This is a genomic window from Streptomyces sp. NPDC040405 (genome assembly GCF_055595765.1).
Window position 1 is genome coordinate 1 of record NZ_JBVIVI010000001.1, and the last position, 225,167, is coordinate 225,167.

At 71.3% G+C, this 225,167-nt stretch carries 210 protein-coding genes, 3 pseudogenes and 1 riboswitch (1 of these 214 running past the window's edge); of the genes and pseudogenes, 83 read left to right on the forward strand and 130 right to left on the reverse strand.

Annotated features, from left to right (window positions below):
- Positions 1-462 precede the first annotated feature (462 nt).
- A complete protein-coding gene (locus tag ACZ59A_RS00005; RefSeq protein ID WP_470951440.1) occupies positions 463-1,143 on the reverse strand; it encodes a DNA-3-methyladenine glycosylase in 681 nt (226 codons plus the stop codon).
- A gap of 180 nt (positions 1,144-1,323) precedes the next feature.
- Here ACZ59A_RS00005 and ACZ59A_RS00010 point away from each other — a divergent pair, with 180 nt between their 5' ends.
- Entirely contained in the window at positions 1,324-2,106 is a 783-nt protein-coding gene (locus tag ACZ59A_RS00010) for a sporulation protein (RefSeq protein WP_470951443.1), read from the forward strand.
- 74 nt (positions 2,107-2,180) lie between these two features.
- Here the strand turns inward: ACZ59A_RS00010 and ACZ59A_RS00015 are convergent, their stop codons facing one another.
- On the reverse strand, positions 2,181-2,525 hold the full coding sequence (locus ACZ59A_RS00015) for a barstar family protein (protein ID WP_470951446.1): 345 nt from the start codon (positions 2,523-2,525) through the stop codon (positions 2,181-2,183).
- A gap of 87 nt (positions 2,526-2,612) precedes the next feature.
- Between ACZ59A_RS00015 and ACZ59A_RS00020 the strand changes: the two genes are divergently transcribed.
- Together ACZ59A_RS00020 and ACZ59A_RS00025 are read left to right on the forward strand one after the other, a co-directional pair.
- Entirely contained in the window at positions 2,613-3,152 is a 540-nt protein-coding gene (locus ACZ59A_RS00020; RefSeq protein ID WP_470951449.1) for a YbhB/YbcL family Raf kinase inhibitor-like protein, read from the forward strand.
- 104 nt (positions 3,153-3,256) lie between these two features.
- The gene (locus ACZ59A_RS00025; protein WP_470951451.1) at positions 3,257-3,760 is read left to right on the forward strand and encodes an HNH endonuclease; all 504 of its coding nucleotides are present in this window, start codon (positions 3,257-3,259) and stop codon (positions 3,758-3,760) included.
- A gap of 115 nt (positions 3,761-3,875) precedes the next feature.
- Here ACZ59A_RS00025 and ACZ59A_RS00030 read toward each other — a convergent pair whose 3' ends face one another.
- The 3 genes from ACZ59A_RS00030 to ACZ59A_RS00040 form a co-directional block, all read right to left on the reverse strand.
- The gene (locus ACZ59A_RS00030) at positions 3,876-4,844 is read right to left on the reverse strand and encodes an SPFH domain-containing protein (protein WP_470951453.1); all 969 of its coding nucleotides are present in this window, start codon (positions 4,842-4,844) and stop codon (positions 3,876-3,878) included.
- Positions 4,845-4,982: 138 nt separating this feature from the next.
- Positions 4,983-5,408: an NfeD family protein gene (locus ACZ59A_RS00035; protein ID WP_468056308.1), complete on the reverse strand. Its 426-nt coding sequence runs from the start codon at positions 5,406-5,408 to the stop codon at positions 4,983-4,985.
- A gap of 107 nt (positions 5,409-5,515) precedes the next feature.
- Positions 5,516-6,307, reverse strand: a complete 792-nt coding sequence (locus tag ACZ59A_RS00040; RefSeq protein ID WP_470951456.1) for an ABC transporter ATP-binding protein — start codon at positions 6,305-6,307, stop codon at positions 5,516-5,518.
- Between the two features lie 110 nt (positions 6,308-6,417).
- Here ACZ59A_RS00040 and ACZ59A_RS00045 point away from each other — a divergent pair, with 110 nt between their 5' ends.
- Complete coding sequence (locus ACZ59A_RS00045; protein WP_470951459.1) at positions 6,418-7,221, forward strand: hypothetical protein; 804 nt, start codon at positions 6,418-6,420, stop codon at positions 7,219-7,221.
- A gap of 97 nt (positions 7,222-7,318) precedes the next feature.
- Here the strand turns inward: ACZ59A_RS00045 and ACZ59A_RS00050 are convergent, their stop codons facing one another.
- From ACZ59A_RS00050 to ACZ59A_RS00060, 3 genes are all read right to left on the reverse strand, one after another.
- Positions 7,319-7,546 carry a chaplin gene (locus ACZ59A_RS00050; RefSeq protein WP_470951461.1) on the reverse strand — a complete coding sequence of 76 codons (228 nt, stop codon included), beginning with the start codon at positions 7,544-7,546 and terminating at the stop codon, positions 7,319-7,321.
- Between the two features lie 138 nt (positions 7,547-7,684).
- Positions 7,685-8,341 carry a response regulator gene (locus tag ACZ59A_RS00055; protein WP_470951464.1) on the reverse strand — a complete coding sequence of 219 codons (657 nt, stop codon included), beginning with the start codon at positions 8,339-8,341 and terminating at the stop codon, positions 7,685-7,687.
- Complete coding sequence (locus tag ACZ59A_RS00060) at positions 8,334-9,491, reverse strand: GAF domain-containing sensor histidine kinase (RefSeq protein ID WP_470951467.1); 1,158 nt, start codon at positions 9,489-9,491, stop codon at positions 8,334-8,336. The genes ACZ59A_RS00055 and ACZ59A_RS00060 overlap by 8 nt, the downstream gene beginning before the upstream one ends.
- 448 nt (positions 9,492-9,939) lie before the next feature.
- Between ACZ59A_RS00060 and ACZ59A_RS00065 the strand changes: the two genes are divergently transcribed.
- Entirely contained in the window at positions 9,940-10,683 is a 744-nt protein-coding gene (locus ACZ59A_RS00065; RefSeq protein WP_470951470.1) for a transglycosylase SLT domain-containing protein, read from the forward strand.
- 96 nt (positions 10,684-10,779) lie between these two features.
- On the opposite strand, the gene ACZ59A_RS00070 is transcribed toward ACZ59A_RS00065, so the two are convergent.
- Positions 10,780-13,428 carry an ABC transporter ATP-binding protein/permease gene (locus tag ACZ59A_RS00070; RefSeq protein ID WP_470951474.1) on the reverse strand — a complete coding sequence of 883 codons (2,649 nt, stop codon included), beginning with the start codon at positions 13,426-13,428 and terminating at the stop codon, positions 10,780-10,782.
- A gap of 331 nt (positions 13,429-13,759) precedes the next feature.
- Here ACZ59A_RS00070 and serB point away from each other — a divergent pair, with 331 nt between their 5' ends.
- Positions 13,760-14,995, forward strand: coding sequence for a phosphoserine phosphatase SerB (serB, locus tag ACZ59A_RS00075; protein WP_470951477.1), 1,236 nt, complete (start codon positions 13,760-13,762; stop codon positions 14,993-14,995).
- A gap of 134 nt (positions 14,996-15,129) precedes the next feature.
- On the opposite strand, the gene ACZ59A_RS00080 is transcribed toward serB, so the two are convergent.
- From ACZ59A_RS00080 to ACZ59A_RS00095, 4 genes are all read right to left on the reverse strand, one after another.
- Positions 15,130-15,648 carry a SixA phosphatase family protein gene (locus ACZ59A_RS00080; protein WP_468056326.1) on the reverse strand — a complete coding sequence of 173 codons (519 nt, stop codon included), beginning with the start codon at positions 15,646-15,648 and terminating at the stop codon, positions 15,130-15,132.
- A gap of 100 nt (positions 15,649-15,748) precedes the next feature.
- Complete coding sequence (locus ACZ59A_RS00085; protein ID WP_470951480.1) at positions 15,749-15,964, reverse strand: hypothetical protein; 216 nt, start codon at positions 15,962-15,964, stop codon at positions 15,749-15,751.
- A gap of 194 nt (positions 15,965-16,158) precedes the next feature.
- A complete protein-coding gene (locus ACZ59A_RS00090) occupies positions 16,159-16,275 on the reverse strand; it encodes an SGM_5486 family transporter-associated protein (protein ID WP_267892818.1) in 117 nt (38 codons plus the stop codon).
- Positions 16,276-16,298: 23 nt separating this feature from the next.
- A complete protein-coding gene (locus tag ACZ59A_RS00095; RefSeq protein WP_470951483.1) occupies positions 16,299-17,579 on the reverse strand; it encodes a CynX/NimT family MFS transporter in 1,281 nt (426 codons plus the stop codon).
- Positions 17,580-17,713: 134 nt separating this feature from the next.
- Here ACZ59A_RS00095 and ACZ59A_RS00100 point away from each other — a divergent pair, with 134 nt between their 5' ends.
- Entirely contained in the window at positions 17,714-18,394 is a 681-nt protein-coding gene (locus tag ACZ59A_RS00100; protein ID WP_470951486.1) for a FadR/GntR family transcriptional regulator, read from the forward strand.
- A 22-nt stretch (positions 18,395-18,416) separates the two neighbouring features.
- On the opposite strand, the gene ACZ59A_RS00105 is transcribed toward ACZ59A_RS00100, so the two are convergent.
- The 3 genes from ACZ59A_RS00105 to fabG all read right to left on the reverse strand — a co-directional run bounded on the left by ACZ59A_RS00105 (position 18,417) and on the right by fabG (position 20,441).
- A complete protein-coding gene (locus tag ACZ59A_RS00105) occupies positions 18,417-18,755 on the reverse strand; it encodes a hypothetical protein (protein WP_470951488.1) in 339 nt (112 codons plus the stop codon).
- Positions 18,756-18,962: 207 nt separating this feature from the next.
- A complete protein-coding gene (gene fabI / locus ACZ59A_RS00110; protein ID WP_470951491.1) occupies positions 18,963-19,733 on the reverse strand; it encodes an enoyl-ACP reductase FabI in 771 nt (256 codons plus the stop codon).
- Positions 19,734-19,736: 3 nt separating this feature from the next.
- A complete protein-coding gene (gene fabG / locus ACZ59A_RS00115) occupies positions 19,737-20,441 on the reverse strand; it encodes a 3-oxoacyl-[acyl-carrier-protein] reductase (protein WP_468056338.1) in 705 nt (234 codons plus the stop codon).
- 231 nt (positions 20,442-20,672) lie between these two features.
- On the opposite strand from fabG, the gene ACZ59A_RS00120 reads away from it, so the two are divergent.
- Complete coding sequence (locus ACZ59A_RS00120; RefSeq protein WP_470951494.1) at positions 20,673-21,899, forward strand: alpha/beta hydrolase family protein; 1,227 nt, start codon at positions 20,673-20,675, stop codon at positions 21,897-21,899.
- A gap of 10 nt (positions 21,900-21,909) precedes the next feature.
- Here ACZ59A_RS00120 and ACZ59A_RS00125 read toward each other — a convergent pair whose 3' ends face one another.
- The gene (locus tag ACZ59A_RS00125; RefSeq protein ID WP_470951497.1) at positions 21,910-22,374 is read right to left on the reverse strand and encodes a nitroreductase/quinone reductase family protein; all 465 of its coding nucleotides are present in this window, start codon (positions 22,372-22,374) and stop codon (positions 21,910-21,912) included.
- 210 nt (positions 22,375-22,584) lie between these two features.
- On the opposite strand from ACZ59A_RS00125, the gene ACZ59A_RS00130 reads away from it, so the two are divergent.
- The 3 genes from ACZ59A_RS00130 (at position 22,585) to tyrS (ending at position 27,006) form a co-directional block, all read left to right on the forward strand.
- Positions 22,585-24,111: a TldD/PmbA family protein gene (locus ACZ59A_RS00130; RefSeq protein WP_470951500.1), complete on the forward strand. Its 1,527-nt coding sequence runs from the start codon at positions 22,585-22,587 to the stop codon at positions 24,109-24,111.
- A complete protein-coding gene (locus tag ACZ59A_RS00135; protein WP_470951503.1) occupies positions 24,108-25,493 on the forward strand; it encodes a metallopeptidase TldD-related protein in 1,386 nt (461 codons plus the stop codon). The genes ACZ59A_RS00130 and ACZ59A_RS00135 overlap by 4 nt, the downstream gene beginning before the upstream one ends.
- A 94-nt stretch (positions 25,494-25,587) precedes the next feature.
- Positions 25,588-27,006 (forward strand): tyrosine--tRNA ligase, encoded by a 1,419-nt coding sequence (gene tyrS / locus ACZ59A_RS00140; RefSeq protein WP_470951506.1) that lies wholly within the window; start codon positions 25,588-25,590, stop codon positions 27,004-27,006.
- Positions 27,007-27,141: 135 nt separating this feature from the next.
- On the opposite strand, the gene ACZ59A_RS00145 is transcribed toward tyrS, so the two are convergent.
- Entirely contained in the window at positions 27,142-27,423 is a 282-nt protein-coding gene (locus tag ACZ59A_RS00145; RefSeq protein ID WP_009718963.1) for a GlsB/YeaQ/YmgE family stress response membrane protein, read from the reverse strand.
- 213 nt (positions 27,424-27,636) lie between these two features.
- On the opposite strand from ACZ59A_RS00145, the gene ACZ59A_RS00150 reads away from it, so the two are divergent.
- Positions 27,637-28,086 (forward strand): DUF3099 domain-containing protein, encoded by a 450-nt coding sequence (locus tag ACZ59A_RS00150; RefSeq protein ID WP_470951509.1) that lies wholly within the window; start codon positions 27,637-27,639, stop codon positions 28,084-28,086.
- A gap of 211 nt (positions 28,087-28,297) precedes the next feature.
- The gene (locus ACZ59A_RS00155; protein WP_470951512.1) at positions 28,298-28,537 is read left to right on the forward strand and encodes a hypothetical protein; all 240 of its coding nucleotides are present in this window, start codon (positions 28,298-28,300) and stop codon (positions 28,535-28,537) included.
- A 20-nt stretch (positions 28,538-28,557) separates the two neighbouring features.
- Here ACZ59A_RS00155 and moaA read toward each other — a convergent pair whose 3' ends face one another.
- From moaA to ACZ59A_RS00170, 3 genes are all read right to left on the reverse strand, one after another.
- A complete protein-coding gene (gene moaA / locus ACZ59A_RS00160) occupies positions 28,558-29,547 on the reverse strand; it encodes a GTP 3',8-cyclase MoaA (protein WP_470951514.1) in 990 nt (329 codons plus the stop codon).
- A gap of 261 nt (positions 29,548-29,808) precedes the next feature.
- Entirely contained in the window at positions 29,809-31,428 is a 1,620-nt protein-coding gene (locus tag ACZ59A_RS00165; protein WP_470951516.1) for a solute symporter family protein, read from the reverse strand.
- 91 nt (positions 31,429-31,519) lie between these two features.
- Positions 31,520-31,876 (reverse strand): DUF485 domain-containing protein, encoded by a 357-nt coding sequence (locus ACZ59A_RS00170; RefSeq protein ID WP_470951518.1) that lies wholly within the window; start codon positions 31,874-31,876, stop codon positions 31,520-31,522.
- Between the two features lie 324 nt (positions 31,877-32,200).
- Here ACZ59A_RS00170 and ACZ59A_RS00175 point away from each other — a divergent pair, with 324 nt between their 5' ends.
- Entirely contained in the window at positions 32,201-33,745 is a 1,545-nt protein-coding gene (locus ACZ59A_RS00175; RefSeq protein ID WP_470951520.1) for a S8 family peptidase, read from the forward strand.
- Here ACZ59A_RS00175 and ACZ59A_RS00180 read toward each other — a convergent pair.
- Positions 33,735-34,409, reverse strand: a complete 675-nt coding sequence (locus ACZ59A_RS00180; RefSeq protein ID WP_470951523.1) for a lysoplasmalogenase — start codon at positions 34,407-34,409, stop codon at positions 33,735-33,737. The two genes, ACZ59A_RS00175 and ACZ59A_RS00180, sit on opposite strands and share 11 nt — an antisense overlap.
- On the reverse strand, positions 34,406-35,314 hold the full coding sequence (locus tag ACZ59A_RS00185; RefSeq protein WP_470951525.1) for a sterol desaturase family protein: 909 nt from the start codon (positions 35,312-35,314) through the stop codon (positions 34,406-34,408). Before ACZ59A_RS00185 ends, ACZ59A_RS00180 begins: the two co-directional genes overlap by 4 nt.
- Positions 35,315-35,476: 162 nt before the next feature.
- Between ACZ59A_RS00185 and ACZ59A_RS00190 the strand changes: the two genes are divergently transcribed.
- From ACZ59A_RS00190 to ACZ59A_RS00210, 5 genes are all read left to right on the forward strand, one after another.
- Positions 35,477-36,460 carry a DEDDh family exonuclease gene (locus ACZ59A_RS00190; RefSeq protein ID WP_470951528.1) on the forward strand — a complete coding sequence of 328 codons (984 nt, stop codon included), beginning with the start codon at positions 35,477-35,479 and terminating at the stop codon, positions 36,458-36,460.
- 79 nt (positions 36,461-36,539) lie between these two features.
- On the forward strand, positions 36,540-36,773 hold the full coding sequence (locus ACZ59A_RS00195) for a hypothetical protein (RefSeq protein ID WP_468042102.1): 234 nt from the start codon (positions 36,540-36,542) through the stop codon (positions 36,771-36,773).
- Positions 36,774-36,851: 78 nt separating this feature from the next.
- On the forward strand, positions 36,852-37,673 hold the full coding sequence (locus ACZ59A_RS00200) for an SURF1 family cytochrome oxidase biogenesis protein (RefSeq protein ID WP_470951531.1): 822 nt from the start codon (positions 36,852-36,854) through the stop codon (positions 37,671-37,673).
- A 30-nt stretch (positions 37,674-37,703) separates the two neighbouring features.
- Entirely contained in the window at positions 37,704-39,485 is a 1,782-nt protein-coding gene (locus tag ACZ59A_RS00205; RefSeq protein WP_470951533.1) for a glycoside hydrolase family 15 protein, read from the forward strand.
- A gap of 4 nt (positions 39,486-39,489) precedes the next feature.
- Positions 39,490-40,245, forward strand: a complete 756-nt coding sequence (locus tag ACZ59A_RS00210; RefSeq protein ID WP_470951536.1) for an SDR family oxidoreductase — start codon at positions 39,490-39,492, stop codon at positions 40,243-40,245.
- Positions 40,246-40,328: 83 nt separating this feature from the next.
- Here ACZ59A_RS00210 and amaP read toward each other — a convergent pair whose 3' ends face one another.
- Genes amaP through ACZ59A_RS00235 form a run of 5 tightly spaced genes read right to left on the reverse strand, consistent with a single transcriptional unit; the run spans position 40,329 to position 42,475 of the window.
- Complete coding sequence (gene amaP, locus ACZ59A_RS00215; RefSeq protein ID WP_470951538.1) at positions 40,329-40,874, reverse strand: alkaline shock response membrane anchor protein AmaP; 546 nt, start codon at positions 40,872-40,874, stop codon at positions 40,329-40,331.
- Between the two features lie 7 nt (positions 40,875-40,881).
- Positions 40,882-41,427, reverse strand: a complete 546-nt coding sequence (locus ACZ59A_RS00220) for a DUF6286 domain-containing protein (RefSeq protein ID WP_470951541.1) — start codon at positions 41,425-41,427, stop codon at positions 40,882-40,884.
- Positions 41,424-41,744 carry an Asp23/Gls24 family envelope stress response protein gene (locus ACZ59A_RS00225; RefSeq protein ID WP_470951543.1) on the reverse strand — a complete coding sequence of 107 codons (321 nt, stop codon included), beginning with the start codon at positions 41,742-41,744 and terminating at the stop codon, positions 41,424-41,426. Before ACZ59A_RS00225 ends, ACZ59A_RS00220 begins: the two co-directional genes overlap by 4 nt.
- Positions 41,745-41,753: 9 nt before the next feature.
- The gene (locus tag ACZ59A_RS00230) at positions 41,754-41,945 is read right to left on the reverse strand and encodes a hypothetical protein (protein ID WP_398300372.1); all 192 of its coding nucleotides are present in this window, start codon (positions 41,943-41,945) and stop codon (positions 41,754-41,756) included.
- A 53-nt stretch (positions 41,946-41,998) separates the two neighbouring features.
- Complete coding sequence (locus tag ACZ59A_RS00235; RefSeq protein ID WP_470951545.1) at positions 41,999-42,475, reverse strand: Asp23/Gls24 family envelope stress response protein; 477 nt, start codon at positions 42,473-42,475, stop codon at positions 41,999-42,001.
- An 88-nt stretch (positions 42,476-42,563) separates the two neighbouring features.
- On the opposite strand from ACZ59A_RS00235, the gene ACZ59A_RS00240 reads away from it, so the two are divergent.
- On the forward strand, positions 42,564-43,256 hold the full coding sequence (locus tag ACZ59A_RS00240; protein WP_470951549.1) for a hypothetical protein: 693 nt from the start codon (positions 42,564-42,566) through the stop codon (positions 43,254-43,256).
- 18 nt (positions 43,257-43,274) lie between these two features.
- Here ACZ59A_RS00240 and ACZ59A_RS00245 read toward each other — a convergent pair whose 3' ends face one another.
- The 4 genes from ACZ59A_RS00245 to ACZ59A_RS00260 are packed head-to-tail and all read right to left on the reverse strand — an operon-like array spanning position 43,275 to position 47,102.
- Positions 43,275-43,733 carry a MaoC family dehydratase gene (locus ACZ59A_RS00245; protein WP_468042087.1) on the reverse strand — a complete coding sequence of 153 codons (459 nt, stop codon included), beginning with the start codon at positions 43,731-43,733 and terminating at the stop codon, positions 43,275-43,277.
- Between the two features lie 51 nt (positions 43,734-43,784).
- Positions 43,785-45,287, reverse strand: coding sequence for an acyl-CoA synthetase (locus ACZ59A_RS00250; protein WP_470951552.1), 1,503 nt, complete (start codon positions 45,285-45,287; stop codon positions 43,785-43,787).
- 7 nt (positions 45,288-45,294) lie between these two features.
- Positions 45,295-46,167, reverse strand: coding sequence for an amidohydrolase family protein (locus tag ACZ59A_RS00255; protein ID WP_470951554.1), 873 nt, complete (start codon positions 46,165-46,167; stop codon positions 45,295-45,297).
- On the reverse strand, positions 46,164-47,102 hold the full coding sequence (locus ACZ59A_RS00260) for an SDR family NAD(P)-dependent oxidoreductase (RefSeq protein ID WP_470951557.1): 939 nt from the start codon (positions 47,100-47,102) through the stop codon (positions 46,164-46,166). Before ACZ59A_RS00260 ends, ACZ59A_RS00255 begins: the two co-directional genes overlap by 4 nt.
- Positions 47,103-47,239: 137 nt before the next feature.
- On the opposite strand from ACZ59A_RS00260, the gene ACZ59A_RS00265 reads away from it, so the two are divergent.
- Positions 47,240-47,722 carry a MarR family winged helix-turn-helix transcriptional regulator gene (locus ACZ59A_RS00265; RefSeq protein ID WP_468042079.1) on the forward strand — a complete coding sequence of 161 codons (483 nt, stop codon included), beginning with the start codon at positions 47,240-47,242 and terminating at the stop codon, positions 47,720-47,722.
- Positions 47,723-47,742: 20 nt separating this feature from the next.
- Here ACZ59A_RS00265 and ACZ59A_RS00270 read toward each other — a convergent pair whose 3' ends face one another.
- Both ACZ59A_RS00270 and ACZ59A_RS00275 read right to left on the reverse strand, forming a co-directional pair.
- Positions 47,743-48,369 (reverse strand): response regulator, encoded by a 627-nt coding sequence (locus ACZ59A_RS00270; RefSeq protein ID WP_468042077.1) that lies wholly within the window; start codon positions 48,367-48,369, stop codon positions 47,743-47,745.
- Complete coding sequence (locus tag ACZ59A_RS00275; RefSeq protein WP_470951561.1) at positions 48,366-52,655, reverse strand: HAMP domain-containing protein; 4,290 nt, start codon at positions 52,653-52,655, stop codon at positions 48,366-48,368. The genes ACZ59A_RS00270 and ACZ59A_RS00275 overlap by 4 nt, the downstream gene beginning before the upstream one ends.
- A 93-nt stretch (positions 52,656-52,748) precedes the next feature.
- On the opposite strand from ACZ59A_RS00275, the gene ACZ59A_RS00280 reads away from it, so the two are divergent.
- The 3 genes from ACZ59A_RS00280 (at position 52,749) to ACZ59A_RS00290 (ending at position 57,331) form a co-directional block, all read left to right on the forward strand.
- Positions 52,749-54,623, forward strand: a complete 1,875-nt coding sequence (locus ACZ59A_RS00280; RefSeq protein ID WP_470951564.1) for a SpoIIE family protein phosphatase — start codon at positions 52,749-52,751, stop codon at positions 54,621-54,623.
- Positions 54,624-54,730: 107 nt separating this feature from the next.
- Positions 54,731-56,191: an aldehyde dehydrogenase family protein gene (locus ACZ59A_RS00285; RefSeq protein WP_470951566.1), complete on the forward strand. Its 1,461-nt coding sequence runs from the start codon at positions 54,731-54,733 to the stop codon at positions 56,189-56,191.
- A 27-nt stretch (positions 56,192-56,218) separates the two neighbouring features.
- A complete protein-coding gene (locus ACZ59A_RS00290) occupies positions 56,219-57,331 on the forward strand; it encodes an NAD(P)-dependent alcohol dehydrogenase (protein ID WP_470951569.1) in 1,113 nt (370 codons plus the stop codon).
- On the opposite strand, the gene ACZ59A_RS00295 is transcribed toward ACZ59A_RS00290, so the two are convergent.
- From ACZ59A_RS00295 to ACZ59A_RS00320, 6 genes are all read right to left on the reverse strand, one after another.
- Positions 57,328-58,107: an enoyl-CoA hydratase/isomerase family protein gene (locus tag ACZ59A_RS00295; protein WP_468042068.1), complete on the reverse strand. Its 780-nt coding sequence runs from the start codon at positions 58,105-58,107 to the stop codon at positions 57,328-57,330. The two genes, ACZ59A_RS00290 and ACZ59A_RS00295, sit on opposite strands and share 4 nt — an antisense overlap.
- A 129-nt stretch (positions 58,108-58,236) precedes the next feature.
- Positions 58,237-58,458 carry a helix-turn-helix domain-containing protein gene (locus ACZ59A_RS00300; protein ID WP_009718933.1) on the reverse strand — a complete coding sequence of 74 codons (222 nt, stop codon included), beginning with the start codon at positions 58,456-58,458 and terminating at the stop codon, positions 58,237-58,239.
- Positions 58,459-58,854: 396 nt separating this feature from the next.
- A complete protein-coding gene (abc-f, locus tag ACZ59A_RS00305) occupies positions 58,855-60,453 on the reverse strand; it encodes a ribosomal protection-like ABC-F family protein (protein ID WP_468042066.1) in 1,599 nt (532 codons plus the stop codon).
- Positions 60,454-60,616: 163 nt separating this feature from the next.
- Complete coding sequence (locus ACZ59A_RS00310; RefSeq protein WP_470951574.1) at positions 60,617-62,029, reverse strand: hypothetical protein; 1,413 nt, start codon at positions 62,027-62,029, stop codon at positions 60,617-60,619.
- A gap of 111 nt (positions 62,030-62,140) precedes the next feature.
- Complete coding sequence (locus ACZ59A_RS00315) at positions 62,141-63,286, reverse strand: alpha/beta hydrolase (protein ID WP_470951576.1); 1,146 nt, start codon at positions 63,284-63,286, stop codon at positions 62,141-62,143.
- Positions 63,287-63,561: 275 nt separating this feature from the next.
- Positions 63,562-64,272: a class II aldolase/adducin family protein gene (locus tag ACZ59A_RS00320; protein WP_470951579.1), complete on the reverse strand. Its 711-nt coding sequence runs from the start codon at positions 64,270-64,272 to the stop codon at positions 63,562-63,564.
- 237 nt (positions 64,273-64,509) lie between these two features.
- Here ACZ59A_RS00320 and ACZ59A_RS00325 point away from each other — a divergent pair, with 237 nt between their 5' ends.
- From ACZ59A_RS00325 to cobC, 10 genes are all read left to right on the forward strand, one after another.
- A complete protein-coding gene (locus ACZ59A_RS00325) occupies positions 64,510-65,811 on the forward strand; it encodes an inorganic phosphate transporter (RefSeq protein ID WP_470951582.1) in 1,302 nt (433 codons plus the stop codon).
- Between the two features lie 15 nt (positions 65,812-65,826).
- A complete protein-coding gene (locus tag ACZ59A_RS00330; RefSeq protein ID WP_468042059.1) occupies positions 65,827-66,057 on the forward strand; it encodes a hypothetical protein in 231 nt (76 codons plus the stop codon).
- Positions 66,058-66,236: 179 nt separating this feature from the next.
- A riboswitch (cobalamin riboswitch) is annotated at positions 66,237-66,377 on the forward strand.
- Positions 66,378-66,518: 141 nt separating this feature from the next.
- Positions 66,519-67,520 (forward strand): cobalamin biosynthesis protein, encoded by a 1,002-nt coding sequence (locus ACZ59A_RS00335; protein ID WP_470951585.1) that lies wholly within the window; start codon positions 66,519-66,521, stop codon positions 67,518-67,520.
- On the forward strand, positions 67,517-69,046 hold the full coding sequence (locus tag ACZ59A_RS00340; RefSeq protein WP_470951588.1) for a cobyric acid synthase: 1,530 nt from the start codon (positions 67,517-67,519) through the stop codon (positions 69,044-69,046). Before ACZ59A_RS00335 ends, ACZ59A_RS00340 begins: the two co-directional genes overlap by 4 nt.
- A gap of 55 nt (positions 69,047-69,101) precedes the next feature.
- A complete protein-coding gene (locus ACZ59A_RS00345; protein ID WP_470951591.1) occupies positions 69,102-71,294 on the forward strand; it encodes a putative cobaltochelatase in 2,193 nt (730 codons plus the stop codon).
- Complete coding sequence (cobO, locus tag ACZ59A_RS00350; protein ID WP_468042052.1) at positions 71,294-71,890, forward strand: cob(I)yrinic acid a,c-diamide adenosyltransferase; 597 nt, start codon at positions 71,294-71,296, stop codon at positions 71,888-71,890. Before ACZ59A_RS00345 ends, cobO begins: the two co-directional genes overlap by 1 nt.
- On the forward strand, positions 71,884-73,314 hold the full coding sequence (locus ACZ59A_RS00355; RefSeq protein ID WP_470951594.1) for a cobyrinate a,c-diamide synthase: 1,431 nt from the start codon (positions 71,884-71,886) through the stop codon (positions 73,312-73,314). The genes cobO and ACZ59A_RS00355 overlap by 7 nt, the downstream gene beginning before the upstream one ends.
- An 18-nt stretch (positions 73,315-73,332) precedes the next feature.
- Positions 73,333-73,857 carry a cobalamin biosynthesis protein gene (locus ACZ59A_RS00360; protein ID WP_470951597.1) on the forward strand — a complete coding sequence of 175 codons (525 nt, stop codon included), beginning with the start codon at positions 73,333-73,335 and terminating at the stop codon, positions 73,855-73,857.
- 63 nt (positions 73,858-73,920) lie between these two features.
- Positions 73,921-74,760 (forward strand): sirohydrochlorin chelatase, encoded by an 840-nt coding sequence (locus ACZ59A_RS00365; RefSeq protein ID WP_470951599.1) that lies wholly within the window; start codon positions 73,921-73,923, stop codon positions 74,758-74,760.
- Positions 74,750-75,859, forward strand: coding sequence for an Rv2231c family pyridoxal phosphate-dependent protein CobC (gene cobC / locus ACZ59A_RS00370; protein ID WP_470951601.1), 1,110 nt, complete (start codon positions 74,750-74,752; stop codon positions 75,857-75,859). Before ACZ59A_RS00365 ends, cobC begins: the two co-directional genes overlap by 11 nt.
- A 174-nt stretch (positions 75,860-76,033) precedes the next feature.
- On the opposite strand, the gene ACZ59A_RS00375 is transcribed toward cobC, so the two are convergent.
- Both ACZ59A_RS00375 and ACZ59A_RS00380 read right to left on the reverse strand, forming a co-directional pair.
- Positions 76,034-76,933 (reverse strand): SCO1860 family LAETG-anchored protein, encoded by a 900-nt coding sequence (locus ACZ59A_RS00375; RefSeq protein WP_470951604.1) that lies wholly within the window; start codon positions 76,931-76,933, stop codon positions 76,034-76,036.
- Positions 76,934-77,158: 225 nt separating this feature from the next.
- The gene (locus tag ACZ59A_RS00380) at positions 77,159-78,274 is read right to left on the reverse strand and encodes an amidohydrolase family protein (protein ID WP_470951605.1); all 1,116 of its coding nucleotides are present in this window, start codon (positions 78,272-78,274) and stop codon (positions 77,159-77,161) included.
- Between the two features lie 136 nt (positions 78,275-78,410).
- Between ACZ59A_RS00380 and ACZ59A_RS00385 the strand changes: the two genes are divergently transcribed.
- The 6 genes from ACZ59A_RS00385 (at position 78,411) to thpD (ending at position 83,510) form a co-directional block, all read left to right on the forward strand.
- Positions 78,411-79,091, forward strand: coding sequence for a SigE family RNA polymerase sigma factor (locus tag ACZ59A_RS00385; RefSeq protein ID WP_470951608.1), 681 nt, complete (start codon positions 78,411-78,413; stop codon positions 79,089-79,091).
- Positions 79,091-79,873, forward strand: a complete 783-nt coding sequence (locus tag ACZ59A_RS00390; RefSeq protein ID WP_470951611.1) for a hypothetical protein — start codon at positions 79,091-79,093, stop codon at positions 79,871-79,873. Before ACZ59A_RS00385 ends, ACZ59A_RS00390 begins: the two co-directional genes overlap by 1 nt.
- 376 nt (positions 79,874-80,249) lie before the next feature.
- Positions 80,250-80,798 (forward strand): diaminobutyrate acetyltransferase, encoded by a 549-nt coding sequence (gene ectA, locus ACZ59A_RS00395; RefSeq protein ID WP_470951613.1) that lies wholly within the window; start codon positions 80,250-80,252, stop codon positions 80,796-80,798.
- A 111-nt stretch (positions 80,799-80,909) separates the two neighbouring features.
- Entirely contained in the window at positions 80,910-82,172 is a 1,263-nt protein-coding gene (gene ectB / locus ACZ59A_RS00400) for a diaminobutyrate--2-oxoglutarate transaminase (RefSeq protein ID WP_468042035.1), read from the forward strand.
- A 41-nt stretch (positions 82,173-82,213) separates the two neighbouring features.
- Entirely contained in the window at positions 82,214-82,618 is a 405-nt protein-coding gene (locus ACZ59A_RS00405; RefSeq protein WP_470951617.1) for an ectoine synthase, read from the forward strand.
- Positions 82,619-82,622: 4 nt separating this feature from the next.
- A complete protein-coding gene (thpD, locus tag ACZ59A_RS00410) occupies positions 82,623-83,510 on the forward strand; it encodes an ectoine hydroxylase (RefSeq protein WP_470951619.1) in 888 nt (295 codons plus the stop codon).
- 86 nt (positions 83,511-83,596) lie between these two features.
- Here thpD and ACZ59A_RS00415 read toward each other — a convergent pair whose 3' ends face one another.
- From ACZ59A_RS00415 to ACZ59A_RS00425, 3 genes are all read right to left on the reverse strand, one after another.
- Positions 83,597-84,640 (reverse strand): aminotransferase class V-fold PLP-dependent enzyme, encoded by a 1,044-nt coding sequence (locus ACZ59A_RS00415; RefSeq protein WP_470951622.1) that lies wholly within the window; start codon positions 84,638-84,640, stop codon positions 83,597-83,599.
- Between the two features lie 71 nt (positions 84,641-84,711).
- Positions 84,712-85,365 (reverse strand): DsbA family oxidoreductase, encoded by a 654-nt coding sequence (locus tag ACZ59A_RS00420; RefSeq protein WP_470951625.1) that lies wholly within the window; start codon positions 85,363-85,365, stop codon positions 84,712-84,714.
- Between the two features lie 183 nt (positions 85,366-85,548).
- A complete protein-coding gene (locus ACZ59A_RS00425; RefSeq protein ID WP_470951628.1) occupies positions 85,549-87,084 on the reverse strand; it encodes an aldehyde dehydrogenase (NADP(+)) in 1,536 nt (511 codons plus the stop codon).
- A 131-nt stretch (positions 87,085-87,215) separates the two neighbouring features.
- On the opposite strand from ACZ59A_RS00425, the gene ACZ59A_RS00430 reads away from it, so the two are divergent.
- Both ACZ59A_RS00430 and ACZ59A_RS00435 read left to right on the forward strand, forming a co-directional pair.
- Positions 87,216-87,986, forward strand: coding sequence for an IclR family transcriptional regulator (locus tag ACZ59A_RS00430; protein ID WP_470951631.1), 771 nt, complete (start codon positions 87,216-87,218; stop codon positions 87,984-87,986).
- A 108-nt stretch (positions 87,987-88,094) separates the two neighbouring features.
- The gene (locus tag ACZ59A_RS00435; protein WP_470951634.1) at positions 88,095-89,075 is read left to right on the forward strand and encodes an aldo/keto reductase; all 981 of its coding nucleotides are present in this window, start codon (positions 88,095-88,097) and stop codon (positions 89,073-89,075) included.
- Positions 89,076-89,156: 81 nt separating this feature from the next.
- On the opposite strand, the gene ACZ59A_RS00440 is transcribed toward ACZ59A_RS00435, so the two are convergent.
- The 13 genes and pseudogenes from ACZ59A_RS00440 to ACZ59A_RS00500 all read right to left on the reverse strand — a co-directional run bounded on the left by ACZ59A_RS00440 (position 89,157) and on the right by ACZ59A_RS00500 (position 104,286).
- A complete protein-coding gene (locus tag ACZ59A_RS00440) occupies positions 89,157-90,377 on the reverse strand; it encodes a right-handed parallel beta-helix repeat-containing protein (protein ID WP_470951637.1) in 1,221 nt (406 codons plus the stop codon).
- Between the two features lie 282 nt (positions 90,378-90,659).
- Positions 90,660-91,943 (reverse strand): pectate lyase family protein, encoded by a 1,284-nt coding sequence (locus tag ACZ59A_RS00445; RefSeq protein ID WP_470951640.1) that lies wholly within the window; start codon positions 91,941-91,943, stop codon positions 90,660-90,662.
- 43 nt (positions 91,944-91,986) lie between these two features.
- Positions 91,987-92,799, reverse strand: a complete 813-nt coding sequence (locus ACZ59A_RS00450) for a rhamnogalacturonan acetylesterase (RefSeq protein ID WP_470951642.1) — start codon at positions 92,797-92,799, stop codon at positions 91,987-91,989.
- A 91-nt stretch (positions 92,800-92,890) separates the two neighbouring features.
- A complete protein-coding gene (locus ACZ59A_RS00455) occupies positions 92,891-94,222 on the reverse strand; it encodes an ABC transporter substrate-binding protein (protein WP_470951644.1) in 1,332 nt (443 codons plus the stop codon).
- Positions 94,219-95,148 (reverse strand): annotated as a pseudogene (locus ACZ59A_RS00460) (pectinesterase family protein); the annotation flags it as partial. The gene ACZ59A_RS00455 and the pseudogene ACZ59A_RS00460, both read right to left, overlap by 4 nt.
- A 302-nt stretch (positions 95,149-95,450) precedes the next feature.
- Complete coding sequence (locus ACZ59A_RS00465; protein ID WP_470951646.1) at positions 95,451-96,986, reverse strand: glycoside hydrolase family 43 protein; 1,536 nt, start codon at positions 96,984-96,986, stop codon at positions 95,451-95,453.
- A complete protein-coding gene (locus ACZ59A_RS00470) occupies positions 96,983-97,750 on the reverse strand; it encodes a DUF6807 family protein (protein ID WP_470954531.1) in 768 nt (255 codons plus the stop codon). The genes ACZ59A_RS00465 and ACZ59A_RS00470 overlap by 4 nt, the downstream gene beginning before the upstream one ends.
- 44 nt (positions 97,751-97,794) lie before the next feature.
- Positions 97,795-99,012: a Gfo/Idh/MocA family protein gene (locus ACZ59A_RS00475; RefSeq protein ID WP_470951649.1), complete on the reverse strand. Its 1,218-nt coding sequence runs from the start codon at positions 99,010-99,012 to the stop codon at positions 97,795-97,797.
- A gap of 43 nt (positions 99,013-99,055) precedes the next feature.
- A complete protein-coding gene (locus tag ACZ59A_RS00480; protein ID WP_470951652.1) occupies positions 99,056-99,964 on the reverse strand; it encodes a carbohydrate ABC transporter permease in 909 nt (302 codons plus the stop codon).
- Positions 99,961-100,869 carry a carbohydrate ABC transporter permease gene (locus ACZ59A_RS00485; RefSeq protein ID WP_470951653.1) on the reverse strand — a complete coding sequence of 303 codons (909 nt, stop codon included), beginning with the start codon at positions 100,867-100,869 and terminating at the stop codon, positions 99,961-99,963. Before ACZ59A_RS00485 ends, ACZ59A_RS00480 begins: the two co-directional genes overlap by 4 nt.
- Positions 100,870-100,953: 84 nt before the next feature.
- Positions 100,954-102,684, reverse strand: coding sequence for an L-arabinonate dehydratase (gene araD / locus ACZ59A_RS00490; protein WP_470951655.1), 1,731 nt, complete (start codon positions 102,682-102,684; stop codon positions 100,954-100,956).
- The gene (locus tag ACZ59A_RS00495) at positions 102,681-103,583 is read right to left on the reverse strand and encodes a dihydrodipicolinate synthase family protein (RefSeq protein WP_468042009.1); all 903 of its coding nucleotides are present in this window, start codon (positions 103,581-103,583) and stop codon (positions 102,681-102,683) included. Before ACZ59A_RS00495 ends, araD begins: the two co-directional genes overlap by 4 nt.
- Positions 103,584-103,593: 10 nt before the next feature.
- On the reverse strand, positions 103,594-104,286 hold the full coding sequence (locus tag ACZ59A_RS00500; RefSeq protein WP_470951657.1) for a GntR family transcriptional regulator: 693 nt from the start codon (positions 104,284-104,286) through the stop codon (positions 103,594-103,596).
- 126 nt (positions 104,287-104,412) lie between these two features.
- Between ACZ59A_RS00500 and ACZ59A_RS00505 the strand changes: the two genes are divergently transcribed.
- Positions 104,413-104,943: a kinase gene (locus tag ACZ59A_RS00505; RefSeq protein ID WP_470951660.1), complete on the forward strand. Its 531-nt coding sequence runs from the start codon at positions 104,413-104,415 to the stop codon at positions 104,941-104,943.
- On the opposite strand, the gene bla is transcribed toward ACZ59A_RS00505, so the two are convergent.
- Positions 104,940-105,869, reverse strand: coding sequence for a class A beta-lactamase (gene bla, locus ACZ59A_RS00510; RefSeq protein WP_470951663.1), 930 nt, complete (start codon positions 105,867-105,869; stop codon positions 104,940-104,942). The genes ACZ59A_RS00505 and bla overlap by 4 nt on opposite strands.
- 120 nt (positions 105,870-105,989) lie before the next feature.
- On the opposite strand from bla, the gene ACZ59A_RS00515 reads away from it, so the two are divergent.
- Positions 105,990-106,871 carry a LysR family transcriptional regulator gene (locus ACZ59A_RS00515; protein WP_470951666.1) on the forward strand — a complete coding sequence of 294 codons (882 nt, stop codon included), beginning with the start codon at positions 105,990-105,992 and terminating at the stop codon, positions 106,869-106,871.
- Positions 106,868-107,770: a serine hydrolase gene (locus tag ACZ59A_RS00520; protein WP_470954534.1), complete on the forward strand. Its 903-nt coding sequence runs from the start codon at positions 106,868-106,870 to the stop codon at positions 107,768-107,770. Before ACZ59A_RS00515 ends, ACZ59A_RS00520 begins: the two co-directional genes overlap by 4 nt.
- Positions 107,771-107,993: 223 nt before the next feature.
- Here ACZ59A_RS00520 and ACZ59A_RS00525 read toward each other — a convergent pair whose 3' ends face one another.
- The 4 genes from ACZ59A_RS00525 to ACZ59A_RS00540 form a co-directional block, all read right to left on the reverse strand.
- Positions 107,994-109,631 (reverse strand): VWA domain-containing protein, encoded by a 1,638-nt coding sequence (locus tag ACZ59A_RS00525; RefSeq protein WP_470951669.1) that lies wholly within the window; start codon positions 109,629-109,631, stop codon positions 107,994-107,996.
- Positions 109,628-110,818 (reverse strand): AAA family ATPase, encoded by a 1,191-nt coding sequence (locus tag ACZ59A_RS00530; protein WP_470951671.1) that lies wholly within the window; start codon positions 110,816-110,818, stop codon positions 109,628-109,630. Before ACZ59A_RS00530 ends, ACZ59A_RS00525 begins: the two co-directional genes overlap by 4 nt.
- Before the next feature lie 235 nt (positions 110,819-111,053).
- Positions 111,054-112,214: a hypothetical protein gene (locus ACZ59A_RS00535; protein WP_470951673.1), complete on the reverse strand. Its 1,161-nt coding sequence runs from the start codon at positions 112,212-112,214 to the stop codon at positions 111,054-111,056.
- Positions 112,211-113,188: a 5-dehydro-4-deoxyglucarate dehydratase gene (locus tag ACZ59A_RS00540; protein ID WP_470951676.1), complete on the reverse strand. Its 978-nt coding sequence runs from the start codon at positions 113,186-113,188 to the stop codon at positions 112,211-112,213. Before ACZ59A_RS00540 ends, ACZ59A_RS00535 begins: the two co-directional genes overlap by 4 nt.
- Before the next feature lie 234 nt (positions 113,189-113,422).
- Between ACZ59A_RS00540 and ACZ59A_RS00545 the strand changes: the two genes are divergently transcribed.
- Together ACZ59A_RS00545 and ACZ59A_RS00550 are read left to right on the forward strand one after the other, a co-directional pair.
- On the forward strand, positions 113,423-114,238 hold the full coding sequence (locus ACZ59A_RS00545) for an NAD-dependent epimerase/dehydratase family protein (RefSeq protein WP_470951679.1): 816 nt from the start codon (positions 113,423-113,425) through the stop codon (positions 114,236-114,238).
- A gap of 78 nt (positions 114,239-114,316) precedes the next feature.
- Positions 114,317-114,769, forward strand: a complete 453-nt coding sequence (locus tag ACZ59A_RS00550; protein WP_470951681.1) for a TIGR03618 family F420-dependent PPOX class oxidoreductase — start codon at positions 114,317-114,319, stop codon at positions 114,767-114,769.
- 18 nt (positions 114,770-114,787) lie between these two features.
- Here ACZ59A_RS00550 and ACZ59A_RS00555 read toward each other — a convergent pair whose 3' ends face one another.
- The 7 genes from ACZ59A_RS00555 to ACZ59A_RS00585 all read right to left on the reverse strand — a co-directional run bounded on the left by ACZ59A_RS00555 (position 114,788) and on the right by ACZ59A_RS00585 (position 122,355).
- Positions 114,788-116,107 carry a cytochrome P450 gene (locus ACZ59A_RS00555; protein WP_470951684.1) on the reverse strand — a complete coding sequence of 440 codons (1,320 nt, stop codon included), beginning with the start codon at positions 116,105-116,107 and terminating at the stop codon, positions 114,788-114,790.
- Between the two features lie 71 nt (positions 116,108-116,178).
- Positions 116,179-116,946, reverse strand: a complete 768-nt coding sequence (locus ACZ59A_RS00560) for a sugar phosphate isomerase/epimerase family protein (protein ID WP_470951687.1) — start codon at positions 116,944-116,946, stop codon at positions 116,179-116,181.
- A 4-nt stretch (positions 116,947-116,950) separates the two neighbouring features.
- On the reverse strand, positions 116,951-117,838 hold the full coding sequence (locus tag ACZ59A_RS00565; protein WP_470951691.1) for a carbohydrate ABC transporter permease: 888 nt from the start codon (positions 117,836-117,838) through the stop codon (positions 116,951-116,953).
- Positions 117,828-118,775, reverse strand: a complete 948-nt coding sequence (locus ACZ59A_RS00570; protein WP_470951693.1) for a carbohydrate ABC transporter permease — start codon at positions 118,773-118,775, stop codon at positions 117,828-117,830. The genes ACZ59A_RS00565 and ACZ59A_RS00570 overlap by 11 nt, the downstream gene beginning before the upstream one ends.
- A 48-nt stretch (positions 118,776-118,823) precedes the next feature.
- On the reverse strand, positions 118,824-120,134 hold the full coding sequence (locus ACZ59A_RS00575; protein WP_470951695.1) for an ABC transporter substrate-binding protein: 1,311 nt from the start codon (positions 120,132-120,134) through the stop codon (positions 118,824-118,826).
- Positions 120,135-120,189: 55 nt separating this feature from the next.
- Positions 120,190-121,344, reverse strand: a complete 1,155-nt coding sequence (locus ACZ59A_RS00580; protein ID WP_470951698.1) for a mandelate racemase/muconate lactonizing enzyme family protein — start codon at positions 121,342-121,344, stop codon at positions 120,190-120,192.
- A 21-nt stretch (positions 121,345-121,365) separates the two neighbouring features.
- A complete protein-coding gene (locus ACZ59A_RS00585) occupies positions 121,366-122,355 on the reverse strand; it encodes a hydroxyacid dehydrogenase (protein ID WP_470951700.1) in 990 nt (329 codons plus the stop codon).
- A gap of 109 nt (positions 122,356-122,464) precedes the next feature.
- Here ACZ59A_RS00585 and ACZ59A_RS00590 point away from each other — a divergent pair, with 109 nt between their 5' ends.
- Positions 122,465-123,352, forward strand: coding sequence for a LysR substrate-binding domain-containing protein (locus ACZ59A_RS00590; RefSeq protein WP_470951703.1), 888 nt, complete (start codon positions 122,465-122,467; stop codon positions 123,350-123,352).
- Here ACZ59A_RS00590 and ACZ59A_RS00595 read toward each other — a convergent pair.
- The 5 genes from ACZ59A_RS00595 to ACZ59A_RS00615 are packed head-to-tail and all read right to left on the reverse strand — an operon-like array spanning position 123,342 to position 127,277.
- Positions 123,342-123,902, reverse strand: coding sequence for a cysteine hydrolase family protein (locus ACZ59A_RS00595; RefSeq protein WP_470951706.1), 561 nt, complete (start codon positions 123,900-123,902; stop codon positions 123,342-123,344). The genes ACZ59A_RS00590 and ACZ59A_RS00595 overlap by 11 nt on opposite strands.
- Before the next feature lie 26 nt (positions 123,903-123,928).
- Positions 123,929-125,335 (reverse strand): MFS transporter, encoded by a 1,407-nt coding sequence (locus ACZ59A_RS00600; protein ID WP_470951709.1) that lies wholly within the window; start codon positions 125,333-125,335, stop codon positions 123,929-123,931.
- On the reverse strand, positions 125,332-125,781 hold the full coding sequence (locus ACZ59A_RS00605; RefSeq protein WP_468041976.1) for a MarR family winged helix-turn-helix transcriptional regulator: 450 nt from the start codon (positions 125,779-125,781) through the stop codon (positions 125,332-125,334). Before ACZ59A_RS00605 ends, ACZ59A_RS00600 begins: the two co-directional genes overlap by 4 nt.
- Before the next feature lie 60 nt (positions 125,782-125,841).
- Entirely contained in the window at positions 125,842-126,885 is a 1,044-nt protein-coding gene (locus ACZ59A_RS00610; RefSeq protein ID WP_470951712.1) for a threonine aldolase family protein, read from the reverse strand.
- The gene (locus ACZ59A_RS00615; protein WP_470951714.1) at positions 126,882-127,277 is read right to left on the reverse strand and encodes an ectoine synthase; all 396 of its coding nucleotides are present in this window, start codon (positions 127,275-127,277) and stop codon (positions 126,882-126,884) included. The genes ACZ59A_RS00610 and ACZ59A_RS00615 overlap by 4 nt, the downstream gene beginning before the upstream one ends.
- Positions 127,278-127,371: 94 nt before the next feature.
- On the opposite strand from ACZ59A_RS00615, the gene ACZ59A_RS00620 reads away from it, so the two are divergent.
- On the forward strand, positions 127,372-128,349 hold the full coding sequence (locus ACZ59A_RS00620; RefSeq protein ID WP_470951718.1) for a GlxA family transcriptional regulator: 978 nt from the start codon (positions 127,372-127,374) through the stop codon (positions 128,347-128,349).
- Here ACZ59A_RS00620 and ACZ59A_RS00625 read toward each other — a convergent pair.
- Positions 128,308-129,546, reverse strand: coding sequence for a Bcr/CflA family multidrug efflux MFS transporter (locus ACZ59A_RS00625; protein ID WP_470951721.1), 1,239 nt, complete (start codon positions 129,544-129,546; stop codon positions 128,308-128,310). The genes ACZ59A_RS00620 and ACZ59A_RS00625 overlap by 42 nt on opposite strands.
- 76 nt (positions 129,547-129,622) lie before the next feature.
- On the opposite strand from ACZ59A_RS00625, the gene ACZ59A_RS00630 reads away from it, so the two are divergent.
- On the forward strand, positions 129,623-130,135 hold the full coding sequence (locus ACZ59A_RS00630) for a MarR family winged helix-turn-helix transcriptional regulator (RefSeq protein WP_470951724.1): 513 nt from the start codon (positions 129,623-129,625) through the stop codon (positions 130,133-130,135).
- A gap of 19 nt (positions 130,136-130,154) precedes the next feature.
- Here the strand turns inward: ACZ59A_RS00630 and ACZ59A_RS00635 are convergent, their stop codons facing one another.
- Together ACZ59A_RS00635 and ACZ59A_RS00640 are read right to left on the reverse strand one after the other, a co-directional pair.
- Positions 130,155-130,406, reverse strand: a complete 252-nt coding sequence (locus ACZ59A_RS00635; RefSeq protein WP_470951726.1) for a DUF397 domain-containing protein — start codon at positions 130,404-130,406, stop codon at positions 130,155-130,157.
- On the reverse strand, positions 130,403-131,215 hold the full coding sequence (locus ACZ59A_RS00640) for a helix-turn-helix domain-containing protein (protein ID WP_470951729.1): 813 nt from the start codon (positions 131,213-131,215) through the stop codon (positions 130,403-130,405). The genes ACZ59A_RS00635 and ACZ59A_RS00640 overlap by 4 nt, the downstream gene beginning before the upstream one ends.
- A 174-nt stretch (positions 131,216-131,389) precedes the next feature.
- Between ACZ59A_RS00640 and ACZ59A_RS00645 the strand changes: the two genes are divergently transcribed.
- Positions 131,390-131,869, forward strand: coding sequence for an ATP-binding protein (locus ACZ59A_RS00645; protein WP_470954536.1), 480 nt, complete (start codon positions 131,390-131,392; stop codon positions 131,867-131,869).
- Positions 131,844-132,203, forward strand: coding sequence for an effector-associated constant component EACC1 (locus ACZ59A_RS00650; RefSeq protein ID WP_470951730.1), 360 nt, complete (start codon positions 131,844-131,846; stop codon positions 132,201-132,203). The genes ACZ59A_RS00645 and ACZ59A_RS00650 overlap by 26 nt, the downstream gene beginning before the upstream one ends.
- 39 nt (positions 132,204-132,242) lie before the next feature.
- Here the strand turns inward: ACZ59A_RS00650 and ACZ59A_RS00655 are convergent, their stop codons facing one another.
- From ACZ59A_RS00655 to ACZ59A_RS00675, 5 genes are all read right to left on the reverse strand, one after another.
- Positions 132,243-134,273 carry a hypothetical protein gene (locus tag ACZ59A_RS00655; RefSeq protein ID WP_470951733.1) on the reverse strand — a complete coding sequence of 677 codons (2,031 nt, stop codon included), beginning with the start codon at positions 134,271-134,273 and terminating at the stop codon, positions 132,243-132,245.
- A 39-nt stretch (positions 134,274-134,312) separates the two neighbouring features.
- Positions 134,313-135,554: an ATP-grasp domain-containing protein gene (locus ACZ59A_RS00660; RefSeq protein WP_468041957.1), complete on the reverse strand. Its 1,242-nt coding sequence runs from the start codon at positions 135,552-135,554 to the stop codon at positions 134,313-134,315.
- A gap of 863 nt (positions 135,555-136,417) precedes the next feature.
- On the reverse strand, positions 136,418-137,335 hold the full coding sequence (locus ACZ59A_RS00665; RefSeq protein ID WP_470951736.1) for an AraC family transcriptional regulator: 918 nt from the start codon (positions 137,333-137,335) through the stop codon (positions 136,418-136,420).
- Positions 137,336-137,405: 70 nt separating this feature from the next.
- The gene (locus ACZ59A_RS00670) at positions 137,406-138,314 is read right to left on the reverse strand and encodes a zinc-binding dehydrogenase (RefSeq protein WP_470951739.1); all 909 of its coding nucleotides are present in this window, start codon (positions 138,312-138,314) and stop codon (positions 137,406-137,408) included.
- A 462-nt stretch (positions 138,315-138,776) separates the two neighbouring features.
- Positions 138,777-139,865, reverse strand: coding sequence for an alcohol dehydrogenase catalytic domain-containing protein (locus tag ACZ59A_RS00675; protein WP_470951742.1), 1,089 nt, complete (start codon positions 139,863-139,865; stop codon positions 138,777-138,779).
- A gap of 92 nt (positions 139,866-139,957) precedes the next feature.
- Here ACZ59A_RS00675 and ACZ59A_RS00680 point away from each other — a divergent pair, with 92 nt between their 5' ends.
- Positions 139,958-140,854, forward strand: a complete 897-nt coding sequence (locus tag ACZ59A_RS00680; protein WP_470951745.1) for a LysR family transcriptional regulator — start codon at positions 139,958-139,960, stop codon at positions 140,852-140,854.
- 22 nt (positions 140,855-140,876) lie between these two features.
- On the opposite strand, the gene ACZ59A_RS00685 is transcribed toward ACZ59A_RS00680, so the two are convergent.
- Positions 140,877-141,422, reverse strand: coding sequence for a TetR/AcrR family transcriptional regulator (locus tag ACZ59A_RS00685; RefSeq protein WP_470951747.1), 546 nt, complete (start codon positions 141,420-141,422; stop codon positions 140,877-140,879).
- Between the two features lie 91 nt (positions 141,423-141,513).
- Between ACZ59A_RS00685 and ACZ59A_RS00690 the strand changes: the two genes are divergently transcribed.
- Positions 141,514-142,533 (forward strand): NADP-dependent oxidoreductase, encoded by a 1,020-nt coding sequence (locus ACZ59A_RS00690; RefSeq protein WP_470951750.1) that lies wholly within the window; start codon positions 141,514-141,516, stop codon positions 142,531-142,533.
- 84 nt (positions 142,534-142,617) lie between these two features.
- Here the strand turns inward: ACZ59A_RS00690 and ACZ59A_RS00695 are convergent, their stop codons facing one another.
- Together ACZ59A_RS00695 and ACZ59A_RS00700 are read right to left on the reverse strand one after the other, a co-directional pair.
- Entirely contained in the window at positions 142,618-143,433 is an 816-nt protein-coding gene (locus ACZ59A_RS00695) for a class I SAM-dependent methyltransferase (RefSeq protein ID WP_470954539.1), read from the reverse strand.
- Positions 143,434-143,465: 32 nt separating this feature from the next.
- Positions 143,466-144,056 (reverse strand): TetR/AcrR family transcriptional regulator, encoded by a 591-nt coding sequence (locus ACZ59A_RS00700; RefSeq protein ID WP_470951753.1) that lies wholly within the window; start codon positions 144,054-144,056, stop codon positions 143,466-143,468.
- Between the two features lie 105 nt (positions 144,057-144,161).
- Here ACZ59A_RS00700 and ACZ59A_RS00705 point away from each other — a divergent pair, with 105 nt between their 5' ends.
- Positions 144,162-145,100, forward strand: coding sequence for a DMT family transporter (locus ACZ59A_RS00705; protein ID WP_470951756.1), 939 nt, complete (start codon positions 144,162-144,164; stop codon positions 145,098-145,100).
- Positions 145,101-145,618: 518 nt separating this feature from the next.
- A complete protein-coding gene (locus ACZ59A_RS00710; protein WP_470954542.1) occupies positions 145,619-146,842 on the forward strand; it encodes a TerD family protein in 1,224 nt (407 codons plus the stop codon).
- A gap of 528 nt (positions 146,843-147,370) precedes the next feature.
- Here ACZ59A_RS00710 and ACZ59A_RS00715 read toward each other — a convergent pair.
- The gene (locus ACZ59A_RS00715) at positions 147,371-147,502 is read right to left on the reverse strand and encodes a hypothetical protein (protein WP_470951759.1); all 132 of its coding nucleotides are present in this window, start codon (positions 147,500-147,502) and stop codon (positions 147,371-147,373) included.
- A 36-nt stretch (positions 147,503-147,538) separates the two neighbouring features.
- Positions 147,539-148,132, reverse strand: coding sequence for an IS630 family transposase (locus ACZ59A_RS00720; protein WP_470951762.1), 594 nt, complete (start codon positions 148,130-148,132; stop codon positions 147,539-147,541).
- A 170-nt stretch (positions 148,133-148,302) separates the two neighbouring features.
- Here ACZ59A_RS00720 and ACZ59A_RS00725 point away from each other — a divergent pair, with 170 nt between their 5' ends.
- The 3 genes and pseudogenes from ACZ59A_RS00725 (at position 148,303) to ACZ59A_RS00735 (ending at position 150,256) form a co-directional block, all read left to right on the forward strand.
- Positions 148,303-149,190: a hypothetical protein gene (locus ACZ59A_RS00725; protein ID WP_470951765.1), complete on the forward strand. Its 888-nt coding sequence runs from the start codon at positions 148,303-148,305 to the stop codon at positions 149,188-149,190.
- 249 nt (positions 149,191-149,439) lie between these two features.
- Positions 149,440-149,946: pseudogene (locus ACZ59A_RS00730) on the forward strand (IS630 family transposase); the annotation flags it as partial.
- A 154-nt stretch (positions 149,947-150,100) separates the two neighbouring features.
- Positions 150,101-150,256 (forward strand): hypothetical protein, encoded by a 156-nt coding sequence (locus tag ACZ59A_RS00735; RefSeq protein ID WP_470954693.1) that lies wholly within the window; start codon positions 150,101-150,103, stop codon positions 150,254-150,256.
- Between the two features lie 30 nt (positions 150,257-150,286).
- Here ACZ59A_RS00735 and ACZ59A_RS00740 read toward each other — a convergent pair whose 3' ends face one another.
- Entirely contained in the window at positions 150,287-151,393 is a 1,107-nt protein-coding gene (locus ACZ59A_RS00740; RefSeq protein ID WP_470951768.1) for a hypothetical protein, read from the reverse strand.
- A gap of 104 nt (positions 151,394-151,497) precedes the next feature.
- On the opposite strand from ACZ59A_RS00740, the gene ACZ59A_RS00745 reads away from it, so the two are divergent.
- The gene (locus ACZ59A_RS00745) at positions 151,498-152,256 is read left to right on the forward strand and encodes a class I SAM-dependent DNA methyltransferase (protein ID WP_470951771.1); all 759 of its coding nucleotides are present in this window, start codon (positions 151,498-151,500) and stop codon (positions 152,254-152,256) included.
- Between the two features lie 200 nt (positions 152,257-152,456).
- Here the strand turns inward: ACZ59A_RS00745 and ACZ59A_RS00750 are convergent, their stop codons facing one another.
- The 3 genes from ACZ59A_RS00750 to ACZ59A_RS00760 all read right to left on the reverse strand — a co-directional run bounded on the left by ACZ59A_RS00750 (position 152,457) and on the right by ACZ59A_RS00760 (position 156,758).
- Positions 152,457-153,479 carry an LLM class flavin-dependent oxidoreductase gene (locus ACZ59A_RS00750; protein WP_470951774.1) on the reverse strand — a complete coding sequence of 341 codons (1,023 nt, stop codon included), beginning with the start codon at positions 153,477-153,479 and terminating at the stop codon, positions 152,457-152,459.
- A 41-nt stretch (positions 153,480-153,520) separates the two neighbouring features.
- Positions 153,521-154,963: an alkaline phosphatase PhoX gene (locus tag ACZ59A_RS00755; protein ID WP_470951777.1), complete on the reverse strand. Its 1,443-nt coding sequence runs from the start codon at positions 154,961-154,963 to the stop codon at positions 153,521-153,523.
- A 235-nt stretch (positions 154,964-155,198) separates the two neighbouring features.
- Positions 155,199-156,758 carry a hypothetical protein gene (locus ACZ59A_RS00760; RefSeq protein ID WP_470951780.1) on the reverse strand — a complete coding sequence of 520 codons (1,560 nt, stop codon included), beginning with the start codon at positions 156,756-156,758 and terminating at the stop codon, positions 155,199-155,201.
- Positions 156,759-157,019: 261 nt separating this feature from the next.
- Here ACZ59A_RS00760 and ACZ59A_RS00765 point away from each other — a divergent pair, with 261 nt between their 5' ends.
- Both ACZ59A_RS00765 and dapA read left to right on the forward strand, forming a co-directional pair.
- Positions 157,020-158,852, forward strand: coding sequence for an endonuclease/exonuclease/phosphatase family protein (locus tag ACZ59A_RS00765; protein WP_470951783.1), 1,833 nt, complete (start codon positions 157,020-157,022; stop codon positions 158,850-158,852).
- Positions 158,853-159,134: 282 nt separating this feature from the next.
- The gene (gene dapA, locus ACZ59A_RS00770) at positions 159,135-160,007 is read left to right on the forward strand and encodes a 4-hydroxy-tetrahydrodipicolinate synthase (RefSeq protein WP_470951786.1); all 873 of its coding nucleotides are present in this window, start codon (positions 159,135-159,137) and stop codon (positions 160,005-160,007) included.
- On the opposite strand, the gene dapD is transcribed toward dapA, so the two are convergent.
- From dapD to ACZ59A_RS00825, 11 genes are all read right to left on the reverse strand, one after another.
- Positions 160,008-161,000, reverse strand: coding sequence for a 2,3,4,5-tetrahydropyridine-2,6-dicarboxylate N-succinyltransferase (dapD, locus tag ACZ59A_RS00775; RefSeq protein ID WP_468041921.1), 993 nt, complete (start codon positions 160,998-161,000; stop codon positions 160,008-160,010).
- Positions 161,001-161,130: 130 nt separating this feature from the next.
- The gene (locus ACZ59A_RS00780; RefSeq protein ID WP_468041919.1) at positions 161,131-161,670 is read right to left on the reverse strand and encodes a TetR/AcrR family transcriptional regulator; all 540 of its coding nucleotides are present in this window, start codon (positions 161,668-161,670) and stop codon (positions 161,131-161,133) included.
- Positions 161,670-161,990, reverse strand: coding sequence for a DMT family transporter (locus ACZ59A_RS00785; RefSeq protein WP_468041917.1), 321 nt, complete (start codon positions 161,988-161,990; stop codon positions 161,670-161,672). The genes ACZ59A_RS00780 and ACZ59A_RS00785 overlap by 1 nt, the downstream gene beginning before the upstream one ends.
- 149 nt (positions 161,991-162,139) lie before the next feature.
- Complete coding sequence (locus ACZ59A_RS00790) at positions 162,140-162,478, reverse strand: metal-sulfur cluster assembly factor (protein WP_470951789.1); 339 nt, start codon at positions 162,476-162,478, stop codon at positions 162,140-162,142.
- Positions 162,475-162,939 carry a Fe-S cluster assembly sulfur transfer protein SufU gene (gene sufU / locus ACZ59A_RS00795; RefSeq protein WP_470951791.1) on the reverse strand — a complete coding sequence of 155 codons (465 nt, stop codon included), beginning with the start codon at positions 162,937-162,939 and terminating at the stop codon, positions 162,475-162,477. The genes ACZ59A_RS00790 and sufU overlap by 4 nt, the downstream gene beginning before the upstream one ends.
- A 10-nt stretch (positions 162,940-162,949) precedes the next feature.
- Entirely contained in the window at positions 162,950-164,206 is a 1,257-nt protein-coding gene (locus ACZ59A_RS00800) for a cysteine desulfurase (RefSeq protein ID WP_470951794.1), read from the reverse strand.
- The gene (gene sufC / locus ACZ59A_RS00805; protein WP_470951796.1) at positions 164,203-164,967 is read right to left on the reverse strand and encodes a Fe-S cluster assembly ATPase SufC; all 765 of its coding nucleotides are present in this window, start codon (positions 164,965-164,967) and stop codon (positions 164,203-164,205) included. The genes ACZ59A_RS00800 and sufC overlap by 4 nt, the downstream gene beginning before the upstream one ends.
- 7 nt (positions 164,968-164,974) lie before the next feature.
- Positions 164,975-165,298 carry a bifunctional 3-phenylpropionate/cinnamic acid dioxygenase ferredoxin subunit gene (locus tag ACZ59A_RS00810; RefSeq protein ID WP_468041907.1) on the reverse strand — a complete coding sequence of 108 codons (324 nt, stop codon included), beginning with the start codon at positions 165,296-165,298 and terminating at the stop codon, positions 164,975-164,977.
- Positions 165,295-166,467: a Fe-S cluster assembly protein SufD gene (gene sufD / locus ACZ59A_RS00815; protein ID WP_470951799.1), complete on the reverse strand. Its 1,173-nt coding sequence runs from the start codon at positions 166,465-166,467 to the stop codon at positions 165,295-165,297. Before sufD ends, ACZ59A_RS00810 begins: the two co-directional genes overlap by 4 nt.
- Before the next feature lie 79 nt (positions 166,468-166,546).
- Entirely contained in the window at positions 166,547-167,968 is a 1,422-nt protein-coding gene (gene sufB / locus ACZ59A_RS00820) for a Fe-S cluster assembly protein SufB (protein WP_470951802.1), read from the reverse strand.
- The gene (locus ACZ59A_RS00825) at positions 167,965-168,792 is read right to left on the reverse strand and encodes a helix-turn-helix transcriptional regulator (RefSeq protein WP_470951803.1); all 828 of its coding nucleotides are present in this window, start codon (positions 168,790-168,792) and stop codon (positions 167,965-167,967) included. The genes sufB and ACZ59A_RS00825 overlap by 4 nt, the downstream gene beginning before the upstream one ends.
- A gap of 228 nt (positions 168,793-169,020) precedes the next feature.
- Here ACZ59A_RS00825 and ACZ59A_RS00830 point away from each other — a divergent pair, with 228 nt between their 5' ends.
- The 3 genes from ACZ59A_RS00830 (at position 169,021) to ACZ59A_RS00840 (ending at position 171,831) form a co-directional block, all read left to right on the forward strand.
- On the forward strand, positions 169,021-169,947 hold the full coding sequence (locus ACZ59A_RS00830; protein WP_470951804.1) for an ABC transporter ATP-binding protein: 927 nt from the start codon (positions 169,021-169,023) through the stop codon (positions 169,945-169,947).
- Positions 169,944-170,717 carry an ABC transporter permease gene (locus tag ACZ59A_RS00835; protein ID WP_470951807.1) on the forward strand — a complete coding sequence of 258 codons (774 nt, stop codon included), beginning with the start codon at positions 169,944-169,946 and terminating at the stop codon, positions 170,715-170,717. Before ACZ59A_RS00830 ends, ACZ59A_RS00835 begins: the two co-directional genes overlap by 4 nt.
- Positions 170,718-170,805: 88 nt before the next feature.
- Positions 170,806-171,831 carry a COX15/CtaA family protein gene (locus ACZ59A_RS00840; protein ID WP_470951809.1) on the forward strand — a complete coding sequence of 342 codons (1,026 nt, stop codon included), beginning with the start codon at positions 170,806-170,808 and terminating at the stop codon, positions 171,829-171,831.
- Here the strand turns inward: ACZ59A_RS00840 and ACZ59A_RS00845 are convergent.
- From ACZ59A_RS00845 to ACZ59A_RS00855, 3 genes are all read right to left on the reverse strand, one after another.
- A complete protein-coding gene (locus tag ACZ59A_RS00845) occupies positions 171,771-172,940 on the reverse strand; it encodes an amidohydrolase (RefSeq protein WP_470951812.1) in 1,170 nt (389 codons plus the stop codon). The genes ACZ59A_RS00840 and ACZ59A_RS00845 overlap by 61 nt on opposite strands.
- A gap of 149 nt (positions 172,941-173,089) precedes the next feature.
- Positions 173,090-173,425, reverse strand: coding sequence for a hypothetical protein (locus ACZ59A_RS00850; protein WP_468041895.1), 336 nt, complete (start codon positions 173,423-173,425; stop codon positions 173,090-173,092).
- A 66-nt stretch (positions 173,426-173,491) separates the two neighbouring features.
- Positions 173,492-174,457, reverse strand: a complete 966-nt coding sequence (locus tag ACZ59A_RS00855; RefSeq protein WP_470951814.1) for a heme o synthase — start codon at positions 174,455-174,457, stop codon at positions 173,492-173,494.
- 349 nt (positions 174,458-174,806) lie between these two features.
- On the opposite strand from ACZ59A_RS00855, the gene tkt reads away from it, so the two are divergent.
- From tkt to pgl, 5 genes are read left to right on the forward strand one after another with little or no spacing between them, the layout of a single operon-like run.
- On the forward strand, positions 174,807-176,885 hold the full coding sequence (gene tkt / locus ACZ59A_RS00860) for a transketolase (protein WP_470951816.1): 2,079 nt from the start codon (positions 174,807-174,809) through the stop codon (positions 176,883-176,885).
- A 47-nt stretch (positions 176,886-176,932) separates the two neighbouring features.
- Positions 176,933-178,051, forward strand: coding sequence for a transaldolase (gene tal / locus ACZ59A_RS00865; protein ID WP_470951818.1), 1,119 nt, complete (start codon positions 176,933-176,935; stop codon positions 178,049-178,051).
- A gap of 5 nt (positions 178,052-178,056) precedes the next feature.
- Positions 178,057-179,583, forward strand: a complete 1,527-nt coding sequence (gene zwf, locus ACZ59A_RS00870; RefSeq protein ID WP_470954544.1) for a glucose-6-phosphate dehydrogenase — start codon at positions 178,057-178,059, stop codon at positions 179,581-179,583.
- Positions 179,580-180,791 carry a glucose-6-phosphate dehydrogenase assembly protein OpcA gene (gene opcA / locus ACZ59A_RS00875; protein WP_470951821.1) on the forward strand — a complete coding sequence of 404 codons (1,212 nt, stop codon included), beginning with the start codon at positions 179,580-179,582 and terminating at the stop codon, positions 180,789-180,791. The genes zwf and opcA overlap by 4 nt, the downstream gene beginning before the upstream one ends.
- Positions 180,788-181,570 carry a 6-phosphogluconolactonase gene (gene pgl, locus ACZ59A_RS00880; RefSeq protein WP_470951824.1) on the forward strand — a complete coding sequence of 261 codons (783 nt, stop codon included), beginning with the start codon at positions 180,788-180,790 and terminating at the stop codon, positions 181,568-181,570. The genes opcA and pgl overlap by 4 nt, the downstream gene beginning before the upstream one ends.
- 75 nt (positions 181,571-181,645) lie before the next feature.
- On the opposite strand, the gene pgi is transcribed toward pgl, so the two are convergent.
- The 13 genes from pgi to ACZ59A_RS00945 form a co-directional block, all read right to left on the reverse strand.
- Positions 181,646-183,298: a glucose-6-phosphate isomerase gene (gene pgi / locus ACZ59A_RS00885; protein WP_470954547.1), complete on the reverse strand. Its 1,653-nt coding sequence runs from the start codon at positions 183,296-183,298 to the stop codon at positions 181,646-181,648.
- Positions 183,299-183,350: 52 nt separating this feature from the next.
- Positions 183,351-184,577 carry an MFS transporter gene (locus tag ACZ59A_RS00890; protein WP_470951826.1) on the reverse strand — a complete coding sequence of 409 codons (1,227 nt, stop codon included), beginning with the start codon at positions 184,575-184,577 and terminating at the stop codon, positions 183,351-183,353.
- Positions 184,578-184,690: 113 nt separating this feature from the next.
- Positions 184,691-185,026: an RNA polymerase-binding protein RbpA gene (locus ACZ59A_RS00895; protein ID WP_009718803.1), complete on the reverse strand. Its 336-nt coding sequence runs from the start codon at positions 185,024-185,026 to the stop codon at positions 184,691-184,693.
- Between the two features lie 228 nt (positions 185,027-185,254).
- Positions 185,255-185,482: a preprotein translocase subunit SecG gene (gene secG, locus ACZ59A_RS00900; RefSeq protein WP_385445179.1), complete on the reverse strand. Its 228-nt coding sequence runs from the start codon at positions 185,480-185,482 to the stop codon at positions 185,255-185,257.
- Positions 185,483-185,610: 128 nt separating this feature from the next.
- On the reverse strand, positions 185,611-186,387 hold the full coding sequence (gene tpiA / locus ACZ59A_RS00905) for a triose-phosphate isomerase (RefSeq protein ID WP_470951829.1): 777 nt from the start codon (positions 186,385-186,387) through the stop codon (positions 185,611-185,613).
- Between the two features lie 5 nt (positions 186,388-186,392).
- The gene (locus ACZ59A_RS00910; protein WP_470951832.1) at positions 186,393-187,595 is read right to left on the reverse strand and encodes a phosphoglycerate kinase; all 1,203 of its coding nucleotides are present in this window, start codon (positions 187,593-187,595) and stop codon (positions 186,393-186,395) included.
- 81 nt (positions 187,596-187,676) lie between these two features.
- Positions 187,677-188,681 carry a type I glyceraldehyde-3-phosphate dehydrogenase gene (gene gap, locus ACZ59A_RS00915; protein ID WP_470951835.1) on the reverse strand — a complete coding sequence of 335 codons (1,005 nt, stop codon included), beginning with the start codon at positions 188,679-188,681 and terminating at the stop codon, positions 187,677-187,679.
- Positions 188,682-188,854: 173 nt separating this feature from the next.
- Positions 188,855-191,890: a M14 family metallopeptidase gene (locus ACZ59A_RS00920; RefSeq protein WP_470951837.1), complete on the reverse strand. Its 3,036-nt coding sequence runs from the start codon at positions 191,888-191,890 to the stop codon at positions 188,855-188,857.
- Positions 191,891-192,083: 193 nt separating this feature from the next.
- On the reverse strand, positions 192,084-193,073 hold the full coding sequence (whiA, locus tag ACZ59A_RS00925; protein WP_009718797.1) for a DNA-binding protein WhiA: 990 nt from the start codon (positions 193,071-193,073) through the stop codon (positions 192,084-192,086).
- Positions 193,064-194,083, reverse strand: a complete 1,020-nt coding sequence (locus ACZ59A_RS00930) for a gluconeogenesis factor YvcK family protein (protein WP_470951840.1) — start codon at positions 194,081-194,083, stop codon at positions 193,064-193,066. Before ACZ59A_RS00930 ends, whiA begins: the two co-directional genes overlap by 10 nt.
- Positions 194,080-195,018, reverse strand: a complete 939-nt coding sequence (rapZ, locus tag ACZ59A_RS00935; protein ID WP_470951843.1) for an RNase adapter RapZ — start codon at positions 195,016-195,018, stop codon at positions 194,080-194,082. The genes ACZ59A_RS00930 and rapZ overlap by 4 nt, the downstream gene beginning before the upstream one ends.
- Positions 195,015-197,126, reverse strand: a complete 2,112-nt coding sequence (gene uvrC, locus ACZ59A_RS00940) for an excinuclease ABC subunit UvrC (protein ID WP_470951846.1) — start codon at positions 197,124-197,126, stop codon at positions 195,015-195,017. Before uvrC ends, rapZ begins: the two co-directional genes overlap by 4 nt.
- A gap of 40 nt (positions 197,127-197,166) precedes the next feature.
- On the reverse strand, positions 197,167-197,592 hold the full coding sequence (locus ACZ59A_RS00945; RefSeq protein ID WP_470951849.1) for a Rieske (2Fe-2S) protein: 426 nt from the start codon (positions 197,590-197,592) through the stop codon (positions 197,167-197,169).
- A gap of 182 nt (positions 197,593-197,774) precedes the next feature.
- Here ACZ59A_RS00945 and ACZ59A_RS00950 point away from each other — a divergent pair, with 182 nt between their 5' ends.
- Together ACZ59A_RS00950 and ACZ59A_RS00955 are read left to right on the forward strand one after the other, a co-directional pair.
- Positions 197,775-198,857, forward strand: coding sequence for a LacI family DNA-binding transcriptional regulator (locus tag ACZ59A_RS00950; RefSeq protein ID WP_470951851.1), 1,083 nt, complete (start codon positions 197,775-197,777; stop codon positions 198,855-198,857).
- On the forward strand, positions 198,854-199,819 hold the full coding sequence (locus tag ACZ59A_RS00955) for a carbohydrate kinase family protein (protein WP_470951854.1): 966 nt from the start codon (positions 198,854-198,856) through the stop codon (positions 199,817-199,819). The genes ACZ59A_RS00950 and ACZ59A_RS00955 overlap by 4 nt, the downstream gene beginning before the upstream one ends.
- Before the next feature lie 64 nt (positions 199,820-199,883).
- On the opposite strand, the gene uvrA is transcribed toward ACZ59A_RS00955, so the two are convergent.
- The gene (gene uvrA / locus ACZ59A_RS00960) at positions 199,884-202,910 is read right to left on the reverse strand and encodes an excinuclease ABC subunit UvrA (protein WP_470951857.1); all 3,027 of its coding nucleotides are present in this window, start codon (positions 202,908-202,910) and stop codon (positions 199,884-199,886) included.
- Between the two features lie 307 nt (positions 202,911-203,217).
- Between uvrA and ACZ59A_RS00965 the strand changes: the two genes are divergently transcribed.
- Positions 203,218-203,874 (forward strand): MBL fold metallo-hydrolase, encoded by a 657-nt coding sequence (locus ACZ59A_RS00965; protein ID WP_468041865.1) that lies wholly within the window; start codon positions 203,218-203,220, stop codon positions 203,872-203,874.
- 545 nt (positions 203,875-204,419) lie between these two features.
- Here the strand turns inward: ACZ59A_RS00965 and ACZ59A_RS00970 are convergent.
- Positions 204,420-206,051, reverse strand: coding sequence for an MFS transporter (locus tag ACZ59A_RS00970; RefSeq protein WP_470951860.1), 1,632 nt, complete (start codon positions 206,049-206,051; stop codon positions 204,420-204,422).
- Positions 206,052-206,145: 94 nt separating this feature from the next.
- The gene (locus ACZ59A_RS00975) at positions 206,146-207,168 is read right to left on the reverse strand and encodes an NAD(P)/FAD-dependent oxidoreductase (protein ID WP_470954550.1); all 1,023 of its coding nucleotides are present in this window, start codon (positions 207,166-207,168) and stop codon (positions 206,146-206,148) included.
- Positions 207,169-207,574: 406 nt separating this feature from the next.
- Between ACZ59A_RS00975 and ACZ59A_RS00980 the strand changes: the two genes are divergently transcribed.
- The 3 genes and pseudogenes from ACZ59A_RS00980 (at position 207,575) to ACZ59A_RS00990 (ending at position 209,945) form a co-directional block, all read left to right on the forward strand.
- Positions 207,575-208,198, forward strand: a complete 624-nt coding sequence (locus ACZ59A_RS00980; protein WP_470951863.1) for a TetR/AcrR family transcriptional regulator — start codon at positions 207,575-207,577, stop codon at positions 208,196-208,198.
- Positions 208,199-208,318: 120 nt separating this feature from the next.
- Positions 208,319-208,507, forward strand: a pseudogene (locus ACZ59A_RS00985) (MBL fold metallo-hydrolase); the annotation flags it as partial.
- A 127-nt stretch (positions 208,508-208,634) separates the two neighbouring features.
- Positions 208,635-209,945, forward strand: a complete 1,311-nt coding sequence (locus ACZ59A_RS00990) for an MFS transporter (protein WP_470954553.1) — start codon at positions 208,635-208,637, stop codon at positions 209,943-209,945.
- A 35-nt stretch (positions 209,946-209,980) separates the two neighbouring features.
- Here the strand turns inward: ACZ59A_RS00990 and ACZ59A_RS00995 are convergent, their stop codons facing one another.
- The 4 genes from ACZ59A_RS00995 to uvrB form a co-directional block, all read right to left on the reverse strand.
- Positions 209,981-210,991 carry a TerC family protein gene (locus ACZ59A_RS00995; protein ID WP_468041863.1) on the reverse strand — a complete coding sequence of 337 codons (1,011 nt, stop codon included), beginning with the start codon at positions 210,989-210,991 and terminating at the stop codon, positions 209,981-209,983.
- 249 nt (positions 210,992-211,240) lie between these two features.
- Positions 211,241-213,181, reverse strand: coding sequence for a TerD family protein (locus ACZ59A_RS01000; RefSeq protein WP_470951866.1), 1,941 nt, complete (start codon positions 213,179-213,181; stop codon positions 211,241-211,243).
- A 139-nt stretch (positions 213,182-213,320) separates the two neighbouring features.
- Complete coding sequence (locus ACZ59A_RS01005) at positions 213,321-213,899, reverse strand: TerD family protein (RefSeq protein ID WP_468041859.1); 579 nt, start codon at positions 213,897-213,899, stop codon at positions 213,321-213,323.
- A 196-nt stretch (positions 213,900-214,095) separates the two neighbouring features.
- Positions 214,096-216,243, reverse strand: a complete 2,148-nt coding sequence (gene uvrB / locus ACZ59A_RS01010) for an excinuclease ABC subunit UvrB (RefSeq protein ID WP_470951869.1) — start codon at positions 216,241-216,243, stop codon at positions 214,096-214,098.
- Between the two features lie 216 nt (positions 216,244-216,459).
- Here uvrB and ACZ59A_RS01015 point away from each other — a divergent pair, with 216 nt between their 5' ends.
- The 4 genes from ACZ59A_RS01015 (at position 216,460) to ACZ59A_RS01030 (ending at position 219,623) form a co-directional block, all read left to right on the forward strand.
- Positions 216,460-217,338 carry a glycerophosphodiester phosphodiesterase gene (locus ACZ59A_RS01015; RefSeq protein WP_470951872.1) on the forward strand — a complete coding sequence of 293 codons (879 nt, stop codon included), beginning with the start codon at positions 216,460-216,462 and terminating at the stop codon, positions 217,336-217,338.
- Positions 217,339-217,387: 49 nt separating this feature from the next.
- A complete protein-coding gene (locus tag ACZ59A_RS01020) occupies positions 217,388-217,966 on the forward strand; it encodes a methylated-DNA--[protein]-cysteine S-methyltransferase (protein ID WP_470951875.1) in 579 nt (192 codons plus the stop codon).
- A 295-nt stretch (positions 217,967-218,261) separates the two neighbouring features.
- Positions 218,262-218,903: a DUF4360 domain-containing protein gene (locus ACZ59A_RS01025; RefSeq protein ID WP_470951878.1), complete on the forward strand. Its 642-nt coding sequence runs from the start codon at positions 218,262-218,264 to the stop codon at positions 218,901-218,903.
- Between the two features lie 60 nt (positions 218,904-218,963).
- Positions 218,964-219,623, forward strand: coding sequence for a DUF4360 domain-containing protein (locus tag ACZ59A_RS01030; RefSeq protein ID WP_468041851.1), 660 nt, complete (start codon positions 218,964-218,966; stop codon positions 219,621-219,623).
- Positions 219,624-219,675: 52 nt separating this feature from the next.
- Here ACZ59A_RS01030 and ACZ59A_RS01035 read toward each other — a convergent pair whose 3' ends face one another.
- Complete coding sequence (locus ACZ59A_RS01035; RefSeq protein ID WP_470951881.1) at positions 219,676-220,323, reverse strand: nucleoside/nucleotide kinase family protein; 648 nt, start codon at positions 220,321-220,323, stop codon at positions 219,676-219,678.
- Positions 220,324-220,419: 96 nt separating this feature from the next.
- Here ACZ59A_RS01035 and ACZ59A_RS01040 point away from each other — a divergent pair, with 96 nt between their 5' ends.
- Positions 220,420-220,971: a DUF1697 domain-containing protein gene (locus tag ACZ59A_RS01040; protein ID WP_470951883.1), complete on the forward strand. Its 552-nt coding sequence runs from the start codon at positions 220,420-220,422 to the stop codon at positions 220,969-220,971.
- A gap of 15 nt (positions 220,972-220,986) precedes the next feature.
- Here ACZ59A_RS01040 and ACZ59A_RS01045 read toward each other — a convergent pair whose 3' ends face one another.
- Positions 220,987-221,409, reverse strand: a complete 423-nt coding sequence (locus tag ACZ59A_RS01045; RefSeq protein ID WP_470954555.1) for a type II toxin-antitoxin system PemK/MazF family toxin — start codon at positions 221,407-221,409, stop codon at positions 220,987-220,989.
- 118 nt (positions 221,410-221,527) lie between these two features.
- Here ACZ59A_RS01045 and ACZ59A_RS01050 point away from each other — a divergent pair, with 118 nt between their 5' ends.
- Positions 221,528-222,763: an FUSC family protein gene (locus ACZ59A_RS01050; RefSeq protein ID WP_470951886.1), complete on the forward strand. Its 1,236-nt coding sequence runs from the start codon at positions 221,528-221,530 to the stop codon at positions 222,761-222,763.
- A gap of 329 nt (positions 222,764-223,092) precedes the next feature.
- On the opposite strand, the gene ACZ59A_RS01055 is transcribed toward ACZ59A_RS01050, so the two are convergent.
- Both ACZ59A_RS01055 and ACZ59A_RS01060 read right to left on the reverse strand, forming a co-directional pair.
- Positions 223,093-223,824: a DUF7873 family protein gene (locus ACZ59A_RS01055; RefSeq protein WP_470951889.1), complete on the reverse strand. Its 732-nt coding sequence runs from the start codon at positions 223,822-223,824 to the stop codon at positions 223,093-223,095.
- A gap of 54 nt (positions 223,825-223,878) precedes the next feature.
- Entirely contained in the window at positions 223,879-225,006 is a 1,128-nt protein-coding gene (locus ACZ59A_RS01060; RefSeq protein WP_470951892.1) for an ADP-ribosylglycohydrolase family protein, read from the reverse strand.
- A gap of 140 nt (positions 225,007-225,146) precedes the next feature.
- Here ACZ59A_RS01060 and ACZ59A_RS01065 point away from each other — a divergent pair, with 140 nt between their 5' ends.
- A protein-coding gene (locus ACZ59A_RS01065) for a DUF6343 family protein (protein WP_470951895.1) crosses the window boundary here: on the forward strand, positions 225,147-225,167 show its 5' end (the start). The gene runs 270 nt beyond the window's last position; 21 of the gene's 291 nt are visible here — the first part of the coding sequence; the start codon lies at positions 225,147-225,149; the stop codon falls past the right edge of the window.

Sequence of the window (225,167 nt, forward strand, 5' to 3'; positions counted from 1 at the left end):
CGGTCGAAGACCGTATGGACGGGGTATCAACATATCTGGCGTTGACTTTTAGCACGCTGTTGAGTTCTCAAGGAACGGACGCTTCCTTTGAAACCGTATCACCGGTCTCTCCGGGCTTTTCCCTCCGGTGCCTTCCAGCCTTTCGGCTTTCCGGCCTTTCGTGTTTCCAACCTTACCAGATCCGTTTTCCGTTCCGTTTCCGGTCCGAATTCCGTTTCCGGCTCCCCTGTTGGAGCGGGGTGTTTCGCGCCTTCCGGCGTGTCCACCACTTTAGCGAATTTCCCGCTCAGCTCCTAATCGGAGCCCCGGGGCATGATTTCGCGCAGCGAAATAGAGCCCTGCTCGGGAAGTTTCAGTAGTGGTTGGCCACCTGGGGCTACTGGGACCCGACCTGCTGGTCGCGCCGACAGCGCTGCCCGTCTCAAGCGGCTCGGGCTACGTTAGGCCCCCGGCCGACCGGAGTCAAGTTTCCACCTGACGGGGCGTCGGGCCACGGCGCCTCGGGGTGTGTGCCCGGTACGGGCTGACCGAGGGGTCCCCGTCGATCCAGAAGCGCCACGGATGGGTGGCGCCCTCGCCGCCGACTCCCGTGCGGGGTCCGCTGAGCACCTGTTCGGGCCGGGCGGGGCAGCCCGTGATCATCTCCAGCGGGGCCCGCGGGCCCGCGCACACATCGGTGCCGTCCAGTCGGCGGTCGACACCGAGTGCCGTGGCCAGCCGGGCCGGGCCCTTGGCCAGTTCGTGGGTGTTGCGCGCCTTCGGCCGACGCTCATGGGCGTGCTCGTGTCCGTACAGCACCTCCCCCGCGCGCAGCAGTACCCCGCTCGGGGAGCCCTCCGGTCCGCAGACCAGGTTGAGGCAATGCCACATGCCGTAGGTGAAGTAGACATACGCATGACCCGGGGGGCCGAACATCACGGCGTTGCGGTCGGTGCGGCCCCGGTACGCGTGCGAGCCGGGGTCGGCCGGGCCCGCGTACGCCTCGACCTCGGTCAGGCGCAGCGCGATCGGGCCCTCGGGGGTGCGGCGCACGAGGGTGCGGCCGAGCAGGTCCGGTGCGACCTCCAGGACCGGTCGGTCGAAGAAGGCACGGGGCAGCGGCGCGCGGTCGGGTCCATCGGTCGGTTCGGCTCCGTCGGTCACGCGGACCGAGCGTAGTGGAATCGATGGACACCGGTAGTTGGAGCCGGGCCGGTCCACTGCGAGGGTATGACCTGCGGAACCGTCGACGGCCGTTCCGCGTATCTACTGTTCAACAGCGTTCGATGCGATCCGGTCATGGCGCGAAAGCGTCGGCGCGGATGCGTCATTGAGAGGGAGAACATGGGCTTCAAGAAGCTGCTCGCGAGTTTGGGTGCCGGTGGCGCCTCGGTGGAGACGGTGCTGACCGAGGAGAACGTCGTCCCCGGGGGCGTCGTACAGGGCGAGGTCCGGATCCAGGGGGGCTCCGTCGCGCAGCAGATCGAGGGGCTCTCCGTCGGCCTTCAGGCCCGGGTCGAGGTGGAGCGGGACGACCAGGAGCACAAGCAGGACATCGAATTCACCCGGCAGCAGCTGGGCGGGGCCTTCGAGGTGCAGCCGGGTGCGGTGCACGCGGTGCAGTTCGGCCTGGAGATCCCCTGGGAGACTCCGGTCACGACGTTCCTGGGGCATCACCTGACGGGGATGAACGTGGGCGTGACGACGGAGCTGGCGATCGCGCGCGCGGTGGACTCGGGCGACCTGGATCCGGTCAATGTGCATCCGCTCCCCGCCCAGCAGGCGATCCTGGACGCGTTCGGCGCGCTCGGCTTCCGGTTCAAGAACGCCGACTTGGAGAAGGGGCACATCCGCGGGACGCGCCAGAAGCTGCCCTTCTACCAGGAGATCGAGTTCCACGCGCCGCAGCAGTACCGGGGGCTCAACCAGGTCGAGCTGTCCTTCGTCGCGGACGACCGCGAGATGGACATCGTCCTGGAGATGGACAAGAAGCCGGGTCTGTTCAGCTCGGGGAGCGACTCGTACCGGTCCTTCACCGTCGGCCTGGACTCCTACCAGGAGACGGACTGGGCCGCGTATCTGAACCAGTGGCTCGCCGAGGTGGGCGGCAAGCGCAACTGGCTCTGAGCCCAGGCCGGTTCCGGCCTCACACGATTCCCCGCGGGGCGTGCGCCGAATGCGTTCGGTGCGCGCCCCGCGCGCTATGCGTCGGGGTCGTCGTCCGGGCCGTCTTCGTACCAGATGGTCAGCGGTGTGCCGTGGGCCGACCAGTACGTCACGGCGTCGCTGAGGATGTCCGCCGCGATCGCCGCGGCATCGGGTGCCGCGTCGCGGAACGCGTTCCAGCCACGGACCCGGAGCAGATAGCCGCTGGGTTCGGCGTCCTCGCCCCACCAGGAGAGGTCGGTGAGGCAGTCGGCGAGTGCGTCCCAGTTGTGCCCGTACCAGTCGGGGAAGCGCAGGTCCCGGGCGCAGCGCTCGAGGAAGCCCGCCTTGTCGGACACGCCGTCGAGGTGCAGGGGGAGGACTGGGGTCGGGCCGGTCATGGGCGCCATGGTGCCAGCCCGCGCCCGTCCGGTCTCGTTAGGCTGGCCGGACAGCTGATCAACCACGATCATCAGGAGGTTTTCGACGTGTCCGATCAGAACCGGCGTCCGCTCCCCCATGACTTCCATCCGCCGGTGCCGTCGTTCGCCGTGGTGAGCGACGATGTGGCCGCGGGCGGCGCGCTGCCGTCCGCCCAGGTGCACGCGGAGGGGAACACCTCGCCGCAGCTCCGCTGGGAGGGTTTCCCGGAGGGGACGAAGAGCTTCGCCGTCACCTGCTACGACCCGGACGCGCCGACCGGCAGCGGGTTCTGGCACTGGGTGCTGTTCGACATTCCGGCGACCGTGGCCGAGCTGCCCGCCGCGGCGGGCAGCGGTGGCTTCGCGGGGCTTCCCGAGGGTGCCGTGCACGCCCGTAACGACTTCGGCACCCGGGACTTCGGCGGTGCCGCGCCGCCGCCCGGGGACGGGCCGCACCGCTATGTATTCACCGTCTACGCGGTGGACACCGAGAAGCTGGGCCCGGACGCGGACGCGTCGCCCGCGGTGGTCGGCTTCAACCTGCGGTTCCACACGCTGGGCCGGGCGCAGCTGATCGGCGAGTACGAGGTGCCGGCGGCGGACTGACGCCCCGAAATTGCGTTGTCCTCGGCCATCCTCCCGGCCAGAGTTGATCCCGGCCCGCCCGTCACGGAGCGGCGGGCGCGGCCGGGATGCGGGAGGTGGTCGGGATGCGCGAGACGCTGGTTCTGAACGCGAGCTTCGAGCCGCTGGCGACGGTGACGCTGCGGCGTGCGGTGGTGCTGGTCCTCCAGGAGAAGGCCGTCGTCGAACGCGCCCATCCCGGGCTGCGGGTGCGCGCCGCGGAGGTCGACCTTCCGGTGCCCCGGGTGATCCGGCTGTGCCGTTACGTACGGGTGCCGTTCCGAAGACGCGCTCCGTGGTCGCGGCGCGGGGTGCTGGTGCGGGATCAGCACCGGTGCGCGTACTGCGGGCGGCGGGCGACGACCGTGGACCATGTGCTGCCGCGGTCGCGCGGGGGCGGGGACACCTGGCTCAATACGGTCGCGTCCTGTGCGGAGGACAACCACCGCAAGGCGGACCGGACTCCGGAGCAGGCGGGGATGCGGCTGCTCAACTCGCCGTTCGAGCCGACGCCTTCGGATGCGCTGCTGCTGGCGCTGGGGGCGGTTGAGCGGGACGCGCTGCCGGAGTGGCTGGCGCTGCCCGCCTGAGCCGACCGGAGCGGCCGGACATGCGAAAGGGCCGGTACCCCGCGGGGTACCGGCCCTTCGGCGTCGGCCAGTGGATCCGTAGGCCCGTCGATTCGTAGGCCAGTCGATCCTTAGGTCAGTCGATCCTCGGCTGCTCGCGGCGCGGGGCGGCTTCCTTGCCGGTGCCCGACGGAGCGGCCGGGGCGGAGCCGCCGCCGTTCCCGCCGCCCATCGGGTTGAAGTTGCCGAAGGCCCCGCCGAGGCCCTTGAGGGCGTCGCCGATCTCGCTGGGCACGATCCAGAGCTTGTTGGCGTCGCCCTCGGCGATCTTCGGCAGCATCTGGAGGTACTGGTAGGAGAGCAGCTTCTGGTCCGGGTCTCCGGCGTGGATGGACTCGAAGACCGTGCGGATCGCCTGGGCCTCGCCCTCGGCGCGCAGCGCGGCGGCCTTGGCCTCACCCTCGGCCCGCAGGATCGAGGACTGCTTCTCGCCCTCGGCGCGCAGGATCTCGGACTGCCGGACACCTTCGGCCTGGAGGATCGCGGCGCGCTTGTCACGGTCGGCGCGCATCTGCTTCTCCATCGAGTCCTGGATGGAGGTCGGCGGCTCGATGGCCTTCAGCTCGACGCGGTTGACGCGGATGCCCCACTTGCCGGTGGCCTCGTCGAGGACGCCGCGCAGCGCCGCGTTGATCTCCTCACGGGAGGTCAGGGTGCGCTCCAGGTCCATGCCGCCGATGATGTTCCGCAGGGTGGTGACGGTCAGCTGCTCGATCGCCTGGATGTAGCTGGCGACCTCGTAGGTCGCGGCCCGGGCGTCGGTCACCTGGTAGTAGATGACGGTGTCGATGTTCACCACCAGGTTGTCCTGGGTGATCACCGGCTGCGGCGGGAACGGGACGACCTGTTCCCGCAGATCGACGCGGTTGCGGATCGAGTCGATGAACGGGACGACGATGTTGAGGCCCGCGTTGAGCGTGCGCGTGTAGCGGCCGAAGCGTTCCACGATGGCGGCACTGGCCTGCGGGATGACCTGGATCGTCTTGATGAGTGCGATGAAGACGAGCACCACCAGGATGATCAGGACGATGATGATCGGTTCCACAGCGGCTCCCCGTGCCCTTCATGCGTGCTTCTGGATGATCGGGATGATCAGGTCCGGTCTTGTGGGGTGGAGTCTGTCAGATCGACGGCCGACTCCGCAGCTGAGCAGGGTGGCGCTCAGCTCTTGGCAGTACGACGTCTACATGACGATGGCGGTGGCACCGTCGATCTCGACCACGTCGACCTGCTGGCCCGGTTCATAGCTCTGGCCTGGGTCGAGCGACCGGGCCGACCAGATTTCGCCCGCCAGCTTGATGCGGCCGTCGCCGCTGTCGTCAACGCGTTCGAGGACGACGGCCTGTCGCCCTTTCAGCGCCTCGACGCCGCTGCGCAGCCCGGGTTGCTGACGGCGGCTGCGGACCGCCATCGGGCGGACGACGGCGACCAGCGCGACCGAGACCGCGCAGAACACGATGACCTGGAGCACGACGCCGCCGCCGAGCGCATCGGTGATCGCACCGGCGACCGCGCCGACCGCGACCATCCCGAATTCGGGCATCGCGGTCAGCACGAGCGGAATGCCCAGTCCTACGGCGGCGATCAGCCACCACACCCACGGATCCACAAGGTCATGGTAGTTCTCATGGTCCGTCGGGGAACAGGGCGCAGTTCGGGTTGTCCGGTGTCATGCGCCGTGTTCGAAGCGGGGGTTCAGCTCAGCGGAGGGCGGTTTCAGGTCAGCGGCAGGCCCTGGGCGGTCCAGCGGTCGCCGTTGCGCTCGACGATCAGCGGGAGCCCGAAGCAGCGCGAGAGGTTGCGGGAGCTCAGCTCCATGTCGATGGGCCCGGCGGTGAGCACCCTGCCCTGACGGATCATCAGAACGTGGGTGACGCCCGGGGGGATTTCCTCGACATGATGTGTCACCATGATCATCGACGGCGCGTACGGGTCGCGGGCGAGTCGTCCGAGGCGCCGTACGAGGTCTTCGCGGCCGCCGAGGTCGAGCCCTGCCGCGGGCTCGTCCAGGAGCAGCAGTTCGGGGTCGGTCATCATCGCGCGGGCGATGAGGGTGCGCTTGCGCTCGCCCTCGGAGAGGGTGCCGAACTTGCGGTCGAGGTACTCGGTCATGCCGAGGCGGTCGAGGAAGGCCCGGGCCCGGGCCTCGTCGACCTGGTCGTAGTTCTCCTGCCAGTGCGCGGTCATGCCGTACGCGGCGGTGAGCACGGTCTGCAGGACGGTCTGGGCGCGCGGCAGCTTCTCGGCCATGGCGATGCCCGCCATGCCGATGCGCGGGCGCAGCTCGAAGACGTCCACGGCGCCGAGCTGCTCACCGAGGATCCGGGCGGACCCGGCGCTCGGGTAGAGGTAGCTCGACGCGAGGTTGAGCAGGGTGGTCTTCCCGGCGCCGTTGGGGCCGAGGATCACCCAGCGCTCCCCTTCTTTGATCGACCAGGAGACGTCGTCCACCAGAGCCCGACCGTCGCGGACCACGGATACGTCCACCAGCTCCAGAACCTCGCTCATGAGCGCGTTGTCTCCCATTGCAGTCTCGAGTGTTGCGTGCACCTGTGGGCGCAGCCCCCAGAGGAAAACCTACGCCACGCATTGTCGGCGCCAGTCCTTAGGCTGGTTCCATGCTCGATGAACCACGTTCAGGGCGCCTCGCCGCTTGGGGAAATGCCCTTCTCGCCGGACTTGTCCCGCCGGACGATGCCGCGTATCGGATCGCCGGGGAAGACGCGTCACACCGGGTGGCCGAGCTGCCCGGCGAGTCCGGGCCGGTCGGACTGACGCTGGCGCTGGGGCGGCTGAGAGCGCTCGGTGCCAAGGGGCTGCGGGTGGCGCTGCCGATAGCGGGGCATCCACTGGGGCTGAGCGGGCCGCCGGAGTTCAACGAGAAGGCGCTCGACGCGGGCGAGGCGGTGCTGGCCACGGGGGTGGCGCTGGGCCTGGTGCCCGAGGTGTCGGCGGTGGGACCGGAGGGCGATCAGCACGTCGAGGTGATGTGGCGCTGTCTGCCGGTGCGGGAGGCGCCGCCCGCGGATGTGCCGTCGCTCGGCGAGGCCGAGCGGGAGCTGGCCGAGGCGCTGCGGGAAGCGACCGAGGTGCTGTCCCGGCTGAATGTGGCCGGGTCCGGTCCGGCCGCCCAGGCGGCGCTGGAGGCGTACCGGGCGCGGGCCGAGCGGGGGCGCGAGGTGCTGGCGCCGGGTTATCCGCCGCGGGCTCTGCGGGTGCTGGAGCTGGCGCAGCGGGTGGGCGCGCTGATCTCCATCGCGTACGCACCGGGCGGGGACGGCAAGGATCACGGCGCCGCGGTGAGCGCGTCGGAGATCGCGGCCCGGGCGGAGGCGCTGCGGCCGGTGGAGCGCACCGCGCGGCGGGCGCAGGTGGCGGCGTACAACGCGTATGTGGAGGAGCTGGAGCGGGGCGGTTTCTGACGCCCCGGTCCGGAGTGTCCCGGAGCAGGGGACCGGCCCCGGAGGCGATGGCTCCGGGGCCGGTCGTTGAGCGGTGCGTCTGCCCTGAGGGGACAGCTCAGCAGAAGCTCGGGTTCATCGCCCCGATGGCCGAGATGGTGTTGCAGGAGACCCCCACCGGCACATGGACGGGCACCTGGGCGTTGTTGCCCGACACGACTCCCGGGGACATCGTCGCCCCACCGTCGGCCATGGGACCGTCCTGGGCGGAGGCGACACCCGCACCGGCGACGGCGAGACCGCCGGCCGCAATGGTGATGGCAGCGATCCTCTTGATGTTCTTCACTTCTCAAGACCCTTCGTCCATAAGCGCGTCGCTGCGGCGAATCGCCGCAGTACGCCGTGAAGAACGGCCGGGGGCGGGCGGAGTTGCGCTGTTCGGGTGACATACACACGTTGGTGTGATTGCACGGAGAAACGCTGTTCATGCCCCGATTCCGTGGCGTACCGCCCAGAGTGCGGCCTGAGTGCGGTCGGCGAGGTCCAGCTTCATAAGAATGTTGGACACATGTGTCTTCACGGTCTTTTCGGACAATACGAGCCTGCGCGCGATCTCCCGGTTCGACCGGCCGTCCGCGATCAGCGCGAGCACTTCCCGCTCCCGGTCGGTGAGGGAGCCGCCGCGCCCCTGGCCGCCGCCCTCCCCGTCCTGGGAGAGCAGCGCGTCGGCCACCTCGGGCTGGAGCACCACATGCCCGGCGTGGACGGACCGTATGGCGCTCGCGAGGGCCTCGGGGTCCACATCCTTGTAGACGTAACCGGCCGCGCCCGCGCGCAGGGCGGGGACCACGGTGCGCTTCTCGGTGAAACTCGTCACGACCAGCACCCGGGCCGGGTTGCCGAGGCCGCTCAGCTTGCGCAGCGCCTCGATGCCGTCGACGCCGGGCATCTTGACGTCCATCAGCACGATGTCGGGGCGCAGCTCCTCGGCCCGGGCGATGCCCTCCTCCCCGTCCGACGCCTCGCCGACCACGTCGATGTCGCCCTGCACCTCCAGGAAGGTCCGCAGGCCGCGCCGCACCACCTGATGGTCGTCGACGAGCAGCACCCCGATCGCCGCCCCGTCCCGTCGCTCAGCCACCTGGCACCTCCATCTCGATCACGGTTCCCTTGCCGGGCGCCGACTCCACGGTCAGTCCGCCGCCCACGCCGCTCGCCCGGTCGCGCATCGACACCAGCCCCAGGTGCCGCCCCGCCCGGCGCACCGCCAGGGGGTCGAAGCCGCCGCCGTCGTCGCTCACGCGCAGCAGGGCGCCCTGGCCGTGCCGGGAGAGGGTGACGGCGACCCGCCGTGCGCCGGCGTGGCGCAGCGCGTTGTGCAGGGCCTCCTGGGCCACCCGCAGCAGCGCCTCCTCCTGGGCGGCGGGCAGCGCCCGTACGCCGAGTGCCTCGAAGGTGACCCGGGCGGTGTGGGCCCGGTCCAGGACCTGTATCTGGGTGCGCAGGGTCGCGACCAGGCCGTCCTCGTCGAGCGCGGCGGGGCGCAGCTCCACGACGGCGGAGCGCAGCTCGTCGGCGGCCTCGGCGGCGAGGGACGCGACCTGCTGGAGCTCCTCCTTTGCGCGGGCCGGGTCGCGGTCCACCAGCGCGGTGGCGGCCTGGGCTGTCAGCCGCAGCGAGAAGAGCTTCTGGGAGACGGCGTCGTGCAGCTCATGGGCGAGCCGGGCGCGCTCCCCGGCGATGGTCAGCTCGCGGCTGCGCTCGTAGAGCCGGGCATTGGTGAGGGCGATGGCGGCGTGCTGGGCCAGGATGGCGAGCAGCCCCTCGTCCTCGGCTGTGAAGCCGCAGCTGCCCTCCGGTTTCGCGCATCGCTTGTTCGCCAGGAATAGCGCGCCGAGGACTTCCTCGCCGTCCGCGATGGGAAGTCCAATAAAGTCGGACATGTCCGGATGCGCGGAAGGCCAGCCCTCGAATCGCGGATCCCGCCGGACATCGGCCAGCCGCTGCGGGGTGGCGTCCTTGAGCATCGCCGCGAGGATCCCGTGCTGGCGGGGCAGCGGCCCGATGGCCTTCCACTGCTCGTCGCTGACGCCATCTACTACGAACTGGGCAAAACCCCCGTGGTCGTCCGGGACCCCCAGCGCCGAGTACTCCGCGTCGAGCAGCTCGCGGGCGGACACAACGATTGTCTTTAGGACATCCCGGACTTCCAGATGTCTGCTCATCGCGAGGAGCGCGCCACTCACCCGGGCCAGCCCCGCCCCGGCTCCCACGCCCGGTCCTTTGGTCATGAGCCTCACCGTACCGGCGCCGCGACAGCGGGCGTATCGGCCTTGTTGAGGCGCTTCATTGCGACCTGGGACCTAGGACGAGGGGCGTATCCACAGGCGCCGGAAGGGGTCGTTACAAGGGCCGGAAATTCGGCCACACTCCGCATTTGCGCGGGCACACCTCGCAATATTAAAGACTCTGCAATGTGACCCCTGACACAGGATCCATATCACTTACGAAGGCAGTTAGTGGATGTTTTAACCCGGCATGAGCGGGGACAACGCCTGCTCGCACGGGCAGCGAAGACCTACTTACCCACTAAGCAGCATCGTATGTCACACCTTTGCCACAGCATTTTGCGACCGCTAAGAATTTCCCCCAGTCGCACGGCGCCGTAGATCCAGACACGGCGCACATGGCGCCGATTTGGCCTGCGACACAAAGCGATTGGAAGAGGTCTACTCCGCCATGCCCCTGTCCAGCATCTCCGGCTATCACCGCCTGAACAAGAAGACCAAGTACTCCGCCGCCGGTATCGCCGCGGCCAGCGCTGCCGCCGTAGCCTTCGCGCTCGTCCCCGGTGGCAACGCCGACGCCAAATCGACGGCCCAGGAACTGCCGGCGAAGCCGGTGGCCTTCACCTCGCAGAAGGTCGACAGCAAGGCCCAGCAGGAGGTTCTGCTCAAGCAGGCCACCCTCGCCAGCAAGCAGGCGCAGGTCGAGGCCGCGCAGAAGAAGGCCGCGGAAGCGGCCGCCGCGAAGAAGGCCGCGGCCGAGGCGGCCGCCGCCAAGAAGGCCGCCGCGGTGAAGGCCGCCAAGGAGCGCGCCGCCAAGGAGGCCGCGAGCCGTGCCGCCGCGCGCGCCAAGCTCGCCGCCGCCAAGAAGACCTACCCGGACAACCTTGACGGCTGGATCCGGGAATCCCTCGACATCATGAAGAAGCACGGGATCCCGGGTACCTACAACGGCATCCACAAGAACATTATCCGGGAGTCCGGCGGCGACCCGCGGGCCATCAACAACTACGACATCAACGCCCAGAACGGCGTCCCGTCGAAGGGTCTGCTCCAGGTCATCCTGCCGACCTTCCAGGCGTACCACGTCCAGGGCACGCCCTTCGACCAGTACGACCCGGTCGCGAACATCGTCGCCGCGTGCAACTACGCGGCCGACCGGTACGGCTCCATCGACAACGTCAACGGCCCGTACTAAGCCCGGCGTCCACACGCCGAAGGGCGGCGGCACCCCCTGTGTGCGAGGGGTGCCGCCGCCCTTCGGTGCCTTCGTGCGCGTTCCGCTACGTTGCGGCTACTTGCGCATGACCTCCGGCTCATGGCGGCGCAGCAGCCGCGCCACCACGACCGCGCAGATGATGCCGAGCGCCAGCAGGACGGCCATGTCGATGCTCCACTGAGCGGTGGTGTGCTCCCACAGCGGGTCCGTGTCCAGCGGCTTCTTGCGGTCCCACGGCGCCATCAGATGGCCCGGGCCGGGGCCGAGGTCCAGCGTCGCGCCGACCGCGCCGACCGCCCAGCGGGCGGGCATCAGATACGCGAACTGCTCGATGCCGGGCGATCCGTAGATCTTGAACAGGATGCCGGTGAAGACGACCTGGATGATCGCGAACATGACCAGCAGCGGCATGGTCTTCTCGGCGGTCTTCACCAGCGAGGAGATCACCAGGCCCACCATCATCGAGGTGAAGCCGATCGCGATGATGGCCACGCACATCTCGACGGCCGGCGGCATGATCAGCGCCTCTTCGGGCAGCTCACGGGTCGAGAAGCCGATGGCGCAGATGATCACGCCCTGGAAGGCGGTGATCACGCCGAGCACGATCACCTTGGACATCAGATAGGCGGAGCGGGACAGGCCGACGGCCCGTTCCCGTTCGTAGATCACCCGTTCCTTGATCAATTCTCGTACGGAGTTGGCCGCGCCCGAGAAGCACATGCCGACCACGAGAATCAGGGTGATCGTGCCGGAGTCCTGGTTGAACTGGCCCTTCGGCGCCGGCCTGAAGCCGAAGTCCGACGGGATCACGGTACTGACCGCGCCGAGCACCGCGGGCAGGATCACCATCAGCGCCAGGAAGCCGCGGTCGGACGCGATGACCGACACATACCGGCGTATCAGCGTCCACAGCTGGGAGCCCCAGCTCTGCGACTTCTGCATCCGCGCGGGCGGCGCCTGCACATCGACGGACTGCGGCGCGACGGCGTCGATGTCCGCGGCGTACATCTGGTAGTGCTGCGAACCGCGCCAGCGGCCCGACCAGTCGTAGTCGCGGTAGTTCTCGAACGCCGAGAAGACGTCCGCCCAGGTGTCGTAGCCGAAGAAGTTGAGCGCCTCGTTCGGCGGACCGAAGTAGGCCACCGAACCGCCCGGCGCCATCACCAGCAGCTTGTCGCACAGCGCCAGCTCGGCGACCGAGTGGGTGACCACCAGGACGGTACGGCCGTCGTCGGCGAGGCCGCGCAGCAGCTGCATGACGTCGCGGTCCATGCCCGGGTCGAGACCGGAGGTCGGCTCGTCCAGGAAGATCAGCGACGGCTTGGTGAGCAGCTCCAGCGCGACCGAGACCCGCTTGCGCTGGCCGCCGGAGAGCGCGGTGACCTTCTTGTCCCGGTGGATGTCGAGCTTCAGCTCGCGCAGCACCTCGTCGATCCGGGCCTCGCGCTCGGCGGTCGCGGTGTCGCCGGGGAAGCGGAGCTTGGCGGCGTACCGGAGGGCCTTCTGGACGGTCAGCTCCTTGTGCAGGATGTCGTCCTGCGGGACCAGACCGATGCGCTGGCGCAGCTCGGCGAACTGCTTGTAGAGGTTCCGGTTGTCGTAGAGGACATCGCCCTCGTTGGCCGGACGGTAGCCGGTGAGCGCCTTCAGCAGCGTCGACTTGCCGGAGCCGGACGGGCCGATGACCGCGATCAGCGACTTCTCGGGGACGCCGAAGGAGACGTCCTTGAGGATCTGCTTGCCGCCCTCGACCGTGACGGTGAGGTGGCGCGCCGAGAAGGAGACGTCACCGGTGTCGACGAACTCCTCGAGCCGGTCGCCGACCAGCCGGAAGGTCGAGTGGCCGACGCCGACGGTGTCGTTCGGGCCGATCACCTGGTGGCGGACCGGCTGACCGTTGACGTACGTACCGTTGTGGCTGCCGAGGTCGCGGATCTCGAAGCGGCCGTCGGGCAGCGCCCGGAACTCGGCGTGGTTGCGGGAGACCTGGAGGTCGGAGACGACCAGCTCGTTCTCCAGCGCACGACCGATGCGCATCACCCGGCCCGCGTCCAGCTGGTGGAACGTCGTCGGGCTGCGGTCGCCCTGGCCGGTCCGTGCCTCGCCGGAGCCGCCGGACCCGCCGGGTCCGCCGCCCTGGCCGTTCTGCGCGTGATTGTCGCGCGGGCTCTGCTGCTGCGGTACGAACGGCTGCTGCTGCGGGGGCTGCTGCCACCCCTGCTGCGGCTGTGCCTGAGGCTGCTGGCCCTGCTGCGGCCAGCCCGCCGCGCCGGGCTGCTGCTGATATGGCTGCTGCTGCGGGGGCTGCTGGTACTGCTGCGCCTGCTGCTGTGCCTGCTGGGGCTGCTGCTGCGACTGCTGCTGCGCCTGCTGAGGCGCGCCCATGGCCGCCTGCGGGCTGTACGCGGCGGCACCCGCGCCCGCCCCCGAAACGTTCAGCCTCGGGCCATCGGTGGCGTTGCCGAGATGGACGGCCGCGCCCGGGCCGATTTCCACCTGTTGGATTCGCTGGCCCTGCACATAAGTGCCGTTGGTGCTGCCGTGATCTTCGACGACCCAACTGCGCCCGCCCCAGCGCACCGTGGCGTGCCGCCAGGAGACTCTGGCGTCGTCCAGCACCATGTCGCCCTGTGGGTCACGCCCCACGCTGTATGACCTGGTTGGATCAAGCGTCCAGGTCCGTCCGTTCAATTCCAGTACGAGTTCCGGCACTCCATGCCCCACTAGTTGTCCCCCGAGCTACCCCCTGTCAGGGAGTCTAGGGATGGCGAACATCGTGAGGAACTATTTCAGGCTCAGCCGCTTAACCGGAAGTCGGGTTTAGAGCAAGACGGCAACTCGGGCATGTTGGTTCATCCGGAAAACCCCAGAAAGCGCTAAGCGCGCACGGATGGTGCCGACCATGGATGATCCGGGCAACATGACACGACCATGATCAGCGGGCCGGAGCGGTGACGCGGCGGCGTCCGGTAGATGAACGTTCCCCACCGCATGGCCGTCCACGACGCGGGCTGCCGCGCGCCGGGCGGCGGCGGCCGGATACGGTGGGGAGACCATGAGCGCATCGCAGATTCCTCCTGCCACCGCCGTCCCCGCCGACGACGATCCCACCCTCCTTGTCAAGATCTTCGGCAAGGACCGCCCCGGTCTCACCGCCGGGCTCTGCGACACCCTCGCCGCCTACGGCGTGGACATAGTCGACATAGAGCAGGTCGTCACCCGGGGCCGCATCGTGCTGTGCGTGCTGGTCACGGCCCCGAAGGCCGACGGAGCCGAGGGGGAGCTGCGGGCCACCGTGCACAGCTGGGCCGAGTCCCTGCGGATGCAGGCCGAGATCATCTCCGGCCGGGGCGACAACCGGCCGCGCGGCACCGGCCGGTCGCACGTCACCGTGCTGGGGAATCCGCTGACCTCCGAGGCAGTGGCCGCCATCGCCTCCCGTATCACCGGGACGGGCGGCAATATCGACCGTATTTTCCGGCTGGCGAAGTATCCGGTGACGGCCGTGGAATTCGAGGTGTCCGGGGCCGAGACGGAGCCTCTGCGCACCGCGCTGGCCACCGAGGCCGCCGATATCGGGGTCGATGTGGCGGTCGTGGCGTCGGGGCTGCAGCGCCGGGCGCAGCGGCTGGTGGTCATGGACGTCGACTCGACGCTGATCCAGGACGAGGTGATCGAGCTGTTCGCGGCCCACGCGGGCTGCGAGGCCGAGGTCGCCGAGGTCACGGCCCGGGCGATGCGCGGTGAGCTGGACTTCGAGCAGTCGCTGCACGCGCGGGTCGCGCTGCTGGCGGGGATCGACGAGTCGGTGGTGGAGAAGGTGCGCGCGGAGGTCCGGCTGACGCCCGGGGCCCGCACCCTGATCCGTACCCTCAAGCGGCTGGGCTACCAGGTCGGGGTGGTCTCCGGCGGCTTCACGCAGGTCACCGATGATCTCCAGGAGCGGCTGGGGCTGGACTTCGCCTCCGCCAACACCCTGGAGGTCGTGGACGGCAAGCTCACCGGGCGCGTGATCGGCGAGGTGGTGGACCGGGCTGGCAAGGCCCGGCTGCTGCGGCGCTTCGCGGCCGAGGCGGGGGTGCCGCTGGTGCAGACCGTCGCGATCGGCGACGGGGCGAATGACCTGGACATGCTGAACGCGGCCGGGCTCGGGGTCGCCTTCAACGCCAAGCCGGTCGTACGGGAGGCCGCGCACACCGCGGTGAACGTGCCGTTCCTGGACACCGTGCTGTATCTGCTCGGCGTGACCCGTGACGAGGTCGAGGCCGCGGACGCGCACGAAGAGGGCTGACCGCCCCGCGCTCAACGCCCAGCCCCTGGCCCTACCCGCTGCCGCCCGCCTCGCTGCCGAGGCGGGCGGAACGATTCACGGGGGATTACGGGGGATTACGCGAGGGAGGGGGACGGAACGGTACGGCGGCAGGCTTACTCGTGCGGCGCCCAGAAGTCGTCGAGGCGGCCGACGCCGTGCTCCACCGACTTCCACGAGCCGCTGAAGGTCACCACCGCGATGGCGGAGGTGGGGAAGCCGGTGCGGGCCATCCGCTCCCGGGCGCCCTCCGCGGCCTGGCCCGCGAGGGCGTCGGCGAGGGCGTGCACCCCGGGGTTGTGGCCGACCACCAGCAGGTCGGTGATGTCGTCGGACGTCTCGTTGAGGACCGCGATCAGTTCGCCGAGCGAGGCGTCGTACAGCCGCTCCTCGTACACCGTCTTGGGACGCTGGGGCAGCTCGTGGACCACGAGCTTCCAGGTCTCCCGGGTGCGCACGGCCGTGGAGCAGAGGGTCAGTTCGGGGACCAGACCGGCTTCGGTGAGCCGGCGCCCGGCGAGGGGGGCGTCCTTGCGGCCGCGCTCCGCGAGCGGCCGCTCATGGTCTGCCACCTCGGGCCAGTCGGCCTTGGCGTGTCGGAGAATGACAATCCTGCGGGGCACATCGACGCTCATGCGTCCCAGCTTCGCATGAAACGGCTGGCGAGGCGCAGGGTGTTGAAGCGGTGCTCACCAAAGTGAGCGCACACACGCGGGTGCCTCCGCGCACCGTCGGTCACGCCCCCTGGTGTCCGAGGACCTGGCGCAACAGCTCCAGAAACTGCGAGACGGCGCCGGAGCCGCTCGCGGCCTGGGCGTCGGACGGCCCGGCGAGCAGGAGCAGCAGCGCCACGAAGGCGAGGGCGGGCAGCGCGAGGGCCCACCACGGCAGCCGGACGTCCATGCCAGCGTCCGCCGGGGTCGCGGGCCGGGTCGAGGTGCGGGCGGACATGGGGATCGCCTCCGGTCGGGGAACCACGCTGCTTCGTATGGTTCGACGCTACGGAGCGGGCGGGCCCGTTCCCATCCGGTGATCCACCCAGTTCCCCCTGACCCTGACCCCCTAGGGGATGGTGGAGCCAGCCCCCGGCACCGGGTGCCTGCCCCGGGCCTGCCCCACCCCTCGGGGAGGGGTGCGGGCGCGCGTCAGGGCGAGGCGATGGTGGCGATCACGCCGATGACCACCGTGATCCCGAGCATCACGCCCAGGATGAGGAGGAGCTTCTTCTGGCCGTCCGGCGGGTTCTCATCGAGCACTGGCATGGGGTCAGTGTCCCACCCGGCGGTCAGATCTCGTCTTCGAGGGTGCGGTCGCGCCCGGCCAGCAGGCCCGTCACGATCTGCGGCACCATCAGCCCGGCCATCAGCGCCAGCGGCGGTCCCCAGCCGCCGCTGTGCTGGTACAGCGTGCCGACCAGCAGCGGGCCCGGGATGGACAGCAGATAGCCGGTGCTCTGGGCGAAGGCGGAGAGCCGGACGACGCCCGCGCTGGTCCTCGCCCGCATGCCGATCATCGTGAGGGCGAGCGGGAAGGCGCAGTTGGCGACGCCGAGCAGGACGGCCCACACCCAGGCGCCACCGGCCGGGGCCAGCCACAGGCCCGTGTAGCCGATGAGCCCGCAGACGCCGAGGACCACGGCCAGCACGCCCTGGTTGCGCAGCCGGGCCGCGGCGCGCGGCAGGACGAAGGCCAGCGGGACGCCCATGGCCATGATCACCGCGAGCAGCACCCCGGAGGTCGAGGCGGAGACCCCCGCGTCGCGGAAGATCTGCGGCATCCAGCCCATGGTGATGTACGCGGCCGTGGACTGGAGGCCGAAGAAGACGGCCATCGCCCAGGCGGTGGGGCTGCGGGTGATCCGGGTGGCGGGTTCCGGCGCGGCAGATCCGGCCGCGGGGTCCGGCGCGGCCGGTTGCTCAGAGGGGCGGTGCGTACGGTCCCGGGCGAGGAACAGCCAGGGCACCATCGCGACCCCGGCGAGCACCGCCCACACCCCGAGCCCGGCCCGCCAGCTGCCGCCCAGCGCGTCCGTCATGGGTACCGTGGCGGCGGCGGCGCTGGCCGTGCCCAGCGACAGCCCCATGGAGTAGAGGCCGGTCATCGAGCCCACCCGGTCCGGGAACCAGCTCTTGACGATCACCGGCATCAGGATGTTGCTCACCGCGATACCGGCCAGGCCGAGCGCGCTGGCGCACAGGAAGGCCACCGTCCCGCCCGCGAACGGGCGCAGCGCCAGGCCCGTGGCGATGGCCGCGAGACCGGTGCAGACGACGGCTCCGGGCCCGAAGCGGCGGGCCAGCCGGGGCGCGGTGATGCCGAAGACGGCGAAGCAGGCCGCGGGCATCGAGGTGAGCAGCCCGGCGAGGGTTCCGCTCATGCCCAGGTCGTCCCGGACCTCCTTCAGGAGCGGGCCCAGGCTGGTGACGGCGGGGCGCAGGTTGAGCGCGGCCAGCAGCAGGCCGACGACCACGATGCGGCGGCGCCACGGCGAGGGTGCGGGGCGCGGTTCGTGGTCCCGTTGGGCGGGGGCCGCGGGGTCGAGCGTCGCGAGGTCGTCGTTGGGCATGCCGACCATCATAGAATCATGGGATGAATGGCTGTCCAATCGATATGTAACCACCAGGTGACAACGGGACGGCATCATGGAACGGCTCGTTGCACAGCCCCAGCAGTCTCAGCAGTCTCAGGCACAGGAGAGTCATGCCGCTGACGTCGCCCCAGCGCTCCGCCCTCGCCGACCAGGTGATCGCCCAGCTGCGCGCCCAGATCACCGCGGGCGAATGGCCGGTGGGCTCGCGGATCCCCACCGAGCCCGAGCTGGTCGAGCAGCTCGGGGTGGCGCGCAACACCGTGCGCGAGGCGGTGCGCGCGCTGGCGCACAACGGTCTGCTGGACATCCGGCAGGGCTCGGGCACGTACGTGCTCGCGACCAGCGAGCTGGCCGGGGTGATGCACCGCCGGTTCGCGAGCGCCGATCCGCGGCACGTGGCCGAGCTGCGCAGCGCCCTGGAGACGAAGGCCGCGCAGCTGGCCGCGGAGCGCCGTACCGCACAGGACGTCAGGCAGCTCGACGCCCAGCTGAACCGGCGCGAGCGGGCCTGGGAGTCCGGTGACGCGGAGGTGTTCGTGGAGTCGGACGCGACGCTGCACATGGCGATCGTGGCCGCCGCCCACAACGACGTGCTGGCGGCGCTCTACGCGGACCTGGGAGCGGTCGTACGGGACTTCCTGCGCGCCGACGTGGCCGACGGCCTGAGCCCCGAGGCGTACGTGGACCACGCGCGGCTGGTGGAGGCCATCCGGGAGCGGGACGGGGAGCGGGCGGCGGCCGAGGCGAGCACCCACCCGTTCGCCTGCCGCCTCACGCCCGAGGCCGGCTGAGGGCGCGTACGTCCCCGGGGGTTCAGCGGCGACGGTGGGTCACCCACGCCTTGCGGATCTCCTTCCAGCAGCGCTCGTCCAGCTCCACGTGCTGCGCCGGGCCCACCTCCACCCGGTGGCTGTCCATGTCCGGGTCCCACCAGCGGGCGCATTCGACGTGCAGCTGCACCCGGTCGGCGTCGGGGTAGGGGTTGAAGCAGCTGGCGGTGGCGTGCGAGCCGCGCACCGAGGTGGCACAGGCGGCCTCGCGCGGCCGGGGGCGCTCCTGCGCGACGGACGCGACGGAGCCGGAGGCGGCGAGTACGCACCCGACCGCGGCGGCGAACAGCGAGGCGGCCGCGAAGCGCCGGGGCGTACGCATGGCAGGACCTCCTCGGCCGGGCTGTCGCTCCGCGAGTCGTGTCGCACTCCCCCCTGACTCCACCCTGCTCGTACTCCACCCTGCGCGCCGCGCCAGCCGCCCGCCCGCCCGCTGGCCCGAACGGGTGACCACTGCCACGCGAACGGCCGCCGCCCCGGTCCCGCTGCGCGCGGGCCGGGGCGGCGGCCGTGTCGAGATTCCGGAGGCTCAGGCACCCATCATGTGCACGCCACCGTCGACGTGCACGATCTCGCCGGTGGTCCGCGGGAACCAGTCGGACAGCAGGGCGACGACGCCGCGCCCGGCGGGCTCCGGGTCGGTCAGGTCCCAGCCGATCGGGGCGCGGTGGTTCCACACGTCCGCCAGCTCCTCGAAGCCCGGGATGGACTTCGCGGCCATGGACTTGAGGGGCCCGGCCGAGACCAGGTTGCAGCGCACGTTCTTCTCGCCCAGGTCACGGGCGAGGTAGCGGCTGGTCGACTCCAGGGCGGCCTTGGCCACGCCCATCCAGTCGTACTTCGGCCACGCGAACTGCGCGTCGAAGGTCAGCCCGACGATGGAGCCGCCGCGCGGCATGACCGGCAGGCAGGCCATGGTGAGCGCCTTGAGGGAGTACGCCGAGACGTGCACGGCGGTGCCGACGTCCTCCCAGCTGCCCTCCAGGAAGTTGAACGCGCCCTGCGGGCCGAAGGCGATGGAGTGCACGACGCCGTCGAGGTCGACGCCCTCCCCCAGGTGCTCGCGGACCTTGTCGGCGAGCCCGTCGAGGTGCTCCTGGTTCTGCACGTCCAGCTCGATGACCGGGGCGGGCTTGGGCAGCCGCTTGGCGATCCGCTCGACGAGGGAGACCCGGCCGAAGCCGGTCAGGATGACCTCGGCGCCCTCCTCCTGGGCGAGCTTCGCAACGTGGAAGGCGATCGACGCGTCGGTGATGACGCCCGTGACGAGGATGCGCTTACCGGCGAGAATTCCACTCATGGTTCAGTGACCCATGCCCAATCCGCCGTCGACAGGGATGACGGCTCCAGTGATGTACGCGGCCTCGTCGGAGGCCAGGAAGCGGACCGAGGCGGCGATCTCCTCGGGCTGCGCGTAGCGCGCGAGCGGCACCTGCTTGACGATGTTCTCGCGCTGGTCGTCGCTGAGCGCGCGCGTCATGTCCGTGTCGACGAAACCGGGCGCGACCACGTTGACGGTGATGTTCCGCGAGCCCAGCTCACGGGCGAGCGACCGGGCGAAGCCCACCAGGCCCGCCTTGGACGCGGCGTAGTTCGCCTGCCCGGCGGAGCCCATGAGCCCGACCACCGACGAGATCAGCACCACGCGCCCCTTACGGGCCCGCAGCATGCCCCGGTTGGCCCGCTTGACCATACGGAACGTACCGGTGAGGTTGGTGTCGAGGACGGCGGAGAAGTCCTCCTCCGACATGCGCATCAGCAGCTGGTCACGGGTGACGCCGGCGTTGGCCACCAGCACCTCGACCGTGCCGTGCTTCTCCTCGATCTCCTTGTACGCCTGCTCGACCTGCTCGGGCTCGGTGATGTCGCACTTCACCGCGAGGAAGCCGGCCGGCGGCTCACCGGACCGATAGGTGATGGCGACCTTGTCGCCTGCGTCGGCGAAGGCCCGGGCGATGGCGAGGCCGATGCCGCGGTTGCCTCCGGTGACGAGAACCGAGCGGCTCAAGGGACCACCCTCTCTTGTAGATGTCGTGCTCGACCGCACGCCGTGTCCGCACGTGTGTCGACCCTCGTGCGAAAAACTACCGGGCTACGGACGGGTTCGGAGAATCGAGCACGCACAGGGGCGGGTGGCCGACCCTGTCGACTTCCTACAGAATCCCTCAGTGGAATGCCGGGGTCGGCTCCTCCCGTCGCCGGATGTGGCGACGCGGGGCGCGGAACCACTGTGGGCCTCATGCGAATCAACAGAGTCTTAGCCACCGCAGCGGGCCTTGTCCTCGCCCTCACCGCGGGTACGGTCGCCTCCGCCGCCCCCGGGACCTCCTCCCCCGCAGTCCATGAAGCCGTCCGGTTCGAGCTGCCCGGGCCGACCGGCCCGCACCCGGTCGGGAGCACGGAGCTGCATCTCGTCGACCGCGACCGGCCCGACCCCTGGGTCGCGGGACGGGACCGGGAGCTGATGGTCGACGTCTGGTATCCGGCGCGTTCGACGCACGGCTGTCCCCGCCGGCCGTATCTGGGGCCCGGCGCCGCCCGCTATCTGGACGAGTCGGGCTCGTACGGGCTGGCCCGCCCCGGCGAGGTGGACTGGGCCGCGATCCGTACGGACGCGGCCTCGGGGGCCCCGGCCGACGACCGCGGCAGGCGGCCGGTCGTGCTGTACTCACCGGGCGGGGGCAGCACCCGCACGCTGGGCACCTCGATGGCCACGGAACTGGCGAGCCGGGGCTATGTGGTGGTCACCATGGACCACACGTACGAGACCTTTCCGGTGGAATTCCCGGACGGCCGGGTCGAGCTGGCGAAGGATCCGGGCACGCCCGGGCGGATGAAGAAGGCGGTCGACGTCCGGATACGCGACACCCGCTTCGTCCTCGACCAGCTCGCCGCCCTACGGGGCGGCCACAACCCCGACGCCGAGGGGCGCCCGCTGCCGCGCGGCCTGGGCCGGGCGCTCGACCTGCAGCGGATCGGCATGTACGGCCATTCGGCCGGAGGGCTCACCGCGGCGGAGGCCATGCGCGTGGATGGCCGTATCGACGCGGGGATCAACATGGACGGCACCCTTCAGAACAGCGGCACCGAGTTCTTCCCCGTGGCCCTGGAAGGGCTGGACCGCCCGTTCATGCTCATGGGCAAGGCAAACCAGACGCATCTGAACAAGCCCTCCTGGCAGTCCTTCTGGGACCACTCGACCGGCTGGAAGCGCGATCTGAGCCTGGAGGGGGCCGCCCACTTCAGCTACACCGACGCCCAGGCGTTCGTGCCCGCCCTGGACGAGACCCTGGACATCCCCGCTCAGCTCCGTGAGGAGTACATCGGCACCGTGGACCCCGAGGGCAGCGTCGCCGCCCAACGCGCCTACCTCCCGGCGTTCTTCGACCAGCATCTGCGGGGCCGTCCGCAGGATCTGCTGGACGGCCCCTCCCCCGCCCACCCCGAGGTGCGCTTCGTCGGGTGAGCCCGTGCCGTTACGCGGAGCGCGGGGTGAGGCGGATGACGGGCAGTTCGCGGTCGGTCTTCCGCTGGTACTGAGCGAAGCGTGCCGACGCGGTGGCGATTTCGTGCCAGGCGCGTTCGCGTTCCTCGCCGTGCAGTTGTTCGGCGGCGACGGGGACGGTGCGGCCGTCGAGGGTGATGGCCGCCCGGTCCGGGTGGGCGGCGAGGTTGTAGTACCAGGCGGGGTTCTTCGCGGCTCCGTTGGCGGAGGCCACGACCAGCCAGCTTCCGTCTTCGCCGGGGAACCAGCACACCGGGGATCTGCGGGGCTCTCCGCTCTTCTTGCCGACCGTGGTCAGCACGAGGGCGTCCAGGCCGCCGAGCATCTTGCCGCTGCCCTTGCGGGCGATGGGGCGCATGGTCAGCTTGTTCAGCCAGCGGACTGCCGCTCCGGGCTGCCGCGCCCCATACGTTCCAGGCCGGGATGTGAAGCTCATCGTTGTCTCCGGTTACATGGGTGACCATTGGCTGTTCGGGCAACTTTAGGGCGAATCACTGCGAGGGGATCGCCCTGCCCAAGGAGGTCGAACAGATCTGGGCGGAACGGCATGTCCCCCGTGCGGGCGGGGGTGAATGGCGAGGGACGCCCCCGGTGTCGTACCGGCGTGGTTCACTGCCCACGGACACTCAGAGACGAAGGGGTCGCCGTGGTGCACGAGATCGATCCGTCCTTCCTCGCGCTGCCGCTGCACGCGCTCGCCGACGCGGCGCTCGCGCGGGCGCGGGCGTTGGGGGCCGAGCATGCGGACTTCCGGTTCGAGCGGGTGCGGAGTGCCGCGTGGCGGCTGCGGGATGCCCGGGTCGCGGGCTCCTCCGACACCACGGACCTGGGGTATGCGGTGCGGGTGGTGCACGGGGGGAGCTGGGGGTTCGCGTCCGGGGTGGATCTGTCGATGGACGCGGCGGCGCGGGTGGCCTCGCAGGCGGTGGCGATGGCGAAGCTGTCGGCCAAGGTGATCGAGGCGGCCGGGTCGGACGAGAAGGTGGAGCTGGCGGACGAGCCGGTGCACACGGACCGGACGTGGGTGTCGTCGTACGAGATCGACCCGTTCGAGGTGCCCGACGCGGACAAGACGGGGCTGCTGGCCGAGTGGAGCGGGCGGCTGCTGGCGGCGGACGGGGTGGCGCATGCGGACGCGTCGCTGCTGACCGTCCATGAGAACAAGTTCTACGCGGATACGGCGGGCACCACGACCACCCAGCAGCGGGTGCGGCTGCATCCGCAGCTGACCGCGGTGGCGGTGGATCCGGTGAGCGGGGAGTTCGACTCGATGCGGACCCTGGCCCCGCCGGTCGGGCGGGGCTGGGAGTACCTGACCGGGACCGACAGGTGGGACTGGGACGCAGAGCTGGCCGAGCTGCCGCAGCTGCTGGCCGAGAAGATGCGCGCGCCGTCGGTCGAGGCGGGCTCGTACGACCTGGTGATCGATCCGTCCAATCTGTGGCTGACGATCCATGAGTCGATCGGCCATGCGACCGAGCTGGACCGCGCGCTGGGGTACGAGGCGGCGTACGCGGGGACGTCGTTCGCCACCTTCGACCAGCTGGGCAGCCTGCGGTACGGCTCGGACGTCATGAACGTCACCGGTGACCGGACCGCCGAACACGGGCTGGCCACGATCGGGTACGACGACGAGGGCGTGGCCGCGCAGTCCTGGGACCTGGTGAAGGACGGCAGGCTGGTGGGATACCAGCTGGACCGGCGGATCGCCCGGCTGACCGGGCTGGGCCGGTCCAACGGCTGCGCTTACGCCGATTCGCCGGGCCATGTGCCGGTGCAGCGGATGGCGAACGTGTCGCTGCGGCCCGATCCGGATGGGCCGTCCACGGACGGGCTGATCGGCGACGTCGAGAACGGGCTCTATCTGGTCGGGGACCGGTCGTGGTCGATCGATATGCAGCGCTACAACTTCCAGTTCACGGCGCAGCGGGCCTACCGGATCCGGAACGGGGCGCTGGCCGGGCAGGTGCGTGACTTCGCGTACCAGGCGACGACGACCGACTTCTGGGGCTCGATGACGGCCGTCGGCGGACCGCGGACGTATGTCCTGGGCGGCGCCTTCAACTGCGGCAAGGCCCAGCCCGGCCAGGTCGCGTCCGTTTCACACGGCTGCCCGTCCGCGCTCTTCCGCGGCGTGAACATCCTCAACACCACCCAGGAGGCGGGAGCATGAGCGTGAAGCCGCACGAGATCGTGGAGCGCACCCTTGAGCTGTCCCGCGCGGACGGGTGTGTGGTGATCGCGAACGAGACGTCGACCGCCAATCTGCGCTGGGCGGGCAACGCGCTGACCACCAACGGCGTCACCCGGGGCCGCACCCTGACCGTGGTGGCCACCGTGGACGGCGCGGAGGGGACCGCCTCCGGGGTGGTGTCCCGGTCGGCCGTGACCGCCGGGGAGCTGGAGCCGCTGGTACGGGCCGCCGAGGCGGCCGCGCGCGACGCGGGCCCGGCCGAGGACGCGCAGCCGCTGGTCGGGGGCTCCCCCGTCTCCCCCGGCTTCACCGACTCCCCCGCCGAGACCTCCTCGGAGGTGTTCGCGGCCTTCGCCCCGGCGCTGGGCGAGGCGTTCGCCCGGGCCCACGCGGGCGGCCGGGAGCTGTACGGGTTCGCCAGCCATGAGGTGATCTCCAGCTATCTGGGCACCTCCGGCGGGCTGCGGCTGCGCCATGACCAGCCGAGCGGCACGCTGGAGCTGAACGCCAAGTCGCCGGACATGACGCGCTCGGCCTGGGCCGGGCGGGCGACCCGCGACTTCCGCGACGTGGACCCGGCCGCGATCGACGCCGAGCTGGCGCGGCGGCTGCGCTGGGCCGAGCGCAAGGTGGAGCTTCCGGCGGGCCGCTACGAGACGCTGCTGCCCCCGACCGCCGTCGCCGATCTGCTGATCTACCAGTTCTGGTCGTCGGCGGCCCGGGACGCGGCGGAGGGCCGTACGGTCTTCAGCAAGCCGGGCGGCGGCACCCGGGTCGGCGACACGCTGTCGGAGCTGCCGCTGACGCTGCGCAGCGACCCGCACGAGCCGGGTCTCGAGGCGGCGCCGTTCGTGATCGCGCACTCCTCCGGGGACGACGCGTCGGTGTTCGACAACGGGCTGCCGCTGCCCGCCACCGACTGGATCCGGGACGGGGTGCTGAAGCACCTGGTCACCACCCGGCACACGGCGGGGCTGACCGGGCTGCCGCTGGCCCCGGGGATCGACAATCTGATCCTGGACGCGGGCGGCACCCGCTCGCTGGAGGAGATGGTCGCCTCGACCGAGCGGGGCCTGCTGCTGACCTGCCTGTGGTACATCCGCGAGGTCGATCCGGCCACCCTGCTGCTGACCGGGCTGACCCGGGACGGGGTGTATCTGGTGGAGGGCGGCGAGGTCGTCGGCGAGGTGAACAACTTCCGCTTCAACGAGTCGCCGGTGAGCCTGCTCTCCCGCGCCACCGAGGCGGGGCGCACCGAACCGACCCTGCCGCGCGAGTGGGGCGACTACTTCACCCGTGCCGCGATGCCCGCGCTGCGGATCCCGGACTTCAACATGAGCTCGGTCAGCAAGGGGGTGTGAGAGCGGCGGGAGGAAATCGAGAGGGGCCGGGTGGTACCGGCGAATAGACTGGTCCCCGCCCATCCGTCCGCCCATGACTCTCACCAGGAACCCCATGACACGCCTCGGCGCATCCGTCGCCCGCGCCCGCGAGCTGCTCGACCAGGACCTCTCCGCCGACAAGACCGTCGAGCAACTGCTCGCCGAGACGGCCGCGCGGCGCTCCCTCGATCTGAGTGATCTGTCGGCACAGGAGCAGGCCGAGCTGATCGCCTCCCGTTCGGTCGAGGTCCTGCCGGGCGTCAAGGAGCTGGCCGAGCGGATCGAGGAGCGCCGGACCGCGGGCCGGGGCCTCGCCATCAAGCTGGGCATCGACCCGACGGCCGCCGATGTGCACCTCGGCCACACCGTGCCGATGATCGTCCTCAACCGCTTCCAGCGGATGGGGCACGACGTCACCCTGCTGATCGGCGACTTCACGGCCAAGATCGGCGACCCTTCGGGGCGTACGGCCGAGCGCCCGCCGCTCACCGACGACGACATCGCGCGGAACCTCGCGGGCTACCAGCAGCAGGTCCGGCCGTTCTTCGACTTCGAGAAGGTCGGCTTCCGGCAGAACAGCGAGTGGCTGGCGCCGTACACCTTCCCGGAGCTGCTGGGGCTGCTCGCCCAGGTGCCGGTGTCGCAGCTGCTGCAGCGCGACGACTTCCGCAACCGGCTGGCCGCGGGGTCCGGGCTGACCATGTCGGAGCTGCTGTACCCGATCGCCCAGGCCCTCGACTCGGTGGCGCTGGAGAGCGATGTGGAGCTGGGCGGCGCCGATCAGCTGCTCAATCTGCAGATGGGCCGCAAGCTGATGGAGCTGCGCGGCCAGCAGCCGCAGCTGGTCGTCACCATGCCGCTGATCGAGGGCACGGACGGCACCGGCGCCAAGATGTCCAAGTCCAAGGGCAACTACGTGGCGCTCAGCGCGCCCGCCGACGATGTCTTCGGCAAGATCATGTCGATTCCGGACCGGCTGATGAAGCCGTACCTGGAGGCGTGGACGGAGTGGACGGACGCGGAGATCGCCGCCGCGACCACCCGGCTGGAGACCAAGTCGCTGCACCCGATGGACCTCAAGAAGGTGCTGGCGGGTGAGGTCGTCACGGCGCTGTACGGCATCGAGGCGGCCATGGCGGCGCGCGCGGGCTTCGTCGCGCAGTTCTCCAAGAAGAGCTTCACCGACGTCGGGACGCTGCCGGTGGTCGACGCCGCGGAGCACGGCGGCGAGACCATCGCGACCGTGCTGAGCAAGGTTCTGGAGTTCCAGCCGAGCGCGTCGGCGGCCCGCCGGGTCGCCAAGCAGAACGGTCTGCGGCTGGTCGTGGAGGCCGAGGACGGTCAGAAGGCGATCGTGCTCGCCGAGGCCCAGGCGGTACGGCCGCTGGCCGAGGTGGTCGCGGAGGTGCTGGCGGAGGCCGGGCTCACCGCGCCCTCCGGCGGGGTCTACCTCAAGGCCGGACGGAAGATCGCCCAGCTCCAGGGCGTGTGATCCCGACCGTCCCGGTGGTCCCGACCGTCTCGGTGATCTCCACGATCCCGTGAGCCGGAGCGGCGGCCGGTGCGCTTCCACCATGCGCCCCGGCCGCCGCGGCTCATGCCGTGCACTCCCGGCCCCCGGGCCCGCTCAGGCCCGTTCTCTCCTGCCGCCATGGCGGATTGTCTGCCACAGCGGGGTGCCCAGGGCGACGATCACGATGGCCCCGGCCAGCTGCAGCAGATGCCGGATCCAGTCGAATCCGCCGGTGTGCCTGACCCCGATCCACCCGGCCACCGCATTGCCCACGATGGCCCCGAGGATGCCGTAAATACAGGTCAGCCACAGGGGGATGTCTTGCTTTCCCGGCAGAATCGCCCTGGCGATCACACCGAGAATGATTCCTACGACGATCGCCCACAGCCAGTTCATGTCGCCTCCTGCCGCGGCGGGGAATGCGCGTTTCCTCCCAGTGTTCGGCCGTTTTCGCTACGGCGCATGTCGAAGCGTTCCGTACATGCCTTGCCGTACCGGCGTCGCCACCCATCGGGGTGCCCCGGTCTCGAACCGTATGAGGGCGCGGCGTAACGTTGAGTGCGTATCGAAGCGGGGGATACCTGCTCGGGGACCAGGTGGTGGAACGTGATGCGGAAGCACAGCGATGCCGAGGTCTTCCGGATCACCGGGGCCCGTCAGGGGCTGGCCGACGATGTGCGCGGCCGGCAGCGGCGCTATGTGATCTCGATGTCGGTGCGGACGGTGGCGGTCGTGCTGGCGGCCGTGCTGTGGAACGTCGAGCGCCATGTGGCCATCGTTGCCCTGGTGCTGGGTGTGCTGCTGCCCTATGTGGCGGTCGTGATTGCGAACGCGGGCCGGGAGAACGCCCCTTCGCTTCCCACCACCTACATCCCGACGCCGATGCGCCCGATGCTCAACTCCGGCCCGGACGAGACGCCCTCGGATTCGGCGCCGCATTCGCCGTCGGATTCGGAGCGGGAATCGGAGCCCGATTCGGAGCCGGAATCGGCGTCGGCGGATTCCGTCCCGGGAGATGCCGCACATACCAGCGAGGATGGACGCGGGGGACACGGCTGACCTGCCGCGTTTCCCGAACCTCAGGAAAACCTCAGATCAATCATGCTGTTCCGGTGCACCGCGCCCTATCCCTCGTGACATACTTCGTACGCGCTCCGCATCCCCCGTCGGAGCGACGGACCGACGCCGGGCGGCTCCCCCCGTGGCTGCCCGGCGTCGTCATGTCCGCGGCACTTTTTGCAGAGTCGGCGGTGTCCGTACAGTTTGCGGTGTGAACATCCTCGACACCGCCACCGAGACCGACATCCCGATCTGCTCCGCCAAGGGCTGCCGCGCCCCCGCCGTCTGGGTGCTGGCCTGGAACAACCCCAAGCTCCATACCCCGGAGCGGCGGAAGACCTGGCTGGCCTGCGAGGAGCACCGCGAGCATCTGTCGAAGTTCCTGGGCATGCGCGACTTCCTCAAGGACGTGGTGTCCCTGGAAGAATGGACGGCCGCCGAAAACCAGTGAGCGGCCGCCAACGCCGTTGATCAGCCGCCTATCGCCGACATCGGGCGGTCCGGCTGCAGGAACGACGGGTCGTCCAGTCCGGACCCCGCCTTCTTCCCCCACATCGCCTGCCGCCATAGCCGGGCGATCTCCGCGTCCGGCACGCCGGAGCGCAGCGCGCCCCGCAGGTCGGACTCCTCGCGCGCGAACAGGCAGGTGCGCACCTGTCCGTCGGCGGTGAGCCGGGTGCGGTCGCAGGCGCGGCAGAAGGGGCGGGTGACGGAGGCGATGACGCCGACGCGGGCCGGGCCGCCGTCGACCAGCCAGCGCTCGGCGGGTGCGGAGCCGCGCTCGTCCTCGCCCTCGGCGGTGAGGGTGAAGCGGGTGCGCAGGCTCTCCAGGATGTCCCCGGCGGTGATCATGCCCTCGCGGTGCCAGCCGTGCTGGGCGTCGAGCGGCATCTGCTCGATGAAGCGCAGCTCATAGCTGTTCTCCAGGGCCCAGGCGAGCAGATCGGGGGCCTCGTCGTCGTTGAGCCCGGGCATCAGCACGGCGTTGACCTTGACCGGGGTGAGCCCGGCGGAGTGCGCGGCGGCGAGGCCGCGCAGCACGTCGCCGTGGCGCTTGCGCCGGGTCATGGCCTGGAAGACGTCGGGGCGCAGGGTGTCCAGCGAGACGTTGACCCGGTCCAGGCCGGCGTCGCGCAGGGCCTCGGCGGTGCGCTCCAGACCGATGCCGTTGGTGGTCAGGGACATCTCGGGGCGCGGGGTGAGCGCCGCGCAGCGCTCGACGATGGAGACGAGTCCGGGGCGCAGCAGCGGCTCACCGCCGGTGAAGCGGACCTCGGTGACGCCGAGGTCGCCGACCGCGATCCCGATCAGCCGGACGATCTCGTCGTCGGTGAGGAGATCCGGTTTGGCGAGCCATTGGAGCCCCTCTTCCGGCATGCAGTAAGTGCACCGCAGGTTGCACCTGTCGGTCAGGGAGACACGCAGGTCAGTGGCGACTCGACCATAGGTGTCGATCAGCATGTCGGCGGCCCCTCACGGTTGCCTTGAGTGCGTTGCGGTCAATTGTCCCGCACCGTACGCGAAGGCGACGACAGTGAGGGGCCGCCGGGGGGTGGTTGGGGGTGTCTTGTCGGTCAGGCCGGATCAGCGAGCGGCGTCTGGTGCAGGGGGCACCGCCCAGCGGTAGCTGGGGGAGGCGCTGCGTGCGACGAGCGCGGGGCCGCGAGGTGCCGCGCCAGGCGTCGGGAGCCCGGCATGACCGGCAAGACACCCCCCTGGGCGTCAGTGGGCGCCGTGTCCGGTGAGCGAGCGGACCTCCAGTTCGGCGTATTTGCCCTTGTCAGGCTCTTCCTTGGAGACGAGGGTGCCCAGCCAGCCCAGCAGGAAGCCCAGCGGGATGGAGATCAGGCCGGGGTTCTCCAGCGGGAACCAGTGGAAGTCGACGTCCGGGAACATCGAGGTCTCCTTGCCGGAGACGACGGGCGAGAAGAGCACCAGGAAGACGGAGGAGATGAGTCCGCCGTAGATCGACCAGAGGGCGCCCTGGGTGGTGAAACGTTTCCAGAACAGGCTGTAGAGAATGGTCGGCAGGTTCGCGGAGGCGGCGACCGCGAAAGCGAGGGCGACGAGCCCCGCGACGTTGAGATCTCGGGCGAAGACTCCGAGGACGACGGCGACGGTGCCGATGCCGACGGTGGCCCAGCGGGCGGCCCGGATCTCCTCCTTCTGGGTCGCCTGGCCCTTGCGGATCACATTGGCGTACAGGTCGTGGGCGAAGGAGGACGAGGAGGCGAGGGTGAGCCCGGCGACGACGGCGAGGATGGTGGCGAACGCCACCGCTGAGATCACCGCGAGCAGGATCGCGCCGCCGGTGGAGTCCGCGCCGCCGCCGATCTCCTCGGCGAGCAGCGGTGCCGCGGTGTTGCCGGACTTGTTGGAGGCGATGATGGCGTCCCGGTCCAGCAGGGCCGCGGCGCCGAAGCCGAGCGCGATCGTCATCAGGTAGAAGCCGCCGATGATGCCGATCGCCCAGTTGACCGACTTACGGGCGGCCTGGGCGGTGGGGACGGTGTAGAAGCGGATGAGGATGTGCGGCAGTCCGGCGGTGCCGAGGACCAGCGCGATGCCAAGGGAGAGGAAGTCGAGCTTGGAGGTGGCGTTGATCCCGTACTTCAGGCCCGGCTCCAGGAACTTGCTGCCCATGCCGCTGTTCTTGGCCGCCTCGCCCAGCAGCTGCGAGACGTTGAAGTCGAACTTGAGCAGCACCAGGAAGGTGATCAGCAGCGTGCCCGCGATGAGCAGGACGGCCTTGACCATCTGCACCCAGGTGGTGCCCTTCATGCCGCCGATGGTGACGTAGAGCATCATCACCACGCCGACCAGCACGACGATGAGGATCTTCCCGGCCTCGCTGGTGATGCCCAGCAGCAGCGAGACGAGGACGCCCGCGCCCGCCATCTGGGCCAGCAGGTAGAAGATCGACACGACGATGGTGGAGACGCCCGCGGCGGTGCGCACCGGGCGCTGGCGCATCCGGTAGGCGAGCACGTCGCCCATCGTGTAGCGGCCGGAGTTGCGCAGCGGTTCGGCGACCAGCAGCAGGGCGACCAGCCAGGCGACGAGGAAGCCGATGGAGTACAGGAAGCCGTCGTAGCCGGAGAGCGCGATGGCCCCGGCGATGCCGAGGAAGGACGCGGCGGACATGTAGTCGCCGGAGATGGCGAGCCCGTTCTGGAAGCCGGAGAACTGTCTGCCACCGGCGTAGAAGTCGTTGGCGTCCTTGGTCTGCCGGCCCGCCCAGACGGTGATGCCCAGCGTCGCCAGGACGAAGACGCTGAAGAGCGTGATGATCAGCGGCCGGTTGTCCGACGCGCTCTCGGCCGCGAGCAGATACGTACTCATGCCGTGCCCCTTTCCTTCGCTTCTCCGCCCACGCGGCGCAGGGGCGCGGCTTTGTGTGTCGTCTGCGGCCGAGCGGCCGCGTGTGCGTCGCTCATGGGCTATCCCCCAGACGGGCCTTGATGGCCTCCGCGCGCGGGTCGAGCTTGGCGGCGGCGTGCCGGGAGTACCACCAGGCGATCAGGAAGGTGGTCAGGAACTGGGCGAGGCCGAACACCAGAGCGACGTTGATGTTTCCGACGACCCGGGTGCCCATGAAGCCGTCCGCGTAGTTGGACAGCAGGACGTAGAGCAGGTACCAGCTGACGAACGCGATGGTCAGCGGGAAGGCGAACGAGCGGTGTGCGCTGCGCAGTTCGCCGAACTCGGTGCTCGCCTGCACCTCGTCGTACGGGGGGCGGTGGTGCTGCCGCTGATCGTCGGGACGATCGCTGGCCGGTGCGGTATCCACGGTCTCTCCTGGTGAGTGGTCCGACGGGGACGTACGGCGGCGACGGTGATCCGGATCACGCATCGTAAAGGCGGTAGCGAAGTATGCGACAGGGTTTGGTGGTTGAAAGACGGAGAGAGATTCGGAGGAACGTTTGGATCCGGGCGCTGTGGCGGGTTTTCTTCCGGAATGTATTGATACCCGGTGATGATCAGCGATAGCTTCGCTCGTCATGTACCCGCCCACGCGCATCCGCGCTGCGGCGGTCGCTTCGGATGAGGTGGAGACCCCATGGCTCAGCTGAGATCGGATGCTCCCAGACCCGGGACCAGTTCCACTGCGCGAATGACGTCTTCCGGATCGCGGGGGCTGACGCCGCGCGCCGTCGCCATACCCGCCGCACTGGCGCTCACCGGCGCGCTGGCGTTCCTGCCGACCTCGGCGGGCGCCACCGGGCAGGACAGCCCCGCCCCCGCCGCCCGGGCCGCGGCCGCCGACGGCCCGTCGCTCAGCTACGTCGTCAACGTCCGCCCGGGCCACCACGACAGCTCGCGGATCGAGAAGGCCATCAAGCGGGCCGACGGCACCGTGGTCATCTCGTACGACCGGATCGGCGTCATCGTCGCCCACTCGGCGAACCCCGACTTCGCCAAGACGCTCCGTACGGTCCGCGGCGTCGCCTCGGCCGGTGCCACCCGCACCGCGCCGCTGCCCGCCCAGTCGACCGGCGACGTCGGCACGCCGAAGCTGCTCAGCGAGAAGGAGCGCAAGGCGGTCGCGGCGCGCGCCAAGGCCGGTCAGGACCCGCTGGAGCCGCTGCAGTGGGACCTGCCCGCCATCAAGGCGGACAAGGCCCATGAGAAGAGCCTCGGCAGCCGCAAGGTGACGGTCGCGGTCATCGACACCGGAGTGGACGACACCCACCCGGACCTGGCGCCCAACTTCGACCGCAGGGCCTCGGTCAACTGCGTGGGCGGCAAGCCGAACACGGCCGACGGCGCCTGGCGGCCGAGCGCCGAGGAGAGCCCGCACGGCACGCATGTCGCGGGCGAGATCGCCGCCGCGAAGAACGGCATCGGCGTCACCGGGGTCGCCCCGGGCGTCAAGGTGTCCGGCATCAAGGTGTCCACGACCGCCGGGTTCTTCTACACCGAGGCCGTCGTCTGCGGCTTCATGTGGGCCGCCGAGCACGGTGTCGACGTCACCAACAACAGCTATTACACCGACCCGTGGTACTTCAACTGCGCCGGTGACCCGGACCAGAAGGCCCTGGTCGACGCGGTGCGCCGGGCCTCGTCGTACGCCGAGCGCAAGGGCGTGGTCAACGTGGCCGCGGCGGGCAACGAGAACTACGACCTCACCTCCGACAAGATCACCGACACCTCCAGCCCGAACGACACCACCCCCGGTGAGCGGGTGATAGACCCCAGCACCTGCTTCGACATCCCGACCCAGCTGCCGGGCGTCGTCACCACCGCCTCGACCGGCGCCAAGGGGCTCAAGTCGTCGTTCTCCAACCACGGTCTCGGGGTCATCGACGTCGCGGCCCCCGGCGGCGACAGCACCATCTACCAGAAGCCCGCGCCGCCGGCCGAGGACGGCCGGATCTACAACACGCTCCCGGGCGGCAAGTACGGCTACATGGCGGGCACCTCGATGGCCTCCCCGCACGCGGCGGGCGTCGCGGCGCTCATCAAGAGCACCCATCCGCACGCCTCCGCCGCCACGGTGAAGGCCCTCCTCAAGGGCCAGGCCGACGACACCGCCTGCCCGACGTCGTACGACATCGACGGCGACGGCGAGATCGACGCGGTGTGCGAGGGCGGCAAGGGCTACAACGGCTTCTACGGGGCCGGGCTCGTGGACGCCCTGGACGCCGTCAAGAAGTGACACGCTGACAGGACGTACGGGCCGCCGGGCGCTCTCCGCCCGGCGGCCCGTACGCGTCTCGCAGCACTCCCGTGGTCAGCAGATACTGCGCCGCTATATAGGTGGCCATGATCCAGAACTGGGGTACGGGAGGCCGCGGCCAGTCCGCGAGACCGGCCGCGATCAGGCCGTCGGAGAGCAGGAACAGCGCCCCGCCGAGCCCGGGCCACGAGCCCGCGCGCAGTGCCCCCAGGGCCATCGCCGTCAGCAGCAGGCTGTACGCGGCGACGGGGACCCGCAGCCCCGGGTCGAGCCCGGGCCACAGCGCGGCCGTGCTGCCGAGCCACACGGCCCCGTAACCGGCGGCCGCCCACCACGCCGTACGCGGCCGCCCGGACCGCGCGAACAGGGCGAGGTAGCACAGGTGCCCGGCCGCGAAGCAGCCCATCCCGGCCAGGAAGGCGGTGTCGCCGCCGACTTGCAGCAGCACGTCCCCGCCGCAGCCGCACAGCAGGGCGGCGGCCAGCGGGCGCGGCCCGCCGCGCAGGGCCGCGTACGCCGCGAGGACCGGCATCAGGGCGGGCTTCGTCAGCTGGACGAGCGTGGTGGCGTCCGCGAGCAGCGCGCCCAGCTGCACGGCGGTCAGCAGCGCGAAGAGCCCGGCAAGGGCGCGGGCGGCGCTCATACGGCGCGCTCCGGCGCCCGCTCCGGCTCGCGCTCTCCCTCCCGCTCCGGTTCGCGCTCCCACCCACCCGGCGGCACCGCGGGCGCCCAGCCCGGGCCGCGGAAGACCCGCCCGGCCCGCTCGCGCCAGTCGCGGGCCGCCGCGATGTCGCGGGCGATGGCCGCGTACTCATGGGTGGCCACCCGCAGCGGGTTGTAGGTGTCGATGTTCTTGGTGAGCCCGAAGACCGGGGTGTGCGTCTCGGGGACGAACGACCGGAAGAGCCGGTCCCAGACGATGAGGATCCCGCCGAAGTTGCGGTCCAGATAGCCCCCTTGGGAGGCGTGGTGGACGCGGTGGTGCGACGGCGTGTTGAAGACGAACTCGATGGGGCGCGGGAGGGTGCCGATCCGCTCGGTGTGGATCCAGAACTGGTAGACGAGGTTCACCGACGAGCAGAAGGCGACCGCGGCCGGGTGCACGCCGAGCGCGATCACCGGTACGTAGAACGGCCACACCGTCCACGTGGTCCACGGCTGCCGCAGCGCGGTGGTGAGGTTGAACTTGCGGCTGGAGTGGTGCACCACATGGCAGGCCCACAGGATGCGGATCACGTGGTGCCCGCGGTGCGACCAGTAGTAGAAGAAGTCCTGCGCGAGCAGCATCAGCGGCAGCGTCCACCACTCCACCGGGACGCGCAGCGGGGTGAGTTCGTACACGGCGGCGTAGACCGCCACGATCGGGATCTTCCACACCAGGTCGAAGACGAGGCTGCCGAGCCCCATGGCGACGCTGGTCGCGGCGTCCTTGGCCGCGTAGCCCGCGGCGTCCTCATCGGGGTGCAGGCGGTAACTCACCATCTCCACGACGGCGAGCAGCACGAAGGCGGGTATCGACCACAGCACGACGTTGGGCAAATGCGGCATACCGGCAACATAGATCCGGTTTCGCCGCACCGCCAGAGGTAGTTACCAACAAGTATGATAGACGCGATGTCAACAACGGGCCTCGTCCGATCGGCTGACGGCACGTACCCGCACCAACCCGGCGGTCCGGAGTGTCGGAGCGGGCCCGTATCCTCATGGACCATGCTCGAAGACCCCACGGCAGCCGCCCCGCGAACCGCGTCAACACCCTCGTGGCCGGAGGGCTATCCGCAGGGGTACGCCGTCGTCGACGTGGAGACCACCGGTCTCGCCCGCGACGACCGGATCATCTCCGCGGCGGTCTATCAGCTCGACGCCCGGGGCGCGGTGCAGGACCGCTGGTACACGCTGGTCAACCCGCGGCGCGACCCGGGCCCGGTGTGGATCCACGGCCTCACCCGGGAGACCCTTTCCGACGCCCCGCTCTTCCCGGACATCGCCGCCGCGTTCGCCGAGCGCCTCGCCGACCGCGTCCTGGTCGCGCACAACGCCGCCTTCGACTGGTCGATGATCGCCCGCGAGTTCGCCCGGTCGAAGACCGAGGCGCCGGTGCGTCAGCGGCTGTGCACCATCGCCCTGTCCAAGGAGCTGGGGCTGCCGCTGGCCAACCACAAGCTGGAGACCCTGGCCGCGCACTACGGGGTCGTCCAGGAGCAGGCCCACCACGCGCTGGACGACGCGCGCGTGCTCGCCGAGACCTTCCGGCCGAGCCTCCACCGGGCCGCCGAGGCCGGGCTGCGGCTGCCCCTGCTGGCCTGTCAGCCGCTCACCGAATGGTCGGACCCGCCGTCCCGCGGGATCGGCGCCCAGCGCTCGTACCGCCAGCAGAGCTGGCGCCCCAGCCGCAAGCGCCCCGCCTGCCCCTACCCCAACCCGGGGCGCTACCAGCCGGGCGGGCTGCTGACCCAGGGCATGCGGGTGGCGTTCTCCGGGGACACCTCGGTCGACCGGGAGCTGCTGGAGGACCGGGCCGTCGAGGCGGGGCTGCACGTGGCGACCAGCGTGTCCCGGCTCACCAGCCTGCTGGTCACCAACGATCCGGACGCGGCCACGTCCAAGGCCGTCAAGGCCCGCTCCTTCGGGACGCCCGTCGTGGACGAGGCCGCCTTCACGCAGCTGCTGCGGGACGTCATCCCGGCCGTCTGAGCCGACAATCAGGTGAAGTCCGCGCGACGCGCCCGCCCACCGCTCGCCCGCCACCGCCCGGGCCCGCACGCTGAGGCGCATGGCACGCTGTGAGGTCTGCGGAAACGACTACACCATGACGTTCGAGGTGCACGCCCAGGGCAATGTGCACATCTTCGACTGCTTCGCCTGCGCCATCCACCGCATGGCGCCCATCTGCGAGCACTGCCGGTGCCAGATCATCGGCCAGGGCGTGGAGGTGGACGGCCACTACTACTGCGGCGCCCACTGCTCCCGCGCGGAGGGGAAGGAGGGCATCGTCGACAAGGTATGAGCGCGGGCCGGATGCGTGGATTGTCGTCCGGTGCCCCCCGTGGCAGGGGGACAATCCACGCCGAGTAGTGTCAAGGACGTGTACCGCTTCCTGTTGACCCGGCAGTGGGTGATTCTCACGCTGATCGGGCTCGCACTGATCCCCACCATGATCAGGCTGGGCTTCTGGCAGCTGCACCGCCACGAGGCCAAGGTCGCGCAGAACCAGCTGATCGGGAACAACCTCGGCGCCCCCGCCGCGCCGGTCGACAAGCTCACCGCCCCCGGCCGCACCGTCCCGCGCGACGACACCTTCCGTACGGTGACCGCCACCGGGACCTACGACACGGCCCATGAGGTCGTCGTCCGCCAGCGCACCGGCTCCGACGAGCAGAGCATCGGCTACTTCGTCCTCACCCCGCTGATCGAGGGCAAGCGCGCCGTCCTGGTCAACCGGGGCTGGATCCCCGCCGGGGCCGACCTCACCAAGTTCCCCGAGGTCCCCGCCGCCCCCCGCGGCAAGGTCACCGTCACCGGCCGCCTCAAGGCCGACGAGACCAGCGCGGACAGCGGCATCAAGGACAAGTCGGGCCTGCCGCCGCGCCAGGTCATGCTGATCAACAGCGAGCAGCAGGCCAAGGCGCTCGGGCGGCCCCTCCAGGGCGGCTACATCGAGCTGACCTCGTCCTCCCCCAAGGGCGACAAGCAGCCCGACCCGGTGCCGGAGCCCGAGCACGACGACATCGGCCCCCATATGGCGTACGCGGTCCAGTGGTGGCTGTTCTCCGCCGGAGTGCCGTTCGGCTGGTTCGTACTGGCCCGCCGGGAGCGCCGCGACCGGGCCGCCGAGGCGGCCGAGGCCGCCGCCGAGAGCACCGAGCAGGCCCCCGGGAAGACCCCCGCCGCCGCCAATGCGGACTAGCCTTCCCGCTCCCCGGGAAGGTGCCACGACGTGGCACAGGACATTGACGACTACGCGCTCATCGGGGACCACCAGACGACGGCCCTGATCAGCCGCGAGGGCTCGATCGACTGGCTGTGCCTGCCCCGCTTCGACTCCGCCGCCTGCTTCGCCGCCCTCCTCGGCGACGAGGACAACGGCCACTGGCGGCTCGCCCCCAAGGGCGCCGGTGCCTGCACCCGCCGCGGCTACCTCGACGACTCCCTCGTCCTGGAATCCGTCTGGGAGACCGGCTCCGGCACCGTCAAGGTGATCGACTTCATGCCGCAGCGCGATCGCGCGCCCGACGTCATCCGCATCGTGGAGGGCGTCTCCGGCAGCGTCGAGATGGCGGGCGTCCTGCGGCTGCGCTTCGACTACGGGCACGTCATCCCGTGGGTGCGGCGCACCGACGGCCACCGCATCGCCGTGGCCGGGCCCGACTCCGTATGGCTGCGCTCCGAACCCGAGACGCACACCTACGGCAAGGACTTCAGCACCCGCTCCGAGTTCACCGTCGCCGCCGGTGACCGGGTCGCGTTCGTCCTCACCTGGCACCCCTCCCACGAGCCCCGGCCCCGCCTGGTCGACCCGTACGAGGCGCTGCGGTCCAGCCTGGACGACTGGCGCGCCTGGGCGGCCCGCTGCACCTACCGAGGCCCGCACCGGGACGCCGTCGTACGCTCCCTGATCACCCTCAAGGCGCTCACCTACGCCCCCACCGGCGGCATCGTCGCCGCCCCCACCACCTCGCTGCCCGAGCGGCTGGGCGGGGTGCGCAACTGGGACTACCGCTACTGCTGGCTGCGCGACTCCACCCTCACCCTGAACGCCCTGCTCTCCGCCGGTTACCGCGAAGAGGCCGTCTCCTGGCGCGACTGGCTGCTCCGCGCCATCGCGGGCGACCCCGCCGAACTCCAGATCATGTACGGGCTCGGCGGCGAGCGGCGCCTCCCCGAGCACGAGCTGCCCTGGCTGGAGGGGTACGGCCACTCCCGCCCCGTCCGCGTCGGCAACGGCGCCGTCACCCAGCGCCAGCACGACGTCTACGGCGAGGTCCTCGACTCCTTCCACTTCGCCCGCGCCCATGGCATGGCCCCCGAGCCGCACGCCTGGAAGATCCAGAGCGCCCTCATGGACTTCCTCGAATCCGCCTGGCAGGACCCCGACGAGGGCCTGTGGGAGGTCCGCGGCCCCCGCCGCCACTTCGTCCACTCCAAGGTCATGTCCTGGGTCGCCGCCGACCGCGCCGTCCGCGCCATCGAGGCCCACCCCGAGCTGCCCGGCGACGCCGACCGGTGGCGGGCCATGCGGGTGGCGGTCCACCGCGAGGTCTGCGAAAAGGGCTACGACGCCGACCGCGACACCTTCACCCAGTCCTACGGCTCCACCGCGCTCGACGCCGCCACCCTCCTCATCCCCCGGGTCGGCTTCCTCCCCGCCGACGACCCCCGCGTCATCGGCACCGTCGACGCGGTCCGCCGCGAGCTGAGCCACGACGGGGTGATCCGCCGCTACTCCACCGACGACACCGCCGACGGCCTCCCCGGCACCGAGGGCGCCTTCCTCGCCTGCTCCTTCTGGCTCGCCGACGCCCTCCATCTCACCGGCCGCCGCCGGGAGGCCGCCGCCCTGTTCGACCGGCTCCTGTCCCTGCGCAACGACGTCGGGCTCCTCGCCGAGGAGTACGACCCCGGGGCCGACCGGCTGCTCGGCAACTTCCCCCAGGCGTTCAGCCACATCGGACTGGTGGGGACCGCCCTCACCCTCGCGGACGAGTCCCAGGCAGACTGAACCCATGGATCTTGGACTCGAAGACCGCGTATACATCGTCACCGGAGCCACCCGCGGGCTGGGCCGCGCCGCCGCGGCGGAGCTGATCGCCGACGGCGCCAAGGCCGTCATCACCGGCCGCGACGCCGACACCGCCGCCGCGGCCGCCGCCGAGCTCGGCCCGGGTGCGGTCGGCGTCGCCGCCGACAACGCCGACCCCGACGCCGCCGAACGCCTCATCGCCACCGCCCGCGAGCGGTTCGGCCGCTTCGACGGCATCCTCATCAGCGTCGGCGGGCCGCCCGCCGGGCCCACCGCCGACATCACCGACGCCCAGTGGCAGACCGCCTTCGACTCGGTCTTCCTCGGCGCCGTCCGGCTCGCCCGCGCCGCCGCCGCCGAACTCGCTCCCGGCGGTGTGATCGGCTTCGTCCTCTCCGGCTCCGTCCACGAGCCCGTTCCCGGCCTCACCGTCTCCAACGGCCTCCGCCCCGGCCTCGCCGGTTTCGCCAAGAACCTCTCCCTGGAGCTGGGCCCCCGCGGCGTCCGCGTCGTGGGCCTGCTTCCGGCCCGCATCGACACCGACCGGGTGCGTGAGCTGGACGGGCTGTCCGGCGACGCGGATGCCGCGCGGGAGCGGAACAGCGCCGCGATTCCGCTGCGGCGGTACGGCACCCCTGACGAGTTCGGCAAGGCCGCCGCGTTCCTGCTCTCCCCCGCGGCCTCCTATCTGACCGGGCTGATGCTGCCGGTGGACGGCGGGGCGCTCCACGGCTGGTGACGCCGGGGCTCCGCCCCCGTCCCCCCGCCGGGGCTCCGCCCCGGACCCCGCTCCTCAAACGCCGGACGGGCTGGATCGGCCCCCTACCGCGCTCGCTCCGCACCGTGGCGTTCGCCTCGTAGGCGGACCTCTGTCGGGAGGTGGGGCAGGCCCGTTGAGGTGCGGGCGGGGGTGAGGGCTTCGGACTGCAGTGCCCGCAGGGTCGCCACCGGCTCCGCTCCCGGGTCCAGGGTCAGGCCCACCCTCGCCCTGGGGGCGGTCCGGCGGCCGTGGAGGTGGACGTGGGCCCGGGAGACGCCGGAGAGGGACTCGGCGTCGGCTCTCAGGGCGGCTTCCAGCGCGGGGCCGCGCAGGGACGCGCCGGTGCCGTCGTCCAGCGGGACCAGTACGTCGTCCAGGCGGCGGCGCAGCAGTTGGGCCAGGGCCCACCACAGGGCGAGCAGCACCAGCACGCTCAGCGCCGCGATGACGACGGGCCACCACCAGTCCTCGGCGCGCCAGCGCACCCGGTCCGCGTGGGTCAGCAGCACGGCGTCGGGGGTGCGCCGCCCGGCGAGCAGCGTCGCCGCGCCCGCGGCGGCGACGGCCAGGCCCAGCAGCCCCAGCAGCACCCGGTTCACGATGCGCACGCCGCCCTCACCTCGCCGGTCGCCGTACGCGGACGGACAGCCCCGGCCGCCGGGCGAGCCCGAGTTGTCGGATGCCGTCTGCGAGCACGGTCAGCAGGTCGGCCCGTACCTCGTCGAGGTCGCGGAAGTGCGCCTGGGCGCGGGCCCTGATCCGGCGGCGGCCGACATCGACCCGTACGGCCCGTACGCCGGGCACCGCCATCGCGCGGTCGCGCAGCACCAGCCCGGCGGCGGCGCGGTCGATTCCGGCCCGTACGGAAGCGTTTTCGTCGTCGCGCATCGGCAGGAGTCCCCGCAGGCCAGGGGTGACGGCGAGCAGCACCATCCACGCCCCGAGCACGACCAGGGCCACCGCGATCCCCACGATCCAGCCGTCGTCGAGCGGGCGCGTGGCGAGCTGATCGGCGAGCCACCTCCGCCACTCCATCACGGGGTGGCCGGTGCGCGCGGACACGATGTCGTACAGGAACAGCCCGAGCGCGCCGAGCAGCACCAGGGCGGCCAGCCCGGCCGGTACGCGCCGGGCGGACCAGAAGCGGCCGAGACCTTTCATCGCACCGTCCCCCGGTCCAGCCGCGGCGAGTGCAGCCGTTCCACGGTCACCGCCACGTCCGGCACCTCCATGCCCGTCAGTTCGCCGACCCGCGTCGCCACATGACGCCGTACCGCCCCGCACTGGGCGCCGATGTCGGACGGATAGCCCAGCTCGACGGCGATCCGTACACGCGCGGCGCCCGCGCGGACGGCGACGACCGCGTACGGCAGCAGCCCGCCCCCGGCGCCGAGCGCCTCCCGCGCCGCCCGCGAGGCGATCTTCGCGACGACGCGGTCCGCGATCCGCGTGGCGCCCCGCTCCCCCGGCTCACTCACGGCGCACCCTCACCGCCGCCGTTCGCCACGGTCGCGGGTACGGAAGAAGTCGCCCGGTTCCAGGTCACCGTCCAGGAACCGGCCCGCGACGAACCCGACGGCGCCCAACGCCGCCACCAGCAGAAAGGCCCCGAAACCACCGAAGTATCCGGCGAAAGCCAGCGCCATCCCCGCGATCATCCCGATCACGGCCATGCTCATCGTGTGCTCCCCTGCTGGAGCCGACCGGAGCCGCCGCCGAGCCGCCGCCGCGGCTACTGAAGCCTGGGCTCCGGCGATTCCTCTTCCTCATCCGGCAACTTCACATCACTGACCGCGATGTTGACCTCGACCACCTCGAGGCCGGTCATCCGCTCGACCGCCGCGATCACGTTCTCCCGTACGGCCCGGGCGACGTCGGCGATCGCGACGCCGTAGTCCACCACGATCTCCAGGTCGAGGGCCGTCTGCACCTCGCCCACCTCGGCCTTCACCCCGCGGGCGACGGACTTGCCGCCGCCGGGCACCCGGTCGCGGACGACCCCGAAGGTGCGGGCGAGGCCGCCGCCCATGGCGTGGACGCCGACCACATCGCGGGCGGCCATTCCGGCGATCTTTTCGACCACGCCGTCGGCGATGGTGGTACGGCCGCGGGCTCCCGGGTCGACACCGCCGCCGATGATCTTCGGCGTAGCTGCGGACGGCTCGGCGACGGGGGTCTGGGGCCGGTTGCGTGGCGCGGTCTCGGACATCACCGATCGCCCCTTTCTTCTCCATTCGCCCTACTTGCCACACTAAAGGTGTTTGGCCGGTAGTGCGCACGTTATGCATCATTCAGGCATGGTTACGGACCGGCTCGCGCACGCCGTACGGCAGCAACTGCGGCTCGGCCGTCTCCTCCCCCTCGGCGGGCCGGAGGACGGCGCCTGGCTGACCGAGCGCGCGGCGGCCGCCGTGCTCCGCCGGGCGGCCGACGGCGTGCCCGGCGTACGGCTCGGCGCGCTCCGTATCGCGCTGGCCGACCCGGACGCCGCCGCGCCGCCCGCGGTCCCGGCCCCGCCGAGCGCGCTGCCGCCGGGGCCGCTGCGGGTCGAGGCGGAGTGCGCGGCGACGGCGGACCGGCCGCTGCCGGTGACGGCGGAACGGCTGCGCGGGGCCCTGCTGGGCGCGGCCGTGGACCGGCTCGGGCTGGCGGTCGGCGCCGTGGACCTGCGGGTGACGGAGGTGCTGGACGAGGTTCCGGAGCGCACGCCCCCGCCCGACGCCGAAGAGCCACCCGCCGACGAGCGGCCGGACGAGGGCTCGGCCATCGGCGCCGCGGTCCTCGCCGTACCGGGTGTGGCGCGGCTCGCCCCGGTGCTGGGCCGTCAAGCCGTACGGATCGAGGGGGCGCACATCCGGGTCGAACTGGCCGTGGCCCCGGGCCACCGCGCCCTGGACGTGGCGCGCGCGGTGCGCGGGGCGGTGGCGGCCACCGCGCCGCCCCCGGCGACGGTGGCCGTCCTCGTCACCGCCGTGGGCGTCGGCGGCTGACCTTCACCGGTTCACCGTTCACCAGTGGTAGCGGTGCACGGCCTGGGCGACGCAGCACGGCTTGCCGCCGCCGTCCTGCTCCACCACCAGGTCGATGACGGCCTGGGCGCCGCCGTCCCCGAGTTCCTCGACGGAGACGAGCGTCGCCCCGGCCCGGATCGTGGCGCCGACCGGCACCGGCGCCGGGAACCGCACCTTGTTGAGGCCGTAGTTGACGGCCATCCGGACGCCGCCCAGTTCGAGGATCTCGCCCCACAGCGGGATCAGCAGGGAGAGGGTGAGATAGCCGTGGGCGATGGTGCCGCCGAAGGGGCCGTCCTTGGCCCGCTCGGGGTCGACGTGGATCCACTGGTGGTCGCCGGTGGCGTCGGCGAAGGTGTCGACCCGGCCCTGCTCGATCCGGTGCCACCGGCTGTGGCCGAGGTGCTGTCCGGTCAGCTGCTTCAGCTCGTCGAAGCTGTTCACGGTCGTGGGCATGCACGGTCTCCATTCATGTGGTGCGCGGCTCATGTGGTGCGCGGCGGCTCGTCAGCGCAGGGCGGATTTGCGGATCTTTCCGCTGGCGGTGCGCGGCAGCGCGGTCCGGAACTCGACCGCCTTGGGCACCTTGTACTTCGCGAGGCGGCCCGCGAGGTGGTCGAGCAGGTCCTGCGGCTCGGTGGCGGATCCCGCCCGGAGGACGACGACGGCCTTGCCGACCTCGCCCCACCGGGCGTCCGGCATGCCGATCACGGCGCATTCGACGACATCGGGGTGGTCGTACAGCGCGTTCTCGACCTCGGCCGGATAGACGTTCTCACCGCCCGAGATGATCATGTCCTTGACGCGGTCCACGATGAACACATAGCCGTCCTCGTCCCGCATCCCCATGTCCCCGGAGCGGAACCAGCCGCCCTCCAGTAGGGCCTCCGCGGTCGCGTCCGGCAGTCCGTAGTAGCCGCGCATCACATGCGGGCCGTGCACCAGGATCTCGCCGGGCTCGCCGGGCTCCGCCTCGCCGGTCAGGTCCGACCGGACCAGCCGGACGTCGGTGAAGAAGTGGGGCACGCCCGCGGAGCCCGCCTTGACCGCGCTCATCTCGCGGTCGAGCAGCAGCGTCCCGGGGGACGCCTCGGTCATCCCGTACCCCTGGATGAAGGACAGACCGCGCCGCAGATAGACGTCGATCAGCGCCTTGGGGACGGGGGAACCGCCGCACATCAGGGTGCGCACGGACGACAGGTCGGCCGTCTCCCAGCGCGGCGACTCCGTGACCGCCGCGAACATGGTGGGGACGCCGAACAGGCAGGTCACGCGCTGGCTCTCGATCAGATCGAGCATCCGTTCCGCGTCGAACCCGGGCTCTATCACCACGCGTCCGCCCTTGAGCAGGGTCGGCAGACAGGTCATGTTGAGCGCGGCGGTGTGGAAGAGGGGCGCGGTGACGAGGGTGATCTCGTCCGCGGCCAGATCGGTGTCGACCAGGACGTTGAGGCTGTTCCAGGTGATGTTGGCGTGGCTGAGGACGGCGCCCTTGGGCTGTCCGGTGGTACCGGACGTATACATGATCATGCACGGGTCGTCGGCGGCCATGACCTCGTCCGCACAGTCGTCCCCACGGTCGTCCTCGCGATCGTCCGCCAGATCGTCGACCGCCACCGCGATGCCCGCGCCCGCTTCCGCCGCGGTCTCCGCGCAGCGCGCGTGGTGGAGGAGCAGCCGCGCACCGGAGTCGTGCAGCATGTAGGCCAGTTCGGGCGCGGCGAGCCGGGTGTTGAGCGGGACGAAGACCGCGCCCACCGCGCAGGTGGCGAAGAGCGCGTGGAGGAACGAGGGGTGGTTGGGGCCGAGGTAGGCGACGCGGTCGCCGCGCCGGATCCCGCGCGCCCGCAGGGCGCGGGCGAACCGGGTGACGGTCTCGTCCAGCTCCCGGTAGGTCTGGGTGTCGTCGCCGTGGACGATCGCGATCCGCCCGGGGGTCTTACGGGCCCGCCGCCGCGGCCACGATCCGATGCCCTCTCCGGCGCCCCGGCCGATGCCTTGCTCCAGCATCTCCCGCTCACCCCTTCGTGAGGCCGAGCAGCCGCGCCGCGTTGTCCTTGAGGATCAGCGGCCGAACCTCGGGCTTGATCTCGAGTTTGCCGAAGTCGGCCAGCCACCGGTCCGGGTCGATCACCGGATAGTCGGAGCCGAACAGGACCTTGTGCTTGAGCAGCGAATTCGCATAGCGGACCAGCTGCGGCGGGAAGTACTTCGGCGACCAGCCGGACAGGTCGATGTAGACGTTCGGCTTGTGCGTGGCGACGGCCAGCGCCTCGTCCTGCCAGGGGAACGACGGATGGGCCAGGATGATCGGCAGATCCGGGAAGTCCACGGCGACGTCGTCCACGTCCATGGGGTTGGAGTACTTCAGCCGGATGCCGCCGCCCCCGGGCACGCCCGCGCCGATCCCGGTCTGCCCGGTGTGGAAGAGCGCGGGCACCCGCAGCTCCTCGATGACCTCGTACAGCGGGTAGAACCGCGGGTCGTTCGGGTGGAACGCCTGGAGGGACGGATGGAACTTGAAGCCGCGCACCCCGTGGTCCTCGACCAGCCGCCGCGCCGCCCGCACCGCCGCCTTGCCCTTCCACGGGTCGACGCTCGCGAACGGGATGAGGACATCGGCGTGTTCGGCGCAGGAGGCGGCCACCTCCTCGTTGCCGATCGGCGGATGGCCGGTGGCGCTCTCCGCGTCCACCGTGAAGACGACGGCGGCGATGCGGCGTTCGCGGTAGTGGGCGGCCAGCTCGGGGATGGTGGGCTGCCGGGCGCCATGGGTCTTGAAGTACGCGGCGGACGCCTCGGCCAGCTCGCCGCTGAGCGAGGAGTGGCCGTCCGCCGAGACCTCGGCGTGGGTGTGGACGTCGATGGCGACGAGATCGTCGAGGTTCACCGCCCGGCCCCCTCCGTGCTCTTGGGGCTCTGCGGCTCGACGGGCGCGGGGATGCCCACGCCCTCCGGGTGCCGCCCCAGCGACGTACCCCAGACGCCCGCGATGGCGTCCGCGTCCCAGCCGCCCTCGCGGTAGACCGCCGTCTCCTCCTCAGGGTGGGTCCACAGGGTCAGCCGGTCGCCGCCGATGCCGATGGCCTGCCCGGTGATGCCGTCGGCGGCGTCCGAGGCGAGGAAGACCACGAGCCCGGCGACGTCGTCGGCGGTGCCGAAGCCCTCGCCCTGCCGCAGCCAGGCGGGCAGCGGTTCGCCGCGTTCCTCGTACGCCTCGACGTGCGGCGCGAAGGCGGGGATGGTCGCGGTCATGGCGGTCGCGGCGACGGGGATCACCGCGTTGACGCCGATCCCGGCCTTGGCGCACTCCATCGACCAGGTGCGGGTCATGCCGACGATGCCCGCCTTGGCGGCGGAGTAGTTGGTCTGCCCGAAGTTGCCGCGCTGCCCGGCGGGCGAGCCGATGAGGATCAGCCGACCGCCCTCGCCGCGCTCGCGCATGTGCCGGACGGCGGCGCGGGCGCAGGTGAAGGTGCCCTTGAGATGGACGCCGACGACCGCGTCGAAGTCCTCGTCGGTCATCTTCCACAGCACCCGGTCGCGCAGGATGCCCGCGTTGGTGACCAGGACGTCCAGCCGTCCGAACGCCTCGACCGCACGGTCCACGAGCGCGTCGGCGACCTCGCTGGTGCCGACCGCACCGGGCGCGGCGACCGCCGTACCGCCCTCGTCGGTGATGACCTTGACCGCCTGTTCGGCGGTGGCGGCGTCGGCGTCGTTGACGACCACGTTGGCCCCCGCCCGGGCCAGGGCGCGGGCGTAGGCGAGGCCGAGGCCGCGCCCCGCGCCGGTGACCACGGCGGTCTTCCCCGTCAGCTCCATGGGCTTCGGATCCTTCCACGAGTATCATCAGGGTTCCTGATTCTGATGGTGAGTGGAGCACTCCGGGAGGTCGGGTGTCAATGGGCGGAGCGGCGGCCGGGCACCGGCCCCGGACATCAGTCGGGCAAGATGGCCGAATGACCACTTCCGAGCAGTCCGACACCGCGCAGCTGGACCAGGTCGGCACGCTCTACCTGGTGAAACGGCTGGAACAGGCGATACGGGCCCATCTGGACGCGCTGCTGCGCCCCCTCGGCCTGACCACGCTCCAGTACACGGCGCTGACCGTCCTGGAGCGCCGGGACGGGCTGTCGTCGGCCCAGCTCGCCCGGCGCTCGTTCGTCAAGCCGCAGACGATGCACGAGATGGTCCAGACGCTGGAGGAACGCGGCTTCATCGAGCGCCGCCGGGATCCAGCCAACCGCCGGGTGCTGCTCATCAGCCTCAGCGACCGGGGGCGCGAGGCGCTGCGGAGCTACGACGAGCAGGTGCGGATGCTGGAGGAGCGGATGCTCGGCGGGCTGACCGAGGACCGTCGCGGAGAGCTGCGCCACGCGCTGATCGACTGCACCCGGGCGATGTCGGCCACGCCGCCCCCGGCGGACACGGCAGCGCCGTAGGGCGGCCGTCACCCCGGCCGTCATCGGCCCTGGATGGCCTGCCGGGCGGCCCGCAGGTCCTCCACGGTGCGGGCCAGCTCGGTGACGCAGTCGGCCAGCCCGGCCGCCTCCTCACCGCCCCCGCCCTGGCGCAGCACCCCCGCGGTGCGGGCGAGCTGTTCGGACACCCGCTCCAGCCGCTCGTCCGAGGGGTCCGGTTCCCCCGCCAGCTGGCGGCGCAGCTGCTCGGCCTGGGCGGCGAGCTGGATGTTTTTGCGGTGCAGATCCAGAAAGACGTTGACCTTGGTCCGCAGCAGCCAGGGGTCGATGGGCTTGGTGAGGAAGTCGGCGGCGCCGATGGCATAGCCCCGGTAGGGATAGTCCGAGTCGGCGTCGGTGCCGGTCAGCAGGATGATCGGGACGTCCTTGGTCTGGTCGAGACGTTTCATGTTGGCGGCGGTCTCGAAGCCGTCCATGCCCGGCATCAGGACGTCGAGCAGCACGACGGCGAACTCCTGCCGGAGCATCGCCTTCAGCGCCTCCTCACCGGAGTGGGCGCGGACGAGCCGCTGGTCGAGCGGGCCCAGGACGGCCTCCAGCGCGATCAGGTTCTCCTCCATGTCGTCGACGATCAGGATTCCGGCGCGGTCGGGCGCGGCGGCGCTCATGACTCCCCCTGTCTCGGCCTCGGCGGGCGCGTCTCCGCGTCCGGGCCGGGCTCGTCGCCGTCACCGGCGGGCTCTGCCGCGTCCTCGGCGTCCGCGGTGTCCTCGGCCTCCGCCATGCCCTCGGCCTCCGCGATGCTCTCGGCGGCCTCCGCCTCCTCCGCCTCCGGGTTGCGCTGCGGGTCGAGCAGATCGCAGACCGTGTTCATCAGCCGGTCGACGTCCACCGGCTTGGGGACATAGCCGTTGGCACCGCTCTCGAGCGCCTTCTCGCGGTCGCCGGGCATGGCCTTGGCGGTGAGGGCGATGATCGGCAGATCGGCGAGCCGGGGGGTGCCGCGGATGGCCCGGATCGTCTCGTAGCCGTCCATCTCCGGCATCATCACGTCCATCAGCACCAGGGACACATCCGGGTTGCGGTGCAGGACGTCCAGCCCCTCGCGGCCGTTCTCCGCGTACTTCACGGTCATGCCGACCCGCCCCAGCACATGGGTGAGCGCGAAGACGTTGCGGATGTCGTCGTCGACGATGAGGATGCGGCGGCCGGTCAGCACCCGGCTGGGGCGGCCGCACTGCCACTCCTTGAGCCGGGGAGGCTCCGCCCGTGCCTCGTCCCCGGCGCCGTCGCGGTCCTGGGGGGCCAGCAGACCGGCCAGGGAGCCGCGGTCGCCGGTCACGCCGCTCTGGTCGCCGAACACCCCGCTGGGCGCGTGGTCGGCGGTGTCCGGGAGCGGTTCGTCCCGGGTGGGCAGCGCCGCCGGGACGGTGGCGCCGGTGGCCCGGGGGTCGGACACATCGGGCGGCGGGACGACCCCGGCGTAGTGCGCGGGGACGTACAGCGTGAAGCAGGAACCAACGCCCTGCTCGCTCTCGGCGATGATCCGGCCGCCCAGCATTCCGGCGATCTCCCGGCTGATGGACAGGCCGAGGCCGGTGCCGCCGTATTTGCGGCTGGTGGTGCCGTCGGACTGCTGGAACGCCTCGAAGATCACGGGCAGCTTCTCGGGCGCGATGCCGATGCCGGTGTCCCTGACGGAGAAGGCGACGACCGCGTCCGCGTCGCGCAGCGTCTCCTCCTGGAACTCCGCGCCGACCGCCCGCTCCACGCGCAGCTTCACCCCGCCCGAGGAGGTGAACTTCAGGGCGTTGGAGAGCAGGTTGCGCAGGATCTGCTGGATCCGCTGCTCGTCGGAGTACAGCTCGCGCGGTACGTCCTCGCCGACGGCGATCTCGAACGACAGGCCCCGGTCGATGGCGAGCGGCCGGAACGTGGCGTGCACGTAGTCGAGCAGCTTCATCAGCGGCAGCTTCTTCGGGCGGACGTCCATCCGCCCGGCCTCGATCTTGGACAGGTCGAGGATGTCGTTGATCAGCTGGAGCAGGTCGGAGCCGGAGCGGTGGATGGTGGTGGCGAACTGCACCTCCTGGGGGGACAGCCGCTGGTCGGCGTTGTCGGCGAGCAGCCGGGCCAGGATCAGCAGGGAGTTGAGCGGGGTGCGCAGCTCGTGCGACATGTTGGCCAGGAACTCGGACTTGTACTGGGAGGCGGTGGCCAGCAGCGCGGCCTTCTCCTCCAGCTCCGCGTTGGAGCGCTGCAGCTCGTTGGAGCGCGTCCGCAGCTCGGTGGTGAGCCGCTGGGATTCGGACAGCAGCGACTCGGTGCGGGCGTTGGCGATGATGGTGTTGATCGAGACGCCGATGGTGTTGACGAACTGGTCGATGAAGGCGAGGTGGACCTCGCTGAACCGGCCGAAGGAGGCCAGTTCGATGACTCCGAGCACCTGGTCCTCGTACAGGATCGGCAGGATGACGACGCTGGTGGGGAGCGCGGAGCCGAGTCCGGAGTTGATGGTGATGTAGTCGGCGGGGACGTTGGTGATCAGGATCCGCTTCTTCTCCTGGGCGGCCTGGGCGACCAGTCCGCGGCCGGGGGTGCCGGTGGCGGGCAGCGGGCCGTTGTCCTGCTCGGTGCCGTATCCGGCGATCAGTTTCAGCCCTTCGCCCGGCTGGATGCCGGGCTGGCCGAGGAAGAACGCTCCGAACTGGGCGTTCACCAGCGGGGTCAGCTCGCGCAGGATCAGGTCGGCGACCTCGACCAGATCGCGGTGGCCCTGCATCAGGGAGGCGATACGGGCCAGGTTGGACTCCAGCCAGTCCTTGGCGCGGGTGGTCTCGCGCAGGTTGGCGACCATGAGGTTGACGTTGTTCTTCAGCTCGGCGACCTCGCCCTGGGCCTCGACCGAGATGGAGCCGGACAGATCGCCCTGGGCGACGGAGGACGCGACCTCGGCGATGGCGCGCACCTGGGTGGTGAGGTTGAGGGCGAGGTCGTTGACGCTGGTGGTCAGCTGCTTCCAGGTGCCGTAGACGCCCTCGACCCGGGCCTGGCCGCCGAGCCGGCCCTCGCTGCCGACCTCGCGGGCGACGCGGGTGACCTCGGAGGAGAACGAGGAGAGCGTGTCGACCATCGTGTTGATGGTCGTCTTCAGTTCGAGGATCTCGCCGCGCGCGTCCACGTCGATCTTCTTGGACAGATCGCCCTGGGCGACCGCGGTGGCCACCTGGGCGATGTTGCGGACCTGGGAGGTCAGGTTTCCGGCCATGAAGTTGACGTTGTCGGTCAGGTCCTTCCAGACGCCGGACACGCCCGGCACCTGGGCCCGGCCGCCGAGCTGGCCCTCGGTGCCCACGTCGCGGGCCACCCGGGTCACCTCGTCGGCGAACGCCCGGAGCTGCTGGACCATGGTGTTGACGGTGTCCTTGACCTCGAGGATCTCGCCCCGGGCGTCCACGGTGATCTGCTTGGACAGATCGCCGTTGGCCACCGATGTGGTCACCTGGGCGATGTTGCGGACCTGGGAGGTCAGGTTGAGCGCCATGAAGTTGACGTTTTCGGTCAAGTCCTTCCACACCCCGGACACGCCCCGGACCTGAGCCTGGCCGCCGAGGTTGCCCTCGGTGCCCACCTCGCGCGCCACCCGGGTCACCTCGTCCGCGAAGGACGACAGCCGGTCCACCATGGTGTTGATCGTCGACTTCAGCTCCAGGATCTCGCCCTTGGCCTCCACGCCGATCGTCTTGCTCAGGTCTCCTTCGGCGACCGCGGTGGCCACTTGGGCGATGTTGCGGACCTGGGAGGTCAGGTTGTCCGCCATGAAGTTGACGTTCTGGGTGAGGTCCTTCCACACCCCGGACACGCCCCGGACCTGGGCCCGGCCGCCGAGCCTGCCCTCGCTGCCGACCTCGCTGGCCACCCGGGTGACCTCGTCGGCGAACGCCGAGAGCTGGTCGACCATGGTGTTGACGGTGTTCTTGAGCTGGAGGATCTCGCCCCGGGCGTCCACGGTGATCTTCTGTGAGAGGTCACCAGTGGCGACCGCGGTGGTCACCTGGGCGATGTTGCGGACCTGGCTGGTCAGGTTGGACGCCATGAAGTTGACGTTGTCGGTCAGGTCCTTCCACACCCCGGACACGCCCCGGACCTGGGCCCGGCCGCCGAGTTCGCCCTCGGTGCCCACCTCACGGGCCACCCGGGTCACCTCGTCGGCGAACGCGCGCAACTGGTCGACCATGGTGTTCACGGTCAGCTTCAGCTCCAGCAGCTCACCGGTGGCCTCGACGGTCACCTGCTGGGTGAGGTCGCCGCGGGCCACGGCCGTGGTCACCACGGCGATGTCGCGGACCTGGCTGGTCAGCCGGGAGGCCATGGTGTTGACGGCCTCGGTCACCTCGCGCCAGTCCCCGGACAGCCCCTGGACCTTCGCCCGGCCGCCGAGGCGGCCCTCGGTGCCCACCTCACGGGCCACCCGGGTCAGCTCGCCGGTGAACAGGGACAGCTGGTCGACCGTACGGTTGACGCCGCGGGCCAGCCGCCGCAGATCGCCGCGCAGCTGACGGTTGCCGTCGTGCAGGTCGACCCGCTGGGTCAGATCGCCCTCGGCGATGGCGTCCAGCACCCGGGTGGCGTTGGACACCGGCCCGGTCAGCGCGTCCACCAGCTGGTTGGCGTCGTTCACGCTGGTCGCCCAGGCGCCCTGGCCCGGGCTCGCGGTGAGCCGTTCGTCCAGCCGCCCCTGGCGGACCACCTCGCGGCGGACCCGCTGGAGTTCGGCGGCCAGGTGGGCGTTGCGCGCCACCAGCTGGTTGAACGTTCCGGCCACTTCGCCGAGCACGCCCTCTTCCGTGCTGTCCATACGCACGGTGAAGTCGCCGTCGCACAAGGCGTTCATCGCCGCCAGCAACGACCTCAGCTCGGCGGTGCACTCCGTGGGGTTCGGGTCGCGTGCCATGGCGCCGCCCTTAAAAGATCATTAGATATCCCTACGTCTGTCATAATATGGCACCTAGACGGCCTAATCCGCCCGAATTGCCAGGAGCCGCACGTGGGAGCTTTGCTTCCTCTCTCGCGCGAGTCCGTTGCCCGGACGACGCTGCCCGGAAGCGTGCGCGCACCGGGGGCGGCGCGCACCTTCGTCCGCACCACCCTCGCGGGCCAGACCGCGACCGAGATCCTCGGACCGGACGCCGTCGGCGCGCGGGTGACCGAGGACGCGGTCCTCCTGGTGAGCGAGCTGGTCACCAATGCCGTGCTGCACGCGGGCACCCGGGTCGAGGTCACCTGCCGCCTCCGGACCGGGAACGGACCGGAGGATTCCGCCGATGCCGACGCCGCCCCCGACGCCGATGCCGATCCGGCGGACCGCCCCGGCATCGTCATCGAGGTCGCCGATCTGCACCCGGCCAGCGTGGTGCTGGGCGGGCCGGACACCCAGCGCCACGGCCGGGGCCGCGGCCTCCAGCTGATCGGCGCGCTCGCCGAGTCCTGGGGCGTGACGTACCACCGCACCCGCAAGTCCGTGTGGTTCCGCCTGGACACCGAGGCGGCGTCGGCCGGGGCCGGCTCCGTATCCGCCGAGGCGTCCGGCCGCGCGCCGCGCGCCGCCGCGCACCGCGCCCCCGCCCCGCCGCAGGGGCCCCGGGACCGGACGGCCGAATGGGTCGACCGCGGCGGGCCGTCGTTCCTCGCCGAGGCCAGCGAGCTGCTCACCGGGCAGCTGGACGAGAACATGGTCGCCGCCCTCGCCGGTCAGCTGCTGGTGCCCCGGCTGGCCGACTGGTGCGCGGTGTGGCTGATCGACGAGACCGGCAGGCTGGAGCTGCGCCGGGTCTGGCACAACGACGAGCGCCGCATCGAGGCGCTCCGCGCCACGCTGGAGCGCGATCCGCCGCCGCCCGGGCTCGGCGCCCCCGGCACCCCTTGGCCCTGGCCCGAGGCCGCCGCCCCCTCCGGTACGGGCGGCTCCGCGCTGACCTTCCCGCTCATCGCCCGCGGCCGCGACTACGGCGTGCTGCTGCTCGGCCGGGCCGGGGTGGCGCAGACGACCGAGGGCGTGGTGCGGCTCTCCGACGACGTGGCGCGGCGGATCGCCCAGGCCGTGGCCACCGCCCGGCAGTACACCCAGCAGGCCACCATCAGCCGGGCGCTCCAGCGCCGCCAGCTGCCGGTTTCGCTGGCCCACATCCCGGGCGTGGACACCGCGATCGTCTACGAGCCGCACGGTGAGGGCCAGACGGTCGGCGGCGACTTCTACGACCTGTTCCCGATGGGCGGCCGCCGCTGGTGCTTCCTGCTCGGCGATGTCTGCGGCAGCGACCCCGAGGCGATGTCGGTCACCGGCCTCGCCCGCCATCTGGTGCGGCTGCTGGCCCGCGAGGGCCACGGCGTGGAGTCGGTGCTCACCCGGCTCAACCAGGCCCTGGTGGAGGAGGAGGCGGAGGCCACGGCCCTCGGCGGCGACCAGGCCCGGTCGCGTTTCCTCAGCCTGCTCTACGGGGAGCTGGAGCCGGACCCGCGGTCGGGCGGCGCGCACTGCGTCCTGGCCAGCGCCGGGCATCCGCTGCCGCTGCGGCTGGGCACCGACGGCACGGTGGCGCCCGCGGCGCTCCCGCAGATGCTGCTGGGCATCGACGACGAGCCGGACTTCCACGCCGACTCCCTGGACCTGGCGCCCGGCGAGACGCTGCTGTGCGTGACCGACGGGGTGACCGAGCGGCGGGACGGCAGCCGGCAGCTGGACGACGACGACGGCCTGGCAGACATCCTGCGCGGCTGTGCGGGGCTCGGCGCCAAGGCCATCGCGGAGCGGGTGCGGCTGGCCGCCCACGACTTCGGCACCGAGCCGATCGACGACGATCTCGCGGTGCTGGTGCTGGAGGCGGTGCCGGCATCGGCGCCGGAGCTGACGCGGGGGTCATGAGCGCAGGCGGCCCGGCGCAAAGTTCTTGAAATGTGTACGTCCCGGGCCCTTGTCGCACCCACCCACGAGGGGCATCATCAGGATTCCTGAGCATTGAGGAGTCCGCGATGAGCCTGCTCTCCACCGCCGACTGGGCGGACAGGATCTTCACCGGCGACTGGGAGCCCCCCGCCCGGCCCGGCACCATCGACATCACCGAGCCCGCGACCGGGCAGCACCTCGGCTCCGTCGGCCGGGCCACCGAGGCGGACGTCGCCCCCGCGGCCCGTACCGCGGCGGCCGCGGGGCGCGCCTGGGCCGCGGCCCCCTTCCCCGAGCGGGCCGCGGCCCTGCGCCGTGCGGCCGACACTTTCCGGCGCCATGCGGACGAGATCGCCGACTGGATCGTGCGGGAGGCCGGGTCGTCACGGGCGAAGGCCGCCCTGGAGGTGGCGGTCGCCGCCGCCGAATGCGAGGAGGCCGCCGCCCTGCCCGCGGCGCCCACCGGAGAGCTGCTGCCCTCGGCGCAGCCGCGGCTGAGCATGGCGCGCCGGATCCCGGTCGGGGTGGTCGGCGTGATCTCGCCGTTCAACTTCCCGCTGATCCTGTCCATCCGCTCCGTCGCCCCGGCGCTCGCCCTCGGCAACGCCGTCATCCTCAAGCCCGACCCGCGCACCCCGGTGTCCGGCGGGGTGGTCCTCGCCCGCGTCTTCGAGGAGGCCGGGCTGCCCGCGGGGCTGCTGCAGTGCCTGCCCGGCGGCGCGGACGTCGGCGCCGCGATCGTCCGCGACCCGGCGGTGCGGGTCGTGTCGTTCACCGGTTCCACCCCCGCGGGCCGCGCGGTCGGGGCGCTGGCCTCCGAGCAGCTGACCCGGGCCCATCTGGAGCTGGGCGGCAACAGCGCCCTGATCGTGCTGGACGACGCCGACATCGAGGCCGCCGCGTCCTGCGGGGCCTGGGGGAACTTCCTCCACCAGGGGCAGATCTGCATGGCCGTCGGCCGCCATCTGGTCCATGAGTCGCGATACGAGGAGTACGTCGGCCTGCTCGCCAAGAAGGCCGAGCAGCTCACCGTGGGCGATCCCTTCCGCGAACCGGTCGCCCTCGGCCCGCTCATCGACGACCGGCAGCTCGGCCATGTCGTGGACATCGTCGAGCGCAGCGTGGCCGCGGGCGCCCGGGTGGTCACCGGCGGCACCCACCGGGGCCGGTTCTACCGGCCCACGGTGCTGGCCGACTGCGGCCCGTCCGTCCCCGCCTGGGAGGAGGAGGTGTTCGGCCCCGTCGCCTGCGTACGCCCGTACAGCACGGATGACGAGGCCGTGGAGCTCGCCGCCGACTCCCCGTACGGCCTGAGCCTGGGCATCCTCACCGCCGACATGGCGCGCGCGCTCGCCCTCGCCGAGCGGATTCCCAGCGGAATGGTCCACATCAACGACCAGACGGTCAACGACGATCCGAACGCGCCCTTCGGGGGCCTTGCCGCATCCGGCTTCGGCCGGGTGGGCGGCGCCCGGGCCAATCTCGACGCCTTCACCGAGACGCAGTGGCTGACCCTGCGCGGCGACACCGCGCGCTACCCGTTCTGAGCCCCTCCGAGCCACGGAGCTTCCACGATGACCGAAACCCTCGCCGCCGTGGTGAACAAGCCCGGCGCCCCCTTCTCCCTGGAGAGGATCACCCTGGACGAGCCCCGGCCGGACGAGATCGTGGTCCGGCTGACCGCCGCCGGGGTCTGCCACACCGATCTGACCGTGCGCGACGGCCAGCTGCCCTTCCCGCTCCCCGGCGTCCTCGGCCACGAGGGCGCGGGCGTGGTGGAGCGGGTCGGGTCATGGGTCGGCCGGGTGCGGCCCGGCGACCATGTCGTCCTGACCTTCACCTCGTGCGGTGCGTGCGGCACCTGCCGCGGCGGCCACCCCGCGTACTGCGCCTCCTGGCTGCCGCTCAACCTCCTCGGGGGCACCCGCGGCGACGGCACCACGACCCTGCGTTCCGCCTCCGGGGGCGGCGGGCTTGGCGGACACTTCTTCGGCCAGTCGTCGTTCGCGACGCACGCGCTGGTGGACGAGCGCAGCGTGGTCCGGGTCCCGGCCGACGTAAGCCTGGCCACGCTCGCGCCCTTCGGCTGCGGCATCCAGACCGGGGTCGGCGCCGTGCTGAACGTCCTGCGGCCCCGGCCCGGCAGCACCATCGGCGTCTTCGGCGCCGGCGCGGTCGGGCTCGCCGCCGTGATGGCCGCCGTGCTCGGCCCGGTCCGGCAGGTGATCGCCGTCGACCGGCTCGCCCCGCGGCTGGCGCTGGCCCGCAAGCTGGGCGCCACGGCCGTCGTCAACGCCGCCGAGGAGGACACCGCGGCCGCCCTCGTCGAGCTGACGGACGGCCTCGGCCTCGACTGCGCCCTGGAGACCACGGGCAACCCCGGCGTCCTCCGCACCGCTGTCGACGCCCTCGCGCCCCGGGGCGAGGTCGCGGTCATCGGGGCGCCGCCCATGGGCACGGAGGTCGGGGTCGACGTCAACGGCCTGCTGCCGGGCCGCCGCATCACGGGCGTCACGCTCGGCGACAGCGAACCGGAACAGCTGATCCCGCTGATGGTCGGCCTCCACCAGCAGGGACGGCTGCCCGTGGACCAGCTGATCCGGACCTATCCGTTCGCCCGGATCGAGGAGGCGGCGGCGGACATGAAGGCGGGCACCACGATCAAGCCGGTGCTGACCTTCGACTAGTCGGTCAGGCCCGCGAGGTCGCGGATGCGGCGGGCCTGGGCGGCGCGCTCGGCGGCGCGCTGCTCGTCGTACGTACGGTCCGCCGCGCCCCGCAGCAGCGCCTTGGTCTCGACCACCGCGTCGCGAGGGGCGGCCAGCAGGGCGGCGGCCAGGTCCTGGACCGCGCCGTCCAGCTCGGCGGCGGGCACCACGAGGTTGGCGAGGCCGGTGCGCTCGGCCTCCTCGGCGTGGACGAAGCGCCCGGTCGCGCAGATCTCCAGCGCCCGGGCGTATCCCACGAGGCCGACCAGCGGGTGGGTGCCGGTCAGGTCGGGTACCAGCCCGAGGCTGGTCTCGCGCATCGCGAACTGCGCGTCGTCCGCGCATACCCGCAGGTCACAGGCGAGGGCGAGCTGGAAGCCCGCCCCGATCGCATGGCCCTGCACGGCGGCGATGGACACGATGTCGTTGCGCCGCCACCAGGTGAACGCGTCCTGGTAGGCGGCGATGGTGGCGTCCAGCTCGGCGTCCGAACCGCGGGCCATCTCCGGGAAGGACGGCTCGCCTTCGAAGCCCTCGGGGGTGAACGCCTGCCGGTCGAGCCCGGCCGAGAAGGACATGCCCTCGGCACGCAGCACGACGATCCGCACACTGCCGGGCAGCAGCGACCCCGCCTCGGCCAGCGCCCGCCACAACGCGGGCGACTGGGCGTTGCGCTTGGCCGGGTTGGCCAGGGTCACCGTGGCGATCGCGTCATCAACGGTGAGCGATACGCCGTCCTTGTCGAGCAGGGTCACAGGGAGCCTCCGGTCGGCCGCAGTCAGTACAAGTGACTGCACAGTAACCACCCGGTCGAACGGACGATCAACCGGGTGGCACTGTCCACACCTGCTGCCGGTGACGAACCGCTGACGCGAGACGCGCGATCAGGCCGATGCGGCCTTCTTGCCTCGCGTCGCGCCACCGCGACCACGTAGGGAAACTCCTGACTCGCTGAGCATCCGGTGGACGAATCCGTAGGAACGGCCGGTCTCCTCGGCCAGCGCCCGGATGCTCGCACCGGAGTCGTACTTCTTCTTCAGGTCTGCCGCGAGCTTTTCGCGCGCGGCGCCGGTCACCCGGCTGCCCTTCTTCAGAGTCTCGGCCACCCGTGCCTCCTCATGGGAAGTGCGCTCTGTGACTCTCATGATCACCCCTAGGCGGCTTCCTGGCCACCCATTCGGCAAGACCTGTGGAGGAAGGATTCCGAGAAATGGCGCCGCACACGCCTTCGGAATCCAGGATTCCGGCGGCTTCCGCCCTGCCAGTCTTTCTTGATCATTAAAGAAAGGGCAGGTCAGGGCCCCTATATCAGAGGATGGTCGAAGAGTGACCGGCGCGCGGCACGCGCCGTGCGCCGGTCAGGGGCGGCGCGCCGCGATACCAGCGGTTCTCACTCAGATGACGGATCACGCCTAGGCCGAATGATCTACGGGAAGTGGATCAGAGAGCAGCAAAGGGGCCAGGCCCACCGAGCCGGGCCCACCGAGCCGGGCCGACCGGGGTCAGGCCAGCGCGACCAGATCCGCGTAGTCCGCGCCCCACAGGTCCTCGATCCCGTCCGGAAGCAGAATGATCCGCTCCGGCTGGAGGGCGTCCACCGCGCCCTCGTCGTGGGTCACCAGCACCACCGCGCCCGTGAAGGTGTGCAGCGCGCCGAGGATCTCCTCGCGGCTGGCCGGGTCGAGGTTGTTGGTGGGCTCGTCGAGCAGCAGGACGTTGGCCGAGGAGACGACCAGGGTGGCCAGCGCGAGCCGGGTCTTCTCACCACCGGAGAGCACTCCGGCCGGCTTGTCCACGTCGTCGCCGGAGAACAGGAACGAGCCGAGCGTCTTGCGGATCTCGACCAGGTCGAGGTCGGGCGCGGCCGAGCGCATGTTCTCCAGGACGGTGCGGTCCGGGTCGAGCGTCTCGTGCTCCTGCGCGTAGTAGCCGAGCTTCAGCCCGTGGCCGGGGGTCACCTGGCCGGTGTCCGGCTTCTCGACCCCGGCCAGCAGCCGCAGCAGCGTGGTCTTGCCCGCGCCGTTGAGGCCCAGGATGACGACCCGGGAGCCCTTGTCGACGGCCAGGTCGACATCGGTGAAGATCTCCAGGGAGCCGTACGACTTCGACAGGCCCTCGGCGGTCAGCGGGGTCTTGCCGCACGGCGCGGGGTCCGGGAAGCGCAGCTTGGCGACCTTGTCGGACTGCCGCACCTCCTCCAGCCCTGACAGCAGCTTCTCGGCGCGGCGGGCCATGTTCTGCGCGGCGACCGTCTTGGTGGCCTTGGCGCGCATCTTGTCGGCCTGCGAGTTGAGCGCGGCGGCCTTCTTCTCGGCGTTGGCGCGCTCGCGCTTGCGGCGCTTCTCATCCGCCTCGCGCTGGGCCTGGTAGAGCTTCCAGCCCATGTTGTAGATGTCGATCTGCGAGCGGTTGGCGTCCAGGTAGAAGACCTTGTTGACGACCGTCTCCACGAGGTCGACATCGTGGGAGATCACGATGAAGCCGCCGCTGTAGGTCTTCAGGTAGTCCCGCAGCCAGATGATGGAGTCGGCGTCGAGGTGGTTCGTCGGCTCGTCCAGCAGCAGGATGTCGGAGTCCGAGAACAGGATCCGGGCCAGCTCGACGCGGCGCCGCTGACCGCCGGAGAGGGTGTGCAGCGGCTGGCCGAGCACCCGGTCCGGCAGGCCCAGGCTGGCCGCGATGGTCGCGGCCTCCGCCTCGGCCGCGTAGCCGCCCTTGGTCAGGAACTCCGTCTCCAGGCGCTCGTACTTCTTCATCGCGCGCTCGCGGGTGGCGCCCTTGCCGTTGGCCATGCGCTCCTCGTTCTCGCGCATCCTGCGCAGCACGGAATCGAGGTCGCGGGCGGAGAGGATCCGGTCGCGCGCGAGGACGTCGAGGTCGCCGGTGCGCGGGTCCTGCGGCAGATAGCCGACCTCGCCGGAGCGGGTGATGCTGCCACCGGCCGGGGTGCCCTCACCCGCCAGACACTTGGTGAGCGTGGTCTTCCCCGCGCCGTTGCGGCCGACGAGACCGATGCGGTCGCCCCTGGCGATACGGAAGGAGGCGGACTCGATCAGAACACGGGCGCCGGCACGCAGCTCGACGCCGGAGGCGGTGATCACGGGGAATTACTCCTGGGCAGATTGGACGGCGGACGGGACAGACCAGCGGGCGGGGCCGACGCCGTCTAATGCACGAGGAGAATTGCCATGCGGCTAGTTTAGCGGTGCGGGCAACCGGATTTTCCCCTGGGGTCCGGGGCCTCCCCCACCTCGCGCGATCCCCTCAGACGCCGCCGGTGTGGACCTGGAAGGCCGCCCGGCGCACCGCCTTGGCGAGGGCCGGGTCGGGGTGGGCGGCGGCCAGCGCCACCAGCACCTGCACCGTACGCGGGTGGCCGACGGCCCGTACCTCCTCCAGCAGCGCGGGCACGGTGCCCTGCACCGCCGACTCCAGATGGCGCACCAGCAGCGGGCTCTCGCCGTGGTCGGAGATGGCGGCGGCGGTGTCCACCCACAGCCAGGTGGCCTCCTCGCGGGTGAGCACGTCCAGCGCGTCCTCGGCGTCGGCGCCGTCGTGCTCGGCGAGCCACAGCAGCGCGTACGGGCGCAGGCACGATTCCTCCACGACGGCCCGCACCGCGGGTTCGGCGGGCGCCCCGGCGACCCGCAGCGCCTCGAACGCGAGCCCGCGCAGCAGCGCGTCGTCGCCGCGCGCGGCGTCCAGCAGCTCGGTGATGGCACTGCCGACCGGGCGCGCGGCGAGCCAGGCCCGGTACTCGGCGCGGGCGGGTCCGGGGGTGAGGCCCGCGCAGCCGCGCAGCATGTCGGCGGCGGGGTGCTCGATGTTCCCGGCGGGGCTCTGGGCGGCCACGCAGATCTGCTCCAGCTTGACCCACACCGCCCAGTTGCCGAGCGCGGTGAGGACGGCGTCGCCTTCGAGGACGGTGAGCGCCCCGACCGAGGCGAGCGCGTCCAGGGCCCAGCCGAGCAGGTCCTCCAGCTCGTCGTCGTCCTCGGCGCCGTCCGGCTGGTGCCGGTCGTCGGCCGGGTCCGGGGCCCCGGCGGGGTCGCCCTCGCCCGGCGCGGCCACCCCGTACGGCACCTCGCAGCGCTCGGTGCGCAGCTCCGCGACCCGCTTGCGCAGCATGTCCAGCAGCGTGGAGATCTGCACCGGGCCCGCGGACAGCTGGAGCAGCGGGAGCAGCTGCGGTACGGCCTCGACCACCTCGGCGACGGCCGTGGGCTCGGCGGTCTCCGGCGCGGGGCTGGCCAGCGACCAGGCGTCGAGCAGCGCGACCCAGCCGCGCAGCACGGCGCTGTCGTCGCGGTCCCACGCCTGGAGCCGCCAGCCGGGGCGCGCGGTGCCGCCGTGCAGATCGACCAGCCCGACGAGCCGGGCCCGGTCCCAGTCGTTCCGCACCTCCTCGGGGCTGCGCCCCAGCGCGGCGGCCGCACGGGCGGCGGCCTCGTCGGAGAGGGCCCCGAGCGAGTCGTCCTCGGCCGCGGCCCAGCGCGCCACCTCCACTGCCCCGACAAGCCCCGCACGGGCCTGCCGGGCCAGTTCCGGCCGGGGTGGTGTGCCCTCGGGCGGGCGTGGCGCCGGCCGGGAGCGGTTCGGCGCGGGCCGGGTGGCGGTGGCCATCGGCCGCTGGCGGACGAGTCGGAGCCGGGAGTCGCGCGGAGTACGGGACGTCACAGAAGCAGTCTCGCCGTTGACGGCCCGAAAGCCCAATCGGCACCCGTCCGGCGGTCGCCGCGGCCGGATTCCGGCGGGTAGCCGGAGCTGTCGGAATTCCCTGCGAACGCCCTAGATCAGGGGGGTGAGGAAGCGCCGCAGCGCCTCCTCGTAGCCGTGGGGGTCGGCGTTCCACATGGCGGCGTGCGGGGCGTGCCGGACCGGATGAAGGGTGACCAGGTCGGGCCGGGCGGCGGCGAGTTCACGCGACGCGTCCCAGGGCGCGAGGGTGTCCCCGGGGCCGTGCACGATGAGCGTGGGCACCGGCAGGCGCTCGGGGTCGGCCGCCTCGGCGAGCCTGCTGTCATGGAGCCCGGTGCGCCCTTCCGCGGCCCGTACGGCGAGCGGGAGCAGGGCGGCGGGGGTGCGGCGCGCGGCGGCGAGGGCGCGCAGGGTGGCCCGCCAGTCGAGCACCGGCGAGTCCAGGACGATGCCGCTGAGCCGGTGCCGCAGTGCGGAGTTGGCGGCCGCGTGCAGGGCCATGGAGGCGCCGGTGGACCAGCCGTGCAGGACGATGCTCTCCGCCCCGTAGCGGACCGCGTAGCGGATGGCGGCGTCGAGGTCGCGCCACTCCGTCTCGCCGAGGTGGCCGATGCCGTCGGGCGGGCGCGGGGCGCCGGGGTCGCCGCGGTACGCGAGGTCGAGCACCGGGATCCGCAGCCGGTGCAGCATCGGCATGACGACCATGGGGTGTTCGCGGGTGGTGCCGAGACCATGAGTGGTGATCACCCAGGTGGTGCGCTCGCCGGGCAGGAACCAGGCGGGCAGCGGACCGAGTTCGCCGGGAATGTCGACATCGGCGTGGTCGATGCCGAGCGCGTCCCTCGGGTTGCCGAGGTACACCTGCGGGGTGAGCCGCACCCGGGTGCCCGCGTCGAGGGTGCCGTGCGTCACCCGCTCCAGGCGGCGTACGACGCAGTCGGCGGGGTGCGGAACGTCCTCGTCCACGGGGCCGACGACGGCATGGCAGTTCCGGCCGACGAGACCGTACGTACCGGGGCGCAGCGAGGCGAGCGAACGGGTGAGGGCGATCCGCCCGTCGGCCACGACATCGGCGGCGTCCATGGCGTGCACGGTGAGCGGCGGCTCGTTCGGCAGCGGCCGGTCGGGGGCCGGTTTCAGGGCAGCGTCGGTGACGTACCGGCCCGCCGCCACCGCGGCCGCGCCGACACCCAGCAGAGTGGTGGCGGCAGCGACCGCCGTTGTCCGCACACGCATCCCTCCCAGTGTGGGCGGCGAGCGGCGGACCGGCCAGCGGGATGGGCTGTTTCGGGCCCCTAGGGGGTGTCTTGTCGGTCAGGCTGGATCAGCGAGCGGCGTCTGGTGCAGGGGGCACCTCCCAGCGGTAGCTGGGGGAGCATCGCAACCCGCGTGAGGAGAGCGCAGGGGGCACCGCCCAGCGGTAGCTGGGGGAGGCGCTGCGTGCGACGAGCGCGGGGCCGCGAGGTGCCGTGCCAGGCGTCGGGAGCCCAGCATGACCGGCGAGACACCCCCTATCGGTGGGCGGTGTCGTCGGCGGGCTGCTGGCCGTAGCCGCTGAACTTGGCCGCGGCGCGCTCCAGCTCGGCGGGCGGGAGGAGGGCCGGGGTGTGGCCGGGAATGGCGGCCGCGGCCAGCCAGACCTGGCACATCCACTCCAGCTGGGCGGTGCGGTCGTATGCCTGGTCCAGCGTCGCTCCGTAGACGACGGTGCCGTGGTTGCGCAGCAGACAGCCGGAGCGGTCGCGCAGCGCGTGCAGCATGTTTTCGGCCAGTTCATCGGTGCCGTAGAGCGCGTAGTCGGCGACCCGGACGGGCCCGCCGAGGGCGGCGGTCATGTAGTGGATCGCGGGCAACTCGTCGACCAGCGTGGAGACCGCCGTGGCGTGAACGGCATGGGTGTGGACGATGGCCGAGGCGTCGTCCGTGTGACGGTAGAGGGCGAGGTGCATGGGCAGCTCGCTGGTGGGCTTGAGGGTGCCGAGCACTTGGCGGCCGTCGAGGTCGACGCCGACCACGTCGCGCGGGCCGAGCCGGTCGTACGGGACGCCGCTCGGGGTCACCAGGACGGTGTCGCCGACCCGGGCCGACACATTGCCCGAGGTGCCGACGACGAGTCCGTCGGCGGTGGTTCTGCGGGCCGTCCGCACCACCTGTGTCCAGGCCTGTCGCAGGGGCTGGGTCAGCCTCGGCTGTGGCCGTCGTGCCGATCGCGGCTCCGTCACGTGCCCTCACCTCCGGGCGCGATCCTTCCACAGGAACGCCGGGCGGAGCGGCCTACACCGAGTTGATGTATGGACGTCAAACTCCTTGTGGCGAACGGGAATACGGTCGAAAACCAGCCGTTTTCACACCCGCGCGCCCGCGTCACCGTGAAGCCCGCCTCAGTTCATCTCCCGTTCACCCAGTTTCCCTACGTTCACCGTGGCACTGACCGCCCTCCGAACTGATTGACCGGGTGTATGGAACACATCACGCTTCTCATCGGGATCGTGATCGTCACGGCCTTGGTGTTCGACTTCACCAACGGCTTCCACGACACGGCCAACGCCATGGCCACCACCATCTCCACCGGAGCGCTCGGTCCCCGGGTCGCGGTGGCGATGTCGGCGGTCCTCAACCTCGTCGGCGCCTTCCTCTCCGTGGAGGTCGCCAAGACCATCTCCGGCGGAATCATCGACGAAGGCTCCGGCATCAAGCCCGAAGTGATCTTCGCGGGGCTGGTCGGTGCGATCCTCTGGAATCTGGTGACCTGGCTGGCCGGTCTCCCGTCCAGCTCCTCGCACGCCCTCTTCGGCGGCCTCATCGGCGCCACTGTGGTCTCCGTCGGCATGGACGGGGTCAACAGCGAGGCGATCGTCATGAAGGTCCTCATCCCGGCCGTGGCCGCGCCGGTCGTGGCGGGCATCGCCACGGTGGCCGCCACCCGGCTCACCTACCGACTGGCCAACGACCGGGCCGCGGAGGACACCGCGAAGGGCTACCGCGCCGGGCAGATCGCCTCGGCCGCCCTGGTCTCCCTGGCCCACGGCACCAACGACGCGCAGAAGACGATGGGCGTCATCACCCTCGCGCTGGTCACCGGCGGCGTCATCGCGCCCGACTCCGACCCGCCCATGTGGGTCATCGTCTCCGCCGGTCTCGCGATCGCGCTCGGCACCTACCTGGGCGGCTGGCGCATCATCCGCACCATGGGCAAGGGCATCACCGACATCCAGCCGCCGCAGGGCTTCGCCGCCCAGACCGGCGCCGCGACCGTCATCCTGGCCTCCTCCCACATCGGCTTCGCGCTGTCCACCACGCAGGTCTGCTCGGGCGCCGTCATGGGCGCGGGCATCGGCCGCAAGGGCGGGGTGGTGCGCTGGGCGACCGCGGGCCGCATGGTCGTCGCCTGGGCGCTGACCCTCCCGGCCGCCGGTCTGGTGGCCGCCGCCGCGGCGCTGCTGGCCGGTCAGGGCAACGGGGGCATCGCCGCGGTCGCCGTCCTCGCGGTGCTGGGCTGCGGTGTCATCTGGGTGCTCTCGCGCCGCAAGCCGGTGGACGCCAGCAACGTCAACGCGCCGAGCGTGGAGCCCAACGCGTCGCCCGGTGTCGTCATCGCCGCGCTGCGGTCGGTGGCCCCGCCGCCCGCCGGAAAGGCCGCGCCCGCCGCGTCCGCCTCCTCGTCCGCTGATGGCACGGACGCCTCGTCCGCTGACGCCACGGACACCTCGTCCGAATCCGCCCCGACTCCCGCCACCGCGGGAACCGGTTCCACCAGCTGACAGGGAGCACACGCAATGCACATCGACTGGGCGGCCCTCGGCCAGGTCTTCGGCGTCAGCCTCGCGGTGACGGTCGGCGTCGTCGGGGTCTTCACCCTGGGCATCCTCGGCACCTCCCGTACGGCCCAGCCACAGCCGCAGGCCACCGCGGGCGGCGCGTCCCCGGTCGCGCGCACCGGCGCGTACGCCTGTTTCGCGCTGTGCGCCGCGGTGGTGGCGTACGGCATCTATCTGATCGTGGCCTGAGGCCACACGACGACCGCGGGGCGGTGGGTGCCGATCGGCGCCCACCGCCCCGCGGTCGTTCCCCGGTGGGGGCCGGTGGGGGCCTGTGGGTCTCCGCACACTCTGGCATCGCAGGTCAAATGCGAGTTGACGGCCATTCGCACCCCATGGTGGACTTCCCGAGCCAAACGGCGGCAGGAGAGGAAGCCGGTGAGAATCCGGCGCGGTCCCGCCACTGTCACCGGGGAGCGCTCTCCCCTCACCGCAAGGGGTCACGGCCGTCCGTACGCAAGGACGGCTGGAAGACCGGGAGAGCCGCGGATCCGGGAGCCAGGAGACTCTCACCGCCGGTCACGTCGAGCCAGGGCGCGGACCCTGAGTGAGGACATACCGCCATGCCCGGCACTGCCACGCCGTCAGCTCCACCTGTCCGTGTGCCCGGCGGCGGTCCCCGCCGCAGAGGCATGACGGCGGTCTGAAGGATGCGTGCCGAACACGCCTCGTACGCGTGCGGCGCCGCTCTCGGCTTCCTCGGCGATCTCGTCACGGGCGATCCGCGCCGCGGCCATCCGGTGGCCGCGTTCGGGCGCGCCGCCGCGGCCGCCGAGCGGCGGCTGTGGCGCGACCACCGCGGTTCCGGGTCACTGCACACCGCGCTGTGCGCGGGCGGCGCGGCCGCCGGTGCCGCGCTGCTGGCGCGTACCGTACGCACCCTCGCGAGGCCCCGCCGTACGGCCGATGCCGCGCTGACCGCCGCCGCCACCTGGGCCGTGCTGGGCGGCACCTCGCTGGTACGGGAGGCCCAGGCCATCGGTGACGCGCTGGCCGCCGGGGACGTCGACGCCGCGCGGGAGCGGCTGCCGCATCTGTGCGGACGCGATCCGCAGGCGCTGGACGCACAGCAGATCGCGCGGGCCGTCGTCGAGTCGGTGGCCGAGAACACCTCGGACGCGGTGGTGGGCGCGCTGGTGTGGGGGGCCGCGGCCGGGGTGCCGGGGCTCGTGGGCTTCCGTGCCGTCAACACCCTGGACGCCATGGTGGGCCACAAGTCGGCCCGCTACCGCCGGTTCGGCTGGGCCGCGGCCCGGCTGGACGATGTCGCGGGCTGGCCCGGCGCCCGTCTCACCGCGGCCCTGGCCGCCCTCGCCGGGCCCGACCCGCGCGGCGCGTGGCGCGCCTGGCAGCGCGACGGCGGACGCCACCCGAGCCCCAACGCGGGCCCGGTGGAGGCGGCGTTCGCGGGCGCCCTGGGCGTACGGCTGGGCGGCACGCTGGCGTACGCGGGCCGGGTCGAGCACCGGCCGGTACTGAATCCGGGCGGCCGTCCCGTGGCGGTGGCCGACATACCGAGGGCGATCCGCCTCTCGCGGCGGGTGTCGGCGCTGGCCCTGCTCACCACTGTTGTGGCGCGTTCCGCGACCGGCCGTTCCGCGACCGGCCGGACCACTGACCGGACGGCCGACCAGAAAGAGGTGACCCGATGACCTCGGGGGGCGGACTGCTCATCGCGGGAACGACCTCGGACGCCGGGAAGAGCGTCGTCACGGCGGGCATCTGCCGCTGGCTGGCGCGCAAAGGGCTCCGGGTCGCCCCGTTCAAGGCACAGAACATGTCGCTCAACTCCTTCGTCACCCGGGACGGCGCCGAGATCGGCCGGGCCCAGGCCAGTCAGGCCGCCGCCGCGCGCGTCGAGCCGAGCGCGCTGATGAACCCGGTCCTGCTGAAGCCGGGCAGCGACCGCAGCAGCCAGGTGGTGCTGCTGGGCAAGCCGGTGGGCGAGATGAGCGCCCGTGGCTACCACTCCCAGCGGCGCGAAGGGCTGCTGGAGACCGTCACCGAGTGCCTGAGCGAACTGCGGCGCACACACGACGCGGTGATCTGCGAGGGCGCGGGCAGCCCGGCCGAGATCAATCTGCGCCGCACCGACATCGTCAACCTGGGCCTTGCCCGCTCATCGGGGCTGCCGGTCGTCGTGGTCGGGGACATCGACCGCGGCGGCGTCTTCGCGTCCTTCTTCGGCACGACCGCGCTGCTGTCCCGCGAGGACCAGCGGCATATCGCCGCCTTTGTGGTGAACAAGTTCCGCGGCGACGTGAGCCTGCTGGAACCCGGTCTGGACATGCTGCGCGACCTCACCGGCCGCCCGACCGTCGGGGTGCTGCCGTACGCGCACGGCCTCGGCATCGACGAGGAGGACGGGCTGCGCGTCTCGCTGCGCGGCGCGGTGCGCGAGAGCGTCGTCGCACCGCCGCACGGCGCGGACGTCCTGCGGGTCGCGGTGGCGGCCGTACCGCTGATGTCCAACTTCACCGACGTGGACGCGCTGGCCGCCGAGCCGGGCGTGGTCGTGCGCTTCGTGGACCGCCCGGAGGAGCTGGCCGACGCCGATCTGGTGGTGCTGCCGGGCACCCGGGGCACCGTGAAGGCGCTGGAGTGGCTGCGGGCGCGCGGTCTCGCCGACGCGATCGCGCGGCGGGCCGCGGAGGGGCGGCCGGTGCTCGGCATCTGCGGCGGCTTCCAGGCGCTCGGCGAGCGCATCGAGGACGAGGTCGAGTCGAAGGCCGGGACGGTCGCGGGCCTCGGGCTGCTGCCCGTACGGGTCCGCTTCGCCACGGGCAAGACCCTGGCCCGGCCGGTGGGCGAGGCGCTGGGCGAGCGGGTGGAGGGCTACGAGATCCACCACGGGGTGGCCGAACTGCTCGACGGGGGCGACGAACCCTTCCTGGACGGCTGCCGGGTGGGCCCGGTGTGGGGCACGCACTGGCACGGCTCGCTGGAGAGCGACGGCTTCCGCCGCGCCTTCCTGCGGCGGGTGGCGCAGGCGGCGGGCCGGGCGTTCGTGCCCGCGCCGGACACCCGCTTCGGGGAGCTGCGCGAGGAGCAGCTGGACCGGCTGGGCGATCTGATCGAAGAGCACGCGGACACGGACGCGCTGCTGAGGCTCATCGAGGGCGGCGTACCGGACGGGCTGCCCTTCGTGCCGCCCGGGGCGCCGGGAGGAGCGGCTTGAGCACACCGGAACGACCGGAACGCGACCGCGTACGCACCGTAGGAGGTACCGAAGCATGACCACCACTGCCTACCCGTTCACCGCGGTCGTCGGAATGGACGACATGCGGCTCGCCCTGCTCCTCAACGCCGTCTCACCCGCCGTGGGCGGCGTGCTGGTGCGCGGCGAGAAGGGCACGGCCAAGTCGACGGCCGTGCGGGCGCTGTCCACACTGCTGCCGCCGGTCGGCGTCGTTCCCGGGTGCCGCTTCTCGTGCGATCCGGCCGCGCCCGACCCGGACTGCCCGGACGGACCGCACGAGACCGCCCCCGGGGACGCGCGCCCCGCGCGGATGGTGGAGCTGCCGGTCGGCGCTTCCGAGGACCGCCTCGTCGGGTCGCTCGACATCGAGCGGGCGCTGTCGGACGGGGTCAAGGCGTTCGAGCCGGGGCTGCTCGCGGACGCGCACCGCGGGGTGCTGTACGTCGACGAGGTCAACCTGCTGCACGACCACCTGATCGACCTGCTGCTCGACGCGGCCGCCATGGGCGCCTCCTACGTGGAGCGCGAGGGCGTCTCCGTACGGCACGCCGCGCGCTTCCTGCTGGTGGGCACCATGAACCCGGAGGAGGGCGAGCTGCGGCCGCAGCTGCTGGACCGCTTCGGGCTCACCGTCGAGGTCACCGCGTCGCGGGACACCGAGGAGCGGGTCGAGGTGGTGCGCCGCAGGCTGGCGTACGACGAGGACCCGGCCGGGTTCGCCGCGCGCTGGGCGCGCGAGGAGGGCGAGCTGCGGGACCGCATAGCCGCGGCGCGCGCGCTGCTGCCCGCCGTCCGTCTCGGCGACCGCGCGCTGCGGCAGATCGCGGCGGTGTGCGCGGCGTTCGAGGTGGACGGGATGCGCGCGGACATCGTGACCGCGCGTACGGCGACGGCGCTGGCCGCCTGGGCGGGCCGGACGGATGTGCGGACCGAGGACGTGCGGCAGGCGGCGCTCCTGTCGCTCCCCCACCGGCGGCGGCGGGCGCCGTTCGACGCGCCGGGGCTGGACGAGGACAAGCTCGACGAGGTGCTGCGGCAGTTCGAGGACGAGGAGCCCGAGCCCGAGCCGGAGCCCTCTGATCAGGGCGACAACCCCGATGACGACCCCGATGACCCGGACGGGCCGGGCGGAGGGTCCGACGGTGGCGACGGCTCCGAGGGGCCCGGCGGTGGCCGCCGGCAGGACGGCGGTCAGGAGCAGGCGCCGCCGCCCGGCGGGCCCGAACCGTCCATCCCCGAGCAGCGGTCGGCCGAACCCGACGCGTCCGACGACACCGCGCCCGCCGAATCCGCGGAGTCCGAGGAGGGCGGCGGGGCCGGTGGCAGCGGGGGCGAGCGGGCGGCCGTGGGCGCCGCCGACCCGTTCCGGACCCGGCGGCTGGACGTACCCGGACTCGGCGAGGGCGCGGCGGGGCGGCGGTCGCGCGCCCGCACCGCGCACGGCCGCACCGCCGGAGCGCGCCGCCCCCAGGGGACGCTGACCTCGCTTCACCTGGCGGCGACGGTACGGGCCGCCGCCCCGCATCAGCACGTCCGCGGGCGGCGCGGGCCCGGGCTGCTGGTGCGCCGGGACGATCTGCGGGAGGCGGTGCGCGAGGGCCGGGAGGGCAATCTCGTGCTGTTCGTCGTGGACGCGTCGGGGTCGATGGCCGCCCGCAAGCGCATGGGCGCGATCAAGGGCGCGGTGCTGTCGCTGCTGCTGGACGCCTATCAGCGGCGGGACAAGGTCGGCCTGATCACCTTCCGGGGGTCGGACGCGGAACTGGCGCTGCCGCCCACCTCGTCGGTGGACACCGCCGCCGCCCGGCTGGAGCAGCTGCCGACCGGCGGCCGCACCCCGCTGGCGGCGGGGCTGCTGAAGGCCCGCGAGGTACTGCGGGTGGAGCGGCTGCGGGACCCCTCGCGCCGTCCGCTGCTGGTCGTGGTGACCGACGGGCGGGCGACCGAGGCCAAGAAGGCCGCGGGGGCCGCCTCGGCGAAGGCCGCGGGGGCCGCCGGGGCCACGCCGGTGGACCGGGCCGCCCGCGCGGCGCGGCTGCTCGCGGGCGACGGGGTCGCCTCGGTGGTGGTCGACTGCGAGTCGGGGCCGGTGCGCCTCGGCCTGGCGGGCGCGCTCGCCCGCGAGCTGCGGGGCACCCCGGTCACCCTGGACGAACTGCGCGCGGACAGCGTGACCGCGCTGGTCCGCGATGTACGGACGGTACAGAACTCACGGAGGGCAGCCTGATGCCGCAAGGACAACCGACCGTCGTACCCGACGACGGGCTGACCACCCGCCAGCGCCGCAACCGGCCGCTCGTGCTCGTGCACACGGGCGTGGGCAAGGGCAAGTCGACCGCCGCGTTCGGCCTGGCGCTGCGCGCGTGGAACCAAAACTGGCCGGTCGGTGTATTCCAGTTTGTAAAGAGCGCGAAATGGAAGGTCGGCGAGGAGCGTGCGCTGCGCGTCCTCGGCGACTCGGGCGAAGGGGGGACCGTCGCATGGCACAAGATGGGCGAGGGCTGGTCCTGGGTCCAGCGCGACATGGCTTCCAGCGAGGAGGCCGCACGCGAGGGCTGGGAGCAGGTCAAGCGCGATCTCGCGGCGGAGACATACCGGCTCTATGTGCTGGACGAGTTCGCGTATCCCATGCACTGGGGCTGGGTGGATCCTGAGGAAGTGGTGTCGGTCCTGCGCGACCGGCCCGGCATGCAGCATGTCGTCATCACGGGGCGCAACGCCCCGGCGCCGCTGGTGGACTTCGCCGACCTGGTCACCGACATGTCCAAGGTCAAGCACCCGATGGACGCCGGTCAGAAGGGCCAGCGAGGCATCGAGTGGTGAGAGTTCCCCGGCTGGTCGTCGCCGCGCCCGCCTCCGGCAGCGGCAAGACGACCGTCACCGCGGGGCTGATGGCGGCGTTCGCGGAGCGCGGTCTGGACGTGTCCCCGCACAAGGTGGGCCCGGACTACATCGATCCTGGCTATCACGCGCTGGCCGTCTCGTCCTCCGGTGGCGGCCGGGCTCCTGGTGGCGGGGCCGGGCGGCCGGGCCGGAATCTGGACGCCTATCTGTGCGGTCCGGACCGGATCGCGCCGCTGTTCCTGCACGGGGCGGCGGGCTGCGATCTGGCCCTGGTCGAGGGCGTGATGGGGCTGTTCGACGGGGCGGCCGGGCAGGGCGAGCTGGCGTCGACGGCGCAGGTGGCCAAGGTGCTGCGGGCGCCGGTGGTGCTGGTGGTGGACGCGTCCTCGCAGTCGCGTTCGGTGGCGGCGCTGGTGCACGGCTTCGCCTCCTGGGATCCGGAGGTGCGGGTCGCGGGGGTGATCCTCAACAAGGTCGGGTCGGACCGGCACGAGGTGATGCTGAGGGAGGCGCTGGAAGGGGCCGGGGTGCCGGTGTTCGGCGCGCTGCGCCGGATGCGCGAGGTGGGCACGCCGAGCCGCCATCTCGGTCTGGTGCCGGTGGCCGAGCGGCGCGCGGAGGCGGTGGATTCGGTCACGGCGCTGGCCGCGTGGGTGCGGGAGGGGTGCGACCTCGACGGGCTGATGGCCCTGGCGGGCAGCGCGCCTCCCCTGTCCGGACCGGTGTGGGATCCGGTGGCGGAGCTGGGCCCGGCGGCCGAGGCCGCCGCGGAGAGCCCGCGGCCGGAAGGGCGGCGACCAGTGGTCGCCGTGGCGGGCGGGGCCGCCTTCACCTTCTCCTACGCGGAGCACACCGAGCTGCTCACCGCCGCGGGCGCGCGGGTGGTGCCGTTCGACCCGCTGCGGGACGAGCGCCTCCCCGACGGGGTCGGCGGGCTGGTGATCGGTGGCGGCTTCCCGGAGGTGTACGCACCGGAGCTGTCCGCGAACGAGCCGCTGCGCGCGGAGGTCGCCAGGCTGGCGGCGACCGGTGCGCCCATCGCCGCCGAGTGCGCCGGGCTGCTGTATCTGGCGCGCTCGCTCGACGGCCGCCCGATGTGCGGAGTGGTGGACGCCGAGGCACACATGTCGGATCGGCTGACCCTGGGCTACCGTGAGGCCGTGGCCATTTCCGACACGTCCCTCGCCGTCGCGGGGACCCGGGTGCGCGGCCATGAGTTCCACCGCACCACCGTCGAGCCGGGTGCCGGGCAGACGCCCGCCTGGGGGCTCGTCCATCCGCAGCGCCGCGCCGAAGGGTTCGCACCGGGAAACGTGCATGCCTCGTATCTGCATGTGCACTGGGCGGCGGCGCCCGGTGTGGCGGCCCGGTTCGTGGCCGGATGTGTGCCCGCCGCCGGGTGACGGAGGCGGTGACCTGAGGTGGACCATCCCCAGCGGCCGGATCCCGTCACCCCCGGCCCGGCCGTCCCGGATCTGCCGGATGCGCCGGATCTGATCGTCGGCGTCGGCTCGGGGCGGGGGGTGTCCGTGGCCGAGGTGACCGGTCTGGTGGCGGCGGCCCTCGCCGCGGCGGGCCTCGCACCCGGCGGCGTCGCCGAGTTCGCGACGGTCGAGGCCAAGGCCGGTGAGCCCGGGCTGCTGGCCGCGGCCGAGCGCTTCGGGGTACCGCTGTATGGGTACGGAGCGGAGCTGCTCGCCGCCGTCGAGGTAACAAATCCGTCCACGGCGGCGCTCACAGCCATGGGGACGCCCGGTGTGGCCGAGGCGGCCGCGCTGCTGGCCGCCGGGCCGGGAGGCGAACTTCTGGTCGCCAAGCGGAGGTCGGAGCCGGGCGGTGGCAGGCCGTCGCGGGCCACCTGTGCGATCGCCCGGCGTGGCCCGCGGCACGGCTACTGGCAAAACGGCCGAAGACCTGCCGTGGCGTGTCCCGACGGCGCTCAGTAACGTCTCGGGGCGAGACTGCCACCCCCAACCGTGAGACCCGCTCATTTGCACCAAGGAGACCTCGTGACGACCCCGCCCGCGCTGCTCATCGCAGGCATCGGCACCCGAGACGAGAGGCGCGCCGACGCCTTCCATGCCTTTGTACGGGAGTTGGGCGCACAGCACCCGGATCTGCCCGTGGCGGGCGGCCTCACCGGGCCGGACGCGCCCCCGCTGTCCGACGCGGTGGCCCGGCTCGTCGAAGAAGGGGTGACCCGTTTCGCCGTCGTGCCCCTCAGTCTGATCCCGGTGGAACATCCGAGAGACGGGGTCGCAGCCGCGCTGGCCCAGGAGGCGGAGCGGCACGCGGACGCCTCGTTCGTCTTCGGCCGCCCGCTGGGCCCGGACCCCCGGCTGCTGCGGGTGCTGGAGCGGCGGCTGGACGAGACGCTGGGCGGCGGTCGGCGCTCCCCGTCGGACCGGGCGCAGACGACGGTGCTGCTGGTGGGCGACGGATCGCCGCTGCCGGAGGGCAACGCGGAAGTGCACCGGGCCGCCCGGCTGTTGTGGGAGGGCCGCGGTTTCGCGGGCGTCGAGACCGCCTTCGCCTCGATGGCCGCGCCGGACGTGCCGTCGGGCCTGGACCGCTGCGTGCGGCTCGGGGCGCAGCGGATCGTCGTGCTCCCGTATTTCCTGTTCGGCGGCCACGCGCTGGAGCGGGTGCGGCAGCAGGCGGAGGGCTGGGCGCTGGCCTACCCGGAGGCCGAGGTGGTGTCCGCCGATGTCATCGGCCCGGCCACGGAGTTGGCGGAGCTGGTCATGGAGCGCTACGAGGAGGTGGCCGGGGTGCCCGAGCGGGCGCGGCTCGAAGCGGAGGCGGCCCATGCCCACTCCCACCCGGACATCCACGCCGATGTCCGCTGAGACGCCCGCCACCGGGATACCCGACGCCGGTTCGCCCGCCGACGGGGCGGTTCCCGGGTTCGATCTGCGGCATCACGGGGACGCGGAGGTGCGGGGCGCCGACGCCGGGCTGACCGACCTCGCGGTCAACGTCCGGGCCGGTACGCCGCCGCGCTGGCTCAAGGACCGTATCGCCGCGTCCCTCGACGGGCTGGCCGCCTACCCGGACGGGACCGCGGCGCGCGCCGCGGTGGCCGCGTGCCACGGGGTGCCGGAGGGGCGGGTGCTGCTGACCGCGGGGGCCGCGGAGGCGTTCGTACTGGTCGCCCGCGCCCTTCCGGCCCGGCGCCCGGTGGTGGTGCATCCGCAGTTCACCGAGCCGGAGGCCGCGTTGCGGGACGCCGGACACCGGGTGGAGCGGGTGCTGCTCGACGAGCGGGACGGCTTCCGGCTGGACCCGGCGGCGGTGCCGGACGACGCCGATCTGGTGGTCGTCGGCAACCCCACCAACCCCACCTCCGTGCTGCACCCGGCCGCCACGCTCGCCGAACTGGCCCGGCCCGGGCGGACGCTGGTGGTGGACGAGGCGTTCATGGACGCCGTGCCGGGCGAGCCCGCGTCGCTCGCGTCCCGCACGGATGTGCCGGGGCTGGTCGTGCTGCGCAGCCTCACCAAGACCTGGGGGCTCGCGGGGCTGCGTATCGGCTATGTGCTGGCGGACCCCGGGATCATCGCCGCGCTGGAGCGGGTGCAGCCGCTGTGGCCGGTGTCCGCCCCCGCCCTCGCGGCGGCCCAGGCGTGCTGTGCGCCCGCGGCGCTGGCCGAGGCGGCACGGGCCGCCGAGCGGACCGCCGCCGACCGCGCCTATCTGGCCGGCCGGCTGGGCGAGTTCGCCGAGGCTGGGCTGCGGGTGTGCGGTCCGGCGGCCGGTCCGTTCCTGCTGATCCGGCTGCCGGACGCGGCGGCGATACGCGGTCGCCTGCGCGCACTCGGCTTCGCGGTGCGCCGCGGCGACACCTTCCCGGGCCTGGGCCCGGACTGGTTGCGGCTGGCCGTCCGCGACCGCGAGACGACCGACCGCTTCATGATCGCCCTGACCAAGGCCCTCCAGGACAGCTGACTCCCGAACGGCCCTGGGGGCCTGCCCGGGCGGAGTGAACCGCACCGGGCAGGCCGCAGAGGGTGTTTTGCCGATCTTGCCGGGCTCCCGCCCGACCGACAGGACACCCCCTGCGCCGGTGCCGGAAGTCGGGGTGGGTCGACCGCCGGCACCGGCTGCTGGGTGGGGTCGTGCCTACGCATCACCGCGCGTTCCGGCGGCCCGCCGGCGGCGGGCCAGGATCACCGCGCCGCCGCCCGCGGCGAGCAGCATGACGCCGCCTGCCACCAGGTAGGGGGTCGCGGAGCTGCCGCCGGTCTCGGCGAGGTGCTCCGGCTTGGGCTCCGGCTTCGTCTGGTTGACGACCTCCGGCTCCTCCTTGGCCGGGGCGCCGGGCGCCTCACAGGTGGCATGGGCCAGGGTGACCTGGCCCTCGACCTCGGAGACGTTGAGCTTGAGCGGGTTCACCGAGACCTTCAGCGCGAGGGCGGTGGCCGCCGCGGTGCGCGAGGTGGTCGCGGTGCGCGACAGGTCCAGGCTCACCTGGCCGAGCGAGGGCACGTCCACCTTGGTGGAGCCGCCCGCGGTCAGGGTGACCTTCTTGCCGAGCACACTGACGGTGCCGAGCAGGTTGGAGTGGGCCGTCGGCTTCTTCCCGGCCGCGCACACGGCCTTCGAGGTGACCTGCTCCACCGTGATCAGCGGCACCCCCAGCAGCCCCGGCACGTTCACCTTGGCGTTGACGAGGTTGGAGTAGCCCTCGGACCGGGACTTGTCCGTGGCGGCACGGGCCGTGGCCACGTCGGCGCGCAGCACGCTGAAGGGGCGGTCGCCGTTGACACCGGCCACGGTCGCGCTGAGCGCGGTCTTGCTGGCGGTCTGCGGCGCCTTCACCTCGTTCAGCGAGGTCACCAGCGGTGCGGTGACGGTCTTGTTGAGGAGCGAGACGCTCAGGTCGGTACGGAGCACGGCCGCGCTCGCCTTGCCGGTGGCGGTGGTGTCGCCGGTCCGGGCCTGCGCCGTGCCCACGGGCAGGACGCCCAGGACGGAGACGGCGGTGGCTGCGGAGACGGCCGCCAGACGGCGGGCGGGCATGCCGAAGAAGGTATTGCTTGAAAAGGACACGTGAGTTGACCCCCACAGGAGACATGGAGCCGCCGGCGCCTGCCGCGGGGGACTCCACGGGCGCCGACGGCCTCGACCACGCCATATTTGCGCACCGAGGGTAAACAGGCAGACACATGAAGTCCGTTCATCCCAAAGGGTGTTGTTCGCCGAAGCGTTCGATGGCCACGTATCCCCAGGCCCCCCGCGTCCCGCTCAGAACACCCGGCCCCGCAGCACCACCCGGCTCGGCGCGGTCAGCACCCGTACGTCGGCCCGCGGATCGGCGTCGTACAGCACGAGGTCGGCGGGGGCGCCCTCGGTGATCCCCGGCCGGCCCAGCCAGGCCCGGGCGCCCCAGGTGGCCGCCGACAGCGCGTCCCCTACCGGGATGCCCGCCTTGACCAGCTCGGCGACCTCCTGGCCGACCAGCCCGTGGGCGAGCGAACCGCCCGCGTCGGTGCCGGTGTAGACGGGGATGCCCGCGTCCCAGGCGGCGCGCACCGTGTCGTAGCGCCGCGCGTGCAACCGCCGCATGTGGTCGGCCCAGCGCGGGAACTTGGCCTCGCCGCCGTCCGCGAGCCGCGGGAACGTGGCGATGTTGACGAGGGTCGGCACGATGGCGACGCCCCGCTCGGCGAACAGCGGGATGGTGTCCTCGGTCAGCCCGGTCGCGTGCTCGACGCAGTCGATCCCGGCCTCGACCAGCGGGGCCAGGGTCTCTTCGGCGAAGCAGTGCGCCGTGACCCGCGCCCCGAGCCGGTGCGCCTCGGCGATGGCCGCCTCGACCGCGCCGCGCGGCCAGCAGGCGGAGAGGTCGCCGCTCTCCCGGTCGATCCAGTCGCCGACGAGCTTGACCCAGCCGTCGCCGCGGCGCGCCTCGGCCGCCACGTAGGCGACCAGGTCCTCCGGCTCGATCTCGTGCGCGTAGTTGCGGATGTAGCGCTTGGTGCGGGCGATATGGCGGCCGGCCCGGATGATGCGGGGCAGGTCCTCGCGGTCGTCGACCCAGCGGGTGTCGGACGGCGATCCGGCGTCGCGCAGCAGCAGCGCCCCGGCGTCGCGCTCGGTGAGCGCCTGCTTCTCGCTCGTCGCGTCGTCCACCGCGCCATGGGCGTCCAGGCCGACGTGGCAGTGGGCGTCGACCAGCCCCGGCAGGACCCAGCCGTCCAACCGCTGGATGTCCCGGGTCCCGGTGGGCCGGTCGAAGGTGATCTTTCCGTCGACCACCCACAGTTCGTCCCGCGGTCCGTGCGGGCCGCCCCCGGAACCCCCGTCCTCCGGGCCGACCAGGATCCGTCCCTTGATGTGCAGCACCGTGCTCTCCCTCATGTCACGCACTGTACGAGACGGCGCCGGGGCGCTGACCGGCCAATTCCCGGGAAGCGAAAGGACTCCACTCGTACAACACGGGGAGCGCTGCTACGCTCACGCAACCCACCGGACGAGGGACAGTGAGGAGGCCCGCGTGAGCGCTCCTACCGACGGCCCGGCAGCCGCGGCCGACTTACCGGCAGCACGCTTACAGACGGCCGACGCACAGGCGGAGTTCCGGGAGTTCTTCGAGCGGCACCATGCCGAGCTGGCCCGCCTCGCCCACCTGTTGCTGGGCAGTTCCGACGGAGCGGACGACCTGGCGGCCGACGCGCTGGTCGCGGTCTGGCACCGCTGGGACCGGGTGCGGGTCGCCGAGCATCCGGCCGCGTACGCCCGGGGCGTGGTCGCCAACCTGGCCCGGTCCCGGATCCGCAGCCTGGTGCGCGAGCGGCGGCGGGTGGCGCTCTTCTCCTCCGAGCGCTCGGACCGGGTGGACGACCCGGATGTGTCCGCGATGGTGGATGTGCAGGCCGCGCTGGTGAGGCTGCCGTTCCGGAAGCGGGCGTGCGTGGTGCTGCGGCACGCCTTCGACCTCTCGGAGCGGGACACCGCCCGTACGCTCGGCATCTCGGTGGGGACGGTCAAGAGCCAGACCTCGCGCGGCATCGCCGAGCTGGAGCGGCTGCTCGGCCCGCCGGACGACGACACCGAGCGGCCCGCGGCGGGAACGCAGGCGCAGGCCCCGCCGTCGGCGTCGGCGGCGCAGGAGACGGTACGGGGACTCCGCCCCGGCCGTGTGGGTCACGCCGGGCACCCAGGAGGGAACGGTTGATGATCGACCATCGCGACGACCGGCGCGATGTCGCCGCCGAACTGCGCGAGGCCGCCGAGGCGCACCAGCCGGACCGGGCCCGGATGCTGGCCCGGGTCACCGCGGGCATGGCGGCGGACGAGCAGCGGCGCGTCCGCAGCGCCCCCGGTCGGCGGTGGGCCCGGGTCGTGGGCCCGGCCGCGGGGCTGGCCGCCGCGGTCGCGGCCGCCGGGATCGCGGTGGTGACGACCGACACCGCCGACGGGCCGCAGACGGTACGGACGTCGAGCGAGCCCGCCGGGCCACCGGCGGGCGAGGGCGGCGACAGGACGGGACGGCCGGGCGGCGGCGCGGGGGACGAGGCTGGTCGGCACACGCCGAGCGCCTTTCCCACGGCGGTCGGTCCAAACCATCTCGCCGACCCGGCGGTGCGGTCACGGGGGGCGATCAACCCCAATTCCAACCCGTACTGGGCGCAGAGTGACATCACGCTCACGACGAGCAAGCCGCTGACGTCGCTGACGGTGGAGCTGCGAGTCGCCGAGAACGGCGCGGTGCGCACCACCGGCTCCTGGAGCACGCTGCCCGCGGGCGACCTGGCCGTCTCGGTGCGCTCCGAGGACGGGGTGCTGGTCTATCGCTGGACGCTCCGCAAGGGGGCCACAGTGCCGGTCGGCCGCCATGTCTTCGCGGGGCAGTACAACCACGCCGAGGGCAGCCGGGACGCCGACCGGGACGGCTACTCCGCCTCCGGCAACGGCCCGTCCGGGGCATTCGCCGTCCGCGGCGACTTTCGGCGGTAAGTTGCATGACAGCGGCCGTGCGTTCCGCGAGTTCCGCGCGAGAAGACCGGCGGAATGAATTCCGGAAGGCCGGAAGATAAATTCGGGGCGTTTTTCGGATACCTCTTCCCATCTCGTCTTCCCCCTGGTCCAATCTCTAAACGCCCCTCTTTTTTGTGGCCCAGGACACGGTAATTCGGTGCCCTCACGACGCCGTTACGCACATGTGACACACTCCACAGCCCGACCGTTTCGCCCGCTAACTCCCCCACAAATTACCGCTTTTCGCGGATCCGCCGCGCGTGCGCACGCGCTCGCGTGTTACCACACGGACCCCCCTCTATGTAACCCCTCTCCTCGATGCATTTTTCTATCGTGCTGGGTAAATTGAATTCGCATGACCGCCGCACAAGCAGACCGAGTAGGCGCCCGTAGCGAATTTGATTTGCCAGAGGGGCTGTCCCTCGACACACCACGCGTCGAGGACGGAGCCGCGATCTGGCGAATCGCCCGCGACTCCAAGACTCTGGACCTCAACTCCTCCTACAGCTACCTCCTGTGGTGCCGCGACTTCGCCGCCACCTCCGTGGTGGCGCGCGACGCCGAGGGCGGACCGGTCGGCTTCATCACCGGCTACATCCGCCCGGAGCGGCCCGAGACCCTCGTGGTCTGGCAGGTCGCCGTCGATCAGGCATGGCGCGGCCGCGGACTGGCCGCCACGCTGCTGGACGGGCTGACCGCCCGTGTCGCCGCGACGGGCATCCGAGACATCGAGACCACGATCACCCCGGACAACACCGCATCGAACCGGCTGTTCACGTCCTTCGCCGAGCGGCATGGCGCGCCCGTGAAGCACGAGGTGCTCTTCGACGGCGACCTGTTCCCCGACGGAGGACACGAGCCCGAGGTGCTCTACCGCATCGGTCCGCTCGCGGACCGCGGCTGAGCCCCGGAAAAGCCGAGGTCATCCCCGATTTCTGCCCCCGATTCCCCGCACCCCGCCGAGGGCGCACGCCCTCACCCCCTCACCCCCGCACTCATCTCCCAGGAGAATGCTGTGACCATCACCCCGCCCGCCCTGAGCGTCTTCGAGGCCCTGGAGTCGGAGGTGCGCAGCTACTGCCGCGGTTGGCCTGCCGTCTTCGACCGCGCGCAGGGCAGCCACATGTACGACGAGGACGGCCACACCTACCTCGACTTCTTCGCCGGAGCCGGGTCGCTCAACTACGGCCACAACAATCCGGTCCTGAAACGGGCGCTGATCGACTACATCGAGCGTGACGGCGTCACGCACGGTCTCGACATGTCCACGACGGCCAAGCGCGCGTTCCTGGAGTCGTTCCAGAACAACATCCTGCGCCCGCGTGACCTGCCGTACAAGGTCATGTTCCCCGGCCCGACGGGCACCAACGCGGTCGAGGCCGCGCTGAAGCTGGCCCGTAAGGTCAAGGGGCGCGAGTCGATCGTCTCGTTCACCAACGCCTTCCACGGCATGTCGCTGGGCTCGCTCGCCGTCACCGGTAACGCCTTCAAGCGGGCCGGTGCCGGTATCCCGCTGGTCCACGGCACCCCGATGCCGTTCGACAACTACTTCGACGGCGCGGTCGAGGACTTCCTGTGGTTCGAGCGGCTGCTCGAGGACCAGGGTTCCGGCCTCAACAAGCCCGCCGCCGTGATCGTCGAGACCGTGCAGGGCGAGGGCGGCATCAACGTCGCGCGCGCCGAGTGGCTGCGCGCCCTGTCCGAGCTGTGCGAGCGACAGGACATGCTGCTGATCGTCGACGACATCCAGATGGGCTGCGGCCGCACGGGTGCCTTCTTCTCCTTCGAGGAGGCGGGCATCACCCCGGACATCGTCACGGTCTCCAAGTCGATCAGCGGTTACGGCCTGCCGCTGGCGCTCACCCTCTTCAAGCCCGAGCTGGACATCTGGGAGCCCGGTGAGCACAACGGCACGTTCCGCGGCAACAACCCCGCGTTCGTGACCGCCGCCGCGACCCTGGACACCTACTGGGCCGACGGCCAGATGGAGAAGCAGACGCTGGCCCGCGGTGAGCAGGTCGAGCAGGGGCTGAGCGCCATCTGCGAAGAGAACTCCGGCATCTCCTTCCGCGGCCGCGGCCTGGTGTGGGGCATGGAGTTCGAGGACAAGCCGCGCGCCTCGGCCGTCTGCAAGCGCGCCTTCGAGCTGGGTCTGCTGGTCGAGACCTCCGGCCCGGAGAGCGAGGTCGTCAAGCTGCTGCCCGCACTGACGATGACCCCCGAAGAGCTGGACGAGGGTCTGCGGATCCTCGCCCGCGCGGTCCGAGAGACCGCCTGAACACGCTCAGTAACGCAACAACAGAGAGGTAGCGACTCACCGTGATCGTCCGATCCTTCAAGGACATCGAGGGAACCGACAGGCATGTAAAGGGCAAGTCGGGTACGTGGGAGAGCAAGCGCATCGTGCTCGCGAAGGAGCGGGTCGGTTTCTCGCTCCACGAGACCACGCTCTACGCGGGCACCGAGACGTCCATGTGGTACGCCAACCACATCGAAGCGGTCCTCTGCGTCGAGGGCGAGGCCGAGCTCACCAACGACGAGACCGGTGAGAAGCACCTCATCACGCCCGGCACGATGTATCTGCTGGACGGCCATGAGAAGCACACCATGCGGATCAAAAAGGACTTCCGTTGCGTTTGTGTCTTCAACCCTCCGATCACCGGACGGGAGGACCATGATGAGAACGGGGTATACCCCCTGATCACCGAGCCCGAGGAGGCATGATCCGATGACCACGGTCACTGACCTGTACCCGACCCGCGGTCCCCTCGAGGTAGCCACGCCCCGCGTGGATCCCGTCGTGTGGTCCGACCCCGGGGCCGAGGGTCCTCTGCGAGCGTCCGAGCTGAGCGATTTCGATCGCGACGGCTTTCTGGCGATCGATCAGCTCATCACTCCGGATGAGGTCGCGGTCTACCGCGCCGAACTGGACCGGCTGATCATCGACCCGGACGTGCGCGCCGACGAGCGCTCGATCATCGAGCCCAAGTCGCAGGACGTACGGTCGGTGTTCGAGGTGCACCGGATCAGCGAGGTCTTCGCCAACCTGGTGCGCGACCCGCGTGTGGTGGGTCGCGCACGGCAGATCCTCGGTTCGGACGTCTACGTCCACCAGAGCCGGATCAACGTCAAACCGGGTTTCGGGGCCTCGGGCTTCTACTGGCACTCGGACTTCGAGACCTGGCACGCCGAGGACGGGCTGCCGAACATGCGGACGGTGTCGCTCTCGGTCGCCCTGACCGAGAACTACGACACCAACGGCGGCCTCATGATCATGCCGGGGTCGCACCGTACGTTCCTCGGCTGTGCGGGCCGGACGCCGAAGGACAACTACAAGAAGTCCCTGCAGATGCAGGACGCCGGGATTCCGTCGGACGAGGCGCTGTCCGGCTTCGCCGACAAGCACGGCATCAAGCTGTTCACCGGCAAGCCCGGGTCGGCGACCTGGTTCGACTGCAACTGCATGCACGGCTCGGGCGACAACATCACGCCCTACTCGCGCAGCAACGTCTTCATCGTGTTCAACAGCGTGGAGAACACGGCGGTGGAGCCGTTCGCGGCGCCGGTACGGCGGCCCGAATTCATCGGGGCGCGGGACTTCACCCCGGTGGGGTGAGCCACAGGTCCCCTTGACCGTGGATGGCCGGGGGGAGGGCGTGTGACGCCCTCCCCCCGGCCATCCGCGTAGTGTCCGCCACCCCGCTACGCGAGGGCCTCCAGCAGGCGGTCCACGTCGGCGGGGGTGTTGTAGAGGTGGAAGGCGGCGCGCAGGTTCCCGGCGCGCGCCGATACGTGCACCTCCGCCTTGGCCAGCCGGGGCGCGGCCTCCCCGAGCCCCGGTACGGAGACGATCGCCGAGCCGGGGGCGGGCAGGCAGGAGTGCCCCAGCCCGGTGATTCCGGCGCGGAAGCGGTCGGCGAGCGCGCGGTCGTGGGCGCGGACGGCGTCGGTGCCCAGCTCCTGGAGCAGGGCGAGCGAGTGGCGGGCCGCGACGTACGAGAACAGGCTCGGGCTCTCGTCGTAGCGCCGCGCCGAACGGGCCAGCTCGGCCACCGGCCCGTAGCAGCTGTCCCACGGCTCCTCCCCCGCGACCCAGCCCGCGAAGACCGGGGTGAGGCCGCCCAGGTCCTCGGGCACGGTGAGGAAGGCGGTGCCGCGCGGGCACAGCAGCCATTTGAAGCCGATGGACACGGTGAAGTCGGCCGCCTCGGCGCTCACCGGCAGCCATCCGGCGGCCTGGCTGAGGTCCACCAGGGTGCGTGCCCCGTGCGCCCGGGCGGCCTCGTGGAGGGCGTCGAGGTCGGCGATCCGCCCGTCCGCCGACTGGACGGCGCTCACCGCGATCAGCGCGGTGTCCGGCCGTACCGCGTCCGCCAGCTCCTCCAGCGGCGCGGTGCGCAGCGTGAGGTCGCGGCGTACGGCGAACGGGTTGACCAGGGAGCTGAAGTCGCCCTCCGCGGTGAGGACTTCGGCGCCGGACGGCAGCGAGGTGGCGATCAGCCCGGCGTAGACGGCGACCGAGGCGCCCGCCGCGACCCGCCGCGCCGGTACGCCGACCAGCCGGGCGTAGGCGGCGCGGGTCTCCTCGACCGCCTCGAAGGCCACGTCGGCGTAGGGGCCGCCGGCGGCCGCGTCGTCGAGGGCCGCCTTCATGGCGGCCACGGAGCGTGCGGGGATCAGACCGCTGGAGGCGGTGTTGAGGTACGTCGTCTGTGGCGCGAACTCGGCGCCCGCCAGGCTCTCCATGTCCATCCACTATGGTGCGGGCCCGCCCCGGCGTCCATCGCACATCTCTGCCGGATGCCGTCCAGGGTTCCTTACGTGTCCTGGCCGGCCTGCGACGATTCCCATGCCTGGGTCAGCGCGCGGGTGAAGACCTCGGCCGGTTGGCCGCCGGAGACCCCGAAGCGGCGGTCGAGGACGAAGAAGGGGACGGCGTTCGCGCCCAGCTCCGCGGCCTCGCGCTCGTCGGCCCGTACGGCGTCGGCGTAACGGCTCTCGTCGGCGAGCACCGCACGCGCCTCCCCGGCGTCGAGCCCGGCGTCGGCGGCGAGGGCGGCCAGCGTGGTGTGGTCGAAGACGGAGCGCTCCTCGGCGAAGTGGGCCGTGAAGAGCAGGTCGAGCAGACGGTCCTGGCAGCCGCGGTCCTTGGCGAGGTGCAGCAGCCGGTGGAGGTCGAAGGTGTTGCCGTGCTCGCGGCCGGGGTGCCAGCCGAGCCCGGCGTCGGCGGCGGCCTGGGCCACCCGTGCCTCCATGGCCTCGGCCTGCTCGCCGGAGACGCCGTACTTGGCGGCCAGCACCTCCAGGACGGGGGCGGTCTCGCCGCGGGGGCTGTCCGGGGCCAGCTCGAACGAGCGGTGCACCACCTCGACCTTGTCCCGGTGGCCGAAGGCGGCGAGGCCCTCTTCGAAGCGGGCCTTGCCGATGTAGCACCAGGGACAGGCTATGTCGGACCAGATTTCTACGCGCATGCGGAGATCAACCACCGGGGCGCCGGATTCCTTCCCGTGGCAGAGCGCTCGCCGGCCCGGGAACGCGCGGCTCCCCCGAAACGTGAGGCGGCCCCCGGAAACGCGAGCCGCCCCGGAACGCGCGGCGGCCGCCGGGCGCGCGGGTCAGGTCCGCGTGCCCGGCGGCCGTGCCGTCACCGGGGGTCAGCCCTGCTGCTCCCGGATGCCGTTCACCCGGCGGGGCAGCCCGAGCGGGTTCTCGTCGCGCAGCTCCGGCGGGAGCAGCGCGGACGGGGTGTCCTGGTAGCTGACCGGCCGCAGCCAGCGCTCGATGGCGGTGCCGCCGACCGAGGTGGAGGTGGAGGTGGTCGCCGGGTACGGGCCGCCGTGGTGCTGGGCGGGGGCGACGGCGACGCCGGTCGGCCAGCCGTTGACCAGGACCCGGCCCGCGAGCGGGGTCAGCTCGGCGATCAGCTCACCGGCCCGGCCCTCGGTGCCCTCGCCCTCGGCGGCGGAGATCTGGACGGTGGCGGTCAGGTTGCCCTGGAGGCGGCCGAGGACGGCGGAGATCTCGGCGTCGCTCTCGTAGCGCGCGACGACGGTCACCGGGCCGAAGCACTCCTCCAGCAGCACATCGTGCGGGCCCTGCTCGGCCAGGCGGGCGGCCGGGACGGTGAGGAAGCCGGGGCTGACGCTGTGGTCGCCGCCGGAGCCCGGGGTCACCGGGGCGTCGACGTCCGCCAGCTCGGCACGCTCCTTGACCCCGGCCACGAAGCTGTCCCGCATGCGGTGGTCGAGGAGCACCCCGGCGTCGGTGTTGCTGACGGCCTCGGTGAGCGACTTCACCAGCGCGTCACCGGCCGCGCCCGCGGGCGCGAGCACGAAGCCGGGCTTGGTGCAGAACTGGCCCACGCCCATCGTCATCGAGCCGCCGAGCCCGGAGCCGATCTGCTCGCCGCGCTCGGCGGCGGCCGCCTCGGTGACCACGACCGGGTTGAGGCTGCCGAGTTCGCCGTGGAAGGGGATCGGCACCGGCCGGGCGGCCGCGGCGTCGTACAGGGCGCGCCCGCCGCGGATCGAGCCGGTGAAGCCCGCGGCGGCGATGAGCGGGTGCTTGATGAGCTCGATGCCCGCGTCGAAGCCGTGCACCACGGAGATCACGTCGGCGGGCAGCCCGACCTGTTCGGCGGCCCGGCGCAGCGCGGAGGCGGCCACCTCGGAGGTCGCGGGGTGGTCGGGGTGCGCCTTGACGACGACCGGGCAGCCCGCGGCGAGGGCGCTGGCGGTGTCGCCGCCGGGTACGGAGAAGGCCAGCGGGAAGTTGCTGGCGGCGTAGACGGCGACGACGCCGAGCGGCAGCTTGTAGCGCCGCAGGTCGGGCCACGGCGGGGTCTGGGTGGCGTCCGCGTGGTCGACGTGGACGTCGAGGAAGGCGCCCTCGTCGACGATCTTCGCGAACGACCGGAGCTGGTAGCCGGTGCGGGCCAGCTCGCCGGTGAGCCGGGCCGGGCCGAGCGCGGTCTCGGCGTCGGCGGCCTCGACGAGCGTGTCACGGGCCTCGTCGAGCAGATCGGCGGCGGTGCGCAGGAAGGCGGCGCGCACCGTACGGTCGGCGAGGGAGCCGCGGACGGCGTCGGCCGCCCGCACCACCTTGTCGACCTCCTCCGCTGTGGCTTCGACCGCTACCTGCTCGCGCTGCTTTCCGGTTCGGGGGTCGACGCTCCACACTGGTGCTGACACCGCGGATTCCTCCTGCTGTGTTACCGCTGCTTGCGTCCCGCACATCGACGGGTGTTCGATATGCTGAACGCTGTCCCGGTTGATGAATTCCATCGGGACTCTATGGCTGGTCGAACAGAGGGGTCAAGGCGATGACAGCTGCCGAGACGGGCGGGGCCCAGGTCAAGTCGGCGGTCCGCACGGTCGAACTGCTGGAGTTCTTCGCCGGACGGCCCGGGATGCACAGTCTGGCATCCGTACAGGAGGCCGTGGGCTACCCCAAGTCGAGTCTCTACATGCTGCTGCGCACCCTGGTCGAGCTGGGCTGGGTGGAGACGGACGCGACGGGCACCCGGTACGGCATCGGGGTGCGGGCGCTGCTGGTGGGCACGTCGTACATCGACGGCGACGAGGTCGTGGCCGCGGCCCGCCCCACCCTGGACCGGCTCTCGGACGACACCACCGAGACCATCCACCTCGCGCGGCTCGACGGCATCAACGTGGTCTACCTCGCCACCCGCCAGTCCCAGCACTATCTGCGCCCCTTCACCCGCGTCGGCCGCCGCCTCCCGGCCCACTCCACCTCCCTGGGCAAGGCGCTGCTGGCCACGTACACCGACGAGCAGGTGCGCAAGCTGCTCCCGGAGACGCTGAGTCCGCTGACCGAGCACACGCTGACCGACCGCGAGAAGCTGATCGAGGAGCTGCACCTCATCCGCGAGCAGGGGTACGCGGTGGACCGCGAGGAGAACACCCTGGGCCTGCGCTGCTTCGGCATCGCCATCCCCTACCGCACCCCGTCCCGGGACGCCATCAGCTGCTCGGTGCCGGTGGCCCGGCTCACCGCGGCCCATGAGCAGATGATCAGGGACGCGCTGTTCGACGCCCGCGACCGCCTCACCCTCGCCACCCGCCGCCTCTGACCGGCCCTGCGGGCTGATACAGGGCTGATACAGGGCTGACATCGGACGGCCGGAGTGGTCTCCTGTGACCGGCCAAAACCATGGCCAAAGGCAGCGGAGGAGATCGCCATGGAATACGCACGACTGGGCATGTCGGGGATCAAGGTGTCGCGGATCTGCCTGGGCATGATGAGCTACGGCGACCCCGCGTCCCGGCCCTGGCAGCTGGACATCGACGCCTCCCGGCCGATCGTGCGGCGGGCGGTGGAGAGCGGGGTGACCTTCTTCGACACCGCCGACATGTACGCGGTGGGCCGGAGCGAGGAGATCACCGGCGAGCTGCTGGCCGAGTGCTTCCCGCACCGCGACGACTATGTGCTGGCCACCAAGGTCTACAACCCGATGGGCCCGGGCCCCAACGACCGGGGCCTGTCCCGCAAGCACATCCTGGCCGGGATCGACGCCTCGCTGCGGCGGCTGGGCACCGACCATGTCGACCTGTACCAGATCCACCGCTACGACCACGAGACGCCGATCGAGGAGACGATGGAGGCGCTGCACGACGTGGTGCGCGCCGGGAAGGCCCGCTACATCGGCGCGTCCTCGATGTACGCGTGGCAGTTCGCGAAGGCGCAGCACACGGCCGAGGCGCACGGCTGGACGCGGTTCGTCTCCATGCAGAACCACTACAACCTGCTGTACCGGGAGGAGGAGCGGGAGATGAACCCGCTCTGCGCCGACCAGGGCGTCGGCGTCATCCCGTGGAGCCCGCTCGCCCGCGGTCTGCTCGCCGGGACCCGCGACCGCGACCGCACCGGCCCCACGACCCGCGCCGCCAACGACCCGCTGGTCGAGCGGTGGTACGCGGACGCCGAGTTCGACATCGTGGACGCGGTGCGCGAGGTCGCCGGGGAGCGCGGCGTCTCCCCCGCCCAGGTCGCCCTGGCCTGGCTGCTCGGCCGCCCCGCCGTGACGGCGCCGATCGTCGGCGCCACGAAGCTGTCCCATCTGGAGGACGCGGTGGCGGCGGTGGACCTGACCCTCACGGAGGACGAGACCGCCCGCCTGGAGTCCCCCTACCGCCCGAGGCCCATCATGGGCCACGAGTAGCCTCTGCGGCCCGCCCGGCGAACCGGCCTGCTCGCGCCGCCCCCGGGCGGCCCGGCGGGCCGCGGGGCGAACGCGGCGCGGTCAGTTCATGGTGGAGCCGACCTCCGTGTCACCGGCGACCACGAGGAAGCTGGTCACGGGCAGCGAGCCGTCCCGGCGCCGGGCCTCGTACGCCGTGCCCGGGGCGGTGGTCACGAAGGGCGGGGTGATCGAGGCGTCCGGCTGCCAGTTGTTGCCGCGGGAGACCGCGGACTCGCCGGTGTCGGTCTGGCCGCCGCTGTTGGCGACGGCGAGGTTCTGCTGGAGCAGCACCCGGGAGTCGGGGAAGGAGTAGCCCCGGCCCTGGTTGGCGTAGGCGGTGGTGCGCAGCAGCCGCAGGGCGCCGGTGTTGCCGCCCGCGGCGAAGCCGTTCTTGGAGTTCTTCCACGCGGCGGACGCCCGGACGACATGGGCCGGGGTGGGGGCGGAGTCGGTGTCGGCGCCGAGCTGGAATCCGCTGCCGTCGCCCTCGAAGTCGCGGATGCCCCAGCGGTTGATGCCGTTGCCCCAGGCCCAGGAGTGGTCGATGGCGACGGGGCTCGCCCACATCCACAGGTCGAGGCCGTCGTCGCTGTTGTCGAAGAAGCGCGAGCCGGTGATCACGTTGCCGGAGCCGGAGCCATGGGTGAGGGCGATGCCGTCGGCTCTTTTGCCGCCGCTGGCGTCGTCGTGGTTGCCGTAGGAGTCCAGGTTCCGGATGAGGTTGCCGTCGGTGTCGTCGCCGCGGAGGGTGAACCCGGTGTCGCCGTTGCCGCGCGTGGTGAGGTTGTTGAAGACGCCGCGCGAACAGGAGGTGCAGACCAGGCCGCCGCCGGGGGCGTTGCGCAGTTCGAGCCCGGAGACGGTCCAGTAGTCGGCGCTGAGGGAGAGCAGGGAGGCGCCGTCGCGGAGCCGGGAGCCGTCGAGCCTGACCTTCTCGCCCTGGTACGGCCGCAGATGGACGCGGTCTCCGGCGGTGCCGCTCATGGAGCTGCGCAGGGTCCGGTCCGGGTAGTACGTACCGCCGCGCACCTCGATGGTGGTGCCGGGCTTCGCCACGGCGAGGGCCTTCTCCAGCGTGCGGTACGGAGCCGCCATCGTGCCCGTATGGCCGTCGCTGCCGCCGGGCGCCACGTAGACGGTGGTGGGGACGGCGCTCGCGCCCTCGGGGGCCGCGGTCAGATAGACCCCGGCCACGGCCGACGCCACGATCACGGCGCTGCCGAGCGACAGCGTGCGGTCCTTGCGGCGGCGGTGACGACCGCGGCTTCGCCTCACTCTCATGGCAACTCCTGTTCTGCGTCGAGAGAGCGGGCCGTGGGATCCTGGACGACCTGCTCCATGGCGTAGTTGCCGCCGATCCAGATTAGGTTGCCGCCGTGTCGAGGATTCTCACATTACGGAATCGCGATCGTTCAACGAAAGGGTCTGGCAGCTCTTGATCATTCTGCGACCAGTGCTGTCCGCTCGTCCAGTTGGAGTTGACCAGCCGCATCAGCGGGAAAAGAGGAGGCCAGGCGGGGCCAGTTGACGCCCGGCCTCCCCCGCTCGGGGATCGTCGAGGCGTCAGAGGCGGCCCGCGCCCGCGCCCTTGCCGACGATGCCGGGCACCGCGCCCGGTGCGTCGACGCGGGTGCGCAGGGTCGGGGTCCAGCCCGCGTCGCCGCCCAGCTGCTCATCGGGGACGCCCGCGTTGTGGAGGGCGAGGAGATCGGCCGCCTTGCCGCCGAGATAGTTGTTCTTCGTGGTCAGCGCCGTGCCCTTCCACTTCTTGATGATCTTCGCGGGGTCGACGGAGGAGGGCACCGTGAAGGCGTTGGCCTCGGCGAAGAGCTGGGATTCGACGCCGACGCCCCAGCTGTACGCGTAGCCGCTCTTCGGCGCGACGAAGTGGTTGTTGTACGCGTCGACCTTGCCGAACCGCACCCGCGGCGCGCGCTCCACGATGTTCTTGAAGAGGTTGTGGTGGAGCGTGACGCGGAGCTTGCCGCGGTCCGTGGCGCCCGCGCTGTCGCTGTTGCCGATCATCAGCGTCTTGTCGTGGTCGGCGAACACGTTCCAGGAGGCGGTGACGAGGTCGGCGCCGCGCACCACGTCCAGCTCGCCGTCGTGCTGCTGGTAGAGGCGGCCGTAGTAGCTGGGCTGGGCGCTGTCGGGGCGGCGGCCGTCGGTGAACGTGTTGTGGTCGACCCGGACATGGGTCGAGCCGTACACCACCAGGTTGTCGTATTCGGAGTTCCAGTTGCCGTCGTCGCCGTCGGTCGGGTCCCAGGCGGGGAAGCAGTCGAAGGCGTCCTCGAAGGTGAGGTTGCGGACGATGACGTTGTCCACGCCCCGGATCTGGAGGCTGGCGCCCAGCAGCTTGGCGTTCCGGCCGACGCCGAGGAGGGTCGTATTCGAGCCGACCTTCAGTTCGACGCGCTCGTACTGCCGGGCGGCGGACGCGGCGCGGGCGTCCTCCTGCGGTCCGGACGGCAGCGCCTTGCCCCAGGTGGCCGGGTCGTACGCCTTGAGGTACGCGTCCAGGGAGTAGCCGTTCGTCGCGTAGTCGGCGCAGGACAGCGGCTTTCCGGCGTCGTCGGTGTTGGCGTCGATCGTTCCCTTGACGTGGATCAGCCTCGGGGTCGCGTCGCCGCCGCCGAGGGCCTTCACCAGCTCGGCCCGGTTGGTGACGGTGAAGGTGTGCGCCTTGTCGGCCTTGGCGCCGCCGGTCGTGCCGCCGTCGGCGGAGGCCCAGCCGTCACCGGCCGGGAGGGCGCCCCGGGCGGCGGCGGGGGTGACGGCCAACGCGCCGACGGCGAGTGCGGCACAGCCGAGCACGGCGGCCACGCGGGCATGACGTCTGAGCATGACGACTCCTGTGAACAAAGAGGGGAAGGAGCGGGGCAGGGGATTACCAGGTGATCCAGCTGTCCGGGATCGCGGTGTCCAGCCGCCGGACGTCACTCGGGCGCAGCACCCGCCGGGCCGCCAGCTCGCGCGCGACGAGCCGGGCCACCTCGATCGCGCCGTGCGGCTGGAAGTGGGTGTTGTCCTGGAGCCCGGCCGGGTAGTTGGGCGACTCCCCCGGCTCCAGCCAGTCGAAGTAGTCCTTGGTGGCCTCGGGGCCGAGCCGCTGCCACAGCGCGATGCTGGACGCCTGTACGTCGAGGAGCGGCACGCCTTCGGCGCGGGCGAGGCGGCGTACGGCGTCGGGGTACGCGCCGTGCGTGGGCAGGGCGTTGCCCGCCGCGTCGAACTTGCGGCGCTCCACGGAGGTCAGCAGCACGGGGCGCGCGCCGCGCTCCCGCGCGCCGTCGAGGTAGCGCCGCAGATACTGCGGATACGTGGTCTGCGGATCGGTGCCGCGCGCCGGGTCCTCGGTCTTCTCGTCGTTGTGACCGAACTGGACGAGGAGGAGGTCGCCGGGGCGGATCGCGGCCAGGACCGGGGTGAGCAGCCCCTCGTCGTAGAAGCTCTTGGAGCTGCGGCCGTTGACGGCGTGGTTGGCGACCGTGAACCGGCTCTCCGCCAGGAAGAACGGCAGGGCCATGCCCCAGCCGGTCTCGGGCGCGGCGGCGGGCTGCTTGGTCGCGGCGGTGGAGTCGCCCGCCAGGTAGACGGTGGTGCGGGCCCTTGTGGTGGCGGCGGCCGCCGTGCCGGGGGCGGCGAGGGCGAGGGGCAGCGCGGCGAGGGAGACGGCCGCGCGTCTTCGGGTCAGGGACATGGGCTCGGTGGATGCCTTTCGCAAGGGGCGTACGGGGCGGCCGCCGGTGCGGTGCGGCCGCCCCGTACGCCGGATCGGGGACGACGCGCCGCTACTGGTGCTTCTTCCAGTCGGCCTGGGCCGTGTTCAGCTCCTTGGCGACCTTGTCGCAGAAGTCCTTGGCGGTCATCTGGCCGAGCAGCACCTTCTGGAAGCTCGGCTCGTTGTCCGCCTTGCTGATGTTGTTCCAGTCCGGGAGGTAGTACGGCAGCTGGACGACCTTCGTCCGCGGGTCGTTCAGCGACTCCAGCGCGGCCTTGGTCGGCGGGGCCTTGCTGATCCACTCGTCGTCGGCGGCGCCGACGTTGGCGGGGATCGCGCCGACGTCCTCGTTCCAGAGGCTGTTCATCTCCGGGGAGGCCGCGAACTCGATGAACTTCCAGGCGGCGCCCTTGTTCTTGCTCGCCTTGAAGAGGCCGAGGCCGTCGACCGGGTTGGACACGATCGTGCGGGCCGACCCGGCCCGGGAGGGCGGCAGCGGTATGCCCGCGATCTTGTCCTTGCCGAGCTGCTTGATGTGGTCGACGTAGCTGCCGAGGTTGTGCTGGAGCATGCCGATGTCGCCCTGGTCGAACTGGGCAACCATCTTGGCGAAGTCGTTGTTCAGGTCGGCGGAGGGGGTGACCTTCTTGAAGAGGCCGACGTACTTCTCCAGCGCCGCGACGTTCTTGGGGTCGTCGAGCGTCGTCTTGTCGCCGTCCCAGAACGAGGAGATCCCCGACTGCGCGTACATCATGTCCAGCGCCTGGGCGATCGAGCCCGCGCCGCCGCGCAGGGTGAAGCCGAACTTGTTCTTGCCCTTGTCGGTCAGCTTGTCGGCGGCCTTGTAGAAGGCGTCCCAGGTGGTGGGGGCTTCCAGCCCGGCCGACCTGAAGAGGTCGGTGCGGTACCAGAGGGTGCCCTGATTGGCCGAGGTCGGGACGGAGAACAGCTCCTTCTCGTCCCCGCCCGCCGCGCGGACGCTGTCCACCATGTTCTTGATCAGCTTGCCCTTGAGGGGGCTGTCCTCGATGCGGTCGGTGACCGGGTCCAGGGCGCCCTGGGCGGCGAGGTTCGCCAGGTACGCGGTGCCGACGCCGCCGACGTCGGGGAGGCTGTCGCCGCCGCTCTGGATGGCCGTGTCGTACTTCGACTGCACGTTCGTGATCGGGATCGGAACGTACTTGACCTTGATGTCCGGGTTCTTGTCCTCGAACTTGGCGATGATCTTCTTCCAGACCTTCGTCCGGGGACCGCCGTTGTTGTCCCAGAACGTGATCGTGCCCTTGCCCGACCCCTCCTCCCCGGTGGACGACCCGTCGTCGCCGCAGGCGGTGGCGGTGAGCGCGAGGGTCAGGACGGTGGCGACGGCCGCGGCGGTGCGGGTGGCTCTGGCTCTGTTCATGAAGTGCGTCTCCTGGTGTGTTGGGGTGCCCAGCCGTCCGTCCCGGCGAGGTAGTCGGCGACCTCGTGGTCCGCGGCGTCGGCCTCGTTCATCTGCGGCCGTGTCGCGGCGGGGTCCGCCCCCGCCGCGCCCGGTCCGGTGTTGCGGTACTCGGTGAAGCGGGCCTCCTGCCACGGGAATCCGCTCATGTCCGTCCAGGGGGCGGACTTGACCGCGGCGGGGAGGTACGTATCGCGGATCAGGACCTGGGCGAGCGCGTCCGGCTCCCCGCCGGGGTGCCAGGGCCGCCCGAGGTGGAAGGTCTGACCGGGCGCGTCGCTGACGACGCGGCTGCGGGTGATCAGGAAGCCGTAGGGGTTGCCCTTCCAGGTGCTCGCGGCGGTGATGTAGCCGTTGTTGGTGGCGCTGCCGCGGGTGAGTGCCCTGATGGTGGAGCGCTCGATGACGGTGGTGGCACGGCCGTAGATGAAGTCGACGTCGCCCTCGATGTACGCGTCCCGGATGTACACCCGGCTGGTGGTCGTCAGCTTCGGGCTGTCCGTCATCAGGGTGTCCTGGTTGCCCTTGAAGGCCGTGTCCCGGAAGACGATCCGGTCCCCGGTCGTCTTCATGGCCAGCGCCTGTTCGCCCTTCAGGTCGTGGGCCGCCTCGTCGAAGTCGTTGGCGAAGGTGAGGTGGCGGGCCGTGACGTCGTTCGCCGCGATGAGGACGGTGGCGCTGCCGGTGGATCCGCCGTACTCGGCGGGCGTGTCGTGGACGATGGTGGTGTCCGCGCGGTGCCGGCCGGTGCCGAGGAGGGTGAGGTGGGGCTTGTCGGCGGGGATGCGGACCTGTTCGCGGTACGTGCCGGGGGCGATGGCGAGCGTGATGGGCCGGTCGTTCCCGGCCGGTACGGCGTCGACGGCGGCCTGCACGGTGCGGAAGTCGGCGGAGCCGTCCTGCGCGACGCGCAGGGTTTCTGTCGCGCTCGCCGTTGCGCTCGCCGTTGCGCTGGGCGCGCCTCCGAGGACCACAAACAGCCCGGCGGCCACCACGGTGAGCGCCACCGCGCCAGCGGCACGGGGCCGACTACGGCCCAGTGGCCACCGGGGCGAGCGCCCTCGTGGCCAGGGTGCGTGACCATGTGCGGGCCGGGTTGTGCCCACCCGTTCCGCCCCGCGGAACGCCTGCCCACAACCCGGGCGGCATGCCGCCGCCCCTGCGAGGGGCGGGGTGGGGGACATGTCCATCACTCGGTGCCCTCCGTCGCGCGGAAATCGGTGAAGGCGGCGTGGCCCGGTGGGGTGCGGCCCGGTGGGGTTGTGGCGAACAGGCCCAGCAGGGCGCCGACCCAGCGCCAGGGCGTGGCGGCGAAGACCGGGCCCGAGGGGCGGAAGCCGTCGCCCGTGTCGGCGGAGAAGCGGCAACGGGCGCCGGGGGCGACCTCGACGCGGAGGCGGGCCCGGGCGTCGGGCGCCGGGCGGGGGTGTTCCGCGTCGCGTTCGCGCTCCATGCCCACGCTGGCGAAGCGGTGGACCAGGCGGACGCCGTCCGCCGCCCGCTCCAGGCCGATCCAGCCGAACGCGTCGCCCAGCACCGCCAGCCCGGCCCTGGCGCCCACGGCCTCGCTCACCAGCGCCAGGTCGACCGTGGCCGTGAAGGATTCGGCGGGCAGGCGCTGCACCAGGACGTTGGGCAGCTTGCGCAGGTCCTCGGCCTGGTCGGTCGGGTGGCAGGTCAGCCGTAGGCCGGGGGCGTCGTGGGCGGTGGTCCAGCCCGGCGCCGGGTTGGCGGTCCAGGACCACTGGGGGCCGTACCGGCCGTGCGGGAAGCCGTCGTCCACGGCCGGGGCACAGGGGGCGTCGGCGGTGCCCTTCGGCTTGCGGTACCAGGCCACCGGCTCGCCGTCGTCGCCGACGACCGGCCAGCCCGCGTCGTCCCACTCCATCGGCTGGAGGTGGACCACGCGCCCATGGGCGCCGCGCTGCCGGAAGTGCAGGAACCAGTCCTCACCAGCCGGGGTGTCCACCCAGGCGCCCTGGTGGGGGCCGTTGACGTCGGTGCGGCCCTGGGCCAGGACCGTCCGCTCCTCGTACGGGCCGAAGAAGTCCCGCGAGCGGAAGGCGCCCTGCCAGCCGGTCTCGACGCCACCGGCCGGGGCGAAGATCCAGAACCAGCCGTCGCGCCGGTAGAGCTTGGGGCCTTCGAGGGTGAACCACCCCGGGATGGTGTCCCCGTCCACGATGACGCGGCCCTCGTCGAGGAGTTCCCGCCCGTCGGGGCTCATGCGGTGCCCGGTGAGGCGGTTGTTGACGCCGGAGCGGGACTTGGCCCAGGCGTGGACGAGGAAGGCGTTGCCGTGTTCGTCCCACAGCGGGCAGGGGTCGATCAGGCCCTTGCCCGGCTTGATCAGGTGTGGCGCGCTCCACGGCCCGCGCGGGTCGCGGGCGTTGATCTGGTGGACGCCGGTGTCGGGGTCGCCCCAGAAGATCCAGAAGCGTCCGTCGTGGTGGCGGATGCTGGGCGCCCAGACGCCGCAGTCGTGGCGCGGGAGGGCGAAGGCGTCGGCGGGTTCGAGCCGTTCCAGGGCGTGTCCGAGGAGGCTCCAGTTGACGAGGTCCCGGGAGTGCAGGATGGGCAGCCCGGGGGCGCGTCCGAAGCTGGAGGCGGTGAGGTAGTAGTCGTCTCCGACGCGGACGACGTCCGGGTCGGACCAGTCGGCGTTGAGGACCGGATTGCGGTACGTACCGTCACCGAGGTCGGCCTGCCACGCGAGTCGGCTCATACGGCGGCTCCCTTGTCCGACAGCTGCCCCGCGATGCGCGCCGCCTCGTCCCGTTCCAGACAGCCGTCGGCGACCGCGGTGACGATGCGCCGGGTCACGGTGTCGGCGGGGGCGATGGTCAGCGGCCGCTCGCGGGCGGCGAGGGCCGAGCCGACGCCGGGGTGTTCGCCGGTGCGGACGTACCAGGGGGCGGACCGGGTGTCGCCGGTCGCCCCGGCGAAGACCAGCGTCCAGTCCTCGGCGGCCAGCGCCACCCAGTCCGCGGGCCGCCCGTGCACGGCGGCCTCGCCCTCGCCGCCCGCGCCGAAGACCCGCAGCGGCTGCGGACGGCTCGGCGCGCTCCAGAAGAAGCCCCCGCCGGAGAGGCCCGCACCCCCGACCGCCACCTCCTGCCCCGTCACATTGGTGAGCGCCGTGGTGAAGTCCAGCGCCCAGCCCCCCGCCGGCAGGGGCCGCACCGCGACCGTGCGCCGCTCCAGCAGCAGTTGCCGTCCGCCCGCGCCCCAGGACAGCTCCTCCACGAATCCGTCCGGGTCGCGCAGCAGCCAGCCCAGATGGCGCTGGCTGCCGTAGGCGTCCGGCATGGCCATGGACACGCCCGGCTGTTGGGTGACGGTGACGCCGCCGAGGGTGCGTACCGGGTGCAGATACGGGCGCGGGGCGGGCGTCCCGGCGGGCTGCGGCCGGTGGACGTACGTACCGACGGGGCGGTTGTCGTGGCGCAGCACCGTGCAGGGGGGACGGTTGGTGAAGGACGCCTTCATGAGTGCGTTCACGGGTGCGTTCGTGGGGGCGTTCATACGTGCGTTCATGGGTGCGGGACCTCCGCGGGGGGTGCGGCCCAGGGGGCGCGCAGTTCGGAGTACAGAGCGAGGCGCTCGGCCCCGGCGGCGACCAGCTGGTCGATGCCGGTGACGACGCGCCGCTTCGCGCCCGCCGACGCGCCCGCACCGGGTTCGGTGCGCCAGGCGTCCGCGGGCAGCGGGACCGGTGCGGGGGCGGTACGGACCGCCTCGACGACGCGCATGAACGCGCCGGTGCGGTCCGGGGGGACGAGCAGTTCGGTGCCGTCGCGCACGTGGGCCGCCAGATTCTCCAGCAGGTCGGTGCGCGCGTAGTGGGTGGTCTCGGGGGGCGCTCCCGCGCGCTCGACCCGGACCCGGTCCTGCTTGTACCAGAAGGTGATGCGGCCCTGGTCGCCGTGGACGACCACGTACGGCTCGCCGGGTTCCTCCGCGCACAGGGTGACGGCGGCGGTGAGGGGGGTGCCCCAGCAGGTGCGGATGCGCAGGCAGGAGGTGTCGTCGGCCTCGATGTCGTTGGCCCGGTACAGCTCCAGTTCCAGGGCGGTGATGTCCTCGGCGCGGTCGGCGCCGTCGATGCGCAGGGCGGTGGCGACGGCGTGGGCGAGGGGGTTGGTGAGGACGCCGTCCACGACATCGCGGCCGCCCAGGGTGCGGTGCCCGGCCCAGGGCGCGCGGGTGTAGTAGTCCTCGTCGCGCGCCCACGCCCCGGCGGCGCCGATGCCGCGTACGGTCCCGATGGCGCTGTCGGCGACGAGCTTCCGGATGGCGGGCAGGGCGTGGGAGCCCAGGGACTGGAAGCCGATCTGGCAGGCGGCGCCGAGGTCCGCGAGCCCGTCGGTCAGCCGGGTGTACTCGGCGTACGAGGGCGTGGGCGGCTTCTCCAGCAGCAGGTGCGCACCGTGCGCGGCGGCGGTGAGGGCGAGGTCGGCATGGGTGTGGATCGGGGTGCAGACGACCGCGATCCGGGCGCCGGTACGGGCCACCAGCTCGCCGAGGTCACCGCCCTGCTCGGGCCCGGGCTCGCCGAAGCCGTCGCCCAGCTCCTCGGCGTCGAGCGGCCGGAGTTCGCACACCCCGGCCAGCCGCACCACCCCCTCCCCCGCCAGCCGCCGGATGTTCTCCAGATGCCAGCGGCCGTGTCCCCGCGCTCCCGCGAGGACGACGGGTACGGGTGCGTATCCCTCGGCAGCCCCGCTTGCCCCAGGGTGCGTCGTGCGCATGGTCGGTCCTCCTTGTCCGCGTACGAATTGCCGCGCCGGGCGGTCAGCCCTTGACGGCGCCCGCGCTGAAACCGGTGATCAGCCACTTCTGGATGAAGGCGAAGACGATGACGACCGGCACCGCCGCGATCACCCCGCCCGCCGCGAGGGCGCCCAGGTCGACGCTGTCGGCGCCGATGAGGGTGTTGAGACCGACCGGGATGGTCTGCATGTCCTGCGAGCTGAGGAACATCAGCGCGAACAGGAAGTGGTTCCAGCTGTGCACGAAGGCGAAGGAGCCGACCGCGATCAGGCCCGGCCGCAGCAGCGGCAGCACCACCGCGCAGAAGGCCCGCAGCCGCCCGCAGCCGTCCACCCAGGCCTGTTCCTCCAGCGAGACCGGCACGTTCTTGATGAAGCCGCTGATGAGGATGATGGACAGGGGCAGTTGGAAGACGGTCTCCGCGATGATCACGCTCCCCAGCGAGTTGATCATCTGGAGGTTCTTGAAGATCTCGAAGAGCGGTACGAGCATCAGCGCGCCCGGGATGAACTGCGAGGCGAGCAGGGCCAGCATGAAGCCCTTCTTGATACGGAAGTCGAAGCGCGCGAGCGCGTAGCCGCCCGCGAGCGCGACCACCGTCGTCATCAGCAGCGAGGCGACGCCGACGATCATGCTGTTCTGGAAGAAGGTCCCGAAGGCGCGCTCGTTCCAGACCTTCGCGAAGTGCTCCCCGGTGACCGGCCACGGCACCAGCGAGGTGGAGCCCGCCGGGCGGAGCGCGAAGAGCAGCATCCAGTAGAAGGGGACCAGGGTGAACAGCAGATACAGGCCCAGCGGCAGATAGACCTGCCAGCGCGGTACGCCGTCGTCGACCGACCGTCCGCGCCGTTTGCCGGAGGCGGCGGGCGGTATGGGGGCTGCGGGGGCGGCCTCGGACCGGTGGTCCTGTTCCGCGAGTGCGGCGGTCACTTGTTGTCGCCTCCGAACTTGCTCAGGCGCAGATAGAGGATCGAGCAGAAGAGGAGGATCACGAAGGCCACGGTGGTCAGCGCGGAGGCGTAGCCGAAGTCATGGCCGTTGATCCCGGTGTTGGCGACGTACAGGGGCAGCGTGGTGGTCTGCCCGGCCGGTCCGCCGCCGGTGAGGGTGTAGAGCAGGTCGACGTTGTTGAACTCCCACACCCCGCGCAGCAGGGTCGACAGCACGATGGCGTCCTTCAGATGCGGCAGCGTGATGTGGAAGAACTGCCGGGCCCGCCCGGCGCCGTCGACCGAGGCCGCCTCGTACAGGTCCTTGGGGATGGACTGGAGGTCGGCCAGGATGAGGATGGCGAAGAAGGGGACGCCGCGCCAGAGTTCGGCGAGGACGGCGGCCCAGAAGACGGTGCCGGTGTCGGAGAGCACGGAGGTGCCGTACGAACCGATCCCGGCGTCCGCGAGATAGCGGCTGATGCCGGTCGAGGGGTTGTAGAGCAGCATCCAGATGGTGGTGGTCAGCACCCCGGAGACGGCCCAGGGCGAGAAGACCAGGGCGCGGGCGATGCCGCGTCCGATGAAGGTCTGGTTGACCAGCAGGGCGAGCGCGACGCCGAGGACGAGCTGCAGCAGCACCTCGGTGACGACCCATTTGCCGCTGAACGCCAGCGTGTCCCAGAACTGGGGGTCGTCGGTGAAGATGCGGGTGAAGTTCTCGAAGCCCGCGTAGCCGTTCCGCCAGGGCTTGGTGACGTTGTAGTTCTGGAGGCTGTAGTAGAGGACGCTGAGCATCGGGTAGGCGATGAAGCCCAGCATCAGCAGCCCGGCGGGGGCGATCAGCAGGTACGGGAGGCGGCGTGGTGCCGTTCCCGTACGGTGTTTCGCCACGGCGTTGGCCATGACTGCTTCTCCGTTCTCAGGGGGAAGCGCGGCTGGAAAGCGCTTTCCGTACGTTGTTCGAGATACCGTGCAAAAATTTTTCGCTCAGCCCGCGTACGGTTCCGGCACCGCACCGTCCCGGGCCAGGAAGCGGAAGTCGCAGCCGGTGTCGGCCTGGGTCATCTGGTCCTGGTAGAGCGCCCCGTAGCCGCGCCCGTAGCGGGGCGGCGGGGCCGTCCAGTCCGCCCGGCGCCGCTCCAGCTCGGCGTCGTCCACCTCCAGCCGCAGCACCCGCGCCGCCACGTCGAGCGTGATCAGGTCGCCGTCGCGGACGAGGGCGAGCGGTCCGCCGACGTACGACTCGGGCGCGATGTGCAGCGCGCAGGCGCCGTAACTGGTGCCGCTCATCCGGGCGTCGGAGATCCGCACCATGTCCCGCACCCCCTTCTTCAGCAGGTGGTCGGGGATGGGCAGCATCCCGTACTCGGGCATGCCGGGCCCGCCGAGCGGACCGGCGTTGCGCAGCACCAGCACGGTGTTCTCGGTGATGCCGAGGCCGGGGTCGTTGATGGTGGCCTGCATCGTCTTGTAGTCGTCGAAGACGACGGCGGGCCCGGTGTGCTTCAGCAGATGCCGGTCGGCGGCGATGTGCTTGATGACCGCGCCGTCCGGGCACAGGTTGCCGCGCAGCACCGCCACCCCGCCCTCCTCGGCGAGGGGGGTCTCGCGCGGCCGGATGACCTCCGGGTTGTGCACGAGGGCGCCGTCGAGCTGTTCGCGCAGGGTGGCGTGGGCGACGGTGGGGCGGTCCGGATGCAGCCGGTCGGTGAGCCGGGAGAGGAACCCGGGCAGTCCCCCGGCGAAGTGGAAGTCCTCCATCAGATACCGGCCGCCGGGCCGCAGATCGGCGAGGACGGGCACGGTACGGGCGATCCGGTCGAAATCGTCCAGCGTGAGCCGCACGCCCGAGCGCCCGGCCATCGCGATCAGGTGGATGACCGCGTTGGTGGAGCCGCCGAGCGCGAGCACGGTGGTGACCGCGTCCTCGTACGCGTCCCGGGTGAGGATCTCCGAGAGCCGCAGGTCCTGCCAGACCAGCTCGACGATGCGCAGCCCGGAGGCGGCGGCCATCCGCTCGTGTCCGGAGTCGACGGCCGGGATGGACGAGGCGCCCGGCAGGGTCACGCCCAGCGCCTCGGCGGCGGCCGTCAGCGTGGAGGCGGTGCCCATGGTCATGCAGTGGCCGGGCGAGCGGGCGATGCCGCGCTCCAGTTCGGCGATCTCGCAGTCGCCGATGAGCCCGGCCCGCTTGTCGTCCCAGTACTTCCACATGTCGGTGCCCGAGCCCAGCACCTCGTTGCGCCAGTGCCCCGGCAGCATCGGCCCGGCGGGCACGAAGACGGTCGGCAGATCGGCGGTGGCGGCGCCCATGAGCAGCGCCGGAGTGGACTTGTCGCAGCCGCCCATCAGCACGGCGCCGTCCACCGGGTACGAGCGCAGCAGTTCCTCGGTCTCCATGGACAGCAGATTCCGGTACAGCATCGGAGTCGGCTTCTGGAAGGTCTCGGAGAGGGTGGAGACCGGGAATTCGAGGGGGAAGCCGCCCGCCTGCCAGACCCCGCGCTTGACCGCCTGGGCGCGGTCGCGCAGATGGACGTGGCAGGGGTTGATGTCGCTCCACGTATTGAGGATCGCGATGACCGGCTTGCCGAGGTGTTCCTCGGGCAGATAGCCGAGCTGGCGGGTGCGGGCCCGGTGGCTGAAGGTGCGTAACCCCTCGGTGCCGTACCACTGGTGGCTGCGCAGCTCCTCCGGCTGTCTGCGGGGGCGGCTCACAGCGCCCAGCCTTGTATGAGGGCGGCGACCTCGGCGCGCTGCGGCTCCGGCAGCAGTCGGCTGGGCGGGCGGACGTCGCGGCGGCACAGGTCGAGCGCGGCCAGCGCCTCCTTCACCACGGTGACGTTGTTGGCCGACTGCCGGGCGGCCCGCAGATCCTCGAACGGCCGGATCTGCTCCCACACCTTCATCGCGGCCGCGTAGTCCCCGGCGCGCAGCGCGCCCAGCATGTCGAGCGAGAGCTTCGGGGCGACGTTGACCAGCCCGGAGGTGAAGCCGGTGGCGCCGACGGCCCAGTACGAGGGCGCGTACAGCTCGGCGAGCCCGGCCACCCACACGAACCGGTCGAAGCCCGCGTCCCGCGCGAAGGCCGCGAAGCGGGCCGCGTCCGGGACCGCGTACTTCACGCCGATCACGTTCGGGCACGCCTCGCCGAGGCCCGCCAGCGCCGCGCCCTCGATCAGCGGGTTGCGCAGATACGGCACCACACCCAGCTCCGGAACGGCCTCGGCGATCTCGCGGTGGTAGTCGACCCAGCCGTCCTGCGACACATACGGATGCACCGGCTGGTGCACCATCACCATCTGGGCCCCGGCCTCCCGGGCGTGCCGGGCCGCGTCCACCGCCGTCGCCACGTCCTGCCCGACCCCCACCAGCACGGCGGCCCGGTCGCCCGCCTCCGCCACGCTCAGCTCGGTGCACAGGCGGCGCTCCTCCAGGGTGAGGGCGTAGAACTCCCCCGTGTTCCCGTTGGGCGTGACGGCCCGTACGCCGCCGTCGAGAAGCCGGCGCAGCAGGGCGCGGTAGGTGACCCGGTCGACGGCGCCCTTGGCGTCGTACGGGGTGACCGGGATCGCCACGACGTCCGCGAGCGCGGTTCTCAGCGGTGTGAAGTCCATACGGCCCTCTCTAGTTCGTGTGCGCGTCGGTCGGCGCGGTGGCGCCGGTCCGCGCGGTGGTGTCGGTGTCCGGGTCCGGGAAGGCCCGCTGGACGAAGGACGAGATGTGGTGGTGCAGCGCGCGGGCGGCCCCGTCGGCGTCCCCCTCGTGCGCGCGGGCCAGGATCTCCCGGTGCTCCCGCGCCTCCCGCTCCCAGGACGGCACCGCCTGCCAGGCGACGGCGGATACCAGCGCCGCCTGGTCGCGCAGTTCGTCGAGCATGCGGGTCAGCAGCGGGTTGCCGCAGGGGAGGTAGAGCGAGCGGTGGAAGTCCCGGTTGGCCAGCGACCGGCCGGCCGGGTCGGCCGCCGCGTCCGACCGCTCCAGCGCGGCCCCCGCCGCCGCCAGGCTCGCCCGCGCGGTGACGGTCCGCCGCAGCGCCTCCGGCTCCAGCAGCAGCCGTACGTCGTATACGGCCCGTGCCATCGCGGTGTCGACGGTCCGGACGGTGGCGCCCTTGTACTCGCTCATCACCACGAGCCCCCGGCCCGCCAGGGTCTTCAGCGCCTCCCGCACCGGCGTCTTCGACACGCCGAACTGAGCGGCCAGCTCGGTCTCCACGAGCGGCTGCCCAGGTTGCAGCCGTCCCGTCAGGATGGCGTGCTTGACCGCTTCCAGCACGTACTGAGTACGGGACGGAATCGGGCTGGGGGCGATGTCCATGGGGGCTCTCAGATCTCACGTATCGCGTCTCATATATGACGTACGAAGTACGACGCGATGAAGTTAGGGCGGCCCCCGGGATTCGTCAACGCCCCTGACGAAACTTCAACTTTCGGCGCCTGTAACGTGATCGGCGTGCTAGTGGGCTCCCCGACAACCCGCCTGATCCTGCTGCGCGGCAACTCCGCCTCCGGCAAGTCCTCCGTCGCCGCCGAGCTGCGCGCCCGCTACGGTCGGGGGATCGCCCTGGTCGGCCAGGACATGCTGCGGCGGAACATCCTGCGCGAACGGGATGTCCCGGACGGCGCGAACATCGGCCTCATCGACACGGTCGCCCGCTATGCCCTCGACCACGGCTACCACGTGGTGGTCGAGGGCATCCTGTCCGCGGCCCGCTACGGCACGATGCTCGACGCCCTGCGCCGCGACCACCGGGGCCGCACGCACGCGTACTACCTCGACGTGCCGTTCGCCGAGACGGTGCGCCGCCACGCCACGAAGCCGCAGGCGGCCGAGTACGGCGAGGCGGAGCTGCGCGCCTGGTACCGCCCGCGGGACCTGCTGCCCGGCGGCACCGAGGCCGTGATCCCGGCGACGAGCAGCCTCGACGACACGGCGACCCGCGTGCTGCGGGACGCGGAACTGGCCGCGGGCTAGCCCAGGCTGTCGGCGACCACCGACGCCGCCTCCGCGATCAGCTTGTCGTCGTGCACGTCGTCCTCCTCGGCGCGGTTGGTCATGACCGCCATGACGATCGGCGCGGCGCCGGGGCGCCACACCACGGCGATGTCGTTGCGGGCCGCGTAGTAGAAGCCGGTTCCGGTCTTGTCGCCGACCACCCAGCCCTCCGGCACTCCGGCCCTGATGACGTCGTTCCCGGTTTTGTTGGTCTTCAGCCACGTCGTGAGCTGGGCGCGTTCGGGCTTGCGCAGGACATCGCCGAGGACGAAGGCGCGCAAATCCTTGGCCATCGCACGCGGAGTGGTGGTGTCCCGCGTCTCGCCCGGAACCCATTTGCTCAGCTCGGGCTCGATGCGCTCCATCCGGGTGACGTGGTCGCCCACCTTCCTGACCTCGCGTTCGAGCCCCTTGGGCCCGCCGATCGCGTCGAACATCAGGTTGGCCGCGGTGTTGTCGCTGTAGCGGACGGCGGCGTCACACAGCTCGCGCAGGGTCATCCCGGTTTCGACGTGCTTCTCGGTGACGGGCGAGTTGTCGATCAGGTCGTCACTGGAATATGTGATCACCTTGTTCATCCCGCTCAGGGAGTACTTGCGCAGCACGGCCGCGGCGGCGATCGCCTTGAACGTGGAGTGGAAGCCGAAGCGCTCACCGTCCCGGTAGGCCACCTCGCGTCCGGTGCCGGTGTCGAGGGCGTAGAGGCCGAGCCGCGCGTCGAACTTGCGCTCCAGTTCCTTCAGTTGGCCGTTGTACGGCTTGGTGGCCGCGGCCGATGTCGCCGTGGCGGCGGGCACGGGCGACGAGGCCCTGGCGGCGGTGTTCTGGCCGCAGGCCACGAGCGGGACGAGCGCGAGCGCGGCGAGCGCGCCGAGTGCGGTGCGGCGGGCACGGGTGTAGCGCATGGTTCAGCCTCCAAGGGCCGGTGGTGTGCGGTGAGTTGGGAACACCCTGACCGCGGGGCACTCATGCGGTCCAATACGCTCACGCGCTCCTTCATGCCGAATTGGCATAGAGTCCGGAAGGTGGATCTCGTTGGGGCATGCCGTGCGTTCGTCAGCGTGAGCGAGCACGGCAGTTTCACGGTCGGCGCGGCCGCCGCCCGGATGTCCCAGTCGGTCGCCAGCCGTCGCGTCGCCGCCCTGGAGGAACGCTTCGGAGAGCCGCTGTTCGAGCGCACGTCGCGGCGGGCCGTCCTCACCCCGTTCGGCCGCGACATGCTGCCGACGGCCAGGCAGCTCGTCCAGGCGGGCGATGTGCTGCTGCACGAGGCCGAGGCCGTCAAGCGCAAGCCGTGGCGGCTCGCGGTGCCCGGCATCTGCACCACGGCCGGTCTCGCACGCCTGGTCGCCGAGGCGCGGGGGCTCGGCGTCAACCTGGACCTCCGTGTCGCGGCCCCGGCGCGGCGCCGGGAACTCCTCCACGCCGAGCAGGTGCGCGCGGCCCTGCTCGCGGTGGTGCCGGACGAGGCGGCGTGGTCCGTACCGCTCGGGCTCGCCGGTGCCGTGGATCCCGGCGTGAAGCGCGTCTACCTGGAGACGCTACGGGTCGGGCGCGCCTCCTCCGGCCCGGCCCGGCGCGTCTGGATCCAGCCGGAGGACGACGTCCCGCACATCCGCGATCCGCTGGCCCGGCTGCGCGACGCGGTCGGCCTGCGGCCCGCCCAGCTCGTCACCGCGACCGACCTGACCACGGCCGTGGCGGAGGCCCTCGGCGCGCCCGACGTGCTGCTGTGCTCCCCCGCGCAGGCCGAGGAACTCGCCCTGCACTGGCGGCCCGTCGGCGAACTGGCCCTCAGCCGGGGCTACGCCCTCGCCGCCGCGGAGGGCAGCCCCCAGCACATCGAAGCCCGCCTGGGCGAGGCGATAGCCCGCTGCCTGGGCGCCGATACGGAAGCCAGATGGTGAACACCGAAGCCCTGCTCCACGACATGCGGCGACAACTCCACGACGGCGGCCTGCGCGGCTGCTTCCTCGTACGGGACCTGCACACGGGCGAGGAGCTGGGCATCGACCCGGACACCCAGCTGCCGTCGGCCTCCCTGGTCAAGATCCCGCTGGCGCTGGCCACGGCGGAACGCATCCGGCGGGGCGAGCTGGACGGGGCGACGATGCTCGACGTACCACCCGGGCGCATCACCACGCCCGGCCCCATCGGGCTGAGCCGCTTCCGCCATCCGGCGCGGGTCGCGGTGGACGACCTGCTGTACCTGAGCACCTGCCTGAGCGACGGAACGGCCTCCGACACGCTGTTCGGGCTCACCCCGCCCGCTCTGGTCGCCGACCTGTTGCACGAGTTCGGTCTGCGCGGCATCACCGTCCGCCACACCATGGACACACTGTCCGACACCCCCGTCGAACGCTTCGACGCCGCCCAGGCCCATCTGGCCCACGCCCTCGCCATCGGCGCCGGTACGGGCGGCCGCGGCCACCGGGTCCCCCAGCTCGACACCACCCGCGCCAACACGGGCAGCGCCCGCTCCTACGTCGACCTGCTCCAGGCCCTCTGGACCCCATCGAAGATCCACCCCGAGGCGGCGGAACGGGTGCGCGCCCTCATGGCCCATAACGTGCTCCGCCACCGCCTGACCCCGGACTTCAGCTCGGACGCCACCCGCTGGTCCTCCAAAACCGGCACCCTCCTGAACCTCCGCCACGAGGTGGGCGTGGTCGAACACGCCGACGGCCAGACCTTCGCCGTGGCGGCCCTGACGGAGTCCGAAGTCCCCGCCAGCCTCCAGCCGGGCGCGGAAGCGCTGATGTCCCATGTGGCCCGAACCCTGCGAGACCACTTGCGCCAGCTCTGACGGTTGCGCCTAGCCGGTGCGCCACCGGGGCTTCGTACGCGGGTGCGGCCCGGTGGCCGGGTTGTGCCCACCCGTTCCGCCCCGCGGAACGATTGCCCACAACCAGGTCACATCCCAGCCCCTCCGGCGTTTGAGGAGCGGGGGTTTGGGGGCGGAGCCCCCAACGGGGGCCGGGGCGTCCCCGGTTCGGGAAGGGGCGGGGTGGGGAAAGACCCGCCCCGGCCTAGATCAGGCGGAAGAGGTCCGCCGCCGCATGGACATCCGCAAAGTCCTCGACCACGCGCAAGTTGTCGCACAACGCCTCCAACACCGACCCAGCCCCCGCAACCCCCACCCCACCCACACCCACCCCAAAAACCCGAAACCCAAGCACCCGCTTGGCCTCGTTCCACCCCCGCATCCACTCCTCCGTGACCCCGCACTCATCATCGGTGATCATCACAATGTCCCCCCGCCGACGAGCCGTGTCGTCGAACTCCTCCGCCAGCACCTCCCTCGCCACCGTCAACGGCGCCTGATAGCTCGTGCCGCCGCCAAGAAAGGTCTCCGCGAAGTCGAGCACCCGGTCGACCCCAGCAGGCTCCCCGGCCAGGAAGCGAAAGACCCGCACCCTATCCGCGGCGGAGAACAAGATCCCCACGAAGTCACGCCCCGCCGCACGCGCCTGATCCAGCAGCGCCAGGGCGCACGCCTTGGACCACGCCTCCCGCGTAACCCCACCCGGCCCGGCCTCGTACATGGAGTGCGAGGTGTCCACGCACGCGATGATGGCGCCCCGCCCGGTGGTCTGCTCGCCCTGGCTGTCGTACAGCATCAGCTCCCCGGCGGCGTAGCGCGCGGCGAACACCGCGCGCAGCTCGGGCAGGCCCAGATTGGCCAGCTCGGAGGGGATGACACGGGAGAGGTCGTTGCCGAGGGTGACGCCGACCAGTTCCCCGGTGGCGTTCTCCACCTTGCGGGCGCGCTCGCCACCGGCCATCTGCCGGAAGCGGCCGATCAGCTCGGCCCACCGCGCGAGGCGCCCGGTGCGCAGCCGCTCGGCGAGCCGGGCACGCTGGTCGAACGGCATGCGCTCCAGCTCGCCCGGGCCGACGCCCCAGGCCCGCATCAGCGCGCCCTCCTCCCGTACGGCCTCGGCGGCCCGCCTCGCCGCGTTCCGCGCGGCGGCTCGGATGCCGGGGGCCGCCGCCGCGAGGGCCTGCGCGGCGCCTTGGGCGGCCTGCCGGGCAGCGGTCTCGGCCGCTTCGGCGGCGCCGATCGCCCGTCGTACGGCATCGGCGGCCCCATCGGCCCGGTCGGCCCCATCGGCCCCGTCGGCCCCATCGGCCCGGTCGGCCCCATCGTCGGCAGCCCGCCGAAGCGCCTCGCCCACCTCACCAGCCGCCCGCTCGACGTCCCGCTGTGCCTTCTCCGCCCGCTCACCCCGCTCCTGCGCCCCCCGCAACCGCTCCAGCATCCCCCGCAGCGCGGCGGCCTGGGCGAGTACGGCCATGGCGGCGGCGTACGGGTCACCGGCGGTCTCCCGTCGCAGCTCGGCGAATTCCCCCGACTCCACCAGCGCGGTGACGACCTCGTGGTTGACCAGCCGGGCGGGGTCCATCTCCGCGCGCTCGCGCAACCGCGGCCGGGCCTTGTAGGCGGCGAGGAACACATCACTCAGAAGGTCCGTGGCGTGGTCGTGGCCCGCGTTCAACTCCTCGGCCACCTCGCGCAGCCCGGCCGACTGCTCGTACGTGTCGCGCCAGGTGATCCGGTCGAACCGGTCCGCGACCACGGCCCCGGCGTGCCGCCGCCCGGGAGCGGCGGCGGACAGGGCCAGCCACTTCCCGCCCCGGCTCGCCAGCTCGTCGAGCGTGGTCACAGGTGCGCCTGCACCATGTTCGCGTCCATGCCGAGGGCCTCGGTGAGTACGCGGGTGCGGACGGCCCGCTGACGTCCGGTGACCCGGTCGATGGCGGCGGTGGAACGCCCCGCTCGCGCCGCGTCCTCGCGCAGCTTCTCCAGCCGCTTCCCCGCCATGGCGAGCTTGTTGTGGGCGTTCTTGATGACCCACTCGCTCAGCGCCTCGCGGGACTGCCCGGCCATGGCGTCGAGCTGGGCCTCCAGCTCCTCGATGGCGTCGGCCAGGTCGAGCGCCTCCTTGGCATCGGGGTTGACCAGGTGCAACACCTCGCGCTCGACGGTCGGGCGCTGCGCGGGCGAATCCCACAGCACATGGGTCAGCACCGACAGATCGGTCTCGCCGACCTCCGGACGGCCGTCGAGGTACGCGGACGCCTGCAACAGCCCCACCGCCTGCCGCCATCGGCGGTCGGAGGCGACGAGTTCCTTACGGCGCAGGGCGGCCCGCAGCGTGCACACCGCGTCCACGATCGCGTCGGGGACCTCCACCGCCGGGACGTCCTCGCCCACGGCATGCCGCAACGCCCCCAGCTCAACCGTCGTCCGCTCCGGCGCCGCCGGACGGCTGACGGCGGACCGCACGAGCGCGGCGAAGTTGGACGGGTCCGCCAGATACCCGACCTCGATCCGCACCAGCAGCCGGTCGTAGATCGCGGCCGTATCCTCCCCGCTGGGCAGCTCGTTGCTCGCCGTGATGGCCCCGATCAGCGGACAGCGGATCGGCTCACCACCGCTCTCGGGGTGGTAGATCCGCTCGTTGAGATAGCCGAGTGTCTCGTTGAGCGCGGCCGTGGAGCACTTGAAGATCTCGTCGATGAACGCGATATGCGCGGTCGTGGCACGGCCGTCGTACACCTGCCGGTACTCGCCCCGCGCGAGCGCGGCGACGTCGATGGGCCCGAACATCCGCGTCGGCGCGGTGAACTTCGACAGCAGGATCTCCCAGTACGCCGCCCCCTCGACCCTGCCGGTCAACTCCCGCGCCATCTCGGACTTCGCCGTCCCGGGCGGCCCGAGCACCAACGAATGCTGCCCGGCCAGCAACGTCACGATCAGCGTCCGCACCACATCGTCCCGCTCGTAAAACCGCTCCGCCAGCTCATCCCCGATCGCCCGCAGCCCCTTGGCGGTGTCCTGCCCGTCCATACCCAACTCCTCGCGTACGAGGCCCCATTGGACTGCCACCAGCCAGCCCGACACAACCCACCCCGCCCACCCAGCCCCACCGGGCGCACCACCCAGCCCCACCGGGCGCACCACCCAGCCCCTCCGGGCGCACCACCCAGCCCCTCCGGCGATTGAGGAGCGGGGTGCAGGGGCGGAGCCCCGCCGGGGGCCGGGGGCGCCCCCGGTTTCGGGAAGGGGCGGGGTGGGGGAAAGGTCAGCCCAGGTGGGTCAGGGCCTTGCGGACCTCCGCCAAGTCCCCGTCCGACGCCAACCCCGCGTGGTACAGCCGAATCTCATCCGCACCCAGTTCGGCCGCATGCACGGCGTCGTCCACGAGCGAAGACGGCCGACCCCCCATCCCCGCCACCACCGTGAAGTTCGCAGCGAGCACCGTCCCCTCCCGCCGGTGCGGAGCAAACGGCGGGAGGACCGAAGAACGAACAGCCGCATCGCCCGTGCAGGGCAGCACGACCCCGTCCGCATGACCCAGCACATCCGCCGGATCGACGCCCACGTTGGCCCCGACGGCCCGCCGCCACGGCAGCGCGTGCAGCAGCACCTGGAAACCGGGGGCAGGCGCCGCAGCCCGCACCGCGGACACCGCGTCCCGCTGCAGCCCGCTCGCCACCCCGTCCCGCCACGCGGAGAAGACCCCGGCGACGTCCGCGTCCAGCGCCCCAGGAACACCCCCGCCCCATACAGGGGCGAGCGCCCGCCGCACCGCAGCCCCCAGCTCCTCCGCGGACGCCCCCAGCCCCTCGTACCCCGCGCAACAGCACTCGCAGAAGCACAGCGACATCAGATACTGCGCGTCCTCCCCCAGCCCCACGCCCCCGATCTTGTCGTGGGCGTGCAGATGGGCGAGCCCGTACCAGCCGCAGGACTCCAGCTCAACGCCCACGGCCCCCGGCCGCACCGACGCCTCGACCGCCAGGTCGACCAGATACTCCCGTACCTCGGGCCGCCCGATACACGGCGCCCACGGATACCTGTCCCCGTACGCGTTCCGCACCGACGTGCCCGGATGCTCGTCGCCCAGCCGCGAGTTATGGGCCAGCACGACCCACGCGTGCACCTCCAGCCCGGCCCCGGCCAACGCGTCCGCCGCCTCCCCGAAGGGATCGGAACCGGCCACCCACGTCTGCTCGTAGGGCCGGAGCGCCCGTCCGGCCCAGCGGCCCTCGTCCGGCGGATACAGCACCGCCGCATGCCGCGCCGTCACGATCCGGTGCTCGGGGTGGCGAGGGGTCAGGGCCCGCGTCGAGTGATACGCGGAGGCCAGCGTCGCCTGCCGGACGCCCAGATCGGCGATGCGCCCCGCCGCGTCCGGATCCCCGACGACGTCCCACGGATATACGAAGGCGGCAGCCTTCATCGCACACCACCCTCCCCCACCAGCTCCATGCCGCGCTCGATCAGCTCGGCCAGCTCCTTCACATGCGCCGCGCCCGGCTCGCTCAGCGGCGGCCGCACCTCGCCCACGTCCAGCCCCCGGAGCCGCACCCCGGCCTTGACCAGCGATACGGCGTATCCCCGCCCCTGGTTCCGCAGTTCGACGAGCGGCCGGAAGAAGCCGTCGAGCAGCCGGTTGACGACATCGTCGTCCCCGGCCATCAGCGCCCGGTGGAACGCGAGCGCGACCTCCGGTACGAAGCAGAAGACGGCGGAGGAGTAGAGCGTCACCCCGATCGCCCGGTACGACAGCCCGGTCAGCTCGGCGGTCGGCAGCCCGTTGAAGTAGCGGAACCCCTCCTCCGCGCCCGCCTCCCGCACCGCGCTCACGATGCGCTGCATCAGATCCAGATCGCCGAGCCCGTCCTTCAGCCCGATGATCCCCGGCACCTGCGCGAGCCGCACCACGGTCTCCGGCGCGAAGACGGCGTTGTCGCGCTGATAGACGACGACGTCCAGCCCGGTGGCCCCCGCCACCGCGGTGTAGTGCCGGATCAGCCCCTCCTGGTCCGCCACCACCAGATACGGCGGCATGGCGAGCAGCCCGTCGGCCCCCGCCCGCTCCGCGAGCTTGGCGTACTGGATGGCGAGCGCCGTCCCGTATCCGGCGCCCGCGACGACCGGCACCCGCGCGCCACCGGCGGCCTCGACCGCCGCGGCCTCTTCCACCGCCACGGCGACGCAGTCGTGGAACTCCTCGGGGGTCAGCGCGTGGAATTCCCCCGTACCGCAGCACGCGAAGACGGCCCCCGCGCCCGCCTCGATGCCCCGGCGCACATGGGTGCGGTACACCTCAAGATCGAGGGCGCCATCGGGCCCATAGGCGGTCACGGGGAAGAACAGCAGTCCGTCAAGGCGCTCGGCGAGCGACGCCGACGCTGAGGGGGCTGTGGTCACGGGCTCTCCCTGTCGAGTACGCCGACCCCCGTCGGCCCTGCCGTGCGACCGACGAACCGAACCGTGCACGTTTCTGATCGGCATCTATATTCATGAACGCGGACACCGTAAGGCAGTCGTCGCGTACGGGTCAAGGGGCGACGCACGCATCGATCACCCTTGACGCCTCCCGCCCCACTCCCTAGGTTGTCCATACATCTGAACGAGATGCACATATACGGAGGAGATCCGCCCATGCCCGCGTCCGCTCCCCGCACCATCCTCCTCACCGGCGCCGCCGGCGGCATGGGCACCCTGATGCGCGAGCTGCTGCCCCCGTACGGCTACGAGCTGCGCCTGTTCGACGTCGCCCCTGTCCCCGACGCCCCGGACGCGATCGTCGCCGATCTCGCCGACAAGGACGCGCTGCGCCGGGCCGTGGAGGGCGTCGACGCGATCATCCACCTCGCGGGCATCTCCCTGGAAGCCCCGTTCGAGAAGATCCTCCAGGCCAACATCCAGGGCACGTACAACCTCTACGAGGCGGCCCGCGAGGCGGGCGTCCGCCGGATCGTCTTCGCGTCCAGCAACCACGCGGTGGGCTTCACACCCCGCCCGGCCGACGACGCCCCGCTGATCCCGATCGACACCCCGCGCCGCCCGGACACCTACTACGGCATCTCCAAGTCGTTCGGCGAGGACCTGGGCTCGTACTACTGGGACAAGTACGGCATCGAGACCGTCGCCATCCGCATCGGCTCCTGCTTCCCCGAGCCGACGAACGTCCGGATGCTGTCGATCTGGATGAGCCCGGAGGACGGCGCCCGGCTTCTGCACGCCGCCCTCACCGCCGAGGACGTCGGCTACACCGTCGTGTACGGCAGCTCCGACAACACCCGCCTGTGGTGGGACCTGTCCTCCGCCCGGGCGCTGGGCTACGACCCGCAGGACGACTCGGAGCCGTACGCCGCGAAGCTGATCGCCGAGCAGGGCGAGCTGGACCCGGACAACCCCGACCACGCCAACCTGGGCGGCGCGTTCTGCACCAACCCCCCGATCTGGCCCCGCTGAAAGAAGCCGGAAGAAAGAAGCCGGAAGAAAGCCGGGGAAAGCCGGAATGCCGGGGTGGGTCCGGCAGTTGGGCAGATCATGACTCAGAACCCGGGACCTCGCCCGCTGTCCGACGAAGCCGCCTCCGCGCTGCTCGCCGCCCAGCAGTTCGGCACGCTCGCCAGCGTCAAGCGCAGCGGCCACCCCCACCTGACCACCATGATGTACGGCTGGGACCCCGAGGCCCGCATCGTGCGGTTCTCCACCACGGCGGACCGGGTCAAGGTCACGCACCTGCGCCGCGAGCCCCGGGCGGCGGTGCATGTGCAGGGCGGCGACCCGTGGTCGTTCGCCGTGGCGGAGGGGGAGGCCGAGATCTCCGACGTGACGACGGCCCCGGGCGACGCGGTCGGGCGGGAGCTGCTGGGGATGCTGCCGGAGGCGGCGAAGCCGGAGGACGAGAACGCGTTCTTGGAGCAGCTGGTCGCCGAGCGGCGCGTGGTGATCCGCCTCAAGGTGGACCGGCTGTACGGGACGTCGCTGGACTTCTGACACCCCCTAGCGTCAGCATCAGCCCCAGGTGTCCTCGGCGGTCGCGTGGATCGTGGCGGGCATCGGGCCGTCCGGGCGGACCGTGATGCCGAAGACGGTCGCGGCCGGGGTGGCGTGGAACGCGGGGGTGAAGGCGGGCAGGAGGAGCCGCAGCAGCTCGGTCGTCTCGCGCACCGCGAACTGCGCGCCCAGGCAGGCCCGGGCGCCGAGGCCGAAGGGGAAGTACGCGCCGTGCCGCGAGGAGCGGTCCGGATCGGCGAACCGCGCGGGGTCGAACCGCTCGGGGTCCGGCCACAGCACCGGGTCGCGGTGGGTGAGATAGGGGCAGACGAAGATGTCGGTACCGGCCTCGACGCGGTAGCCGGTGAGGGTGTCGTCCTCGATGGCGTGCCGGGGAAGCAGCCACGCGGGCGGGTAGAGCCGCAGGGTCTCGGAGGCGAGGGCCCGGATGGCGGCGTCGCGCTCGGGTGAGCCCTCGGGGCCCGCGTCGAGGGCCCAGCGGCGGGCCTCGGGGTGGCGGTCGAGCAGCAGGTAGAGCCAGGACAGGGTGGTGGCCGTGGTCTCGTGCCCGGCGGCCAGCAGCGTGACCAGCTCGTCGCGGATCAGCTGGTCGGTGTATTCGGGACGGGTCTCCCCCGCCTCCACCAGGACGCGCAGCAGGCCGGGGCCCTCCGGGCCCGCCTCGCCCCGGCGGGCGGCGGCGATGGCGCGTTCGGCGACGGCGTCGATCCTCGCGAGGTCGGCGGCCACGGTGGCACGCAGCGCCGCCATGTCGGCGGAGGCGGAGGGGGTCGTCGGGAGGGCGGCCCCCACGGCCTCGACGGAGGCCAGTTCGCGGTTGGTGGCCTCGTCGAGGGGGTGCCCGGTGAGGGAGCGCCAGATGGTGTCGAGGGCGAAGAAGCGCATGTCCTCGGCGACATCGGTCGGGGCGCCAGTACGGGCGGCGGCCGCCCAGTGGTCGGCGGCCCGGCGCGCGGCCCCGGCGATGCGCTCCTCGTAGTGGCGGATGCCCGTGCCGGTGAACTGGGCTTGCAGCAGACGGCGCTGCCGCTTCCACGGCTCGCCGGTGGCCGAGAGCACCCCGTCCCCGACGAGCACGCGCGCCCGATGGGAGCGCTTGACGTAGCGGTCGGGGTGCAGCGCGAGGACGTGCCGCACCGCGTCCGGGTCGGTGACCAGCACGGTGGGGCGCGGCCCGAGGCGTACGGCGCTCACCCCGCCCAGCTCCCGTGCCAGCGTCAGCAGGTCGACCACCGCCCCCGAGGAGGCGCGCCACCGCTCGACGGCGGCGGAATCGAGCAGGGGGACGGGGACGCCCTGTGGGGCTGTGGTGGCCACGAGTTCTCCGGCTGGTTCGGTGACATGACAGACAGACCGACGCTAGTGACAACGACGGCGTTCCCGGCTGATCACTTCCCGCCAACCGCCGACCGCGCCACCGCGAGATCCGCCACCAGCCGGTCCTCCACCGGAACGCTCGCGTCCGAGTACTGGCCGGACAGGCAGACGGGACCCGTGTAGCCCAGCTCCGCCAACTGCCCGAGAACCGCCGACCAGTCGGACATGCCTTCCCCGGCCGGTACGAACCACGGCTTCCAGTCCCCGCCCGCATAGAACGCGTTCTTCAGGTTGACGATGCCCAGCCGCCCCGCCACCAGCGGCAGCGTCACCCGTGGATCGTCCCCCGCCAGCGCGTCGTGGGCGGCGTCCCACACCACCTGGAAGTGCTCGTGCGGCAGCCCGTCGAGGAGGTGCGTCACCCCGAGCGCCGACGAGACGAAGCGCCCGTGGTGCGGCTGCACCCCGACCCGTACGCCGTACCGCTCCGCCAGCGGCGCGGCGGCCTCCAGACGCCGCCGTACGCGCCGTACGGAGGCGGCGTAACCGTCGGGGCCGAGTTCGGCCATGACGCGGATCATCGGCACGCCCGCCGCCCCGCACGCCGCGAAGACGGGTTCGCCGAGGTCACTCGCGACGCTGATCACCTCGACGCCCTCGGCCCGCAGCTGGGCGGCGAAGACCGGCAGCAGCCGTTCCGCCTCGGCCGGGGTGACGTGGGCGGTGTCCCGTACGGGGACCTCGGCGCCGGAGAACCCCAGCCCCGCGACGAGCTTGCCCAGCTCCTGACCCGGCATCCGGGACCAGGGCTTGGTGAAGACGGACCACAGGAATGTCATGGGTTCAGCGGCCTCCGAGTCCGCTCATGGTGATGCCGCGCACGAACCACCGCTGGGTGAGGAAGAAGATCAAGATCAGCGGCACGGTGGTGATGGTGGCCGCCATCAGCAACAGGTTCCACTGGGTGCCGTTGGTGGACTGGAACACCTGAAGGCCGACCGACGCGGTCCTCGTGGAGTCGCTGTTGGAAATGACCAGCGGCCAGAGCAGGTTGTTCCACTGGGTGATGAACTTGAAGACGGCCAGGGTGGCGATCGCCGGAACGGCCAGCGGGATGATCACGCGGGTGAACGCCTGCCAGCGGTTCGCCCCGTCCAGCCGGGCCGCCTCCTCGTAGTCCCGGGGGATGCTGAGGAAGAACTGCCGCAGCAGGAAGACCCCGAGCGCGGTGAAGGCGTGCGGCAGGATCATCCCCGCCCAGGTGTCCACGCCATGTGCCTTGGCCACCAGGATGAACTGCGGGATCAGCGTGACCTGCGTCGGAATCATCAGCGTGGCGAGATAGACGCCGAACAGGACGCTGCGGCCGGGGAACCGGAGCCGGGCGAAGGCATACGCGGCGAGCGCGGCGGTGGCCGTCTCCAGCAGCGTCGTCCCGCCCGCGAAGAGGACGGTGTTGATCAGGTAGCGGCCGAGCGGGACCAGGTCGAAGGCGCGGCCGAGGTTGTCGAAGTGCCAGGTGCTGGGCCAGAACGAGGGCTGCGCCGCCATCGACTCGCTGTCGGACTGGAAGGCGACCAGCACCATCATCACGACGGGCGTGAGCGTCACCGCGGTGACCAGGAAGCAGGCGAAGACCAGCAGTTTCCGCGACGCCCATGCCGACGCCCATGCCGATGCCGACGCGGATGCCGATGCCGATGCCGAAACCGCGGGAGCGTCAGTTGTCATAGTGGACCAGCCTCCGCTGGAGCAGGAACTGCGTCCCGGTGATCACCGCGATGAACGCGAACAGCACGATCGACTGGGCGGCCGCGTAGCCCTGCTCGTAGTTCTGGAATCCCGTTTGGTAGATGTACATGACGAGAGTGGTGGTACGGACCCCCGGCCCGCCGTTTGTCATCACCAGCGCCTGGTCGAAGACCTGGAACGACTCGATGACCGTGGTGACGACGACGAAGAACATCGCCGGGGAGAGCAGCGGCAGCGTGACGTCGCGGAAGCTGCGCCACGCCGAGGCCCCGTCGATGCGCGCGGCCTCGTAGAGCTGCTGCGGAATGGCCTGCAGACCGGCGAGGAAGATCACCATGCCGAAGCCGAAGCTCTTCCAGACGCTCATCATGATGAGGGCGGGCATGGCCCAGGTGTCCGAGACCAGCCACGCCGGTCCGTCGATGCCGACCAGGCCGAGGACCGCGTTGATCAGACCGTCGTTCGGGATGTAGAGCCAGATCCAGACGAAGGCCACGGCGACGGAGATGGTCGCGTACGGCAGCAGCAACAGGGAGCGGAAGACCGCGATGCGCTTGAGCCCCTGGTTGAGCAGAAGCGCGAGCACCAGGCTGACCAGCAGGGTCAGCGGCACCGTGACGAAGGTGAAGTAGACGGTGTTGCCGAGCGCCGACCAGAACGTCGGGTCCGGGCCGAGCCGGGCGAAGTTGCGCAGGCCCACGAAGCTGGGCGAGCTGAACAGGTTCCAGTCGAGCAGCGAGATCACGGCCGCCGCGAGGACGGGCCCGGCCGTGAAGATCAGGAAACCGAGCAGGCTGGGCAGCAGGAACAGCCAGGCGGTCAGCGTCTCCGAGCCGCGCCACCGGCTTCGCAGAGTGACCCGTGGGCGCGATCTCGGCGGTGCGCCGGGAGCGGCGGTGTGAACCTCGACGGCCATGGTGGTGGTCCTCCCTGAAAGCGGCGAACGGGCTCAGGCGTCCTCGGCTCAGGCATCCTCGGTGGCCTGCCGGACGGCGTCCTTGTGCTGGCGCATCAGCACGTCCATCTGGGGGTTGAGGCTCCGCACCACGGCGGGCACGGTCACATCGCCGAGGAAGGCGCGCGGCAGGTCCTGGCCCAGGAGCTGCCGGACCCGGTTCCAGTTGGTGGTGACTTGATAGGGGTGGCCGCCGCCGACCTTCCCGGCCAGGATCTGCTGGACGACGCCGAGGTTGGCGGGCGGCGGCTCGAAGGCGCTGCCCGCCGAGTAGCGCGCGGGGTTGTTGCGCCCGGCGCGTGCGTAGATCTCCAGCGCCCCGGTGCTGGTCAGGGTCTTCAGCAGCCGCCACGCCAGCTCCAGATCGGCGCCCTCGACACCGGCCGGGATGGCGAAGCTGGAGCCCGAGACGCGCGGGGTGCTGCCCGCGGGCCCCGCGGGGAAGGGCACGATGTCCCAGTCGAACTTGGCGTCGCGGAGGTTGAGCACCTGCCAGGGCCCGTTCTGCATGAAGGCGACGTTGCCCTGGAGGAAGTTGGCCACGGCGTCCTCGGTGACCAGGTTGCTGATCGGCGGCGTGACGCGGTCCTTGACGAAGAGATCGACGACGAAGTTGATGGCGTACAGCGTCTCGGGGCTGTTCAGGGCGGAGGCGTCCTGGCTCTTGTTCATGACGTTGCCACCGGCGCAGTAGATCCACGAGATCAGGTCGTCGATCAGCGGCGCGCAGGTGAAGCCGTATTGGTTCTTCGGCCCGCTCAGCTCGATCGCCAGCTCCCGGAAGGCGTTCCACCCCATCGGTTCGGTGCGGGACGGGGGTGCGATACCGGCCTTGTCGAGCAGCGTCTTGTTGTAATAGAGCACGTTGGGGGCCACATCGAGACCGATGGCGTAGGTCTTGCCCGCGAAGGACGAGACGGCCCGGCTGGCGGGGTAGAAGTCGTCCGGGTCGAAGTCCGGGTCCTGGGCGATGAGGTCGTCCAGCGGCTGGTGCGAACCGCGCGCCGCGTAGGTGGGGATCATCCAGCCGTTCAGCGAGGTGACCAGGCTGGCCGTCCCGCTGACCAGCTGGAGGTCCAGCTTGGTGGCGTAGCCGTCCGACGGGGTGAGGGTCGCGACCGAGCGGACGGCCATGTTCTTTTCGACGTAGCGGCTGAAGTCGTTCCAGACCTTCAGCTCCTCGGGGCTGCTGGACCACGCGGACCAGGTGGCGGTGCCCGGCGGGGGGCCGGAGGCACAGCCGCTCAGGGCGCCGGTGGCGGCGAGCCCTCCGGCGGCGGCCAGCTTGAGGAGAGTGCGGCGGGAATGGACGGAAGACATCGTCGTCTCCTCGCTGAGTCACTGTGGTCCAGCTGGGTCAACTGTTCAACTGCGTTCAGACGAAGGCCAGGTCCAGGGACTCGGCGCGGATCCGCTCCTCATCCACCTCGACCCCGAGCCCGGGCCCGGTGGGAACGGCGGCGGTGGCGGTGGCGGCAGAGATCTCCAGTTTGTCGACATAGAGATCTGACAGGAGTTCGGGCCCGTTCAGCTCGGCGGGCAGGGCGAGTTCCAGCTGACTGAACAGGTGCAGGGCGGCCGCGAAGCCGATACCGCAGTCGGTCAGCCCGCTGGCCAGCACCTCCAGACCGCCCGCCTGGGCGACATGGGCGCTCTTGAGGGCGTTGCGGATGCCGCCCGCCTTGCAGATCTTGATGACGACGAGATCGGCGGCGTCCAGCCGCATCGCCCGCGCCAGGTCCTGGGCGGTGAAGCTGCCCTCGTCGATGGCCACCGGAAGGTCGATCATGCCGCGCAGCCGGTGCAGGGCGAGGGTGTCCGTGCTGGGTACGGGCTGCTCGACGCACGTGATGCCCGGTATGTCGCGTACGGCGTCCAGCAGCCGCTTCAGCGCCGCGGGCCGGTACGACTGGTTGGCGTCGAGCCACAGCGGCTTGCCCGCGGCGACCTCCGCGACGGCGCTCACGGCCGCGGCGTCGGCGGCGAGGTCCCCGCCGATCTTCACCTTGTACGCGGGGTAGTCCGAGGACAGGCGGGCATGCTCGCGCACGGCGGACGGCTCCCCCACGCCGATGGCCGAGCAGAGCGGGATGCCGTCCCGCAAGGTGCCGCCCAGCAGGGCGTGGACCGGCAGACCGGCCAGCTTGCCCGCCGCGTCGTGCATGGCGATGTCCACGGCCGCCCGGGCGAACGGAAAGCCGTTGGAGACGGCGGGGCTGAGCCGCCGGTTCGCCCGGGCGTGGAACAACTCCACGTCGAAGGGGGTGAGTTCGAGCAGGATCGGGGTCAGGTGCCGCTTGATGACCACGGCGATCGTCTCGGCCGTCTCGTAGGCCCAGCTGGGCAGGGCCCGTTGCTCGCCCCAGCCGACGACGCCGTCCTCGGTGGTGAGCCGTACGAAGATCACCGAGCCCGCCTGGTCCGGCGTGCCCGCCCGGTCCGGTGTGCCGACGGCTCCGCTCCCGAGCACGAAGCGCCGGGCGAAGGGGACGGCTACGGCGAAGACCTCGACCGCCGTGATGCGCGACATGTGCGTTCCTCTCGCCAGATCTCAGGCAGCGGTCGGCCACGCGGCCGGATGCACGAAGCTGGGCCCGCGCACGCCCTTGTCGAGCCAGTCGGCGACATCGGCGAGCACATATCCGGCGAGCGCCAAGTGCCCCTCCGCCGTGTCCCCGGCGATGTGCGGGGACAGCAGCAGGTCCGGGCAGCTCAGCGCGGCGGCGTCGAGCACGGGCGGCTCGGGGTCGAAGACGTCCAGCGCGGCGAGCAGCCTGCCCGCCACCACCTGCTCCAGCAGCGCGCCCTGGTCGATGGCCGGGCCGCGCGAGGAGTTGACGACGATGGTGCGGTCGGGCATCCGCTCGATGTGCGCGCGGCTCACCAGCCCGCGCGTCTCCGGCAGATCGGGCACATGGAGCGAGACGAACGGGCAGGTGAGCACGGCGTCCAGCCCGGCGGTACGGACGCCCAGCGCCGCGGCCCGCTCCTCGCTCAGGTACGGGTCGTACACCACCACGTCACACCCGAACGGCCTGAGCAGCGTGATCAGGGCGCGCGCGGTGGAGCTGGCGCCGAGGATGCCCACCGGGCGGCCGGCGAGTTCGCCGCCCCGGAACCCCGTCTGCTTCCAGCCGCCCCCGCGCACGGCGGCGTCGAACCGGGGCAGCCGCCGGGCCAGAGTGAGCATCGCGGCAAGGCAGTACTCGCCCACCGACCAGGCGATCCGGCCCCCGGCGGAGAACACCGCGACGCCCTGGGCGAGGACCGAGGGGTCGATGAGCTTCTTCACCGACCCGGCCGCGTGGGCGACCGCCTTGGGCCCGCGCCCCTCGGCCCAGATCGACGGGTCCAGATGCGGGGTGCCCCAGCTGGTCAGCAGGACGTCGCAGTCGGCGGCGAGCGCGGCGACCTCCTCGGCGGTGAGCCGGTCCCCGGCCCAGGTCGTCGTCTCGTAACGGGTCTCGATCATGCGCCGGGCGTCGGGACCGCAGACGTCGGCGGCGCGCTGGGGGGTCATGGCGACAGCGAGTGTGGACAACCTGGCTCCTCGGACGGAATGTGCCCTGCGCTGGTTGGTTGTCCTGACGGTAGGACGTGCTGTTATGCGCGTCCAAGCCCGATTTCGCATTGCGCGATACCTTGACGGCATGGACCTTTCGCTGCAACAGCTGCGCGGCTTCGTCGCCGTAGCGGAGGAACAGCACTTCGGCCGGGCCGCCCAGCGGCTCAATATGACCCAGCCGCCGCTGACCCGGCAGATCCAGGCGCTGGAACGGTCCCTCGACGTCGCCCTCTTCGAGCGCACCGGCCGTGGCGCCCGCATCACCGCCGCCGGGCAGGTGCTCCTCGAACACTGCCGACGGGTCCTGGCCCTGCTGGACGCCGCCCCCGTCGCCACCCGCCACGCCGCCGAGGGCCACACCGGGACCCTGCGCCTCGGCTTCACCGCGATCGGGGCGTACGCGATCCTCGCCGACGTCCTCGACCTGGTGAAACGCCGCATCCCCCATGTCGCCGTCGAGCTGTCGGAGATGGTCAGCCCGGAGCAGTTCACCGCGCTCGGCGACCTGCGGATCGACCTGGGGCTCGTCCGGCCGCCGATCCCCGAGGGGTACGCGTCGGTCCTGGTGCACTCGGAGGATCTGGTGCTCGCGGTCCCCGCCGACCACGCGGTGGCCGAGGGCACCGCGCCCGTGCTCCTGGCGGAGGTGACCAACAACTACATCGGCTACAGCCCCGAGGGCTCGCGCTATCTGCACGACATCTGCGCCGCCATGATCGGCGTGGACCGCTATGCCGTCAGCCAGCTGACCTCCCAGGTGCCGACCATGCTCGCGCTCGTCCGGGCGGGCCTGGGCTGCGCGCTGGTGCCGCGCTCGATCATGACCATGGGCGTGCACGGCGTCCGCTACCGCGAACTGGCCGCCGCCGACGCCCACTCCGTCACCCTGCACGCCTGCTGGAGCCCCGACAGCCCCAACCCGGCCCTGCACCGCCTGACCGACGCCCTCACCCGCGAGTCCATCAAGCCGTGACGGCCGTGGCCCACTCCTCCACGGTGGTCACGGTGGCCTGGCGCGGGAACACCTTCTCGGTGAGCACCCGGTGGACCTCCTCGTCGGTGTCGGCGCAGCCGTCGGCCAGCACGGTGAGCCGGTAGTCGAGGTCGGCGGCCTGGCGCAGCGTGGACAGGACGACGCCGCTGGTGGCGATGCCGGTCAGGACGAGATCGGTGATGCCCTGGGCCCGCAGCACCATCTCCAGATCGCTGCCCGCGAAGGCGCTGACCCGCTTCTTGGTGATCACGGTCTCGTCGGGGCGCGGCTCGATGTCGGGGTGTATGGCGGCGGCCGGGTCGGCGGGGGTGAACGCGCCGGACGCCCCCAGCGCGCCGAAGGCCATGTTGCGGCTCGACACCTCCGGGTGCCCGGTGCGGAAGCCGACCACGACGTGCAGGACGGGGATTCCGGCGCCACGGGCGGCGTCGACCGCGCGGGCCAGGCGCGGCAGGTAGCCGGGGGCGGCGATGCGGCCCACGATGCCGTTCTGGATATCCATCGCGAGCAGTGCGGTGTTGTTCGACACGGTTGAGCCTTTCAGCGCGGGGAGTTTCAGCGTGGAGAGGGAGAGTCGGCCCCGATGCGGCCCAGCGAACGGTCCGCGACCGTGATCGCCAGGAACAGCCCGGCGACGGCGAGCATGAACCAGGCCAGGCCGTGCAGCCCGACGGTGTCGGCGCGGGCGCCGAAGAAGACGCCGTTGGCGCCTGAGGCAACCATCGCGCCGAGGTAGAGGAAGGTACGGAGCAGCCCCGCCGAGGAGCCCATCCGCTCGGGGTCGGCCTGGTGGTAGACCGCGTTCTGGAGGGCCAGGTTGTTCAGCCCCTGCGGTACGCCGCAGACGAGCGCGACGGCGATCAGCATCCACACCGGGCTGTGCGTCCCGAGCGTGAGCAGCAGGAGGCAGACGGCGAGCTGCCCGACCGCGCCGACGAGGAGCTTGCCGCGCACCTCGGCGCGGCGGCCGGTGGCGGTGGACACCGCGATGGCGGCCAGGAACAGCGGCAGTTGTGCGAGTCCGGCCTGCGACGCCGAGAGCCCGCGCCCCTCCTGGAGCCACTGGGTGTACCCGTACAGCATGGCGTACGACACGATGGCGACGAGGAGCATACGGGCGTACGTGAGCAGCAGCGGAACGTTGCCGCCGAGCACCCGCAGGTCGATGAACGGCTCGGCCACCCGCAGTTCGCGCGCCGCGAACCCGCCCGCCGCCGCCACCATGAGCACCGGCAGATACCAGCGGTCGGCGCCCGGCTCCATCAGGAACAGCAGCAGCGAGACGAGCATCGCGGCGAACAGCGCCATGCCGACGAGGTCCAGCCCGGCCGCCCCCGCGCGCTCGCGGCGCGCGTGGGCCTTAGGCAGCCGGCGGGCGCCGAGGATCAGCCCGGCCACGGCGAGCGGCAGGTTGACGGCGAACGTCGTACGCCAGCCGCCGAGGCCGATCAGCAGCCCGCCGAGCGACGGGCCGATGACGGCGACGGTCTGGTTGGCCACGGCGAGCGCGGTCAGCACCCCTGCCGGGCTCGCCGTGCCCGTGCGCCGGGCCTCGCTGCGGATGAGATACATCGAGGCCGGATAGCCCGCGCAGGTCCCGAACCCGAGCACCACCCGCGCGATGATCAGCGTGGCCAGGTTCGGGGCCAGCACGCCGATGAGCCCCGAGAGACCCGTCAGCGCCGAACCGGCGAGGAAGAGGCGGCGCGGCCCGAAGATGTCGATGAGCCGCCCCACGACCGGCTGGCCTATCGCGGTGGCCAGGTAGAGCGCCGAGACCAGCCACGCCGTCTGCGCGGGCGGGGCGCCGAAGGCCGCGCCGATCGGCACCAACGACACGGAGACGATGGAGGAGTTGACCGGGTTGAGGATCGACCCCAGCATCATCGGCGCGAGCAGCCGCCGGTCGAAGCCGTCGCGCGCCTGGGGCTTGGTGACGCGTCGTATGAGCCGTGTGATCATGCGTTGCTGAGCCGGTCCAGCAGGGCCAGCGCCTCGATGACGGTCTGCCGTTCGTCCTCGGTGAAGCCGGACTCCAGGGACCGGGCCAACCACTCCTCGCCCGCCCGCCGGTTGTCCTCCAGAAACGCCTGCCCGCTCGCGCTCACCGAGATCAACTGCCGCCGCCGGTCGTCCGGGTCGGGCCGCCGCTGGATCAGCCCGCGCTCGTCGAGCGCGCCGAGGGTGAGCGCCATGGACTGCGGCTTGACGCGCTCGGCGGCGGCGAGGCCGCTGGCCGAGGACGGTCCGTCCTTGCTGAGCCTGCTGAGCACGGACGTCTGCGTGGGGGTGAGCCCTTCCACGTCGTACGTCTCCCTGAGCCGCCGCCGCAGGCGGCCGACGACGACGCGGATCTCGTGCGCGGCCCGCACCGAGGACGCGGACATGCCGTGGGGGGTCTCTGCCATGTCCCCCACCGTAATTTCTTCAGTCCAGCCTGTCCAGTCTGAACTGAACAGGCTGACCTGTCATTCGCCCATCTCCTGGGCGATGGCGGCGGCGAAGGCGTCCACGTCGGCCTCGGTGGTGTCGAACGAGCACATCCAGCGGACCTCGCCGGTGCGCTCGTCCCAGACGAGGAAGCGGAACCGCGTCCGCAGCCGCTCGGTGACCTCGCGGGGCAGTACGGCGAAGACGGCGTTCACCTGGACCGGCCGTACGATCTCGACGCCGGGCACCCGGGCGGCGGCCGTGGCCAGCCGGGCCGCCATCGCGTTGGCGTGCCGGGCGTTGCGCAGCCACAGGTCGCCCTCCAGCAGCGCGACGAGCTGCGCCGACACGTACCGCATCTTGGACGCCAGCTGGAGCGCGGTCTTGCGCAGGTACGTCACGCCGCGCACCGCGTCCGGGTTGAGCACCACGATCGCCTCGCCGAGCATCAGGCCGTTCTTGGTGCCGCCGAACGACAGCACGTCCACCCCGGCGTCGGTGGTGAAGGCGCGCGGCGGCAGGCCGAGCGCGGCGGCCGCGTTGGCCAGCCGGGCGCCGTCCATGTGCAGCAGCATGCCGCGTTCGCGCGCCGCCGCCCCGATCGCCGCGATCTCGCCGGGCGTGTACAGGGTGCCCAGCTCGGTGCTCTGGGTGACGGAGACGACCGTGGGCTGGGCGTGGTGCTGCACGCCGAAGCCCCACGCGTACCGGTCGAGCAGCTCCGGTGTCAGCTTGCCGTCCGGGGTGGGCACCGGGAGCAGCTTCAGCCCGGCCACCTTCTCGGGCGCGCCGCCCTCGTCCCGGTTGATGTGCGCGGACTCCGGGCAGACCACCGCGCTCCACCGGTCACACATGGCCTGGAGCCCGACCACGTTGGCTCCGCTGCCGTTGAAGACCGGATGGGCCTCGGCGCGCTCGCCGAAATGGCCCTTGATCAGCTCGCCCAGCCGGGCCGTGTGGACGTCCGCGCCGTAGGCGGGCTGGTGCCCCTCGTTGGCGGCGGCCAGCGCCGCCATGACGTCCGGGTGCACGGAGGCGGTGTTGTCGCTGGCGAAACCGCGCAGCGGCTCGCCGTCGCTCACTGGTCCCCCTCGGCCAGAAGGGGGAAGGCGCCGTTCTCGTCGTGGACCTCGCGGCCGGTGAGGGGCGGGTTGAACACGCAGATCGCGCGGAACCGGGTGTGGGCGCGCAGGGTGTGATGCTCGTGCCCGTCGAGCAGGTACATCACGCCGGGATCGAGGCGGTACTCCTCGCCGGTCTCGTCGTCGACCACCTCACCCCGGCCCTCGATGACGTACACGGCCTCGATGTGGTGGGCGTACCACAGCTTCATCTCGGTGCCCGCGTACAGCACGGTGTCGTTCAGGGAGAAACCGGCCTTGTCCTTGGCGAGCACCAGGCGGCGGCTGGTCCAGGCGGGCCCCCGCACCTCGCTCTCGGTGCCGATGATCTCTTCCAGCGAGCGGACGATCATGAGTGCGTTTCCTTTCTACGGACACCACGAGCCTGACCGTCCGCACGGCATCCCGGACAGTGGCATGAACGCCCGCTACCGCTAAGATCTGGCCATGCCTCCCGCGTCCTCCGTCCGCCGCCACACCGTCTCAGTGCTGGCCTTCGACGGTATGGCCCCGTTCGAGCTGGGCTCGGTGGTCGAGGTTTTCGGACAGCGCCGGGCCGAGACCGAGGTCCCTTGGTACGACCTGCGGGTCTGCTCGTGGGAGCGGCAGCCGATGCGGGCGGTCGGGGGCTTCACGATGACCACCGAGAACGGCTTGGACGTCTTCGCGCGGGCCGACACCGTGATGGTCGTCGCGGTACCGGACGTACGCGGCGAGGTGCCGCCGGAGCTGGTGGCCGCGCTGCGGGAGGCGCACCAGCGCGGCGCCCGGGTCGTGTCGATCTGCTCCGGCGCGTTCGCGCTGGCCGCCGCCGGGCTGCTGGACGGCCGCGAGGCCACGACCCACTGGGGTCACGCGGAGCTGCTGCGGCGGCGCTATCCGCGGATCCGGGTGAACCCCGACGTGCTGTACGTGGACGAGGGCGACATCCTCACCGGCGCGGGCAACGCCGCCGGGCTCGACCTGTGCCTGCATCTGGTGCGCAAGGACCACGGCGCCCGGGTCGCGAACGCGGTGGCCCGGCACCTGGTCGTACCGCCGCACCGGGAGGGCGGTCAGGCCCAGTTCGTGGCGGCCGCCGTGAGCGAGCCGACGGCCGACGACGGCGTGGCCCGCGCGATGGCCTGGGCACTGGACCACCTGATCGAGCCGATCACCGTGGCCGACCTGGCCCGCCGGGCCCACCTCGCGCCTCGCACCTTCATCCGGCACTTCAACCGGCAGACCGGCACCAGCCCGCTCCGCTGGGTCATCACCCAGCGGATCAGGGCCAGCCTGCCGCTGCTGGAGCACGGCACGATGTCGATCGAGGAGATCGGCGCGGCAGTCGGCATGGACAGCCCGGTGACCTTCCGGCACCACTTCACCCGCGCCATGAAGACCTCACCCTCGGCCTACCGGCGCACCTTCCGCACCACCGCCTGAGCGGGGCCACAGGTGCACCGCGACGGCCGCCGCCGCGCAGACGGCGATGGCCAGCGCCATCGGCAGCGCCGCCCCGTTCCCGCCGAGCCCCGCCAGCGGCGCGGCGACCCCGCCCAGCGCGAACTGGAGCAGCCCCAGCAGCGCGGACGCCGTCCCGGCCGCCTCGGGGTAGCCGGACATCGACAGCGCCGTGGAGTTCGGCATGATCAGCCCGATGCTGGCCACCAGCGCGAACAGCGAGACGAGCACGGCGGCCACGCCGAGGTCGGCCAGTACGGACACCAGCAGCGCCCCGCCACCGACCGCGCACAGCGTGATCCCGGCCCGGAGCAGGGCGTACGGCGTACGGCTCCGCAGCAGCCGGGCGTTGCCCTGACCGAGCAGCGCGATGCCGAGCGCGTTGGACGCGAACACGATGCTGAACTGCTGCGGGTCCAGCCCGTACGTCTTCTGCAGCACGAAGGACGACGCCGAGATGTACGAGAACATCGCGGCGAACGCGAACCCGCCCGCCAGCGCGGGCCGTACGAAGTCGGGATCGCGCACCAGGGAGCCGAAGCTGCGGACCGTCTGCCCGAGCCCGCCCGCGTGCCGCCGCTCCGACGGCAGGGTCTCCCCCACGACGAACACGGTGGCCGCGAGCAGAAGCGCCCCCGCGAGGGCGAGGACGAGGAAGATCCCGCGCCAGGACGTGAACCGCAGCAGCTGACCGCCGACGACCGGCGCGAGGATCGGCGCCAGGCCGTTGACCAGCATCAGCAGCGAGAAGAAGCGGGCGGCGGCGGTCCCCTCGTAGAGGTCGCGCACGATGGCCCGGCTGATCACGATTCCGGCCGCGCCCGCCAGCCCCTGCACCAGCCGCAGCCCGGTCAGCACGGTGACGTTCGGCGCGAGCGCGCACAGCACGGATGCCGCCAGGTACCCGGCGAGGCCGACCAGGAGGGGCACCCTCCGCCCCCACCGGTCGCTGAGCGGCCCGGCTATCAGCTGCCCCACGGCGAGGCCGATCAGGCAGCTGGTCAGGGTCAGCTGAACGCCCGCGTCGGGTACGTCGAACTCCCGCGCCAGAGCGGGCAGCGCGGGCAGATACATGTCCAGCGACAGCGGCCCGAACGCCGAGAGCGCGCCCAGGACGACGAGCAGCCGCAGCGCGCGGCGGGGTGGGGCGGCCTGTACGGGAGCGGTGGCGGTGTCCATGAGCAGCAGCGTACCGATATCACTGACAGCTCAGCAATTGAGCAGTCAGTGACTTACGCGGCACTAGACTGCCCTCATGGGCATGGGGACCGACTCGGAGAAGCGCACGGCCGCGCAGGCGGCCAGCGGACCACTGGTCCACGAGTTCGGCCTGCTGCTGAAGGCGGCGACCCACCTTGAGCGGCGCATCAACGCCGCCATGCGGGCGGAGACCGGGATCGGCCACGTCATGTTCGAGGTGCTGCTGCGGCTGTGCCGGGACCCGGAGGAACACGTCTCCCAGCGCACCCTGGCCGAGGACGTCATCCTGACCAGCGGCGGGGTCACGCGGCTGGTCGACCGCATGGAGGAAGCGGGTCTCGTACGCCGCGTACCGTCCCCCGACGACCGCCGGGTCACGCTGGTCGAGGCGACGGCGGAGGGCGAGCGGACGTTCGTGCACGCGGTGGACGTCCACGCCCGCATCGTGGAGCGCTACTACGTCGCCCCCGTGGCGCCGGGCGACCGCCGTCGCTTGGCGGCGTCTCTGGAACGGATCGCGGTGGCGTTGCGGGACGACGAAGGCCCAGCCTGCCGCCCGGAGGGCTGAACAGGCTGGACCGCTGGGTTCAGTTGTTCGCGGCGAACCCCACGAACGCGTCCCACGCGGCGGCCGGGACCGTGAGGACTGGCCCCTCGGTGACCTTGCTGTCACGGACGTGGATGACGTTCGGGCATGCGGCGACCTCGACGCAGTTGCCGCCCCCGCTGCCGCTGTAGCTGCTCTTATGCCAGTCCATGGCGACCTCGACGCACTGGCCGCCCTCGCTGTCGCTGTAGCTGCTCTTGAACCAATTCAACTCGGTTATGCCCCTCTTCATAGCTCTCCCAGCACCTTCTCGATAAGGCTCAGCGACTCCCGTGGACTGAGAGCCTGGGCCCGGATAATCCCATACCGAGCTGCGATGACGCGGACTTCTTCCCGGTCGGTGAGCAGGATGCTGTGTCCCTGAGTTTCAAGGTACGCGATCTGCGCACCCCCCTTGGGGACCATCAAGCTCAAGCGTCCAGCGACCCCGGCATGATCCTCCCGGTCCGTTGGCATGACCTGGAGTTCCACATTGCGCTTCTCCCCGAGGAGGAGCAGATGTTCCAACTGTCCGCGCAGAACGTGCTTCCCGCCATAGGGGCGCCGCAGAATGGCCTCCTCCATGACGAAGCCCATGATCGGTGCGGGCTTGACGGTGAAGATGGCCTGGCGCTCCAGCCGCGCAACGACCCGCTGCTCGATCAGCTCCTCGTCCAGCAGGGGGCGACGCATGCCCAGGACGGCTCGCGCGTAGTCCTTCGTCTGCAACAGCCCCATGAACACCTGATTTTCGAACGAATACAGCTCAGCCGCTTCCTGTTCGATCTCCGCCGCGTCTTGGAAGAACGCCGGGTAGCGGGCCAGCGCGGCCTGCTCCTTCTGCGCCTTGAGGAGGCCCCCGGCACCCAGCACCTCATCGGCCTTGTCGATCAGGTCCGGCTTGGGGATGCGGCGCCCGCACTCCACCGACGCGATCTGATCCGCGCTGTACCCGATGCGTTGCCCCAGTTCCGCCTGCGTGAGCCCGGCCCTCTCACGCAACAGCTTCAGCTGCCTGCCGAAACTCCTCGTGAACGCTGACGACTCGTCCTTAACCGCCATGGGTCACCACCCCTGCCTCCGCGCCCCGCGTATCCGTCAGACACTGTCCGTACAAGCGCGCTTACTGGTCAGGCTAGGCACACGGCCACCACCCTCATTGCCATGACGACCGAAAATCCCCCCACACGGGGTACGGCCCAGGGCCAGATCCCCTCCGTACCCGGCGAGTTCGCCATGCGCTTCACCTCGACTCCACGCGGTGCGCGGCTCGCGCGGCGGCTCGTATCGCACCGGCTGGCCGCCTGGGGGTACCCGTACGATTCCAGCCCCAACGAGATCACGACGCTGATCGCCAGCGAGCTGTGCGCCAATGCGGTGCGTCACGGACGCGTCCCCGGGCGGGACTTCCACGTACGCCTGACCGCGCCGCTCGACGCGTCCGGCCCGATCCGTATCGAGGTCTCCGACACCCGCACCGAGCGGCAACCCGCGCTCAAGACGGCGCTGCCGGAGGCCGAGACGGGACGCGGACTGTTCCTCGTATCGCAGTTCGCGGAGCGGTGGGCGGTTGGGCCACGGCCCAACGGTGGGCCGGGGAAGACCGTTTGGGCTGAGATCGCAACAAAATACGGGGCGCCCGGCCCTATGGTGAACGACCATGGAACAGCGGATGCAAGCCGCCCTGCGTGTGAGGATCAGCGCCGAGGCGGATGATGGGGATCTCGCGATCCACGACCTGTACCGGTGGCTGCGGCAGGACACGGACGTGCGCGCGCATGCCGATCTGAACATGCTCCCGCACCCCGGCCACGGGAAGCTGGAGATCATCGACCTGGTGGTCAGCCAGGGGCTCGGCGCGCTGAACCTCGGCCTGTCGTACGCCGCCTGGCGCGCCGCGCGCCCCACCGCGCCCGCCGTCGTCATCAGCGCCAATGGCCGGTCGATAACGGTGCGCGGGGAGTGCGACGCGGAGACGGTGCGCCGGTTCGTGGAGGCGATGGAGTCCGCCTCCGCCCCGGCGGCGGAAGCGGACGGGCTCAGCCCCTGACGGCGCGAGGGTGCGGCGTTTCACCCACGAGCCGGTTGCTCACAGGGTCGTGGGGCCTTCGAGGGCTTGCAGCGTGCCCGCGGGGAGCCGGTCGTCGCCCCAGCTGCGCTCGATGTAGCCGATGATCCCCGCGATGTCTTCGGCGGGCACCCGCTCCGGTTCGCCGCGCTCCAGCGGGTCGGCGTGGAAGATGTAGAGCCGCGAGGCGAACTGGTCGAACGGCAGTGATGCCTCGCCGAACCGCTCGCCGTTGCCCGCGGTGGAGACGACGACGCCGTCGCCCCAGTCCTGGCCGCTGTCGTTGTTCGGGTTGAAGAAGTACACCCGCATGACGTCCTGCGGGTCCGGCGCGGCCCGCAGGATCGTGATCGCGTGCCAGCCGATGTAGCGGGCCGCGCTGTCGGTGACGGCGACACCGGCGGGCTGCGGATGTATCAGCGGCTGCTCGCCGTTGTAGGAGGGGTGGTAGGTGGCGTGGAACTGCCGCAGGAAATCGTCGAGGTCGACCAGGTTTCCGGTCGCGACGTCGACGTTGATGTGGAATCCACGCCCCGCCCACCAGCCGTGGAACTCGGGGTTGACCCACCGGTGCGGATCGCCCGGCCGCGCGGCACAGCGCCGCCCCATCTCGGCGTAGATCCGGTCCAGGTGGGGCACCACGAGCAGCGACACGGGGTCCAGGTCCATCGGCAGCGTGCTGGCGACGCCGGTCGCGCTGTCCTTCGACGAGATCGGCTGCCCCTCGAAGTGCATGATGACCTCGTCGTCGCGGGCCGCCCAGACCACCATCTGCAGCAGGTAGTCCGGGTCGTTGTAGGACCACATCGACAGCGCGCGGGCCGACTGGCAGGTGGGGTTGTCGCCCTGACCGACGCCGAGCGGCTGGCCCAGCATCGAGAGCACCCCGGCGACCAGCCGCGCCCGCGGCCCCGGCGCCTCGCCGAAAACCGTCGTCAACCGCTCCCGGGCGACCGGGGAGAGCTCAAGCGCCAGCTGGCGCCAGAGCGCGGGCACCACCGGCGCCTCGTAGAGGATGCCGCGGTCGAGCAGCAGCGCCAGCCCGTAGACGCTCTGCGCGGTCTGCGGGTGCACGGCCACCTCGATCAGCCGGTGCACCAGCTCGCTGTAGCGCAGCAGGCAGTTGCGGCCGGTGTCGGACAGCCCGAGCGCCTCGCCGATGAGGTAGTCGCTCTCGTTCAGCAGGAACCGGAGCAGTTCTGCGTGGTACGGCGACACCAGGCCGGTGTCGTGCATCGCCCGCGCGAACCCCGCCGCCTCGTACTGCAGGCCGCCGGTGTCCATTGCCTCCAGCCGGGAGCGGAAGACGTCGATGCCCGGGTCCTCGCGGCACGCCTCGGTGGTCCCGTAGAGGCTCGTGATGAGCCGGTCGATGCCCAGCCCCGACGACACGCCGAGCGCGACGTCCGGATCGTCGAGGTAGGTCGCCACCCGGGTGATCAGGGACTGCACCGCCTCGACCTGGATCGGGCGCTGGCGCAGGATCCGCCAGATCTCGTCGACCAGGTTGTCCAGGACGCTGTCGTAACCGATCCCGTCGGCGAGGTGGCGGAACAGGTCCCGGATGAGCTGTGCGGTCCGGCCCTGCTGGACGCGCTCCGCCTCGCTGGGCGCGGTGAACAGCAGCTCCAGGTTCATGGCCAGGATCTGGGACAGGAACTGGCGGGCGTCCTCGGCGGGCAGCGTCGGGTGCGCGAATTCGCCGCGGGCGACAGCGAGCATCCGCAGCTCGCTGGTCGCCTCCATGACGACGGTGTCCGCGTCTCCGCTGTGCAGGCCCGGCCTGACCAGCGCCGGGATGAGGATCTCCGGTGTCGCCCAGTCCGTCCCCTGGAAAAGCCCGGCTTCCTCAAGGGCCTGCGCCCTGGCCTGGACCGCCGCGGCGCCGCCCGGCTGCATGAGCACCCGCCGCAATGCTTCCAGAACCCGCCGCAGCTTCGTGTGCTTGCCGAAGTCGCGGGTCTCGGCCATGGCCTGGATGGCGTCGTCGAGTGAGGTCACGCGCTTGTCCAGCGTCGTGGCCTCACTGCTGACGTCGACGGTCGGTTTCAAAGGGTTTCCTCGGGTAGGTCTCCTGCGTCCACGGGGTCGTCAGACGTAGAAGTCGAGCTCTTCCTGCTTCTTCAACAGGTCGCGCATCCGGTAGGGGTCCTCACCGAAGAAGTACACCAGGCCCCAGTGGGTGCCGAACGCGGTCCTCTTGGTGACAGTCTCCTCAAGCGGCGTCGAGAGGTCGTGCGACTCGTAGTAGTCGTCGTCCTCGGTCTCCTCCGGGATCTGCAGGTCGCTGACCACACGGCGGCGCGGGTAGACACCGAAGCAGCCGGCGACCCCGGAGGCATCGACCACCTCACGCGGGAAGAAGGCGTCGATCTCCTCCTCGGTCGTCTTCGGATCGAAGGCCAGGACCAGCCCATGGTAGGCGTTGAACCCGTATGCCCGTTCCAGCAGCTCGAACACCTTGAAGCCCGGCGGCCGATAGGCTACCTCGCCGAAATACATCTCGCCGTCGCTTGTGACGAAATACTCTGGGTGCACGAAGCCGAACTCGATGTCGAACGTCTTGATGAGCTTCTCGATCTGCGCCGTGATCTGCGGGCGGTACCGCTCCAGCTCCGGGGTCGCCGGTACGAACACCGAATAACCCAGGGTGACGTATTCGGAGATGTTGAGGAATTTGATCTTCCCGTTGTGCACCCACGCCTCGACCGCGAACTCCCAGCCGTCGAGGTGGGATTCCATGAGAACCGGGAACTCCTCGTCCGGAATCGTGTCGACCTCGTCCGGAGTGCGGATGACGCGGTGCCCGAGGCATCCCGCCTTGTCGAACGCCTTGAGATGGATCGGGTCGTTCGGGTCACCGTCCAGTTTGAGCAGGGTCTGGTTGACGCGCTTGAGGAAGCGGATCACGTCGTCCCGGTCGTGGGCTTCCTCGAATATTCCGACCCGGATGCCGCCGAGTTGCGCACGCCGCTTCATCAGCGCCTTGTCCCGCAGCAGCATGGCCTGACCGTACAGCCGCGGGTTGTCCAGCAGAACGGAGTTGATCGCCCCTGCCCATTCGACCGTTTCCTCGAACAGCGGGATCGCGACGTCGACACCCTCGTCCCGAAGAGTCTCGGCGATCTCCAGGGAGCGGTCGTTGAGCCGCTCGAAATTCCACGGCAGGTAGGGGATGTCGTGGTCGATGCAGTATTCCTCGGCCCACTCCGGCGCCACGACGACATATCGCCGGTCGAACCGATCGAGGGCTTCCACCGCATTGAGGCTCCAGCCGAGAAGAGCCACATAGCCTTTGTCCGGATTCCTGGTGGTCGGTTCGACTTGCGGCATAGACATTTTCTCCTTTGGCGCGGTGTGCGCATCGACGGCGTAGCAAGCGCCTACCCGGCGATCTGCCCCGCAAGCGCCTCACTCCGGCGCGCAAGGTTTTGTGGCGAATCCGGCGCTGTCAGGTATCCCGGCAGTTCGGCAGCGGGCTTCGCCTCCTGTCCAGGAGCGCGGAAAACCCGCACCCACGCCCGGCCCGGCCGGGCGCCATGCCGGAGCGGACCGGCAGGCTCCGCCGGTTGGCGGGCAGCCGGACCGTAGCCCTGGGCGTCGGCCCCGGGGAACAACGGAACAGTCGCTGGCGCTCGGGGATGACCTTGCCGTACGCGGACCTCCCGCCCGAGGCTGTTGGACGGCAAGGCGTGGGAGAAGCCCAGCTTCGAGGTGCAGCCCAACGGGCGGCTGAAAGCGGTACGGGGACCACTAGGTGCCCTTGCTGGGCCTGCGCGAGCAGTGGAGCCAGCACGCCGACGGACCCGTTCTGAGCCTGGCGGGCCAGGTGCGACGGGGCCACCATCGCCGTCCGGCCGGGAGATCCGCCGTCCCCGCTGCCGGAGCCCGTCGCTGACCTCATGCGGGCCTGCATCCGCTCTTGCCGGCACCTGCCCTACGCCAGCAGCAGAAGCTCACAGTGGCTCTTCCCCGGCCGCCAGCCTGGACAGCCGATGAACTCGGTCAGCCGATGAACCCGGTCAGCCTCCAAGTCCACCTGCGGAAGATCGGCGTCCCGCCGCAGCGCGGCAGGACCTCGGCGATCCGCCAACTTGCCCTCCAGGCCCCGGCGACCACACACGGTGACGTCAAGACCGGCCTCACCGAGGAATACGCGACACCTCAACATGCGAACCCACCAGTCCGAGGCCGGATCACTTGCGAAGTAGAGAACGGTACTCGCCCGGGGCCGTGCCTCGGGCACGTCTGAAGGCACGGCTGAAAGCGTGTGGAGAGCCGTATCCGACCGCGCCGGAGATCGACTCGACCGGCTCATCGGTATCGCGGAGCCGGACGGACGCCAGGTCGATGCGCCACTGCGTCACGTACGCGCCCGGCGTCTGTCCGAGGGCGGACCGGAAACGCCTGGACAGCGTCGCCCGGGAGACGCTCGTCGCGGCGGCCAGCGTCTCCGTGGTCCACGGGTGTTCCGGTTGGGCGTGGACACATGCCAGAGCGTCGCGCACGACCGGATCACGCATCGCTCCCAGCCATGAGCCGGACTGCTCCTGCGGGTGGCGGGCCAGCCAGGCGCGTACGAACTGGACGAGCAGAAGGTCGACGATGCTGTTGATGGCGGCGGTGGTGCCGATCTGCGGCTGTGCGAGCTCAGCAGTGAGAAGGTCGACGGTCCTTCTGAGCTGCGCGTTCTGGCGGGCTGTGACGTGCATCGGCCCGGCGAGGGAGGTAAGCACCGGTGTGCGCACCTCCGGGTCCTGCTCGTAGTGCAGGACGATCACTTCCGTCTGCACCGGCGCCGAGCCCAGCCGCATGGCCCGGCCATCGCCAAAAGCCCGGGCCGCCGCATCACGGTCGCAGGAACCCATCGTCACCCCGGCGTCGCCGGCTATCCCGTGTGCGGTGCCCGGCGGCACCAGGACGGCGTCTCCGGCCCGCATCTGAAGAGGTTTCTCGCCCGTGACATGGAGCCACACGGTGCCGCGGGACACCACGTGCAGTGCCGCTCCTGGATAGGAGTCCAGCCACAGGCCCCAGGTTCCTCCGGCCTTCAGCACGACCCCGAGCGCCCCACGCGCACCCGAAACACGCAAGACCTCCGCCAGCACATCCATGGGTCCATTCTCGTCCACCGCCGCGAACCGCCCACCGGCGGGCGAGGCGCATGTGTCCTCGTCCACAGCTTCAGGCCACGTCAAGAACGACCTTTCCGCGCACCTTCCGCGCGAACAGCGCCTGGACGGCGTCGCCCACGTCCTGCCAGTCGCCTCGCAGTCCGACCGGTGCCGAGAGCCTCCCGGCGGCCATGAGGCCCAGCAGGTCCGTCAGTTCCCCGCTGGTCGGCGTCATGTCGCCGTAGGTGGCGATGCCGCGGGGCTCACCGAAGCCGAACAAGGCCCCTGACGGGAACGTGGTGTCCTGCCCCGAGGAGTAACCGACCAGGTGGAGGGTGCCGCCCTCGGCGAGGGAACTCCACGCCTGGGCCACCAGCGGCCCGCCGACCGTGTCCAGGACGAGGTCGAACCGGTCCCCGGTCTCGGCCAGGTCGGTCAGGACCCTGTCGGCGCCGAGTTCACGGAGCCCGGCGGCCCGCTCCGGCGAACCGACGAGCGCCGTCACCCGGGCGCCCGCCAGCGCCGCCAGCTGGACGGCGAAGTGCCCCACGCCCCCGCTGGCGCCGGTGACCAGCACATTGCGCGCCAGCAGGGAACGCTTGCGCAGCACCCGGAATGCGGTGACTCCGGCGATCCCCAGCGCGGCGGCGTCGGCCAGGTCCACGCCCTCGGGGACGGTGCCGAGCGAGGCGGGGCTGACTGCCGCCCGCTCCGCCCACGCGTGGGGAGCCATTCCCACTGCGACGCGCGTACCTTCGGGCGGCCCCGAGCCGTCGGATGCGGCGCGCACCACGACGCCGGCCGCGTCGTGACCGTGCACAGCGCCGGCTGGCCACTGGTGCACGTAATTCAGCTCTCCGAAGTTGAGACCGATGTGTCGTATCTCCACCAACGCCTCGCCGGTGGACGGTACGGGCTCATCGACATCGGCGAACCGGATGGGTCCGGCGTCACTGTGATCGACCACAAGGGCGCGCATAGGGGGTGTACTTCCTTCTCTCGTGAATGTGCCTGAACACTCGGCGGCAACAGATCTAGTGCGCGAATGCCGCACTGCCGCCTTCTTGGAACCCTTACGCAGGACCGGGACAGCGGCCAGACCCGTGAGGATCAATCAGTTGACGATCTGTGTCAGTGCGACTCGCGGCACGTCGAGCCCTGCACCCGTCCGGTGGATGACGCTGTGACGGGCACAGACATGTCCGGCAATGTGATGATCTTGAAACGTCAGGAGCATCGGGGTGGAGATGCCGCTCCGCGCGAGCAGCCGCGCGTTCTGCGAGCGCCTGATCGTCGATGAGGAATCTGGAGCCGATACACCTCCGGCGACCACACACGGTGACACCAGGTACGGCCTCAACGAGGAATACGCGACACCTCAACATGCGAGCCCGCCAGTCCCGGGGCCGGGCATAAGGGCGTCACCTCACGGCGTTTCCACTCAGCCGGCGGGCGGGGTGAGGACGGTGCGGTCGAACGGCCCGCCGTGCGCGGCGGCGTACTCGACGGCCTCGTTGACGGCGGCGAGCGGGAAGGTCCGGACCCGTTCGGGGCCGAGAGCGAGCGCGCCCGACGCGAGGAGCCGGATCATGCCGACGTTCGCGGAGCGCGGGTACATCCACTGCCCGCGCACGGTGACGGAGTTGCGCATGATCCACGGGTAGGGAAGCGCGAGGTCCGCACCGCCGAGCATGCCGACGCCGCCCATGAGGACGACGCGGCCGTACTCGCGGACGGTCATGGCCGCCGCGCGCGCCACCGAGCTGGGCGCGGCGGGCGGGAGCAGGTCGAGCACCATGTCGATCGGGCCCCCGGCCGCGGCGGACATCGCCGCGCGGTCGGCGGCCTCGTCGCCGGTCAGTTCGACGGGCCGCACGCGCGGGCCGAACCGGTCGGCGAGCAGGCCGAGCGCGGCGTGGTCGCGGCCCGGCGCGACCACCCGGCCCGCGCCCATGGCCAGTGCGGTGGCGACGGCGGCGCTGCCGAGGTTTCCGGTGGCCCCGCTGACGAGCAGCGTCTCGCCCGCTTCGAGTCGGCCCGCGAGCAGTCCGCCGTAGGGAATGACGTACGCGTTGAGCGAGGACCAGCGCGCCACGTCGTGCCCCGCTTCCGCGGGCAGGGGGTGGACGTTCTCCGTCGGAAGCCGCATGAGTTCGGCGAAGGACCCGTCGTGCAGGTGCCGGGCGAGCCTGGCGCCGCCGTCGCCGCGGGAGCTCCAGCCCAGGAGCGTGATGTCGGGGGTCAGCGCGTCGTCGCGGGCACGGACCGTGCTGTCGCACCACACCAGGTCGCCGACGCGCAGCCGGGTGGCGTCGGGGCCGACGCGGACGACCCGCCCCACGCCGCCGGGGCCGGGAACCACGGGGGGTACGAGCGGGTAGTTCCGCTTGCCGCTGAAGACCTCATCGGCGTACGGCGGGACGTTCGTCGCCAGGACCTCGACCACCACCTCGCCGCCGCCCGCCTCGGGATCGGGTATCTCCCGCACCGTGAGCGGGGCACCGAACTCCGTCAGAACCGCTGCCTGCATCTGCCGACCTCCTTGATCTTTCTCTCTGAGGCTAGGAGCGCGGAGGGCATGCGCCAAGCGATGATCTGGCATCCGTGGTATGCGTAGGACGCATGGACTTCTCCAGTACGGCTCTACGGGTTCTACGGCAGGTCGCCGAGTCGGGGAGCTTCACCGCGGCGGCCTCCCGGCTCGGCTACACGCAGTCGGCGGTCTCACGTCAGGCGGCGGCCCTTGAACGGAGCGCGGGCGCCGTGCTGTTCGAGCGCCGCCCGGACGGGGTGCGGCTCACGTCCGACGGACTGAGCCTGCTGCGGCACGCACGTACGATCCTGGACTCCGTCGCGGCGGCCGAACGCGACCTCACCGGCTCCGCCCCGCGGAGCGAACTGGTGCGGGTCGGGGCGTTCATGACCGCCGGGGCGGTGCTCCTGCCCGCCGCGCTCACGCGGCTCGCGGCGGCCAGCCCGCAGGTCACGGTCACCACGCGCGAGGGCACCACGCCCGCCCTGATCCGGGCCCTGCGGGCGGGCTCGATCGACCTCGCCGTACTGACCTCCCGCCCGCCGCACCGGCCCGCGGACGGCGAGTCGCCCCGGCTGCACCTGGACACGGTCGAGGACACGGAGCTGCTGGTGGGGGTGGCGGCGGCGGGCGCGTTCGCGGGGCGTACCTCCGTACCCGTGGACGAACTCGTCGACGCCCCCTGGATCGCCGCCCCGTCCTCCTCGCGGCTGGAACCGCTGCTCGGCGTCTGGCCCGGCCTGCCCGGACGGCCGCGCGTCGTCCACACCGCACGCGACTGGCTGACGAAACTGCAGCTGGTCGCGGGCGGTTTCGGGGTGACGACCGTCCCCTCCCGCATGGCGGCGGTGCTGCCGCCCGGCGTGCGGCTGCTGCACGTCGAGGGCGTGCCGCCCGAGGTCCGCCGCGTGCTCGTGGCGCGGCTGCCCGGCAGCCCCACGCCGGGCATCGCGGCCGTAACCCAAGCCCTGGCCGCGCCCGCCTGACCTATCGCCGCTCCCCCGATCGTCAGAGTTTGAGAATCGCGCTCACGATGACATCGAAGAGGTGATCGGCGCGCGGCATGAGCGAGGGTTGGTCGCCGAGCCACGCGAGCGACCCGCCCAGCGCGAACAGGTCGGCGCCGTCGATGTCGGTGCGCGCCGTGCCCTCGGCCTGGGCGCGGACGAGGAGCCGCGTGCCGGACGCTTTCATCGCGACGCACGAGGCGTGCAGCGCGGACTCCTCGTCCTCGATGGCGGCCACCATCGACGCCACGACGCCGCGGTAGTCCCGGGCGCATGCGACGAAGTCGCGCAGCCACGACACCAGCGCCTCATCGGCCGAGCCGGCCGTTTCGGCGGCGTCCGCCTTTGTCTTCAGCTCGTCGAAGCTCGTGCGGAGCAGCGCTTCGAGCAGCGCCTCGCGCGTCGGGAAGTGCCGGAGCAGCGTGGCGAGCCCCACCTCGGCCTTGCGCGCGATGTCGCGCAGCGAGGCGTCCACACCCTGCTCGGTGATGACGGCGCCCGCGACGGCGAGCAGGTGGTCACGGTTCTTCCTGGCGTCGGCCCGCATATGCCCCTCTTGACTATCCGGATCAGTGGTCCACATAATTCGGATCACTGATCCGTTAAGCGTATCCCCCTGATGGGGACAGGAGAAGACGATGCCGACACGCATGATGAAGGCGGTCCGGGTGCATGAGCACGGCGGCCCCGAGGTGCTGCGTTACGACGAGGTGCCGATCCCCGAGCCGGGGCCGGGTGAGGTGCTCGTGCGCGTACACGCGGTCGGCGTCAATCCCCCCGACTGGTACCTGCGCGACGGGCTGACCAACCTGCCTCCGGAGACGAGGCCGAAGTTCGAGCTGCCCGTGATTCCGGGGACGGACGTGTCGGGCGTCGTCGAGGCCGTCGCCGCCGACGTGGACGGTCTCTCCGTCGGCGACGAGGTCTTCGGCATGCTGCGCTTCCCCAGCTTCGACGGCCACGCGTACGCCGAGTACGTGACCGCGCCCGCGTCGCACCTCGCCCACAAGCCGGCCGGCATCGGCCACGTACCCGCCGCCGGGGCGCCCATGGCCTTGCTGACGGCGTGGCAGTTCCTGATCGAGCTGGGCCACGACCACCCGTCCCCCTTCCAGGCGGCACGGCACCGCCCGGTGCCGCTCGACGCCGACACGACGGTCCTCATCAACGGCGCGGCGGGCGGCGTGGGGCACTTCGCGCTGCAACTGGCGAAGTGGAAGGGCGCCCGGGTCATCGCGGTGGCGTCGGGCAAGCACGAACCGTTCCTGCGCGAGCTGGGCGCCGACCAGTTCATCGACTACACCAAGAGCCGCCCCGAGGAGCTCGTACGCGGCGTCGACCTCGTCCTCGACGCCGTCGGCGGCCCCGAGAGCAGCCGCTTCCTGCGCACGCTGCGGCGCGGCGGCGCCCTGTTCCCCGTATTCTTCGGCGAATTCGACGACGAGGAGACCGCGAAGCTGGGCGTCACCGTCACGGGCACCCAGGTCCGCTCGCACGGCCCGCAGCTCGCCGAACTGGCGCGCCTGCTCGACGCGGGCACGGTGCGCGTCGCGATAGACAGCACGTACCCGCTCGCGGAGGCCCAGGCGGCCCACGAACGGGCCGCCCGGGGTCACATCCAGGGCAAGATCGTGCTCACGGTCGCCCAGAGGGTCTGAGGGCGGCACGCCCGCCCACGACATCCCCGCCCCAGCTGAGCCCCGTGTCGGTCAAATCGATCATCCAGGGAACCGGGAGGCGCGCTACCGGCGGACCGCCGAGATCAGTCCGCCGGGCCGCTCCTCGCGCCGTGGCGGGGTGCTGATCGGACGGCCGTAGGCGGCGGCGCGCTCGCGCAGGGTGTGGCTGTCGGCCTCCCAGCCGTGCCCGGCCAGCCAGCCCACCGGGTCGTCGGGCATCTCCGAGACCCACAGGGAAGCCGCCGATCCCGGCGCGGCGTCCGCGCCGAAACGCTCGATCACGCCGCGCGAGCCCAAGGTCAGCCCCATCCGGCTGCCTGCCGCCGACTGCGTACTGATCCGGGCCAGCAGCAGCTCCACCGCGTCCTGGGGCAGATAGATCAGCAGTCCTTCGGCGATCCACGCGGTCGGCACGGCCGGGTCGTGCCCCGCGGCGGCCAGCGCGCCCGGCCAGTCCTCACGCAGATCCGCCGCGACGGTGATCCGCTCACAGCGCGCGACGGCCCGCTCCTGGCGCAGCACCGAAGCCTTGAAGTCCAGTGGCGCGGCGGTGTCGACCTCGAACAGCCGGGTGCCCTCGGGCCAGTCCATCCGGAACGCCCGGCTGTCCATCCCGGCGCCGAGCAGCACGACCTGCCGGACCCCGGACGCGGACGCCTGCCGCAACAGGTCGTCGAGGAACTTCGTCCTGATGACGATGGAGAACGCCACGGCCAGCCGACGGCGTCGCGCGGCCTCGTCGTCGGGCAGCGGCGGCGAGGAGGGCCACAGGCCACCGGCGGTGGCGAATGCCTGTGCCAGTGGGTCGCGGAACAGCGCGTTCTCCCGCTCGGTCTCCAGCGCCCGCACCCTGGCCACCCCCACCGCCGTGGCCCACACTCCCGACGGCCGCACCGGCTCCTGCTCATCAGTCACCGCGCCAGCTTAGGCGCGACCCCGGCCCGCTCCAGGGCCCCTAGCGCCATCCGCCGTGCCGTCCCGACCGGGTCGGGGACGGCCGCCAGGCCGTTCAGCACGGTCGCGCCCTCGTGGAGCAGCAGCAGTTCGTCGGCGAGGGCGTCGGGGTCGGCCGCGCCCGCGTCCTCGGCCAGGCCGCGCAGATAGCCCCGCAGCCACCGCTTCTGGTCGCTGATCGCCTGACGGGCCGGATGCCCGCTCTCCGGCAGCTCGGCGGCGGCGTTGACGAAGCCGCAGCCGCGCGGGTTCTCGCGGCGCATCCAGACGCCGAGGGCGTCGAACGTGGCGAGGACGCGGTGCGGCGGGTCCTGCCGGGGCGACGCGTCGACCTCGGCCGTCAGCCAGGCCCGCCACCGCTCGTCGCGCTCGCGCAGATACGCGGCGACCAGCGCTTCCTTGCTGCCGAAGCGTTCGTAGAGCGTCTTCTTGGTGACTCCGGCGTGCCGGGCGATCAGGTCCACGCCGACGGCGTTGATCCCCTGCCCGTAGAACAGCTCGGCGGCGGCGTCGAGGACGCGGCGAGCGGCGGGGGTGAGCGTATCCATGGGCGTGATCCTCCCGACGTGGCTTGACGGGTATACCGATCTGTTTAGTCTAGTACGTGAGTGACTAAACAGACCGGTATACCCAGTAGCCCGTGGAGGCTCTTCATGCCCGTCAGCGCGATCACGTCCGTCGGCCTCGTCGTGATGTGGAGTTCCGGCTTCATCGGCGCCGACCTCGGCACCCGCGAGGCCCCCGCCGACACCCTGCTGATGTGGCGCTTCATCGCGGCGGCGCTGCTGCTGGGCGGCGGCTGGCTGCTCTTCCGGCGGCGTCGGCTTTCCCTCCGCGCGGTGGCCGAACAGTCCGCCATCGGCGCGCTCTCCCAGGGCGGCTACCTGGGCGGGATCGTGTGGGCGGTCGGGCTCGGCGTACCGTCCGGGACCGCCGCGCTGATCGCCGCGCTGCAGCCCCTGGCCGCGGGCGCCCTGGCCGGGCGGCTGCTCGGCGAGACGGTGAGCGCCCGGCAGTGGGCGGGGCTCGCGATCGGGCTGGGCGGTGTCGCCCTCGTCGTACAGGGCGACCTGTACGGGACGTCGGCCGTGACGCCCTGGGCGTACGGCCTTCCCTTCGCGGCCATGGCCGCCCTGCTGGCGGCCAGCTTCCTGGAACGGCGGGCGCGGGCGCCGCTCGCGCCCGTGGACGCGATACCGCTGCACTGCCTCACCAGCGCCGTGCTCTTCGCCGGGGTCGCCCCCGCGGGTGGCCACGCGACGCCCCCGTCCGGCGGCGGCTTCTGGTTCGCCGTGGGCTGGACCGTCGTGCTCTCCACGGTCGGCGGCTACGGCTTCTACTGGCTCAGCGTGCGCCGCGGCGGCGTCACCCGCACCTCCGCGCTCATCTATCTGACGCCGCCGACGACTTCGGTGTGGGCGTACGCGATGTTCGGCGAGGCACCGGGGGTGCTGGCGGTGGTGGGGATGGCGGTGTGCGTGCTGGGCGTGGCGGCGGCGAATCGCCGTCCCGGGGGCCTCTCCCCCACCCCGCCCCTTCCCGATACCGGGGACACCCCGGCCCCCGCCAGCCCGGCCCGCCCACCCCGGTAGCCACCGCGCGGCCGAGGCCCGGGGCCAACGTCAGGCGGCCGCCTGACGGCACGAGGGGAGCGGGGCCACACCCACCCGACCACCGGGCCGGACCCGCACCAGACCGGAGCCCGGGACCAGCACCAGGCAGCCGCCCGACAGCGCGACGGGAGCGGGGGCACACCCACCCCCACCCGGCGCCAATCCACCGGGCTGCCCCGGGCCGGACGGAGACCCGGGGCCACCGGTCCGGTGGTCGCCGACGATGCGGGAGGGGGCGGGGGTGCAGGGGTGGGGTCCTGGACGCTGCCGTGTATTTGTGGCGCCGTGGACTTCCGGCCCACCCCACGTTCCACGGCAGCGGCGCCGTAAATATACGGTCCAGGGCCCTGCCCCGGAGGCCACGCACCCGCAACCCACCACCCCAGCAACCGCGCACCCACCACGCACCCGCACGGGACACGGCAACCCGCACGGGACACCGCACCAGGTCAAGGAACCGTAAAGCGGGGACGTTCGTTACCCCGGACATGACCGCTATGACTCCCGGCTCGAACCTCCCGCTCACCGTCGCGCGCGTGGCGGTGGACGTCAGCGCGCCCGTGCGGCTCGACGTGTCGGGCCTGCTGCTCACCGCCGACGGCAAGGTGCGCTCCGACGACGACTTCGTGTTCTACAACCAGCCCACCGGCCCCGGCGTGAGCCACCGCTCCGGGGCCGGAGGCGGTGCCGACGCGATCACCGTCGACACCGCCGCCGTTCCCCCCGACATCGACAAGATCGTGGTGACCGCCAGCCTGGACGCCCCCGGTGCGACCTTCGCGGGCACCGAGCCGACCGCGACCGTGCGCGGGGCGGACGACGGCGCCGTGATCGCCACGTTCACGCCGCCGCAGCTGGGCAACGAGACCGCGCTCGTGGTCGTCGAGGTGTACCGGCGCGGCGGCGCCTGGAAGGTGCGCGCGGTCGGGCAGGGCTACGCCAACGGGCTGGCGGGCATCGCGACCGACTTCGGCGTGTCGGTCGAGGAGCCCGCCGCGCCCGCCGCCGCCCCCGCGTCCGCACCGGCCGCCCCGTCCGCCCCGCCCGCGCCCCCGGTCACCCAGGCGCCCCCGCCCACCGGCCCGGCGGCCTCCGTCGCCCCGCCCCCCATGCCCAGTGCGCCGCCCGCCCCTCCCGCCTCCGGGAAGATCAACCTGGACAAGGGCCGGGTGAGCCTCCAGAAGAACCAGACCGTCTCCCTGGTCAAGGGCGGTCGCCCGATGCTCAGCTCGGTGAAGATGGGCCTCGGCTGGGAGCCCGCCTTCCGCGGCGCGAACATCGACCTCGACGCCTCCGTGATCGCCTTCGGCGTGGACCGCAAGAAGATCGACGCGTGCTTCTTCGGCAAGCTGGCGATCCTGAACGGCGCCATCCAGCACTCCGGCGACAACCTCACCGGCGAGGGCGGCGGCGACGACGAGAGCATCACCGTCCACCTGGGCGGCCTCCCCCCGGAGGTCACGGGCCTCGTCTTCACGGTCAACTCCTTCTCCGGCCAGAAGTTCACGGACGTGGCCAAGGCTTACTGCCGCCTGGTCGACGCCCAGACGAACGAGGAGCTGGTCCGGTTCGACATCACGCACGCCGAGCCGCGGACGGGCGTGATGATGGCGAAACTGATCAAGCAGTTCTCGGGCGAGTGGGAGATGACGGCAATGGGCGAGTACGTCGACTCGCGCACGGTCCGGGGAATGGCCAAGCCCGCGGGCAAGGCCCTCTGACCCATCCGGGCCCTCGCCCCCACCCCGCCCTTTCCCGGCACCTGTCGATATGCGGCTCCGCCGCGTGGGGGCGCCCCGGCCCCCGATCGCGCCGGGGCACGGCTTGCCCCGGCGCGATCCGCCACGCCGAGGCGGTGCCTTCCCAAAACCGGGGACGCCAGGCCCCCGGACAGCTCCGCCCCTGGCCCGCGGCCGGGCGAGCCCAGGGCGCGCCCGGCGCCAGCCGGTACGCGGATCCGGCACGCCGAGGCGGGTTTTCTCACCTACTCCGCTCCTACCCGATCCCGGGGGAACCCCGGACCCCAGACAGCCCTCCGCCAGGCGGGCCGAGGTGCGCGCTCGGCCCGCGCCGAGCGGCCACCCCTTCTTCCGAGACATGTAGTGCGCCAGAAGCTCTTCGAAGGCCAGTGCGAGTCCAGCCATGGCAAAGATGACGCGATCAGCCTCGAAATGTGTGCGTGCTTCACGCAGAAGCATCGGCCTTGGACTGGGCGATGGCATGCGAGGACGGGATGTTCCCGTGATGCTTCAGGTCGACGCGCAGCTGATGGCGGCGGCCGACATCCGCTCGGGTTGCGCGCTCTGGGCGACGCCCTGCGTGTGAAGGAAGCGGACGAAGGCGAGCCGTTGGAACGTCTGCTGGCTAAGCGGTTTGGTCACGGTTCTCCTAGCGGCGTGGCCGCTTTGAGACAGAACCTAGTGTCCCGGTCCGGGGAACCTGTCGCAGTGGCGGCAGATGCGGTCGAGGATCTGGTCGGCGGCCTTGGTCCACTTGAAGGGCCGAGCCTGTTCGTTCCAGGTCTTGATCCACTCTTCGAGTGCGGTCTTGAGGTCGTCGAGTGAGCAGAACACCCCGCGTGTGAGGCAGTGTCGTTCCAGCTCGGCGAACCACCGTTCGACCTGGTTGATCCAGGACGAGTAGGTCGGGGTGAAGTGCAGGCGGAAGCGGGGATGCGCAAGCAGCCACTTGTGCACCACCGGCGCCTTGTGGGCGGAGAGGTTGTCGCAGATCACGTGGACCGCCAGGCCGGGATCGGTCTGGCGGTCGATCTCGTCGAGGAAGTCACGGAAGTTGACCGCGCGGTGCTGTGCGGACAGCTTCCCGATCACCTTGCCGGTGGCGGTGTTCAGTGCGGCGAACAGGTCCACGGTGCCGTGCCGGACGTAGTCGAAGCTGCGGCGTTCAGGGGTGCCCGGCACCATCGGCAGCACCGGCGCTGTCCGTTCCAGGACCTGGATCTGCGGCTTCTCATCCACCGCGAAGACGGCCGTGTTCGTCGGATCGGACACGGGACGCTCCCCTCGGGCATGGCAGCGCCGAAGAAAACAAGCAAGCATGCTTGCATAATTGTGGCCGTTCGGTGCACGACCCGGGGCGAGGGCTGCGCGGACCCTGTGTGCTCAATACACTCGGCGATCGCGCCCATCGCGGCGCACACTCGCATATCGGGGGACGCACGATGAGCAACTGGAACCCGGGCGGACAGCCGCCCCAGGGGCCGCAGCCCTACCAGCCGCAGCCACCTCAGCCCTACGTGCCGCCACAGCCCCAGCCGCCCTACCCGGGGCCGCCGGTGCCGCCGCCGGGCGGGCCGATCACCCGGCTGCGGCGGCGGATCGGCCCCATCCACACCGCGCGCAGGGTCTTCACCCCGTCACGGCCGGGCATCGTCTCGGATCCTGAGGTGGCGCGGATGCGGAAGATCAGGACCCTGGTCGGCGTGGGCGCGTTCCTGTGGATGTCCTACGCCTACAAGCTCGCCCCCAAGCTCAGCGATGCGGCGGACGAGCAGGTCGACAAGTCGTGGACCAGCGCCCTCGTGCTGGCGGCGACCCTCCCGGTCGTCGTCGGCGTCCTGTACGGCCTGGCCGCTCCGTCGGCGCGACGGGACCTGCTGCGCCGGGCGGGGCGGTGCTTCGGCGCGATCGTGGCCATGATGGCGGCGGCCTCCGTCTTCCCGATCATCGTGCTCTCAGGGTTCTTCGAGGGCCAGGAACCCCTCGTGGAGGGCCACTTCACCGTGACGAAGGGCCTCATCCTCGCGTTCACCCTCTTCGTCCTCTTCTGGGTGACGCCGTTCGTCGTCTGGGGCGTGGGACTCGCCGTCCAGCACGTGTTCCGCACCGCGGACATCCACGAGACGGTGCCGCCGCTGCTGATCATGGCGTTGGCGTGGGAGATGGCACTGATCGACATGTTCACCGGCGCCCACGAGGGCGTGCCGACGGTGATCCGGTACGTGTTCATCCTGGGCGCCCCGCTCTCCGTCACGGCGGTGGGCCTGTGGGAGCTGCACCGGCTGCGCGTGCACTACGGGCTGGGGATGCGGGGACTGCTGATGCGCTAGGAACGGCGCCTCGCAGGACGTACTAGTGATCTGGTTTTGAGGTCGTGGGTCGCCACGTGAGGCGTCCCCTCTTTCAGATTGCGGCGTTCTGCTGCGGCGGGTAGCGCGCTCGCGCTGTGCTGCGTGGATGGGCGATACCCGGCTGGAACCTGTCGTGTTGTCGGAGGCCGAGCGGCTGACGCTGGAGAGCTGGGCCAAGCGCCGCTCGACCGCCCAGGGACTGGCCGTTCGCGCACGCATGGTGCTGGCGTGCGCGAACGGCTGGAACAACTCGTGGTCCGCACCCTGGAGCAGGCGCCACAGGGCGGGACGCACTGGTCGAAGCGGGAGCTGGCCAAGGTCGTGGGGATCTCGCCGGCGAGCGTGCTGCGGGTCTGGCACGCCTTCGGCCTGCAGCCGTGGCGGACTGAGACCTTCAAGATCTCACCCGACCCGTCCCTGATCGACAAGATCCGCGATGTCGTCGGTCTTTACCTCGCCCCGCCGGCCAATGCCGTCGTCTTCGCGTTGGACGAGAAACCACAGATCCAGGCTCTTGAGCGGACCGCACCGGTCCTGCCGATGATTCCGGGAGTGCCCGAGCGGCGGAGTTTCGACTACGTCCGGCACGGGACCGTCGACCTGTTCGCCGCACTGAACACCGCCACGGGCAAGGTGATCACGAAACTGTCCGCCCAACACCGGGCCGTCGACTTCCGCGACTTCCTCGACGAGATCGACCGCCAGACCGACAAGAGCCTGGCGGTCCACGTCATCTGCGACAACCTCTCCGCCCACAAGGCGCCCGTGGTGCACAAGTGGCTGCTCGCGCACCCCCTTCCAGCTCCACTTCACCCCGACCTACTCGTCCTGGATCAACCAGGTCGAACGGTGGTTCGCCGAGCTGGAACGACGCTGCCTCACACGCGGGGTGTTCTGCTCACTCGACGACCTCAAGACCGCACTCGAAGAGTGGATCAAGGTCTGGAACGACGATGCCAGGCCCTTCAAATGGACCAAGGCCGCCGACCAGATCCTCGACCGCATCTGCCGCCACTGCGACAGGATCTCCGAACCAGATCACTAGGGGACAACCACCGCACCACGGCAGAAGTCCTCAGCCGCGCTGGGCCTGGCGGGCGCGGTCGGACATCATCGGGGTCAGGGAATCGAGCAGGGCGGAGTCGTCGATCTTGGCAATCACGGTGATCACCGTCCCGGTGCGCGCCATCGTGATGCTGACGTCCCGGTCCATGGTCAGCCCGCTGTCACCGAACGATTCCTTCTGGGGCGAGGAATACGCCCGGCTCTCGTCACCGGCCTGCGGCATGGTCAGGGATTGCACCTTCGCGCTCCGCTCGGGCGCCATGGCCGCGTAGCCCGCGCGCGCCTTCTCGACGCTGGGGTAGGCGACGACGTGGAACTCGATCCCGCCGCCGTCACCCGGGATGTACTTGACCGAGCCCGTGAAGGTCGATCCGTCGCCCCGGGACGAGGCCCCCACCTGGGGCGCGCGCGATTGCGTCCACCCCGCGGGCAGGCTCGATCCGTCGGAGTCGGGAAGGACTTGCTCGACGGCCGCCGCGTCGGCCAGCGGCACCAGCTTCTCGGCCGCCGGGGTGCCGGAGGCCGGGGCGTCCTCGGGGCCCGGACCCGGCTCCCGGGTGCCGGTACCGGCGTCCCATCTGGCCCCCGGCCCCTGCTCCCAGGTCGTCCCTCCGGGGCCGTCGTCCGCCGCGATCAGTCGCACCCCGCCGTACGCCGCGAAGGCCAGCAGCACGGCCATCACCACCGACAGACCCGTCAGCGCCGCGCGTCCGGAGGGGGTGTTGTTGAACGTCATCGGCCCCAGCGAGATCTGGGTGCGGCGCACCCGGGCGCCGCCGTCGATCATCACGCTGCCGATGACCTGCCGGGGCGCCGCGTCCGGAGGCGGGCCCGCCAACACGGCGTTGAGGCGGGCAGCGAACTCCGCGTCCGCCACCATGGCGGCCCGCACCGCGTCCCTGAGCCCCGCCACGGCCTCCGGGTCCTGGGGCCGGTCGTCCACGGCTCGCAGCGCCGCCTGCCCGTCGTCCGACCCGCCGAGCCGCTCCCGTACCAGGACGGAAACGGTCCGCCCGACCTCGGCCCCCACGGCCGTCACCGCCCCCGTCGCCAGATCCGTGACGATCCGCACGGCCGCTGTAGCCACCGATTCCATGACGCCCCCCGGTTCCGTCATCCCCCAGTCCGCAATGCGGTTGTTCCCGCTCCTGGGGCGACGTACCGGGATGGCCGGAAAAATTGGGACGCGTCCGGCGGCACTTCCGGAGTACGGTCCCCGCCATGAGTGAAGTCGGCAAGAAGGATGACGACAAGGACGGCCACTTCGGAGAGCGCGTCGCCGCTACGTACGACGATTCGACAGCGGACATGTTCGAGCCGGACGCCGTGGACCCGGTGGTCGACGTACTGGCGGAACTGGCCGGGGGCGGGCGGGCGTTGGAGCTGGGCGTCGGGACGGGACGTATCGCGCTGCCGCTGGCGGAGCGCGGCGTACCGGTTCACGGGATCGACCTGTCGGAGGCGATGACGGCCCGGCTGCGGGACAAGCCGGGCGGGGACGCGATCGGGGTGACGATCGGCGACTTCGCCACCGCCCAGGCAGGCGGCACGTTCTCCGTCGCCTACCTCGTGTTCAACACGATCATGAATCTGACGACGCAGGAAGCGCAGGTGGCCTGCTTCCGCAACGTCGCGGCCCACCTCGCACCCGGCGGCTGCTTCGTCATCGAGGTCATGGTCCCGGAGCTGCGGAAGCTGCCCCCGGGGCAGCACATCGTGCCGTTCCGGGTCGGCGCCACGCGCTGGGGGTTCGACACGTACGACTTCGCCACCCAGGGGATGAGTTCGCACCACCTGATGATCGCGGAGGACGACCGGGCCACCTACCTGACGGTCCCCTTCCGGTACGTATGGCCCGCCGAGCTGGACCTGATGGCCCAGCTCGCCGGGATGCGGCTGCGCGACCGCTGGGAGGGGTGGGCCCGGGAGCCGTTCACCAACGACAGCCCCCGGCACGTCTCGGTGTGGGAGAAGGTCTGAGGGGGAGGCAGGGACACCCGGCATGCACGGACGGGTGTGCGCTCAGCTGTAGGAGGCGCGCCAGGCGGCCGGAGGCAGGTGGCCTGGCGCCGGACTCCTGACCGCCATCCCGCACGCCACCCTGACGACCGTCCCCGGCGTCGGCCATCTGCTGCCCGTGGAAGCCCCGGACGCCGTCGCGGCAGCCCTCGAAGACGCCCTCAGACGGTGGTGAGCGGCGCCAGGCCCGCCACCCGGGCCAGGCGGCCGTAGGAGTCGAGCAGGGCGTCCTGGTCGTACGTACTCGTCGTCACCAGCACCTCGTCCGCGCCGCTGCGCCCGATCAGCTCGTCGAGCGCGGCGGCCACCTCGTCCTCCGTGCCGTACAGCTGGCCGCGCAGCCCCTCCTCGTAGAAGCCGCGCTCCTTCTCCGTCATGTCCAGCGCGGCGATCTCCTCCGGCGGGGCGAGCGGAGGGAAGCTGCCACGGGTGCGGGAGTGGGCCATCGCCCAGACCTCGGGAACGAGGAGACGGCGCGCCTCCTCCGCCGTGTCGGCGACCGCCACGTTGCCCGATACGACGACGTACGGCGCGGACGACCACGCCGAGGGCCGGAAGCCCGCACGGTAGCGGTCGATCGCCCGCAGCATCCGGTCCCGGCCGCGCAGATCGCCGATGACCAGCCCCAACCCGGCCTCCGCCGCCACATCCGCGCCCTCGCCCGTCGCCAGGACGAAGGCGGGCAGGGTCAGGCCCTCCGCCGGGTGGGCGTGGACCTGGGGGTACGTACTCTGCTCACCGGTGAACCAGCCCAGCAGCTCGGCCAGTTGCGCGCCGAAGTCCTGCGCGGCGTCCTTCTCGGCGCCGAGCGCCCGGCGGATGCCGTCGGTGAAGCCGACCGAGCGGCCGAGCCCCATGTCGATGCGGCCCGGGAAGAGCGAGGCCAGCACCCCGAACTGCTCGGCCACCACCAGCGGGCGGTGGTTCGGCAGCATCACCCCGCCCGTGCCCACCCGGATGCGGTCCGTCGCCGCCGCGACGGCGGCCGCCAGCACGGTGGGCGCCGATCCGGCGACGCCGGGCACGCTGTGGTGCTCCGAGACCCAGAAGCGGCGGAAGCCGAGGGCTTCGGCCTGCCGCGCGAACCGCACGGTGTCGCGCAGCGCCTGCGACCGCTCCCGCCCCTGCCGGGTGCGGGAGCGGTCCAGGATGGAGAAGGGGACGTTACGAAGGCGCGAGGTCACCTACGCGTCAACGCGGCACCCGGCTCGCGGGATTCCCCGTCTCAGCGCTGGCGGCGCCACGGGCCGGTGATGGCCAGCATGATGCCGGGGACCTGGATGTTGGCGTACAGGGTCCGCCCGTCGGGCGAGAACACCACGCCGGTGAACTCGCTGAACTCCGGCTCCTCCGCCGAGCCGATGTTCAGGTCGTTGCGCGCGATCGGGTACGTACGGCCGTCGTCCGTCGCCCCGAACAGGTGCTGGACGCCCTCGCCGTCCTCGGCGATCACCAGACCGCCGTACGGCGAGACGGTGATGTTGTCCGGGCCGTCGAACGCGCCGTCCTTCGACGGGTCCGGGTTGACGCCCAGCAGCACCTTGAGGGTGAGGGTGCGGCGCTTGGGGTCGTAGAACCAGACCTGGCCGTCGTGCTGGACCGGGCTCTCCTCACGGGCGAAGGAGGAGACGATGTACGCGCCCCCGTCGGCCCACCACATGCCCTCCAGCTTGCGCGCCCGGGTGATCTGGCCGTCCGTGAACTGCTTCCGGACGGAGACCGACTTGGCGTCGCGGTCCGGCACCGGCTCCCAGTCCACGCCGTAGACCGTGCCGGTCTTGGTGGCGCGGGACAGGTCGTCCACGAACTTGCCGCCGGAGTCGTAGCACCGGGGCGCCTGGAGCACGCCCGCGTCGTCCTTGAGGGTGCGCAGACGGCCGCGGCCGTGCTCGAAGCCGTGCGGCGGAACCCAGCGGTAGAGGAGCCCGTTGGGGCCGGAGGCGTCCTCGGTGAGGTAGAGGTGGCCGCGCTTGGGGTCGACGACGACGGCCTCGTGCGGGTACCGGCCCAGGGCCTTGATCGGCTTGGGGTCACGGTTCGCCTTGCGGTCGTGCGGGTCGACCTCGAAGACGTAGCCGTGGTCCTTGGTCATGCCGTTCTTGCCGGCCTTGTCCTCGGTCTCCTCGCAGGTCAGCCAGGTGCCCCAGGGAGTGCGGCCGCCCGCGCAGTTGGTCGCGGTGCCCGCGATGCCCACCCACTCGGAGACGTGGTCGCCGTGCTTGGCGACCTCGACCACGGTGCAGCCGCCGGACGCCGCCGGGTCGTAGACCAGGCCGTCGATCAGCGGGACCGGGTGCGGCCAGTCCTTGCGGGGCCCGGCCAGCTCGTGGTTGTTGACGAGCAGCGTCGCGCCGCGGTTGCCCTCGAAGGTGGCGGTGCCGTCGTGGTTGGACGGGGTGGACTCGCCGGACTCCAGCGTCGTCTCGCCGGTGCGGGTGATGATCCGGTACGTGAAGCCCTCGGGCAGGGCGAGGAGGCCCTTGGGGTCGGCGACGAGCGGACCGTAGCCGAGCTGTGCGGTGCCGCCTCCCTGCTCCGCGTCGGTACCGGCGGTCTCCGCCGCCAGGGCGCCGGGCGCGGTGCCGAGCACACCGGCGCTCCCGACCAGGGCGAACCCGGCCCCGGTGTACGCGGAGCGCTTCGCGAAGTCTCTTCGAGTGACGGCCATCTTCATCTCCTGAGCGGCAAGGGCCTGGCTGCGGACGCCATGCTGGGGACTGCGCGCATAGATTTTCGCCCCAGACCGAACAACAGTTGAACGGAATGAGACATCGACGGACCAAAGGGGCCCGTCGATGTCTCGTTCTCCGTTGTTCGCCGACCGTTGGGCCCTGTTGGCGCCCTGTGAGGCCCCGCGAGGGCCTGTGTGAGGCGCCCTGTGTGAGGCCCTGTGTGAGGCCCTGTTACGCCCGGGAGCGGGCCTTGAACGCGGCCTTCCGGGCCTCCTTCGCGGCCTTCTTGTCCGGGTGCAGCCGCCCCATCGCCTCCAGCACGTCGGCCGTCGCCGGGTGGTCCACCCGCCAGGCCGACTCGAAGAAGCCGCCGGACTGGTCGACCAGCCCGCGCACCAGGTCCCGCAGCTCCTCGGAGTCGTCCTCCGTGGCGAGCTGCGCGGCCAGGGTGTCCACCGTCAGCCAGAAGACCATGGTCTCCGGCGGCTCCGGGATGTCCTTCGCGCCGTGCTCGGCCAGCCACACCCGGGCCAGCCCGCCCAGGTGGCGGTCGTCCAGCACCTCCCGCAGGGCGGGCTCGGCCGCGCCGCCGACCAGCGACAGCGTCTGCTGGCAGGTGAGGCGGCGCAGCGGGGCGTCCTCGTCGTCGCCGCGGGCGGCGGCCAGCAGCTCCCGGGCGGCCCCGTCGGGCGTACGGCGGTCGAGCCACAGCTCGGCCTCGGCGTGGGCGGCCGACTCGGGGTGGCCGGGGAGGGTGTCCAGCAGAACGTCCGCGCCCTTGTCGGCCAGGTCGCCGACGACCGGGGCGTCGACGCCCGCGTCGAGCATGCGGGAGCGGATGGCGTAGACGCCGAGGGGGGTGAGGCGGACCATGCCGTAGCGGGAGACGTCCTCCTCGTCGTCCTGCGGCTGCTGCTGCGCCGGGTCGGACTCGTGGAGGCGGACCTCGCCGTCGACCTCCTCGATCAGCGCCTCGTCCACCGGCTGGTAGTCGATCAGGCCGGTCGGGGCGAGCAACCGGAACTGGTCGTCCAGCCGCACCATCGCCTCCGACACCTCTTCGAGGATGTCGTCGGTGGGCTCGTCCATGTCGTCCGGGACGACCATGGAGGCGACGAGCGCGGGCAGCGGCACCGAGCCGACGGCCGCCTCCTCGTCCATGGCGGTGAGCAGGTAGAGGTTGCCGAGGATCCCGTCCAGGAACTCGGCCTCCTCCTCCGGGTTCCAGTCGATCGAGTCGAGGTCGATCTCGCCGCCCTCGCTGATCTGGTCCACGATGTCGCCGAGGTCGGGCGCGGCGGCGTCGGCGAGGACGGTCTCGAAGCCGTCGAGCCAGAGGTCGAGGACGTCCTGCGGGCTGCCGCCGGTGATCAGCCGCAGCTCTTCGCCGCTGGTCGCGGTCGCGGAGGGCTCGCGCTCGCCGTCGGCCGCGGATTCGTCGTCCGAGTCGTCCGTCTCGTCCGAGCCATCCGAGCCGTCCGAGCCGTCCGCCACGGACTCCGGTGACTCCTGCGACTCCTGGATCGCTACGAGCCCGGTGTCGACGGCCAGCTGCCACGCCTGGGCGACGTGCTCGGGCCCGTCCTCGTCCGCCGCGAGGTCCAGCAGCTCTACCGCCGCCCGCAGATCGTCGGCCGACAGCACGCCCCCCGCCGCCACCGGCTTCCCGGGCTCGGCCCAGCGGGCGAGCCGTACCGCGCGGGCGAGGAGCGGAGCGGCGAGCGCGTCCCGGGCGAGTTCCGCTTCGGTGCGGAGCCGCACGGGCGGCATGGTGGGGCGGTCTCCGGGCATAAGCGGAAGTCTCCTCGGCGGATGGCGGTACGGAGGGTACGGGGCGCGCGGCCCGACCCCCCAGCGTAGACGGAACGCGGGGGCAGTTTCGTCCCGATGTGGCCGCCCGCCGCGTTCCCCCGCCCGTTCACGTGTCTGTTCATTCGGCTGCCCAGGTCCGTACACCTGACCACCCTTGACAACTGTCGTGCGGAGACAAGAGATTGACGCGCGTAGAGGCCACCTCGTCCCTCTCTTCACTCCGCACCGGAGGCCATCACCATGTCCCCACGCGCCCGGCGCTCATCCGTCGCCGCCGCCGTCACCGTCACCGCCACCGCCGTCGCGGCAGGGCTGCTCGTCGGCCCGTCGTCCGCGTCCGCCGCCCCGACGGCGGACGCGGCCCGCATCCACGACATCCAGGGCCGCACCCGGATATCCCCGCTGGCCGGGAAGCAGGTGACCGACGTCCCCGGCACGGTCACGGCGGTGCGCTCCTTCGGCTCGTCGCGCGGCTTCTGGTTCCAGGACCCGAGGCCGGACGCCGACCCGGCCACCAGCGAGGCGATCTTCGTCTTCACCGGCTCCACCACTCCGTCCGTCGCCGTCGGGGACGCGGTCGAGGTCAGCGGGACGGTGAGCGAGTACTACCCGGGCGGGGCGGCGGCCGGTCTCCAGTCGCTGACCGAGATATCCAAGGCCACGTGGACGGTCCGGTCGCAGTCCAACGAGCTGCCCGCCGCCTACCGGCTGAACCCCTCCACCGTCCCCGACCGGTACGCGCCCGGCGGCGACCTGGAGGGCCCGGCGCTGCGGCCCCGCTCGTACGCCCTGGACCGGTACGAGTCGCTGGAGGGCATGCGGGTCTCGGTCGCGGACGCGCCCGTGGTCGGCGCGACCAACACGTACAAGGAGCTGTGGGTCACCGCCGAACCGCGCCACAAGCGCACCGCGCGCGGCGGCGCCCTCTACGACACGTACCGCGACCCGAACGCCGGGCGGCTGAAGGTCACCTCCCTCCTCCCCTACGCCGAGCACCCCTTCCCGGTCGCCGACGTCGGCGACCGGCTGACGGGGACGACGGCCGGGCCGCTCGACTACGACAACTTCGGCGGCTACACCATCGCGGCCGGCGCGCTGGGGACGCTGGACGACCACGGGCCGCAGCGGGAGCGCACGCGCAAGCAGAAGTCCGGCGAGTTGTCGGTCGCGACGTACAACGTCGAGAACCTGTCCCCCAAGACCGCCCAGTCGAAGTTCGACCGCCTCGCCTCCGGCCTGGTCGACAACCTCGCCTCGCCTGACATCGTCGCCCTGGAGGAGGTCCAGGACGACAACGGCGCCACGAACGACGGGGTGGTGAGCGCCGACGCCACCCTGAAGAAGCTGACCGACGCCATCGCGGCGGCCGGTGGCCCTTCTTACGCATGGCGGCAGATCAACCCGGCGGACGACCAGGACGGCGGAGAGCCCGGCGGCAACATCCGCGTCGCCTTCCTCTACAACCCGGAGCGGGTCTCCTTCACGGACACCCCGGGCGGCGACGCGACGACGCCGGTCAAGGTCGTGCGGAAGGACGGCAAGGCGGCCCTCTCCACCTCCCCAGGCCGCATCGAGCCGGGCAGCGAGGTGTGGAAGGACAGCCGCAAGCCGCTGGTCGGGCAGTTCGCCTTCCGGGGCCGCCCGGTGTTCGTGGTCGCGAACCACTTCAACTCCAAGGGCGGCGACCAGGGCCTCGACGCCCGCGTCCAGCCGCCGGTGCGGTCCTCGGAGACCCAGCGCACGGGCCAGGCCACGGCCGTCAACACTTTCGTGAAGTCCCTGCTGGCCGCCGACCCGAAGGCGGCGGTGGTCGTCGCGGGCGACCTCAACGACTACCAGTTCTCCCCGGCGCTGTCCGCCCTGACCAAGGGCGGCGTCCTGACCGACCTGGTGACGCGCCTGCCGCGGAACGAGCGGTACGGCTACGTCTACAACGGCAACTCGCAGGTGCTGGACCACATCCTGACCAGCCGGTCCCTGCGCGGCCCGGACTACGACATCGTCCACATCAACGCGGAGTTCGCCGACCAGTCCAGCGACCACGACCCCCAGATCGTCCGCCTCCGCCCCTGAGCGGGCGGTCCGAGCCCAAGCTCGGCGAAGATCACCCCGAGGCAGACATGCCCACCCCCGCCCCGCCCGAGGCAAAGCCACCAGGGGCCGTGGGCGTCCCCCACCCCGGGGCAAGCACGCCCCCGCCCCGCCCGAGGCGGAGCCGCCGGGGGCCGGGGGTGTCCCCCGGTTTCGGGAAGGGGCGGGGTAGGGGAGAGCCCCCCCACCCCGTAGCGACGCTACACAGCTACACCAAGAAGATTTAAGTGGACCTACGGCAAACCCCCGCACGACACTTCCGTCATGCCCCGATCTCATCTCGCCTGCGCCATGGTCACCCCCTTCACCCGGGACGATGGCCTCGATCTCATCGGCGCTCAGCGCCTCGCGGTCGCCCTCGTCGACGAGGGCGACTGCGACGGGCTGGTGCTCGGCGGGACCACCGGGGAGTCGCCGACCACCAGCGATGCCGAGAAGACGGCGGTCGTCGAGGCCGTGGTGGAGGCCGTCGGGGACCGGGCACGGATCGTGGCGGGGGTGGGCAGCAACGACACGGCACACGCCGTCGCGCTCGCGCGGGCCGCCGAAAAGGCGGGTGCGCACGGGCTGCTGGTGGTCACCCCGTACTACAGCCGCCCACCGCAGGAAGCCGTCGAGGCGCACTTCCGCATGATCGCCGACGCGGTCGGCCTCCCGGTCACCCTGTACGACATCCCCTTCCGCACCGGCACCGCGCTCTCGTACGACACCCTGTGCCGCCTCGCGGAACACCCCCGCGTGACCGGGGTGAAGGACTGCGCGTACGACCTGATGAAGTCGGCGCGAACGATGGCCGCCACCGGGCTCGCCTACTACTCCGGCTGCGACGAGCTGAACCTGCCGCTCAGGGCGATCGGCGCGGTCGGCTGCATCAGTACGGTCGCCAACGTGGCGCCGCGCGAGGTGCGGGGCGTTCTGGAGGCGTACGACGCGGGCGACCCCGAGGAGGCCGCCCGTCGGCATCTCGCGCTGACCCCGCTCATCGACGCGATGATGTCCCACCTCCCCGGCGCGGTCACCGCGAAGGCACTCCTGGGCACCCTCGGGCAGCCCGGCGGGGCGGTGCGCCCGCCCCTGTTCGGGGCGGGCGCGACCGTGACGGCGAGGCTGGCCGACGTCTACGCGTCGGCGACCTGATCAGTTGTGGCTGTGCAGCGCCTCGTTGAGGCCGCCCCAGGAGCCGGTGCGCGGCAGGACCTCGACCGCGCCGGTCGTGGAGTTGCGGCGGAAGAGGAGGTTCGTGGCGCCGGACAGCTCAAGGGCCTTGGCGATCTTGCCGTCCGGGAGGGTCACCCGGGTGCCCGCCGTCACGTACAGGCCCGCTTCGACGACGCAGTCGTCGCCGAGGGAGATGCCGAGGCCCGCCTCGGCGCCCAGCAGGCAGCGCTCGCCGATGGTGATGGTCTGCTTGCCGCCACCGGACAGCGTGCCCATGATCGACGCACCGCCGCCGATGTCGGAGCCGTCGCCGACGACGACGCCCGCGCTGACGCGGCCCTCGACCATGGACGTGCCGAGCGTCCCGGCGTTGAAGTTGACGAAGCCCTCGTGCATGACGGTCGTCCCGGCGGCGAGGTGCGCGCCGAGCCGTACGCGGTCGGCGTCACCGATGCGGACACCAGCCGGAACGACGTAGTCCGTCATCCGCGGGAACTTGTCGACGCTGGTCACCGACAGGTGCAGCCCCTCGGCGCGGGCGGCGAGCCGGGCGCGCTCGACCTGGTCGGCGGCGACGGGGCCGAGCGAGGTCCAGGCGATGTTGGCGAGCAGGCCGAACTGGCCCTCCAGGCTCAGGCCGTGCGGCTTGACCAGCCGGTGGCTGAGCAGGTGCAGCCGCAGGTATACGTCATGCGCGTCCAGCGGCTTGTCGTCGATCGAGGCGATGACCGTGCGGACGGCGACGATCTCGACCCCACGGCGCGGGTCCGGGCCGAGCGCCTTGAGGGCGGTCTCGCCCAGGAGCTGCGCGGTGCGCTCGGCGTCGAGCCGTTCGGTCCCGGCCGGGCCGGGCGCGTCGGCCAGCTCGGGGGCCGGGAACCAGGTGTCCAGAACGGTGCCGTCCTCGGTGAGGGTGGCGAGCCCGGCGGCGACGGCGCCGGTGGTGCGGGTGGTGGTGGCTGCATCGGTCATGGTCAGCACGCTAACCGGAGGCGGGCCCCGGAGGCTAACCGGTCTCACCCGACGGCCGCCGGACGGCTACCAGCCGACGGCCGGGCAGCCACCGGGCAGCCACCGCGTCAGGGCCGTCGGCGCGGCCCCCTCAGCCGGTCACGCGTGCGAACGCCGCCCGCGCCTCCTCCCGGTCGAACTCCCGCCCGGTCAGCAGGATCTGCAACAGCATCCCGTCGAACAGCGCGTTCACGGCGCGCGCGACATCCGCGTCGCCGGTACGCCGCTCCAGCAGCGCGGCCATGCGGTCCAGGAACGCGGCGGCGATCGGCCGCACCGACGCGCGCCGCAGGGCGGTGAGATACAGCTCGTACTCCAGCTCCAGCCGCTTACGGTCGCCCGTCACCATCTGCTCCATCAGCCACGCCAGCTGGTCCGCGAGCGGCGCCCCGGCGGGCGCGTCGCGCTCCATGCGCTCCACATCGTCCAGACACTCGGTGTTGATCCGCTCAAGCGCGGCGACCAACAGATCGTCGAGGCTTGCGAAGTGGTACGTGGTCGATCCGAGCGGTACGTCCGCCTCGGCGGCCACGGCCCGGTGACTCAGCCCGCCGATCCCTCGCTCCCCCACCACCGCGATCGCGGCGTCGATGATCCGCTGCCGCCGCTCGGGGTCGTACCGGCGCCCCATCAGTGGGCCCCGTTGAGGCTGAGCACGACCACCCCGGCGATCACCAGCAGCACCCCGATCACCCTCGCCGCCGTCATGGCCTCCCCGAGGAACACCATCCCGATCGCCGCGATGACGGCGGTCCCGGCACCGGCCCAGATGGCGTACGCGGTGCCGACGGACACTGTCTTGAGCGTCTGGGCGAGCAGCACGAAGGCGATGACGTAGCCGACGGCCGTCGCCAGCGAGGGCCAGAGCCTGCTGAAGCCGTCGCTGTACTTCATCGAGGTGGTCGCCAGGATCTCGGCCAGGATGGCCCCGGAGAGCGTCACGTATCCCATGCGTACGATCGTACACAACGATGCGTACGGGCGTACACAGCAATGCGTACGGGCGTACGCAAAAGAGCCCCGGAACATACGAAGCGGCCCCCGCGCAGAGTGCGCGGGGGCCGCTTCGAAAACCCGGAACACGACCCGAGCCGGAGACCTCAGACGTTGAAGCCGAGCGCCCTCAGCTGGTCGCGGCCGTCGTCGGTGATCTTGTCCGGTCCCCACGGCGGCATCCAGACCCAGTTGATCCGCAGCTCGTTGACGATGCCGTCGGCCGCGGACTTCGCCTGGTCCTCGATGACGTCGGTCAGCGGACAGGCCGCGGACGTGAGCGTCATGTCGATGGTGGCGATGTTGCTCTCATCGACGTGAATGCCGTAGATGAGCCCGAGGTTGACCACGTCGATGCCCAGCTCGGGGTCGACCACGTCGTAGAGGGCCTCGCGGACCTCTTCCTCACTCGCGGGCTTGGTGGTGGTTTCCACGTTCTCAGTCATGCGGTCTTCCCTTCGGTGCCGTCGCCCAGGGCCTGAGCGGTGGCGTCCTTCCATGCCATCCAGCTCAGCAGCGCGCACTTGACCCGGGCCGGGTACTTGGAGACACCGGCGAACGCGACCGCGTCCTCCAGCACCTCTTCCATCGCGTCGTCCGGCTCGATCTGGCCCTTGGACTGCATCAGCTCCAGAAACGTCGTCTGGATCCTACGAGCCTCGCCCAGCTCCTTGCCCACCAGCAGGTCGTTGAGCACGGACGCGCTCGCCTGGCTGATGGAACAGCCCTGGCCCTCGTAGCTCACGTCCTCGATCGTCTCGCCGTCGAGCCGCACCCGCAGGGTGATCTCGTCACCGCAGGTGGGATTGACGTGGTGTACCTCGGCGTCGCCGTCCCTGAGCCCCCGCCCGTGGGGGTGCTTGTAGTGATCCAGGATGACGTCCTGGTACATCGAATCCAGCTTCACGTGGCATCCCCTAGCCGAAGAAGTTCCGTACGTGCTCCAACCCGTCGACCAAGGCATCCACCTCGGCCGGAGTGGAGTACAGATAGAACGACGCTCGCGTGGTCGCAGGAATTCCGTACCGCAGGCAGACCGGACGGGCACAGTGGTGGCCGACCCGGACGGCGATGCCCTGCTCGTCGAGGACCTGACCCACATCGTGCGGGTGGATGTCGCCGAGCGTGAAGGAGATCGTCGCGCCGCGCTCCTCGGCCGTGGTGGGGCCGATGATGCGCAGGTCGGGCACCTCCAGGAGCCTGCCGACCGCGTAATGGGTCAGGGCGTGCTCATGGCGGTTGATGTTGTCCATGCCGATCGAGGTCAGATAGTCCACGGCCGCGCCGAGGCCGACGGCCTGGGCGATCGGGGGCGTACCGGCCTCGAACTTGTGCGGCGCCGGGGCGTAGGTGGAGGAGTTCATCGAGACGGTCTCGATCATCTCGCCGCCGCCGAGGAACGGAGGCAGATCCTCCAGCAGCTCCTGGCGGCCCCACAGCACACCGATGCCGGTCGGGCCGCACATCTTGTGGCCGGTGAAGGCCACGAAGTCGGCCTGCAGCGCCTGGACGTCCAGCAGCATGTGCGGGGCGGCCTGGGAGGCGTCGATGACGACGAGCGCGCCGACGTCCTGCGCACGTCGGACGATCGCCTCGACCGGGTTGACCGTGCCCAGGATGTTGGAGACCAGCACGAACGAGACGACCTTGGTCTTCTCCGTGATGACCTGCTCGATCTGGGACAGGTCGAGACGGCCGTCCTCGGTGAGGCCGAACCACTTCAGCTTCGCGCCGGTGCGCTGCGAGAGCAGCTGCCACGGAACGATGTTGGAGTGGTGCTCCATCTCCGTGATGACGATCTCGGTTTCCTGGTCCACCCGGTAGGGCTCATCGGCCCAGCCGAGCATGTTGGCGACCAGGTTCAACGACTCCGACGCGTTCTTGGTGAAGATCACCTCGTCGCGGCTGGGAGCGTTGATGAAGGCGGCGACCTTGTCGCGGGCGCCCTCGTACAGCGCCGTGGCCTCCTCCGCGAGCACATGGACGCCACGGTGCACATTGGCGTTCGAGCGCTCGTAATAGCTGTTCAGCGCGTCCAGGACCTGACGCGGCTTCTGCGAGGTCGCCGCGTTGTCCAGATAGACGAGCTTCTTGCCGTCGTGGACCGTGCGGTCCAGGATCGGGAAGTCCTTGCGGATCGCCTCGGTGTCGAGGAGGCCCGGCAGCTGTGTCACTCGGAGACGCCTCCCTTCACGTACTCCTCGTAGCCCTCTTCCTCCAGCTTGTCCGCCAGCTCCGGGCCGCCGGACTCGGCGATCCGGCCGTTCGCGAACACGTGGACGTGGTCGGGCTTGATGTAGCGCAGGATGCGCGTGTAGTGGGTGATCAGCAAGGTGCCGACCTGGCCGGACTCGCGGACGCGGTTGACGCCCTCGGAGACGACGCGCAGCGCGTCGACGTCGAGACCGGAGTCGGTCTCGTCGAGGATCGCGATGGCCGGCTTCAGCAGCTCCAGCTGGAGGATCTCGTGGCGCTTCTTCTCACCGCCGGAGAAGCCCTCGTTGACGTTCCGCTCGGCGAAGGACGGGTCGATCGAGAGGCGCTGCATGGCCTCCTTGACCTCCTTCACCCAGGTGCGCAGCTTCGGCGCCTCGCCGCGGATCGCGGTCGCGGAGGTGCGCAGGAAGTTGGAGACGGAGACGCCGGGCACCTCGACCGGGTACTGCATGGCGAGGAAGACACCGGCGCGGGCCCGCTCGTCGACGGACATCTCCAGCACGTTCTCGCCGTCGAGGGTGACGGTGCCGCCGGTGATCTTGTACTTCGGGTGACCGGCGAGCGAGTACGCCAGGGTGGACTTGCCGGAGCCGTTCGGGCCCATGATGGCGTGCGTCTCGCCCTGCTTCACGGTCAGGTCGACGCCGCGCAGAATCTCGCGGGGGCCGCCCTCGGCCTCGACGGAGACGTGCAGGTCGTGGATCTCAAGCGTTGCCATGGGTGCCTCAGGACTCCTGGGTGACGGAGACGAGCACGTCGTCCCCTTCGATCTTTACGGGGTATACGGGGACCGGGCGCGTCGCGGGAAGGCCGGACGGCTTGCCGGTGCGGAGGTCGAAGCTGGAGCCGTGCAGCCAGCACTCGATCTGGCAGTCCTCCACCTCGCCCTCGGACAGCGAGACGTTCGCGTGCGAGCAGATGTCGTTGACCGCGAACACCTCGCCCTCGGTGCGCACCAGCGCGATCGGCACACCGTCGAGCTCGACGCGCTTGGGGGCGTCCTCTTCGAGCTCGGTCAGCGCGCACGCGCGCACATAGGTTTCGGTCATCCTACGGACGCCTCCAACTCGGCCTCGATCTTGGCGATCAGGCGCTCCTCCAGCTCGGGCAGCCCGATCTGCTGGACCAGCTCGGCGAAGAAGCCCCGGACGACCAGTCGACGGGCCTCGTCGGCCGGGATGCCGCGGGCCATCAGGTAGAACAGCTGCTCGTCCTCGAAGCGGCCGGTCGCGCTCGCGTGACCGGCGCCGACGATCTCGCCGGTCTCGATCTCCAGGTTCGGCACCGAGTCGACGCGGGCGCCGTCGGTGAGGACCAGGTTCCGGTTGAGCTCGTAGGTGTCCGTGCCCTCGGCCTCGGCACGGATCAGCACATCGCCGATCCAGACCGCGTGCGCGTCCTTGCCCTGCAGCGCGCCCTTGTAGGCCACGTTGCTGCGGCAGTGCGGGGTGTCGTGGTCGATGAAGAGCCGGTGCTCCTGGTGCTGGCCGTTGTCGGTGAAGTACAGGCCGTACAGCTCGGCCTCACCGCCCGGCGCGCCGTAGACGACGCGCGGGTGCAGCCGGACCAGGTCGCCGCCGAAGGTGACGACCACGGACTTGAAGGTGGCGTCCCGGCCGACCAGCGCGGTGTGCTGGCCGACGTGGACGGCCGCGTCGTCCCAGTCCTGGACGGAGACGACGGTGAGCTTGGCGCCGTCGCCGATGAGGTACTCGACGTTGGCGGCGAGCGTGGCGTCACCGGTGTGGTCGATGACGACGACGGCCTCGGCGAAGGCGCCGACCTCGATCACCTGGTGGCCGAAGGCGGTGCCGCCCTCGCCGTGCACGGCGATCCGCACCGGCTCCGCGAGCACCTTCTCCTTGGGCACGGAGACGACCGATGCCTTCTCGAAGGAGCTGTACGCCTGGGCCGCCACCCGGTCCACCGGCTTGCCGGCCTTGCCCAGGCGCGCGTCGTCACGGCCCACGGTCTCGACGGTGACGCCCTCGGGGGCGGACACCTCGACCTTGACGCCGCCGTCGGCGACGGCGGTGCCGTCGTGGAGGCCGCGCAGCCGCTCCAGCGGCGTGAACCGCCAGTCCTCCTCGCGCCCGTGCGGCACGGGGAAGTCGGCAACGTCGTACGACGCGGGGGCACTGACCCGTGCGTCGATGGGCTGCTGCCCCACCTGAATGACGCCGTCCGTGGTGGATCCGGCCGGAATGGTTTCAGCCATGGCTGTCGTACTGCTCGCTTTCTGCCTTCTGGGGCTTACACGGGGGTGCCCCTGTGGCGGGGCGGGAAGGGCGGTGGCGTCAGCCGACCGACCCCTCCATCTGCAGCTCGATCAGCCGGTTGAGCTCCAGCGCGTACTCCATGGGCAGCTCGCGCGCGATCGGCTCGACGAAGCCGCGCACGATCATCGCCATGGCCTCGTCCTCGGACAGGCCGCGGCTCATGAGGTAGAAGAGCTGGTCATCGCTGACCTTCGAGACGGTCGCCTCGTGCCCCATGGACACGTCGTCCTCGCGGACGTCCACGTACGGGTAGGTGTCCGAGCGCGAGATGGTGTCGACCAGCAGGGCGTCGCACAGCACGTTGGACTTGGAGCCCTCCGCGCCCTCGCCGATCTCGATGAGACCGCGGTAGGAGGTGCGGCCACCGCCCCGGGCCACCGACTTGGAGACGATGTTCGAGGAGGTGCGGGGCGCCATGTGCACCATCTTGGCACCGGCGTCCTGGTGCTGGCCCTCGCCCGCGAAGGCGATGGACAGCGTCTCGCCCTTGGCGTGCTCGCCCATCAGGTAGACGGCCGGGTACTTCATGGTCACCTTGGAGCCGAGGTTTCCGTCGACCCACTCCATGGTCGCGCCCTCGTACGCCACGGCGCGCTTGGTGACCAGGTTGTACACGTTGTTCGACCAGTTCTGAATGGTCGTGTAGCGGCAGCGGCCGCCCTTCTTCACGATGATCTCGACGACCGCGGAGTGCAGCGAGTCCGACTTGTAGATCGGCGCGGTGCAGCCCTCGACGTAGTGGACGTAGGCGTCCTCGTCGACGATGATCAGCGTCCGCTCGAACTGGCCCATGTTCTCGGTGTTGATCCGGAAGTACGCCTGCAGCGGGATGTCCACGTGGACGCCCTTGGGCACGTAGATGAACGAGCCGCCGGACCACACCGCCGTGTTCAGCGAGGCGAACTTGTTGTCGCCCGCCGGGATCACCGTGCCGAAGTACTCCTTGAACAGCTCCGGGTGCTCCTTGAGCGCGGTGTCCGTGTCCAGGAACAGCACGCCCTGCTCCTCCAGGTCCTCACGGATCTGGTGGTAGACGACCTCGGACTCGTACTGGGCCGCGACACCCGCGACGAGGCGCTGCTTCTCGGCCTCCGGGATGCCCAGCTTGTCGTACGTGTTCTTGATGTCCTCGGGCAGGTCCTCCCAGGAGGCGGCCTGCTGCTCGGTGGAGCGGACGAAGTACTTGATGTTGTCGAAGTCGATGCCCGACAGGTCCGAGCCCCAGGTGGGCATGGGCTTCTTATCGAAGAGCTTCAGGCCCTTGAGACGGAGCTTGAGCATCCACTCCGGCTCGGACTTCTTCCCCGAGATGTCGCGTACGACGTCCTCGGAGAGGCCGCGCTTGGCCGAGGCACCGGCCACGTCGGAGTCGGCCCAGCCGTACTCGTAGTTGCCCAGACCCTCGAGCTCAGGGTGAGCGGTCTCCGTGGGGAGAGTCATTCGGGGTTCCTCCCGGCCGTGCTGGCAGATGCTGTGGTGGTCTTGGTGATGCGGTGGTCTGTCTTCTCGACCGCGATGTCGGTCTGTCCGGACTGGTGTCCGGTCTTCGGAATGAACGTCGTGCACACCCCGTCGCCATGGGCGATGGTGGCCAGACGCTGCACATGAGTCCCGAGCAGCTGGGAGAAGACCTCGGTCTCCGCCTCACACAGCTGCGGATATCGCTCGGCTGCGTGGGCGACCGGGCAGTGGTGCTGGCAGAGCTGTTCGCCGACCGGCGCGCTGCGCGCCGTAGCAGCGTACCCGTCCGCGGACAGGGCGCCCGCCAGGGCTTCGGTACGCCGCCCGGGGGCGGCCGCCTCGACGGCGCCGCGGTACTCGGCGGCCTGGGCGGCGAGCCTGGCGCGGGCGAACGCCGCGACGGCGGCCCGGCCCGCTTCGCCACCGCCCGCGCTCTGCTCGATCCAGCGCAGGGCGTCGACGGCGAGGTCGTCATAAGCCTGGTCGAAGGCGTCACGGCCGCAGTCCGTCAGGGCGAACGCCTTGGCCGGGCGGCCGCGCCGCCGCGCCCCGTACACCCTCTTCTCGCGGGGCTCGACGACGCCGTCGGCGACGAGGGTGTCGAGGTGGCGCCGTACGGCCGCCTGGGTCAGCTCCAGCCGCAGGGCGAGCTCGGCAGCGGTGGACGGGCCGTGGTCGAGGATGGAGCGGGCGACCCGGTTCCGGGTGCCGTGCTGCTCCTCGGGCGCGGTCGCGGCAGGCATGCCGGACCGCGCGGCCGTCTCGGCCGCGCGCCCTTCGGGAGCCTCGCTCGCGTATTTCACAACGCCATTGTTGCGTAATTCTTCGGCAAGGTACAAGCGAGAGCGGAGGAGGCTTCCGGTGGGGTGTATCACTTAGGCGTACCTAAGTGTGACCTGCGACGATGCGGCTGCCGCGCTCCCCGGAAGGGTCCGGAGCAGGTGCGGAGGGGGTCGCGTACCGGCCCCGGCCGACGATCCGTTCCGGCCCTGCCGCCCACGGCCCGCCCCGCCGTTCGTAGACTGCCGGACATGCGAGAAGAGCCCGCGGTCGATGTCGTCGGCCTGGTCAAACGGTACGGCTCGAAGACCGCCGTCGACGGGCTCGACCTGTCCGTCGGCCGTGGCGCCGTGAGCGCCGTCCTCGGCCCCAACGGCGCCGGGAAGACGACCACCGTCGAGACCTGCGAGGGATACCGCCGCCCCGACGCCGGGACGGTGCGGATATTCGGCCTCGACCCGGTCGCCGACGCGGCGGCGCTGCGGCCGCGGGTGGGGGTCATGCTGCAGTCCGGAGGGGTTTATTCCGGGGCGCGCGCAGAAGAGATGCTGCGCCACACCGCCTCGCTCCATGCCCATCCCCTGGACGTCGCCCAGCTCATCGAGCGGCTCGGTCTCGGCTCCTGCGGCCGTACGACCTACCGGCGGCTCTCCGGCGGCCAGCAGCAGCGGCTCGCGCTCGCCATGGCCGTCGTCGGCCGACCCGAACTGGTCTTCCTCGACGAGCCCACCGCCGGACTCGATCCACAGGCCCGCCGCGCCACCTGGGACCTCGTCCGCGATCTGCGCCGGGACGGCGTGACCGTCGTCCTGACCACCCACTACATGGACGAGGCCGAACAGCTCGCCGACCACGTCGCGATCATCGACGGCGGCAAGGTGATCGCCCAGGGCACCCCCGAGGAGCTGTGCCGCGGCGGCGCCGAGAACACCCTGCGCTTCACCGGCCGCCCCGCGCTCGACCTGGCCTCGCTGCTGAAGGCGCTGCCCGTCGACAGCACGGCCGCCGAGCTGACCCCGGGCGGCTACCGGGTCAGCGGCAAGGTCAACCCGCAGATGCTGGCCACCGTCACCTCCTGGTGCGCGCAGAACGGCGTGATGCCCGACCGCATCTCGGTCGAGCGGCACACCCTGGAGGACGTCTTCCTGGAGCTGACCGGCAAGGAGCTGCGCGCGTGACCGCCACAGGCACTTATCTCCCCCGCCCGGGGGCGGCGCCGCTGCTCCGGATGATCCGCGCGCAGGCCGCGCTGGAGACCCGGATGCTGCTGCGCAACGGCGAACAGCTGCTGCTGACCGTCGTCATCCCGTCCCTCGTCCTGGTGCTCTTCAGCAGCATCGACATCGTGGACACCGGCGTCGCGGGCAACACCGTCGACTTCCTCGCGCCCGGCGTGCTGGCGCTGGCCGTCCTGTCCACGGCCTTCACCGGACAGGCCATCGCGACCGGCTTCGAGCGGCGGTACGGCGTGCTCAAGCGGCTCGCCGTCTCCCCGCTGCCCCGGTGGGCGCTGATGACCGCCAAGACGTGCGCGGTGCTGGTCACCGAGGTCCTGCAGATCGTGCTGCTGACCGCGATCGCCTTCGCGCTGGACTGGTCGCCGCACGGGAACCCGCTCGCCGTGGTGCTGCTGCTGATCCTCGGCACGGCCGCGTTCTCCGGGCTCGGGCTGCTGATGGCGGGCACCCTCAAGGCCGAGGCGACCCTGGCCGCGGCCAACCTGGTCTTCCTGCTGCTGCTCGTGGGCGGCGGGGTGATCGTCTCGCTGGACAAGTTCCCGGGCGCGGCACGCGCCGTCCTGGAGCTGCTGCCGATCTCGGCGCTCTCCGGCGGGCTGCGGGACGTACTCCAGGACGGCGCCGGGACGCCCTGGCGGGACCTGGCGGTCCTGGCCGTGTGGGCGGTGCTGGGGCTCGGAGCGGCGGCGCGGTTCTTCCGCTGGGAGTGACGTCGCGGACCCCCAGTGCACGCTGGGGCTTTCCCGGACCATGACCCCCTCGTGAAAAGCTGCACAAGCTCCGTCCTACGATGACCTCGTGCCGAATTCGCTGAATCCGTTCGAGCTGATCGCCCGGCGCTGGCAGCCCTCCGCGCGCGTCGTGGAGCGGGCAGCGCTCGCCACCGTGGTGATGTCCGTGGTCATCGTCGTCACCGGGGGCGCGGTGCGGCTGACCGAGTCCGGGCTGGGCTGTGACACCTGGCCCCAATGCACCTCCGGGAGCCTGACCCCCACCGCCGACATGGGCATCCACGGCGCCATCGAGTTCGGCAACCGCATGCTGACGTACGTCCTGTGCGCGTTCGTCGGCCTGCTGATCATCGCCGCCCGGGCCCGTCAGCCGGTGCGCCGCTCCGTCACCCGGCTGGGCTGGGCCCAGTTCTGGCTGATCATGAGCAACGCCGTCATCGGCGGCATCATCGTCCTCACCGGCCTGAACCCGTACATCGTCAGCTCGCACTTCCTGCTGGCCACCGCGCTCCTCACGATCGCGATGGTGGTCTGGCAGCGCACCCGCGAGGGCGACGGCGCGCCGCGCGACCTGGTGGCCCGGCCGGTGCGCCAGCTGACCGGGCTGCTGGTCGGCGCGGCCCTGACGCTGATCCTGCTCGGCACCGTGGTCACCGGCTCCGGTCCGCACGCCGGTGACGCCCGCGAGGTGCACCGGATCCCGCTGGACTGGCAGGAGATCACCCAGCTGCACGTGGACTTCGTCTACATCGTGCTGGGCCTCACCGTCGCCCTGTGGTTCGTGCTGCGCGCCGTACAGGCCCCGGCGGCCCCGCGCCGTGCGGTGCGCGACCTGCTGGCCGTGCTGCTCCTGCAGGGCGTGATCGGGTACGTCCAGTACTTCACGGGCCTGCCCGAGGTGGTCGTCGGCATCCACATGTTCGGGTCCTGCCTGGTGTGGATCGCGGTCCTGCGGGTGCTCTTCTCGCAGCGCGAGCGCCCCGCGCTCGCCGCCGCCGCGGACCCCGGTCCCACGGGCGGCCACGAGCCGGTTCAGCCGGAGACCCCGGCGGACCCCGACCCGGAGCCCGAGCCCGCCGCGTCCAGCCGGTAGACCCGGCGCGCCGTCCCGGCCGCGACCAGCCCGGCGATCCGCCGGGCCTCCGCCCTCGTACAGACGTCGTCGGCGACCCACTCGGCCGCCAGCCGGTCCATGGCCTGGCCGAACAGCCGGGCGGCGGTCACATACAGCTCGGGCAGCGCTCGGGCGCCGGTGGAGAACAGCAGCTTGCCGAACGGCGCCTCGCCCAGCGTCTCCCCCGGGCGCGGCCCCGCGTCCGCGTAGACGTGCGGGAAGACGGCGGCGAGCTGGGCCGCGCGGCGGTGGTGCGGCCGGTCGGGCAGCAGCACCAGGTCGGTGCCGAACCCGGCGGTGGCGCGTAAGAAACCGACGAGCGGCCGCGGATCGGCGCAGTGCAGCTGCACCGGCAGCCCGGTCGCCACGGCGCTCCACATCAGATGCTGGGCGAGCACGGGGTCAGGCGCCCGGCCGCGCCGCACCGGGCGCGCGGAGAGCCGCCGGGCCGCCGCGCGCCGCACCTCGCGCGGGTCGGGCGGGGTCTCGTCGCAGAAGGTGATGCCCAGGGCGAAGGCGGTGGCGTGCTGGGCGGCGGCGTACAGGGCCTCCGCGGTGTTGCCGATGAACGCGTCGACCGTCCCCGAGGTGTCCGCGACCTGTTCGGCCAGCGGTTCGAGGCGTACGACCTCATGCGCCCGGCCGTCGGCCGCCGCCGCCAGCTCGGCGGCCGAGGTGAGAGCGCTCGGGGCGCCCGACTCCAGCAGATACGTGCCGATACCCGCACCGCGCAGCAGCAGCCGGGCGGCGCGGTAGGCACCCAGCTCGCGGCGGCGGGCGAGATAGCGCACGGGCGTGCAGTGCGGCTCCATGCCCAGCAGCGGCGGGCACCAGCGGCGTACGGCGAGCCCGGTCCAGCTGTCGAAGTACGTGGTCCCCGCCGGGGCCGGGCCCGATCCCGCGGCGGTGGCCAGATGCGTCTCGAACGAGCCTAGGCCCAGCTCGCCGTGGACGATGCCGTGGCCGTGCTGATCGACCAGCGGCGGCAGCTCCACGCCGGGCCCGTCCCGGGGCACCGGGCCGGCAGCGGGCGCCGGGGCGTGTCCGCAAGGCCCCAGGGTCTCCGGGGAACCCGTCGCCTCGTCCATCGCCGCCGCCTCCTCGCCCTCCGGCATCGCAGGGCTTAACGCCCGGATGCCGCACGAGGTGTCGCCGGTCGAGGTCCGGCGGACCGGCGGACCGGCCGTATGCGGGCGCGGCCCCATTGTGCCGGTCCGGCGGGGGAGACTCCGGCGGTTCAGGTGTTGCGGGGCCCGCCCAGCTGGATACCGGCCATGCGCTTCCACTCGTACGGGCCCGTGCGGACCTTCGCCGCCAGCTCACCGTCGAAGTCGTCCCTGACCGTGAGCCCGGCGATCTCGACGGCGCGACGGGCCGCGTCCTGGGTCGGGGCGACGAGGGTGCCCCATTCGCCGTTGGCGCCCACCAGGGCGATCCGGACGGTGCCGCGGCCGATGTGGGCGAGCTGGCCCTCGGCGCTGCCGCCGTGGCTCTTGGCGAAGGCCGTGATCTGGTGGGCGAGTCGCTGGGCCCGCTTCTCGTCCTTCGGGGACGCCTGCGTGGTATCTGCCATACCACCGATGCTACCCGCCGGTAATCACCACCGGAAGGGTCAGCCCGGAAGGTCGGTGCGGGGAAGTCAGCGCAGGAAGGGGTCCACGGCGACGGCGACGAACAGCAGCGAGACATAGGTGATGGACCAGTGGAACAGCCGCATCTCCTTGAGCTTCGCGCCGGTGACCTCGGCCCGGGCGCGCGCCTGGAGCCCGTGCGCCTCCTTGAGCCAGAAAGCGCCCAGCACGGTCGCCACCACCGGGTAGAACCAGCCGGTGTAGCCGAGCGGCCACAGCAGCAGCGAGACGCCGACCATGGCCCAGCTGTAGAGGACGATCTGCCGGGCGACCGCCTTGTTGCCCGCGATGACGGGCAGCATCGGCACGCTCGCGCGCTCGTAGTCGTCCTTGACCTTCATGGACAGCGGCCAGTAGTGCGGCGGCGTCCAGAAGAAGATGACCAGGAAGAGGATCACCGCGGCCCAGGACACCTCGTTGGTGACCGACGACCAGCCGATGAGCACCGGCATGCAGCCCGCGATACCGCCCCACACGATGTTCTGCGACGTACGCCGCTTGAGCCACATCGTGTAGACGACGACGTAGAAGACCAGCGCGCCGAGGGCCAGCATCGAGGACAGCGGGTTGACGAAAACCCAGAACCAGGCCGTGGACACGGCGGCCAGCGCGAAGGCGAAGACCAGGCACTCGATCGGCGAGACCATGCCGGTGACCAGTGGACGCTGCGACGTGCGGTCCATCATCGCGTCGATGTCGCGGTCGTAGTACATGTTGAACGCGGCGGCGCCACCGGCGGACAGATAGCCGCCGACGCAGGTCGCGAGGACCAGCCACAGATCCGGGACGCCCTGGGCGGCCAGGAACATGACCGGCACCGTGGTCATCAGCAGCAGTTCGATGACGCGCGGCTTGGTCAGCATCACGAACGCCTTGACCCGGGCCCCGAACGGCCGGCGGCCGGGAAGCCGCTGCCCGAGGCTCGATTCGCTCGTTTCGAGCACCCCCGCAGGACGGGATTCGACGGCCGTCACGCACACCCCTGGTGGAAGCAAGAACCAGCAAGCACCGGAGATGAAACCCCGGTAAAGACTTGCGCGTACCACGCCACTCTAGACGTAGCGGATACGCCGCCTGCCGCCGGGGTCGGGTCGTGTTGGCATCCCCCGAAGACCTGCGCGGACACTGCGTACAGCCACCGGAACACGGTATTCCGTGCGTCGCGGAGAGAACTCCGAGGGAATGCCACAACCTTGAGATTCGTTCCTTAGGACGTTGAGTGGAACTCGAAAAGATGACCGTTCTTACAGGGGTAGGCTCGACCTCGCCGGTGTGCACACGGTCACCGGGCAGCGACATTGTGGAGAGGAGCCCTGACTCAGGGTGAGCACCAAGCCGACTACCACAGACCTTGAATGGACCGATCTGGACCAGCGGGCCGTTGACACCGCCCGCGTCCTGGCCATGGACTCCGTACAGAAGGTCGGTAACGGCCACCCTGGCACGGCCATGAGTCTGGCGCCCGCCGCCTACCTTCTCTTTCAGAAGCTCATGCGGCACGACCCCTCCGACGCCGGCTGGACCGGCCGCGACCGGTTCGTCCTGTCCCCGGGGCACACCAGCCTGACTCTCTACGTCCAGCTCTACCTGGCCGGCTTCGGCCTGGAGCTAGAGGACCTGAAGTCCTTCCGCACCTGGGACAGCCTCACCCCGGGCCACCCGGAGCACGGCCACACCACCGGTGTGGAGACCACGACCGGGCCGCTCGGCCAGGGCCTGGCGAACGCCGTGGGCATGGCGATGGCCGCCCGCTACGAGCGCGGCCTGTTCGACCCGGAGGCGCCCGAGGGCGCCTCCCCGTTCGACCACACCATCTGGGCGATCGTCTCCGACGGCGACCTGGAGGAGGGCATCTCCGCCGAGGCGTCCTCGCTGGCCGGTCACCAGAAGCTGGGCAACATCGTCGCCCTGTACGACGACAACCACATCTCCATCGAGGGCGACACCGCCACCGCGCTGTCCGAGGACGTGCTGAAGCGGTACGAGGCGTACGGCTGGCACGTCCAGCGCATTGAGCAGGCGGCCAGCGGCGACTTCGACATCGAGCAGCTGTACGCGGCGCTCAAGGCGGCGCAGGACGAGACCGAGCGCCCCTCGATCATCGCCGCCCGCACGATCATCGCCTGGCCCGCGCCGAACGCGCAGAACACCGAGGCGTCCCACGGCTCCGCCCTCGGCGCCGACGAGGTCGCCGCCACCAAGCGGGTCCTGGGCTTCGACCCGGAGCAGCACTTCCAGGTCGACACCGAGGTCATCAACCACACCCGCGGCCTGGTCGACCGCGGCCGCGAGGCGCACGCCGCCTGGGACAAGAAGCTCCAGGAGTGGCGCAACAACTCCCCCGAGCGCGCCGTCCAGTTCGACCGCATCGTCGCCGGTGAGCTGCCGGAGGGCTGGGAGAGCGCGCTGCCGGCCTTCGAGGCCGGGAAGGACGTCGCCACCCGCAAGGCGTCCGGCCAGGTGCTCAAGGCGCTCGGCGCAGTGATCCCGGAGCTGTGGGGCGGCTCGGCCGACCTCGCCGGGTCCAACAACACCACCATCGACGCGTCGTCGTCCTTCCTCCCCAAGGGCAACCCGCTGCCGGAGGCCGACCCGTACGGGCGGACGATCCACTTCGGCATCCGCGAGCACGCCATGGGCTCGACCATGAACGGCATCGCGCTGCACGGCAACACCCGTGTCTACGGCGGCACGTTCCTCGTCTTCTCCGACTACATGCGCCCGGCCGTGCGGCTGGCCGCGCTGATGAAGCTGCCGGTCACCTACGTGTGGACGCACGACTCCATCGGCCTCGGCGAGGACGGCCCCACCCACCAGCCGGTCGAGCACCTGTCCGCGCTGCGCGCCATCCCGGGCCTGAACATCGTGCGCCCGGCCGACGCCAACGAGACCGCCATCGCCTGGCGCGAGATCACCCGCCGCCACGGCGCCAAGCCCGCCCCGCACGGCCTGGCGCTCACCCGGCAGAACGTGCCGACGTACGAGGCGAACGAGGACGCCGCCAAGGGCGGTTACGTCCTGTTCGAGGCCGAGGGCGGCCAGCCGCAGGTGATCCTGATCGGCACCGGCTCCGAGGTCCAGCTCGCCGTCGAGGCGCGCGAGCGGCTGCAGGCCGCCGGTGTGCCCACCCGTGTCGTGTCGATGCCCTCGATCGAGTGGTTCGAGGAGCAGGACAAGGGGTACCGCGAGAGCGTGCTGCCGCCGTCCGTGAAGGCACGCGTAGCCGTCGAGGCCGGTATCGGCCTCACCTGGTACCGCTACGTCGGCGAGGCCGGCCGCATCGTCTCGCTGGAGCACTTCGGCGCCTCCGCCGACTACAAGGTGCTCTACCGGGAATTCGGCCTGACGGCCGACTCCGTGGTCACCGCCGCCCGCGAGTCCCTGGACGCCGCCGGGCAGTGACGCCCGCATCCGACTTGAACAGCGACGAGCAACAGGAGACACACCCCATGACAGACGCACTCAAGCGGCTGGCCGACGAAGGCGTCGCGATCTGGCTCGACGACCTCTCCCGGAAGCGGATCACCTCCGGCAACCTCGCCGAACTGATCGACCAGCAGCATGTCGTCGGCGTCACCACCAACCCGTCGATCTTCCAGAAGGCGATCTCCGGCGGCGACGGTTACGAGCAGCAGCTCGGTGACCTCGCGGCCCGCAAGGTCACCGTCGAGGAAGCCGTCCGGATGATCACCACCGCGGACGTCCGGGACGCCGCCGACATCCTGCGCCCGGTCCACGACGCGACCGGCGGCCAGGACGGCCGGGTCTCCATCGAGGTCGACCCGCGGCTGGCCCACCACACGGCCGCCACCGTCGCCGAGGCCAAGCAGCTGGCCTGGCTGGTGGACCGCCCGAACACCTTCATCAAGATCCCGGCCACCAAGGCGGGACTTCCGGCGATCACCGAGGTGATCGGCCTGGGCATCAGCGTCAACGTCACGCTGATCTTCTCCCTGGAGCGCTACCGCGCGGTCATGGACGCCTACCTGGCCGGTCTGGAGAAGGCGAAGGCCGCCGGGCTCGACATCTCCAAGATCCACTCGGTGGCGTCCTTCTTCGTGTCCCGCGTGGACACCGAGATCGACAAGCGCATCGACAAGCTCGGCACCGACGAGGCCAAGGCGCTGCGCGGCAAGGCCGCCCTGGCCAACGCGCGGCTCGCCTTCGAGGCGTACGAGGAGGTCTTCGGCTCCGACCGCTGGGCCGCCCTGGACCGGGCGAACGCCAACCGGCAGCGCCCGCTGTGGGCCTCGACCGGCGTCAAGGACCCTGCCTACAAGGACACCCTCTACGTCGACGACCTGGTTGCCCCGGGCACCGTCAACACCATGCCGGAAGCCACCCTCGAAGCGGTCGGCGACCACGGCGAGATCAAGGGCGACGCGGTGCGCGGCACCTACGCGCAGGCCAAGGCCGACATCGAGGCGCTGGCCTCCATCGGCATCTCGTACGACGAGGTCGTGCAGCTTCTGGAGGACGAGGGCGTCGAGAAGTTCGAGGCGTCCTGGAACGACCTGCTGAAGTCCACTGAGGCGGAGCTGAACCGCCTCGCACCCTCGGAGGCGTGAACACTTTGACCATCAGCAGCAATCCGCTGCGTGACCCCAAGGACCGGCGGCTCCCGCGCATCGCGGGGCCGTCCGGCCTGGTCATCTTCGGGGTCACCGGTGACTTGTCCCGCAAGAAGCTGATGCCCGCCGTCTACGACCTGGCCAACCGCGGCCTGCTGCCGCCGGGCTTCTCGCTCGTCGGCTTCGCCCGCCGCGACTGGGAGAACGAGGACTTCGCCCAGGTCGTCCACGACGCGGTGAAGGAACACGCGCGGACCCCGTTCCGCGAAGAGGTCTGGCAGCAGCTCGCCGAGGGATTCCGCTTCGTACCCGGGGAGTTCTCCGACGACGAGGCGTTCGAGAAGCTCAAGGCGACCATAGAAGAGCTGGACAAGGCCCGCGGTACCGGTGGCAACTTCGCCTTCTATCTCTCGGTGCCGCCCAAGTTCTTCCCCAACGTGGTGCAGCAGCTCAAGAAGCACGGGCTGTCCGACGGACAGGACCACTCGTGGCGGCGCGCCGTCATCGAGAAGCCCTTCGGCCACGACCTGAAGAGCGCCCAGGAACTGAACCAGGTCGTCCACGAGGTCTTCCGGCCCAGCGACGTCTTCCGGATCGACCACTACCTGGGCAAGGAGACGGTCCAGAACATCCTGGCGCTGCGCTTCGCCAACACGATGTTCGAGCCGCTGTGGAACCGTTCGTACGTCGACCACGTACAGATCACCATGGCCGAGGACATCGGCATCGGCGGCCGCGCCGGGTACTACGACGGCATCGGCGCCGCCCGTGACGTCATCCAGAACCACCTGCTCCAGCTGCTCGCCCTGACCGCCATGGAGGAGCCCGCCTCCTTCGGCGCCAAGGCGCTGGTCACCGAGAAGCTGAAGGTCCTCACCGCCGTCAAGCTCCCCCGAGAGCTGGGCAAGCACACCGTGCGCGGCCAGTACGCACACGGCTGGCAGGGCGGCGAGGAGGTGCACGGCTACCTCGAAGAAGAGGGCATCGACGCCAACTCGAAGACCGACACCTACGCCGCGGTCAAGCTGGAGATCGACAACCGCCGCTGGGCGGGCGTCCCCTTCTACCTGCGCACCGGCAAGCGGCTGGGCCGCCGGGTCACCGAGATCGCCGTCGTCTTCCAGCGCGCCCCGCACTCCCCCTTCGACGCCACCGACACCCAGGAGCTGGGGCAGAACGCCCTGGTCATCCGGGTGCAGCCGGACGAGGGCGTCACCATCCGGTTCGGCTCCAAGGTGCCCGGCACCTCGATGGAGATCCGCGATGTGACGATGGACTTCCAGTACGGCGAGTCCTTCACCGAGTCCAGCCCCGAGGCGTACGAGCGGCTGCTGCTCGACGTCCTGCTGGGCGACGCGAACCTTTTCCCGCGCCACCAGGAGGTGGAGGAGTCCTGGCGAATCCTCGATCCCATCGAGGCGTACTGGGACAAGCACGGGAAGCCCGAGCAGTACACGGCCGGTACCTGGGGGCCGAAGGCCGCGGACGAGATGCTCGCACGAGACGGACGGAGCTGGCGGCGGCCATGAACATCGATCTCACGGACACCACGTCCAGCCGGATCAACTCCGCTCTGGTCCAGGCGCGCCGGGCCACCGGCACCCCGGCGGTGGGCATGGTGCTCACCCTCGTCATCGTCACCGACGAGGGCAATCACTACGACGCGCTGAAGGCCGCGAGCGAGGCGTCCAAGGAGCACCCCTCGCGCATCCTGGTCGTCATCAAGCGGCCGGGCCGCTCGCCGCGCGACCGCAAGATGGCCCGGATGGACGCCGAGGTCCGCGTCGGCGGCGAGACCGGCACCGGTGAGACGGTCCTGCTGCGGCTCCACGGCGAACTGGCCAACCACGCCTACTCGGTGGTCCTGCCGCTGCTGCTGCCGGACGCCCCGGTCGTGGTGTGGTGGCCCGAGGACGCCCCGGAGCACCCCGCCAAGGATCTGCTGGGGCAGCTGGCCCAGCGCCGCATCACCGACGCGCAGGCCACCGAGGACCCGGTCGCCACGCTGGGGCTGCGGGCCGAGACGTACACCCCGGGCGACACCGACCTGGCGTGGACCCGGATCACCCCGTGGCGCAGTGTGCTGGCGGCCGCGCTGGACCAGAAGCACTCGAAGATCACCTCCGCGGTGGTCGAGGGCGAGGCGTACAACCCGAGCAGCGAGCTGCTCGCGCTGTGGCTCGCCGAGCGGCTGCGGGTCCCGGTCGACCGGCAGGTCTCCGAGGGCCCGGGGCTGACCGCGGTGCGGCTGGAGACGGCCGACGGCGTGATCTGCCTGGACCGGGCCGACGGTGCGCTGGCCGAGCTGGCGATGCCGGGCCAGCCGGACCGGCACGTCGCGCTGCAGCGGCGGGAGATGTCGGAGCTGATCGCCGAGGAGCTGCGCCGGCTCGACCCGGACGAGATGTACGCGATCTCGGTGAAGTTCGGCGTGAGCAAGCTGAACGGCGGCGGTGCGGCCGGGCACGACCCGGCGCCCGCCACCGCGATGGCTGGCGGCGGTACGGCCACCGCGACCGCCGAGGCCCCGTCCGGGCCCCCGGCGCCGCCCAGGCCGCCGCTGCCGACGCGCGACCCGGGCACGGCTCCGTCCCCGACGAACACCCCCGCCCCGCCGCAGGCCCCACCGGCTTCTCCCTCCTCTACGACTCCTCCGGCTCCGAAGCCCTCGGACCTCAAGCCGGGCGGCAAGGCGGAGGGAAAGGGCGGCGGGAACACCGGAAAGGGAGAGAAGTGAGCGCCCCGCAGGTCGTTGTCCATCGCGACAAGGAGCTGATGGCCCAGGCGGCCGCGGCCCGGCTGATCACGAAGATCGTGGACGCCCAGGCCGCCCGGGGCTCCGCCTCCGTCGTCCTGACCGGCGGCCGCAACGGCAACGGCCTGCTGGCGGCCCTCGCCACGTCCCCCGCGCGCGACGCGGTGGACTGGTCGCGGCTGGACCTGTGGTGGGGCGACGAGCGGTTCCTGCCGGACGGCCACCCGGACCGCAACGTCACCCAGGCCCGGGAGGCGCTGCTGGACGCGGTGGATCTGGACCCGGCGCGGGTGCACCCGATGCCCGCCTCGGACGGTCCGCACGGCGGCGATGTGGAGGCCGCCGCGGAGGCGTACGGCATCGAGCTGGGCCACGCCGCGCGGCCGGAGAACCACGGCGCGGCGCCGACCTTCGACGTGCTGCTGCTGGGCGTCGGCCCGGACACCCATGTCGCCTCGCTCTTCCCCGAGCTGCCCGCCGTCCGGGAGACCGAGCGGACGGTGGTCGCGGTGCGCGGCGCGCCCAAGCCGCCGCCCACCCGGGTCTCGCTGACCCTGCCCGCGATCCGCGCGGCGCGGGAGGTGTGGCTGCTGGCCGCCGGTGAGGACAAGGCGAAGGCGGTGACCATCGCCCTGTCGGGGGCCGGGGAGATCCAGGCCCCGGCGGCGGGCGCGTACGGCCGCGGCCGCACCCTGTGGCTGCTGGACCGGGCCGCGGCGAGCGGTCTGCCGCGCGGCCTGTACCCCCCGGCGTCGCCGTAAGCTCTTCACACGACAGCCGATCCCCCGTGCGCGCGGAGCGCACGGGGGATCGCTGTTGTACGGAGGGTGGGCGGCTCAGCGGCCGCGCAGCGCGCGGTACGTCGCCACGAGGCGGGCCGTCGAGGCGTCGAGCCCCGGCACCTCGGCGCCCTCGGTCAGCGCGGGCTCGACCCGCTTGGCGAGCACCTTGCCCAGCTCGACGCCCCACTGATCGAAGGAGTCGATGTTCCAGATGGCGCCCTGGACGAACACCTTGTGCTCATAGAGCGCGATCAGCTGGCCGAGCACGGACGGGCTCAGCTCGGAGGCGAGCAGGGTGGTGGTGGGGCGGTTGCCCTGGAAGGTCTTGTGCGGCACCAGCTCCGGGGGCACGCCCTCGGCGGCGACCTCTTCCGGAGTCTTGCCGAAGGCCAGCGCCTGCCCCTGGGCGAAGAGGTTGGCCATCAGCAGATCGTGCTGGGCGACCAGCCCGGGCCGCAGATCCTCCACCGGCTTGGCGAAGCCGATCAGATCGGCCGGGATCAGCTTGGTGCCCTGGTGGAGCAGCTGGTAGTAGGCGTGCTGGCCGTTGGTGCCGGGGGTACCCCAGACCACCGGGCCGGTCTGCCAGCCGACCGGATCGCCCTCCCGGTCCACCGACTTGCCGTTGGACTCCATGTCCAGCTGCTGGAGGTAGGCGGTGAACTTGGACAGATAGTGGCTGTAGGGCAGGACGGCATGCGCCTGCGCGTCGTGGAAGTCCCCGTACCAGACGCCCAGCAGGCCGAGCAGCAGCGGTACGTTCTGCTCCGGCGGGGCGGTGGTGAAGTGCTCGTCCACCAGATGGAAACCGGCCAGCATCTCGCGGAAGCAGTCCGGGCCGATGGCGACCATCAGGGCGAGCCCGATGGCCGAGTCGTACGAATAGCGCCCGCCGACCCAGTCCCAGAACTCGAACATGTTGTCGGTGTTGATGCCGAACTCCGCGACCTTCTCCGCGTTGGTCGACACCGCCACGAAGTGCTTGGCGACGGCCTCCTCACCGGCCCCGAGCCCGCTCAGCAGCCACTCGCGGGCGGAGACGGCGTTGGTGATGGTCTCGATGGTGGTGAAGGTCTTGGAGGCGACGATGAACAGCGTCTCCGCCGGGTCGAGGTCGCGCACCGCCTCATGGAGATCGGCGCCGTCCACGTTGGAGACGAAGCGGAACACCAGCTCGCGGTCGGTATAGGCGCGCAGCGCCTCGTACGCCATCGCCGGGCCCAGGTCGGAGCCGCCGATGCCGATGTTGACGATGTTCTTGATGGGCTTGCCGGTGTGGCCGTGCCAGTCCCGGGCCCGGATCCGGTCGGCGAACACGCTCATCTTGGTGAGGACCGCGTGCACCTCGGGAACGACGTCCTCGCCGTCCACCGTGATGACCGCCGAGCGGGGGGCGCGCAGCGCGGTGTGCAGCACCGCGCGGTTCTCGGTGGTGTTGATCTTCTCGCCGCGGAACATCGCGTCCCGCAGCGCCGTCACCCCGGTCGCCCGCGCCAGCTCGCGCAGCAACCGCAGCGTCTCGTCCGTCACCAGGTGCTTGGAGTAGTCGACATGGAGGTCGCCGACCTGGAGCGTGAGCCTGCTCGCGCGCTCCGGGTCGCCTGCGAACAGCTCGCGCAGGTGCACGTCGCCCAGCGCCTTGCGGTGCTCGGCCAGTGCGCTCCACTCGGGCAGCTGATCGAGCCTGGTGCGGCCTTCTGCGTTCATCTCGGACATCAGCCCACTTCTCATCGGTGCCTGGCCCCCGTTGCGCACCAACCTAATTGATGACGGACCGCATTCCAGGAACAAGGGCCAGCACCCCGCCCGCCAGGAGCACGGCGCACATCAGGGCGGGCGTGTTGAGCCCCCAGGCGGCGGCCGTCACCCCGCCGAGCAGCGCGCCGACCGGGGATCCCGCGATCGACACCGTGCGGAAGGCGGAGCTGACCCGGCCCAGCATGTCGGCGGGGCTGCGCCGCTGGGTCATCGTCACCTCGGTGACGTTCCATATGATCCCCGCGAAGCCGAACACCCCCATGGCGGCGACGGCGACCGGGAGGCTCCGTATCGTGCCGAGCGCGACCAGGGCACCGGTCTGCACGGCCCCGCACAGCAGCAGTGCGCGGAACTCCCCCAGCCGTTCGGTGACCCTCGCGGCCACCAGGCCCCCGGTGACGCTGCCGATCCCGTACGCCGTGATGGCCACCGCGAACCCGGCGTCCCCGGCGCCCAGCCAGCCGGTGATGTGGAGCACCAGGGTGGCGATGAGCGCGCCGATGCCGATGTTGCACAGCGTGGTGGAGACGCACAGCGACCGCAGCAGCCGGTCCCGCCACAGCACGCCGATGCCCTCCGCGATGTCACGGCGCAGCGATCCGCCCGACGGGCGCGGGGCGCGGTCCGGGGCGGCGGCCCCGAGCGAGGCGACGAGCAGGGCGGCGAGGAGATAGGTGGCCGCGTCCGCCGCGTACGGCATGGCGGCGCCCAGCCCCAGCAGCACGGGCACCAGCGGGGCGCCCACGAACCGGCCCATGACCTCCTGCCCGGTCATCAGCCGGGCGTTGGCCCGGCTCAGCGCCTCCCGGTCCACGACGGTCGGCAGCAGGGCCGTCGCGGCGTTGTCGAAGAGGGTCTGCAGGGTGGTGAGGGCGAAGGCGAGCACGAGCAGCAGCCCGATCGTGGCATGGCCCAGCCAGACGGCGACGGCGAATCCGCCCATCAGCACGGCCCGTATCCCGTCCACCATCCACATCGCCCGCCGCTGGTCCACCCGGTCGGCGACGGCCCCGCCCAGCAGGCCGAACAGCAGCCAGGGCAGGAAGCCGCACGCGGTCACGAGCGACACCAGCACCGGCGAATCGGTCAGCGACACCGCCAGCAAGGGCAGCGCCGCGCCGCGTAACGCGTCCCCGAAGCGGGAGATCACCGCGGCGGTCCACAGCCGCCCGAATCCCCCGCGCCAGGCGGGCACCGCCGCCCGCTCCCCACTCTTGCGCATCAGCATGCCGACGACGGTAGACCGGGGCACTGACAACGGCCCGGCCGCGCACCCCCGTCAGGGGTGCCCGGCCGGGCCGTCGTCGTGCGATGTCGCTGGGGTCCGGGCCGCGGTCCGGCTCAGATCTCGCCGCGGAGCTTGGCGAGCGCCTCGGCGAGGATCGCCTCGCCGTCGGCGTCGCTGCGGCGCTCCCGCACATAGGCGAGGTGCGTCTTGTACGGCTCGGTGCGGGGCGGGTCCGGCGGGTTGTCCCGGTCCTTGCCGGCCGGGAAGCCACAGCGGGGGCAGTCCCACGTGTCCGGGATCTGCGCGTCGCTGGCAAAGCTCGGCACGGTCTCGTGCCCGTTGGAGCACCAGAAGGAGATGCGCAGGCGCGGCGCCGATTCGCCTCGCTCGGCTTCTCCCATCGGCCCCGCTCCGACCCGACTTCCACGGATCGCGTTGCCACTTGCCACGGTCGTAACTCCCTGCGTGATGGTGCCGCGAAGCATCGATTGGCGGCCCCGCTGCCCGGCGCCCCAGTCTACGAAAGGCCCAACGCGCGTCCATCGAGAGGAGTTACACCCGCCCTTGAGGACGCCACCCCCATGATAGGCCGCGAATCGGCCGCACTGACGACGGTACGTCAGTTATCGGGCCGGAATCGGGCCTCGATCGCACTTCGGTCGAACGCCGGTCGAGCCTCAGTCGAGCTTCATCAACAGACCGAGCACGACGATGACCACGAACCACAGCAACCCGACCACGATGGTGATGCGGTCCAAGTTGCGCTCAGCGACCGAAGAGCCACCGACGGAGGACTGCATTCCGCCACCGAACATGTCGGACAGACCCCCGCCCTTCCCCTTGTGCATGAGCACCAGCATCATCATCAAAAGGCTCAAGACGATGAGGGCGATCGAAAACCCCATGATCACAGCTGGACCAACTCTCTCGGGCTCGTTACGGACGGTTTATTACGGGAGACGGGGGCCGGGAGGCGCGAAATGCGCCACCACGACCCCCGACAGAGTACGACGAGGCCCGGCTCAGGGCCTACTCACTGGTCGCGGAAACGAACGATCTTGACGAATTCGTCGGCGTCCAGCGCCGCGCCGCCGATCAGGGCGCCGTCCACATCCGGCTGCGACATGATCGCCGCGACGTTCCCGGACTTCACCGAGCCGCCGTACTGGATCCGGACCTTGTCGGCCAGCTCCTGGCTGTACAGCTCGGCCAGCCGGCCGCGGATGGCCCCGCAGACCTCCTGGGCGTCCTCGGGGGTGGCGACCTCGCCGGTGCCGATCGCCCAGACCGGCTCGTACGCGATCACGATGGTCTCGGCCTGCTCGGCCGGGACGTCCTTGAGGCCGCCGTCCAGCTGCGCGAGGGTGTGCGCCACCTGGTTGCCCGCCTTGCGGACGTCCAGGCCCTCGCCCACGCACAGGATGGGGGTGAGGTCGTTGCGGAAGGCGGCCTTCACCTTGCCGTTGCAGATCTCGTCGGTCTCCGCGTGGTACTGGCGGCGCTCCGAGTGGCCGATGGCCACATAGGTGCACTTCAGCTTGGAGAGCATCGGACCGGAGATCTCGCCGGTGTACGCGCCGGAGTCCTGCGCGGAGAGATCCTGGGCGCCGTACTTGATCTTCAGCTTGTCGCCATCGACCAGGGTCTGCACCGACCGCAGATCGGTGAAGGGCGGCAGAACCGCGACCTCGACGGCCTCGTAGTCCTTGTCGGCGAGCGCGAAGGCGAGCTTCTGGACGTGGGCGATGGCCTCGAGGTGGTTGAGGTTCATCTTCCAGTTGCCCGCCATCAGCGGGGTGCGGTCACTCACGGTGTTCAGTCCTCCAGTGCGGCGAGGCCGGGGAGCGTCTTGCCCTCGAGGTATTCGAGGCTTGCACCGCCGCCGGTCGAGATATGGCCGAAAGCGGTTTCGTCGAAGCCCAGGATGCGGACGGCCGCGGCGGAGTCGCCGCCGCCCACCACCGTGAAGGCGGGGCTGTCGAGAAGCGCCTGGGCCACGGCCTTGGTGCCGTCGGCGTAGTCGGGGTGCTCGAAGACGCCCATCGGGCCGTTCCAGAAGACGGTGGCCGTGTCGGCGAGCTTCGAGGCGTACAGCTTGCGGGTGTCCGGACCGATGTCCAGCCCCTCCAGATCGGCCGGGATGGCCTCCGCGGAGACGACCTGCGGATGCGCCGGGGCCTTGGTCTTGAGGTCCGGGAACCCGTCCGCGGCGAGGACGTCGACGGGCAGCACGAACTCCACGCCACGCTCCTCCGCCCGCCGCAGGTACTCCTCGACGACCGGGACCTGGTCCTGCTGGAGCAGCGACTTGCCGACCTCGTGGCCCTGGGCCTTGAGGAAGGTGTACGCCATGCCGCCGCCGATCAGGATGCGGTCGGCCTTCTCCAGCAGATGGTCGATGACGCCGAGCTTGTCGGAGACCTTGGCACCGCCGAGGACCACCGCGTACGGGCGCTTGACGTCCTCGGTGAGCTTCTTGAGGACGGTCACCTCGGTGGCGATCAGACCGCCCGCGGCGTGCGGCAGCCGCGCCGGGAGGTCGTACACGGAGGCGTGCTTGCGGTGCACCGCGCCGAAGCCGTCGCCCACGTAGAGGTCGGCGAGGGCGGCGAGCTGGTCCGCGAAGGCACCGCGCTCGGCGTCGTCCTTGGCCGTCTCACCGGCGTTGAAGCGCAGGTTCTCCAGCAGGGCGACCTCGCCCGCGGCGAGCCCCGCGACGGTGGCCCTGGCGCTGTCGTCCACGGTGTCCGTCGCGAACGCGACCTGCTTGCCGAGGAGTTCGCCGAGCCGCTTCGCGACCGGGGCGAGCGAGAACTGCGGGTCGGGCGCGCCCTTGGGGCGGCCGAGGTGCGAGGCGACGACCACCTTGGCGCCGCGCTCCAGGAGCGTGGCGATGGTCGGCGCGACGGCGCGGATCCGGCCGTCGTCGGTGATCGTCTCGCCGTCGAGCGGGACGTTCAGGTCGGCGCGGACGAAGACCCGCTTCCCGTCGACCTGGAGATCGTCAATCGTCTTCACAGAGTGACTCCTTGATCATGGCACGGGGCCCGTTACGACGTGTGCCGTAGCGGGCCCCGTTCCTCGCTCATTGCGGCAGGGTCAGAACTTGCCGCCGACGAAGACGGTCAGGTCGACGAGGCGGTTGGAGTAGCCCCACTCGTTGTCGTACCAGCCGACGACCTTGACCTGCTTGCCCTGGACCATGGTCAGGGAGGAGTCGAAGGTGCAGGACGCCGGCCAGTTGACGATGTCCGAGGAGACGATCGGGTCCTCGGTGTACTCCAGGACCCCCTTGAGTTGACCCTCGGCGGCCTTCTGGAAGGCGGTGTTGATCTCGTCCTTGGTGACCTCGCGGTCCAGCTCCAGCACCAGGTCGGTGACCGAGCCGGTCGGGACCGGGACGCGCATCGCGATGCCGTCCAGCTTGCCCTGGAGCTGCGGCAGGACCAGCGCGGTGGCCTTGGCGGCACCGGTGGAGGTCGGGATGATGTTCTCCGCGGCGGCGCGGGCGCGGCGCAGGTCCTTGTGCGGGAAGTCAAGGATGCGCTGGTCGTTGGTGTACGCGTGGACCGTCGTCATCATGCCCTTGACGATGCCGAAGCTCTCGTCGAGGACCTTGGCCATCGGCGCCACACAGTTGGTGGTGCAGGAGGCGTTGGAGATGACGTCGTGCTGGGCGGGGTCGTACTTGTCGTTGTTGACGCCCATCACGATCGTGATGTCCTCGTCCTTGGCGGGCGCGGAGATCAGGACCTTCTTGGCGCCCGCGGCCAGGTGCTTGGCCGCGTCGTCACGCTTGGTGAAGATGCCGGTGGACTCGACGACGATGTCGGCCCCCAGCTCTCCCCACGGAAGGGCGGCCGGGTCGCGCTCGGCCATGGTCTTGAAGGTCTGGTTGCCCACCGTGATGGTGTCCTCGGTGTGGCTGACCTCGTGCTTCAGCCGTCCGAGAATGGTGTCGTACTTCAGCAGGTGCACCAGGGTGGCATTGTCGGTCAGGTCGTTGACACCGACGATCTCGATGTCCGCGCCCTGCTCCAGGAGCGCGCGGAAATAGTTGCGACCGATGCGGCCAAAGCCGTTGATGCCTACGCGGATCGTCACGAACCGATCTCCTCGTTGGTGTGCCGGTCTGGACGCCGGCGAGCTGTTTGGGAATCCCCGACCGCCTCCGACCCTACCGCTATCACGGAACGTCCGTGACATTGGCGTCGGCGGCCCATGACCACCGGAAAGGGGCATGGGCCGCCGATTCAGTCACGATTCGTCACCGTCTGTCAACGGCGCAGCGCACGCAGCGCACTCCCCACGAGTGATGCCCGCTGGGCGGCGTCCTTGACGTGTTCCAGGCCGAAGCCGAGCAGCACGGTGTCCCGCGTGGTGACCGCGGCCGCGGTGCGGAACAGTTCCTTCGAGCGCGCCCAGTCCGCCGCGTTCGCCGGGCTGCCCTCCGGCGGCCCCGGCACCGACCAGGGACCGAGCGCCGTCTCGAAGCCCTCGCCGTCCCGCGTGTCGCCGCCGACGACGAGCGCGGTGCTGTCGACGAAGGCGCCGCGCCCGGCGGCGCTCGCGTCGGTGACGTAGGAGAGGGCCAGTTCGACCTTCCCGCCCGCGTAGGCGCTCAGGTCCAGGGAGACCGGCTTCCAGCCGCCCGAGGAGCCCGTGAAGCTGTTCCAGGCGCCCGTGCCGCCCTGGGCGCGGCAGCCGTCGTCACCGGCGGTCAGATAGCGCTTCAGGAACGGGTGGAGGGTCAGCAGGAAACCCGCCTCGCATTCGGCCGGAACCCGGTCCGAGCTGGCGCCGTTCGCGTCCGGCAGCGTGGTCCAGTCGTCCCCGCCGACGGTGTGCGCCTCGGCGATCACATGGTCGTAGCCGGGCTCGGTGTCGTAGCTGAGCCGGAAGTTCAGGCTCGGCTCGTCCGAGGCACGCACCCCGGTCAGGTCGACGGTGCGGGACAGCCGCATCCAGGAGCTGTTCCGGTGGACTGCGGCGGCCATCCACTCGCCCTCGTAGGGCTGGAACGGGGAGCGCGCGCCGGAGTACGCGCCCGCGCCCGCGCTGCGGAACTGCGGGAAGTCCTCCGGCGGCAGCACATCGGAGGTGACGGCGTACGTACCCGCGGCGTCCAGCGGGTTGCCGGGCGCGTCGCCGAGCGCCGCGGAGACGCCGTCGAGCGCCCCGCCGCCCTGGTACGCGCCCGGCGACGGCACCGCGATGCGGCCGTCGGCGCCCAGGTAGTACTGGCTGAAGTCGTCGGTGTCGGCCGGGCCCACCACGGAGCTGCCGCCCGCCTGCTCACCGGTGGTGATCAGCTTGCCGCCCTCGTTGAGGTAGTCGCGCACCGCGAGCAGAGTGGCGCCGCCGGGCTTCTGCGCGCCGGTGTACCAGAGCACCGTCTTGAAATGGCCGAGCACGCCGAGCGCGGACGGCGCTCCGCGGGTCGCGACGTCCCAGACGGCCGCCTTGCGGCCGTTCCGGGCGAGCGCGTCAGTGTACGCGGCGGTGTGCCGGGCCGGGGCGTCGCCGCCCTCCTCGGCGATCACCAGGGTGTCGGCGCGGGGCCGTTCGGCGACGGTGTAGCCGAACGGCTCGCTCGCGGTCCGCTCGCCGCCCTTCGTCCGCTCGCCGCCCTTCGTACGGCCGGTGAACCAGACCTTCACCTTGTCGCCCGGGTCCGCGCCCCGGACGGCGGCCCGGTACTGGTCGAAGCGGAGGTTGTCCTCGCCGCCGTAGGTCTCGCCGCCCTTCCAGGACCGCAGGGACGCGGTGTGGGTGCGCCCGCCGTTCACCCGGTAGGCGAGCTTCTTGTCGCGGACGCTCTTGCGGACGGTGACGGAGACGTCCTGGGAACCGCCGCGGGCGTAGGAGGTGGTGAAGGCGTCCGGGGTGAAGTCGGGCGCGGTCATGCCGACCGACGACGACGGCCGGTCGGGGTGCCGGGCGGTTTCGGCGACGGAGAGCGCGAAGGGGATGTTCTTGGCGAACTCCTGCTGGATCAGCTTCTCGTCGTCCGGGAAGGTGAAGACGGACGCGCAGTCGCGCGGCTGCCAGGCGTCGTCGGGGTCGATGTTCGAGGCGGTCTGACAGGTCGACATCTCCGGGGTGAACATCATCATCCCGTTGACGTTGGCCGAGTGGCCGTCGGCCTCGCCGTTGGTGGTGTACAGCTCCGAGGACACCTGCGGGTGATAGCCGGGGATCGCGGAGTGCTCGGGCGTTCCGGCGAGCGCCTTGTAGAGCACGTCGTCGGGGGTCGGGGTGGCGACCTGCCAGCCGACGCCGTAGAGCAGCAGTTCGGCGGCCGAGTGGTAGTTGATGCCGAATGCGAACCCGATGCGCTTCTGGAAGCGGTCCAGCGCCTTGGTCTCGGGCTCGGAGCCGGGGGCGGGGCCGCGGTAGGTCTCGTCGGCCGGGTCGGCGGACGACCCCTCGTTGTCGTAGCCCCACTTGTAGGGGAAGTTGCGGTTGGGGTCGACGCCGTCGCCCGGGGTGATCCGGCCGTCGCCGTTGTTGTCCCGCAGGGTCTTGCGCCACTGCCGGGTCTCGGGGCCGCGGTGGGTGTAGTCGTAGCCGTCCGGGTTGGCGGAGAGCACGAACCACAGCTCGGTGCGGTCCACGATCCTGGTGACGCGGTCGTCCTTGCCGTAGCGGTCGAGGTAATAGTGCATCAGCCGCCGGGTCATCTCCGGGGTGATCCACTCACGGGCGTGCTGGTTGGACATGTACAGCACCGAGGGCTTGCTGCCGTCGCGGCTCTTCGCGGCGCCCTTGGTGAGCTTGAGCGCGAGGATGTCCTTGCCCTGGGTGGTCTTGCCGATGCTGACCACCTTGGTGAGCCCGGGATGGGCCCGGCCGGTGGCGACGATCTCCTGCCGGAGCCCTCCGTCGCCGCTGTACGGGCGGAAGACGCCGTCGCCCGCGGCCTCGACGCGTCCCAGGGTCTGCCGGGAGAGCTTCTTCTCGGTGAGCGCGACGCCCTGGCCGCGCAGCGCGGCGGCCTGTGTGCCCGTCAGATACAGCTCGACCGGCCCGGCGCCCTTCTTCGGCACCCGCGTGCCGAGTTCCGTCCCGTCCGCGCCCGCCCTCAGCAGCAGCGGGATCTGGGCGCGGGTGACCTGGGCGGTCCATACGGACAGCGCCTCGTCCGCGGTGGCGGGCGCCGGTTGTGCGTGGGCCGCGGGTGTGGCGGCCAGTCCTCCGAGGAGTAAGGAAGCCAGCGCCGCGATCGAGCCGATGGCTCTCGCCGTGCGTCTCCGTCCGGCCGTGCGTCTCCATCCGGCCTTGCGTGTCTTCCCGGCCTTGCGTGTCTTCATGAGCCCCCCTGACTGTCGTTCCGACGTGTGGGTGCACAGACGCATAAGCCTCATGTCGGCCCATGACCATGTCAACAGCGACTCGCGGTGATGATCCGATGGTGTGACTGTCCGGATCGCGGCCCTCGGACGCACCGCGCCCCCGGGTCCGCACGGGGAGCCGGGGGCGCGGAACGCGGTGCGCGGTGGCCGGTCAGCCGACCATGCCCTCGGCCATCTCGTCGGTCAGGGTCGACTCCGTACCGGGAATGCCCAGGTCCTGGGCCCGCTTGTCGGCCATGGCGAGCAGCCTGCGGATACGGCCCGCGACGGCGTCCTTGGTCAGCGGCGGGTCGGCGAGCGCGCCCAACTCCTCCAGGGACGCCTGCTTGTGCTCCATGCGCAGCCGCCCGGCCGCGGCCAGGTGCTCGGGCACCTCGTCCGCCAGGATCTCCAGCGCGCGCTGCACCCGGGCGCCCGCGGCGACGGCGGCCCGGGCCGAGCGGCGCAGATTGGCGTCGTCGAAGTTGGCCAGCCGGTTGGCGGTGGCCCGCACCTCGCGGCGCATCCGCCGCTCCTCCCAGGCGAGCACCGACTCGTGCGCCCCCAGCCGCGTCAACAGCGCGCCGATGGCATCACCGTCCCGGACGACCACCCGGTCCACTCCGCGCACCTCGCGCGCCTTCGCCGCGATCTGCAGCCGCCGGGCGGCGCCGACCAAAGCCAGCGCGGCTTCCGGGCCGGGGCAGGTCACCTCCAAGGAGGAGGAGCGGCCGGGCTCGGTGAGCGAGCCGTGGGCGAGGAAGGCCCCGCGCCAGGCGGCCTCCGCGTCACAGGTGGCCCCGGAGACGACCTGCGGCGGCAGCCCGCGGATCGGCCGGCCGCGGCCGTCGACCAGACCGGTCTGGCGCGCCAGCTGATCACCGCCCGCCACCACCCGCACCACGTACCGACTGCCGCGACGCAGCCCTCCGGGGGCCATCACCACCAGATCGGAGGAGTGCCCGAAGATCTCCAGGATGTCCTTGCGGACCCTGCGGGCCGCGATGCCCGTATCCAGCTCCGCTTCGATCACGATGCGCCCGCTCACCAGGTGCAGGCCGCCCGCGAACCGCAGGATCGCCGAGACCTCCGCTTTCCGGCAGCAGGTGCGGGTGACGGGGAGCCGGGAAATTTCATCCTTCACCGCTGCCGTCATCGCCATGGGCCGATCCTTCCATGCATCCGAAAAATACGGTCGTACGCGGCCGCCAGGAGCTCCGGGTCATGCTTCGGGGAACCGTCGGTCGCGGCCACCGGCGCCAGCTCGACCGTGCCGCCCAGTCGCTTGGCGGCATCGCGCAGGCTGCTCTGGTCGGGGACGGCGGCCTCGTCGGCCAGCACCACGTCGAAGGCGAGTTTAGGGGCGTGTCGGGCCAAAACCTCCAAATGACGCTGCGGGGAGAAGCCATCGGTTTCACCGGGTTGCGGCGCGAGATTCAGCGAGAGCACCCGACGGGCCTTGGTGTCGGTGAGGGCCCGGAGCAGATCGGGCACCAGGAGATGCGGGATCACGGAGGAGAACCAGGAGCCGGGGCCCAGCACCACCCAGTCGGCGTCCATCACCGCTTCGACCGCCTCGGGGACGGCGGGCGGGTCGTTCGGCACCAGGTGGACCGACTGCACCTCGCCGGGGGTGAGGGCGACGGTGGCCTGCCCGGCGACCGTCGACACCTCGTCCGGAAGCGCCGGGTCATGGCCCTTGACGTACGCCTGCAGCTCCAGCGGCACCGCCGACATCGGCAGCACCCGGCCGTGCGCGCCCAGCAGCTTGCCGACGAGATCGAGGGCGGCCACATGATTGCCCAGCTGTTCCCACAGGGCGACGATCAGCACATTGCCGACCGCGTGTCCGTGCAGCTCCCCCTCGCTGATGAAGCGGTGCTGGATGACCCGGGCCCACGTCTGGCCCCAGTCGTCGTCCCCGCACAGGGCCGCCAGCGCCTTGCGCAGATCGCCGGGCGGCAGCACCCCCAGCTCGTCGCGGAGCCGCCCGCTGGAGCCGCCGTCGTCGGCCACCGTGACCACGGCGGTCAGATCGCCGGTGATCCGGCGCAGCGCGGCGAGCGACGCGGACAGCCCCATACCGCCGCCGAGCGCGACCACCTTGGGCTGCGCGCTCCGGCTCGTACGGGCCCCGACGAGCCGCCGCAGCCGCCCGTTACGGATCGTCACTCGCGCCCCATGTCACGGTGGACGATGACGGTCTCGACCCCTTCTGCGCCGAGCCGGGCGGCCAGCCGCTCGGACATCGCGACGCTGCGGTGCTTACCACCCGTACAGCCCACCGCGATCGTCACATAGCGCTTGCCCTCACGGCGGTAGCCCGCGGCGATCAGCTGCAGCAGCTCGGCATACCGGTCCAGGAACTCCTTGGCGCCGGGCTGGTTGAACACATAGCCGGACACCTCCTCGTTGAGCCCGGTGAAGGGGCGCAGCTCGGGAACCCAGTGCGGATTGGGCAGGAAGCGGCAGTCCACCACCAGATCGGCGTCGACCGGCAGGCCGTACTTGTAGCCGAAGGACATCACGGTGGCGCGCAGCTCCGGCTCCTCCTCACCGGCGAACTGCGCGTCCATCTTGGCGCGCAGCTCGTGCACGTTGAGGCTGGAGGTGTCGATCACCAGATCGGCGTCACCGCGCAGCTCGCGCAGCAGATCGCGCTCGGCCGCGATGCCGTCCACGATGCGCCCGTCGCCCTGCAGCGGGTGCGGGCGGCGCACGGACTCGAAGCGGCGCACCAGGGCCTCGTCGGACGCCTCCAGGAACAGCACGCGCCGCTTGACGCTCTTGGCGGCCAGGTCCGCGAGGGATTCGCGGAGGTTGTCGAAGAAGCGGCGGCCGCGGACGTCCACCACCACGGCGATGCGGGCCACATTGCCCTGGGAGCGGGCACCGAGGTCCACCATGGTGGGGATCAGGGCGGGCGGCAGATTGTCCACCACGAACCAGCCGAGGTCCTCCAGACACTTGGCGGCGGTGCTGCGCCCCGCGCCGGACATGCCAGAGATGATCACCAGCTCGGGAATGGCTGCCGCCGCCTCGGCGGACTCTCCCGTCGTGCCCGTATTCACCTGCGCTCCGTCTCCGTGGGTCTCGTGCTCTGTCATGATCTCGTCCCCCGGTTCGCGGACGGCGCCGCCGATGCGGCCTCGTCCTCAATGATCTCTCCTGTGGCGGTGTTCACGGCGGGGGCGGCCGGAGCCGCTCCGGTGAGCGCCGCCGCGACCGTCTCGGCCGTCTTCCGGCCGACGCCCGGCACCTCGCAGATCTGCTCGACCGTGGCGGCGCGCAGCCGCTTGACGGAGCCGAAGTGCTTGAGCAGCGCCTGCTTACGGCTTTCGCCGAGGCCGGGTACGGAGTCCAGCGGCCCGGCCTTCATCGACTTGGCGCGCTTGCTGCGCTGGTAGGTGATGGCGAACCGGTGGGCCTCGTCGCGGACCCGCTGGAGCAGATACAGCCCCTCGCTGCTGCGGGGCAGCACCACCGGATCGTCGTCGTCGGGCAGCCAGACCTCTTCGAGCCGCTTGGCGAGGCCGCAGACGGCCACGTCGTCGACGCCCAGCTCGTCCAGCGCCCGCTTGGCGGCGGCGACCTGCGGCTGTCCGCCGTCGACCACGACGAGCTGGGGCGGATACGCGAACCGCCTGGGCCTGCCGTCGTCGTCGAGGGGGCCGGAGGTCTCCTCGACGGGGGCCTCCGGGGCCGGGGCCTGCTGGGCGGGGGTCTCCTGGGCCGGAGCCTCCTGGGCGGGCTCGCCGGGCTCGCCAGGGGTCTCCCGGGCGGGCTCGTCGGTCTCCTCCCACTCCCCCATCTTCTGCTTCTCCTGCAGATAGCGGCGGAAGCGGCGGCCGACGACCTCGTGCATGGAGCGGACGTCGTCCTGCCCGGAAAAGCTCTTGATCTGGAAGCGGCGGTACTCGCCCTTCCGCGCCAGCCCGTCTTCAAAGACCACCATGGACGCCACCACGTCATCGCCCTGGAGATGGGAGATGTCGAAGCACTCGATGCGCAGCGGCGCCGAGTCCAGGCCGAGCGCCTCGGCGATCTCCTCCAGGGCCCGGGAGCGGGTGGTGAGGTCGGAGGCGCGCTTGGTCTTGTGCAGCGCGAGCGCCTGCTGGGCGTTGCGCTGGACGGTCGCCATCAGGTCCTTCTTGTCGCCGCGCTGCGGGATGCGCAGATCGACCCGGGAGCCCCGGCGCTCGCTGAGCCACTGGGAGACCGGTTCGGCCGGGTCCGGCACGGCGGGCACCAGGACCTCCTTGGGCACGGCGTCGCCCCGCTCCTCCCCGTACAGCTGCTGGAGGGCGTGCTCGACCAGGTCGGCGGTGTCGACGGCCTCGACCTTGTCGGTGACCCAGCCGCGCTGGCCGCGCACCCGGCCGCCACGGACGTGGAAGATCTGGACGGCGGCCTCCAGCTCGTCCTCGGCGAGCGCTATCAGGTCGGCGTCGGTCGCGTCGGCGAGGACGACCGCGTTCTTCTCCATGGCGCGCTTGAGCACCCCGATGTCGTCGCGCAGCCGGGCGGCCTTCTCGTACTCCATCTCCTCGGCGGCGTCCTGCATCTGCTGTTCGAGGCGGCGGATGTAGGTGCCGGTGCGGCCGGCCATGAAGTCGCAGAACTCCTCGGCGAGTTCGCGGTGCTCCTCGGCGCTGACCCGGCCGACACAGGGGGCCGAGCACTTGCCGATGTAGCCGAGCAGACAGGGGCGGCCGATCTGGGCGGAGCGCTTGAACACCCCGGCCGAGCAGGTGCGCACGGGGAACACCCGCAGCATCAGGTCGACGGTCTCGCGGATCGCCCAGGCGTGTGCGTACGGACCGAAGTAGCGCACGCCCTTCTTCTTGGCGCCGCGCATGACCTGAACCCGCGGGAACTCCTCGTTGAGGGTCACGGCCAGCGACGGATAGCTCTTGTCGTCGCGGTATTTGACGTTGAACCGGGGATCGAACTCCTTGATCCACGAATACTCGAGCTGCAGCGCCTCCACCTCGGTCGAGACCACGGTCCACTCGACCGCGGCGGCCGTGGTGACCATGGTCCGGGTGCGCGGATGAAGATTCGCCAGGTCCTGGAAGTACGAGGAGAGCCGCTGGCGCAGGCTCTTCGCCTTTCCGACGTAGATCACCCGGCCGTGCGCGTCACGGAACTTGTAGACCCCCGGCGACTCGGGGATCTGTCCCGGCTTGGGGCGGTAGCTGCTCGGGTCGGCCATGGTCACCACCCTACTGGCGGGCAGTGACAGTGGCGGTGTCTCAGGACTCCGGCCCCGCAACGAGCTTTCCGCCCTTCGTCCTGACGGGCACGGACGGCAGCGGGGCCACCGCGGGCCCCTCCAGGACCTTGCCGGTGCGGGCGTCGAAGACGCTGCCGTGACAGGGACAGCTGATCTTTCCGTTCTCGACGGCGTCCACGACGCAGCCCCGGTGGGTGCAGACCGCGCTGAACGCCGCGTACCGGCCCTCATCGGTCCGGGAGACGACCACCCGGTCCTCGCGGTAGATCTTCGCGCCGCCCGCCGGGACGGCGTCGGCCGGGCCGAGGTCGACGGGGGCGGTGGGGGTCGGGGACGCCTTCTTGCCCGATCCCCCCGGTGAGCAGGCCGCCGCCCCGAGCCCGGCGGCTCCGGCCAGCGCCGCTCCGCACAGCACGGTTCGTCGGGAGGCGGGCTGGCTGGTCATGGGGGCTCCACGGGGCAGGGCGGCACGGAATGGGCTGCGATACGACGATACCGGCACGGATCGGTCCGCTCACCGGCGGACCCCGGGCGGGACGTAAACGTTTGCGCAAGCGTTTACGCCGGGTCGCGGATGCGATACGTTCCCCCACGTTCCCCCAGCACACCGAGGAGAGGGGCGGGCGGATGGCGACCATGGTCGACGTGGCCCGGCGCGCGGGCGTGTCCGTGGCCACCGTCTCGCACGTACTCAACGAGACCCGCCGGGTGCGGCCGGACACCCGCCAGGCCGTCCTGGACGCCATCGACGCCCTCGGCTACACCCCCAACACCCTCGCCCGCTCCCTCGTCACCGCCCGCACCCGCTCCATCGGGCTGGCCGTCTCGGCGATCAGCAATCCGTACTTCACCGAGATCCTCCAGGGCGTCGAGTCCAGCGCTCTCGAACACGGCTACAGCCTGCTGATCGCCGATCCGCACGACGACCCGGCACATGAGCGGAAGGTCGTCCAGCTGCTCCATGAGCGGCGGGTGGACGGAGTGATCGTCGCGCCGTCCGCGGAGCCCGCCGCGCTGCTCGGCTATCTGACCCGGCACTCGGTCCCGTGCGTCTTCCTCGACCGGCTGCTCGGCGACGGCCACGACCATCCGTACGACCAGGTCGGCGCCGAGAACGCGTTCCACCTCGAACAGCTGGTCCGCCACCTCGCCGAGCTGGGCCACACCCGCATCGGCCTGGTCGCGGGCCTGCCGGGGCTGAGCACCACCGCCGAGCGGATCGACGGCTACCGCACCGGACTGCACCACAGCGGGCTGCCGTTCGACCCCGGGCTGCTGGCGGACGGCCACTCCGAGGCCCGGGGCGCGGAGGACGCCACCCACCGGCTGCTGGCCTCGGCCGAGCCGCCCACCGCGATCGTCACCGCCAACAACGCGATGACGATCGGCGCGCTGCGCGCCCTGCGGGCGGCGGGCCGCGCCGTACCGGGCGATCTGGCGCTCGTCTGCTTCGACGACTTCTCCTGGGCCGATGTCTTCTCCCCCGGGCTCACCGCCATCTCCCAGCCCAGCCGGGAGATCGGCAGCACCGCGGTCCGGCTGCTGCTGGACCGACTGGAGCAGCCGGAGCGGCCGCCGCGTACCGTGCGGCTGCCCTGCGCCTTCGTCCACCGCACGTCCTGCGGCTGCGCTCCCGAACCGGCGCCCGAACCCGCCGACCGTCCCTCGCCCCCAGGACCCCCCTCCCCAGGAAAGGACCCCGTCTCGTGATCGTCGTCGCCGGAGAAGCCCTGATCGATCTCGTGCCCGATCGCGCGGCCCCCGCCGCGACGGGCGACGAGCTGCCCGCGCTGCGTCCGGCACGCGGCGGCGGCCCCTACAACACCGCGATGGCGCTGGGGCGGCTCGGCGTGCCGACCGCGTTCTGCTCGCGGGTCTCCACGGACGGCTTCGGCGAGGCGCTGCTGTCCCGGCTGCACCAGGACGGCGTGGACACCGCCCTGGTGCAGCGCGGCCCGGAGCCCACCACCCTCGCCGTCGCGTCGATCGGCGCCGACGGGTCGGCGGGCTACGGCTTCTATGTGCAGGGCACCGCGGACCGGCTCTTCGCGCTGCCCCCGGCCCTGCCGGAGGGGACCACCGCGCTGTCGCTGGGGACCTGTTCGCTGGTGCTGGAGCCGGGCGCGAGCGCGTACGAGGCGCTGCTGCGGCGCGAGGCCGGGCGCGGCGTCTTCACGGCGCTCGACCCCAACATCCGCACCGGGCTCATCCCCGACGCCGACGCCTACCGGGCCCGCTTCCGAGGCTGGCTGCCGTACGTCGGGCTGCTCAAGCTGTCGGTCGAGGACGCGCGCTGGCTGGCCGGTGCCGGGGACGCCCCGGCGGAGTCCGAGGAGGCCGTCGAGGCGGCGATACGGGAGTGGGCGGCGGCCGGGCCCGCGGCCGTGGTGTGCACCCACGGCGGGGACGGGCTGAGCGTGCTGTGCCAGGACGGATCCCGCTGGGCCGTGCCCGGGGAGCGGGTGGATGTCGTGGACACCATCGGGGCGGGCGACACCGTGAACGCCGCGCTGCTGCACCGGCTGGCGGCGCATGACGCGCTGTCGGCGCCCGCGCTGGCCAAGCTGGGCGAGGCCGCCTGGCGGGACGTCCTGGGCTTCGCCGCCCGGGCCGCCGCGCTCACCTGCTCCCGGGCGGGCGCCGAGCCGCCGTACGCCGCCGAGCTGTCGTAGCCGCGGAAAGCCCGCGGTGCGCCGGGCCCGGTCAGGGCGCGGCGCACCGCGGGCTTGCGGTGGCTTACTTGGCGGCCGTCCGCTTCGAAGCGGCTGTGGACTTGGCCGCCGTCTTCTTGGCGGCGGCCTTCTTGGCCACGGTCTTGTTCGCCGCGGTCTTCTTGGCCGCCGCCTTGGCGGGGGCCTTCTTGGCGGACGCCCTCTTCGCCGTGCCGCCCGTGCGGGCCGACGGCACCGTCGCGTCGCTCACCCGGTCGCCCAGCACGTCCCGCAGGAACTTTCCGGTGTGGCTGGCCGGGACCGAGGCCACCTCCTCCGGGGTGCCCTCGGCGATGACCAGTCCGCCGCCGCTGCCGCCCTCCGGGCCCATGTCGACGACCCAGTCCGCCGTCTTGATCACATCGAGGTTGTGCTCGATGACGATCACCGTGTTGCCCTTTTCGACCAGTCCGGACAGCACATTGATCAGCTTGTTGATGTCCTCGAAGTGCAGACCGGTGGTCGGCTCGTCCAGCACATAGACCGTCCGCCCGGTGGACCGCTTCTGCAGCTCGCTCGCCAGCTTGACCCGCTGCGCCTCACCACCGGAGAGGGTCGGCGCGGGCTGGCCGAGCCGCACGTATCCCAGGCCGACCTCGTTGAGGGTGCGCAGATGGCGGGCGATCGTCGGCACCGCCTCGAAGAAGTCCAGCCCCTCCTCGATGGGCATGTCCAGCACCTCGGCGATGGACTTGCCCTTGTAGTGCACCTCCAGCGTCTCCCGGTTGTAGCGCGCGCCGTGGCAGACCTCGCACGGCACATACACATCCGGCAGGAAGTTCATCTCAATCTTGATCGTGCCGTCACCGGAGCAGTTCTCGCAGCGCCCGCCCTTGACGTTGAAGGAGAAGCGCCCGGGCATATAGCCGCGCACCTTCGCCTCCATCGTCTCGGCGAACAGCTTGCGCACATGGTCGAACACCCCGGTGTACGTGGCCGGGTTGGACCGCGGCGTGCGGCCGATGGGCGACTGGTCGACATGGACCACCTTGTCGACCAGATCGTCACCGGCGACCCGGGTGTGCCGCCCGGGAACCGTCTTCGCCCCGTTCAGCTCGCGGGCCAGATGGGTGTAGAGGATGTCGTTGACCAGCGTGGACTTCCCGGATCCGGAGACACCGGTGACGGCGGTGAGCACGCCGAGCGGGAAGGACACGTCGATGTCCTGGAGGTTGTTCTCCCGGGCGCCGTGCACCGTCAGCTGCCGCTCCGGGTCCATGGGACGCCGGGCCCCCGGCAGCGGGATGGCCTTCTTGCCCGACAGATAGTGGCCGGTCGCCGACTCCTCGTTGACCAGCAGCTCGCTCAGCGGCCCGCTGTGCACCACCTTGCCGCCGTGCTCGCCCGCGCCCGGGCCGATGTCCACCACCCAGTCCGAGGTCTTGATGGTGTCCTCGTCGTGCTCGACGACGATCAGGGTGTTGCCCAGGTCGCGCAGCCGCACCAGCGTCTCGATCAGCCGGTGGTTGTCGCGCTGGTGCAGCCCGATCGACGGCTCGTCCAGCACGTACAGCACGCCCACCAGACCGGAGCCGATCTGGGTGGCCAGCCGGATGCGCTGGGCCTCACCGCCGGAGAGCGTGCCCGCCGCCCGGTTGAGCGAGAGATAGTCCAGGCCGACGTCGACCAGGAACCGCAGCCGCTCGTTGACCTCCTTGAGGACGCGCTCGGCGATGGTCTTCTCGCGGTCGGTCAGCTCCATGGTCCGCAGGAACTCGGCGCATTCGCTGATCGACATCGCGGAGACGTCCGCGATGGACCTCTCCTTCACGGTGACCGCGAGGACGATCGGCTTGAGGCGGGTGCCGTCACAGGTGGGGCAGGGCACCTCGCGCATATAGCCCTCGAACCGCTCCCGGCTGGTGTCGCTCTCCGCCTCCGTGTGGCGCCGCTTGACGAAGGGCACCGCGCCCTCGAACGCGGTGGTGTACGCCCGCTGGCGGCCGTACCGATTGCGGTAGCGGACCTCGATCTGGGTGCGGTGGCCGTTCAGCAGCGCCTTCTTGGCCCGCTGCGGGAGCCCGGCCCAGGGGATGTCCGTACGGAAGCCGAGGGCATCGGCGAGCGCGCCGACCAGCCGTCCGAAGTAGTCCTTGGTGTGGCCGTGGGACCAGGGGTGGATGGCGCCCTCGTCCAGCGACTTCTCCTCGTCCGGAACGATCAGCTCCGGGTCGACCTCCATCCGGGTGCCGATCCCGGTGCAGTCCGGGCAGGCGCCGAACGGCGAGTTGAAGGAGAAGGAGCGCGGCTCCAGCTCCTCGAAGGACAGGTCGTCGTACGGGCAGTAGAGGTGCTCGGAGAACATCCGCTCGCGCTGCGGATCGTCCTCGTCCAGATCCACGAAGTCCAGGATGATCATGCCTCCGGAGAGGCCGAGCGCGGTCTCCACCGAGTCGGTCAGCCGCCGCTTGGCGCTGTCCTTGACGGTGAGGCGGTCCACGACCACCTCGATGGTGTGCTTCTCCTGCTTCTTCAGCTTCGGCGGGTCGGACAGCTGGATCGTCGCGCCGTCCACCCGGGCCCGGCTGTAGCCCTTGGTCTGGAGATCGGAGAAGAGGTCGACGAACTCCCCCTTGCGCTCGCGCACCAGCGGCGAGAGCACCTGGAAGCGGCTGCCCTCGGGCAGCTCCAGCACCCGGTCCACGATCGCCTGCGGCGACTGGCGGGCGATCGGGCGGCTGCATTCGGGGCAGTGCGGCTTGCCGATGCGGGCGAACAGCAGCCGGAGGTAGTCGTAGACCTCGGTGATGGTGCCCACGGTCGAGCGCGGGTTGCGGGACGTCGACTTCTGGTCGATCGACACGGCCGGGGACAGGCCCTCGATGAAGTCCACATCGGGCTTGTCCATCTGGCCCAGGAACTGCCGGGCGTAGGAGGAGAGCGACTCGACGTAGCGGCGCTGCCCCTCGGCGAAGATTGTGTCGAACGCGAGGGACGACTTGCCCGACCCGGACAGTCCGGTGAAGACGATGAGGGAGTCACGAGGGAGGTCGAGCGAGACATTCTTGAGATTGTGCTCGCGAGCGCCACGGACGATGAGACGGTCGGCCACGCCGGTCGGCACCTTTCTTGAGGAGAGGTGGGTGCGCCGGGCCCGCTCCCGGGCTCCTTCCCGATGGGCAGGACGGAGCGGAGCGAAGCCCCCGACCCAGGGTATGGGGGCGCCACGGCGATGTCTTAAGGATGCAGCACGCCGAGCCTATAGCACGCACATTCGATTTGCGGGGCTCACGTACCCGGTTCACCCGTTCGTGTGGCGGGTGCTACGGGATAAAAGGCACATCACGCCCCCGGTATTCCCCGGACGCCGCCTCGCCCCCGGCCCCCGCCGCCCGGCTCTCCGAGACTAGGCTGAGGCCATGACCTACAGCGGAGCGGTGACGGTCGGCGGACCGGCGGACGTGCACGAACTGCCCGATCTGATGATCTCGAAGGTCGCGGTCGGCCCCATGAACAACAACGCGTATCTGCTGCGTTGCCGGGCCACCGATGAGCAGCTGCTGATCGACGCGGCCGCCGACCCGCACACCCTGCTCGCCCTGATCGGCGAGAGCGGCATCGCGTCCGTCGTCACCACCCACCGCCACCAGGACCACTGGAACGCGCTGCGCGAGGTGGTGGACGCCACCGGCGCCCGCACCCTGGCCGGCCGGTACGACGCCGAGGGCATCCCGGTGCCCACCGATGTGGAGGTCGAGGACGGCGGGACGGTGCGGGTCGGCCGGGTCGAGCTGACCGCCCGCCACCTGGTGGGCCACACGCCGGGCAGCATCGCCCTGGTCTACGACGACCCGCACGGCCATCCGCACGTGTTCACCGGCGACTGCCTGTTCCCGGGCGGCGTCGGCAACACCTGGAAGGACCCCAAGGCGTTCGAGAGCCTGCTCCACGACGTCGAGACCAAGCTCTTCGACCGGCTCCCGGACGAGACCTGGGTCTACCCCGGCCACGGCGACGACACCACCCTCGGCGCCGAGCGCCCGCACCTCGCCGAATGGCGCGAGCGCGGCTGGTAACCGTCCGACGCCGACCGCCCCTGTTTCGAAACCGAAGCGGGGGCGGTCGCGCATTCAGGCCCGTTCCGCGCTCGGGAGGGTCATGCCCCACGGACGGTGGCCTCCAGAGCACCGTCACCGACGCCGGCAGCGGTGACCGCCATGATCAGGGGGACTGTTGCATGGGCTGCGGTCTGCCGGGCCGGGTTCACCTGGCAGGCAGCGGAACCTCCCACTTCTCCGCAATCCATCCCTTCGGCTCCCAGCCGTACTACGGGCTCGAAACACCCGCACGCAGCTGGAGGCCGCGCTCAAGCGGGCTGCGACCGCCGCTGTCACCTCACGGTCCTTGGCCTCCGGGCCGCCCCGCAGGAGAGCCCGGGGCGGCCCGGAGGCCAAGGACGGTGAGGTGTTCCGGCAGAGGATCCGCGTGGCCGTGGACCGTGGACCACGCCCGCGCCCTGCGCGTCTCGCGCCGCCGGGCTCCTGCCCGACGCGCCTGGCGGGCGACCCGGCGGAGGCGGTGCCCGTCGCTCCGGCGATCCGGTGGACGCCCCGTCGGCGATCTAGTGGGTGGACCCGGTGTGCTCCCGCACAGTCGCCGCCTCGCTCGCCGTCGTCCCGGCCTCCGGCTCGGCGCTCTGCTTCGCGAACCAGCGCCGGCCCGGCAGGACCGCGAGGACGATCAGAGTTCCGGCGGCCATGATGATCCCGCCGATGAGGCTGGTCTGGGCGACTCCGTGGGCGAAGGCCTGGTGGACGGCGTCCACGGCGGCCTGGGCCTGCTGGGGCCCGGCGGCAGGATCCTGCGCGACCCGCTCCGCGACGGCCAGGCCGGCGCCGACCGAGTCCTTGGCGGTCTCCATCGCCTCCGCCGGGAGCCGGTTGCCCACCAGGTCGGTCAGCTCGTCCCGGTAGGCCGTGCCCAGCAGCGAGCCCAGCACCGCGATGCCCAGCGCCCCGCCCAGCTCCAACGCGGTGTCGTTGACACCGCCGCCGACGCCCAGCTCGGACTCGGGGAAGGAACCCATGATCGTGTCGGTCGCCGGGGAGATGGCCAGTCCGAGCGCGAGGCCCAGCATCATCAGCGGCGCCAGGAAGTCCCCGTACGTCGACCCCTTGTCGATCTGGGTGAGCAGGAACATGCCCGCCGTGCCGACGGCCAGGCCGGTCACGACCATCACCCTCACCCCCAGCTTCGGGGCGAGCACCCCGGTCACCGCGGACCCGAGGAACACCGCACCGCCCAGCGGCAGCAGCCGTACACCCGTGTCCAGGGCGCCGTAGCCGAGGACGAACTGCAGGAACTGCGTCGAGTAGTAGATCACGGCGAACATACCGAAGAAGAAGAACAGCACCGCGAGCATCGCGCCGCTGAAGGGCCGCAGCGCGAACTTTCGGACGTCCAGCATCGGGTGCGGGTGCCGCAGTTCCCAGGCGACGAAGGCGACCAGACCGACACCGGCGACCACGGCGGCGGTGACGGGGCCGACGCCCCATCCGAAGTGCGGGCCCTCGATAGCGGCGTAGATCAGGGAGCCGACCGTGACGATCGACAGCAGACCACCGACGTAGTCGATCCGGCCCATGCCCTGCGCCTTGGACGGCGGAACCAGGGCGAGCGCGCCGAACACGGCGACGACGGCGATCGGCACGTTGATCAGGAAGGTCGAGCCCCAGGCGTGGTCCTCGAGCAGCCAGCCGGAGACCAGCGGGCCGACGGCTACCGCCACCCCGGAGGTCGCGGCCCAAGCGGTGATGGCCTTGGCCCGCTCGCTCCGGGGGAAAGTAGCGACCACCAGGGACAGCGTGGCCGGCATCACGACCGCGGCACCCACACCCATGATCGCGCGGGCCACGATGACCAGCGAGGTCTCGTCGACCATGCTCCCCATCACCGAACCGCCGGCGAAGACCAGCAGACCCAGCACCAGCGCGCCGCGCCGGCTGTACTTGTCGCCGATCGCGCCCAGCACCAGCATCAGCGCCGCGTACGGAACGGTGTAGGAGTCGACGACCCACTGCAGATCACTGCTGCTCAGGCCCAGGTCGGTGGTCATGTCGGGGGCGGCGACGATCAGCGACGTGTTCGCCATCACCGTGATCAGCAGGCTCAGGCACAGCACGAGCAGCGCCCACCAGCGCCGCGCGTAAGGCCCAGTCATCTTCTCCACGGGGGTATGTGCAAGGAAGGGCATCAGTAGCTCCTGAGAGGGACGAGGCGGACGAGCGGAATCACTTAATTGCCCGTGAGGGGAGCGGGCGGCGGGCTGAGATCTCAGGGCTTCGAGATCATCCTGTGGCCCCGTGTGGGCTTGCCTCGGCGAACCCCTGGAGGGCCGCGTCGGTGTCCGCGGTGGCCAGCATCCTGTTGATGTAGTCGCCAGCCAGTGCGCCGGCCGCTGCGGAGGCCCCGACCTGGGCGACCGGATCGGTGGCGTTGCCTGCCACCCACACACCCGGCACCTCGGTGGCGCCGGCCATGCCAGAGGCGAAACCGCGGCCCATGTTGTTCGGCAGGTCCTGCACCGGCAGGCCCAGACCTTCCAGGCCCTGGGTGCGGGCCTGCATCTGCGGGGCGACCGCGAGGACGCGGCGGGCCACGACCTGGCCGTCGGCCAAGCGCACCCCGGCGAGGGCACCGTCCTCGTCGTTGACGACCTCGGTGACCGGGGTGTCGATGATGCGGATGCCGCGGGCGGCGAAGCGGGCGCGGCTGTCCTCGTCCAGGTCGGTGCCGTGGGTGAAGTAGGTCAGGTCTTCGGTCAGCTGGCGGAACAGATACGCATGGCCGATGGAGGCCGGGCCGGTGGCGAGGATGCCGATGGGCTCGTCGCGCATCTCCCAGCCGTGGCAGTACGGGCAGTGCACCACACTGTGCCCCCAGTGCTCGGCGAGCCCGGGCACCTGTGGCAGCACATCCGTGAGGCCGGTGGCCACCAGGATGCGGCGGGCGGTGATGCTGCGGCCGTCGGCCAGGGTGACGGTAAACCGCAGGTCCCCGTCCGCCGACGGGGCGGCGGACTCGGCCGAGACCACCTCGCCGAACACGACGCGTCCGCCGTACTGGCGCACCTGCTCCCGGCCCCGTCGAAGGATCTCGGACGGCGGGATGCCGTCCAGGACGATGAAGCCGTGCATGGCCTCCGCGGGCGCGTTGCGCGGGGAGCCGCTATCGATCACGACGACCGAGCGGCGGGAGCGGGCGAGGATCAGTGCACCGTTCAACCCTGCGGCGCCCCCGCCGATCACCACCGCGTCGACGGTCCCCTCGGCCAGTGTGTCGCTCGCGTACGGAGGAGTCGCCACAGCCATGGCCTCCTGCGTTTCCTTATCAGTCATGGTTCGGTCAACCCTTCGAGTTCTGGGTGGTGGGGGGCAGCTGTTCAGAAAGCCGAGGATGTGGTCGGCGACCGTCTTGGGCTGTTATGGAGAGTCCAGCCCCGGTTTTCTTGGGACGTTCGTGATGTACAGATCCAGTACGGCGATGAAACTCGCCGTCGCCAGGATCGCGAGGATCAGACCGTGCCTTGCCAGCCTGGAAGGCGTCGCAACGCCGGGCGGCGCGGAGGAGTTCGAAGGCATGGGTTGCCCTCAATCGCGCCAGGCGTGCACGCAGCCTGTCCGGTGAGCTCAGGACCGTTGTGTACTGAACAGTCAGAAACCTAGGCGGTTCTGTACTGAGTTGTCAAATACGGTGGGTCAGCTTTACCTTCGGTGTATGGCGAGACCACGAAGCTTCGACCCCGACCACGTCCTGCATGCCGCCGAGCGGCAGTTCCGCACCTCGGGCTACAACGGCACGAGCGTCGACGACATCAGCGCCACCACCGGCCTGGGCCGCGGCAGCCTCTACGCCGCGTTCGACGGCAAACACGGCGTGCTGCTGCGAGCGATGGCCAGCTACTTCGCCCGGCTGGGGCAGGGTCCGCGGAAGATGCTCGCCGGACCGGACGAGGGCGCCCTGGAACGACTGCACGCATACTTGCTCCGCGCCGTCCACGGGGTGCCACTCGCCGCCGACGTACCCCCCGCCCCTGACCGGACGGCGGCGGCCTGCTTCGCCGCCAAGATGGCCCTGGAGATCGGCGCCTCCGACCCCGAGGTGCAACGCCTGGCCAACGACTGCTTCTCCGTAGTCCGGACGGCGGTGGCCGAGTGTGTGCAAGCGGCGCAGCGCAACGGCGACATCGACCCCGACGCGGACCCCGACGACCTTGCCTACCTTCTGCTGACCATCATCCGCGGGACCGATGTCGTAGGCGCGTACGGCCACAGCCCTGACCGCCTGACTTCGATTGCGGAGAGCGCGTTCGCCTTGCTGCCTCGCCCGCGTCACCGCTGAGAAGGGCACGGCCGGCCTCGTTGCACAGGCATCTGATGCGGTCGGCCCACTTCGACGCCGCGGAGGCACGGCCCGTAGGTTTACTCGCCGCCGTGACCTCGTGTGTTGGAGCGTGCTGTGGTGTTCCCGGGCGGCGTCGGCAACACCTGGAAGGACCCCAAGGCGTTCGAGAGCCTGCTCCACGACGTCGAGACCAAGCTCTTCGACCGGCTCCCGGACGAGACCTGGGTCTACCCCGGCCACGGCGACGACACCACCCTCGGCGCCGAGCGCCCGCACCTCGCCGAATGGCGCGAGCGCGGCTGGTAACCCCTTCTCCACCCCCTCCCCGCGCCGTATGCCGCCGCGCGCCCCGTAACCGGTGGCGCGCGGCGGCTGTTGGCGCGGCATGCACGACGTCCCGCGCGACGACGACCGCGCCCCGTCCACCCCTTCCATGGCCCGCGTCGCCGCCGCGTCCCTGGCCGGCACCGCCATCGAGTTCTACGACTTCTTCGTCTACGGCACGGCCGCGGCCCTCGTCCTCGGCCCGCTCTTCTTCCCCACCTTCTCCCCGCTCGTGGGCACCCTGGCCGCCTTCGGCACCTTCGCCGCCGGGTTCGTCTCCCGGCCGCTGGGCGCGATGCTGCTCGGGCCGCTGGGCGACCGCCACGGCCGACGGCCGGTGCTCCTCGCCTCGCTGCTGCTGACCGGCCTCGCGACGGTCGCGGTCGGCTTCGTCCCCACGTACGACACGATCGGCGTCGCCGCCCCCGTCCTGCTGCTCACGCTCCGCTTCCTGCAGGGACTCGGGCTCGGCGGCGAATGGGGCGGCGCGGTGCTGCTGACCGTCGAACACGCGCCCGCCGGGCGGCGCGGCCTGTGGTCGGGGTTTCCGCAGATCGGCCCGCCCATCGGCTTTCTGCTGGCCAACGGCACGATGCTGATCCTCTCCGCCACGCTCTCCGACGCCGCGTTCCGCTCCTGGGGCTGGCGGGTGCCGTTCTGGGGCGCGGGGCTGCTGGTCGCCGCCGGGCTCCTGCTGCGCACCCGGCTGACCGAGACCCCGCGGTTCATGGAGCTGGCCGAGCGCGACGAGCGGGCCGCCGCGCCGCTGGCCGAGGTGGTGCGCGAGCACTGGCGGCTGGTGCTGCTGACCGCGGGCGGGCTCGCGGTGGGGTACGCGGTCTTCTACGCGGTGACCACGTGGTCCCTCGTCTACGGCACGGAACGGCTAGGAGTGGACCGCACCGTCATGCTCGGCTGCGTCATGGGGGCCGTGGCGGTGCTGGGCGCCTTGACGCCCCTGGCGGCCCATCTCGGCGACCGCTACGGGCGGCGGCCGCTGTGCCTGCTGGGCTGCGCGGCCACGGTCGTGTGGATGTTCCCGCTGATCGCGCTGTTGCACACTGGGAAGCCGCCGCTGATGTTCCTGGGCTTCCTGGGCGCGCTGCTCGCCATCGTGACCCTGTTCTCCGTGACCTCGGCCTATCTGCCCGAGCTGTACGAGCCGCGGGTGCGCTGCACCGGCGCGGGGCTCGGCTACAACCTCGCGGGGGTGCTCGGCGGTGGGCTCACTCCCCTCGTGGCGACCGCGGTATCCCGCGGCGACGGCCCGCCGTGGGCCGTCGCCGGGTATCTGACCGTGGTCGCCCTGCTGAGCCTGGGCTGCTTCGTCCTGCTGCCGGACACACGCCGGACGGCCGACCGTCCGGCGGGCGGACGGTCGGCCGTGCGGCCCCTGGAGGCCGGGGAGGCTCCTGCCTGAGCCCCGGCCCAGGGGACGGGCCCTGCGGAGGGGCGTCAGACGTCGGCGGCGTCCTTGTCCCGGGACCGGCCCTCTCCGGTCCCCGCCTCCGCTTCCGCCAGGGCCTGCTTCTTCGAGGCGTAGAGGCTGGTGATCGTCGTGATCGCGAGCACCGCGCAGATCACGCCCAGGGACACCGGTATGGAGATCTGCGGGACATGCACCCCGGACTCGTGCAGCGCGTGCAGCACCAGCTTGACGCCGATGAAGCCGAGGATGACCGACAGCCCGTACGACAGGTGGACCAGCTTCTTGAGCAGCCCGCCGATCAGGAAGTACAGCTGGCGCAGACCCATCAGCGCGAAGGCGTTGGCGGTGAACACGATGTACGGATCCTGGGTCAGGCCGAAGATCGCGGGTATGGAGTCCAGCGCGAAGAGGACGTCCGTCGTGCCGATCGCCAGCATGACGATCAGCATCGGCGTCATCAGCCGCTTGCCGTTCTCCATGATGAACAGCTTGGTGCCGTGGTACTGGTCGGTGGACGGGAAGCGCTTCTCCACCGCCTTGAGCATGCGGTTCTCCTCGAACTCCTCTTCCTCCTCATCGGAGCGCGCCTCCTGGATGAGCTTCCAGGCGGTCCAGATGAGGAAGGCGCCGAAGATGTAGAAGACCCAGGCGAAGGTCGAGATGATCGCGGCGCCCGCGGCGATGAAGACCGCGCGCAGCACGAGCGCGATCAGCACACCCACCATCAGCACCCGCTGCTGGTAGATCGTCGGCACCGAGAACTTCGCCATGATCAGGACGAAGACGAAGAGGTTGTCGACGCTCAGCGACTTCTCGGTGATGAAGCCCGCGAAGAACTCGCCGGAGGGCTGGCCGCCCTCGAAGACCAGCAGCCCGAGCCCGAAGAGCCCGGCGAGGACGACCCAGACGGCCGTCCAGATTCCGGCCTCCTTGAGGGAGACCTCATGCGGTTTGCGGCCGCCTATGAAGAAGTCGACGGCGATAAGGGCGCAGAGACCGACAATCGTCAGCCCCCACATGGCCACGGAAACGTCCACGGATCCTCCGGCATTCGTACGGCAATTTCAGCGTCGTCGCTGCCGGAGGTCTCTTCCGCCCGGGCTCGCGCCACGGACCGGTGCCCCGGGATCGCGCCCGACCCGACTCAAGGTGCTCGGGCGCGATCCGTGGTGACGGGAACACCGCTAGGGAGTACTCCCCTCCGCGTAAAGAAGAGTACAGGAAGTCCCATGAAAGAGTAAAGAGAAAGGCAAAAACCCTGCTCAGCCTGTAAATGATCTCCGGGATCAGCGCCCGTACGCCTGCCTCGCCCGCCCCACCTGCCCCAGCACCTGCTGGAGCACCTGGCTGTCGGCCGGGACCAGCGGCGGCTCGTACGTCCAGGCGTGGCCGACCCACGGATCGGCGAGGTGATCATCGGCGACCGGAGTGATCCGCAGCAGCGAGCGCCACAGCGGGTCCAGCACCGGCCCGTACGCCTGCGCGTCCTCGCGGTCGGCGACCATCATCAGATGCACCCCGACCGAGGGCCCCTCGTCCGCGAGGTAGCGCAGCTGGGTGACGGCCCGGTCGTCGAAGCCGTGCGGGAAGTCGTGGACGATCAGCAGCTGCTGGGCCAGGTCCAGATCGGGCGGCAGCGCGTCCGTGGCCCCGCTGCGGATCGCCATCTGCACCAGGTCGACGCGCCGGGTCAGCGCGGCGAGCACCGAGGACACCCCCGCCGCCCCGGCCGCCGGGGGCTCGCGCAGCGCGCCGGTCGACAGCAGCGGGGCCAGCGACAACGCCGCCGAGCCCGCCGGGTCGATCACGTGCACCGAGAACTCGTCCACCGGATACACCGCCAGCAGCCGCGCCGCGTGCGCCACCGCCGTCTCGGCGGCCAGCCTGCGCAGCTCCGTGGAGTCCAGCAGCGCGCCGCGGACCGAGCCGGTGCGCCCCGCGTCGATCCACAGACCGCGCTCCAGCGGCAGCCGCACCAGCATGGGGATGCGCAGCCCCGTGCGCTCCGGAAGGTGCAGATCGCCCAGCCGCAGCGCCATGGGGACCTCCATCGGCACCTGATAGCCCTGCCAGACCGGGCTGTCCCAGCGGGCGTACGCGGGCGGCAGCGCGGGCTCGACGACCTCGGCCTCGGCGGCCAGCTGCGCCAGGTCCCGGTCGAGGGCGGTCCGGGCCTGCTCGACCAGACCGGCCTGCTTGGCGCGGGCCTGCGCGCGGGCGGCGTCGGCCGCCGGGCCGACCCGGGTACGCGGATCGGAGAGCACCTTGTCCAGCTCCTGCTCCATCCGGGATTCGGCGAAGTCGACGGCGCTGCGATAGGCGGCGGCGGTGCGGGCCAGGTCCTCGAACATGCCCCAGACCTGGTTGTAGAGCCGCTCCTCCACGGTCCAGCCGGAGGCGTCCCCCGCGACCGGCCGCGCGGGCTGTCCGGGCTCGGCGGGCGGCACGGCAGGCGGGGGCGTGGGCGGCGCGGCGGTACGGCGCCCGGGGTGCTGGTAGTCGACCCGCTCACCCGGGGACGTGTCCCCCGGCTGGTTCTGCGGCTGGGCCGGGGCCGGTGGCGGGGTCTGGGGCGGGGCCGGGGCGTCCGGTGCGGCCCCGGAGCCCGCCGTGGCCGTACGTACCCGGCCGTCGTCCCCGGCGGCACGCGGCGGGGGCTGGGCCACCGAGCGGGCCATGCCGCGCGCCACCGCGTCGTTGATCTCGGCGGCCAGCTCGGCGGCCTGGGGCAGCCCCTGGTCCCGCAGCATCTCGGCCAGCCCGCCCGCGTAACCCTGGCCCACGGCGCGCACCTTCCAGGCGCCCTGCCTGCGGTACAGCTCCAGGGCGACCACCGCGGACTCCGCGTCCAGGTCGGTGAGGGTGTAGTTGGCCACCTCGGTGCCGTCGAGGCCCGTGACGGCGACGGACGGCGCGGCCATGGCGCCGAACCGGACCGGGCCGCCGGACCCGCTCACCAGGGCGAGCAGCACATGCACCCGGTGGACGCCCTCGGGCAGCGCGTCGAGGTCGACGGCGAGCCGATGGGCGGCCGCCGCCTGTTTGGACACTTCGATGCCGGGCAGCTGGGGCGAGGCGGGATGCGCGACCCACTCGACGCCCTGCACCGTGCCCTGCTCATCGCCGAGTGTCGCCCCGGCCACGATCGGATTACCCGCCGAGATCCGGATCTCCAAACGGGTCTGGGGCAGCGGGTGGTTCTGCCCCCGGACCAGCTCGGCCGTCATCGTGCGTCCCCTCGTTGTGTTCCGTTGTGTTCCGTGGTGGTGTGCGGACGCGTCCCGTGGTGGCGTGCGAACGGTGCCGCATGTGCGCGTCGGCCCGGCGGGCAGACGCACCACCGGGCCGACGGGAAAACCGCTCCGCTTACAGGTGCGGCACGATGTGCGGCATCAGGTCCTGGAAGGTGCGCCCGTTGGCGGGCTCGCCCACGGCCTTCATCTGCCAGGCGCTGCCCTCGCGCTGCACGATGGCCATGATCTGCGCGGTGTACTGGCCGCCACCGGTGAGGGTGTAGCGGGCCAGCTCCTGGCCGTTGGTCTCGTCGACCAGTCGGCAGAACGCGTTCTGCACTTCGGCGAAGGTCTGGCCGGTGAAGGAGTTCACCGTGAAGACGATCTGGTCGATGTGGACCGGCACCCGCTGCAGGTCGACCAGGACCGCCTCGTCGTCACCGCCCTGCCCGGCGCCGCCGACCAGGTTGTCGCCGGTGTGGCGCACCGAGCCGTCGTCGCTGACCAGGTGGCGGAAGAACACGACGTCGATCGGCTGCTTGTCCGCGAAGAGCACCGCCGACGCGTCGAGGTCGATCTCACGGGTACGGGAGCCGAACAGTCCGCGGCGGGGCGCCGCCTGCCAGCCCAGTCCCATCCGCACCGCGGTCAGGGTGCCCCCGTCGGCCTTCTGCAGGCTGATGGCCTGTCCCTTGGACATGTTGACCGTCACGCGCTGTCCCTACTCTCGTCTCTCGGTTTCCCCGTGGCCGCGGTGGCGCGGCCACGGCCGCGCCGTGTGCCACGGCCCTCCCGAAAACCCTATGCACTGTCACCAGGAGTCCGGCCAGGCGAGCGGGCTTTGTGTCGGTCTTGCAACACAGCAGAACCACAGCGGAACCGCGGCGCGACGCCAACCGCCCCAGGAGTCAGGACAGCCCGGCCTCCCTCATCTGTCGCAGCTCCTTCTTCAGCTCCCCGACCTCGTCCCGCAGCCGGGCCGCGACCTCGAACTGCAGCTCCGCCGCCGCGGCCTTCATCCGGTCGGTCATCTCCGCGATCAGCTCGGCCAGTTCGGCGGCCGGGCGGTCGGTCAGCGTGCCGTCCCCGGCCCCCTTCGCCGCCTTGCCGCCCTTCTGGGACCCCAGGGCGGGCACCGGCGCCTTCCCCTGCCCCTTGCCCGCTCCCTTGCCCTGGTCCGCCGACTTGCGGTAGCCGGTTTCCAGCAACTCCTTGGTGTCGATCTCCTCGCGCGCGAGGGTCGCCACGATGTCGCCGATCTTCTTACGGAGGGGCTGCGGGTCGATCCCGTTCTTCTCGTTGAACGCGATCTGCTTCTCCCGGCGGCGGTTGGTCTCGTCGATGGCCTTCTCCATCGCCGGGGTGACCTTGTCGGCGTACATGTGCACCTGGCCCGACACGTTACGGGCGGCGCGGCCGATGGTCTGGATCAGCGAGGTGCCGGAGCGCAGGAAGCCCTCCTTGTCCGCGTCGAGGATGGCCACCAGCGAGACCTCCGGCAGGTCGAGGCCCTCCCGCAGCAGGTTGATGCCGACCAGGACGTCGTACTCGCCCGCGCGCAGCTCGCGCAGCAGCTCCACCCGGCGCAGGGTGTCCACGTCGCTGTGCAGATAGCGCACCTGGATGCCCAGTTCGAGCATGTAGTCGGTCAGGTCCTCGGCCATCTTCTTGGTGAGGGTGGTGACCAGGACCCGTTCGTCCTTCTCGGTGCGGGTGCGGATCTCATGGATCAGATCGTCGATCTGGCCGTCGGTGGGCTTGACCACGACCTCGGGGTCGACCAGGCCGGTCGGCCGGATGATCTGCTCGACGAAGCCGTCGCCGCGGGACATCTCGTACGACCCGGGGGTCGCGGAGAGATAGACGGTCTGACCGATCCGCTCGACGAACTCCTCCCACTTCAGCGGGCGGTTGTCGAGCGCGGAGGGCAGCCGGAAGCCGTGCTCGATCAGCGTGCGCTTCCGGGACGCGTCGCCCTCGTACATCGCGCCGATCTGCGGCACGGTGACATGCGACTCGTCGATGACGAGGAGGAAGTCGTCCGGGAAGTAGTCGAGCAGGGTGTGCGGCGGGGTGCCGGCCTCCCGGCCGTCGATGTGCAGCGAGTAGTTCTCGATGCCGGAGCAGGTGCCGATCTGCCGCATCATCTCGATGTCGTACGTGGTGCGCATCCGCAGCCGCTGGGCCTCCAGCAGCTTGCCCTGCTTCTCCATCCGGGCCAGGGTCCCCTCCAGCTCGGACTCGATCCCGGCGATGGCCTTCTCCATGCGCTCGGGTCCGGCCACATAGTGGCTGGCCGGGAACACATACAGCTCCCGGTCGTCGCTGATCACCTCGCCGGTGAGCGGATGAAGCGTCGACAGCGCCTCGATCTCGTCGCCGAACATCTCGATCCGGACGGCCAGCTCCTCGTAGACCGGGAAGATCTCGATGGTGTCGCCGCGGACCCGGAAGGTGCCCCGGGTGAACGCCATGTCGTTGCGGGCGTACTGGATGTCCACGAAGCGGCGCAGCAGCTGGTCGCGGTCGATCTCCTCGCCGACCTTGAGCGGCACCATGCGGTCCACGTACTCCTGCGGGGTGCCCAGGCCGTAGATGCAGGAGACGGATGCCACCACGATCACATCGCGCCGGGTGAGCAGCGAATTCGTCGCGGAGTGGCGCAGCCGCTCGACCTCCTCGTTGATCGAGGAGTCCTTCTCGATGTAGGTGTCCGACTGCGGTACGTACGCCTCGGGCTGGTAGTAGTCGTAGTACGAGACGAAGTACTCGACCGCGTTGTTCGGCAGCAGCTCGCGGAACTCGTTGGCGAGCTGGGCCGCCAGCGTCTTGTTCGGCGCCATGACGAGCGTGGGGCGCTGGAGCTTCTCGATCATCCACGCGGTGGTCGCGGACTTGCCGGTGCCGGTCGCGCCCAGGAGCACGACGTCCTTCTCACCACCACGGACGCGCCGGTCCAGGTCGGCGATTGCCGTGGGCTGGTCGCCGCTGGGCTGGTACGGGCTGACGACCTCGAAGGGCGCCACCTTGCGTTCGATCTGAGTCACGGGCCGCATGAGACCCACCGTACGACTCGCCACTGACAACGGCGGACGGCCGCTCACCGGACCGGTCCGCGGCCCGGTCCGCGGGCGGATCCACGGCCTGATCCGCGGCGCGGTCCGGGAGGGGTACGGGATGGATCAATGTACGGCTTTTCTGTGACTGTCCTCCGGTACGGCGGGTCTGACACGCTTCGGCCGTCCACGAGTCAGACGACGCGAGGAGTCCGTATGCAGATCCGCCCCGCCGCCGCGTTATCCGGCGCTCTTCTGGGTGTCTCCGCGCTCTTCCTCCCCACGGCGGCGCAGGCCGCCCCCGGCATGTCGCACCACCACACCGTCACCGTGGCGCACCGGGGCGCCTCCGGCTACGCCCCCGAGAACACGCTGGCCGCCGTCGACGCCGCCGATGACCTGGGCATCGACTGGGTGGAGAACGATGTGCAGCGCACCCGGGACGGCGAGCTGATCATCATGCACGACACCACGCTGAACCGGACCACCGACGTCGAGCAGGTCTTCCCTGACCGCGCCCCCTGGAAGATCTCCGACTTCACCCTGGACGAGATCGAGGAACTTGACGCCGGGAGCTGGTTCGGGCCGAAGTTCGAGGGCGAGCCGGTGCCGACTCTCGAGGAGTACATGGACCGGGTTTCGGACAATCATCAGAAGCTGCTCATGGAGATCAAGGCGCCGGAACTGTATCCGGGCATCGAGCGGCAGGCGCTGCGGGAGCTGCGCCGGGAGGGCTGGCTCGACCGCAAGCACCTCAAGCGGCTGATCGTGCAGAGCTTCAGCGCCGACTCGGTCCAGACGGTCCACCGGCTGCGGCGGGACATCAAGACCGGGTTCCTGGGCACTCCGGCCGTCGCCGATCTGCCGCGGTACGCGGAGTTCGCCGACCAGATCAACCCGAGCCACACGACGATCGACGCCTCGTACGTGAAGGAGATCCAGTCGGTGCGCGGCGCGCACGGCCGTCCGCTGGAGGTCTACACCTGGACGGTGAACGACGGCCCGACGGCGGTCAAGGTCGCCGGGATGGGCGTGAACGGGATCATCACCAACAAGCCCGATGTGGTGCGGGAGGCGCTGGAAGACGCCGGCTGACGACGGCTGAGGGCGGGCGTTGTCGGACCCCCCCGCCTACGCTGAAGGCGTGACGAACGAGCAGCGCCGTCCTGAGCGGCGGTCCGAGCGGCAGGAGACCCACGCGTGGTCCTGGGCGGTGTCCGACACGCCCATCGGGCCCCTGCTGCTCGCGGCCACCGGCCAGGGCCTGGTCCACGTGGTCTTCCACGCCGACCGTACGACGGCGGCCGGGGCCGTCGACCGGCTCACCCGGCGCCTCGGCGCCGGGCCCGAGCCCGAGCCCGGTGCGCATCTCACCGAGGCGATACGGCAGGTGGAGAGCTACTTCGCCGAGCGGACGCGCGCGTTCACGCTGCCGCTGGACTGGTCCCTGTCCGCCGGGTTCAACCGCCGGGTGCTGCGTGAGCTGGCCGCCCACGTTCCGTACGGCACGGTCGTCGGCTACCAGGACCTCGCGCGCCGGGTCGGCGAGCCGGACGCCGCCCGCGCGGTCGGGGTGGCCATGGGCAGCAATCCGCTGCCGGTGGTGGTCCCCTGCCATCGCGTCGTGGAGAGCGACGGCGGCATAGGCGGCTTCGGCGGCGGGCTGGAGACCAAGCGGACGCTGCTGGCCCTGGAAGGGGTACTTCCGCAACCGCTTTTCTGACCGGATGGGTTCTCCGGTTAGCGGGTTGGAAGATATTTTGCCGACGGAATGCGTCGCCATCTTGTCATGGCCACCTTCCCCCCTTACCTTGGGAGCGCTCGCGGGCCCCATCCCGGCGAGAATGTAACGCAAGCACATTCCGGTACGCGGTAAAGCTCTTTCGTTCTTCCGCTCTTCCCCCGCTCACGCCCGAAAGACGCCTGAAAGACGCCCGAAAAGCGTCCGAAAGACGTCCGGAAGACCCACGCGTTCCTTCACGGCTCCACCACGTCCCCGATGATCGAATTGGAGAGCCATGTCCGGTGTTCTGCTCGCCAGCGGCGCGGCCGCGGCCTTATTCACCTCCGCCTTTTCCGCGCAAGGTGTTTCCTCGACCCCCGACACTCCGCCGGAAAAGATCGAGATGAGCGTCAAGACTGTGAACGGCTCGGGCTGCCCGAAAGGGACCGCCGCGGTGGCCGTGGCCAGTGACAACACGGCCTTCACCGTGACCTACAGCGACTATCTCGCCCAGGTCGGCCCCAGCTCAAACCCCACCGACATCCGTAAGAACTGCCAGCTCAACCTTGGCGTTCACGTGCCGCAGGGGTTCACCTACGCCATCGCCCAGGTCGACTACCGCGGCTACGGCTCCCTGCAAAAGGGCGCGAAGGGCACAGAGAAGGCGAGTTACTACTTCCAGGGATCGTCGGACACGGCATCGCGCACCCATGACTTCAGCGGTCCGTACAACGACAACTGGCAGACCACCGACAGCACGGAATACAGCGCGCTGGTTTGGGCGCCGTGCGGCCAGGACCGCAACTTCAACATCAACACCGAACTGCGGGTAAGTGCGGGCACCTCCGCGGCCGGTACCACCAGCTTCATGGCCATGGACTCGACGGACGGCGGAGCCAACACCATTTACCACCTGGCCTGGAAGGAATGCCCCTAGTTCCTCCGGCAGGGCGGCCCCTCCAGCAGGTCGGGTAAATCCACCATCGAATGGAGAATCATGCCCGGTGTTCTGTACGCAGGCGGCGTTGCCGCGGCGTTATTCGCCTCGACGCTCACCTCTCAGGCATACGCGCAACCACCGTTCGACACCGTGCCGCCCGACAAGATCGTGATCAAGGTCGCGACCGTCAACGGCTCGGGCTGTCCTGCCGGTACGGCGGCGGTGGCCGTCTCTCCCGACAACACCGCGTTCACGGTCACCTACAGCGACTACCTCGCCCAGGTGGGCAAGGGCGCCAAGCCGACCGACTTCAGGAAGAACTGCCAGCTGAACCTGGTCACGCATGTGCCGCAGGGCTTCTCGTACGCCATCGCCAGCGTCGACTACCGGGGCTACGCGCACCTGGAGAAGGGCGCGTCCGCCACCGAGAAGGCGAGTTACTACTTCCAGGGGCAGTCGCAGACGACGTCGAACTCGCATGACTTCACCGGCGCCTACGACGACAACTGGCAGGTCACCGACACCGCCGACATCGCCACGGTGGTCTGGTCCCCCTGCGGCGAGCTGCGGAACTTCAACATCAACACCGAGCTGCGGGTCAACGCCGGATCGTCGAACACCAAGGACACGACGAGCTTCATGACCATGGACTCGACGGACGGCGACGTGAGCACCACCTACCACTTCGCGTGGAAGGAGTGCCCGCAGAAGAAGTAGCGCGCGGGCGAGAAGCAGCGCGCGGGTGCGGGCGGACGGCCCCGAGAGGGTCCTACGGTTCCGGGCGGTGCCACGCCGGATGCCGGGGGTCGTCCGCCCGCACCACCACGTCCGCGCTCTCGACGGGCCGCACCTCGTCCTCGTACCGCGCGAAGGCGGGCAGCGTCCAGCGCTCGTCCTCCTCGGTGCGGCGGCCGAGGGCGGCGGGCGTCAGCCACACATGCACCGACAGGTCGAACGGGAACCAGTGCCCCAGCAGCAGCGCGCCGTGCAGCAGCAGCACTCCGCCCGGCGGCAGTTCGGCGTAGGGGCTGCGGGTGGCCCGGTCGGTCGCCGGGTCCCACAGGTCCGGCAGCACCCGCCCGGTGCCGCCCGGCCCCGGCTCCAGCGGGGCGAAGACCTCGCGCCACAGGGCCCCGGTGTCCAGCCAGCGGTCGTAGTACGCGTCGGCGTCCCGCTTCCCGTACTCGTAGCGCAGCGACGCGGGCCGCCAGAACCCCGCCGCCGCGACGACGAGTACCGGGCGCCCGCGTATCCGCAGCGCCTCCGCCAGGTCCCGGGCCAGTTCCCCGGGACGCGCCGCGGGCGCGCCGTCGACCGCCACCCTGAGCCAGCGGCCGCCGTCCGCCGCCGTCGCCCCGGCGATGCGGTCGGCGGTCGCGTCGGTCAGCCGTTCCCAGGTGATCGCTTCGAGCCGCATCCGCCCCATCATGCCGTGCCCCTCCTGAGGCGGTGCGGGTACGCTCCCCGCAGACCCGCCACCCGGGCCGCAGGCGCCACCTCAGGAGATCCGCCCATGACATCCCAGATAGCGCTGCTGCGCGGCATCAACGTGGGCGGCAACAAGAGGTTCCCGGTGGCGCGGCAGCGCGCCCTGATGGCCGAGCTGGGGTTCGAGGGCGTCACCGTCCACCTCCAGACCGGCAACATCGTCTTCGCGGACCCCGGCACCCCGCCCGACCGCACGGCCCGCGCGCTCGAGGACGCCTTCGCCGCCGACCTGGGATTCTCCGTACCCGTGATGGTGCGGACCCGCGACGAGCTGGCCGCCGCCGTCGACGCCAACCCGTATCCCGCGGCCGCGGCCGAGCCCAAGACCCTGCATGTGGTCTTCCTGTCGGACGTGCCCACCGACACCTCGGCCCTGGAGGCGCTGAACGCTCTGAACACAGCCGCGTACGCGCCGGACGAGTTCCGGCTCCTCGGGCGCGAGATCTACCTCCACTGCCCGGGCGGGCTCGGCCGCTCCAAGCTGGCCGCGAAGCTCGGCAATCCCCGGCTCGGGGTGACGGCCACCGCCCGCAACTGGAACACGGTCACCAAGCTGCTGGCGCTGGCCGGCACCTGAGGGTCCGCGGCGGGCTCAGCGCCAGCCGTACCGCTGCCGCAGCCGCAGCACGACCAGATCGAAGCGCGGCCGGTCCAGCGCGCACGCCTCGCGCCGCATGCCGTCGGGATGCACCCGCAGGACGCGGTCCAGGTCGACCCAGGAGTCGCGCCCGGCCCGGTCCCACGGCCCGGCGCCGATCCCGACCCACTCGTGGTCGCCGTCATGCCGCTTGCTCGACAGCTGTACGGCCAGCAGCGTGCCGCCGCGCTCCCGCGCGACCACCAGCACCGGCCGGTCCTTGCCGCGGCCGTCGTTCTCCTCGTACGGAACCCACGTCCAGACGATCTCGCCCGGATCGGGGTCCCCGTCCGGATCCGGTGCGTACTCGGTACGTACCCGCCCGACCTGGCGCGGTTCGGCTTCGACGGTGGCGGTGGGGCCGGTGCTCCCGGGCATCGCCTCGTCGTCTTCGGTCCCCTTGAATGGCCTGATCACGCCCCACACGTTAGCCCGTCCGAGGTGGCCGGGCGGCGGCGCGGTGGCCGTTGGGGGCACAACGGGAAGGGACAACCATGTGCCTGTTGTCCTCGACCCGGTGGCGGACCTCGTCAAGCGCCGCCGCAAGGCCCCCGTCGTCGTCCAGACCCTGCGTTCCGCGGCGGCCGCGACCATCTCCTACGTCGTCGCCCTCCAGCTGAGCACCGAAGCGGCCCCGCTCACCGCCCCGCTCACCGCGCTGCTCGTGGTGCAGGTGACCCTCTTCGCGACCCTCACCACCGGCATCCGCCGGGTGAACGCCGTGGTGGTGGGCGTCCTGCTCGCCATCGCCTTCTCCATCCTGGTCGGGCTGACCTGGTGGAGCCTGGGTCTGATCATTCTCGCCTCCCTGACGGCCGGTCACTTCGCACGAGTGAGCGAATTCGTTCCCGAAGTGGCGATCAGCGCCATGCTCGTCCTCGGCGTGAGCCAGGTGACCACCACCGCCTGGTCCCGGGTGCTGGAAACCCTGATCGGGGCCGTCGTCGGACTGGGCTTCAACTTCCTGTTCGCGCCGCCCGTCTGGGTCCACACCGCCGGTGAGTCGATCGTGGACCTCGCCCGCCGGATGCGTCAGCTCCTGCTGCACATGGCCGAGGAGCTGGGCAGCCACACACCGGTCGAACGCGCCGCCGCCCGCCTCCACGAGGCCCGCCGCCTCGACCACGACATCTCCCAGGTCGACGCCGCCCTCCGGCAGGCCGAGGACAGCGTCCGCCTCAACCCCCGGGTCAAGGAGGGCCTGCTGCACCGGGTGGTGCTGCGCACCGGCCTGGACACCCTGGAGATCTGCACGGTCGTCCTGCGCGTCCTCACCCGCACCCTCACCGACCTCGCCAAGAAACGGACGGACGAACCCCTCTTCCCCGCCGACGTGGCCGAGGCGCTGGAGGACCTCTTCCGCTCCACCGCCGACGCCGTCGAAAGCTTCGCGATCCTGGTCACCAGCCCGGTCAGCGCCAATGCCGAGGAGGCCGAATCCCACCTGGCCACCGAGCTGTCCCGGGCCCACACCAGCCGCGACAGGGCCGCCCACCTCCTCCTCCGCCGCGTCCAGCGCCACCCGGGCCAATGGCAGCTCCAGGGCGCCCTGCTCGCCGAGATCGACCGCATCCTCGCCGAACTGGACATGGAGCAGCGCTCCCGGCGCCTCATGGAAGAACTCGACCGCAGCACCCGCAAGAGCCGCGACCGCTTCCCCGCCCTCCACAGGCTCCGGCGCCGCCTCCGCGGGGGCCGGAGACGGAAGAAAGAAGCGGACCCGGGGGCGTAGCCTGCCCCCGGGTCCTTGAAATGCCGCCCAGCTGCGCACGCCGCGTCGTTTAAGGGCCTGGGTCAGTCATCATGTCGTCGTGTTCTGCCTTTGAACTACCGCGCATCGGAAGGAAAGCTGCGCGGGCCGGACTTGAACCGGCATCCGACGACCAAGCCCGGGCCCGGTCGATGCGGCGATCGGCGGCGAATGCTGAGTCTGGAGCGAGAGTCTGAGATTGATCGCGGCCTGCCTCTGCGGGCGGACCGCGCCGTCACGACAAGCTTCAGCTTCAGCTTGCGCTCCTCGCGCACCCCGTCCGCACTGAGGCGGACGGGGAGTTCATGACGCTACCCGAAGAGGTAGCCGAAGACCACGTCGCCCACCCGCTGATCGGTGACCTCGATGCCGTTGGCCTCCTCGCGGGCGAACTTGACCGCCTGCTGGAGCTTTTCGACACGGTCGAGCAGTTCGTTGACCCTGCGGGCCGGGAGGGCGCCGGAGAACTTGACCGTGGTCCAGTAGCCGACCGGGATGTCCTCGTAGTAGACCTCGACCTGGGCCGGGTGCTTGTCGGTGGCCTCCGCCTTGACGTGGTTGCGGGGGACCTTCTTCGTACGGACCGTGCGCACCGGGTCGGTCTTCCAGGAGTCCGTGGACGGGTCCACGGACCAGGACTCGGCGGCGTCCAGGACCGGCAGCTTGCGGACGAAGGCGCCCAGGTCGGCCAGCTGCTTCTCCAGGAAGAGGAGGTAGCCGACCGGGACGTCGTGCAGCAGCGTGCGGCCCTCGACCGTGACGTCCGCCTTCGCCGTGCGGTTCGACCAGTCCTTGGTGGCGGTGACGTCGAAGAGGCGGGTCAGGGCGGCCGCCGTGTCCCGCAGCACGTCTTCGGACTTGACCTGGACGCGGGTGGACTCGGGTGGGAGCTGTTCGCCCTCCTCGTCCTTCGGCTGGTACGTACGGGATATCCCTGCGAGCAGGGCCGGCTTCTGCAGACCGTGGTGGGCAGCCGTCAGGTCCTGGTGGGACTTGGCCTTGACGCCCTTCTCCACGGCGATGATCTGATTGAGTTTCGCCACGTCAGGCACGGTAGCAAGAGCCGGTCCGTACGCTCGACCGATTAATGGCTGCGGTCAGTTGAGCGGGTAGCGGTCGTACGGGAACGGCTCGTGCGGCTCGGCGGAGCGGTCGAAGGCGAACGCGAAGTCGTCGGCCAGCTCGGCTATCGTGCCGCGGCCCTCCACCTGCGCCAGCCAGGACGGCGGCAGGCGCAGATCGCCGTGGTGGGCGCCCAGGATGTTGCCGCAGACCGAGCCGGTCGAGTCGCTGTCGCCCGAGTGGTTGACGGACAGCAGCAGCGAGGCCGGAAGGCTGGCGCCCGCCAGGGCGGCGTAGACCCCGATGGCCAGCGCCTCCTCGGCGATCCACCCGCCGCCGAGCGACTCGACCTTCTCCGCGGTGGGGTCGCCCCCGGCCGCCAGGTCGATCGCGCGGCGCAGGACGGCGGCGGTCTCCTCGTGCCGCGGAAAGCCGCGCAGGATGTGCAGGGTGCGCAGGGCGGCCCCCTGCAGGGAGTCGCCTTCGAGGAGGTACGCGATCATCGCGGCCAGGGCGCCCGCCGCGAGGTAGCCGGTCGGATGGCCGTGGGTGATCTGGGCGCAGCGGGCGGAGAGCTCGAAGCAGTCGCGGGCGGGCAGACCGGTGAGGCCGAACGGGGCCGACCGCATCACGGTGCCGCAGCCCTTGGAGCCGCCGTTCACCGGGCCCGGGGCGCCGTGGAGGGCGACGTCCATGGTGGGGGTGTGGCCTTCGTAGAGGCCGGAGAGGCACGCGTTGCCGGGCGCGCGGCGGGCGTACAGCCACGGGTGGGTGCGCAGCCAGCCGGAGCGGCCGACGTCGTCCGGGGTCCTCGGGGGCGGCGGCTCGGGGTGGTTCTGGGTGTCGAGCCAGCGCAGGTAGGCGCGGCGGACGGCGGCGATCTCGTTGCCCCCGACGCCCTGGGTGGACGCGCCGGCGCGGGCCCGGATCAGCCCCTCGGCAGTGAACAGGGTCATCTGGGTGTCGTCGGTGATCCGGCCCACGGTGCCGCTGTCGTCCGGGACGAGGCCGGTGACGCCCGCGCCGCCGTAGACCTCGCGGATCCCCGGCAGGGAGCGGAACTCGATCGGGTTGCCGAGCGCGTCACCGATCGCGCCGCCCAGCAGACAGCCGCGGATACGGGCCCGCCGGGCGGCAGATTCGTCCCATGACTGGTGGATCACGTGCGGCTCCTCGTCGTGCGCGGTGGACGCACACAGTTCCTGTGTGCTCAGCACATGATCGCAGGCCCCGCCGACAGGCCGCCGGGCGCGGTAGCGTCGAAGAGGGGGACGCGGAAGCTACGCGCGGGAGATGCGGTGCGATGTCCATGCGATTCATCCGT

Excerpts from the sequence above, each read along its gene's own strand:
- ACZ59A_RS00675 (WP_470951742.1), bottom strand. The coding sequence starts at position 139,865 with ATGCAGGCAGCGGTTCTGACGGAGTTCGGTGCCCCGCTCACGGTGCGG.
- ACZ59A_RS00620 (WP_470951718.1), top strand. The coding sequence starts at position 127,372 with ATGCCTCCCGCGTCCTCCGTCCGCCGCCACACCGTCTCAGTGCTGGCC.
- ACZ59A_RS00560 (WP_470951687.1), bottom strand. The coding sequence starts at position 116,946 with ATGACATTCCTGTGGTCCGTCTTCACCAAGCCCTGGTCCCGGATGCCG.
- ACZ59A_RS00700 (WP_470951753.1), bottom strand. The coding sequence starts at position 144,056 with ATGGATACGCTCACCCCCGCCGCTCGCCGCGTCCTCGACGCCGCCGCC.
- ACZ59A_RS00920 (WP_470951837.1), bottom strand. The coding sequence starts at position 191,890 with ATGAAGACACGCAAGGCCGGGAAGACACGCAAGGCCGGATGGAGACGC.
- thpD (WP_470951619.1), top strand. The coding sequence starts at position 82,623 with ATGACCACGGTCACTGACCTGTACCCGACCCGCGGTCCCCTCGAGGTA.
- ACZ59A_RS00090 (WP_267892818.1), bottom strand. The coding sequence starts at position 16,275 with ATGCCAGTGCTCGATGAGAACCCGCCGGACGGCCAGAAGAAGCTCCTC.
- opcA (WP_470951821.1), top strand. The coding sequence starts at position 179,580 with ATGAACATCGATCTCACGGACACCACGTCCAGCCGGATCAACTCCGCT.
- ACZ59A_RS00665 (WP_470951736.1), bottom strand. The coding sequence starts at position 137,335 with ATGGATGTGCTGGCGGAGGTCTTGCGTGTTTCGGGTGCGCGTGGGGCG.
- ACZ59A_RS00765 (WP_470951783.1), top strand. The coding sequence starts at position 157,020 with ATGTCCCCACGCGCCCGGCGCTCATCCGTCGCCGCCGCCGTCACCGTC.
- ACZ59A_RS00025 (WP_470951451.1), top strand. The coding sequence starts at position 3,257 with ATGCGCGAGACGCTGGTTCTGAACGCGAGCTTCGAGCCGCTGGCGACG.
- ACZ59A_RS00230 (WP_398300372.1), bottom strand. The coding sequence starts at position 41,945 with ATGAGCATGGCCGTGATCGGGATGATCGCGGGGATGGCGCTGGCTTTC.
- ACZ59A_RS00690 (WP_470951750.1), top strand. The coding sequence starts at position 141,514 with ATGCCGACACGCATGATGAAGGCGGTCCGGGTGCATGAGCACGGCGGC.
- ACZ59A_RS00970 (WP_470951860.1), bottom strand. The coding sequence starts at position 206,051 with ATGCCCTTCCTTGCACATACCCCCGTGGAGAAGATGACTGGGCCTTAC.
- uvrC (WP_470951846.1), bottom strand. The coding sequence starts at position 197,126 with ATGGCCGACCCGAGCAGCTACCGCCCCAAGCCGGGACAGATCCCCGAG.
- ACZ59A_RS00445 (WP_470951640.1), bottom strand. The coding sequence starts at position 91,943 with ATGCTCAGACGTCATGCCCGCGTGGCCGCCGTGCTCGGCTGTGCCGCA.
- ACZ59A_RS00850 (WP_468041895.1), bottom strand. The coding sequence starts at position 173,425 with ATGGCAGATACCACGCAGGCGTCCCCGAAGGACGAGAAGCGGGCCCAG.
- ACZ59A_RS00500 (WP_470951657.1), bottom strand. The coding sequence starts at position 104,286 with ATGGACATCGCCCCCAGCCCGATTCCGTCCCGTACTCAGTACGTGCTG.
- ACZ59A_RS00265 (WP_468042079.1), top strand. The coding sequence starts at position 47,240 with ATGACCACTTCCGAGCAGTCCGACACCGCGCAGCTGGACCAGGTCGGC.
- ACZ59A_RS00325 (WP_470951582.1), top strand. The coding sequence starts at position 64,510 with ATGGAACACATCACGCTTCTCATCGGGATCGTGATCGTCACGGCCTTG.
- ACZ59A_RS00830 (WP_470951804.1), top strand. The coding sequence starts at position 169,021 with ATGCGAGAAGAGCCCGCGGTCGATGTCGTCGGCCTGGTCAAACGGTAC.
- ACZ59A_RS00100 (WP_470951486.1), top strand. The coding sequence starts at position 17,714 with ATGCCGCTGACGTCGCCCCAGCGCTCCGCCCTCGCCGACCAGGTGATC.
- ACZ59A_RS00235 (WP_470951545.1), bottom strand. The coding sequence starts at position 42,475 with ATGTCCGAGACCGCGCCACGCAACCGGCCCCAGACCCCCGTCGCCGAG.
- sufC (WP_470951796.1), bottom strand. The coding sequence starts at position 164,967 with ATGGCAACGCTTGAGATCCACGACCTGCACGTCTCCGTCGAGGCCGAG.
- ACZ59A_RS00710 (WP_470954542.1), top strand. The coding sequence starts at position 145,619 with ATGACTCCCGGCTCGAACCTCCCGCTCACCGTCGCGCGCGTGGCGGTG.
- ACZ59A_RS01045 (WP_470954555.1), bottom strand. The coding sequence starts at position 221,409 with ATGCCCGGGAGCACCGGCCCCACCGCCACCGTCGAAGCCGAACCGCGC.
- ACZ59A_RS00535 (WP_470951673.1), bottom strand. The coding sequence starts at position 112,214 with ATGAAGGCTGCCGCCTTCGTATATCCGTGGGACGTCGTCGGGGATCCG.
- ACZ59A_RS00615 (WP_470951714.1), bottom strand. The coding sequence starts at position 127,277 with ATGATCGTCCGCTCGCTGGAAGAGATCATCGGCACCGAGAGCGAGGTG.
- ACZ59A_RS00975 (WP_470954550.1), bottom strand. The coding sequence starts at position 207,168 with ATGGCTGTGGCGACTCCTCCGTACGCGAGCGACACACTGGCCGAGGGG.
- ACZ59A_RS00640 (WP_470951729.1), bottom strand. The coding sequence starts at position 131,215 with ATGGCGGTTAAGGACGAGTCGTCAGCGTTCACGAGGAGTTTCGGCAGG.
- ACZ59A_RS00570 (WP_470951693.1), bottom strand. The coding sequence starts at position 118,775 with ATGGCCGTCGAGGTTCACACCGCCGCTCCCGGCGCACCGCCGAGATCG.
- ACZ59A_RS00745 (WP_470951771.1), top strand. The coding sequence starts at position 151,498 with ATGAGTGAAGTCGGCAAGAAGGATGACGACAAGGACGGCCACTTCGGA.
- ACZ59A_RS00210 (WP_470951536.1), top strand. The coding sequence starts at position 39,490 with ATGGATCTTGGACTCGAAGACCGCGTATACATCGTCACCGGAGCCACC.
- ACZ59A_RS00040 (WP_470951456.1), bottom strand. The coding sequence starts at position 6,307 with ATGAGCGAGGTTCTGGAGCTGGTGGACGTATCCGTGGTCCGCGACGGT.
- ACZ59A_RS00340 (WP_470951588.1), top strand. The coding sequence starts at position 67,517 with ATGACCTCGGGGGGCGGACTGCTCATCGCGGGAACGACCTCGGACGCC.
- ACZ59A_RS00950 (WP_470951851.1), top strand. The coding sequence starts at position 197,775 with ATGGCGACCATGGTCGACGTGGCCCGGCGCGCGGGCGTGTCCGTGGCC.
- ACZ59A_RS01035 (WP_470951881.1), bottom strand. The coding sequence starts at position 220,323 with ATGCGGCTCGAAGCGATCACCTGGGAACGGCTGACCGACGCGACCGCC.
- tyrS (WP_470951506.1), top strand. The coding sequence starts at position 25,588 with ATGACACGCCTCGGCGCATCCGTCGCCCGCGCCCGCGAGCTGCTCGAC.
- ACZ59A_RS00315 (WP_470951576.1), bottom strand. The coding sequence starts at position 63,286 with ATGCGTGTGCGGACAACGGCGGTCGCTGCCGCCACCACTCTGCTGGGT.
- ACZ59A_RS00755 (WP_470951777.1), bottom strand. The coding sequence starts at position 154,963 with ATGGCCGTCACTCGAAGAGACTTCGCGAAGCGCTCCGCGTACACCGGG.
- ACZ59A_RS00605 (WP_468041976.1), bottom strand. The coding sequence starts at position 125,781 with ATGGCAGAGACCCCCCACGGCATGTCCGCGTCCTCGGTGCGGGCCGCG.
- ACZ59A_RS00330 (WP_468042059.1), top strand. The coding sequence starts at position 65,827 with ATGCACATCGACTGGGCGGCCCTCGGCCAGGTCTTCGGCGTCAGCCTC.
- ACZ59A_RS00045 (WP_470951459.1), top strand. The coding sequence starts at position 6,418 with ATGCTCGATGAACCACGTTCAGGGCGCCTCGCCGCTTGGGGAAATGCC.
- ACZ59A_RS00660 (WP_468041957.1), bottom strand. The coding sequence starts at position 135,554 with ATGCCGCAAGTCGAACCGACCACCAGGAATCCGGACAAAGGCTATGTG.
- ACZ59A_RS00120 (WP_470951494.1), top strand. The coding sequence starts at position 20,673 with ATGCGAATCAACAGAGTCTTAGCCACCGCAGCGGGCCTTGTCCTCGCC.
- ACZ59A_RS00790 (WP_470951789.1), bottom strand. The coding sequence starts at position 162,478 with ATGACTGAGAACGTGGAAACCACCACCAAGCCCGCGAGTGAGGAAGAG.
- ACZ59A_RS00565 (WP_470951691.1), bottom strand. The coding sequence starts at position 117,838 with ATGACAACTGACGCTCCCGCGGTTTCGGCATCGGCATCGGCATCCGCG.
- ACZ59A_RS00150 (WP_470951509.1), top strand. The coding sequence starts at position 27,637 with ATGCGGAAGCACAGCGATGCCGAGGTCTTCCGGATCACCGGGGCCCGT.
- ACZ59A_RS01015 (WP_470951872.1), top strand. The coding sequence starts at position 216,460 with ATGCAGATCCGCCCCGCCGCCGCGTTATCCGGCGCTCTTCTGGGTGTC.
- dapA (WP_470951786.1), top strand. The coding sequence starts at position 159,135 with ATGCCCCGATCTCATCTCGCCTGCGCCATGGTCACCCCCTTCACCCGG.
- ACZ59A_RS00965 (WP_468041865.1), top strand. The coding sequence starts at position 203,218 with ATGACCTACAGCGGAGCGGTGACGGTCGGCGGACCGGCGGACGTGCAC.
- ACZ59A_RS00645 (WP_470954536.1), top strand. The coding sequence starts at position 131,390 with ATGCGCTTCACCTCGACTCCACGCGGTGCGCGGCTCGCGCGGCGGCTC.
- ACZ59A_RS00785 (WP_468041917.1), bottom strand. The coding sequence starts at position 161,990 with ATGGGATACGTGACGCTCTCCGGGGCCATCCTGGCCGAGATCCTGGCG.
- uvrB (WP_470951869.1), bottom strand. The coding sequence starts at position 216,243 with ATGCGGCCCGTGACTCAGATCGAACGCAAGGTGGCGCCCTTCGAGGTC.
- ACZ59A_RS00085 (WP_470951480.1), bottom strand. The coding sequence starts at position 15,964 with ATGTCCGCCCGCACCTCGACCCGGCCCGCGACCCCGGCGGACGCTGGC.
- secG (WP_385445179.1), bottom strand. The coding sequence starts at position 185,482 with ATGGGGTTTTCGATCGCCCTCATCGTCTTGAGCCTTTTGATGATGATG.
- ACZ59A_RS00060 (WP_470951467.1), bottom strand. The coding sequence starts at position 9,491 with ATGACCAAAGGACCGGGCGTGGGAGCCGGGGCGGGGCTGGCCCGGGTG.
- ACZ59A_RS00105 (WP_470951488.1), bottom strand. The coding sequence starts at position 18,755 with ATGCGTACGCCCCGGCGCTTCGCGGCCGCCTCGCTGTTCGCCGCCGCG.
- ACZ59A_RS00550 (WP_470951681.1), top strand. The coding sequence starts at position 114,317 with ATGACTCAGAACCCGGGACCTCGCCCGCTGTCCGACGAAGCCGCCTCC.
- ACZ59A_RS00635 (WP_470951726.1), bottom strand. The coding sequence starts at position 130,406 with ATGAAGAGGGGCATAACCGAGTTGAATTGGTTCAAGAGCAGCTACAGC.
- whiA (WP_009718797.1), bottom strand. The coding sequence starts at position 193,073 with ATGGCGATGACGGCAGCGGTGAAGGATGAAATTTCCCGGCTCCCCGTC.
- ACZ59A_RS00390 (WP_470951611.1), top strand. The coding sequence starts at position 79,091 with ATGATCGACCATCGCGACGACCGGCGCGATGTCGCCGCCGAACTGCGC.
- ACZ59A_RS00145 (WP_009718963.1), bottom strand. The coding sequence starts at position 27,423 with ATGAACTGGCTGTGGGCGATCGTCGTAGGAATCATTCTCGGTGTGATC.
- dapD (WP_468041921.1), bottom strand. The coding sequence starts at position 161,000 with ATGACCGATGCAGCCACCACCACCCGCACCACCGGCGCCGTCGCCGCC.
- ACZ59A_RS00705 (WP_470951756.1), top strand. The coding sequence starts at position 144,162 with ATGCCCGTCAGCGCGATCACGTCCGTCGGCCTCGTCGTGATGTGGAGT.
- ACZ59A_RS00015 (WP_470951446.1), bottom strand. The coding sequence starts at position 2,525 with ATGACCGGCCCGACCCCAGTCCTCCCCCTGCACCTCGACGGCGTGTCC.
- ACZ59A_RS00680 (WP_470951745.1), top strand. The coding sequence starts at position 139,958 with ATGGACTTCTCCAGTACGGCTCTACGGGTTCTACGGCAGGTCGCCGAG.
- ACZ59A_RS00345 (WP_470951591.1), top strand. The coding sequence starts at position 69,102 with ATGACCACCACTGCCTACCCGTTCACCGCGGTCGTCGGAATGGACGAC.
- ACZ59A_RS00080 (WP_468056326.1), bottom strand. The coding sequence starts at position 15,648 with ATGAGCGTCGATGTGCCCCGCAGGATTGTCATTCTCCGACACGCCAAG.
- fabI (WP_470951491.1), bottom strand. The coding sequence starts at position 19,733 with ATGAGTGGAATTCTCGCCGGTAAGCGCATCCTCGTCACGGGCGTCATC.
- tal (WP_470951818.1), top strand. The coding sequence starts at position 176,933 with ATGACAGACGCACTCAAGCGGCTGGCCGACGAAGGCGTCGCGATCTGG.
- ACZ59A_RS00530 (WP_470951671.1), bottom strand. The coding sequence starts at position 110,818 with ATGGACGGGCAGGACACCGCCAAGGGGCTGCGGGCGATCGGGGATGAG.
- ACZ59A_RS00270 (WP_468042077.1), bottom strand. The coding sequence starts at position 48,369 with ATGAGCGCCGCCGCGCCCGACCGCGCCGGAATCCTGATCGTCGACGAC.
- rapZ (WP_470951843.1), bottom strand. The coding sequence starts at position 195,018 with ATGACAGAGCACGAGACCCACGGAGACGGAGCGCAGGTGAATACGGGC.
- ACZ59A_RS00380 (WP_470951605.1), bottom strand. The coding sequence starts at position 78,274 with ATGAGGGAGAGCACGGTGCTGCACATCAAGGGACGGATCCTGGTCGGC.
- ACZ59A_RS00190 (WP_470951528.1), top strand. The coding sequence starts at position 35,477 with ATGCTCGAAGACCCCACGGCAGCCGCCCCGCGAACCGCGTCAACACCC.
- ACZ59A_RS00415 (WP_470951622.1), bottom strand. The coding sequence starts at position 84,640 with ATGGAGAGCCTGGCGGGCGCCGAGTTCGCGCCACAGACGACGTACCTC.
- ACZ59A_RS00980 (WP_470951863.1), top strand. The coding sequence starts at position 207,575 with ATGGCGAGACCACGAAGCTTCGACCCCGACCACGTCCTGCATGCCGCC.
- ACZ59A_RS00780 (WP_468041919.1), bottom strand. The coding sequence starts at position 161,670 with ATGGGGCGCCGGTACGACCCCGAGCGGCGGCAGCGGATCATCGACGCC.
- ACZ59A_RS00250 (WP_470951552.1), bottom strand. The coding sequence starts at position 45,287 with ATGCTGGAGCAAGGCATCGGCCGGGGCGCCGGAGAGGGCATCGGATCG.
- ACZ59A_RS00945 (WP_470951849.1), bottom strand. The coding sequence starts at position 197,592 with ATGACCAGCCAGCCCGCCTCCCGACGAACCGTGCTGTGCGGAGCGGCG.
- serB (WP_470951477.1), top strand. The coding sequence starts at position 13,760 with ATGAGCGCATCGCAGATTCCTCCTGCCACCGCCGTCCCCGCCGACGAC.
- ACZ59A_RS00475 (WP_470951649.1), bottom strand. The coding sequence starts at position 99,012 with ATGCGCACGACGCACCCTGGGGCAAGCGGGGCTGCCGAGGGATACGCA.
- ACZ59A_RS00175 (WP_470951520.1), top strand. The coding sequence starts at position 32,201 with ATGACGTCTTCCGGATCGCGGGGGCTGACGCCGCGCGCCGTCGCCATA.
- ACZ59A_RS00135 (WP_470951503.1), top strand. The coding sequence starts at position 24,108 with ATGAGCGTGAAGCCGCACGAGATCGTGGAGCGCACCCTTGAGCTGTCC.
- ACZ59A_RS00165 (WP_470951516.1), bottom strand. The coding sequence starts at position 31,428 with ATGAGTACGTATCTGCTCGCGGCCGAGAGCGCGTCGGACAACCGGCCG.
- ACZ59A_RS00420 (WP_470951625.1), bottom strand. The coding sequence starts at position 85,365 with ATGCGCGTAGAAATCTGGTCCGACATAGCCTGTCCCTGGTGCTACATC.
- sufD (WP_470951799.1), bottom strand. The coding sequence starts at position 166,467 with ATGGCTGAAACCATTCCGGCCGGATCCACCACGGACGGCGTCATTCAG.
- ACZ59A_RS00575 (WP_470951695.1), bottom strand. The coding sequence starts at position 120,134 with ATGTCTTCCGTCCATTCCCGCCGCACTCTCCTCAAGCTGGCCGCCGCC.
- ACZ59A_RS00065 (WP_470951470.1), top strand. The coding sequence starts at position 9,940 with ATGCCCCTGTCCAGCATCTCCGGCTATCACCGCCTGAACAAGAAGACC.
- ACZ59A_RS00990 (WP_470954553.1), top strand. The coding sequence starts at position 208,635 with ATGGCCCGCGTCGCCGCCGCGTCCCTGGCCGGCACCGCCATCGAGTTC.
- pgi (WP_470954547.1), bottom strand. The coding sequence starts at position 183,298 with ATGAACGCAGAAGGCCGCACCAGGCTCGATCAGCTGCCCGAGTGGAGC.
- ACZ59A_RS00260 (WP_470951557.1), bottom strand. The coding sequence starts at position 47,102 with ATGGAGCTGACGGGGAAGACCGCCGTGGTCACCGGCGCGGGGCGCGGC.
- bla (WP_470951663.1), bottom strand. The coding sequence starts at position 105,869 with ATGCGCTACACCCGTGCCCGCCGCACCGCACTCGGCGCGCTCGCCGCG.
- ACZ59A_RS00375 (WP_470951604.1), bottom strand. The coding sequence starts at position 76,933 with ATGCCCGCCCGCCGTCTGGCGGCCGTCTCCGCAGCCACCGCCGTCTCC.
- ACZ59A_RS00485 (WP_470951653.1), bottom strand. The coding sequence starts at position 100,869 with ATGGCCAACGCCGTGGCGAAACACCGTACGGGAACGGCACCACGCCGC.
- ACZ59A_RS00335 (WP_470951585.1), top strand. The coding sequence starts at position 66,519 with ATGCGTGCCGAACACGCCTCGTACGCGTGCGGCGCCGCTCTCGGCTTC.
- ACZ59A_RS00760 (WP_470951780.1), bottom strand. The coding sequence starts at position 156,758 with ATGCCCGGAGACCGCCCCACCATGCCGCCCGTGCGGCTCCGCACCGAA.
- ACZ59A_RS00810 (WP_468041907.1), bottom strand. The coding sequence starts at position 165,298 with ATGACCGAAACCTATGTGCGCGCGTGCGCGCTGACCGAGCTCGAAGAG.
- ACZ59A_RS00240 (WP_470951549.1), top strand. The coding sequence starts at position 42,564 with ATGGTTACGGACCGGCTCGCGCACGCCGTACGGCAGCAACTGCGGCTC.
- cobO (WP_468042052.1), top strand. The coding sequence starts at position 71,294 with ATGCCGCAAGGACAACCGACCGTCGTACCCGACGACGGGCTGACCACC.
- ACZ59A_RS00180 (WP_470951523.1), bottom strand. The coding sequence starts at position 34,409 with ATGAGCGCCGCCCGCGCCCTTGCCGGGCTCTTCGCGCTGCTGACCGCC.
- ACZ59A_RS00450 (WP_470951642.1), bottom strand. The coding sequence starts at position 92,799 with ATGTCCCTGACCCGAAGACGCGCGGCCGTCTCCCTCGCCGCGCTGCCC.
- ACZ59A_RS00245 (WP_468042087.1), bottom strand. The coding sequence starts at position 43,733 with ATGCCCACGACCGTGAACAGCTTCGACGAGCTGAAGCAGCTGACCGGA.
- ACZ59A_RS01030 (WP_468041851.1), top strand. The coding sequence starts at position 218,964 with ATGCCCGGTGTTCTGTACGCAGGCGGCGTTGCCGCGGCGTTATTCGCC.
- cobC (WP_470951601.1), top strand. The coding sequence starts at position 74,750 with ATGTCCGCTGAGACGCCCGCCACCGGGATACCCGACGCCGGTTCGCCC.
- moaA (WP_470951514.1), bottom strand. The coding sequence starts at position 29,547 with ATGCTGATCGACACCTATGGTCGAGTCGCCACTGACCTGCGTGTCTCC.
- ACZ59A_RS00440 (WP_470951637.1), bottom strand. The coding sequence starts at position 90,377 with ATGAGAGTGAGGCGAAGCCGCGGTCGTCACCGCCGCCGCAAGGACCGC.
- ACZ59A_RS00125 (WP_470951497.1), bottom strand. The coding sequence starts at position 22,374 with ATGAGCTTCACATCCCGGCCTGGAACGTATGGGGCGCGGCAGCCCGGA.
- ACZ59A_RS00095 (WP_470951483.1), bottom strand. The coding sequence starts at position 17,579 with ATGCCCAACGACGACCTCGCGACGCTCGACCCCGCGGCCCCCGCCCAA.
- ACZ59A_RS00275 (WP_470951561.1), bottom strand. The coding sequence starts at position 52,655 with ATGGCACGCGACCCGAACCCCACGGAGTGCACCGCCGAGCTGAGGTCG.
- ACZ59A_RS00630 (WP_470951724.1), top strand. The coding sequence starts at position 129,623 with ATGGGCATGGGGACCGACTCGGAGAAGCGCACGGCCGCGCAGGCGGCC.
- ACZ59A_RS00725 (WP_470951765.1), top strand. The coding sequence starts at position 148,303 with ATGAGCAACTGGAACCCGGGCGGACAGCCGCCCCAGGGGCCGCAGCCC.
- ACZ59A_RS00470 (WP_470954531.1), bottom strand. The coding sequence starts at position 97,750 with ATGAAGGCGTCCTTCACCAACCGTCCCCCCTGCACGGTGCTGCGCCAC.
- ACZ59A_RS00590 (WP_470951703.1), top strand. The coding sequence starts at position 122,465 with ATGGACCTTTCGCTGCAACAGCTGCGCGGCTTCGTCGCCGTAGCGGAG.
- ACZ59A_RS01040 (WP_470951883.1), top strand. The coding sequence starts at position 220,420 with ATGACATCCCAGATAGCGCTGCTGCGCGGCATCAACGTGGGCGGCAAC.
- ACZ59A_RS00290 (WP_470951569.1), top strand. The coding sequence starts at position 56,219 with ATGACCGAAACCCTCGCCGCCGTGGTGAACAAGCCCGGCGCCCCCTTC.
- ectA (WP_470951613.1), top strand. The coding sequence starts at position 80,250 with ATGACCGCCGCACAAGCAGACCGAGTAGGCGCCCGTAGCGAATTTGAT.
- ACZ59A_RS00220 (WP_470951541.1), bottom strand. The coding sequence starts at position 41,427 with ATGAAAGGTCTCGGCCGCTTCTGGTCCGCCCGGCGCGTACCGGCCGGG.
- ACZ59A_RS00285 (WP_470951566.1), top strand. The coding sequence starts at position 54,731 with ATGAGCCTGCTCTCCACCGCCGACTGGGCGGACAGGATCTTCACCGGC.
- ACZ59A_RS00430 (WP_470951631.1), top strand. The coding sequence starts at position 87,216 with ATGACAGCTGCCGAGACGGGCGGGGCCCAGGTCAAGTCGGCGGTCCGC.
- ACZ59A_RS00600 (WP_470951709.1), bottom strand. The coding sequence starts at position 125,335 with ATGATCACACGGCTCATACGACGCGTCACCAAGCCCCAGGCGCGCGAC.
- ACZ59A_RS00845 (WP_470951812.1), bottom strand. The coding sequence starts at position 172,940 with ATGGACGAGGCGACGGGTTCCCCGGAGACCCTGGGGCCTTGCGGACAC.
- ACZ59A_RS01025 (WP_470951878.1), top strand. The coding sequence starts at position 218,262 with ATGTCCGGTGTTCTGCTCGCCAGCGGCGCGGCCGCGGCCTTATTCACC.
- ACZ59A_RS00435 (WP_470951634.1), top strand. The coding sequence starts at position 88,095 with ATGGAATACGCACGACTGGGCATGTCGGGGATCAAGGTGTCGCGGATC.
- ACZ59A_RS00545 (WP_470951679.1), top strand. The coding sequence starts at position 113,423 with ATGCCCGCGTCCGCTCCCCGCACCATCCTCCTCACCGGCGCCGCCGGC.
- ACZ59A_RS00495 (WP_468042009.1), bottom strand. The coding sequence starts at position 103,583 with ATGGACTTCACACCGCTGAGAACCGCGCTCGCGGACGTCGTGGCGATC.
- ACZ59A_RS00625 (WP_470951721.1), bottom strand. The coding sequence starts at position 129,546 with ATGGACACCGCCACCGCTCCCGTACAGGCCGCCCCACCCCGCCGCGCG.
- ACZ59A_RS00890 (WP_470951826.1), bottom strand. The coding sequence starts at position 184,577 with ATGCTGATGCGCAAGAGTGGGGAGCGGGCGGCGGTGCCCGCCTGGCGC.
- ACZ59A_RS00685 (WP_470951747.1), bottom strand. The coding sequence starts at position 141,422 with ATGCGGGCCGACGCCAGGAAGAACCGTGACCACCTGCTCGCCGTCGCG.
- ACZ59A_RS00740 (WP_470951768.1), bottom strand. The coding sequence starts at position 151,393 with ATGACGGAACCGGGGGGCGTCATGGAATCGGTGGCTACAGCGGCCGTG.
- sufB (WP_470951802.1), bottom strand. The coding sequence starts at position 167,968 with ATGACTCTCCCCACGGAGACCGCTCACCCTGAGCTCGAGGGTCTGGGC.
- ACZ59A_RS00670 (WP_470951739.1), bottom strand. The coding sequence starts at position 138,314 with ATGCGCGCCCTTGTGGTCGATCACAGTGACGCCGGACCCATCCGGTTC.
- ACZ59A_RS01000 (WP_470951866.1), bottom strand. The coding sequence starts at position 213,181 with ATGACGGCCGAGCTGGTCCGGGGGCAGAACCACCCGCTGCCCCAGACC.
- ACZ59A_RS00465 (WP_470951646.1), bottom strand. The coding sequence starts at position 96,986 with ATGAGCCGACTCGCGTGGCAGGCCGACCTCGGTGACGGTACGTACCGC.
- ACZ59A_RS00185 (WP_470951525.1), bottom strand. The coding sequence starts at position 35,314 with ATGCCGCATTTGCCCAACGTCGTGCTGTGGTCGATACCCGCCTTCGTG.
- ACZ59A_RS00455 (WP_470951644.1), bottom strand. The coding sequence starts at position 94,222 with ATGAACAGAGCCAGAGCCACCCGCACCGCCGCGGCCGTCGCCACCGTC.
- ACZ59A_RS00195 (WP_468042102.1), top strand. The coding sequence starts at position 36,540 with ATGGCACGCTGTGAGGTCTGCGGAAACGACTACACCATGACGTTCGAG.
- ACZ59A_RS00010 (WP_470951443.1), top strand. The coding sequence starts at position 1,324 with ATGGGCTTCAAGAAGCTGCTCGCGAGTTTGGGTGCCGGTGGCGCCTCG.
- ACZ59A_RS00580 (WP_470951698.1), bottom strand. The coding sequence starts at position 121,344 with ATGTCGCGCATCACGGCGGTCGAGGTCTTCGCCGTAGCCGTCCCCTTC.